Origin of the sequence: Vibrio olivae (genome assembly GCF_042428525.1) — a bacterium.
Classification (GTDB): Bacteria; Pseudomonadota; Gammaproteobacteria; order Enterobacterales; family Vibrionaceae; genus Vibrio; species Vibrio olivae.
This window is the reverse complement of the sequence record NZ_JBHMEP010000001.1, coordinates 227,491-458,176: the sequence shown is the minus strand read 5'-3', so window position 1 is coordinate 458,176 and position 230,686 is coordinate 227,491. Positions and strand designations below refer to the sequence as shown.

The window sequence follows — 230,686 nt, the reverse complement described above, 5'->3', positions numbered from 1 at the left end:
ATCACGGAAACATTTCACGATCTGATAGTAACGATCAAATCCAGACATCATGAGGAGCTGTTTGAACAGCTGAGGAGATTGAGGCAACGCGTAGAAGCTCCCCTTATGGACGCGACTCGGTACCAAGTAGTCGCGTGCGCCTTCTGGCGTCGCTTTTGTCAATACTGGCGTTTCGATATCCAAGAAGCCGTTTTCATCGAGGAAACGACGCACAAAGCTTGACGCTTTTGCACGCAACTTAATGCGGTCGCTCATTTCAGGGCGACGAAGATCGAGATAACGGTATTTTAGACGCTGTTCTTCTGAGTTCTTTTGATTAAAATCGAGCGGCAAAACGTCTGCACGGTTGATGATCTCAAGACTTTGAGCCAAGATTTCCACTTCACCCGTCGCCATATCCTTATTCGCTTGGCTATCTGGACGCGCGTTAACCACACCGGTCAATTTGATACAGAACTCATTACGAAGCTGGTTTGCTACCGCATACGCATCCGCCATATCTGGATCAACCACCACTTGAACAATACCTTCGCGATCTCGCATGTCGATAAAAATCAGACCGCCTAAATCACGGCGACGATTAACCCAGCCGCATAATTCTACAGTTTGTCCCGCCAGGGACTTGTTCAGGTGACCACAGTAATGGGTACGCATAGTGAATTTCCCAATCTCTCGTTTGATTAATAATTCCAAGTTGCTCAGCGATAGTCGGAGCAACATTAAGCTGTCATTTATACGCTGAAAGTCGAACAAAATCGATATATCAGCGGACAAATTGTTGTCTTTTCTGTCGATTGAACAAGCTTTCGGCTACAAACTAGCCAAAATTAAGTGCAAGTGACAAATATGCGCCGATTATAGCGTTAAATTACACAAATCTTCAAAACTGCCGTAAAGTATGGGCTACCATCAATGACCTCACTTTGCGATGCAAGATTTACCCATTCGACTCGGCTTAACCATGTGGTCTCATGCTCAGTGGCAAAGCACATTTTACGGCAGCGGTACCCAACCCGCGCAGAGGCTTGAACGCTATGCCAGCGTTTTTCATACTGTGGAAGGCAACACGACATTCTACGCCACGCCGTCGGCAAATACGGTACTAAACTGGCGCGCAGCAACCCACGATGATTTTCGTTTTACATTTAAGTTGCCCAAAGCCATCACCCATCAGCATATGCTTAAACACGCTCAACCTATGTTGACCGAATTTTTGCAAGTGATGGCACCGCTTGCTGGGCGCGTTGGTCAATGGATGATTCAACTCCCTGCTGCTTTTGGCCCGGAGCATCTATCGCAGCTCCAGCAGTTTTGCCGTCTGTTTCCTCAAGATGTCCCGCTTGGTGTTGAAGTTCGCAATATGGCTTTTTTTGCGAAGGGAGACGCCGAGCAACGTCTCAATCAGTGGCTCATCGAATCCGGCATTGACCGCGTTATTATGGACAGTCGCCCCGTGTTTGCTGCGCCGCCGAACACTGAAGCGGTTATCGACGCTCATCAAAAGAAACCTAAGGTTCCCGTACATGCTATCGCTACCGCGAAAAGCCCGATGATTCGCTTCATAGGCCACCCACAGCGTGCAGACAACTTGCCATTTTTTAAAGCTTGGGAGAATAAGCTGCCAGATTGGATTGAGCAGGGCAAACAGCCTTATTTGATGATCCATACTCCGGATAATATTGAGGCGCCGCAGTTAGCACGAGAGTTGTATCAACAGCTTAGCCAAAATATTCTTTTACCGGACTTAGCGCCATTTCCCGCCGAAGGGAATGCGCCACAACTGAGTATGTTCTAGCGATCGCAGGGTGATAATGACACCGAGGTAAATTTGCCCTAAAATACGCGCCTTTTCCGTTTCGCTGTATCAAGTTTACGCCCTGTGAGAGACATCATGAGCAATAAAGACGCTATCTTTTCTGCACCGATTGATAAAATTGGTGACTTCACTTTCGACGAACGAGTCGCCGAAGTTTTTCCGGATATGATCCAACGCTCAGTACCAGGGTACAGCAATATCATTTCAGCGATTGGTATGTTGGCAGAGCGTTTTGCCAAACCCAATACTAATGTTTATGACCTCGGCTGTTCATTAGGGGCAGCAACGCTATCAATGCGCAGACATATTGACAAAGACGGCTGCAAAATTATCGCCGTCGATAACTCGTCAGCCATGGTCGAACGCTGCAAACTTCACATCAATGCTTACCGTTCTGATACCCCTGTCGACGTGTTGGAAGCGGATATTCGCGATGTGGACATTCAAGACGCCTCTGTCGTCGTCCTCAATTTCACCCTGCAATTTCTTTCTCCCGACGATCGCTATGCGCTACTTTCAAAAATCCACGCTGGATTACGCCCTGGTGGCATTCTGATTCTCTCGGAGAAGTACGTGTTTGAAAACGCGGCCGCCAACGAACTTCTGATTGACCTTCATCATGACTTTAAACGCGCAAATGGTTACAGCGAACTCGAAATCAGTCAAAAGCGTAACGCCATCGAAAACGTACTACGTCCAGATAGCATTGCCGACCATAAGCAGCGTTTTGAGCAAATAGGTTTCTCAAGTAATGAAGTCTGGTTCCAGTGTTTCAACTTTGGTTCAATGTTCGCGATTAAGTAATGGCGTGAGTAGTTGTTTTTAATTAGGTAATGATTTGATGTTTAACTTTGGCAATTTTTATCAGCTGATCGCGCAAGAGCCGCGTTTACAATCCTGGCTTAATACGCTGCCACAGCAACTTACTGACTGGCAAAATACCCCACATGGCGATTTTGAACGTTGGTTGCGTGCGCTTAAAAAAATCCCTGAAGGAGCAGCCCAACACATCGACCTCAAAGACTCGGTGTCCTTAAGCCATGAGCAACCGCTGGCAGAGGGTGAAAAGAAAAAGCTGGAAAACTTGCTGCGTACTTTCCATCCATGGCGCAAAGGCCCCTATACGGTTCATTATATCCATATCGATACCGAGTGGCGCAGCGACTGGAAATGGGAGCGACTCTTACCACATATCAGCCCGCTGAAAAATCGTACTGTGCTCGATGTTGGCTGTGGAAACGGCTATCACATGTGGCGCATGCTCGGCGAACAAGCACGGCTGTGTGTCGGTATCGACCCATCACACCTTTTTTTGGTGCAGTTTGAAGCCATTCGCAAGCTAATGGGTGATGACCAACGTGTGCATTTGTTGCCTTTAGGCATTGAGCAACTACCGCAACTGGAAGCGTTTGATACGGTATTTAGCATGGGAGTGCTTTACCATCGACGTTCTCCGCTCGACCACTTGATTCAGTTAAAAAATCAGTTGGTTTCTGGCGGTGAATTGGTCTTAGAAACGCTGGTGATTGACGGCGATGAAACATCTGTTCTGGTGCCAACCGACCGCTACGCTCAAATGCGCAATGTATTTTTCTTCCCTTCGGCACGCGCACTGAAAGTGTGGCTCGAGCAATGCGGCTTTGACGATGTACGCATTGTTGACGAAAATGTTACGTCAGTTCACGAGCAACGCACCACCTCATGGATGACCCACAATTCACTGCCTAACTACCTTGACCCGAACGACCCGAGTAAAACGGTCGAAGGCTACCCTGCTCCTCGCCGCGCAACTCTTATCGCGCGCAAACCATAATTGACAGAAAATTAACGCACTTTTTGACTATTCAGGTAGGCTAAGCTAATACAAATTGGGGATGTATTTATACATCCTCATTTTGGGCTAGCCAAACTTTGATTCACGTTCCAAATGAATAAGTTGTGGCAGCTAAGGGATATAAGTAAACTTCTAATTTTGAAACCATCTACGTTCATCACTAAGGTTTTCGATGTTTAAACAATTGACGCCCGTTCTCGCTGTCGCCCTGCTTTCAGGTTGCGTATCAACGAAAACTGAGCAGTATCATCAAGAGTCATTAGCCGCCATCAAGTCAGTTGAAACCAACCTATCTCGTCAGGTTGATAGGCTGGAGCTTAAAATCAGTAATCAATCCGAATATATCGAGAGTCTTGAGTACGAAATCGACCAACTCAATGAGCAAGTTGAGCACTTTGGTACAAAAACCCTAAGTCATCTTCGTCAAGATGAATCTAGAGCTGACGAAACCCCTGATGCTTCCCCCGAACCTATCGCCTCTATCCCTTCTAATGAAGTGGTTCTCGGTGCCATTGAGCGAGTGACCATCGATGCCATTCAGCAAACTTTTGATGCGCGAGTCGATACCGGTGCTGCAACTTCGTCTTTAGATGCATCTGATATCGAAGAATTCGAGCGCAATAGCAAGACTTGGGTACGTTTCCATCTCACTGATATTGATAACAAAGAAGCAGAACAAAACTGGATTGAAGCCCCCGTGGTTCGCTTCGTGCGAATTCGTCAAGCAAGTAGCTCAGAAGTGGAACGCCGCCCGGTGATCGAGCTTTGGGTTAAAGTTGGGAAAATCCACGAGAAAGCACAGTTCACTTTGGCGGATCGCTCTCAAATGAGTCATCCTGTATTGCTTGGACGAGAATTTATTCGTGATATCGCCGTCGTAGACGTGAGTCAAAAATACATTCACACCGAAAAAACCGATAAGAAAGAACAACAATAAAGGCTTATTATGACGTCAAAGGTCCCCTTTTATATATCAGTCCTACTGCTTGTGGTGGCTGGTATCGCCCTCAGCGTATTCAGACACCAAACTTATGCTGTGCCATGGACTCCTGGCGAAACTCGCCAAGTTTGGGATATCGAAGCTCGCATAGAGTTTACCGCCCAAGATAAACCCGTCAAAGCCTCATTGGCTGCACCACAAACCCAAGAAGGGTTTACCTTAATTAATGAATCTTCATCCTCGTCTGGCTACGGCATCGCTTATGTCAATACCGATGTGGGTCGCCGCGCTGAGTGGACAGTTCGTAACGCCAAAGGGCCGCAGATCATCTACTACAAAGCGCAGTTTTTGGTCGACCCTCAAGCCAAAGTTTCTATCAAACCGCCAAGCCAAGAGATCGTCAAACCGACATTTGAAGGCCCAGTTGAAGCTGCGGTAATTGCTCTGATTGATCAAGCTAGCCAACGCTCCGCAGATGATCCGACACTAGCGCGTGAGTTGATTAAAGCGCTGAACGATCAAGACAACCAGAACTCGGCATTGCTGCTTAACAACATGACGAAAGTCGACGCTGTCGATAAGATTCTTGCCTACGCAGACATTCCAAGCAAAGTCGTTGGCGTGATTGAACTTGAAGATGGACGTCGTCGACAAGTCCTTCAGTTGATGAACCAAGTCTGGGATGGCGAACGTTGGGAACTGTTTAATCCAGAGTCAGTGGAACAACAAATCAATCCTAATATTTTGGTTTGGGATCAGTCCAACGTCTCCCTGCTTGATTTGATTGGTGGCCAAAACAGCCAAGTTCATTTCTCGATGATTTCTCAGGAAGTGACTCCACGCCAAGCAACCAGTGATAAAATTTCCGCCGACGGTCTATTGAACTTCTCGATTCATAGCCTGCCGCTTGAAGAGCAAGCGATGTTTAAAACCATCATGCTGATTCCAATTGGTGCTCTGATTGTGGTGTTCCTGCGCGTCATTATCGGCTTAAAAACATCCGGTACCTTTATGCCCGTATTGATTGCCGTGGCTTTCGTCCAAACCCAATTAATGACCGGTATTATCGGATTCCTGCTGATTGTCGGGACAGGCCTCATCATACGAAGTTACCTCTCGCGGCTTAACTTACTCTTGGTCGCGCGAATATCGGCGGTGATCATTACAGTGATTTTGATCATCTCAGTATTTACGGTCGTCGCTTATAAGATTGGTTTAACTGAAGGTCTCTCCATTACCTTCTTCCCAATGATCATCTTGTCATGGACCATCGAGCGTATGTCGATTCTGTGGGAAGAAGAAGGAGCGAAGGAAGTGGTTATGCAAGGTGGCGGTTCCTTACTTACCGCGATCTTGGTGTACCTCGCGATGACCAGCAGCTACATCCAGCATCTGACCTTTAACTTTATCGGTTTACAGCTGATTGTACTCGCAGGTATTTTGCTACTGGGTACTTATACTGGTTATCGTTTAACCGAGCTACGACGCTTTAAGCCATTGGCTGAGGAGGACTAACAATGTTTTCCCTCTCTCAGTACACAACCCCTAGTCGCCTGCATCATAAAGGCATCATGGGAATGAACAAGCGCAATCATAGCTACATTGGTCGCTATAACGATCGCTCGAAGTACCCACTGGTTGATGACAAACTGAAAACCAAGATCATCGCTCAGGAAGCGGGCTGCACCGTACCGAAATTGATTGGCGTTATCGCCAATCAAGCTGAGGTGAAGCGTATCCATGACATGGTCAAAGGTTGGCCTGGGTTTGTTATCAAACCAGCACAAGGCAGTGGTGGCAAAGGCATTTTGGTGGTGACCTCTCACAAAGACGGCGTTTACACCAAACCGTCTGGTGCCACCATTAGTTCAAGTGATGTGGAGCGACACATTAGTAATGCGTTGGCAGGGTTATTTTCGCTGGGCGGTAAAAACGATGTTGCCGTTGTCGAAAACTTAATTAAGTTTGATGATTGCTTTGACGGTTTCAGTTATGAAGGCGTGCCTGATGTGCGCATTATCGTCTTTAAAGGTTACCCAGTTATGGCGATGATGCGTTGTTCTACTGCCGCCTCTGACGGTAAAGCCAACTTACACCAAGGCGCCGTTGGTGTGGGGTTAGATATCGCCACTGGACAAGCCGTGCGTGCCGTGCAATTTGACCAACCGATTACCCACCATCCAGATACCGGCAAAGCACTTTCGACGCTTAAAGTGCCGCATTGGGAGCGTTTGTTGATTTTGGCTTGCAGTGCTTGGGAAATGACTGGATTAGGTTATATGGGCACCGACATGGTCTTGGATAAAGACGAAGGGCCAATGGTCCTTGAACTCAACGCTCGCCCAGGGCTCGCGATTCAAATTGCCAATGGCGCAGGTTTACTGCCTCGTCTGCACCATATCGAAAGTATGGGCACCCAAGCCGAATACCCAAAACCCGCTGAACGTGTTGCCTACGCCGCCGCGCAATTTGGCGCCAAGAAGCAATTCTAGCTAGAGACATAATCAAAAGCCGCGAATTCTATCGCGGCTTTTTTGTGGGCGTTCATCACTGACCCCACGCCAGTATTGAGTCGAGCACAAAAAAACGCCCTTTAAGAAGGGCGTTTTTAACGATTAAGCTTGCTCCATTATCGCCTCTAGAGCATCTTGCTTCGGTGCTTGGCCAAACCCTTTGAGACCAACGACGTGAACGTGTTCATGGTCTTTAAACACTTTACGTACGAGTTTGTAGGTTGTGCCTTTTTCCGGGCTGATGTTTTCTGGCGCAGCAATTAATAATTGCATATCCAAACGGTCACACAGCTCAAACAAGGTAGAAATGGACTTGGCATCAAGACGCGCGGCTTCATCTAGGAACAACAAACGACACGGCACGATATCTTTACTGCGCAAACGGCGAGATTCTTCTTCCCAACTTTGAACAACCATTAACAGAATTGACTGACCAGTACCAATCGCTTCACCGGTCGAAAGCGCGCCAGATTCGGCTTGCAACCAACCGTCAGAACCTCGGTTCACTTCAACACTGAGCTCCAAGTAGTTACGGTAATCCAGTAACTCCTCGCCAAGCACCTGTGGTGAACGCTGCCCCATATCAATGTGTGGGTTAACGCGTTGGAACAGTTTGGCCATCGCTTCAGAGAACGTATAACGCATGCTTTCAAACAGGTCTTTGTGTTGTGACTGCTGATCGGCAAGCCCCGCAAGTAACGTCTCATGGCTTTCACGTACTTTGACATTCAAACGCACACCTTTGACTTGACCAAATCCAATATTCGACAGCCCTTGGTTAAGCATACGAATGCGGTTTTGTTCACGCTGAATGGTTTTCTTGATGATACTCGCCACTGACTCAGAACTGATTGCCAAACGGTTTTCACGTTGCGTCAATTCTTCCGTCAAGCGTGCCAGCTCCACTTCCATCTCTTCAATCGCTTCAACCGGATCATCGGTGTGGATGATATCTTGGCGAATACGTTCGCGCAGATGCTGATACACCGCAATGTAGAACAATACCTTGCGCTCCGGATGCGCCGTGTCTTCTGACAAGCGCAGTGCGTCACGTAAATCATCATTATCCGCGACAGCCAAACGCAGAGCACCTAGAGATTTATCCGACATCGAACGTAATTCACCCGCAGACAAATAAGCCAGCTCGCGCTTGTGCAGTCGGCGTTCAACATCATGCTCACGCGCTAAGCGCAACACCGAACACCAACCGGCTTTGGCCGCCACCACAAAAGTTCGCAGGTCTGCGTAATCCTTTTGGATTTTTTTCAGGCGTTTCGCCAAACTCTTCATTTCAAGCTCAGTCGCGGTGATGGTGCGTTCATACTCACTTTTACGTGAACGTGAGCTGTGTAAGCGCTCGTGAAGTTCATCACGGCGACGAATTGCACGCTCTTGTGCGCCTTCATCCGCTGTCACACCATACTCTTGGAGTTCTTGCTTGAACTCCTGCACGGTCTCAAGTTTCGCTTGATGCGAGCTCTTGAGTGATGCCAGAACTTGGTGGTATTGACTCAGCTGCGATTGATGTTGCTTGAGCGCTTCACGGCTCGACGTACGGCTACGCTCTGCTTCAACCAATTTGGCTTTCAATTGCTCACTAAGCTCGCTACTTTGGTTCAGTAAATCAACCGAGTCGGCGTAGCTAAAGTAATGACGACGTTCCACCAAATCAGACAACGCAAAGATTTGCGTTTTCAAATTCTGTAACGCTTGGTCAGCTTGCTGGTACTGGCTTTCTAAGGCATCAAACTGCTCTGGGTCTGTGTCTAAAGCAGACACTACCGGTTCTAACTGAGAGAGCGCTTTTTGGTGCTGATTTAAAAACGCTTTGTGTTCAGAAAGCTCGGATAATTTATGTTCCAGCTCGGCAAAGCGTTCACTTAACGTCTCGTCTTCAAGCAGCGACATATGAGGGGCAATTTTATCCAATTTGACCAACGCTTGTTTACTGCTGGTTAATTGACCACGTTGCTGCTGCTCTTGATTATCTAAGTCAGTTAACGCTCTGGCTAATTGATTTCGCTGGTCGCGGCGCTGCTGAATCGCTTGTTCTGGGTCCGCATCAAACGCAATATGGATGTGCTGCGCGACAAATTGGTTAAATGCTTGGTACAGGCGCTGCAGCTTTTGTGAATCAAAAGCGGCTTTCGCGTGCTGCTCAACCACCTCTTCCAATTGTTCACGCAGTAACTCTAAACGCTGCTCGCGAGCAGCGCGGCCAAACAATGGAATTTCCGGGAATCGAGAGTAACGAATTTGCCTATCATTAAGGCGCACGCATACCGCTCGTTCGAGCTCTTCGGCTTGCATTGCACTGTCATCAAAAGCATCGACATCACCTTCAATGATGTAAAGATCCTCTGGACAATCGTCTAAATCGACAAGCTTATCTTCGATATCCGTTAGATCAGATACCACAATCGCATGACGTGCAGGACCATACATCGCGCTGAAATAAGGCGCATCCTCTAATGTGATGTCGTCATAAATTTCGGATAGCAACACACCGCCCAGAGTATCGGCTAACCCTTTAAGGCGCGAGTCATTCGACCCACCGGGTGATGCAAGATGTTCAATCTCTTGCTCAAGTTGAGCTCGACGAGTCGCTAGCTGCTCTTTTTGCCCCGTTAGCTGACGCTCATTTTCCAGAACCACTTGCATGTGGCGCATCACAGACTGACTGTCTGCCAACGCTTCACCGCTTTGCTGTTTAAGGTTATCTAATGCATCGCTCGCGGCGATCCATTTAGGCGCCGCGGCTTGCAAACGCTCAATCTCTGCGCGGTGTTCTTGATCAAGACGACGTTTTTCACTGCGTTGTTCGCGCAACAGCTCATAATCTTGTTCAAGCGATTCGATGTGATGAGCGTGTCGTTCACGCTCTTGCTCGAGGCTCAGTTCATCATCAAGCGCAATCTGATGCTGCTGTTGATACTCATCACGCCACTGCTTCACCTGCTGTTGCTGCTGAATCTGACGTTCCAACTCACGATGTTGAGCACGCCATTGTGATTCATTTTGCACTAATTGCTCGGCACTACGAGCGCGTTGCAACGCTTGCTTACCCGCAGCAGACGCCTCAGCGCGACTCACGTCGCCAACAATGGAGCGAACTAAGCTCAGCGCCGTTTCAAATTGCTGCGCGGCGGCAGACGACATGTCCAATTTGTGTTTGAGTGCGAGAACTTCGTTGGTACGTTCATTTTGCTGATGTTTAAGCTGGTTCACCAAGTTCATGGCACTTTCAGCGGTTAAGCAGTTGTCGTCCAAGAGTAAGCGAGCCTGTTCTAATGCTTGTACCGCTTGTTGGTACTGTAATGCTCGGGTTTGCTGGACATCCAATGCTTGCTGATAATCCGCCAACTGACTTTTTAGACTATCGACTTCTTCTTCGGCTAACGTTGCCTGCTCTTCAGCCATCATGGTGCGTTCTTGTGCTTCCTCGACCACCATGGCTTGCTCTTCAAGACGTTCATTCAGCTCTTCCAAGTCTTCTTGGTAACGCTCAATTTTCTCCTGTTGACGCAGTGCATTTTGAACCAATTGCAGGTGGTCGGACGCCGATTGATAATCTTGTTCCAATCCTTCTTCTTGCTCGACCAACATCGCGAGTGCGTCTTGCGCTTGGTTGAGCAGTTGGTTGTTTTCAATCAACGTTTCGCGTGACTGGAACAGTTCACCGCGCAGTGATAACGTCTGTTCAAGTTTATTACGGCGATCGTTCGCGTGACGCATGTAGTCAGCGGCTACGTAATTGGTGGACTCCGTGATCAAATGTTTAAACAAGTCGCGATCAGATTGGGTCGTTTTGATGGCTTCAAGCGTCATGCGATTCTCACGCAGCGCCGATTCCATATCTTGGAATGCTTTTTTCACCCCACCATTTTGTGGCAGTAAGTAGTCTCGCAATGAGCGCGTAATCGCACTAGAAATACCGCCATACAATGACGCTTCGATTAAGCGATAGAACTTAGAGCGATCGCTACTGTTGCGTAGTTTTCTCGGAAGCACACCAAAATCAAACATTTGAGTATGGTAGTCGACCACAGAGTTGAACGCTTTAAAGCTCGCGCCTTCGTAAGTGAGAGCGACGTCTTTCACTTCGTTAATTTGACGCACACGCGCTTGAGTATCAGACACCGACTCAATAAGTACATCGGTTGGTTTGACATGGCTTGGCAAGCCTTGAATTACGAATGGTTTGATGTCGACTTTTTTATCTCGTCCAGCGACTTGCTGTAGCTTAACCGCAAACAATAAACGCTGATGACGCGAGTTAACCACATCAAGCGCAGCGTAACAGGCGCCAGGCTGTAGTTTACCGTACAGGCCTTTATCGCGAGACGATTGGCTACTCCCTGCTTCCGTGGTATTACGAAAGTGCAGTAAGCTTTGATCAGGAATCAATGCCGTAATAAACGACGCCATGGTTGTGGATTTACCCGCCCCGTTACCGCCCGATAATGTGGTCACCAGATCATCAATATCGAAAGTACGCGCAAAAAAGCCGTTCCAGTTGACCATGGTCAGCGATTGATATTTACCTCGTTCAATCATGCGTCACTTTCCTTTTGTTCTTCGTCTTGCAGCTCATCTTGTTGAGCTTGTTCGCTGTCTGCGAGTAGGTTACCTTGATTTGGCTCTGCGTCATGTACGACCGCTTCACCATCTCGAATCAGGCGCAGTTGCGCGTCGCGCATATCATCACCAACTCGAACATCGGCGCCAAATCGAAATACCGCTTCGCTAATACAAAATTTTCCCGTTTCCCCCACATTGATGACCATGCCTAAACGGCGTAAGCGACGTAGTGAAGTACGAACTTTTTCAAATAGTTTTTCTTTATCAAGATCCGACCCTGTGGCACGGTGCGTCACCAGACGCATGAGCTTTTTCTCATCGGTTAGCGCCAGCAGCTCGTCATACAACTCTTGATTGGTAAAGATCCCCTCATGAGCGAGGCGTTCAGGGCTGAGGTAAAGGAAACATAATACCTTCCCAACCAACATATCGAGCTCTGACAAAACGCTGCGGTTGATGAGCGATGTAGAACGCGGACGCAAATAGAAAAAACCTTCTGCAGCCTTGACTAGCTCGGTGTTATAACGTTGATAAAACGCAGCAAGCTCTGGTTCAAAATCGCAAAGCAGTGCGTGATTATCTAAATCCTCACTGGAGATATGACGCCCAGCGCGTAACAAGCTGTCAAGCGCTGGGAACAGTGGGTTAGAAATCGCTTTTGCCAGTTTTTCTGGCATATATTCATTAATATCTGTTGATGACATTTGCTTGTACCTTTGCACCAAAATCGTTGATCGCTGTCCAGTCTGGTTGAATTGCTTGGTAATCGGATTCCGAATACCCTAAGCGTACCGCCTGGTCGACAATAATTCTGGCGAGATCAAAGTGATGAGTTTGAGGGTGCTCGGCCAGGTAATCACGAAGAACCGACCCCAAATCAATGGGTGTTTTGTCCTGCTTGTGTACCGCGAGCATGTCACCAATTCGCTCAGAGAGCTCATCATTGACTTGTTGAAATTCTTCATATTCGACTTCGAGTGGCACGTGTCCCGTCACTTCGTCATTACGAAGGACTAACGCTTCATCTCGAAGGTCCATCAATCGCTCAGCGTCGGCAAACGTCAGCAGCCATGGAGCATCAAAATACTCTTTGAGTGACTGGCGCAGACGTGTACTAAACGCACGATTTTTATCCATATCAATCGCAGTTCGAATAAATTTATGCACGTGGCGATCATAGCCAATCCATAAATCAATCGCTTGTTGGCCCCAACTGGTAATGCGGTCGAGCTTCATTTGCAAGCCAAACAAGGTCTCATCGATGATGTCGAGTTCGGGGTCCCCATGCACACGTTCTTGAATATCCAAAATCTGGGTTTGAAGCTCATCCCCTGCCGCTTGCAAGGTGTCTTGCAGTTCTTTTAACGTCGAGGAGGTTTCGGACAACAACTGTTCACAGTTATGAATCGCTTCGCGCCAGTCTTTGTTAAGCAGTTCGGCGATTTGCTCTTTCACTGTTTGCTGTTGCTCATCCATAACGCGTTGGTTGAGGTCAATTTGGTCGAAAATCTCGCCAACGGAATACCGTAACACGCCGTAAACGTTTTTCTTCCAATGGCCAGCCGTTCCCCCCTGCTGAGCAGCTTCAACGGCTTTCGCCATTTCACCCGCCAGCATCGAGAGCTGGATTGAGAGTTTGAGTTTAGAAAATTCACGGTGGCGCACATAGTAGTCGGTAATACCGACGGCCAGTGGTGAGAGACGATAAATACTGGCTCCGTCGTTAATTTCACTGGTAAAGCGGCTAATCAGACGCTGTTTTACCAATTCATTAATCGCATTGTTCGCTCGAAATGCCGAAGGCTCACCCGTATCTTCAAAGAGTCGCGTAACGATAGTGAACGCATCGTGCAATTCCCCTTCGCCTAACTCTTCGTCGTATCGCTCGTTGCTTAACACCGCAAGAGAGATCAAAAATGCTAACCGTTCGTTGGTAAGATTTAATGAGAAATCGTGTTGCTTGACCCAGCCCACCAACTCGTCAATTGGCTGGCTAGCAGCGTCCTGAGTTATCTCACTCATTATTATTCCTGTTGTTCTTTTTTCTTAGCCCATACATGAATGTATCGACCTAATGAGAGGTACGGCTCTTGTCGACAGTATTTCTTTTCAAGAGCTAATACATCGTCAAACTGGTATTCGCCCATATTGGGCCCATTACCAATATAATCATTAAAGCAACGAATACCCGACTTACCTTGAATATCAAAGCCGGCGTTCGAGATCCATTGATAAACATCTTCCGGGTATAACCCATGCGATGGTTGTAGCTTGAACCGCTTACGGTGTGGCATGCCTTCTAATATGTGGGGCAAATTGCCACAAGAGACATTTTTGTACACCAGACCATGCTGGTTATAAAACATCACAGACGCAATCCCACCAGGCTTTAGCTGCTTTAGCGCTACTTCTAACGCCGATTTCGGATCCGCCAACCATTCCATCACCGCATGAAACATCACGATATCCACCTTTTCGTTCAGGTGCTTATCAATCATTTGAATGGGAGAATGAACAAAGCGATACTGCTTAAGCAAAGCCTGCTTTTCGATTTCCTGCTTAGCAAGTTCAAGCATTTCAGAAGATAGATCACATAACGTGACATGATGTCCGAGCCGCGCAATCTTTTGCGACATCTGTGCCAAACCGCCCCCGGCATCTAACACATGCAGCGGTTTATCCTTACCACCAAACTCTGCTAGAATCTGCTCAAGATCTTGCCAAACAATCACTTGGCGGATTTTTCCTTTATCGGAGCCGTAAATGTTTTTTGCAAATTTGTGGGCAATGTCGTCGAAATTACGGTCTTCTATCACTGGGCTTGCGTTATCATGAATTAATGTGTCGCTATTCTGTCACAAGATCCGCAGGAATAAAGAGGCATTGTCTTTTTTTATAATCAACTGATGTTTTTTCGGGCTATTTAAGTATGTTTGAGCTGAAAAAGGTTGTATCAGCGCTGCTGATGCCGCTCCCAGCAATGTTAATCATTGGCTTTATTGGCCTGATGCTGATTATGTTCACCACACGTCAGAAGTCGGGCTGTTTGATTGTACTATTTTCGTTTATAGGTATCTTTTTAATTGCGTTCCAACCCGTTTCTTCACGTCTTTTAATGCCGATGGAGCGCCAACATTCTGCGTTTTTCCCGGTGGATGATGCCATCGATTATGTGATGGTACTGGGCAGCAGCCACGTGGTCGATGATGATATTCCGCCAACCTCTCAACTGAGTAGGACGGGATTGATGCGCTTAACCGAGGGAATTCGGGTATTGCGAATGTACCCAGGGGCGAAGCTGATTTTATCGGGATATTCTGGTGGGTCAGAAGTCAGTAATGCTCGTATGATGGCCAAAGTTGCCTTAGCGCTTGGGGTATCAAAATCCGATATTATCTTGTTAGAAACCGCTAAGGATACTTGGGAAGAAGCGCGCCAAGCGGCTGCATTTGTGCGTAATAAGAACTTGGTCTTAGTCACCTCAGCCAGCCATATGCAGCGAGCTCTCAATGAGTTTCATGCCGCTGGTTTAGAACCCTACCCAGCGCCAACCAACTATCTGGCTCAAAAGGAAATCTCTCAAGTTTGGGAACGCTACACACCTCGAGGTAAGTATATTGAACAAACTGAAATTTTTTGGCATGAGCTCTTAGGTAAAATTTGGCAAACCCTGAGAGATTGGGCTTCAGACTATGAAGAGACCGCCATCGAGGCGCAGCACACCAACGCTTAAATGGCCGTAGTGCTCGCCTTGTATCCAGCCGAAGTTATTGCTTCGGCTTTTTTATCGATAATTTCAACCTTCAGCAAACCGTGATTCTCAATTTTCGCAATCAGTGATGTAGCTGCCAGTCTAAATTTTAGGTTATGGAAATGTATCTCAAAATCGGCGCGAACCATGCTGAAGATTGATAAAAACCGCCTATATTAACCCTGTGGTTCGTTACCTTAGAAAAATGTCAGAAAGATGAATTAGTCACGGTTTTTGTTTGCCTCAAGCAACAATGCAGTCTAGAATCTACGCCGAAAATGACTATAACTAGAAGCTTGACAGTGACGAACCGCTTAATTTAAGAGCGGTTTTTTGTATTTATAATCCGTATAAATTCCATGTCATTCAGCTTACTTATTTTACCCAACATCTAGCAGTACTTTCGAGTGGACAAACCCTATGGCTACCATTAAAGATGTCGCCCGTTTAGCCGGCGTGTCAACAACAACTGTATCTCATGTCATTAATAAAACTCGTTTTGTTGCGGAAGCAACACAAGAGAAGGTAATGGAAGCAGTCAAGGAGCTTAATTATGCTCCGAGTGCCGTTGCACGCAGCTTGAAATGCAATACGACCCGCTCGATTGGTATGCTAGTTACCCAGTCGACTAACTTATTCTTTTCTGAAGTGATCGACGGTGTAGAAAGTTACTGTTATCGCCAAGGTTATACATTGATTTTGTGTAATACCGGCGGTATCTACGAAAAGCAACGCGATTACATTCGTATGCTGGCAGAAAAGCGTGTAGACGGCATTTTAGTGATGTGTTCTGACCTGACTCAAGAGCTATCAGAAATGCTTGAACGTCACTCCGATATTCCAAAAGTTATCATGGACTGGGGTCCTGAGAGTTCTCAGGCTGATAAGATCATTGATAATTCAGAAGAAGGAGGCTACCTCGCCACCAAATATCTGATTGACCATGGTCATCGTGACATTGCTTGCTTGAGTGGCCACTTTGAAAAAGCGGCTTGCCAAGAACGCATTCAAGGCTTTAAACGCGCAATGAGCGAAGCCAATCTCCCCGTCAACGAGGATTGGATCCTTGAAGGTAACTTCGAATGTGATACCGCCGTCCTCGCTGCAGACAAAATTGCCTCTTGGGATCATAAACCAACCGCGGTTTTCTGCTTCAACGATACGATGGCATTAGGGCTTATGAGCCGATTGCAGCAAAATGGGATCCGTATTCCAGAAGATATGTCCGTGATTGGATATGACAATATTGAACTAGCTGAATACTTTTCACCTCCTCTGACTACCATCCACCAGCCCAAGCGCCGCGTGGGTAAGAACGCTTTTGAGATCCTGTTAGAGCGCATCAAAGATAAAGAGCATGACAAGCGAATTTTTGAAATGCACCCTGAAATTGTTGAACGCCATACAGTAAAAACTCTAAACAAATAAACAACATAGCGTACGTCTGTGATGAATGGCTTATTTTCTGGATCAATCGCATACTTTGAAATCATTACCTGAACCAAGATCACATTTTTGAATATAAATCGTGATCGGTCCCGCACAACCTGTTTTATGCTGTTTCTTGATGTAACAACGTAACCAAGCCACGCACAGGGCAAACCATTCGAAAGGATGGGACGCAAAGCTTCCGGCCTTACCCATAAGTGACAGTTATGAAAGGTAGCGGGGTTGCCGATGGCAAATATGCAAATTAACAACATACTGACAATAGTTTGCATAGTTTTGCTAATCTCTCGGACCTGAACTGGTGGCATCAAACCGAGAAAATAAGCATGGACAAACCAGTACTTAAAGATTCAATGCGTCTATTCGAGCAGCTAGGCAGAGTAAAATCTCGTTCAATGTTTGGCGGATTTGGGATTTTTGTTGACGACACAATGTTCGCACTTGTGGTCGGAGATAAACTCCATATTCGCGCGAATGAGAAGTCGACAGGAGAGTTTAAAGACTTAGGTTATGAACCTTATGTCTACAAAAAACGCGGTTTCCCCGTCGTCACTAAGTACTATGCAATGCCAATGGACTGGCCAAGTAACACCGATTACATTCTGACTTTAGCAAAAGATGCACTATCGATTGCTAAGAAAGAAAAACAAACCCAGCAACAAGCGAAACCTGACCGCTTGAAAGATCTTCCCAATCTTAGGCTTGCAACAGAAAGAATGCTTAAAAAAGCCGGTATCTCTTCCGTGGAACAACTGGAAAAGACTGGTGCACTAGAAGCATACCGTGCAATCCAAGATACGCACGCTTCAGACGTGAGCTTAGAACTACTTTGGGCTTTAGAAGGTGCGATTAAGGGAACTCACTGGTCGGTGATTCCGCAAGACCGTCGCACCGAGTTGATGGCTGGATTGAACGGCTAAGTTAAGTGATACATCAGAGCCAGTGTAGCAATACACTGGCTTTTTTTATGCCTCAATGAAATTTTCTGCCTTTTGTCCGGTTCTTATTGATATTGACTTATTATGAACATTAGCTGGTCATTAAGTTCACGACTGACAGTCAATGGTCACTCGGTGTTATCAAACAAAAGGACACAAGATGTATAAGAAGATTCTGCTAGCCGCGCTATTACTGCTCATCATCGTGCTGATCGTAAGTCAAACTCGCACCTTCATTACCCTCGAATCCGCCAAACATTACCAACAGCAATTGGCGCTGTTCATCGAGCAAAATTTTGTGATTGCCGCCAGCATCTACTTTGTGGCGTATGTCCTTATCACAGCCCTGTCTATTCCGGGGGCAACCATCATTACCCTACTTGGCGCTGCATTGTTTGGTTTTTGGTTCAGCCTGTTGCTCGTTTCTTTTGCCAGTACACTTGGCGCAACCTGCGCTTTTTTACTCAGTCGTTATTTTTTCCAAAATTGGGTACAAACTCGGTTTGGCGATAAACTCGAGGTTATTAATCAAGGCATAAAAAAAGATGGTGCATACTATCTGTTTTCTCTGCGCCTCATTCCGATTTTTCCATTCTTTGTCATCAACCTGGTCATGGGACTCACCCCAATTGCGGTTCGTCAGTTCTATTTCGTTAGCCAAATCGGTATGTTGCCAGGGACGACCGTGTATCTAAATGCCGGCACGCAACTCGCTCAAATTGATTCCCTTTCCGGTATTGTGTCACCAGCGGTTCTACTTTCGTTCGCTCTACTTGGTATTTTCCCTATACTTATCAAATGGGTAGTACGGCGTTGGAAACTCACGCCTTCACAATAATTATTCAGTTAAGGGAAGATGGTGAAAATCTATATTGGAGAGAGTCCGGTTGATGCGCATATCGTTTGCGGATTACTCAATACCGACCACATTGACTGTGAAGTCCGTGGCGACGCCCTGTTTTCAATCCAAGGTGAAGTACCATTTGACGATTCGACTGCGCCTTACATTTGGCTCAACGAGCCGAGCCAATACGTAAAAGCAAAACGCATCATTAAAGAATTTGTGACACATAAAACTAGGCATAAAGCGGACTGGCACTGCATACAGTGTGGGGAGCTAAACGAAGGTAATTTTGTAATTTGCTGGCAATGCGGTGAACCCTACACGCCTAACTCAGTGACGTGATGCTGACTTGCTCTTGAATAAAACGAATGGAGTGTTGATTAAACTCATCTGCTTTTTCGATATTGCACACATGCCCACAATCTTCCAATTCTAGCAATCGGCTGTGTTTATGCGCAGCCACCATTTCTTTAACGGGTTGAATAAACATGTAATCCAGCTCACCCATCACGTATAAGGTGGGAATCGCCAGTTCTTTATCTTTGAAGTAACGCATCAAAGGGTTTACCTCCGAGGTTAAGATATACCAACGTTTAAACTCCTTTTGGCATAACTTCTTCGCCTCACCGATAAACAGTAGTCGTGATTGTCTTTGATTACGCTGCGGCATCACGATATACGCAAATAATCGATATAACCACATGTAAGGGATAATATGCTTAAACACCCCACCAAGGGTAACAAGTATCTGAGAACGGGCGTTAAAGCGCGTTACAGCGCCGCCAAGAACCATTGACTGGACACGATGCGCTGCAATTTCTGCCAGTGTGCGTACGATTATTGTACCCAGTGACATCCCGACAAAATGAGCCTGAGGAATATTGAGATGATCCATCACATGCAGGATATCTCGTGACACATCTCGAAACGTGTAGCGCTGAGTAATAATATCTTGTAACAATCGGTTCGACTTGCCATGACCTCGAAGATCAATCAACAGCAAATTAAAATGGGCTTTGTAGGCACGAATCTGTTTGCACCAGATAGAAGAGCTGCCGCCTGCCCCGTGGACAAAGACAACCCATTCACGACTGCTGTGGTGGCGATGTATCTTATGAAACAATAAGTTGTCTTGCATATTCACGTCATTGACCGCAGTGATTAAACTCGAGGCTGCTCAGACTACCACAGACCTTCACAACTTGGAGTGGCATAAGATCAAGAATTGCTCGTTCTTATGACCAAACGCTGAACTTTTAATCTGTGGAGAATCAGCGCCCATAGTACTTGCACTAGCGATACAAGCTTTCCTTGGCTAGCGCAGAGTGATAAAGCTCGAGATAATGCTGCGCAGCATTATGCCAACTGAAATCCTTATTCATCGCCCTTTGCTGCACTTCCAGTATCCATTGCGGATTTTGCTCATACAATAACAACGAACGCAGCATGGTAATCAACAATTTGTCTGGCTCTGGCTCATCAAACACAAAGCCAGTGGCGTTGGCAGAATCGAGTAACATATCATTCACGGTGTCTTTTAACCCTCCGACGCTACGAACGATAGGTAAAGTGCCATAGGCCATACTGTAGATTTGATTTAAACCACAGGGTTCAAATTCAGATGGCATCAAGAAGAAATCAGCCCCAGCCTCTACCCAGTGAGCAAGTTCATTGTCATACGCCTCGATAAACTTAAATTTATCAGGGAACTGATCGGAAATCGCCCGCAGTTGTGTGGCCATGGCCAGTTCACCCGTTCCTACAATCACAACCTGTACATCGTGTTGAAGGAAGTCACTCAAAATAGGTGTAAGGTATTGGATCCCTTTTTGATGTGTTAAGCGACAAACCATGCCATACATCGCGTGAGGCTCAGTTGGAAGCTCTAGACGCTCTTGTAATGCCCGCTTACAGTCGCTCTTACCCTGAGCGAGACTTTGTGCTTCATCAGTATAGTTAGTAGGAATCAGTGTGTCGTTTTTAGGGTTCCACATTTGATAGTCACAGCCATTTAAGATACCCACTAAATCTGCGCTACGTTGCTGGAACTCACGCCCCATGCCATGGCTGCCAAGCTCGGTGGTGAGCTCTTTGGCGTAGGTTGGACTGACTGCGACAATTTTATCTGCCGTCATAACGCCAGCTTTCAGCATGGTGACGTGTGACGCGCTCACCGCCGCTTCCGGTACATGCTTGGTATGGAACTCTGGCAGACAGCGCAATTCGTCGTAACTAAATACGCCTTTAAATACCGCATTATGGATTGAAAGCACACTATGAATGCCTTGAAAATACGGGTTTTCTCGATAGCGTTGTCTTAATAGGTAAGGAACGAGCCCTGTATGCCAGTCATTGGCGTGAATCAAATGGGGCTTAAAATCGAGCTTGGGTAACATATCAAGGCTGGCTGCACTGAAAAACGCAAAGCGCTCTCCGTTATCAATGTATGCTTGGTTATGTTCAGCGTACATTTGCGGGCGATCAAAATAGCGTTCACATTCAATCGCGTAAACCACCACCTCTCCCAAAGCCAATTGCCGAACTTGATATGGCGTATGTGGCCAGAAGTCCAGTTCACTTTTGAGTACCACTGGCGCCTCATATAGGCCTTGGATATTGCTATAACCCGGAATGCTAAGTCGCACATCCTGCCCCAGAGACACAAGGCTTTCAGGCAGAGCCCTAGCGACATCCGCTAGGCCTCCACTCTTAATTAATCCATCAGCTTCTGATGCAACAAACAGCACCGCTAACTTGTCAGTACCCAATTTTTGCTCCTTTTGGAATGACGACAATCCCGCCATCCGAGACATGAAATTGTTGCTTGTCTTGCTCAAGATCAACACCAATTTCGGTTCCCGGGGCAATTTCAACGTCCTTATCAACAATAACGCGGCGCAGAGTACAACCTTCACCCACTTTTACGCTGCCGAGAAAGATACTTTCGCTTATGTCGCATTGTGAAGCAACATTAGTGCGAAAACCTAACACTGATTTTTTGATTTGCGATCCACGGACCCAACTACCGTTGCACACTAAGCTATCTACAATTTCAACGTTTTGGTTATCTGAGTTGATGTAGGTTGCTGGCGGTAATGCAGGTTGGTAGGTGTGCAAGGGCCACGCGCGGTTATACAGTGAGAACGGTGGGTTTTCTTTGAGTAAATCCATATGAGCTTGCCAATAGGCATCAATTGTTCCCACATCACGCCAATACGTTTCCTCCTTTTCACCCGGAATAACGTTGGTACTAAAATCATAGACATAGACCTCACCTCGTGGGAACATTTTTGGAATAATATCGTTACCAAAATCGTGGCTAGACTCTGGGTCCTCAGCATCTTGGTTAAGTTCGTCATACAAAGCTTGCGCTTTAAAAATATAATTCCCCATTGAGACCAAGGCAGTTCCAGGTAGCCCTGGAATTGATTTAGGCTGTTGCGGCTTCTCTTCAAAGCCAACCATCATTCCCTGCTCATCAATCTCAATCACACCAAATTGACTGGCTTCCTCCACCGGCATTCTGATCGCAGAGACGGTAAGCTTGGCTTGCTTTTGACGATGAAAATCCATCATCTGACGAATATCCATTTTGTAAATATGGTCAGACCCAAAGATACAAATATCCTGAGCACCAGACAGCTCCATAAAGCGTAAATTTTGATATATCGCGTCTGCGGTGCCTTCATACCAACGCTTCCCGGTACGCATTTGCGCTGGAATGGGTTCAATGAAGAAACGGCTGGTGACCCCGCTAATCATCCAACCTTTGCTGAGATGGCTATTGAGCGATTGAGATTTAAATTGGGTCAATACGTACAAACGCATAAAGTCCGCATTAACAAAATTGTTGAGGGCAAAATCTACCAGGCGGTAGCTGCCGCCAAACGGAACCGAGGGTTTACTTCTTGATTCAGTCAATGGTCTCAACCGAGAACCCTCGCCGCCCGCTAATATCATACCTAGTACTGCAGTCATGTTGCCTCCGTTTCACTGTTATTGTGTGGATGTGGCATTGCAATTGGCAAGAGACGGAGGTATCAGCCAAACAGCACCAACACCTGAGTTACGGGGGATGTAACCCACCAATCCACTCACTATGCAATCCTGCACTCATTATCAGTGGGCAAAACAAAACTTTACAAACGCCATTCGGTAACTTAACCACAATGCGTAAAACTGAGACACAAAAGTTGTCAGGATACATAACCTCACAAGGACATTTCGTGAGTGAGTGCATTTGTGATACAGGTAAGACAGTTAACGATGCTGCGCCAAATCGTCGCGAAAAAACTACCCTCGGTAACGCTCTGATGTTGAAGTGTGAATAATATACACCTTATCTTGTGGCTTAGACTTCGCCATATAAAGTGCACTATCCGCTTTTGCTAACGCATCTTGAAGAGACATCGCCGGATCAACCACCAATCCTCCGAGCGCAAATAAAATCTCCACGCCATTTGGATCATCAGCGATTTCGGTCTTAAACCGCTCGGTTAGCGCTTCTAGTGCTTGTGCCTGATGAGAGCGAATAAGCACAACAAACTCGCCATCAGCCCAGCGGCATGCACAATCGTATTCACGAACCACTTTTTGTAGCAAAGCAGACGCATATTGTAATTTCTTATCTCGCTCCAAGTGAGCGGTGATATCGACAATATCCGACTCTTCCATCCCTTCAATTGAGATCCAGACTAAGCCAAAAGCGCTCCCTTCGCGTTTCGTTCTCGCCAATTCAGAGTTTATTTCCCTTTCCATGCCTGAACGATTGAGTAGCCCGGTCAGTGGGTCAATCATAGCAAGTTGGTCAAGGGTTTCCGTTCGCTCTCTAACCAACGAATCTAAAGAGTGACGTGAACGAAACAGTTCTCGATCGAGCTCTTCCAAGTTGTGAGTGATGTCTTTAAAGAAGTCTTTACCGCGACTGCGTTTCCCTTCAGGCATCATACGTTTGAGATGGCGATGGACAGCAATGAGCGGGTCGAACACTTTACGATTAACAAAAGTAAACATCAGCAAGGTGAACACCATAAACATCACCAAACTAATTTCAGCAAAGGACTCGAGATAATTACTATCCAACACTTCATCAATATCAACGAATTTTACTTGATACCAACCTAAGCCTTGAATGAATTTTATCGAGGCGAACATGCCATTAGGCTCAAGAGAAACAACTAACGTGTCTGACTCCTTACCTTGCGACTGAAGTTCCATAAGATCTTTAATCACCTTATAGCTGGCATCACTATTCACCACTTGGTGTAACGTTTTTTTATGCCTGAGCTTATCAAGGTCGTGGACAAAATTGCCGCTTAAAAAGCTATGATCCAGCTCAATTTCGCCCTTTTGGTTGACGTATACGGTGTTAATGCCGTCAACTTTCTCGCCCAGTAGTTTGGGGACTAGTGTCCCAAGTTCAAATCCCGTACCTGTTAACCCTAAAAACTTGCCATTTTGGATAATAGGCACCGTCATCCACAACTTGACGAGACCTAATGCTTCATCGTAATCAACCGTTGCATCGGGTCTTATGATATGTCTACGAGTGTAACGAAAATACCATTCCTCATCCGCTTTGTTAGGATTGAAATGATAACGAAATGGGGATTGAGTTTTTGGATCAGCACCGTCAATCACGTAATAGGAAAGATTTTTATCCAATGCGATAAAAAGGTTGTCTTCGGAAAATAAATGGCTTTGATTTTCTAGCCAATCTAAAGCTTGCTGCTTTCGTTGTTTATCACTGGGTGCCCTAGCCCACTGAACCACTCTCTGGTCATTTGCCAAGACTTTGGCCATATCGACTTGATGATTTAACTCGGTCAAAATATTTTGTGAGTCATGCTTGGCGGTCACTTCACTGTATTTCCAAAGCAGTTCATGCACAATATCATCAACCAGGTGCCTCACCGTCAGATACATGCCAAGACTAAACAGCGCACATAATGTGACAGTTACACCAAGTAACTTGGTTCTTATTGTCATAGATCCTTCTATCTATACAACAAAATCAACGACTAACGAAAAGCGAAGATTTTAAACGCGGGACGAATAGAAACGATAAAATATCATCATTTCCTTCTAGAATTTACAAATTAAATCATTGTCCAACAAATAAGAACCTAGTTGCAATAGTGATAAACAAAAAAAGCGGCCCTTGGGCCGCTTTGCTATGTTTTAAGAAAAAATCCTTATGATTTCTTACGCTTATCAGTAACGTCCCACTTGCCATCATTGTACAGCGCAGTCCACCCTGAAGGCTTGCCATCTATCTCAGAGCGCACGTAGTTCTCTTTGGACTTACGGCTAAAGCGAACGACGGTTGGACGTCCATCTGGATCATGTGTTGGCGCTTCTGTCAGATAATGGAACTTCGGTGAGATTCGGTCTTTAAAACGAACCAGTTCCTCAACCAAAGGCGCACGCGTCTCTCGTGATTTAGGGAATGTGCTCGCCGCTAGGAATAGACCAGAAGCACCATCACGCAGTACGAAGTACGCATCAGAATTTTCACACGGTAATTCTGGCAAATGTACTGGGTCCTCTTTTGGTGGAGCGACCTCGCCATTTTTCAAAATCTTACGAGTGTTCTTACAGTCATCATTGGTACAGTCCATATACTTACCAAAACGACCGTTTTTCAACACCATATCCGAACCACATTTATCGCACTCGACAACCGGACCATCATAGCCTTTGAGTTTAAACTCACCGTGCTCTACCACATAACCATCACAATTAGGGTTATTACCACACACATGAAGTTTACGCGTATCATCAATGAGGTACGCATCCATAGCGGTTTCACAAATTGGACAACGCTTCTTGGCACGCAACGCAGCCGTTTCAACATCTTCCTCGAGAACATTAATCACCCCATCCTCATCGCCGAGGTTGATGGTGGTCTTACAGCGTTCTTTTGGCGGCAGTGCATAACCAGAACACCCTAAGAAAACGCCCGTTGATGCGGTGCGAATGCCCATAGGTCGGCTACAAGTCGGACACTCAATATCCGTCATGACGATATGGTTTGGCTTCATACCACCGTGTTCTTCATCTTGTTCAGCTTTGCTGAGATCAGATGAGAAATCGGTGAAAAAGTTATCAAGAACCGACTTCCAATTGGCTTCACCCTCAGCAATTTGGTCAAGTTTCTCTTCCATACGTGCGGTGAAATCATAGTTCATCAAGTCATCAAAACTATCTCCGAGGCGATCGGTAACGATTTCACCCATTTTTTCCGCATAGAATCGACGCTGCTCGACCTTCACATAACCGCGATCTTGAATCGTAGAAATGATTGAGGCGTAAGTCGAAGGGCGGCCAATACCACGTTTTTCAAGTTCTTTGACCAATGCGGCTTCTGTATAGCGAGCGGGCGGCTTGGTAAAGTGCTGTTTCGGCTCCAACTCTTTCAGGGTCACCGTGTCGCCCACTTGAACAGGCGGTAAGATTTGGTCTTCATTTTTACCTAATGGACGCTGAACGCGAGTCCAACCATCAAATTTCAAAATGCGACCTTTGGCTTTTAGCGTGTATTCCGCAGCCTTAACACTGACCGTTGTTGAATCGTACTTTGCCGGCGTCATTTGGCACGCAACAAACTGATTCCAAATCAAGTCATACAGCTTGAGGGCATCATTATCCACACCTTGGAGGTCCGCGGACTTCACACCCACATCAGAAGGACGAATTGCTTCGTGCGCTTCTTGTGCCCCCTCTTTGCTGCCATAAACATTAGGTTTAGCGGGTAAGTAGGCATCACCAAACTCAGAACCGATATAACCACGTACCGCATCCACTGCTTCAGTACTCAAGTTTGTTGAGTCAGTTCGCATATAGGTGATGTAGCCCGCTTCATACAAACGCTGAGCAAGCATCATGGTTTTCTTGACGCCGTAGCCTAAACGCGTACTCGCTGCTTGCTGTAAGGTAGAGGTAATAAATGGCGCCGAAGGTTTACTTGACGTTGGCCTATCTTCACGCTTACAAACTTCATATTGCGCTTTCTCGAGGACGGCAACGGCAGCTTTGGCTTCCGCTTCATTACCTGGTTTAAATGCAGTGTCATTTTTCTGCGCAACCAGTAAACGAAAATCGCTGTTGTCTTTGGTTTTGGTATTCGCATGAATGTCCCAAAACTCCTCTGGAATGAATGCTTTGATTTCACGCTCACGCTCAACCAACAATTTCACTGCCACAGATTGAACGCGACCTGCGGACAAACCACGGGCAACCTTCTTCCAAAGTAATGGCGAGACCATAAAGCCGACCACACGGTCCATAAAGCGTCGCGCTTGCTGCGCATTAACGCCATCCATGCTTAACTCACCAGGTTTCTGGAACGCTTGCTGGATTGCGTTTTTGGTAATTTCGTTAAACACAACACGTTTATATCGCTCTTCATCACCACCGATGATCTCACGTAGGTGCCAAGCGATAGCTTCTCCTTCGCGGTCCAAATCGGTTGCGAGATAAACGCTATCAGCGTCCTCTGCCAGCTTTTGCAGCTCGGCAACCACTTTCTCTTTTCCTGGTAGAATTTGGTAGTTCGCTTCCCAGCCGTGATAAGGATCAACCCCCATCTTTTTGATCAGCGATTTACGGTCTTTCTCTTGCTTAATGCGCGCTTTTTCTTCTGCGCTCAGACCTTTTGTTGATACAGCGGCAGCTTTTTTGCCTGAACTTTGGCCGGCAGTCGGTAGATCACGTACGTGACCGACACTCGACTTCACAATGAAGTCTTTGCCTAAATATTTATTTATGGTTTTTGCCTTAGCTGGCGACTCCACAATAACGAGTGATTTACCCATAATTGACTCAAATGCCCTTAATCACTGTTGCGAACTTAATCGCACAACGTACTAAAATTAACTTCTTTTTTTACTATTGAGCGAGAAGACTAGAAGATCAATACCTTTTTTTAAAATGCGTATTGACTGCTCGACAATTGGACGACCTTAGCTGAAGAATATGATTTTATTGAGACTCTTCAGCTCATCATCTCATGTTACGGGCGCTAGAATCCGGCACAGTCTAAACTTGTCAGCGTGAAAACCAAACCCCAAGAGGGTGGATTCTGTCATCGATCACAAAAGAAAAATGCCGATTGAACTGCCCTAAGTCAATTGAAATGACCGCTTAAGCGCTTACAATCGCTACCAAGATAACTGATCAGGTATAGGCCATGAGCGAAAAAAAAACCATTTCTGAATTTGACTTACTGTTGATTGCCAATCAATTGATTCAAGATCATGATGACTATCTCGAAGGCATGCATGCCAATAAAGTAGAAGAAAAAGACGATGTTCTAATCTTTAAAGGTGAATACTTTCTCGATACAAACGGCTTACCTACAGAAAAAACGACCGCCGTGTTTAATATGTTTAAATATCTCGCCCATCACCTATCCAAAGAGTTTACGCTCCAAAACTAGTCAGGGCCCAAACAAAAAGCTTGTCATTTCGACAAGCTTTTTCGGTATTAGACGCTCAATGATGCCAGTTTATCAAAGTAGTCCGGAAATGTTTTTGACGTACATTTCGGGTCATTGATAGTAACAGGTGTATCGCTCAATGCCACCAGCGAAAAGCACATCGCCATGCGGTGGTCATCATAAGTGTCAATCGCCGCGTGCGTGAGTGTTTGTGGCGGCGTGATGATGATGTAATCTTCACCTTCTTCGACCGTCGCACCCACTTTACGCAATTCTGTCGCCATCGCTGAAAGGCGATCAGTCTCTTTCACCCGCCAGTTATAGACGTTACGAATTGCGGTTGTGCCTTTAGCAAAAAGAGCAGTGGTTGCAATGGTCATCGCAGCATCAGGAATATGGTTAAAATCAAGATCAACGGCGTTCAACTCTCCCGCTTTTGCCTTGATGTAATCGTCGCCCCACTCAATATCGGCGCCCATTTTTTCCAGCGCATGAGCGAATTGAACATCGCCTTGAATGCTATTTTTACCAATCCCTGTGACTTTAATTTCACCACCTTTAATCGCGGCAGCCGCAAGAAAATAAGACGCTGACGAGGCGTCGCCCTCAACCAAAAATTCACCTGGCGCCGTGTATTGCTGACCGCCTTTTACTACGAACTGTTGGTAATCGCGGTTTTCCACTTTGACACCAAATTGCGCCATAATGTGCAGCGTAATATCAATGTAGGGTTTCGACACTAAATCACCAATAATATTGATGGTGGTGTCGCCTTTCCCAAGAGGTGAAGACATCAAAAACGCGGTTAGAAACTGGCTTGAAATCGAACCATCAATAGAGACTTCGCCGCCTTTTATACCCGTGCCTTTAATGTGTAATGGCGGATAATTTTCGTTCTCTAGATACTCAATTTGTGCCCCGGCTTGACGTAGAGCATCAACCAAATGGCCAATAGGACGCTCTTTCATTCTCGGCTCACCAGTAAGCACAAATTCGCCTTCACCTAAACACAGCGCAGCCGCCAGTGGACGCATCGCGGTACCCGCGTTGCCCAAAAACAGTTCTAATGCTTGTGAAGATTGAAACGGTCTACCGAGTCCATCGACTTCACACACCGTTTTATCTTCCGACAAACGATAGCTAACGCCCAATTTAGCGAGCGCGTTCAGCATATGGCGAATATCATCGCTGTCGAGTAAATTGGTAAGTGTTGTGGTGCCTTTAGACAATGCGGCAAGCAGTAACGCACGGTTAGAAACGCTTTTAGAACCAGGCAAATTGACTTCGCCATTGACTTTTTTGATAGGTTGTAGTGTCAGGCTTTCCATTAATGTTGTGTTTCCTTGGTCACTGCGAATCTCCATGGTGCAGCGACGAGCAATTTTTCGTACCTGCAGCCTATCTAAATTCTTAAACGAACACCACCCCAATTTCGACTGGTTCAGTAAGTTTTATCTACTCGAACGCCATTATCAAAGTAGAGAATACGAACTGAATCACCACGCTCAAATAGCATGTTAGGATCGACATCTTGAATGACATCAATCAATTTGTCTTGGTCTGTGCGGATCAACAACTCGACGAGTTTGTACTCAACACGGTAACTTTGGTTCGCTTGCTGGCGAGCGACAGCGCCACCCGCAACGGCCCCAACCGCTGTTGCCACTTCTCGACCAGTGCCGCCACCAAATTGATGGCCTACGACGCCGCCAATCACAGCGCCAAGCAGCGTTTCCCAACCTGAACCTTTGGACTCAACAATTTGCTGTTGGGAGATATAACGAACCGAATCAATATCACCAAATACAACATCATTAACAGGTCGGGCCTGATTACGTTGGTAGGCGGCATTGGCAACCACAGGAAAAATCACTAATATCCATAGCCACTTTTTCATCTTTTACTCCTTCACGTGCTGAATTATGTCGATATATTTAACCGAACTCGATCCTCACGATTTACGTTTTCCGTCACCTTTTGAGGCACTTGAAGACCCAAACGGCTTATTAGCGTTTGGGGGCGATTTGAAGCCAGAGCGTATCGTTGCCGCTTATCACCACGGGATTTTCCCTTGGTATGGCCCTGACGACCCGATCTTATGGTGGAGCCCCGCCCCGCGCGCAGTGTTTAATCCTAAGACATTCAAACCCGCCAAAAGTCTTAAAAAATTTCAGCGTAAACACGCTTACACTGTTACCATCAACCAAGCGACCAGCCAAGTCATTGATCTCTGTGCGGCAACACGCCCTCCAGAAGAGACTTGGCTTAACCCACAAATGCGCCATGCCTACCAGACTTTAGCCTCTCAAGGTCACTGTCACTCAGTGGAAGTTTGGCATAGCAACCAGCTGATCGGTGGTTTATATGGCATCCTCGTTGGCCGTTTATTTTGTGGAGAATCGATGTTTAGCCTGCAAACCAACGCATCAAAAATAGCACTATGGTATTTTTGCCAGCACTTTGCAGAGCATGGTGGTGAATTGATTGATTGCCAGGTCATGAACGCCCACCTCGCTTCCCTAGGAGCAAGCGAGATACCACGTGAAGCATTTCTTCAATCCCTGCTATCTTTAAGAGAACAGCATGTTGATAGCCCATGCTTTTGCCCTCAGCAACTGCGGTTAGCAAATCAGGACCCCGAATGAGTATCGAACTTCAGCATATAAAAATTGGTCTAACTACCAACCATCCTTGCAGTTATTTAGCCGACCAGCAAGAGCGTGTCGCCGTCGCCCTAGACCCACAAATGCACAGCTCATCAAGTTATGAGGTGTTACTTGCCAATGGCTTTCGTCGCAGTGGAGACACCATTTATAAACCTCACTGTACTCAATGTCAGGCATGCGAAGCGATCCGTTTATCGGTTCCAGACTTTAAAATGAGCAAAAGCCAAAAACGGGTAAAAAACAAAGCGCAACACCTGACTTGGGTCATGAAAGACACCATGGACAAAGGCTGGTTTGATCTGTATTCAAGATATATTGAAGTCCGCCATCGCGATGGCTCTATGTATCCCCCCAAAAGAATGGAATTTGACCAATTCTCTCAAAGCTCTTGGCTCAATACTCAATACTTGCACATTTATGACGGCGACCAACTTGTCGCTATCGCCGTGACTGATATTATGTCTAACGCAGCCAGTGCGTTTTATACCTTCTATGATCCAACCCACCCGATTTCTATGGGAACTGTCGCCATTTTAATTCAAGCGGAATATTGCCAACAACAAGGTAAACAGTGGCTATATCTGGGGTATCAAATTGACGAATGCCCAGCAATGAACTACAAAGTGCGCTTTCAACGCCATCAAAGGCTAGTAAATCAGCGTTGGCAAGGGTAGAATACGCCCAACTTTACATAATTTCATTTTAACGGCATTATGAGCCGGTTAAAATTGCCCATTCTTAAAGAGGATTAAATGGCTAAAGAAGACGTAATTGAGATGCAAGGTACTGTCCTTGATACTCTTCCAAACACTATGTTCCGTGTAGAGCTAGAAAACGGTCACGTCGTTACTGCTCACATCTCTGGTAAAATGCGTAAGAACTACATCCGTATTCTTACTGGTGATAAAGTAACTGTAGAGATGACACCGTACGACCTATCTAAGGGTCGCATCGTCTTCCGTGCTCGTTAATCCTTGATTCTCGGACACAAACAAAAAACGGAGCCAATGGCTCCGTTTTTTGTTGCGCAAAGAAAACTATTTCCCTAATGCAAATTTGTAGTGTTCTCGGCACACGGACACATAACGGTCATTACCACCAATCGCGACTTGGTCACCTTCTTTTATCGGATTGCCATCTTCATCTGTTCGAATCACCATGTTCGCTTTACGCCCGCAATGACAAACCGTTTTCAGTTCAATCAGTTTATCTGCCCAAGCCAAAAGATATTGACTACCTTCAAACAATTCACCTAGAAAATCGGTTCTTAACCCGTAACACAATACTGGGATACCTAATTTATCAACGACTTCGGTAAGTTGATAGACTTGCTGTTTAGTTAAGAACTGACACTCATCAATCAGTATACAGTGCCGTGTTTTTTGCTTATGCAGCACTGCGATCTCGGTAAACATATCGGTTTCCGCACTGAATAAATGCGCATCAGACTCTAAACCAATACGTGAAGCCACTTTACCGACACCAAAGCGATCATCGAGTGCCGCGGTAAAAATCACTGGCGTCATACCACGCTCTTGATAGTTAAATGAAGATTGAAGCAGTGTGGTGGATTTACCCGCGTTCATCGCTGAGTAATAGAAGTACATCTGAGCCACGAAAGAGATTCCTAATAGTCATTACTACACAGAAAAAAGGGCTGTGCAAACAGCCCTAATACCAAAAATTTGTTTTTAAAACCGCACGTTACTTACGACGCCAAGTGGTTCCTTGTGAGCCATCTTCAAGTACGATTCCCATCTCAGTCAACTTGTCACGCGCCATATCGGCATTGGCCCAATCTTTGGCGGCACGCGAGTCATTACGTAATTTGATTAACGCTTCGATTTCAGCGACTTCATCATCGCTGCCCGCATCGCCCTGTAGGAACTGTTCAGGATCTTGATGAAGAATACCAATAACATCAGCAAGCTGACGTAAACGCGCGCCAAGTTGACTTGCTATGGTGATATCTTCGGCTTTGACACGGTTAATCTCGCGAGCGAGATCGAACAATACGGAATAAGCTTCAGGCGTATTAAAGTCATCATTCATCGCTTGATTGAAACGGCTAACAAACTCCTCGCCGTTAGCAGGCTCGACATTTAAGTCTAGGCCGCGCAGTGATGTGTATAAACGTTCAAGCCCAGCACGCGCTTGATTTAAATTTTCTTCACTGTAGTTGAGTTGACTACGATAGTGACCAGACATTAAAAAGTAACGAACCGTCTCAGGGTCATAGTGGCCTAGCACGTCACGAATGGTAAAGAAATTACCCAGCGATTTTGACATCTTTTCTTTGTCGACCATCACCATACCACTGTGCATCCACGTATTAACATACTGAGTATCGTGTGCACAGCAAGACTGTGCGATTTCATTTTCATGGTGAGGGAACTGTAGGTCTGAGCCGCCCCCATGGATGTCAAAGTGGTTACCTAAAATTGATGAGTTCATTGCGGAACACTCAATATGCCACCCAGGACGGCCTGCGCCCCATGGCGATTCCCATGTAGGCTCACCCGGCTTGGACATTTTCCAAACCACAAAGTCCAATGGGCTGCGCTTTGCGGCTTCCACATCGACTCGAGCGCCCGCTTGTAACTGCTCAAGATCTTGCTTAGACAACTTGCCGTAATCATCAAACTTGCTAACTTCAAACATCACGTCGCCATTGTCTGCGACATAAGCAAAACCGCGCTCAATGAGTTTTTCAACCAACTCAATAATTTGATCAATATATTGGGTTGCGCGTGGTTCAACATCTGGGCGTTTCATATTAAGCGCATCAAAATCGGCATGCATTTCGCCAATCAAACGCTCAGTGAGGGAGTCGCAAGTTTCACCATTTTCTGCTGCACGTTTGATGATTTTATCGTCAATATCGGTAATGTTACGTACAAAGGTTAGATCATAGCCTAGGTAGCGCAAATAACGCGAAACGACGTCAAATGAAACAAACGTACGCCCGTGGCCAATATGGCAGAGATCGTAAATAGTGACACCACACACGTACATGCCAACCTTACCGGCATTGATGGGTTTGAATTCCTCTTTTTGTCTCGTCAGTGTGTTATATATCTTTAGCATGATCTCTGTCTGATATTTGATAGTAAAAATTGTTGGCTAGTATACCAACTTGCTTGCGGTTAGTAATCCCCTGTGCACGGGAAAAGAAGACCTAAACGGTCAATCCTTGCTCCCACTATTCACTTTTCACATATAATTATCGAGAAAGTTAATATAGAATCTCGTTCTCAACTCTAAATCAGTTAATAAAGGTAATAATCATGATCACCCTTCACACAAATTTTGGTGACATCAAAATTCAGCTAAACGAAGAAAAAGCGCCAGAAACAAGTGCTAACTTCCTTCAATACTGCCGTGATGGTTTCTATGACAATACCCTATTCCACCGCGTCATTGATGGCTTCATGATTCAAGGTGGCGGCTTGGAATCAGGCCTACGTGAAAAAGCGACACGTGCGTCAATCAAGAACGAAGCAAACAATGGCTTGAGCAATAAAGTCGGTACTCTTGCGATGGCTCGTACAATGGAACCTCATTCAGCCAGCTCTCAGTTCTTCATTAACGTTAACGACAATACCTTCCTAGACTTCCGTTCAGAAAGCTTAGATGGTTGGGGTTACTGCGTGTTCGCAGAAGTGGTTGAAGGCATGGATGTTGTCAACAAAATCAAATCAGTAGATACCGGCTCTATGGGTATGCATCAAGATGTTCCACTTGAAGAAGTGATCATCACAGGCACAACCATCGAAGCGTAATACTGTTGAGCGCGCTATAGCGCGCTCTTGCTATGGACCATTATGACCACACTGTTTATTTCCGACCTGCACTTAACGCCTTCCGCCCCAGAAATTACTGATTGCTTTACCCGCTTTATGCGTGAAGAAGCCATTCACGCCGACGCGCTTTATGTCCTTGGCGACCTGTTTGAATTTTGGATTGGTGACGACGATAACTCTGACTTCGCCAAACAAATCAAAAGCGAGTTCAAACGCTTAACCCAAGCAGGCATTCCTTGTTTCTTTACTCAAGGCAATCGTGACTTTTTAGTTGGTAAACGTTTTGCAAAACAGACAGGCGTTACCCTACTTGGCGATGAAACCGTCATTGATCTCTATGGTACACCAGCCGTAATCTTACACGGTGATACACTCTGCACCGACGATGTTCAATATCTAGCATATCGAGAAAAGGTTCACCAACCTTGGCTACAATGGGTATTTAATCGCATTCCTTTTTGGGTCAAAAATAAAATCGTGGCAAAGGTGCAAAGCGATATTAGCGATACAAAAAAAATGAAGTCTATGGAGATTATGGATGTCACGCAAAGCGAAGTTGAAGCCGTGATGCATAAACATCAGGTCAAACTGATGATTCATGGGCACACGCATCGACCGAACATCCATCATTTCGGTGAGGGTTTACAGCGCATTGTCTTGGGTGATTGGTATGAACAAGGCTCGGTGTTAGTTTGCACGCAATCTCATCTGGATTTGCAAACTCGACCCTTTGCTACGCCACAGAACTCAAACAATCATCTTGAAAAATAGCCTTGGAACGCTATGCTTTTAACCACCTGATAAGTTAGAAGTATGCCTCCTTGACTTACGCCTATATTGCTCGCCAGCCCATCCTCAATCGCCGAAAAGACACGATCGGTTATGAACTGTTATTTCGAGATGGGCCAGAGAATAAGTTTCCTGATGTTTCCCCCGAACTGGCAACCAGCCGGTTGCTCACTGATCACTTTTTTTCCGCACATTACGATACACTTGGCAATTGCCTCGGGTTTGTAAACTTTCCTTATGAAAGCCTGATCAATCGAATTCCAACCCTCTTTCCTGCTGGCAATCTGGTCATCGAAATATTGGAAGATTGCCCGCCAAGTGATGACCTACTTGATGCGGTTAAAGAGATGTCAGAGCTGGGATACATCATCGCGTTAGATGACTTTATTCCGAACCCACAATGGAAACGCTTTCTACCCTATATTTCCATCATTAAATTCGATATTCGGTTGGTCTCCATTGCTAAGGCGCAAAGCTTTATTCACAAACTCAGCAAGAGCAAAATCAAATTTTTGGCCGAAAAAGTCGAGACTTACGAAGAGTTCGAACATGCGAAAAATGCGGGCTTTGATTATTTTCAAGGTTACTTCTTTAGTAAGCCAGAAGTGTTGCAAACTAAAACACTCTCACCAGCGCTGCATACTGTCGTTCAACTCTGTAAAGAGATATCCAAAGCCGACCTCGACTTTGCCGCCATTGAGCAAATCATCAGCCAAGACGTGAGTTTGTCCTATAAGTTGCTTTCAACCGCCAACTCATCGCCATTAGTCAACAGCAAGATACGCTCATTTAAGCAAGCGGTTGTCTACCTTGGTGAAGAGAAACTGCGCAAGTTTGTCGCCTTACTGGCCATCGCCTCGACCCAAGAGTCCAAACCCAGCCACCTCTATGCGCTGTCGATACAAAGAGCACGATTCTGTGAATTGGTGTATCAACAGTTCGACTGTGATGCCAGCTCAGCCTTTCTTACCGGGTTGTTCTCCTTACTCGACTCTCTGCTCGACCAGCCCCTAGAACATATATTGGCATCAATGCCTGTGGATGATGACGTCAAACGGGCATTACTCGATAACCAAGGGATGTTAGGTCAAGTACTCAAGCTCATCAAAGCCTATGAGCTTGCCCATTGGCAAGAGGTAAGTACCATAAGCCAAGCATTAGATTTAGACGAAAAACATCTCTGCGATTGTTACACGGCGTCGGTAAAATGGACAACTGGCTTGGTTGCGATGTCTTAACAATTTACAATGTATCCGGCGGTGGCTACACTGCTTTTTTTAGTGTCAAGGTCACCGTCACATGAGCCAACTTTGCCCCTGCCAAAGCCAGAAACTCTATTCACAATGTTGTGAGCCAATTCATCACGATGTCAAAAAGGCAGCTCAACCCGAACAACTCATGCGCGCACGTTATTGTGCTCATGTTCTTGGGCTCGTCGACTTCGTGGTCGAGACCTATCATCCTAGCTGTGAGGCCGCGAGCCAAAGACAAGAAATCACCGATTCGTTAGACTCTGATTGGGTAAATTTGATTGTCCATGACTGTCAAAAAGGCGCACATCAGGATGAGGGCTATGTCACCTTTAGTGCCTATTTTATGCAAGATGGACAGCAGCATGCTTTAACAGAGTGTTCACGCTTTGTTCGTGAATATGACCAGTGGTATTACATTGATGGAACGTTTCCAGAACCCAAAGATAAGCGTTTAACTCAGTCAATTAGCTCACTTAAAGTTGGACGCAACGATCCATGCATTTGTGGAAGCGGTAAAAAGTTCAAAAAGTGTTGTGGTTAACCGACGGCGACAGACGAACAAAAAAACCGGCTTAAAGCCGGTTTTTTTATTTGCTGCGAGCAAGCATCATTGACCGATGTGCGTCGCGCCATTCATGTACTTTTGCAGTACTGCAGGGATTTCAATACTGCCATCCGCTTGCTGATTATTTTCCAAAATCGCCACCATGGTACGACCCACAGCCAAACCAGAGCCATTCAGTGTATGTACAAGCTCAGGCTTTTTCTCTCCCTTACGACGGAAGCGCGCCTGCATACGGCGAGCTTGGAAATCCCACATATTTGAACAAGATGAGATTTCACGATACGTCTCTTGAGCTGGAACCCAAACTTCCAAATCGTAAGTTTTACGAGCACCAAAGCCCATGTCACCTGCACAAAGCACCACTTTACGATACGGAAGTTCAAGCAGTTGGAGTACTTTTTCAGCATGACCCGTTAGCTCTTCAAGTGCATTCATCGAATCTTCAGGTTTCGTGATCTGAACCAATTCAACTTTATCGAACTGGTGCATACGAATCAGGCCACGAGTATCACGACCATAAGAGCCGGCTTCAGAGCGGAAGCATGGCGTATGTGCCGTCATTTTCAAAGGCAGATCCGCTTCTTCTGAAATAGTATCACGCACTAAGTTAGTGACGGGCACTTCAGCCGTCGGAATAAGTGACAGTTTACGCGGTTCTTCATCATTCACTTTTTCAGCCAAAGGCTCAGTATGGAACAAATCTTTGCCAAACTTTGGTAACTGACCTGTGCCGTACAAGCTATCTGCATTCACTAAGTAAGGCATGTACATTTCTGTATAGCCATGCTGCTCGGTATGCAAATCCAGCATAAACTGGGCAATTGCGCGGTGTAAACGAGCAAACTGACCACGCATGACGATAAAACGCGCACCGGTGATTTTGGTTGCAGCGGCAAAGTCTAGGCCATCCCCCATTTCGCCAAGATCGACGTGATCTTTAACTTCAAAGTCATAAGACTTGGGTTCACCCCAACGTGAGATTTCAACATTCTCTGACTCATCAAGGCCATCAGGCACATCGTCGGCAGGAACATTTGGAACCGAAAGCGTAATCTCTTCCAACTGAGTTTGCACCTCAGTAAGTTCCACTTTTTTCGCTTCAAGATCACTGCCTAAGTTACCGATTTGCTTTTTAATCTCTTCGGCACCCTCTTTATCTCCCGCTGCCATTTTTTGGCCAATTTGCTTGGAGATGGAATTACGCGTGGATTGTAAATTTTCAACTTCTACTTGAATCGACTTACGTTGTTCTTCAAGTTTACGAATCGCATCTACGTCTAGCTTAAAGCCTCGACGTGCCAATTTTGCAGCTGTTTCATCCAGCTCAGTTCGAAGTAATTTAGAATCCAGCATTGTTAATCCTATGCTTTTTTGTGATAAAAAACGCGTGAAACCGTTCACGCATTATTGAAATAATTGATCGTTTAACGATACCCAAAAGCCACTAATTTTCATAGCGCTTTTGTGGGCTATTTGCGTCTAAACTAGCCAAGTAATCTAACTTTTCGCCAATTTTCGTTTCTAACCCACGATTTGTCGGCTGATAGTAGCGTTTTCCGGTCATTTCCGAAGGAAGATAACGCTCACCAGCGGCATATGCTCCGGGTTCGTCGTGAGCATAACGATATTCTGCACCGTAGCCCATTTCTTTCATTAAGCTTGTCGGGGCGTTACGAAGATGGTGAGGTACTTCGTACTCAGGCAGATTGATGGCGTCATCCATCGCTTGTTTCCAGGCCTGATAAACCGCATTACTTTTCGGCGCGCAGGCCAAGTAAACAATCGCTTGAGCAATCGCCCGCTCACCTTCAGCAGGCCCAATACGCGTAAAACAGTCCCACGCCGTGATCGCCACCTGCATCGCTCTAGGATCTGCATTGCCGATATCTTCTGAGGCGATAGCCAACAAGCGACGAACGATATATAACGGATCACAGCCCGCCGTCATCATGCGAGCCGCCCAGTACAGCGCAGCATCGGGGTTGGAACCACGAATGGATTTGTGAACTGCTGAGATCAAGTCATACCAAACGTCACCTTTATTATCAAAACGTGCGACTTTCTCTCCCGCCACTTGGGCCAGCAGATCAAGGGTAATGACTTTGTCACCTTGCTCATTCTCTTGCGCCATATCAAACAGTAGCTCAAGGTAATTGAGTGACATGCGCGCGTCCCCGTTGACCAGTTCAGATAACCTATCAAGGACATCATCGACAAACCTGGCTGGTTGAGCACCCAATCCGCGCTGTTGATCAGCAACCGCTTGATCAAGCGCCTGACGTATTTCTGCGTTCGATAGTGAGGTCAATTTGTAAACACGCGCACGTGAAAGCAGAGCGTTATTGAGCTCGAACGATGGATTTTCCGTCGTTGCGCCGATAAAGGTGACTGTTCCATCTTCGATATGAGGTAAAAATGCGTCTTGCTGCGACTTATTAAAGCGATGCACCTCATCAACAAATAAGATGGTGCGACGTCCCGCCATTTTGTTTTCTCGCGCTTTATCAATCGCCGCACGAATGTCTTTCACACCCGAAGTCACGGCTGAAACTCGTTCAACTTCCGCATTGGCGTAGTTTGCTGCGACTTCCGCTAAGGTTGTCTTTCCTGTTCCAGGAGGCCCCCACAAAATCATCGAGTGAATATGTCCGCCTTCCAATGCCTTGCGCAGCGGTTTTCCAGGCGCCAACAAATGTTGCTGACCAATGTATTGCTCGATGGTTTGCGGCCGCATTCGGGCAGCAAGAGGACAAAAATCTTCGTCGCCGGAAAAATCTAATGTGTAATTACTCAACATTAATCCCTTTGGTCGTCCACCTCGACGCCTTGTGGAATCTCAAAGGTGAAGCGATCTTTGCTTGGTGTGGAAAGATCCACGTTATCAAACGTGAACTGGCTGCGCTGACCATCTTGCTCAATGACCCCAAAACCTTTTACAACGCCTTTAGCGCCAATTTCTAACTTGAATTGGCCTTGGTTACTATCAGCAGCGGTTGGAGTCAGGGTGAACACATCTCCGTCTTGCGTCACGTTGTAGTTGTCCCAATCACTGGCACGATTACGTGTCAGGAGCACAAACGGTGTCTGCTCAGTCGCTTGCTCCTGCCAGTAGATACTAACTTGCTCAATAAATGGGCTGTAGTACCACAACGTTTTACCATCGGAAACAAGAATGTTCTCATCCGGTTGAGTCGTGGTCCAGCGAAAGAGGCTTGGACGTGCAATTTCAACTTGGCCTTCACCTTCCATGACCACTTCCCCGTCCGGCGCAGTCACGGTTTGAGAAAAGTCGGCACTGAAACCCTCGGTCAATTGCAAACGTTGGTTTAATACGTCTTTCGGCGCAGCGATTGCACTCATACTCACAAAAAATAACGCTAACAATTTCTTCATTCAATTCGCTCCGTTGGCTAACGCCTTTATTTTCAATGCATTTTTCACTGAGTTATTCAGCGATATGATCGCGTTAGGTAAAAATTTTGTGGTTTAGTTCCCACAGCATTGCTTAAACTTCTTGCCGCTACCACAAGGGCATGGATCATTACGCCCTGTCTGTTTATATGGGTTCACACTTTGCGATTTTCCACCCATTAATGCTTCATCTGCTGCTAACGCGACTTCATTAATCATTAAATCAAGTTGAGGCGCCAACTCTGATAATGCCGGAGGATGCTCAAATCCAGCTTGTTTCATTTGCTGCTGCGTTTGCTCTTCATCAATCGCGAGCATCATCACTGTCAGTAACGCTTGAAGCATTCGCGCCGTACCATCAGCTAACGTTGCTTGTTGCCACAAAGGCTCGACGACTGGCCAAACTTGCATAAATCCTTCAGCGAAATCCGCTAATGGCTCTTGACTTTGTGGGTAATGCACAAGGTCGAGTAACGAGTAATCACTGCGCTTAAGCGCATGATACTGTTGGTGAATCTGCTCTGTTACCTTTTCGGCTACCAACGAACTTTGGTCACCAAAAAGTGGCGTTAGCCATGTATTTGGGTCCAGCGGTTCGCGGCTAATGTTGGCAGCTAAGATTGCGCCTTCAATAAAATATTCGGATTCATCCAGCTCGGCGGTTTGGGGAATGCTAACGAGAGAATAACTCATTGGGTATCGCTTTTATGATCTAACTTAGCGCCATTATAACCAAAGCCAGCCTTCGAGGTCACTGAATAGGGTGACATTCGTTCGCATTCCCTCTAGAATCTTGCGTCTGATTTTAGAGGGACAATCCATGCGACTTGTTTTAGGCCCGATGGAGGGCGTTTTAGACCATTTAATGCGCGAACTACTCACCGAGATTAATGACTATGATCTTTGTGTGACGGAGTTCGTTCGTGTTGTCGACCAAAAACTGCCCGCCCACGTATTCCATCGTCTATGTCCTGAACTTGAACATGGCTCCATGACCAAATCGGGCGTTCCTGTTCACTTACAGTTACTCGGACAAGATCCTAAATGGATGGCAGAGAATGCTCACTTTGCCGCAGAGCTTGGTGCCAAAGGCATTGATATTAATTTCGGTTGCCCTGCGAAAACGGTCAATAAAAGCAAAGGAGGGGCTGCCCTACTTCAGCATCCAGAAATCGTCCATCAAGTGGTCAAAGCTTGCCGCGATGCGGTTCCTGATGATATTCCCGTTACAGCGAAAATCCGTTTAGGATGGGAAAATCCGGATGACTGCTTTGAAATTGTTGACGCCGTTGAACAGGCAGGAGCAAACGAGCTTACCGTTCACGCTCGTACCAAGATGGCAGGATACAAAGCGGAGCACATCAAGTGGGAATACATCCGCCAAATTCGTCAACGCCATCAAATTCCGCTGATCGCTAATGGCGAAATTTGGGGATATGAAGATGGACAGCGATGCCTTGAAACGACGGGGGTTGACTCTCTCATGGTGTGCCGCGGCGCATTTAATATTCCTAACCTTGGCAATATGGTGAAATATAACCATTCATCAATGCCATGGCACGATGTTGTTCGCTTGATGATCGCCTACTCACGTTATGAGATTAAAGGGGATAAAGGACTGTATTATCCAAACCGAATTAAGCAATGGCTTTCGTACTTACGCCAAGAATATCAGCAAGCAGATGAACTGTTCCGCTCAATTCGTCGTTATAATAAAGCAGCACCAATTGTCGATACCATCACCGACATTCATGCTCAGTTAACGGCTTGCGCTTAAAACACCAACTGATTCTTGCCAGACGTTTTCGCAATATACAATTTTTCATCCGCGGCTTTGAACAGTTTTTCAAAGTCGCTACGTTCAGAAACTCGCGTTACCTTAACCCCACCAGAAACGGTAAATCCGCCGTTTATAATCAAGTGTGAATCTTCACAAATTTGCTGTTTGATACGTTGCATAATGGTTTGCATTTGGTCGCGGTCACCACAAGTCAAATAAATCACAAACTCTTCACCGCCAAAACGCGCCGCCGCATCGGTGCCGCGAATATTGTGTTCGATTTTATCCGCCATGTAGCAAATGACTTTGTCTCCGATATCGTGGCCATAGGTATCGTTAATCGATTTGAAATTATCGATATCCAGCACCGCCAGAGCAATATCACCCGACTTAAGCGTATTGCGCCAAAAGTCCTCTAAGCCACGACGATTCAGCAATCCAGTCATCGGATCCTTAGCCGCCAGCGCTTTAAAATGGCTACGCTCCATATTGCTGTTCACATAAAACAAAACAATCACTGACAGCATATAGATAAACGCAATTACGATTAGGCTATATTTTTCGAGCGCAAAAAAGCGCTGAACTTCACTTCCCCAATCAATTTGATAATACAGCGCATGGTGAGTTTGCACCTCAGGAAGCTCAACCTTGTGTACCCTACGGGCGCTAAAAGGAATAGTTTCATCACGGGTGTTGATGATACGAATATTGCTGGCCAATACTTGGCTGTTTTGCAGTAATTTGGGCGCGTCAATATCCAGGGAGATCATGCCTTGATATTGTTCTTTGAAGAAAAAAGGCACAACGAGACTAAGAATACGTTTAGTAATAATGCGTGATGTACTGGGCCCAACAAGGGAGATCTGTGGCTCACTTTTAGCCGCTTCTATCCAATAAGAACGAGCTCGAATCGTATCGAGTAATTGTTTGGTAATATTTTTTGACAGCGTGTCCGGTGAGGAAAAAACGTAACCTTCACGGTCGATAAAGTGCACACCGAAAAGATAAGAGTCGAAATCATGAAGGAAAGAGAGCATGGGTGCCATCGCCACCTGTTGGGAAGCTCGGCGATAAAGCGGGTTTTGCGGGTCGCACATTTCAGGCGAGCCCACCATCATGTAGTTAAGTTCTTTTAACGGTGAAGCAACCATCGTTCCTTGCTGACCAGTCAACAAAGCATCAATAGGCCACATACGGCACAAACCATCTTCCACTATGCGACTGTGCTTTAAGAATAGATCACTTCTCTTTTCTTTAAAGGCTGCAAAGCTATAATCAATTGCGGCGACCGCCTTTGTCGAACGAATTAAAGCGCGCTGAATTCGGGAATACTCTACATCAATATAACGGTTTACCGTCTGATAATAATTGGTGATCGCTAAGGACAGAATAACTAATGACAACAGCGCTGGGACCAAAAAGACAAATTGTAGGCTGAAATGTCTTTGAACATTCATTATCACACTGACCTATAGAAAAAATAAAACTCATCAACAGCCTAAAGCAGTCAATGAGCCTTGTATTAAAAATCAGCCAATGGTCTCACAAGTTGTAATAATGCAATGTCAGAAGCAGGTAAACATCACACTAACTAAGTAGCAAGCTGTCGTCCGTCAGTTCCTCGCCTCGAACTTTACTAAACATTTCGAGTAAGTCAGGTACGCCCATATTTGCCCGCTGCTCGCCAGCAACGTCCAGAACAATTTGTCCTTGATGAAGCATAACGGTACGGTCACCACACGCAAGTGCATCTTTCATTGAGTGAGTCACCATCATCACCGTCAGATTAAACTCATTAATGATCGTTTTCGTCAAATCAATGATAAACGCCGCCATACGTGGATCGAGCGCAGCCGTGTGCTCATCAAGCAGCAATAGTTTACTGTCCGAAAGCGTGGCCATAACGAGGCTAACAGCCTGACGCTGCCCGCCAGATAATAGCCCGATACTATCCCCCAGTCGGTCTTCTAAACCTAACCCGAGTATGCTGATACGCTCCTGAAATAACTTACGACGTTTTGATGATAATGACATGCTCCAACCGCGTTTCTTGCCACGCATGTAAGCCATCGCCATATTTTCTTCAATAGTCAGTGCACCGCACGTTCCTGCCAATGGATCTTGAAATACGCGTGCGCACTGCTGCGCTCGTTGGTCAACCCTTTGTTTAGTCACATCAAGATTATTGATGATAACGTTGCCGCCGACCATGGGGGTTTCTCCAGTAACCGCGCCAAGTAACGTCGATTTACCTGCGCCGTTTGAGCCAATCACCGTTAAAAATTGATGTTCCGGCACTTCCAACGAAACGCCGCGTAACGCTTTATTTTCTAGGATCGTGCCTGGATTGAAGGTCACTTGAATATCTTCTAAACGAATCATGCTTTTTCTCCCGACGTTTTCACCTGCTTAGAGACCACTTCACTTTGAGCAGGCGCTCTACGCTTTTTTGATGAAAGGTTTCCTTTCAGTCGTGGTGCAATCAACGCGATAGCAACCAATACAGCGGTCACCAAATTGAGATCAGAGGCTTGTAAGCCAAACATACCTGAACTCAACGCAAACGCGACCGCAAGACGGTAAAGGACCGAGCCAACAATGACCGCTATCACCGCAACCCAGATTTTACGCCCAGGGATGAGTGTTTGACCCAAAATCACAGCGGCTAAGCCGACCACAATGGTCCCCACTCCGGAAGTTACGTCAGCAAAACTGTTGGTTTGAGCAAACAGCGCTCCCGCAAAGCCGACAAAACCGTTGGATAAGGCGAGGCAAAAGTATGTATAAAACGCTGTACTTGCGCCTTGAGCGGCAACCATACGTGCATTAACCCCGGTAGCTCTGAGCCCCAACCCAAAATCACTGTTAAGCAACCTCACGACAAACACCGCGGAGAGAAACACCAGTATCGCCACCACAAGCGGGCGAATGTACATGGGATCCCCCATCGCCTCAAAGGGCGTTAGAATCGTCTCTTCACCCAATAAAGCTAAGTTTGGTCGTCCCATGATGCGAATATTGATCGAAAATGCAGCAATCATGGTTAAGATAGAAGCAAGTAGATTTAGAATGCCCCAACGAACCGTTAGATAGGCAGTCACCCATCCTGTCATGGCACCCGCAACCATCGCTAATAAGGTTGCGAGCCATGGGTTAACTCCTGCAACAATTGCTGTCGCAGCGACAGCGGCGCCCATCGGAAAACTACCGTCGACACTTAAATCAGGAAAATCGAGAACTCGAAAGGTAAGATAGACGCCTAACGCGACTAAACCGTATATGAGGCCAATTTCCAGGGCCCCAAAAAACGCAAAAGCAGACATAACGACTCCCTTTTCTGCTTAATAAGTCGGCATGTTGCCATGCCGATAATCATCACTTGTTATTTTACGCTGGTCGCGCGGTCCAGAACGGATTGAGGGATCGTCATACCAAGCTTGTCAGCAGCCGTTTTATTGATAACCAAATCAGACCCTTTTGCCACTTCGACATCGAGTGAGCCAGGCTCCTTGCCTTCAAGAATCGCAGCGACGTAATCGGCGGTTTGCACCCCAATTTGGTAGTAGTCGAAACCAAGGCTGGCGATAGCACCACGCTCAACATACGAGGTTGCAGCGCCAAATACTGGGGTTTTGGATTGATTGGCAGCCACGATCATACCTTCAATTGCGCTGGCAACGGTATTATCGATAAGCGCGTAAATAACATCGGATTTTTCCGAGATCGCTTGGGTTGCTGATTGCACATCCGCGCTTTTTAACGCCGTCGCTTCAACTAGCTTTAAACCGTGTTTTTCCGTTGATTGCTTCAGAAGTTCCATCAGGCTAACCGCGTTCGCTTCGCCTGGATTATAAACCACACCAATCGATTTCACGTTCGGTAAAAGTTCTTTGATTAATTCCACGTGCTGCTCAACAGGCGACAAATCAGAAAGGCCTGTAACATTTTTACCCGGCTGCTTAAGGGTTTTCACCAACTTCGCACCGACAGGGTCTGTGACGGCCGTAAAGACAACGGGAATGGAACGGGTAGCCGACACCAAGGCTTGAGCAGTCGGTGTTGCAATACCAACTAGCACATCGGGGTTTTCACCAACAAATTGGCGAGCGATCTGCACAGCAATCGCTGGGTTACCCTGCGCAGTTTTATATTCAAATTCTAGATTTTCACCCTCTACGTAACCTTTCGCTTTCAGGCCATCCAAAAGACCTTGTCGAGTTGCGTCAAGAGCTGGGTGTTCTACGATCTGTGATACAGCGACTTTAGCGGTTTCCGCCATAATGCTGGTCGAGGAGAGTAACGCTGCGCCAGCGAGAACGGCCGTCGCAATAGCTTTGGTTGCTTTCATCTTAACTCCTTGATTTAAGCAATTTATTAATGTTGTGTTATATAATTATTAGTTGAGTGCACGTTTCCTGCACTTAACTTCATTATTACCAATAAGTTTATCTAAAGGGAAGCAGGTTTTTAGCTTGATATAACAAAAAAGAGAGTTATGTAGTTATTCACTTGGCTTTGTTGCCTGAATCACCAAATTTCGTGGGGTGACCTCGCGCGAACAAAACACATTCACCGCGACTTGATAGCCATGCTCTTGCAGATACAAGGCCTTGTCCAACACAAGCCATACTTCCAAAATCCGTTTGAAAGCCGACTGCACCAAGCTGAGCTTTTCCATACGCTCAAAACGTTGCTGGCCCAACTGTTGGTAATGCTCAAACTGTTGATTAGGAAGGGTGAGCTCTTTTTGCTCTGCAGCCCAGCGGCAAAATGCCTCAAAGCCCTGGCTGAGTAACGATTTTTTGATGCTAGGAATAGGTAAATATTGTTGATACCCCAGTTCGGCGCGCAGCAATTCATCAAACCCGAGTCGAAAGATCATTTCTTGCTGGCGATGGCGCTTAACTCGTTCACCACCGGTGACGGTTTGCTGCAGTGGAATTCGTAACTCTTGCCGCGTGAGGTTTAGGCTTGAGGCTTGGCCATACAATGACAATGGTTGGTATGATTCAGACGCTGTTAGATGATAACAACAAGGAGAAATCGTCGTGGCCACCAAACCACGCTCAACCACCTTACGCAATAACGTTTGATGAAGATCACCACAAGCATGGAGAGCAACCGCATGTTGAGAAGGCTGCACAAACGCGTCGACCTCCTCTGACAGAACATCCATCTGCTGAAATTGCTGCCCAGTAATACCCAGCGTATTCACCAGCGTCTCTCCTGCATCGCATAACCCCTGTTGGTACTCGAGACTCAGCACCGGCTTTAAAGAGTGCACACACAGTTGACGCCCCAAAAATCCTTTCCCCGCACACCACTCTAGCCAACTGTCACCGAATGACGATGACAATGCATGAGCGCTTAGTGCTTGAATCTGCGAGAGTTTACGTCCGGGTATACCGTTGTCTAAAACCGAAGAAAGTGCAGGCAACGCCGAATGAATCGTTGCGAATTCAGTATACTTTGCCGCTTGTTGTAGGTCCTGAATATAAGGCGCAAGATGCCGTAGCAAATCAGCCTCAGACGCCAAAAGCGCATCGACCTCGGGAAATGATAATCTGTCTAACCATTGGCAAAGCTCATGATGACTACCCTGCCAAGGGTAAGCGGGATGTCGAGAGAGCTGAAAAGGTTCAAAACGCCACAGCGTTTGATGTTGAATTAAAAATGCGTCAAGAAACGCTAATCTATTTTGCATACATCCCCCTCAAAACAGAGTGCATTTTAAGGGGTGATACGGCGAGCACAAAGCGTTATTACTAGCGAACTGGCAATTCAATATCTTTAAACATTTCCTCGATTTCTGCATTAGACTTGAGAGAAATCGCCTGTTCAACCACAGGACGGGTCAAATGCGGAGCAAAACGTTCCATAAAATCAAACATATAGGACCGTAAAAATGTTCCGCGACGAAAACCGATACTCGTCGTACTGGCACCAAAAATATGGCTGGCATCAATCGCCACCAAATCGGTATCTTGTTTTTCATCGATTGCCATACTGGCTATCACACCAACGCCCATTCCCATTTTGACGTACGTTTTAATGACGTCTGCGTCAGTGGCGGTAAATACAACTTTAGGGGTGAGACCAACGCGATTAAAAGCAGTATCCAGTTCAGAACGCCCTGTAAATCCAAAGACATAGGTTACAAGAGGATAAGCCGCTAACTCTTCAATCGTGACTTTGTCTTTTTGCGCCAATGCATGGCCTTTAGGAACCACAATTGACCGATTCCAGTGATAACAAGGCAGCATCACCGCATCTTGATACAGATGGAGCGCTTCAGTCGCAATCGCAAAGTTCGCAGTGCCTTTGGCAATCGCCTCTGAAAGCTGAGTTGGGGTGCCCTGATGCATATGCAAAGAGACTTTAGGGTAGCGAGTCGTAAACCCTTTTATAACTTCAGGTAGTGCATAGCGAGCTTGAGTATGAGTCGTTGATATATTGAGAGTACCCATTTCTGGATGGGTATGTTCACCAGCCACTGCCTTGATACTCTCAACACGCGACAAAATCTCTTGGGAAATGCGAATAATGTCTTCACCCGCTGAAGTGACTTGGGTAAGATGCTTGCCACTACGTTCGAAAATCTGAATGCCGAGCTCATCTTCCAACAATCTGACTTGCTTACTTATCCCTGGCTGGGAAGTATATAGACTTTCGGCCGTCGCGGACACGTTCAGGTTATGGTTGACGACTTCAACAATATACTTCAGCTGCTGTAACTTCATTACCGACCTCGTAGGCGTTGAGTGTTTCTTTGGTTGGAGAACATAGTTTATAATATTTAGTTATAACGCCGATTAAACTAAATTAATAGTAAAAATCATTGAGACTGTTGATTAAGTAAACAAAATCACGTAATTAGCCACTTATTTGTAATCCATCGCTCAGAAAAGCTTCCAGAACTACGGTTTACATCGCTTAACTAATAAAAAGGGTGATACGATTGATTTTATTTATAACTGCAGTGTTTTAATAGGATAGTGTATCCTTAGTATTAGCCGGTTGAATTGAAATTATGGGATTTATGAATATAGCTCTTATTATTGCTCTAGTTGTTGTCTTGCTAGTGCTTATCCTTGGTTACAACATTATGTTGCAATATAAGGTCAAAGCAGAAAGTGCTCGAAAACAAGAGAGTGCTCGTTATGTCGCTATTATCGACGCAACGGAAGAACTGATTGGCCACGCCCATCACCTCCCATACAGTAAAGAACTTTTGGTCTGTTTGAATAATCGAATTTTAGACGCACTCACCAATATGTACGAGCTAGACCCTAAAAATCGTCAATTGGAACAGCGCGTAGAATCAGTAAAGCAACAAATTAAGCAACTGCAAGAAAATTACCAAGGCGGTGATAGCAGTGCCTTTAAAGTCCCAAGTAGTGATAAACAAGCCATTGTCATGCTGAAGTTGGTTAAACGCCTTCGAGATACTATTCGCTCAGAACACAATAAAGGCCGCTTTGATACTCAAGCTTATGTTGCGGAAAACGGCCGGCTTGAAACCATTCAGACACGCATCAACATTGAAAACGTCATTAAACGCTCAAAAGATGCCATCGTACGTGGTCAGCCAGGCACCGCATTGCAACTGTTGCGGAAAGGCTTAGATGTTCTTTCTACAAAAAATGATAACTACTCACTCCAAGCTCGTGACAAACTTCAAGCGATGCTAGATGAACTTGAGCAAAAACGTCAAAGCCGAAGTGCAGAGCAGTTACAACAGATTGAAGAAAAAGAACGCCAAGACGATATGGACGCCCTTTTTGGCGAAAAGAAAAAGTGGTAGATTATCCAAACTTACACAGTAAAAGCCGCCGAACTTGGGCGGCTTTTTTGATTTCACCGCTGTCGATTACCCGGCCCATACTGTACTTAATTCACCTCCGCTTTTTATCCATGATAAACTCGCGCCAGCTTTGTTAAATAAACCAGTATCATGTATCAAGAACTCTTAACTCCCATTCATCAGTTTCTCGGTTGTACAACGCCTGAAGCTTGGATTGAACAAGCCAAAAAGCCGACAAGTTTACCGATTATCCTTCGCGATCACTTATTGTGTGAATTAAAAGCGGCTCAAAGCGCTGTGTTTCTCCTCAAGCGCTACGCGCTAACACCAGAAGGCATAGAGAGCATCACTCAGCTTGTCGCTCCCTATGAGCAGTACGCGTACAAATTAATTGGAGATCGTGAGAGTCTAAAAGGCAAAAACACACTATCAAAATTAATTAAGCCAAGAGCAGGCTGCCCTTATGGACAAGATATGATCGATAAAATGGTCTTGCTGATTCGAGAGGAGCTACATCATTTCTATCAAGTACTGGAAATTATCGAAGATAATGGCTTTGTCTATGAACCCATTCCTGCTTCACGTTATGCGAAAGGAATGATTAAACATGTTCGAACATATGAGCCCGAAGCGTTGGTAGATAAACTGGTGATTGGCGCATTTATCGAGGCGAGATCCTGCGAAAGATTTGCCAAACTGGCGCCTTACCTCAGCGAAGAAATTGGCAAGTTTTATGTGTCTCTTCTTCGTTCTGAAGCGAGACATTATCAGGACTATTTAGCGCTCGCCCAGTCTATATCTAACGATGATATTACACCAAGAATACAGCATTTTAGGCAGGTAGAAGCCGAACTGATCTCATCGCCAGATAACGATTTTAAGTTTCACAGTGGTTCTCCAACTCGATAAAAAGAAAGCCCGTAAAGGGCTTTCTTTGTTAAGTTAACATTAAGCTAACGAGGCATTAATTTGCTGCAAAACACCTTGAGGGTCTTGCGCCTGAGTAATCGGCCGGCCAATCACAAGGTAATCAGATCCAGCAGACATCGCTTCAACTGGCGTCATAATGCGGCGCTGGTCGCCCACCTCAGACCCCGCAGGTCGAATCCCTGGCGTAACCAACTTAAAGTCAGCGCCTAATTCGGCTTTAAGCATACTCGCCTCTTGAGCCGAGCAAACAACGCCGTCTAGGCCAGAATTTTTAGTTAAGGTCGCCAAACGCTGAACCTGCTGTTGCGGCGTCACGTCAATACCAATACCGTTAAGGTCAGACTGTTCCATACTCGTCAGCACTGTTACACCAATGAGGAGAGGACGCTGTGCGCCATAAGGCTCAAGTATCTCACGCGATGCTTGCATCATGCGCTCTCCGCCACTCGCGTGCACATTGACCATCCACACACCAAGCTCCGCAGCAGCTCGTACGGCTTTAGAACATGTATTAGGAATATCATGAAATTTTAAGTCCAAAAATACCGAGAAACCACGTTGATGAAGTTGTTTTACAAAATCAGGACCAAACAGAGTGAACATCTCTTTGCCCACTTTTAAGCGGCAGGAATTTGGATCAATCTTATCGACAAATGCTAATGCGTCTGCTTGATTTGCATAATCTAATGCCACGATTACTTTCTGGTCGGTCATTTCATCTCCCATTAATTAAAACTTCTACATCAATGATTTGTGCACGAGAGTGCTTTTTACAATTGGTCAAAAAAATGCAGCTAACGTCGTAGCTGCATTTCAAAAATTATTCACCATCCAATCCTCGAATTGGCTTAATGGTCCCCCACCCTTTACAGGAAGGACAGTGCCAATATAACGAGTGCGTTGAGAACCCACATTTACGGCAACGGTAATGAGGTTTTACTTTCAATTGCTCACCAACGAGCTTTTGTAACGTCCCTAAACTCTCTTTAGCACGGCCTTCTTCCGCCTCAAGCAAATGGTAATCCATTAGACGGTAAAAACCTTTCATTGTCGGGTTCTTCACCAGTTGGCGAGTCAACATTTCTTGAGCAGCACCTGCGCCTTCATGCTGCGCCACCAATTGGGCGAGCATTAACTCCGCAGACACACCGGCCTTACTCGCGATACATTGACGGAGAAAGTCCAGCAACTGGTCTTCTTGCCCTAGATGATGATAACAATCGGCCAGCGTTGGCAAAACTTCGCTGATGAAGTCAGAATCCTGCTCCAAAACTTGAGTCAGATACTCGACCGTTTGTTGATAGTCTTGGCGCCCTAGATAAAGTTTGCCGAGTGCAATACTTGCGCGCACGCAACGCTTATCTTCTTGTAATGCCTTTTTGAAGTATTGAATGGCTTTTTCATTATGGCCATCAGCTTGCTGCTGCATGGCTAACTCACACCAGAAGTGACCAATCGCAGAGCGCATACGTCGCTTACCGGCTTTTACCAAAATACTGGCGTAGTGAATCGCTTTTTCCCATTCTCGGGTTTGCTGATAAATCGAAACAAGTTGATATAGCGCCGCTTCTTTGTGATCGGGTTCATCAACAAGTTGCTCAAAGATTTTTTCTGCTCGGTCAAGAAACCCGGACACCATGTAATCTTTGGCTAACTGTTGCAGCGCAATATTTTTTTGATCAATGGTTAACCCTGAACGTGAAATCAAGTTCTGGTGAATACGAATAGCGCGATCAACCTCTCCGCGCGAACGAAACAAGTTCCCTAGCGCTAAGTGGGTATCTATGGTCTCATTATCGACCTGTAGCAGCTCGATAAAGTGATCAACCGCTTTATCGGATTGGTCTGAAAGTAATAGGTTCAGACCTGTCACATATTGACGTGATATCTGGTTGGACTGCTTCTGCTTATCTTGCTGAGCACTGCGATTCCCCATGTACCAGCCATAGGCGGCGGCAATCGGCAGTAACAAGAAGAGTATTTCAAGCATTGAGTATTGTGCCTATCCGTGTGTAATTTATGCTTTTTTTTGCTCCTCAGCTTTGTCAGTAATGGCTGAGAGTTTCTTCAACTGTTTATTGAGTTTGCGAACTTGCATGCGAGATTTCAAATGCAAACCACCAAAGATTAGCCATGCGATAGCGAAACCAATCACAAACACAACACCAAGTAATGTAGATAGGTGGAACTCACCCTGTGCAAGCAAATAATTGAAAGTCACGACATCTTGGTTCTGAGATCCAAGCGCCAGAGCGATAAGGAAAAGAGCAAGCACAGCTATGATTTTTATAATTTTCATGTTCCATCACCTTAGCAAAGTAGCGGATAAGATTATGCAGTAAAAGTTCGTAACAAACCATGAGAATATTACGTATCGATACCATAAAAAAACGGCACACGATAGTATGCCGCCTTTTGGTGTATCATTGCAAAGATCAGCTAGAGAGATTCATTCACTCGCTCACGTAGCTCTTTACCAGGCTTGAAGTGAGGCACAAATTTACCTTCTAACTCCACTTTATCCCCAGTTTTTGGGTTACGGCCGACACGTGGTTCGCGGTAATGAAGAGAGAAACTACCGAAACCGCGAATTTCGATTCTGTCTCCACGTTCCAGTGTTGATGCCATGTGCTCCAAAATATCTTTAACTGCGTCTTCAATCTCTTTCGCCGAAAGATGTGTTTGCTCAGCACAGAGTCTTTCAATTAATTCAGACTTAGTCATAGTTTCCCTCTTAGAGTAATTTATCACTTATTATAGTAAGTAATATCAATTCCAACAAACACTTGGGTATAATTCTAGCGTTTTTTGTCCAAGCTGCATAACAATTCCTGTCATAATTTGTACAAATATTGTTAGGTTTGCGGGAAATAAAAAAGGAGCCCTAAGGCTCCTTTTTGATCAAAAAGTGAAATTATTCACCTTTTGCAGCTTTAAATGCGTCAGCCATAGCGTTACCGAAACCACCTTCGTCTTGGTTCAGTGTTGCCATTGCTTCTTGCTCTTCAGCTTCGTCTTTCGCTTTGATAGATAGGTTGATTACGCGGTTTTTACGGTCAACGCCAGTAAATTTCGCTTCAACGCTATCACCAACACTCAAGATTAGAGAAGCATCTTCAACGCGGTCACGTGAAATTTCAGAAACGCGGATGTAACCTTCTACGCCTTCTTCAAGTTCAATTGTTGCGCCTTTAGCATCAACAGCAGTCACAGTACCGTTAACTAGAGTACCTTTCTTGTTGTCAGCAACGTAAGCATTGAATGGGTCGTTTTCCATTTGCTTGATGCCTAGAGAAATGCGCTCACGCTCTGCATCTACAGCTAGAACTACTGCAGAGATTTCGTCGCCTTTCTTGAATTCACGTACTGCTTCTTCACCTGGAACGTTCCAAGAGATGTCAGATAGGTGAACTAGACCATCGATGCCGCCATCAAGACCGATAAAGATACCGAAGTCAGTGATAGACTTGATCTTACCAGTTACTTTGTCGCCTTTAGCTTGCGCTTCAGCGAAAGATTGCCATGGGTTAGCTTTACACTGTTTCAGACCTAGAGAGATACGACGACGTTCTTCGTCGATTTCAAGAACCATAACCTCAACTTCGTCGCCAACATTAACAACTTTAGATGGGTGGATGTTCTTGTTAGTCCAATCCATTTCAGAAACGTGTACTAGACCTTCAACGCCTTCTTCGATTTCTACGAAGCAGCCGTAATCAGTTAGGTTAGTAACGCGACCAGTTAGTTTGTGACCTTCTGGGTAACGCTTAGCGATTGCTACCCATGGATCTTCACCTAGCTGTTTCAGACCTAGAGATACACGAGTACGCTCACGGTCGAACTTAAGAACTTTAACAGTGATTTCATCACCAACGTTAACGATCTCAGATGGGTGTTTAACGCGTTTCCAAGCCATGTCAGTGATGTGTAGAAGACCATCAACACCACCTAGGTCTACGAACGCACCGTAGTCAGTAAGGTTCTTAACGATACCTTTAACTTCGCTACCTTCTTGTAGAGTTTCTAGAAGCTCTTCACGTTCTACGCTGTTCTCAGATTCGATTACTGCGCGACGAGAAACAACAACGTTGTTACGCTTCTGGTCTAGCTTGATTACTTTGAACTCTAGCTCTTTGTTTTCTAGGTGAGCAGTGTCACGGATAGGACGTACGTCTACTAGAGAACCAGGAAGGAAAGCACGGATACCGTTTAGTTCAACAGTGAAACCGCCTTTCACTTTACCGTTGATGATACCAACAACAGTTTCAGCTTCTTCGTATGCTTTCTCAAGAACGATCCAAGCTTCGTGACGTTTCGCTTTCTCACGAGAAAGTTGAGTTTCACCGAAACCATCTTCAACAGCGTCTAGAGCTACGTCTACTTCAGCGCCAACTTCAACTTCAAGTTCGCCTGCAGCGTTCTTGAATTGTTCAGCTGGGATAGCAGACTCAGATTTAAGACCAGCGTCAACAAGAACGAAACCGTTCTCGATAGCTACTACAGTACCTTTAACGATGCTGCCTTGTTGAAATTCAGTTTCGTTTAGAAACTCTTCAAAGAGTTGAGCAAAAGATTCAGTCATTTAGTTAATCTTCAATAAATTAAACGTCCACGGGTGTCCTACCACATGGGGTTATTAAATTCGCCAGTCATCATCCTTGCGACCAACGCTCTATCAGACAAGCTTTATAGTGAGCTTGCCAGTTTAGATTCTATATATTGTAGTGCTTGAACCACGACCTCGTCGATAGACAAGGAGGTTGAATCGAGTACTAATGCATCGTCCGCAGGGCGCAAAGGCGCAACAGGGCGGTTACGATCACGATCATCCCTTTCTTGGATCTCGCTTAAAAGGGCGTCAAATTTAACATCTAGCCCCTTGTCTTGCAACTGCTTCATACGGCGAGCCGCCCTTTCTTCAGCACTTGCATCTAGGAATATTTTTGCTTGGGCTTCTGGGAATACGATGGTGCCCATATCTCGACCATCTGCGACCAAACCTTGACCATCTGCGAACGCTCGCTGACGACGCAGCAATGCTTCACGAACTCGCGGAAAGGCAGCCACTTTCGATGCAGCCATGCCAGTCTCTTCTTTACGCAATTCTCCAGAGACATCTTCGCCTTCGAGAATAACCTTAACTAAGTCACCTTCAGCAATAAATTGGACATCAAGATGAGTTGCTAAAGGAACTAAGGCGTCTTCCGACTCAACATCAACCCCATGATGTAAGGCTGCTAAAGCGAGAACGCGATATATCGCGCCAGAGTCTAACAAATTAAAATTGAGTTGTTTCGCCAATAACATACAAAGGGTGCCTTTGCCTGCACCACTTGGTCCATCTACCGTAATTACCGGTGTTTGTGAGGACATCTTTTACTCCACTTTCATTATTATCTAGGCTTCTATTTTCCTAGTTGGTCGCGGCAATGAATTATAATGCGAATGGTAGGCGGGTGCCAGTAAGAATGGGATTTAGAATGGAATTGAAGTGTTCAGCCAGCCAAACACTGGCTGAAAATTTTACAGTTTAATTCGCTCAAGGTTCTTTTCTAAAATTGAAGCACCAATACCTTTAACTTTGGTCAGATCTTCAGCCGCTGCAAATTGTCCGTTTTTCTGTCGGTAATCAACGATCGCTTGCGCTTTTGACATGCCAATTCCGGTCAAAAGAGCAGAAAGTTCTTCAGCGCTGGCTTGGTTAATATTCACCGTGATTTCTATCCCTGCTTGCTTAGGGTTTTCCTCTTGAGCGTGAGCGAGGTTAAAAAGCGGGAAAGTGAGCAAAAGAATCAGTAATGGCTTGATGATATGGAAGTTGAGTGGCTGTTTCATGGTCTTTCCTTAGTTGGGTTATACAGCGGTTATCAATAACCTAATTAGGAAATAGCCCACTCTCCACCACTTCACCCTCAAAATAATAAGGGCCGCGAATGCGACCCTTATTGATATATTTAAATATTACATCAGCAGGTGATTACTGCCCCACCGCGTAATACTCGATATCCGTATTGTTACGCAAAATATTAAGTAAGCCGTTTAAGTCTTGCTGGGCACTCATCTGCACCATTTGCTGTCCAATACGTTCGTTCATTTCAGAATCGACGTTTGCTTCTACATTATCTAACTCTACGATCACCACATTACCGTCAGCGTCTTGAGTTTGTGCATAGTGCTTAGTATCATCACTCGGTTTTGGCATAGAGAACACACGTTCTGCTAGTGGGGAACTACGGTCAATTTTCTCAAGTTCCCCGAAAGCCACCCCATTTTGCTCAAGCACACTATCGTCGCCTTTTTCTAATGCTGTAACCAGCTTATCGGCAAGCTCCATTGCTTGTTCTTGACCTTGGTCATCGGCAATCGCGGCGACTACGTCATCACGAACCTCTTCGAGAGGCAGCACTGTTTCTGGGCGGAGATCGTTTACTCGAACAACGATGACATGCTCAGGAGCCACTTCCAGCACTTCTGAGTTTAAGCCATCTTCTTTCACTTCCACGGTATTGAGCGCATCGAGAATTTGTGGTGCAGTCAATAGCTCTGGCGCGTCTTGCTCTGAAACAAAATCAGTCTCTTTGATTGGCTGTCCAATCACTTTAGCCGCTTCATCTAGCGAATCAGGGCTTTCAAAAGCCACTGTTTCTAACTCATTTTGCAGCTCATAGTATGTATCAAGCGCTTGCTGTTCTGATAACTCAGCAACAATGTCAGACTTAACGTCATCGAATGGTTTTGACTCTGGCGCTTTAACATCGTCGAGTTTAATAATGTGGTATCCAAACGAAGATTTTACTAGGCCAGATACATCACCTACGTTTTCGAGCGAAAAGGCAGCCTCTTCAAATGCAGGATCCATCACATCGTGCTCAATCCAACCAAGCGAACCACCTTGTTCTGCACTACCGACATCTTCAGATTGCTCTTTAGCCACAGCAGTAAAGTCAGCGCCGTTATTCAGTTGGTCAAGAATGGCTTGGGCTTTTTCTTCATCATCCCCTTGAACCAAAATATGGCTCACTTTACGTTGTTCCGCCGTTGAATATTTATCAAGATGTTCGTTGTAGTATGCTTTCGCATCTTCATCCGTCACTGCAACGTTGTCTTTCAACTGATCTGCTGACAGTTCAACATACGCAATTTTCATCTGTTCTGGGCGGGTATAATCATCCTGATGTTCGTCGTAATACGCTTGTACTTCGTCGTCAGTTGGAGAGATTTTTGCCGCGTAGTCGTCAATGTTAAGCGTTAACGAACGAATGTCGCGTGTTTGAGTGATCAGCTTACCTTGCGCTTCGACTTCACTTTGCAATGAGAAATCACTGCCTTGAATCGCTGATAATAGCTGGTTACGAACCAAATCTTGGCGTAAATATTCAGCAAAGTTCTCTGGTGTATACCCTGCTCGGCGTAACGCTGATTGATAAATTTGCTGATCAAATTCACCATCGGTCTGGAACTGTGGCATATCAAGAATCATTTGACGAACTTGCGCATCACTAACACGCAGACCTAATGACTCCGCATGCTGCTGAAGTAGGCGGTCGTTAATCAAACGGTCCAACACTGATTTACGGAATGAAGCGACGTATTCAGGGTCGCCCAAAAGATTGGAAAAGTAGTCACCGAGTTGCGATTGCATGCGGTTGCGTTCGTTTTGATACGCTTGCTCAAACTCACCACGACCGATTTCGGAATTACCGACTTTTGCCGCTGCGTTATTGCTACCACTGACCAAGTAACTGCCTATACCAGCAAAAACAAAAGATAGGATAATCAGTCCTAAAATAATTTTTACCGCGATGCTATTCACGCCTTCGCGTAACCGCTCCATCATAATTTAACTACTCTCCAGGAAGATTGCTGTACCCATTGAGGGCTTGTAGGTACGAAGCTTTAATATCTCAAAAATTAATAGCGCGATGATACCAGAAAAAGAAATGCGCATCAGTATGATGCGCATAATTTAAAAAGGTTCTAAAAAATTAGCCGTTACGGCCATTTTATTAGTTACAAGCGTCTTTAAGTGCTTTACCAGCTTTGAATGATGGAACTTTCGCTTCTGCGATTTGGATTTCTTCGCCAGTTTTAGGATTACGGCCAGTACGTGCAGCACGAGTACGTACACTAAAAGTACCAAAACCAACAAGCGCTACTTGGTCACCAGATTGAAGCGTATCACTTACTGCTTCGATGAATGCGTCAAGCGCACGACCCGCTGACGCTTTAGAGATGTCTGCGTTGCCAGCAATTTTTTCTACTAATTGTGTTTTATTCACTGTGATTCCCCTTTAGGTCACCAATTATTATTTTTTTTGGTGACGGTCGTTCCATTAAGTTTCAAAGATAACGCAAAACCTTATATATCAAGGCTTCACGCTATACTCGCTAAAGTTAGCGTCCAAAAAAAACGCTGACAAGCCTTTTTTGGACTTATCAGCGTAATCTTTTACTTATTTTTGCTACATATCACTATTTTACGACGTCTAGCTCAACACCTGCGGGGTGTCGCTCTAATGCTACCGTCAAAACTTCATCAATCCATTGTACTGGAATCACCTTAAGATCAGCGATGACATTATCCGGAATATCCTTCAAATCACGCTCGTTGTCTTTCGGAATCAGTACGGTTTTGATGCCGCCGCGATGCGCAGCGAGAAGCTTCTCTTTCAAACCACCAATCGGTAATACTTCACCACGCAGAGTAATCTCACCCGTCATAGCGACTTCAGCTTTCACAGGGTTACCTGTTAAGCTTGAAACGAGAGCAGTACACATTGCGATACCCGCACTTGGACCATCTTTAGGCGTGGCGCCTTCTGGTACGTGAACGTGAATATCTCGTTTTTCGTAGAAATCTTCGTTGATGCCTAATTTCTCGGCGCGAGAACGTACAACCGTCATTGCCGCTTGGATTGACTCCTGCATCACATCACCAAGAGAACCGGTTTGCGTTAGCTTGCCTTTACCTGGCATCGATTGAGTTTCGATAGTCAGCAGGTCACCACCGACTTCCGTCCAGGCGAGACCAGTAACTTGGCCGATCCGGTTGCTGTCATCCGCTTTACCGTAGTCAAAACGTTGAACACCAAGATACTCTTGAAGGTTGTCCATATTGACTGTAACACTCTTCAGATCTTTATCGAGCAAGATGTTCTTAACCGCCTTACGGCAAATTTTTGAAATCTCACGTTCAAGATTACGTACGCCTGCTTCACGAGTGTAATAACGGATAACACCAATAATGGCGGAATCCTCAAGCACGATTTCATTCGGTTTCAAACCATTACGTTTAATCTGTTTCTCTACCAAGTGACGTTTAGCAATGTTTAGCTTCTCATCTTCGGTATACCCAGAAAGACGAATGACTTCCATACGATCCAGTAGTGGCCCTGGAATATTCATCGAGTTTGAAGTCGCAACAAACATCACATCTGATAAATCGTAGTCAACTTCAAGGTAGTGGTCGTTAAACGAGTTATTTTGTTCAGGGTCAAGCACTTCAAGCAATGCAGAAGCAGGGTCGCCACGCATATCCGACGACATCTTATCGATTTCATCGAGTAGGAACAGTGGGTTTTTAACGCCAACTTTCGACATTTTTTGAATCAGCTTACCTGGCATCGAACCGATGTAAGTGCGTCGGTGACCACGAATTTCCGCTTCGTCACGTACCCCACCTAAAGCCATGCGAACGTATTTACGCCCTGTGGCCGCGGCGATCGAACGTCCAAGAGATGTTTTACCAACCCCAGGAGGACCAACCAAGCAAAGGATAGGCCCTTTAAGCTTGTTGATTCGGTTTTGCACCGCTAAGTATTCAAGGATGCGATCTTTTACGCGCTCTAGACCATAATGGTCTTCGTTAAGAACTTCTTCCGCTTTTGCCAAGTTCTTCTTAACTTTTGAGCGCTTGTGCCATGGCACGCCGATCATCCAATCGATATACCCGCGAACAACCGTCGCTTCTGCCGACATTGGTGACATCATTTTTAGCTTTTGCAGCTCTTGTTCGGTTTTTTCGCGCGCCTCTTGCGGCATCTTCGATTCTTCGATTTTCTGCTTCAGCGTTTCAAATTCGTCTGGCGCTTCATCCATCTCACCAAGTTCTTTCTGAATGGCTTTCATTTGCTCATTCAAATAGTACTCACGCTGGGATTTTTCCATCTGCTTCTTCACGCGGCCACGGATACGCTTCTCAACTTGCAGTAAGTCAATTTCCGATTCCATTTGCCCCATCAAGAACTCAAGACGCTCGGTCACATCCAAAGCTTCCAGAACTTTCTGCTTATCGGCAAGTTTTAATGGCATGTGAGCGGCGATGGTATCTGCAAGACGCGCAGCTTCATCAATGCCATTAAGTGAGGTCAAAACTTCCGGTGGAATCTTCTTATTGAGCTTAATGAAACCTTCAAATTGATTGATGGCACTGCGAACAATCACTTCTTGCTCACGTTCATCAAGCTCTGGCGTCACGAGATATTCTGCGTCCGCCGTAAAGAATTCGTTGTCAATAAATTGATTTATTTTCGCACGTTGCTGGCCTTCAACCAGTACTTTTACCGTACCATCTGGCAATTTCAATAATTGCAGAATGGTCGCAATGGTACCAACTTCAAACAAATCGTCTTTTGACGGTTCATCGGTATCTGCTTCTTTTTGCGCGACCAACAATACTTGCTTGTTGTTATCCATCGCTGCGTCAAGGCAGGCGATCGATTTCTCACGACCAACAAACAAAGGAATTACCATATGCGGGTAAACTACTACGTCTCGCAGAGGTAGTACTGGGATCTCGACACGTTCGGAACGTTCCAAGTTCATATTAATCTCTCTTCCGCTTACTCTCTTTTGCAGTATATGGGGGCTAATTGATTGGATTCAATGGAAGAATAAAAAAAAGGAGGCTTGAATTGCCTCCTTTAGATGTTAAGTCAGAAAATTAGGACTCTGCGCCCGCTGCTTGGTTGTCTGAATTGCTGTAAATCAACAATGGGTCAGATTCCCCTTTGATCACAGACTCATCAATCACAACCTTGCTGACATCATCCATTGAAGGAAGATCGTACATGGTTTCAAGTAAGACACTTTCAAGGATTGAACGTAGTCCACGAGCACCAGTTTTACGTTCCATTGCTTTTTTAGCGATAGCACGGAGTGCATCTTCACGGAACTCTAGCTCGGCATCTTCCAATTCAAATAGCGCAGCGTATTGTTTGGTCAACGCGTTCTTTGGTTCGCACAAGATTTGAATCAACGCTTCTTCGTCAAGTTCAGTCAATGTTGTCGTGACCGGTAGACGACCAATGAATTCTGGAATCAAACCGTATTTGACCAAATCTTCTGGCTCTACTTTCATGAACAGCTCACCGACAGTCTTAGACTCATCTTTAGAGCGAACCTCTGCGCCGAAACCAATACCTGTACCTGTTGCAACACGCTGGTCAATCACTTTATCTAGGCCAGCGAAAGCGCCACCACAAATAAAGAGAATCTTCGACGTATCAACTTGCAAAAACTCTTGTTGAGGATGCTTACGACCACCTTGAGGTGGAACCGAAGCCACAGTACCCTCAATTAATTTGAGCAGTGCTTGCTGAACACCTTCGCCAGACACATCACGGGTAATTGATGGGTTCTCAGCTTTGCGAGAAATCTTGTCGATTTCGTCAATGTAGACAATACCGCGTTCGGCTTTCGCTACATCGTAATCGCATTTTTGCAGCAGTTTCTGAATGATGTTTTCGACATCTTCACCGACATAACCTGCTTCAGTCAGGGTTGTCGCATCTGCCATCGTAAACGGTACGTCTAGGAAACGAGCCAAGGTTTCAGCAAGCAATGTTTTACCACTACCCGTTGGACCAATGAGAAGAATATTACTCTTACCGAGCTCTACTCCTTCACTCGTGGTGTCTCCATTTCGTAAACGCTTGTAGTGGTTGTAAACAGCAACCGCTAACACTTTTTTCGCGTAATCCTGCCCAATCACATAATCATCAAGGTGTTCACGAATCTCACGTGGCGTTGGCAACGCCTCCGATTGTTTCTTAGGAAGAACATCTTTGATTTCTTCACGAATGATGTCGTTACATAGATCGACACATTCATCACAAATGTAAACGGATGGGCCAGCAATTAATTTGCGAACTTCGTGTTGGCTTTTGCCACAGAAAGAGCAGTAAAGAAGCTTACTACCACTGCTCTCTTTGCCTTTATCTGTCATTCGCTAACCTCTTAGCCTTTAACTCTTTATAGATTGAGTGTATATCAAATTAGCTTGAATTGCGCTAAACAATCCGCGCGATTATTCAGCGCGGTGTGTCAATACTGAGTCAACCAACCCATATTTCACTGCGTCTTCACCGGACATAAAGTTGTCGCGGTCAGTATCACGCTCAATCACTTCGATCGGCTGACCTGTGTGCTCAGCAAGTAAAGAGTTAAGTTTTTGTTTAATGCTCAAAATCTCTTGGGCATGAATCTGAATATCAGACGCTTGGCCTTGGAACCCACCTAATGGTTGGTGAATCATGACACGAGAGTTTGGTAGTGCATAGCGTTTGCCTGGCGCACCACCAGCCAATAAGAAGGCGCCCATTGAGCATGCTTGTCCCATACACACTGTGCTCACATTTGGTTTAATGAATTGCATGGTGTCATAAATTGACATCCCTGCAGTCACACTACCGCCTGGTGAGTTGATGTATAAGAAAATATCTTTATCTGGATTTTCTGACTCTAAGAAAAGCAGTTGGGCCACGACAAGATTTGCCATGTGGTCTTCAACTTGACCAGTTAAGAAAATCACGCGCTCTTTCAGCAAACGAGAGTAGATATCGTAAGAACGTTCACCTCGAGAAGTCTGCTCCACCACCATAGGTACTAGCGCGTCTAAGATTGGCGACATTTCATTTTTTTCTTGGTAGCTCATATTCTTATGTCCCTAAAATAAATGGCCCGGATGATATTTATCATACGGACCATTGTTAGCAGAATAGTTAACGTTAAGTCAACCTTCTACACAAGATATTATTAAGCTGCAGGCTGTTGTTGGTTCATTAGCTCGTTGAAGCTAACTGCGGTTTCAGTAACCTGTGCTTTCGCAATGATCGCGTCAATCGCTTGCTCTTCTAGAGCCACGTTACGCATGTTTTGCATCATTTGCTCGTTTTGCTCGTAGTAAGAGATAACTTCTGATGGATCTTCATATGCAGTTGCCATCTCTTCGATAAGCGCTTTCACTTTCTCTTCGTCCGCTTCTAGCTCTTCAGACTTGATCACTTCACCAAGTAGGAGACCAACCATTACGCGACGTTTTGCTTGCTCTTCAAACAGTTCACGAGGAAGTTGAGCTGCTGCTTCTGGGTTACCACCGAAACGTTGTGCTGCTTGTTGACGTAGTGTACCGATTTCTTGATCGATAAGTGCTGCTGGCACATCGATCTCGTTCTCTTTGACTAGGCCGTCAAGCGCTTGCTCTTTGATGCGGTTCTTCACAGCTTGCTTCAGTTCGCGTTCCATGTTTTTACGAACTTCTGCTTTCAGAGCGTCAATGCCGCCTTCTGCAACACCAAATTTAGACACAAACTCATCGTTGACTTCAGGAAGTTCACGATCTTCAACTTTGCTCACTTTGATAGCGAATTTCGCTGCTTTACCTTTTAGGTTTTCTGCATGGTAATCTTCAGGGAAGTTAACGTCGATCTCAAATTCCATACCAGCAGTTTTGCCTGCGATACCGTCTTCAAAACCTGGAATCATGCGGCCAGAGCCCATTTCTAGAGGGAAGTTTTCAGCTTTACCGCCTTCAAACTCTTCACCGTCGATAGAACCAACAAAATCGATAGTCACGCGTTTGCCGTCAGCCGCAGCTTCGTCAACTTCTTTCCAAGTTGCTTGCTGCTTACGTAGCGTGTCGATCATTTCTTCTACGTCAGAATCTTGAACTTCAGTTTGTGGTTTCTCAACCGCAATGTTCTCAAGACCTTTCAGTTCAACTTCTGGGTAAACTTCAAAAGTAGCGTTGAATACAAGATCTTCGCCTTCTTTGTTTGACACAGGTTCGAACGTTGGAGCGCCTGCTGGATTGATTTTTTCTTTAACGATAGCTTCGATGAAGTGACGTTGCATCACTTCTCCAAGTACGTCTTGACGAACCGCTTTGCCGTACATTTGAGCAACCATCTTCAAAGGCACTTTACCTTTACGGAAGCCGTCAAAACGACGGTTCTTCGCGATGTTGCGTAGTTCAGCTGTCACTGCATCTTCAATGTTTGCGGCAGGAACAGTAATGTTAAGACGGCGCTCTAGGCCTTCTAGCGTTTCAACAGTAGCTTGCATTATTCATTAACCTCAAAACTGGCTCAGTCTATCTGAGCATGAGAGTTGACTTACTGATTCAGTAAGAAAACTGCATCCTTGGTGTGCGTAATCACACGTTCTAAATCGAGAATCGACTTCAGCTAAGTTAGCCAAAAGCCGGACTAATAAGTGATATCTTTAGTGTAATAAAGGTATCTCTGATTAGTCTCAGGATAAAATTTCAGACGCCGCATTCTAGCGAGGTCATTCAGCCCTGTCGAGCTAATCGCCCTGACCGGACGCACAAACCCCTAAATTCCCACTTAACTGGTCCAAAATCGAACAAATCCGTTAAGCAACAGAGCAAAAATGGGGACATTAAATGGTTTTTCAAGAGAAACGATGATTTTTTTTAATCCGAGAGAGAAAAAGAGAGCTTGCTCTTGTTTTGGCGCACAGTTTTCACATCTCAAAGCACACGTTTGTAACAAAAAGCTTTAGTCTTAGCGTTAATGGAATGTAAGAGAAAAGCAGCAGATGTCACCAAGTCGTAAAACCAGTTGGTTGATACTTTTCCTGTTTACGGTACTCACCGTTATCAGTTGGTTTGTCGTTTGGCATCATCAGTACCAAACCTTGGTCCAAGAACACCATGCGCAGCTCGATAAGTTCATCAATCACATTGTGACAAGGATCGACAAGTACGCGCACATACCTCAATTACTGTCCAAAGACAAAGAGTTAGTGCTAGCCCTACAAAACCAAACTAACTCTGCACAAATTGAAATTACCCACCGTTATTTAGAACAAGTCAATCAAGTCATAGAGGCGGAAGATACGTACTTGCTCAATCAATACGGTACAACCATTGCGGCAAGCAATTGGAATTTGAGCCGAACCTTCGTTGGCCGAAACTTTGCGTGGCGTCCTTACTTCAAGCAAGCCATTCAAGGTGCTTCAAGTCAATATTTTGCGTTGGGCTCCACCTCGGGTTCTCGAGGTTATTACTACGCCCATCCCGTCACTTATGCTGCGGAAAACATTGGCGTCGTGGTCGTCAAAATGGACCTCACCGCAATAGAAGACAATTGGCAGAGTGCCACCAGCTCGATGGTGGCCACGGACGAATACAATGTTGTTTTCATGTCCAGCGAACCTAAATGGCTGTTTCACAGTTTGACGGATTTAAAACCCGACCTCAAAGCTCGCATTGTTGATAGCCGCCAGTACCATACTCAGCCTCTTCCCTCGCTCGGATTATTAGGAAGACTCACTGCCACCACCTCGGAACTGACAACCCCCTTTGTTGGTGGCTGGTTTAGTGACTATTTGGTGACTTCGCGTTTAGTCCCCGGGCTAAAACTCACCTTTCGAGTGTTAACCCCTAAGCGGGTGCTATTTTGGTCAACTGCAGCCTTTGTCTTAGTCGAAATTTTAATCTTCTCGGTGATTTATCTTACTTATCAGTTAATGCGCCATCGCCAACAGCGCAAGCGCCAATTTGAACAACTGCAATCGGAAGCCAAACAAAAATTGGAGTTTTTGGTCATGGAGCGCACGGCTGAACTCCAAGCCGAGATTTTGGAGCGCACAAGAACAGAACATCAGCTGAGGCAAACACAAGATGAACTCGTACAAGCAGCGAAACTTGCCGTGCTAGGCCAGATGTCGACAAGCATCAGTCATGAGCTGAACAATCCTCTTGCTGCCATTCGAAGCTTTGCCGATAACGCTCGGCGCTTTTTAGATAAGCAGCAACCACAGCGGGTAGACGACAACCTATCTCGCATTTCTGCATTAACGGAGCGGATGGCGAAAATCAGCGAACAATTAAAATCATTTGCTCGCAAATCAGACTCAAGCGATCAAATCCATGCTCTCGTCGCGCCGGTGATTCAATCGGCCATTGATTTGCTGGATGCGCAGATTAAAGCCAGTGGTGCGACACTCAAAGTTCGACTCCCCGCCTCTCCGGTTAAATTAATGATCAACCCCATTCAGCTTGAACAAGTACTGATCAACCTTATTACTAACGCCCTTCAGGCCCTGCAAGATACGACCAACAAACAGCTTCATCTTATCTGTGTTAGCGAAGCTGAACGATTCATCATCTACCTTGATGATAATGGTCCCGGAATCAGTGATGAACAGGTACGGTGTTTGTTTGAACCTTTCTACACCACCAAGAAAAATGGGTTGGGTCTGGGGCTGTCAATTTCACAACAAATTATACAAGCAATGGATGGAAACTTAACTGCCGAATCGTCTCCCCTAGGCGGGGCACGCTTTACCATTACGTTGCCATTTAAGGAGCAGTAATTGATGTCGGACGTTTATTTCATCGATGATGAGAGCAATATTCGAATTGCGATCGAACAAAGTTTTGAGCTAGAAGATATTTCTGCCGAGTTTTTCGCCAGCGCCGAAGAGGCGCTATTAGCGATAAAAGAACATGGCTTACCTAAAGTAATTATTACTGATATCTGCTTACCCGGGCTTTCCGGTGAACAGCTTCTTGCAACACTGGTGCATCAAGACCCTGATATTCCTGTCATTCTGATTACAGGTCACGGAGACATCTCCATGGCTGTTAATGCACTACAAAACGGCGCTTATGATTTTATTGAGAAGCCTTTTGCCATTGACCGTTTAATTGACACCACACAACGCGCGCTAGAAAAACGCTCGTTATGGTTGGAAAATCAAGCCCTCAAGCGGTCACTCAAAGCAAGCCAAACACTCGGCCCGCGAATTATCGGTGACACTGAGTCGATTCAACTGCTGCGTGACACCATCACTCATATTGCGGATACCGATGCCGATATTCTTTTATTTGGTGAAACAGGCACAGGCAAAGAGTTGGTCGCTCGCTCGATTCATGAGCAGAGCTCTCGCCGTGAAAATAATTTTGTCGCGATCAATTGTGGCGCGGTAGCCGAGAACCTGATCGAAAGTGAATTATACGGGCATGAGAAAGGCGCATTCACCGGCGCTGACAGTCAGCGAATCGGCAAATTCGAACATGCGCAAGGCGGCACGCTGTTTCTTGATGAAATTGAATCGATGCCAATGCAAGCACAAATTCGCCTGCTACGCGTATTACAAGAACGCGTCCTTGAGCGAGTCGGCTCCAATGAATTATTGCCTCTAGATATTCGAGTCATAGCCGCCACAAAAGTCAATCTCAAGCACGCCGCTGATGAAGGCCAGTTTCGCGCTGATCTTTACTATCGACTCAATGTTGTCACCATAGATCTCCCTCCGCTACGTGAGCGTAAAGAAGATATTCCCGCTCTGTTTCACCACTTTTTGCTGGTCGCCGCGGCGCGTTATGGAAAAACCGCGCCAGCCTTACCCGCCAGCGATCTATCAACGCTCCTCAATCATACTTGGCCTGGTAACGTGCGTGAACTGCGTAATGCCGCTGAGCGTTTTGTGTTACTGGGAAAATTGAATCAGTTAGGCGACTCCGTTGTCCCTGTCGTCAGTGAAAACAGCCTTGCTGAACAAGTCGCGGAGTTTGAAAAATCGGCGATTGAACACGCCCTCATTGAATGCGGTGGCAGCATTAAGCTAACGATGGAGAAGCTTAACCTAGCTCGCAAAACTTTGTATGACAAAATGCAAAAGTATCAGATTGAAAAAGAGGCATTTAAGAACTAATACCCAAGCTTGGTTGAACGGTCATCTTGCTCGATAATCAAACGCTGTCGAGCATATGGCTAGGTGAAAGATCGACGTGGGCGACAAAATAAAAATACCGTACATCACTGAAACCGTTTTGATTGATGGGACTTATCATCAAGAACAACGCTCCGGTGAAGATCGGCGTAAAAGCAAACAGAAATACCCATATTATGATCGAAGAAAGCGGATTGATCCGCGTATCGGCTGGGTAAAAAAAATCAACGAGGAGGTCTAAGCCTCCTCGTTTTATTATCTTACTCGAATTATTTGGTAATGATCTCTGGGCCCATAAAGGTGGTTGGCAACCAAGTCGACACCCAAGGAACATAAGTGACGATGATCAGGAATAGGAACATCACTGCCACCCAAGGTAGCGCGGCTTTCACCACCCTCATCATCGACATTTTAGCCACCCCAGCGGTCACAAATAAGTTCAGCCCCACCGGCGGCGTAATCATTCCTATCTCCATGTTCACCACCATAATGATGCCCAAGTGAATCGGATCAATACCGAGTGCCATCGCGATAGGGAAAACCAATGGTGCAACAATAATCAACAAGCCAGACGGCTCCATGAATTGACCACCAATCAGCAATAGCACGTTGACCACGATTAAGAAGGTAATAGGCCCAAGCCCGGCAGAGAGCATGGATTCCGTAATCATTTGCGGGACACGCTCTTCGGTAAGCACATGTTTCAAAATCAATGCATTAGCAATGATAAACAGTAACATGATGGTAAGCTTACCCGCTTCAAATAGGGTTGCTTGAGTATCTTTATGAACCAAAGACTGGAACACTTTGACCACAACAGGTTTACCATTTTGCTTATCGGCAAATGGCCCCATGTCTTTATAGATGAAGTTAGCAATAAAGAAGGCGTAAACAGCTGCGACAGCGGCCGCTTCGGTTGGCGTAAAAATGCCGCCATAAATACCGCCTAGGATAATAACCACCAACAGTAGCCCCCAGCTCGCATCTTTTGCCGCTTTTAACGCTTCTGTCCATCCGACAAAAGGCTGCTTAGGTAAGTTCTTAACTCGCGCTGTGATATAAATAGCGACCATTAACATCAACCCTGCGAGCAATCCCGGAATCACGCCGCCGAGGAACATACGCCCAACCGACACATCCGTTGCCGCAGAGTAAACCACCATCACGATCGACGGTGGAATCAAGATACCCAATGTCCCAGCGTTACAAATAACCCCAGCCGCAAACTCTTTGGTATAGCCGTTTTTCACCATGCCGGCAATCACGATGCTCCCAATGGCTACCACCGTTGCAGGTGAGGAACCGGACAGGGCAGCAAACATCATGCACGCCACCACCGACGCCATGGCCAAACCGCCTCGGAACCAGCCGACCATCGCAATCGCAAAACGGATGATACGCTTGGCCACACCACCGGTAGACATAAAGCTTGAGGCCAAAATAAAAAATGGAATGGCTAATAATGTGTAATGCCCTTCAAACGCGTTAAACAGCGTTTGCGCAATGGAAGCCAAAGAGCCTTCTGAATGGATCATCAGAAAGATAACGCTCGAAAGCCCGAGAGAAACAGCAATAGGAACACCGATTAACATAAAACCGATGACCATTAAAAATAGAAATAAAATCGCCATGGCTTAACGCTCCTCGTTGTGTTTTTTATTATTTGCGTCAGCATTGACTGACATGGCCTGCTCAACATCGCCCATATCAGCTTTCAGCGCTTCGAGATCTTCTTCAGCCTCATGACCTGTAATCATTCGGTCGAGTTTTCCGGTCAGGATTTGCACTAAAATTTGCAGAAAACGGAAAGTAAGCAAAGCCATACCCAAAGGGAGCGCCATATAAGGAATGAAACGTGGCAGCTTTTCATAGCGTTCGCCTTCGTTCATAAGATCAGCAAGAAACTGCAGCATTTCTGGCATCGGAATATCATCGGTTTCGTACCAAGCGCGCTCGGTTGCAAACGGATACCAATAATTCCAAGCACCAATCAGCAGTAAAACAGAAAATGCTAAACAGCAGCCGACAGCAAGCAATGCGCATACTTTACGCATCGCATCCGGGACAATATTGATCACCACATCGACCCCGATGTGGAAATGTTTTTTAACGCCGTAAGAAGCCCCAACCAATACCATCCACGCAAACATAAAGACAGTGAGCTCCAGCGCCCACAAAATGTTGTCGTTAAATAGGTAACGCGCTAACACGTTGACAAAAGTTAAGAGTGTCATTGCCCCGAGAAAAAAGGCAATGAGCGTCTCCTCCACTTTGTCGGTGAAGGCGCCGACTTTAGCAAAAAATGACTGTTCCATAATGATACTTCGCCTTGATGGTCATTATTATTAGAATCTGGCCTCACCACCACGTGATGAGGCCGAGTTGATTTACTGTTTGTTGGCAGCCAATGCCGCATCAATCAAGTCAGAACCAATGTCTTTTTCGAATTTCTTCCATACCGGTTTCAAAGCATCAACCCACTGCTGACGTTGCTCTGGCGTCAATTCACGTACTACACCGCCCGCTTCAATCACGTACTGTTTGTTTTGCATTTCAACTTTGCTTGATTCGGCATTACGAGTTTCAGTCACTTCTTTCAAAATGGTCGCAAACTGGTCACGCACATCGGTCGGAAGCTTGTCCCACCATTTCGTTGACGTTACAACTAGGTAATCCAAAATCCCGTGGTTGGTCTCTGTTGTACCATCTTGAACTTCAAAGAATTTCTTACCGTAGATGTTGGACCAAGTATTCTCTTGCCCATCAATAACTTTGGTTTGCAGGCCGCCGTATACTTCAGCAAACGACATTTTTTGAGGGTTAGCATCCAGTTGCTCAAATTGGGCAACCAACACATCCGATGCCTGGACACGGAATTTCAACCCTTTCGCATCTTCAGGTAGTACAAGAGGTTGGTTTGCAGACATTTGTTTCATGCCGTTGTGCCAAAACTCTAGTCCTCTCACGCCACGACGGTTCATGGCATTTTTCAGCTTTTCGCCCGCTTCTGAATTTTGGAAGCGGTCAACGGCGTGGACATCATCAAAAAGGAAAGGAAGGTCGAAAAGGCGGAACTTTTTGGTGAACTTTTCAAATTTAGAAAGTGATGGAGCGGCTAATTGCACATCCCCGTTTAACAGCGCTTCTAACACTTTGTCATCATCATAAAGCGTTGAGTTCGGGAAAACTTGCATGCAAGCTTTGCCATTCATCTCCTCGTTAACGCGTTTTTCTAGCAGTGACGCGGCAATTCCTTTGGGGTGTTTGTCGGTGTTGGTTACGTGACTAAACTTGATAACCAGTTCACCTGGGTCGCAATTCGCTGCGGCAGTGAAGCTCGTCATTGCGATGATGGAAGCAGATAGTAGGGTTAGAGGCTTGTTCATTTGTTATTCTCCTTGTTGGTATTCAGGCCCAATCAATGAGCACTGACTGTTAACATAAGAGCAACAAACAAGCCAAGTTTAAAAATATAAAAAATAACCTTAAAAATCAAAGATTAAAAAATAAAGATACGATAACAATGTTAACTAAGTTAATGAACCATTAACAAGATGGGTGAATTATGACTCATTCTTTGGTGTGAAATGGGTGGCTTTCCACCAATTTGGTCACCCCTTTTAGCCCAATGTTACATCTCGCCAAAGGGGTGACAGGATAAAGGCTAAGAAGAGCAACTGATCGCCATTTTTTTGCCCCAACTCGGCGGTAAATTAGCGTACGAATCATGCTGTGGTTGCTCGTCAAAAGGCGCTGACAATAACAACGCCAAATGCGCTACCTCACTGAAATCTCCCTGCTCTGCTTTTTGTATCGCTATTTGTGCCAGATAGTTACGTAAAATGTACTTAGGATTAACTTTACGCATTGCTTGGCAGCGCAGCTCGGCACTCAATGGCTGACCTTCACCATCTCTCTCCAATTCACATCGCGCTATATACAACGCCAACCATGACGCTGCAGCTTGGCGGTCAATAAACAGATCGATGACAGGCTGGCGCCCTGCTTGATCAATGCAAGATAATGCGCGAAAGAAGCGTGTGTAGTCCGTATGGTTCTGACTTAACAACTCAAACATCCCATTGAACAGTTTTCCATCTTCATGAAGTGAGCGAATTAAACCGAGCTTGCTACGCATTTGAGCACTGAAATGGCGGCTTAAAGCCGACTCATACTGAGATAAAATACGCTCGAGATCATCACGTTCAATAAGCGGTGATAGTGCATGCGCCAACGCCGAAAGGTTCCACAAAGCCACTCGCGGCTGCTGGTCAAAAGCGTAACGCCCCTGATAATCTGAATGATTGCAAATAAAGCCCGTTTCATAGTCATCTAAAAACGCAAAAGGGCCGTAATCAAATGTTTGCCCTAGAATCGACATGTTATCGGTATTCATCACTCCATGAGCAAATCCAACGGCTTGCCAAAGCGCTATCATTCTTGCCGTTGAATCAACAATGCACTCAAACATAGCCGCGTAGGGCTTTTCATCACCGCTCAAATGCGGCCAGTACCATTCGATGGCTTTGTCAGCCAATAATTGCAAATTCTCCATTTGGTTGGTGTAAAAGAAGTGCTCAAAGTGACCAAATCGAATATGTGATTGCGCCGCACGCACCAGCAACGCGCCAGGTTCAATACGCTCTCTATACACCGGCGTCTCACTAACCAGCATACCAAGGGCGCGCGTGGTTGGAATCCCAAGTCCAGCCATGGCTTCGCTGCACAAATACTCGCGAATGGTCGAGCGCAGTACCGCGCGCCCATCCCCCATTCTCGAATACGGCGTAAGACCTGCGCCTTTTAAATGCAAGTCATACACGTCCCCATAGCGATCAGTGAGCTCGGCCAGCAGCAACCCTCGACCATCCCCTAGATCGGGATTGTAAACACCAAATTGATGCCCAGCGTATTTCATCGCTAGCGGTTTAAACGCGGAAAATGAAGCTTCGCCGCTGAGTGCAGCTTTTAGTTCGGCGCTTTGCGCGTCATCAGAAGTGAATCCTAGTTGCTCGGCTAAAGGCTGATTCCACGCCACCCAATGTGTATTCTCCAAGGGTGTCGGTGATACCAAGGTATAAAAATCATTTGGTAGCTCAGAAAAGCGAGTCGAGAAAGGCAGCGTCGTCCAGTTAGACATAAACAACTCATTAACAAATATTAAACGTTAAGAGCACGCTATCATAAGTAGTTGCCGTGAATCCAGTCACAAAAAAGCGAGGCTGGATATCCAGTCTCGCTTTTCACATTTTTAGGGCAATCTGAAATTACAGAATCGCAAACACGCTAACCATGGCTGCAACCGAAAAAATGCAGATACGGCTGATTAAGCCAAATTCAGAAGGGTGAATCATTTCTTGATGTTGCATGGGCGCTCCTACATTCTTTCTTTGTTACACGATAATGACAATATGATGAAATTTACGCCAACTCTCAATCCATATCTTGATGAATTTTTTATGACACTGCGATGAATTTTTGTCAAAACCTAGGTTTTATCGACCTTGGCGCAGGGTTAACCACTCGTCGTAAGTTATTTGGTATAAGCAGTGCCGAGACAATGGGTGCGCCACCTCAAGCTTAGGATGATCAAAATCTTGCTGTGTATTGCGCATACCTATCTTTTCCATCACTCGCCTCGAGGGGCTATTGGTTACTGTGGTAAATGCGCAAACTTTAGGCTGCTGCAAAATCTCAAACGCATAATCCAGGTTCGCATTCGCGCCTTCCATCGCCAATCCTTGCCCCCAGCAATGTGCTTTCAATCGCCAACCGATTTCAACAAAAGGCGAGCCGGGAATGCCGCTGTGCTTATCTTGTTCATGTAACCCTATAAACCCAAGTACCTCACCACTGTGCTTTGCTTCAGCAGCCCAAAACCCCCACCCTTCGCGTTTAGCAATCAGTGAAATCAGCCGTTGTAACAGCTCATCACTTTCTCGTTGACTGAGCGGATGAGGAAAATAGCGCATGACTTTCGGATCAGAACATAAATCAAACAGTGCTTGACGGTCACCAGGTTGCCAAGGTCGTAATATCAGTCTTTCTGTCTGTAACATATTGAGATTCTGTATTAATTAGAGTTATGCCTAGCCTACGTGACACGCACTAGATAAGCGACATAAAGCAAGACAATCGCCACGATCAAGGGCAAAAAGCAATATTAATAAGAGAAAAACAAAAAAGGTGAGCATTGCGCTCACCTTTTTTATTAGCCAATTAACTAGGCGTTATTTTACCGTCACAGGTTGCGTTTGTGGTGGTTCTTCGTCCTTAGCTTGAGCTGGGTGGACGCTGCTACCATCTGATAAGATATTACGCGCCGTCATCGTGTGATAGTAAGCATCCGTCACTTTATACTTAAACATCAGGGCGCCCATCAGGAAGTGGAATAAGCCAGGAATGATCGTCAGCATTAGAGCAATGCCAGTCAGTGCCGTTTCTGTCTGCTCTTGGTTAGGTACGTAGTCAAAGAAGGTTAATAACCAACCCACTATTGCGCCAGCAATACCCATTCCGAATTTTTGACTAAACGAAATGCCACCAAATGCCAATCCAGAGACTCGTTCACGAGACTTAAATTCACCGTAGTCTACCGCTTCAGCAATCGCAGACCAGAACACTGGCGCATGCAAATCGACAACAAAGGAGATCAAGAAATACATGACAAATGCGAGTGCAATATCGTCTCGGCCCACTAAGAAGTACATCAATGCGCTTAGAATCAATACAGCGATCTGAGTGTATCTAAACAGTTTAATTTTACAGTAACGTTTGGTTATCCAAGTTGATGCGACCATTGCCAATATCGCGGCGGTTACGCCAGTAGCCAGAAATGCAGAAATCGTCCCTGCATCGCCACCTAAATAATATTTGGCGTAGTAAGCGCCCACCGAGCCACGTATAACATAACCCACCGTCCCTGTGACGCACACGCCACACAGAATCAACCACTGGTCGTTTTGCGCAAGTAATTTGACCTGCTGTCTAAACGGTTTTTTCTCAACCTGATGCTCGACTCGTTCACGGGTAGTTAGGAAACAGAACAGGAAGAGCAACGTGCCCATTAATCCCATCAATCCCATTGAGTATTGGTAGCCAGCTTGAATATTATCTTCCCCCCAAGTGGCTGCAAGTTGCGGTACGATGATCGTCACTAAGAACGCCGCAATTTTGGCAAAGAACAATCGATAACCATTAGCGGATAGGCGCTCTTTGGGATCATCGGTCATCACACTGATTAAAGAAATGTATGGGATAGTCACGGCAGTAAACATGATAGTGACCAAAATATAGGTCGCGTAGGCATAGGCCAGTTTCATGTTGTAATCGACACTTGGCGTACTGAAGGTCAAATACACTGAAAGCCCAAATGGTACGGATAAAAACAGCAAATAAGGTCGGTAGCGGCCCCACTTGGTATCAAATTTATCGGTAAGCATCCCCATCACAGGGTCCGTCACCGCATCGATTAAGCGCACCACAATAAATAGCATCGCAAGATCTTTGGCATGAATACCGAAGATATCGGTATAGAAGAATGTGATGATCAACATCATTGATGAAATAACGACGTTCACCGCCATATCACCAGCGCCGAACCCCACTTTTTCGAGTACAGAAAGTTTATATTTATACATTGAACACCCCGTTCAGGATTCAAGATTTGATTTATTTTGTGGGGTATTTTTATCGATATTTAATTATCGCATCTGTTATCAAATTCCAATTCAAGAAATATTAGCCAATTTGTCCATACATACAGCAATTATCATAAGAACAAACCATCAGGAATAACGCTTTAAGGTCACACTTTATTTATAAATTACCCACTGGATAAAAAGATTTTCCTACCGCTATTTATTTTACTATTTAAATTAAATAAAAACACAAATAACTAAGTGAAAAATAACCATAATTATCATTAACTTAATGTGATATATAAGTATAACCAATAAGATGAAATATTATTACATTATAAATAGAAAAAATATCACCATTTAGCAAAATACTCCATAATTAGAAAAAATAAATCCATAAAAAATCGATAGGTCGAAGTTATTTAAGGAGTCAACTAATACTTTGGGCTTATATATTGATCAATATCACTCACTATTAAACTGCCAAATAAAATAGCATTTAACCCTTCTAACTTTAGGGAAAGTAAAGGATATGAGACAGAAAATATAAGTGTTTATTGGCAATTAAGTGAATAAACCATTTCTAAGATAAGGAAAAAGAATGATCACAAAGTGTGTGAATGGTTTACAGAGGAACAGAGAGAAAATAGCCTCTCAGCGGAGGCTAAAAAAGAAGAACACTAACGCATTCTGACAACATTCGTTTGTTGCTTTTGCTTCATTTCAGCAAAACTCATCACGAACGGTGATGATTGCTTAACATGAACAGGAAGCGATGTCATCGCTTGAAGCGCCTTTGATTTAGTTGCAAAATCACCCACCGTTACAGCGTACCATTGTGTACCGCGGCTTTGTTTCCAGTTAACCCAGACTGGGTGTTTTGGGTCAATATTATTGATGTATTGCTGAATGTCTTTTTCTTGCTTAAGTGCCAAAACCTGCACGGTGTAATGTGAGGGATCCATATAGCCATAAGCATCTTGTGAAGTCATCACTCCGACACATTGCTGTGGCGTTTGTTGCTCAGTGGTCTGCATACTTAAAGGCGTACAGCCGATTAATCCTGTCATCATCAATAGCGATAAAATCTTATACACGCTTCGCTCCATTTTACATTGCTTGGTTGAAGGCCTGTGCCTAATTGTCCTAACGGCGACCAAACAGGAAGCGGTAATAAATGGTGCATCAATAAAAAAGCCCGAAGCTTTTCAGCATCGAGCTTTTGCTATTCGATTATCAGTCAATCATTTGCTTATAAGGCAGCAATCGCTTTGGCAACACGATGAACATTACTTTCGTTCAGGCCCGCGACGCACATGCGCCCGCTACTGATCAAATAAATGCCATGTTCTTGGCGCAACGTACCAACTTGCTGCGACGTAAACCCTGTGTAACTAAACATTCCACGCTGCTTAAGTAAATAATCAAAGTTTTTCTCAGGGCATAACTCACGTAAATCAGCGTGTAAACGAATCCGCATCTGGCTCATGCGGTCACGCATTTTCTCGACTTCTTGTTGCCAAGTCGCGAGTAGTTCTGCTTCGTTCAATACCTGTGAAACAATCGCCGCACCATGCTTGGCTGGGCTAGAGTAATTGCGTCTTACCGTCGCTTTAAGCTGTCCGAGCACTCTTTCAGCTTGTTCAGGATCTTGGCAAACGACCGATAACCCGCCGACACGTTCACCATACAAAGAAAATGTTTTTGAGAATGAATTTGCGACAAACGCGATCAACTGTGGATCATTAGAAATTTGACGAATCACGTACGCGTCTGCGTCTAGGTTATCGCTATATCCTTGATACGCCATATCGAAAAATGGAATCAGTTGGCGATGCTTAATAATGGCAATCACCTCATCCCACTGCTCTGGCGTGAGATCAACGCCCGTTGGATTATGGCAACACGGATGAAGTAACACGATACTTTGCTCTGGTAACGTGCTCAATGTGTCGATCATCGCGGAAAAAGCGAGCAAATTCGTTTCACGGTCAAAATACGGATAAGTGTTTACCACAAAGCCAGCGCCAGCAAAAATCGCATGATGATTTTCCCATGTCGGATCACTGACCCATACCGGTGAATGGGGGAAGTAGTGATGGAGAAAATCAGCACCGATCATTAAACCGCCGGATCCACCAAGAGACTGGATGCTTGCGACACGTTTTTCAAGTAACGCTTTGTGCCCTTCGCCAAATACCAATTTTTGCAAGGCAGTACGAAATGGCTGCATGCCTTCCATCGGTAAGTACACACACGGCGTTTCACCCATTTCAGCAAGCTGTTGTTTAGCCACACGAACCGACTCTAACGTCGGGATTTTCCCCGCTTCGTCATAATACAGACCAATGCTTAAATTCACTTTATCCGCACGCTCATCGGCCATAAATTGTTCCATCAATGACAGAATAGGGTCCCCAGCGTATGAGGTAACACGATCAAACACCCAACATCTCCTTTTGTTTATCCGTGATAACGGTCTTGACGGTGATTCAACGCAATCACCAAGTTAAGAATCAGTGCGCAGACAATTGAAAGCAGCAACTCTCGTAATCCGACCACTGATAGGGAAACCAGCATAATAACCACATCCACCGTCATTAAAAACCATCCGGCGCGAAGGCCGAATCTGTCTTGCAAATAGAGCGCGAGGATATTGAAACCACCTAGACTGGCTTTGTGGCGAAACAGAATAATAAACCCGGTACCAAACAGAAAACCACCAAAAATTGCTGCATACAGCGGATTCAACTCACCAAGCTGAATAAACTGGCCTTGAGTGTTAGTCAAGAATGACACCATGCCAACGGAGATAAAGGTCTTCAAGGTGAAAAACCACCCCATTCGCCGAATCGCCAAATAATAAAAGGGCAAGTTGATAAGAAAGAACACCGTTCCAAATTCAATGTTCATTTTGTAATGCAGAAACAGAGATAACCCAGCGGTTCCCCCGGTAATCATGCCGATTTGTTTGAGAAACAACACACCAAATGAAACCAAGCTGGTTCCCATTACTAATGCGAGCACATCCTCAAACCATTTATGCTCCATTTTCATTGCTGATACGCTAGACATACCTCTTCCTTAAATCCGTCAAACACCACGCTTAAGCTGTGTTCAAGTATCAACAAAACCGTCAAAACATGCAACTAATAACCATAATCAGCCAATTCGTGCGCAATTAAAGCGATTATCGATAAATATGTGCATACATTGTAATTTAGAATTTAGTGATCGTTGTACCGTGCTCTTTAAGACGCTCTAATACGACCGTGGTTTTGATATGAGAAATGGCTTGAGTCGTGAAGATACGGTTCACTAAATCGTTCAAAGTATCTAAGTTAGAAACGGTACATTTGAGAAGATAATCAGCCTCACCCGTGGTTTTAAACGCCTCCACGACCGCTTTATCTTGATCGATGAACGCTAAAAATGTCGCGGTATTGTTTTGTCCATGGTTCAACAATTTAATTTCTATCATCGCGATAACCTCTTGCTGCAATGCCCGAGGCGCGAGGCGTGCATGGTAACCGAGAATAAGTTGGCTATTTTCGAGATTAATTCGACGCCGAGAACATTGAGAAGGCGACAAACCGACCAACTCGCTCAATTCCTGATTTGTCAGACGCCCATTATCTTGCAGTAATCCGAGTATCTTAAGATCGTAATCGTCGACTTCCATCTGTTTTCATCACCTCTTTGAACTGCACGAGACCAGCATGGTGACTGGAGTGCGAATAATGCGTTGAAAAGTGACATAAAAAAACCGCTTGAACAAGCGGTTTTCATTAATAGAGATGGACTACTTAGCACGAATAATCCGTTGATGGAGTAAATCCTTGAGTTCTGCCCGTTCCAGTTTCATCTGATTCATTGCTTGGTCATCAATAGGATTTCCCCTCAACTCAAGAACCCGAATTTCTTTATCCAGTGCATTATAGTGACTTGCACTCGAACTGAACGACTCATCGGTCTTGGACAGTTCGCTGATTTTATCCAAGTGTTCTGGAAATTCGTGAGCTAAAGAATGATTTTCGCCTAACATAGAAACCCCTTTATCAATGGATTAAAGTGTGAGTTTATAAATACCTCATCTACAAATGTAGCAGCTCAAATCGTCATGAAAAGTTACTGATTCGGTGTTCTGGTGAGATTTAACACAGGGCTTGCAACTCACAGATTGAGGTTCAACGTTGGCCATCACGACTCTTATCACTAACTCCCTCTTTCACCATTAAAATGCATACTACCGATAAACTAGCCACTTTTTATATTGTGAAACAAAAAAGCCATCGCACATGGCGATGGCTTTCTTAGTGAGCGAGGAATTAACCTGTCAATCCCTGCTTCGCTAGATACTCATCGTAAGTACCGTGGAAATCATGGACGCCGTCTTTTGTGATTTCAATAATACGCGTAGCAATTGATGACACAAACTGACGGTCGTGAGATACAAAAAGCAATGTGCCTTTGTAGTTCTCAAGCGCTAAGTTCAAAGATTCAATCGATTCCATATCCATATGGTTAGTGGGTTCATCCATCAACAAGATATTTGGCTTTTGCATGATCATTTTGCCAAACAACATACGACCTTGCTCACCACCTGAAATGACTTTCACCGACTTCTTGATGTCATTTTGAGAAAACAGCATGCGCCCAAGAATTCCGCGAACGGTTTGCTCGTCGTCACCCTCTTTTTTCCACTGCCCCATCCAGTCCAGTAACGTCATATCTTCGCTAAAGTCATGGGCATGATCCTGAGCATAAAAGCCGATATTGCTATTTTCTGACCATTTGATGTCGCCTGACATCGGCTCCATGACACCAGCCAATGTATTTAGCATGGTTGATTTACCAATACCGTTTTCACCGATGATGGCAATACGCTCACCGACTTCAACCATCAAGTTGACGTCGTTGAATAAGATATTATCTTCGTAGCCCTGCTTCAGGCCTTCAACAATCAATGCATTACGGAATAGCTCTTTCTCTTGGTCAAAACGAATAAAGGGAGATTGACGACTTGAAGGCTTCACTTCGTCTAACTGAATTTTCTCCAATTGCTTTTGACGCGACGTCGCTTGTTTCGCTTTTGATGCGTTTGCAGAGAAACGACTTACAAAGGTTTGTAGCTCGGCAATCTGAGCTTTCTTCTTCGCGTTGTCAGCATGCAAGCGCTCACGAGCTTGTTCCGCCGCAACCATGTACTCATCATAGTTACCGTGGAATAGACGCAGTTCACCGTAGTCTAAATCCGCCATGTGGGTACACACGGTATTTAGGAAGTGGCGGTCGTGCGAGATGATGATCATTGTACAGTTACGTGCGAGCAACACCTGCTCAAGCCAGGCAATGGTATGCATGTCCAAGTTGTTGGTTGGCTCATCAAGCAGCATAATTTCAGGCTCTGCGAACAGCACCTGCGCCAATAACACACGCAGTTTTAAACCCGGAGCGATTTCACTCATCAACCCAAAATGTTGCTCTTCAGGAATCCCAAGGCCAAGTAACAGTTCACCGGCGCGCGCTTCTGCAGAGTAGCCATCCATTTCGGCAAATTCGGTTTCTAGATCGCCAACACGCATGCCATCTTCATCCGACATTTCTGGCAGAGCGTAAATACGGTCACGCTCTTCTTTTACTTGCCACAACTCTTTGTGGCCCATAATCACGGTATCGACCACAGAAAATTCTTCAAACGCAAACTGATCCTGACCAAGCTTTGCCATACGCTCATTAGGATCGATCGCCACGGACCCAGCCGAAGGCTCAAGTTCACCGCTCAGGATCTTCATAAACGTAGATTTACCGCAGCCGTTCGCACCAATCAGGCCGTAACGGTTGCCATTACCGAATTTAATCGAGATGTTTTCAAACAATGGCTTATCGCCAAATTGCATGGTGATGTTTGCAGTCGTTAGCACAAGAAATTCCAAGTTGTTGGATGGTAAATAAGCAAAAAGTTGGCATTAGCCAACTTTCAAAGTGACGAGATATTAACAGTTTTTGTGATTAACATCACCCCTGTTTCGTGGATTGGTTGGTCAAATAACGACAACTCAGTGCGAGGACACAACACAAGTGGATGAATACAGAGCAGAAACGAAAAAGGCGCTGGCAAATCAATGCCAACGCCTTAAATAAATGGCACGCCCTACAGGATTCGAACCTGTGACCACATGCTTAGAAGGCACGTGCTCTATCCAACTGAGCTAAGGGCGCGCTACAGAGGAAGGATTATACGAGTTCAAAATGTTAAATCAACGGCTTTCTATAACATTCTGTTCTGACCGCCTAAAAAAAGGCCATCCAACGAATTAGTGACTAAAAACACCCCAAAGCAAACGTTTGCGTCTAGATGTTATCTTAATTATTTGCGACAATGCGCAGCAATTCGTTTGGCAATTCGATTTCTTAAGGAAAGTCATGTCTGCTCAAAATATTGATGGAACTCTTATTTCTCAAACCGTCCGTTCAGAAGTTGCGGCTCGAGTAAAAGCGCGTGTTGAAGCGGGTTTACGTGCACCAGGTTTAGCCGTGGTATTGGTAGGTGAAGATCCTGCGTCTCAAGTTTATGTTGGTAGTAAGCGTCGCGCCTGCGAGGAAGTCGGGTTTGTATCAAAATCGTTTGATCTTCCAGCGACCACCAGCGAAGCGGATCTCCTTAAGCTAATTGATGAGCTTAATTCCGATGAACAAATCGATGGTATTTTGGTTCAGTTACCCCTGCCTGCTGGTATCGACTCCACGCATGTCCTAGAGCGCATCATTCCAGAGAAAGATGTGGATGGATTCCACCCATACAACGTTGGCCGTTTGGCTCAGCGCATTCCCACTCTTCGCTCATGCACGCCAAAAGGTATCATTACTCTGCTGGATCGTTACAACATTAACTTACGCGGTAAGCACGCGGTGATCGTCGGTGCCTCCAATATTGTTGGCCGCCCAATGACACTTGAGCTATTACTTGCAGGGTGTACAACCACGACTTGCCACCGATTTACCAAAGATTTAGAAAGCCATGTGCGTCAGGCAGATATCGTAGTTGTTGCGGTGGGTAAGCCCAACTTCATTCCTGGCGAATGGATCAAAGAAGACGCAGTGGTCGTTGATGTCGGCATCAACCGCATGGATAACGGCAAGTTGGTTGGCGATGTTGAGTACGCCAAAGCCAAAGAGCGAGCGAGCTTTATTACTCCTGTCCCAGGTGGCGTTGGGCCAATGACCGTCGCCAGTTTAATTGAAAACACCATGCTGGCATGTGAGCAGTTCCATACCAAAAAGTAACGATTAACCAAACTTTGGATACAAAAATGGCAGCCAACTCGGCTGCCATTTTTTTATGATGAACCAATCAACTGGCTTTGCTTTGAATCACGTTATCCACCACTTCTGTTTGCGGTGGAATCACGCTGATTAAATCCCAGCCTTGGGTTTTAATTTCTTTCAGCACGTCTTTTGCCGTCAGTAGCCATAACTTACCATCCTTCACTAAACACAACGGCAATGCCTTGGGGTTGCACTCCCAAAATTGAGCGATAGTAAAGTTTTCAGTGATCGATGTACTTTTAATTGTGCTTCCCTGTGCCATCATTGAATTGAGCATCGCATAGCTTACGCCATCACCAAACAGCACTTCATTCGGGTTGCGATCCACTTTGTAACGCTCGTGGGTGTTTTCCCCGACACTCAATTGATACACCGCGTTTTCACCAAAGTCATTTTGGTAGTACATTGAGACAATCGGGTTGGCTTGACGATACGGCGAAGCTACCATCACTTTACCAATACCCGCTAAATCCAAATGACTTTCTGCGTGGCTTGACGCCGGGTTACCAAAATAGACATTGAGATTATTCATTCTCGATAAACGAATGCTCTCCCAGTTGGTGTCCGCCAAAATGGTTTTAATTTTGTGTTTGGCCAACGTTTGAGCAAAAGCGCGAGTAAATGTTGTGGCACCAAAAATCAGCATTCCCTGTGGCTTACCTTCGGTTACGCCCAAAAAACTAGCCCACAAACGCGCCGTTAGGCTTTGCGTGACAACCGTACCAATGATCATCAAAAACACCAGCGGTACCAGTTTATCAACCCCTTCGAATAATCCCATATCACTTAAGCGAATCGCGAACAGCGACGAAACCGCCGCGGCAACGATCCCACGCGGAGCAATCCATGATAGAAACCATTTATCTTTTGAAGTCAGCCCCGTTCCAATCCCGCATAACCATACCGACAATGGACGAGCAACAAACATTACCACGGCCAAAACGCCAAGACCGCCCCATCCGAGCGAGGTAAATGCATTGGAGTCCAGTCGACTCGCGAGCAAAATAAATAATCCCGAGATGAGCAGCACGGTTAAGGTTTCTTTAAACTCAATAATGTCGTCTAAGTTGAGGTTTTTGACATTGGCAAGCCACATACCAATGATGGTCACCGTCAAAAGCCCCGACTCTTCTTGTAACTCATTCGACAACGCAAACATCGACAAAACAATGGTCAGCACAGCAATATTGCGTAAATAATGTGGCACCCAGTTACTTTTGAGCATTTTGGCAACAAAGACTCCGGCCAAAATACCGAGCCCTAACCCGACGCCAATCACCATAGTAAAGGCACTGACTAAATGCTCTGTTGGCTCAGCGGCAGAAACAATAAACTCGTAAACCAGTACCGCAAGCAGAGCACCTAGAGGGTCGATGATGATCCCTTCCCAGCGCAAAATACGCCCGAGTTCCGCCTTAGGGTGAACACTTTTTAGCATGGGAGCAATAACCGTTGGCCCGGTCACCACCACCAGCGCTGAGAACAGAGCTGCCAGTGACCACTCAAAACCTGCAAGAAAATGCGCCCCTAATGTCACACAAACCCACGTCACGCCAATTCCCGTCGTGACAAGGTTCATCACCATTCGACCGTGACCGCGTATCTCCTGAATATTGAGCGTTAATGAGCCCTCAAATAGGATGATTGCTACACCAAGCGAAATAAGAGGGAACAGGGTGTCGCCAAACAATTGGTCTGGGTTAATGATGTCAAAACCCGGCCCAACGGCTAACCCCACCAATAAAAGAGGGAGTATCGCAGGAAGGTGCAATCGCCAACCAATCAGTTGGCAAATGAGAGAAAGCAAGCCGATTAACGCCAAAGAGGCAGCTATCGATAATTCCATATAAGTTTCCTTATAAAAAAACCACAACACAGCTCGTCGCCGGGTTGTGGATTTTTATCAGACCTGTTGATTTATTAATAAATAAGATCAGCGAGGTGGCTTACCGCAAGAGCGAAATAGTACGAACGATTCCACTTCATCAACACATTATAGTTGTTGTAGACCAAATAAACGCGACCATTCTCATCATCCGGTGCAATGAGCCATGCGTCGATGTCATTGGTCAACTTCGGTAGAGGGCTGCCGTCATAACGGGTTACCCCCAACGCGCTCCATTCAGACAGCGTTTTGGCTTTATCTTTATCACGACCTTGAATGCTCAGGTCAAATCCCTTTGGCAACTTCACTTGGCGTCCCCAGGTAAAGTTGTCGTCCCAACCTGACTTACTTAGATAATTCGCCGTTGATGCAAACACATCCGCTTCGGTGCCCCAAATGTCTTTTTTGCCGTCTCCGTTGCCATCAGCGGCGAACGCCAGAAACGAACTCGGCATAAATTGACACTGCCCCATGGCACCCGCCCAAGAGCCTTTCATCTCACTCGCTGAAATATGCCCTTGTTCGAGAATGGTTAACGCTGCCATCGCTTCACTTCGGAAGAAGTCTTCGCGGCGCCCATCGTAAGCCATCGTTGCCAATGCATCAATGACGCTATAACCCCCAGTAAATTTACCGAAATTGCTCTCCACGCCCCACAGCGCAACGATGAAGCGCGGTTGCACACCATATTGTTTACCAATTGTTACTAATTCATCGTGGTGTTGCCGGTATAATTCGCGAGCTTGCTTTACTTTCCACGCAGGTGCAGCGCGTGGAATGTACTCGTCAAGAGTTAAGCGTTTTTCCGGTTGATTACGATCTGCCTTAACGGCACGGGGCTTGTAAGTAACGTCAGCAAAGGCTTCATCAATCACTTGTTGTGAAATACCTTTTTGCTGCGCTTCTTGTTTCAGCCCTTCTACATATTGGTCAAATTCAACGTCGGCGGCCATCACGGCGCCCGACATTGCAAAACTTAAAGCCACTGACACGATTTTTTTCAATGTTTTGCTCCTTGGGCCAATTACCTTCGTTCGATCATGCTAGGTCAATAATCTTGAATAATTATGAACCCTGTTTCGCTTTTTGCTCTTTGTATTTCTCTAATAGATTTTCTGGTGGTGGCGGCAATTGCAAAAAGAAGCCGTCATCGATGAGCGATTGTTTCACTTTCGCCACATCGACTTGCGCTAAATCACGTCCATCCAGATTAATCATCATAACCAGCGAAGGTTTGCCGAACATCGCCATAAGTGTGTCAGGAACTTGTGAAAAATCGTCCTTCTTTGGAACATACAGGTAAGCACCTTCTTTCTTGGTACTTTTGTAAATGGTACAGAGCATTGGAAGCCTTTTTAATGTAACAACTCTATAAACGTCAGCGTTTCGAAAAAAATGTTCTCAAAACGAAGAATTAAACACGAGATAACTTGCTGTGCCTTCTGAGGAAATATAACATGACATCCCTAGTCTCAAGCAACGCCAATTCTCGTTTGGTGATGATTTATCGAGGTCCATAATTCAAGATGTCACGCACCCCAGACCTAAAAGGTAGCAGCTTTACTCTGTCAGTTTTGCACCTTTCTGACAATAATGTCGAACAAGCTATCCATTTTTTACAAGAAAAGGTCGATCAGGCTCCCGCCTTTTTCGCCAGTGCGCCCGTGGTTATCAATATTGATAACGTGGAAAAAGACGTCGACTTTAAACAATTAAAGCAAGGTATCCAGACCGCAGGGATGATTCCTGTCGGGATCTCAGGCAGTAAAGATAAGCGCACGCAAAACCTCGCATCACAAGCCGGCTTTGCGGTCATGAGTGCCAGTAAATCGCCCTCGCAAGCGCCGACCCAAATGGTCCCGACCAAGGTCATCCGTACCCCAGTGCGTTCTGGACAACAGATTTACGCGAAAGACTGCGACTTAGTCATCCTCAATCATGTCAGCGAAGGCGCTGAAGTGATCGCGGATGGCTCAATCCACATTCATGGTACGCTACGCGGCCGCGCCATTGCTGGAGCGAGTGGCAATACCAATGCAGTGATTATCTGCAATCAACTGAATGCCGAATTGATGTCCATCGCTGGACATTATTGGCTCACTGAACAATTTGCACCTGAGCTATGGCAGCAAAAAGTTATGCTCAGTTTGCAAGACGACTCTCTTAAGCTTGAGTTGCTAACAATATAAAAAGATAAGGAATCTATTTCATGGCACGCATTATAGTTGTCACGTCGGGTAAAGGCGGCGTGGGAAAAACAACATCGAGCGCGGCAATCGCTTCTGGCTTAGCGCTTAAGGGCAAAAAGACCGCAGTGGTCGATTTTGATATCGGCTTGCGTAACCTCGATTTGATCATGGGCTGTGAGCGTCGTGTCGTCTACGACTTTGTTAACGTGATCAATGGCGAAGCAACCCTGAATCAAGCACTGATCAAAGACAAACGCACAGAAAATTTGTTCATCTTACCTGCATCACAAACGCGTGATAAAGACGCCCTCACCCATGATGGCGTAGAGCGCGTACTCAATGAACTTGACGAAATGGGCTTTGACTTTGTCATTTGTGATTCGCCTGCAGGCATCGAGCAAGGTGCGCTAATGGCGCTATACTATGCAGATGAAGCAATTGTTACTACCAACCCTGAAGTTTCATCAGTTCGCGATTCTGACCGTATTTTGGGCATTTTGGATTCAAAATCAAAACGGGCAGAACAAGGCCTTGAGCCCGTCAAGCAACACCTTCTATTAACTCGCTACAATCCAGCGCGTGTCAATCAGGGTGAAATGCTGAGTGTCGAAGACGTTGAAGAGATTTTACATATTTCATTGCTTGGGGTAATTCCAGAAAGCCAAGCGGTGTTAAACGCATCAAACAAAGGTGTCCCTGTGGTCTTTGATGAGCAGTCAGATGCAGGCATGGCGTACAGCGATACCGTTGACCGCCTTCTTGGTGAACAAGTGGAGTTCCGCTTCTTGGTCGAGGAGAAAAAAGGCATCTTTAAACGACTATTTGGAGGCTAACGACATTATGTCACTACTTGAGTTTTTTAGACCCAATAAGAAAGCATCCGCCAGCCTCGCCAAAGAGCGACTACAAATTATCGTTGCGGAGCGACGCAGTCAAAACGAACCTTCTCCGGCCTACTTGCCGCAGATGAAAGAAGACATTCTGGCCGTCATTAAAAAGTACGTCGCGATAGACCCTTCTATGGTCGATTTGTCGTTTGAACAAAAGGACGAAGATATCGCAGTACTGGAGCTTAACGTACGCTTACCTGATGACGAGAAGTAAACGCTAGTTCACTGTGAGTCGAATATGTAAAAGGCGCCGAACGGTGCCTTTTTTATTGCCATCAAAAGCGCTTTACCCCCTACTCCCAGCAAGCGTTCGACTGGTACATAAGTGCCCCTCACCGATGCCCCAATCAGGCATAAAAAAAGCCCCAGCGCGGGGCTAGGGCTTTGTCGACATCGTAGATTTCGTGCTAGCGAAAATCTCTCTTATGCTTCAGCTTTTGGCTTTTTGCTTGCCGCTGGTTTTGCTGCTGGTTTTTCAGCAACTTGGTCAGCTTTTTTCTTGATAACTGTAGTGCCTTCGAAAGTTTCACCTTCAACAAACGCTTTACCGTAGTAAGACGCTTTAAGCACTTCTTTTAGCTCGCTGATTAGTGGGTAACGTGGGTTCGCACCAGTACATTGGTCATCGAACGCGTCAACCGCTAGTTGGTCAACTTTCGCTAAGAAATCAGCTTCATTAACACCGGCGGCTTGGATAGACATAGGAATATCCAAGTTTTGTTTTAGCTCATCCAACCAAGCAAGTAGACGCTCAATTTTCTGTGCAGTACGGTCGCCAGGTTGAACCAGACCTAAGTGCTCAGCAACTTCTGCGTAACGACGACGTGCTTGTGGACGGTCGTATTGAGAGAACGCAGTTTGTTTAGTTGGGTTGTCATTCGCGTTGTAACGGATAACGTTTGAAATCATCAATGCGTTAGCAAGACCGTGTGGAAGGTGGAACTCCGCACCGATTTTGTGAGCAATTGAGTGACAAACACCAAGGAACGCGTTGGCAAATGCCATACCAGCGATGGTTGCGCCGTTGTGTACTTTCTCACGAGCAATTGGGTCATTCGCACCATTTGCATAGCTTGAAGGTAGGTACTCTTTAAGCAGTTTAAGAGCTTGTAGCGCTTGACCGTCTGAGTACTCGCTTGCCAGAACAGATACGTAAGCTTCTAGTGCGTGAGTTACCGCATCGTAACCACCGAATGCAGTTAGAGACTTCGGCATATTCATAACTAGGTTCGCATCAACGATAGCCATTTGAGGAGTTAGCTCGTAATCCGCCAATGGGTATTTCGCGCCAGTTTGGTCATCGGTAACAACCGCGAATGGTGTTACTTCTGAACCAGTACCTGAAGTGGTAGTGATACAAACAAGCTCTGCTTTTTGACCCATTTTAGGGAACTTGTAGATACGTTTACGGATATCCATAAAGCGCATTGCAAGCTCCTCGAAGTGCGTTTCTGGGTGCTCGTACATCACCCACATGATTTTCGCAGCATCCATTGGTGAACCACCACCTAGCGCAAGAATCACATCCGGTTGGTAGCTCTGCATTTGAGCAGCGCCTTTCTTAACGACCGATAGCGTTGGATCCGCTTCTACGTCAAAGAACGTTTGAACTTCAAGGCCTAGACCTTTCAGTAGGCTCACAACTTCGTCAGCATAACCGTTGTTGAATAGGAAGCGGTCAGTCACTAGGAATGCACGTTTCTTACCTTCTAGGTCGCTAAGTGCGATCGGAAGGCTACCACGACGGAAGTAGATTGACTTAGGTAGTTTGTGCCACAACATATTCTCAGCTCGCTTCGCAACAGTTTTCTTGTTGATTAGGTGTTTAGGACCTACGTTTTCAGAGATAGAGTTACCACCCCAAGAACCACAACCTAGCGTCAATGAAGGTGCAACGTTGAAGTTGTACAAGTCACCAATACCACCGTGAGTGGTTGGAATATTGATAAGAATACGAGCTGTTTTTAGTTTGTCACCGAAGTAACGGATACGGTCTGCGTTAACATCTTGGTTCGTGTAAAGACCTGATGTATGGCCGATACCACCGATTTCAACCATTGTCACCGCTTGATCTACCGCGTTTTCAAATGAAGACGCGCGGAACATGCCCAATGTTGGAGACAATTTCTCGTGAGCGAATTCATCGTCGTAAGACACTTCACCGATACCTTCACCCACAAGGATTTTAGTATCAGCAGGGACTTTAACACCGGCCATTTCTGCAATCACGGTCGCAGGTTGACCAACGATTTTCGCGTTCAGTGCTCCATCGATAAGCAGAACTTTACGCACTTTATCCGCATCAGTTTTTGATAAAACGTGCGCTTTGTGAGTGGCAAAACGCTCTTTCACTTCGTCGTATACATCGTCAACAACGATAACCGCTTGCTCAGACGCACAAACAACGCCGTTATCGAAGGTTTTTGACATCAGTACAGAGGCGACAGCACGTTTAATGTCTGCGCTTTCGTCGATAACAACAGGAACGTTACCTGCACCAACACCGATAGCCGGTTTACCAGAAGAGTAAGCTGCTTTAACCATGCCAGGACCACCTGTTGCAAGGATAAGCGCAATGCCTTCATGTTTCATCAATGCGTTAGAAAGCTCAACTGACGGCTCATCGATCCAACCAATGATGTCACGTGGTGCGCCAGCAGCAACAGCGGCTTCAAGAACCAATTTCGCTGCATCGTTTGTTGAGTGTTTTGCGCGTGGGTGTGGTGAGAAGATGATACCGTTACGAGTCTTCAAAGAGATAAGAGATTTGAAGATTGCGGTTGAAGTTGGGTTAGTGGTTGGAACAATACCACAGATAATACCAACAGGTTCTGCGATAGTCATAGTGCCTAGGTTGTCATCTTCGTCTAGAACACCACAGGTTTTTTCATCTTTGTATTTATTGTAAATAAACTCAGATGCGAAGTGGTTTTTGATCACTTTATCTTCGACAATACCCATGCCAGATTCCGCAACTGCTTGTTGAGCAAGAGGGATACGGGCTTGGTTTGCCGCTAGAGATGCTGCACGGAAAATTTTGTCTACTTGCTCTTGAGAGTAAGTTGCAAATTCTTCTTGAGCCGCTTTTACGCGAGCGACGAGAGCATCAAGTTCAGCCAAGTTGGTTACAGGCATAGTGAATCTCCTAAAATAACAAATATTAAAAACTTTTTAGTAAGGTTGTGGACGTTTCTCTACTGATGTTTCAGTTACTTATCTAACAACACTCTTAGTAAACGGCTTTCAATGTAAGTAATTTCTTTCCATGGCTTGAGTATATTATTTCAGTATTCGAAATAAATTGACCCAGATCAGTTATGAAAAGCTCTTTACCTCTAAAGTAGTGTGCCGCTCAAAAGAAAAAACCTAAGCAACTGAATTTAAACAGCTTTTAATAACTTCGCGTTTGTAAAAAAAACACATATTTTTGAGAAATTTTCACGCCTCTTTCAGCCCCCTTGTAAAAAAGTTTCATTTTTAACCACTTAATTACATGTGTATCGTGATTTTCGTGCCACTAAAAAGTATAGAGAGCCTCGATAAACTCTCTACTTTGTCGCGATGATTATGAAATAACTTTGCTCATTATAGACCGTTCCTATCTATGGATACGTTGCTGCCATTGTAGTTAACATCGTGGCAAAAAGCCGTTTACCTTAAAACCATAAATTAGTTTTTCTCACATCTGCAATGGCTGACAGGTTAGTTTTTTTCATTCGAACCAAAGTGATTTTTGCCTTACATTAGCGCCTCACCTAACATTCACCTTGATCCTTTTTTCTTTGAGTACGCAAGTTATGCAAAGTTTCGATTTGGCTATTTTTCTTCAGTTTTTTCTGGGATTAGTAGCTGCGGTCAATCCGGTAGGGATTATGCCGGTATTCGTGTCGCTTACCGGACACATGACCATTGAGGAAAAACATAAAACGGCAGGCACCGCGAATATCGCGGTCGCGGTCGCGGTCATTCTGATTGTCTCGCTGCTCGGCGGACAACTGCTACTAGATATGTTTAGCATTTCCCTCGATTCGTTTCGTGTCGCTGGCGGTCTGCTGCTGATGAGCATCGCGTTTTCAATGATGAGCGGTAAACTTGGTGAAGATAAACAGAATAAACAGGAAAAATCGGAATACATTAGCCGAGAACAAGTAGGCGTCGTACCGCTCGCCATGCCGTTAATGGCCGGGCCTGGTGCAATCAGTTCAACCATTGTTTACGGTTCACGTTATCCGGGAATGATGGATACTTTAGGTATTTGCCTAACTATCGTGGTGTTTTGTGGTTGCTCATGGCTTCTATTTCGCTCTGCACCACTCATTGTGCGTTTTCTCGGTCAAACTGGCATCAACGTAATTACCCGTATCATGGGTCTAATTCTAGGCGCATTGGGGATTGAATTTATTGCCAATGGCCTGCGCAGTTTATTTCCTGGCCTGGCATAACAACAGTTTGCTTACCTTCTCCTAAACCGCGCTTTTTAGTGCGGTTTTTTATATCTCTCATCCCCAAGTCCTCACTGGCTCTATCGCTGTTTTGTCTTCATAATGGCACGTAGTTTTCCCCCGAACTAAGGTCGTGTTACTTGAATGACAGCAACAAAAGCCAGTTAACCGCTGCTGGTTTAACTCTATTAATACTTGGGCAGTTAATGCCACAGATGGATTTCTCCATCGTGAATGTCGCGCTTGATGCCATTCGTCAAACGCTGCAAGCCAGCGATCTACAACTCGGTCTTGTCGTCTCGTTGTATGGCTTAGCCTTTTCAGTATTTCTGGCCATGAGTGGACGTCTTGGCGATCGCTACGGACGCAAGAAGTTGTTTATGGTGGGTATTTGCTTATTTGCTCTCTCGTCACTGCTGTGTGGTATGGCACAAACCATTTACTTGCTGATCGGTGCACGCATATTACAGGGCGTGGCAGCTGCACTATTGATGCCACAAATTCTCGCCACGATACATGTGTCGTTAAGTGGAGAGCGTCACTCAAAAGCAATTGGCTTATACGGTTCTGTTGGCGGCCTCTCCTTTGTCATCGGCCAAATTCTTGGTGGTTGGCTGGTTTCTGCCGATTTATTTGGAATGGGTTGGCGCTCCGTGTTTTATCTGAATCTCCCTTTTTGCGCCGCCATTTTGTATTTTGGTAAAAAACACATTCCTGAAACGAAAGAACAGCATGCGATGTCCCTCGATGGCTTAGGTACTCTGTTATTTGCCATAATTGTGGGCCTCATTCTTACCTCCATTTCCTTGGGTGCAGAAGATCACTGGTCATGGCATATATGGGGGTTACTCGTGGTCACGATTCCTCTTGGCGTTTTACTGTGGAATATTGAGAGGCGCAAAGAAGCCAGCAATGATGCGCCGCTGCTTCCTCCCTCCCTACTGAAAGAACCCAATGTGCAAGCGGGGATGTTTAGCTTAATGATGTTGAGCGCAACGTTTGGCGGCTTTATGTTTGTCGTTGCGTTAACATTACAATCGGGCTTTCAGTGGCCCGCTTATGCATCCGGAAATGGCTTTCTGGGTTTAGGGCTTTCGTACTTTGCAGGCTCTTTGATGGTGGCAAAAATCGCCAAAATGATGGGAAAATCGGCGTTTCGCGGTGTCATGATTCTAGGTGCTGTCTTGTGCTTGATTGGCTATGTCTACCTCTACACGACCCTCACCCAGTATGCGGAATCATTGACAGCAACCGTACTGTTCCTCCCTATGGTGGTGGTCGGTGTCGGTAATGCGTTTGTGGTAAACAGTGCCATTCGAATTGGGTTATCGGGTATTCCTGCCAAATTCGCGGGTGTGGGAAGCGCATTAATGACCACCCTGCAACAAGCTGCGCTGGCATTAGGTACTGCCCTCGCAGGTGCCTTTTACACTCAACATATTGAAGCGAGCGATCGCTTTCAGCTTCACGCTTTGCAAGCGGGCCTTTGGGTATTGACGGTATTTATTAGTGTGCTGCTCATTTTCAATTTACTGCTGCTGTTTAAACGTCGCCATGGCTAGGTAAGCAAAAACGCAATCTAACAAAAAAGCCCCGCCTGGGGCTTTTTTGTTAATACTACGGTAATCAAATTGGTGTTACTCACGGTACACCACTTGATTGCGGCCAAGTCGTTTCGCATCATACAAAGCACTGTCTGCTCGTTTGAAAAGGGAAATTTCATCATCGAACTCGCGAAACGTTGTCACGCCGAGACTGACCGTCACCGGAGGTAAATCTTCATAACGTTTACTTTCAATCAGGCTTTGTAGTGATTCAGCCACCGCTTCCAATGCTGGCTTGTCGAGCATTGGCAAAATGATCGCAAACTCTTCACCACCAATTCGAAACAACATGTCGGTTTTACGTAGCCGTTCACTGATGGTCGCCGTGATACGCTTTAGCAATTGATCGCCCGTATCGTGGCCATGCTGGTCGTTAACCCTTTTAAAATGGTCAATATCAAGAATGATCAAACCAAACTGATAACCACGCTTAGCTAAGTTTACCTGCTTAGCAATTTCTTCTTCCCATTTATGGCGGTTAAACACGCCCGTCAGTCTGTCTTGTGTTGCCAGTTTCAACAGCTGCTTTTCCACTTCTTCCCGATAGGTCATCTCTCCTGACAAACTGAGCATAACGCGCTGAATGTCTTTTTCTAAACTTGCCAGTTCATCACGACTGTCCACATCGCTGATGTCCGGTGCGGGCACAGGCTCACCATGTTCCAGCGAATTGTTGAGGCTGTGGATTTCACCCTGAATGCGGCGAATACGTGTAAGGATTAATCGAATAATATACACGGTCAGCAGTAAGCCTAATACCAATGCCGTAATACCAAGCGCAGAGTTCACAAACAAGAACTCCTTCTCATGCTGCTCTGTGTAATAAGCGTCGCGGCGGGAGATTTGATTCAGGCGTTCTATCACCTGCTTTTGCTGTGCTTCTAATTCGGCTGCGAGTGTTTCTATTTGCTCAATATCTTGTTCATGAGCCTTCGGCGCTAACATGACTTGTGTCAGTTTATCTTCATAACGGTGGCTGAGTTGATAGTAATCACTCAGCGACGCAGACACTTGCTGATGCTCGACAGCATTGAGCTGAAGCGCTTCTTGGTTGAGGCTATCTGAAATCAGGTTAATGGCGCGGTCGAGCAACTGCTTGAGCTTATTTTTCTCCATCACAAACTGTTGATGGGGTTCTAGCGCATTAGGATCTAAGTCACCGAGTAACACTTGTTCAAATTCGAGGTGCTGCTCAAGCTCGATAAACTCGATTTGATTCATGATCTGGCCTAGAGGGATATCCAGATACGCCACTTCCCTCATCTCTTCTTCGATCAACTGAATTTTGTAGATTGAATAGACAATCGTTGCCAATAGAAACGAAAGTAGCAAAACAAAAAGCCCACCAATCTTTCGTTTAATTGACGCGTTATACCAGCTTACAAACACCATGCTGTTCCTTAAGTCATTGTGCAATCAAACGCTTAGCCGCGCTCTTAAGGGTTTAACAATCACTAAATTATAAATCACTTATGTAATAGCGTCAGAGAATATTTCTCTATATTACGATAGATACCAGTCAATAAAGTTGGGGTTATTTTTATAAATAAACCTCGAAATTTCATTAATTTAGAGAAACTAGCAGGCTTTAATGGCGGACAAAAACGAACGTAATTTTAGCTCAATCTATAGTTGTAGCGATCTTCATTCCAAGTAATTCAAATGTTTGAGCTAAGTATCAAAGCTGACAATTGCTCTGTGACCAATGACAAAAACACAAATCAAAACGATGTTTTATTTATAACCTTGTCGATATTGTGACTTTACATTCTGCCTAACCATGGATGTATCATGACAATCAATATAATGAATTATTTTAATAACAAGCGAGTTGGTTTTCAGGTCAAGCTAGTGATGATCGTGGCATTAGCCGTGGTATTCACCGCTTTAGCGAGCTTGGTGTATTTCAATACGTCGAAAATCTTTCTCTCGTCCCTCTACAAAGAGCAGCAATCTCGTCTAAGCGCAATCTCTGACACCATTAGTGGCCAATACGATGCGTATGTCGATACCACACGCGTTCTAACATCCACGCTAAAAAATGGCTATTTGGCAGGATTTGAAATTCAGGATATGAAGCTACCGTTTGGTCAATATCAAATCTACAACATTGATCTCTATGGCTTACCCTTGGTCAATAACACCGAGTTGGTTGATACTTTCACCACAGACACCGGAGCCAAAGCCACCTTGTTTGCGTTAATGGACAACAGCTGGTTAAGTATCTCCAGCTCACTAACCGATGAACAAGGTGAACGCTACGTATCTAAAGTCATGGATAAAGAGTTTGCCGGTTACGAAAAGCTGATGAATGGCAAAAGCTACTCTACGTTTTATCAGTATGGCGGCAAGCAATATATCTCATATTACGAACCGGTTATGACTCGCGACAAAAAACCAGGCGCGGTGTTTGCGGTTTACCTACCAGTCTCCACCATCACACAAAAAATCTTTGCGTCGCTAGACACCATTAAATGGGGTGATTCAGGTAATACTCTGGTCGCCGATGCAGACCACGACAGGCTAGGCAAATTGTTATTGGCCGATGAGACGCTCAGTGGTCTCGACAATCTGACTCAACTGACCGATGCAAGTGGTCAGCAACCTTTTGCGAAACTCGCCGAACAGCAACAGGGGTTAGTTCAATACACCCAAGACACCGATGGCGCAAAACTCCCGATGTACGCGGTGTTTACCAAAATCAAAGGCTGGAACTGGTATCTGATTGGCGGTAGTCAGCAAAGTGAATTAACCAAAGACAGTAAAACACTCATCTGGCTTGTAAGCCTAATGTCGCTCGCAGGCGGTATCATCACGTTTATTTTGCTAACGCTCACGATTGGTCGCGTACTCAAGCCAATGAAATCAATCTCACAAGCCGTGCAACGCTTAGGCGATGGAGAACTGAGCTTAGAGCTTGAAACTGGCAATGCCAACACTCAAAACGAGATCATCCAACTTAAAAATGGCGTGTCGGCGATGGCTCATCAGTTGAACGATTTGGTGAGGCAAATTCGCCAATCAAGTGAGCAAGTCAGTGATCTCTCGTCGGCGGTGGCTGACGATGCCAACATCAATAATCAGCAATCTCAAAACCAGCAGCAGCAATTAGAGTCTATGGTGACGGCCATTGAAGAACTGGCAACCTCGTCAAATGACATAGCTCAGCAAGTCGAGTTTATTGCTGAAGGAACGGAAAAAGCTAAGCAAGCTTCAACCTTGGGTAAAAACAAAGTGGAGCAAGTGGTTTCGGAAGTCACGGTGCTGCATGACCAACTCACAAACCTTGCCAAAGCCAACGAGCAAGTGGATAAAAGCAGTCAAGAGATTCAATCGATCATCAAAATGATCAGTGAGATTGCCGAGCAAACTAACCTGCTGGCGCTCAACGCCGCTATTGAAGCCGCGCGGGCTGGAGAGCAAGGTCGAGGGTTTGCCGTGGTCGCGGATGAAGTCCGCACCCTCGCCCAACGAACTCAGAATTCGGTGGGCAGCGTTGTTGACTTTATTAAGCAGCTCAACGCTTCGACACAAAGCTCAAATCAGCAAATGACAGAAAGCTTAGAGAAAGCCACACATGTCACGCAGATTACCTCACAAGCGGAGCAAGCATTGGAATCCATTACGGAACAGGTGAACTTAATCAATAGTCACTCAACCTCAATAGCGGCAGCGGCAGAGCAACAAGCCCAAGTCTCTCAAGAAGTTGCGAGTCACGCGACTGAAACCAATGAACTCACTCAAGCTGGACGCGAGACCATCGCTCGAACGTTACAAAGCTCTCAGTTATTAGGCAAGGAAGCCCAATCGCTTGTCGAGCACATCGCGAGCTTTCGATAGTTGTTAAGCATGTGACATCAACCAGCAAGTACCGATAAAAGAAAAGCGCCCGATTGGGCGCTTTTGCTATTGGGAGCTCTATAATGATTAAGCTTTTTCTGCAAGGATAATGCGTAATGTACGACGCAGTGGTTCTGCTGCGCCCCATAGCAGTTGGTCACCCACCGTAAACGCATTGAGGAAATCGTTGCCCATCGCCATTTTACGTAAGCGACCGACAGGGACTGACATGGTTCCAGTTACTTTCGCAGGAGAAAGCTCTTGAGTCGTGATATCGCGTTCATTCGGGATCACTTTTACCCAATCGTTATGAGTTGCAATGATCTCTTCGATTTCATCCATCGGGACATCTTGTTTAAGCTTAATGGTAAGCGCTTGTGCATGGCAACGCATCGCACCAATACGTACACAAGTACCATCAATCGCAACCGGGTTGGTATTACCCAAAATCTTGTTAGCTTCAACGCCCGCTTTCCACTCTTCTTTGCTTTGACCATTGTCGCGTTTAACGTCGATCCAAGGAATTAAAGAACCGGCCAATGGCACACCGAAATTATCAGTAGGGAAAGAAGCGCAGCGCATGGTATCAGCGACTTTCTTATCGATATCAAGAATTGAACTTGCAGGGTTAGCCAGCTCAGAGCTAACAGAATCGTTAATCACGCCCATTTGGGAAATCAACTCGCGCATATTTTTCGCGCCAGCACCGGATGCCGCTTGATAAGTCATCGCGCTCATCCACTCAACAAGGCCTTTCTCAAATAAGCCGCCTAAGCCCATTAGCATCAAACTCACCGTGCAGTTACCACCAACAAACGTATTGGTACCACCGTGAATGCCTTGCTGAATTTGCGCTAAGTTGACGGGATCAAGTGTGATAATCGCATCTTTATCCATACGCAATGTTGATGCAGCGTCAATCCAGTAACCTTTCCAGCCAGCTTGACGAAGTGCTGGGAACACTTTCTCTGTGTAACCACCGCCTTGACAAGTAATCACTGCATCCAACTGTTTTAGGCTGTCGATATCGTAGGCATCTTGCAAGTTACCCGCATCTTTACCAAAATTTGGAGCAGGAATACCGACTTGCGAGGTGCTGTAGAAAACAGGTTCGATAAGATCGAAGTCTTTTTCTTCAATCATACGTTGCATTAGGACAGAACCCACCATGCCACGCCAACCAATCAAACCAACTCTCATCATTAACTCTCCGTGTACTCGTTCAAATATGCTTTCCATCTTTCAATTTTCAGCAACAAATCTCAAGTCATATTTAGATTTTTCTTCCAGTTTTTGCTTAATTTTTATCAAATTTTGCTAAAAACTAGAGTTAGTCGATGATCTTACGAAGATTATTGAGCCAATTGAAAACGTAACGAATCATGAATATAGAACTTTTTATTTTTAATAAACAATAAGATAAATTAATATATCTCGTTATGAGTATCCGTTATGCCAATCAAACATGCACAGCGGCGCGGCGAAACGACAATAAAGCCAATACCCTATATTTAGGTAGTGGTATCCATAGAAAGAATGGGAAAACTAACGAAAAAGCTCACTTGATACTCAAAACCCAGCACAGGATGAAAAAAGCCATTTGGAACAAGCAGAGAGGAATGAAAATGACTTTGCTTCAGGCGTTTACTATTTAGACTGAAGCAAAGCTTGGTAGAGAGGAGATTACTGGTTGCGGGTCAACTGATCACGCAGATTAGGTGGTGTCCCTTTGATGGTAAGCGTGTCCGTTTCTGGATCGTAAAACACACGTTCGCCCATGAGCACACTATCAAAGCTGACATTCAACCCACCGCCAGCGCCCACATATTTAGTGAGTTTGCGTACGGTTGAACGGTCGGCAGGAAAGCTTTCTTCTAATTCGTAACCTTGCTCTTTGGTGAAATCCATAAAGCTGGTGCCATCTTGGCTCGCGGGCAATTCACCAGATAGTTCACGAACTTCGACTTCATCACCTGATTTTATCTGCTCATTACAGTAGTCGTATACTTGCTTTTTGTACTGAACCGCTTCTTCTTTCTCCAATTTCGAATCCGCGCAAAAATCTTGTACCGCTTGCATCAACACTTGGTTTTGCTGCTTCACATCAAGCCCAACTTCTGCTTGGAGAAAATCTAGGAAGAAATCGGCGACTTTGCGCCCGACACGCCCTTTGACGTAACTCAGATAGCGATTGGACTCTTTATCAGTGTCGTAACTTGATAAGTCAAGACGGGCGACAATGTCCATTTTTGTCAGATCTAAGTAATCTGTCGCACTAATATCTAACCCTTCGGTGACTTTCATGCTCTGTTTGGAAGGTATAATACCAATCAGTAAATATTCAGTAGCAAGTGACTGATATTGTGCAATAACAAAGATCCCCTCTTCTGCAAAAGGGTACTTTGAAATTTCATCTTTAAGACGGGTTCCACACAGTTGAGAGAAATCGTAGAAATTTTTATCGCCGCTACGTAATTGCTGCAACCAGTTTTGGAATTCACTGTCTGATTTAAAAGAGCCAAAGCCTTTACCTGCTTTAGAATGAAAGACACGGTGTAATTCAGAAACAAAGTGCTCGCTGGAGGCATCATGCTCTAGTGCATCACTGCGGAAATGGATTTCTAACTCTTCAGAGTCATTTTTCTGAAGTTGATGAAGGATAAGGTTGGAAAGATGAAGGCTCATAGTGAAAATATCGTTGTGCTATGTTTCAGTTGTCACGCATTGTAGGTTATCATAAGCCGCTTTACTACTATCATCATTAGAGTCTTTATGCCGATTACATCAAAATACAGCAATGAACAAATTGAAACTATCCTTAGCGAAGTTGGCACTATTTTTCAAAAACACCAAGCCGCTCCAGATTTGATGCTGATGATCGCTGGTAATATTGCTACCAACGTGGTAAATCAACACGTTGCGGAGTCTCAACGTAAGAAAATTGCAGAACAATTTGCTCAAGCATTGCTTGCCTCTGTCGAAGAAAAGTAAGACTAAAACACAAAATTTAGCGGAAAATAGAACAGTACATGGTAGATAAAGGAAATACATACGGCGAAAGAGTGTCGAGATTAGTCGGTTGGGGGCACTGGTTTGCTTTCTTCAACATAATTTCTGCAATGCTCATCGGGACTCGATATATCGCTCAATCCCCTTGGCCAGAAACATTATTAGGCCAGTTTTATCTCGCCGTCTCTTGGGTTGGACATTTTGGTTTTTTAGTTTTTGCTATTTACCTGTTAATTCTGTTCCCGCTGACATTTTTGATTCCATCACGGAAGCTCTTTCGATTAGTCGCTGTCTGCTTTGCAACGGTGGGGTTGACGGTTCTATTAGTCGACACTCAAGCCTATCAGTCGATAAACCTGCACTTAAACCCTGTGGTTTGGGAAGTGCTATTTAGTGACGACAGTGAAAGTGCGGTGACCGCGGACTTGCAGCACTTGTTTGTCGTGTTACCGCTGATCTTCTTGATAGAGCTCGCATTATCAGAATGGGTCTGGCACAAGCAGCGCCGTTTATCACACAAACGTGTGGGACGCCCCATTGCCGCCTTTTTCTTTGTGAGTTTTATTGCAAGCCATCTAACGTACGTTTGGGCGGATGCTTACTTCTATAGCCCAATCACTTCCCAGCGAGCGAATTTCCCGCTGTCATACCCAATGACCGCCAAGTCGTTCATGCAGAAACACGGGTTACTGGATCGCGATGAATACCTCAAACGCCAAGCGGAAAGTGAAAATGCGGACATTGTTAATTATCCACTAGAACCGATTGAATTTAACCGCCGTCCAAATGATTTGAATATTTTGGTGGTGAGCGTGAACAATCTCCGTTCTGACGCGCTCAATGAGCAGGAAATGCCTAATACCTACGCATTCGCTCAGCAATCATTGAACTTTACCAACCATTATAGCTCCAGCAATGACATGTTTGGTGTCTTCGGGCTGTTCTATGGTTTGCCAAGTAGCTATGAAACGAGTATTCGCTCGCAAGCGACCAAACCTGTTGTGATTAAAGCACTTGAAAACCAGGACTACCAATTTGGTCTATTTAGTGGTGGTAATTTCGATGACAACCTGTATGCAGAAACTATGTTCATCGATAAATCACTCACTGAACTGCCCAAAGATGGCAACGGACCAAATGACAATCAAGCGATCAACGCTTGGTCACAGTGGGTTACTCAGCAGCCAAATGGTAAACCTTGGTTCAGCTTTATCGAGCTAACCACACTTGAAGATTTTCAAATGCAAGGGAATGGCAAAGGCTCGGCTACCGAAAAATTACGCTCAGGCTATCAACAGTCAGTACAGCATGCGGATGAGGAACTGGCGAAGTTGTTTGAAGAGATTCAAACCTTACAGCTGCAAGACAACACCATGGTCGTGATTACGTCAAACCATGGTATTGAGTTCAATGAAACCAAGACCAACAGCTGGGGCGCCAATAGCAATTACAGCCAATATCAGTTGCAAGTCCCAATGGTCATTTACTGGCCAGGTAAAGTGCCCGGCGTCTACAGTCATCGCACAAGCCACCTCGATTTCTCGGTGACTCTAATGCAAGACTTATTGGGTGTGTCATCGAAACCCAGTGACTTTAGTAGTGGTCGTAATATGTTTGATGAGAGCAAACGCCGTTGGATCATTGCCGGTGATTCTCGTGAACTTGCTCTAATTACCGACAGCAGTACCACCGTGATTGATAAATTTGGTAACTTCAAATTGTACGACCAAGACTACCATCGTCTACAAGATGAAAACCCAACTTTGCCTGTGTTAATGCAAGGATTGACCGAATTGCAGCGTTTTTATACAAAAAGCAATTAAATCAGTTTGTTATTATTGACCTCATCGGCTTTTATGATTACATTTGTCGAATCGGACTGTAGCGCAGCTTGGTAGCGCACCGTCATGGGGTGTCGGGGGTCGGAGGTTCAAATCCTCTCAGTCCGACCATACACCTGAAAAGGAAGCCTAACGGCTTCCTTTTTTTATGCCCTACAGAATGTGATGCTTTGTCGAGTTTCTGCGAATTCCCCTACGCCTTCCCTTAATCATTTGTCTCCTTTGACGCACTACCGATATAGCCATACCGCATAACGTTTATCGCGGATTAAAGCTTATCCCCCATTCAAGCCAAAGGAAATGCCCGTGAAATTACTCAAATTCCTGACCCTCTGTGGTGCTGTAGTTATGCTCAGTGCCTGTGTGTCGAAACAACAAGCCTTATATCAAAAAGCCGATGATGGCGATGCCAATAGTCAGTTAGCTGTTGGATTAAATCTCTATCATGGTGAAAATGGATTTAAACAAGATAAAGTCAAAAGCCTTCAATATCTCGAGAAGTCCTTTAAACAAGGAAACAAAGACGCTGGGTTTAATATCGCCCATATTTATCAATCTGACGATGACTACGAGAAGGCGGTGCAGTACTACCAAGAGGCAGCGCAACTAGGCAGCATAAAATCTCTCGATAACTTGTCGGTGCTTTATTTAGTCGGTAGCGGTGTCAATAAAGACCTGAAACAAGCACAAGACTATGCTCAGCAAGCGATTAAACTGGGTGGCATTCGTGCTCATCGAATTCTCGGAGACATCTATCTTGAGCAAAATAAACCAAAGTCAGCATTAAAGCAGTTTAATGCCATGCTCGATGCACCGTTAACCCGCTCCAATTCTAAAACTCAAAAAGCCTATACCAGCCGTGCCAAAATGGCAGCCTATTTGATGTTAGGTGACACGGAGAATGCGTACAAGTGGGGCTCAATTGCGTTAATTACGACCACCTTTGATGATACCTCTGAGCGAACCAAGCAGCTATTTAGCCGCTATCAAACCGCGGCTTCTCAACTCAGTCAAAACACGAAGCAGCGTTTAGCTAAAACCATCATCGATACGCATTACCAACTGTTTGAAACTGATCACTCGTTCTATAAAGATCATCACATTCAGCCTATGGCACCTGGGGTTATCGACCCAGATCGCGATCAGATCTTAAATTTCGTGGGTTACTTTACCTATCCAAATCGTAACCTATTTGGCACCATCAATGCGTTGAAAAAACGCAGCGAACCAGAGGCCAAAGAACTGTTGGTCATCTCTCAGCTTAAGCTCTCTAATCAACATATGAAATATGGCACGATGTATTTGCAAACAGGCGCAGCAAGAACCGTAACAAAAGAAGCCATTAGCGTGATGGACGAGATTGAAAACCCAAGCTTTGACTACTTCAAATCATTAGCTGAAAGAAAATTGGATGTGATGAACAATATTTACGACTATCAGGTCGCGACCATTAAAGCTCACAAACCCGCTGAAGGCGCTTAAAGCCAACCTCTCGCCTCGCCCAGCCAACGCTGGGCGTTTTCTTTGTTAGTCTATTGATTTGTCAGATTATTTGACTGCCCTACAGTGACACCCTGTATGATGGTGATTCCACTCGAACAAAAAAACGGGAGGCGACACCCTATGATCAAAGCACTTCACGGCGCATCCACATTCCACTCTAACGTGCTCTCCGATGTCGAAATCGCTCACCAAACTGGCTATCAAGGCGTCGAGTTTTTTATCGACAAACTACTGCGTTACTTAGATAACGGTGGCCGTGCGACATCGCTCAAACAGCGTCTTGATACACATCAATTGCAGACGACCTGCATCAACGCTTTGATGGGAGTAGACCGCCATACCCCCCAAGACAGAGACTCATTAATCTCAGAAGCTCGACGTATTACTGAGGTGGCAAACCAACTAGAATGCCCCACTGTACAGCTCAATCCTGGTCACTACGCCGATCATTTAAGCCAAGCTCAGCGTCTAGATATCATCACCGAAAACATTGGCGAAATTGCTCAACTTGGCGAACAATACGGCATTCGTTATCAAATAGAATTTGTCGCATCGAGTGAATTCAACACTCTACCAATGGCACTTGACGTCATCGACAGATTAGCCACGACTAACGTAGGTCTGGTGATGGATTTTTGGCACCTCTATGCGCGTGGCGTCAGTACGCCGCAAGATGTTGCAAGCCTCGACCCCGCACTGATTTATGGCGTACACTTTTGTGATGGACGTAAACCTCGAGCCGGCGAAGATTGGGATGAAACCGTCCTTCGCGCTTATATGCCTGGCGAAGGTGAAATTGATATTCAAGCATTTGTCGATGCAGTCAAATCGACCGGCTACAATGGCGCTTGGTCACCAGAACTGATTAGCCCATCGCATTGGGAATACGAACACTCAGACATCGCTAAAGCGTGTTTCCACAATATGAGCCACTTTATTGACTAGCAAGCGTTCAAGACCACTACATGACGTTTGGTAAAAACAGCAGAAAGTTGATTTGTTTTGCTTAATAATCCTTCACTTAATATAGAAAAATGGCGATTAGTTCACGTATTTGAATTCAGTTGAACATAAAAGCATCAAACAACCTATACAGGGGTTTACAACGCTCGTAAGCCCTTATACTATTCGCGTCACACGGAGAGATGGCTGAGTGGTTGAAAGCACCGGTCTTGAAAACCGGCATACGTTAATAGCGTATCTAGGGTTCAAATCCCTATCTCTCCGCCACATTTGAAAAGCCCGCTCAATGAGCGGGCTTTTTTCGTTATAACTCGATTTTTTCGTCTTTCTCATCCTTGCCACATCCCTTCGCTCAATTCAGCCCTCTAGTGGCATACCCCTTGCTCCCATTAACTTAGACCCAGCCAATATGACTCAAGCTGACTGAGTTTAAGAAAAAAATTCAAAGGCAATCGGAAAGAATTACCTTCGATCGCCAAGATGACACTCTAATGGAGGGCAATATGTCGAACCAAAATAACAAACCCACCACCACTGATGCCGGTATTCCCGTCGCCAGTGATGAGCATTCTCTGACTGTAGGTCAAGACGGCCCGATTGTTCTACACGACCATTATCTCATTGAACAGATGGCCAACTTCAACCGTGAACGTATTCCAGAGCGCCAACCTCACGCCAAAGGCAGCGGCGCATTCGGCCACTTCGAAGTCACCAATGATGTCAGACAATATACCAAAGCAGACGTCTTTCAACCCGGCACAAAAACCGACGTTCTCATGCGCTTTTCCACCGTCGCCGGAGAACGTGGTAGCCCAGATACTTGGCGTGATCCCCGAGGTTTCTCAATTAAGTTTTATACCCAAGAGGGTAACTACGACTTAGTCGGTAACAACACGCCGGTGTTCTTTATTCGCGATCCGATGAAATTCCAACACTTCATTCGCTCGCAAAAACGCCGAGCAGACAATAATTTGCGTGATAACGACATGCAATGGGATTTTTGGACCTTATCTCCTGAGTCAGCCCATCAAGTGACTTGGCTGATGGGAGACCGTGGTATTCCTAAAACTTGGCGTCATATGAATGGTTACTCTAGCCACACGTATATGTGGGTAAATGAAGATGGTCAACGCTTTTGGGTTAAATACCACTTTATTTCTGACCAAGGCGTCGAGTGCTTAACTCAAGAGCAAGCAGACCAACTAGCAGGCTCCGACGGTGATTACCATGGCCGCGATTTGTTTAACTCAATAAAACAAGGGCAATACCCGAGTTGGACGCTGAAAATGCAGGTCATGCCATATGAGGATGCGAAAAGCTACCATATCAATCCGTTTGATTTAACCAAAGTATGGTCACATAAAGACTACCCGTTGATTGAAGTGGGTAAATTAACCTTAGACCGCAACCCAACGGATCATCATACGCAGATCGAGCAAGCTGCATTTGAGCCAAACAATATGGTTCCGGGTATCGGCCCTAGCCCTGATAAAATGCTACTTGGGCGAATGTTTGCTTACGCGGATGCCCATCGTGCTCGCTTAGGTGTCAACTACAAACAAATACCAGTTAATGCCCCACAATGCCCTTTCCATAGTTACAGTAAAGATGGAGCAATGCGTACCCAAAATGTCGAAGATCCGGTCTATGCGCCTAACAGTAAAGGCGGGCCACAAGCCGATCCAAACCGTTACCCAGAATCTGCGGTCTGGGCTGCTGATGGCGAAATGGTACGCTCTGCGTATACTCTGCGCCCTGATGACGATGACTATAGCCAAGCAAATGATCTGATTAACAAAGTGATGGATGATTCTGCTCGAGACCGTTTAGTCAGTAATGTCAGCGGCCACTTGCTCAATGGCGTCACTCAGCCAGTACTTGAGCGTGCCTTTGAGTATTGGAAAAATATCGATACAGTGATTGGCGAGCGAATTGAAAATGAAGTCAAAAAAGCCTTGTCTAAATAATAGGAATTAAATCTGTATTAAAGCACCCTTAATGGGTGCTTTTTATTTTAACTTACGATAGTAAATAATAAAAAAGCCGTGATTGAACACGGCTTTTTTATTTAACTGGTTTGATACTAGAATCGGTATTCAGCACCAATCGTTGCTTGTTTAAAGTCTGTATTGGTATCTGCACCGTCATTAATATCATTAGCGTCTAAGTCGACATCATACCAAGTATATTCTGCATTGATTAAGAAGTTATCAGTTACTTTAAAACCAACACCAGCACCAGCAAATACCGCTTCATCATCTTCATCGCCATTTACACCAACAATATCGTAGTCAGTGGTATACCATAGTTGACCACCTTTCGCATAAAGCTCTACGCGGTCACCAATTGGCGCGGTCAGTTTTAGAGCGGCAGTATAACCATCAGTTTCGGCGCTTGCGACACTGCCACCATAAGAACCGAAGTCAATGTAACTGCCTTCGACACCAATGTAACGGTTTAATTTAAAACCAATTAAAGCCTGCATTACATCATTGTCATCATCAAAATCATCTTGCCCATCTATTTTTACGTAGCCGTAGTTACCGCCTACATAAACGCCACTTTCATCGTCCAAAACTGCCGCTTGTGAAATTGTGCTGAACGTTGTTAGAGCCATGGTACCCGCTAGAATTGGAAGGATCTTTTTCATCTTTTACTCCTAGTGATTTTGAATAAGCTATCAAAATAGATGCTTTTATTGTTAAACGTGAATTACGTTCTAAATAATTCAAGAGCCATGCCAAGATAATAAAATGAATAAATTATTATCGTTTTTAAGCATTATTTTCTTTATAGCCCTTGATACGTGATGATTTAAATTTATATCAACCATAAATTTCCATGTTATTATTCCGTCATAACTAAGTTAAAGTTATATGGTTTAAATAATAAAAGAGTCGTACTTCGGTAATATATTCATTGTTATTGAATTATTTTCAGGTGCTAGACGGAAAGTAAAAGGTTTGGTTAGAAAATATCACGACGGCAGGGTCTGCCTACCCGGACACTCGATTTAAGCCTCTGAAGTGGCAGCGTATCGCAAAAAGTTCAGCGAATATTTTGGTTTAGCACTAAAATTTTAGAAAAAACTTGAGATTCTTAACGCCTGTAGGCAAGGTCGTCATTATCTAAAGCACATGCTATAGGGCAGTTTAGGGCACAACATGTTTTCAAAGATCAATAAAAAGAGCCACATTCTGTTTGCGCTGGTTTCGCTTTTGTTTTGGTTGGTTGCGGTAACAACCATTCATATTATATCGGCTCAATTCATTCAGAAAGAGTCATTAAAAGTCGAGCGCGTGATAGAAAAAAACGTGGCGTTAATGCGTGCTAAGTTTGAAGCCACCATCTTTATGGATACCTACTTGGCTGATAGCCTTGCTACCGTTGTCACCATTGACCCAACCTTCGCTATCGCCAATTGGGATAACATTGCCTCTAAACTATTGAGTAAAGCGCTCTTTGTACGCAACGTCGGTATTGCTCCGGATAATGTCATCTCAAAAGTGTACCCATTAACAGGCAATGAAGGCGCAATTGGCTTTGATTTTAAAACCAATCCACAGCAACTGCGCACCGTCTTGTTAGCGAAAAATCAGCAGCAAGTTTATATAGACGGTCCACTCACTCTCGTGCAAGGGGGAGTCGGGTTGATTGCCCGCTATCCAATTTTTTCTGACTACCCTCTCAATGAAGATTATTGGGGAACCGTTAGCGTTGTTCTCGATTACAATAAGCTCATCAAGCACATTGGAATCAATGAGTTTGAGAATGCTGACATCGCTTTTCGTCGCAACGACAATCGCCACGTCTTTTTAGGTAATGCAGACGTCTTCAATAACCCAGACATTGAAAACACCGTGATGCTTCCTAACGGCACTTGGGAAATGGCCGCAAAATACCGTTTGGATAACGCAGAGCACATCCAATTTACCAAGCAAGTGGTTTACACCATTGGCTATATGATTGCAGTACTGCTTTACTCTTTGATTTTTATCCACTTTAGAAACTATCGAAAAGTGCATAAAGCCTCTTTATACGATGAATTGACCCATCTGCCGAATCGTCGTCTGGCGATGAGCCAACTTGGTCAGTTAGTAAAAAGTGATGACGGTGGGTCATTTGCCGTGTTGAATATCGATCTCAACGATTTCAAGCTGGTGAATGATCAGTTAGGGCATGAAGCAGGAGATGAGCTACTTAAACACATCGCTCATTATTTAAAATTGAGTGTACGCACTAGTGATACGGTCGCGAGATTTGGCGGCGATGAGTTCATTATTATTTTACGCCATGTCTCTGAGGCGAAGAATGTTGAGGTGGTCGTCGAAAAAATCCATCAGATGTTCGCTGATAACCCGTTATCGTGGGGCAAACATAAGATAGAGCCATCAGTGAGTATTGGTTATGCCCTTGCGCAAAAAGAGACTGAAAATGTCAAACATTTACTCTCTGAGGCGGACCATGCCATGTACAAACAAAAGCAGAAATACAAAAACAAGAAGCATTAGTTTGGTATTTGATACTGCGGCTAACGTTAAGAAAGGGGCTTGAGGCCCCTTTTTCTTTATTGTGTCACACTGTCAGGCATCGGAGAGACCTGCTCAAATGTCAGATTTTGTGAATCTTCGATTTGCCAAGGTGAATCATAGCCTTCTTCCCAATTTTCAAATGTCACATTGGAGAAGGTGGAATCTTTTAGCCGGTGAATATTGGTGACTTTACTGTTGCGAATGGAGACATGGTCAAACACAATGTTTTGATGGTAGTTTGCTGAATATGGCAGAGTATTAATTGACCCATCATAAGCATCACTTTGAATCACGGCTTTGGCACTACCGCTTGGGTCCACATTATCTAATGTGACATTCTTGACCGTGATATCATGAAAGTAAGCTGCCTCATTGGCATTGGTGTAGACATTATCACCCGCTGAATAAGACAGCGTAAAGATAAACGCATTCCCCTGGCCCCCTCGGTTATCGATTTCCACCCCGTTGATGTCATGAGTATTGTTGGTACCAATATCTTTCATCGCATTATCTCGAAAGACAATATCTCGCGCACCACCGCCCGTCGCCGGGGTACTTTTCAGGCGTAATCCATTGTCCGTCATAAAGGCCACATTTTCTTCAGCAAGAATGTCTTGAATCCAAGCGCCAGTATGGCTACCCGCGACCAACACTCCATGGCCCTCACGCGTGTAGTTATTAAACACCCACCCATCTTCGGTCGGATTAATCTCATCATTGGCTTGGTCATACTCTTCTCCCTGCCCAGCCGCGAAATTGATACAGTCATCGCCACTGTCAATAAAGTTCGCGTACACATGGAAGTTTGAGGTATTGCCAAACTCAACGCCATCAGCATTATTAATGTCAAAAGTCTGGGTGGTGGTATAAGCAAAGACGATGTTTTCACCTTCTAAAAACATCACGCCATGATACGCCGGATTCCTGAAAGTAAGGTCCGCCACGTACATATTCGTTACTCCGCGAAAGGTTGTCAGGCTAGAGCGGCGATCGGCATATAGATCACGATTGACTTGCCCTTGGAAATCAATGTCCGCCATGCTTCCCGTCCAACTCTCAGGTGCATATTCTTGGTAACCCGCGAGCATTTGATTCATGGCCAAGACGCCAAGCGTATACACTTTCTCGCGACTACCAGGCTCATGGTAAGGCAAGGTGTTTCCCGCTTCATCTTGCGTCGTTCCACTGACAACCCAACCGTTGCCATCGAGCACGCCTTTACCAACGACTCGAATGTTCTCAAACACACCCCGTCTTCCATCGTAGCCATCCTGAGTGCCATTGCTGGTATTACGATGATCCTCACTTAATACATTTAATAAAGAAGGTGGCCGTCTTGAGTCAGTGTCATGGGTGCGATAGCTATAGAGTTGGTAGCCCTCACTCAATGGATAATCGGCGCTGCGAATCGAGCCAGCTAAGGTCGCCCCTTGTTCTATTTCAAACGTCATATTACTTTTTAAATACAGCGCGCCCGTCATGAAGACGGCACCATTCGGATTCGCCGGTATCACCACTTTGCAACCATATGCACTGGTTGAATCGCCTGAGCATTGGTCAATCGCTTGCTGAATCGCCACAGTGTTATAGGTTTCACCATCACCGACCGCGCCGAAATCGGTCACATCAACGACATGGGTAAACTGGGCAGTCGTCACGCTTACTGCTGGGCTCGGGTTTGACTCATGGCCATCAGCATAAACCGCAGCAACCGAAAACTGATAGTCAGTCGCTGGGGTTAACCCCTCAACTTTGTAATTCAAATACGTAGGGCGATGATGAAAGCCAGCACTGTCTTGCTCAGCAAACGCATCCATGTAGGGTTTGGCTGGGTTAAATTGGCTGTTGTTTTCGCTGGCCACCCCCAAAGACTCACCGTTCATGTAGACACGATAATCGACGATATCGCTGTAATCACTGGGTTTATTCCAAACAAGGCTAACACTTGTATCATCATAAGCGAGCGTCGGTACGTAAGGCATTTGCATAACACTGGATGGTGCACTCGGACTCTCAGGTGTATCAAGATCGGAATCCGTATCCAAGTCCAAATTGCATCCGACAAGGACGGTACTTGAGGTAAATAACAGTAGAGTAATCTTGTTCAACAGTTTCATTATCCCACCTTTCTAAAATATGGCTTTATAAATTATTCAACCCTATTTCATACACTAAACAGATGGATTTAAAACGGATAAAAAAAGGATATGACGGTGCCCTCTCACTCTACAAAATGCTCTGTGCCGAGTTTGTGATCAACCAGAATAAAAGATATGACCAACTGTAAAAATATCTTTTATTTTCAAATAAATAAAATTAAACAGCACATTGATAACAACGAACCATGTCACCGTTCGATGGGTCATTCATTGGATAAAAACAAAAAAGCCGAACGTTGTACGCCGGCTTTTTTACGATTCATACCAAAGGTCAAAGGTCGATATTAAAATTCCACTTTCACATCACTTAAGGGCACACTGCAGCACGAAAGAATATAGCCGTCTTCGACATCCTCATCGGTGATACCACCGTTGTGTGACATTTCTACCTCACCTTCAATTCGCTTAACTTTACACGTACCACAAATCCCCATACCACATGCTTTAGGAATATGTATACCCGCTTTGGCTGCGGCGGAATGGACCGTTTCCCCCGGTGCCACCAACGCGCTTTTATCGGTATCTAAAAATGTGACTTCCAGTAGATCACTGGGGTGCATCGCTTCGGCGGCTTCTTCGGCGGCCTCAGCATCTTGTGCCGCCTGCTCTTCAATGGTTTCGGGGGTCGCACCAAACGATTCTTCATGGTAACGGCGCATATCAAAGCCGAGGTGTTCTAACAAGAAACGGATGGCTTTCATATAGGGGGCAGGCCCACAGCAGAATACCTCACGCTCAAGAAGATCCGGCACCATGATTTGCATCTTAATGTTATCAAGGTAGCCGCGATAACCTGACCACTCTTGCCCTGACTCAATGCGCTCACAGATAAGGTGCAAGTCAAAGTTGGCTATACGTGATGACATAAACTCCAACTCATGGCGAAAGATAATATCACGCGGCGTTCTGGCACTGTGAATAAAGACCATGTCGAGATCGGTATTGGTATCGTACGCCCAGCGCGCCATCGACATCACTGGAGTAATCCCAACCCCGCCAGATAAGAACAGTGCTTTGTCTGATGGATAATCGATACTGTTAAACTGCCCCACCGGCCCGTGAGCGGCAAGTTCCATCCCTTCAGACATGTTGTCATGCAGCCAGTTAGAGACCAAACCACCGGGTACACGCTTAACCGTAATCGAGAAACTGTAAGGCACGGAAGGCGAACTGGAAATCGTATATGAGCGAAAGATCTGTTCCCCGTCAATTTCCAGTTCTAAGGTGACAAACTGACCCGGCTTAAAAAAGAACATGATCGGCTGTTCCGCCATAAAGCAATAAGTGCGTGTATCCCAGGTTTCCTGGATCGTTTTCACGCAACGAACGACATGGCGACCATTGCTCCAAGTTTGCGTTGTCACTGGGACAAACGCGTCGTTATTGACGACCGAAATATTGGCGTTGCTCATTGGGCTCGTTCCTCTCGAGACGGGGTGTAAAGTGTTTTCCCTAACACGGGTATCTTGGCGCTATTGTTGAATTAACCGCTCGATTCCATTTATCTTTTCACGACAAAAAATTATCCAAAAACAACCACTGAAAATAAAAATTCATTCCGCTGTCTCAAACAGCATGGTTTTGTGTCGTGAACAGAATCGTCAATATCATTACAACTAGGCAGGATATTGTCTCAAACTCCTTCCCCATAGCCAGCGGTTACGGGTAAGTCGTTTACGCATGGACGCCCAACAGGGCAATTTACACCCACATTACACCGGGAAGATAGCTCAAATGACACAAAACGATTTGCTTAACCTCAACTACTCCAGCATTGATGATGCTCGAGAAGAAATGACTCGATTACTCAGTGATCGCAATCCTAACTACTCTTTAGCGCAACCCTTATACAACGACCCGTATATGTTTAGAGTTGACATGGAAGAGGTTTTTCAGAAGGAGTGGTTGTTCGTCGGCATGAGCAGTGAAATTCCAACCAAAGGTGATTACTTCACTGTCGAGATTGGCCAAAACCCTGTTCTTATCGTGCGCGCGGCCGATGGCACCATTAATGCCTTTCACAATACCTGTCGTCACCGTGGGTCTCGTATCTGCTTGGAGCACCGAGGAAAAGTCGCTAACCTCGTTTGCCCATACCATCAGTGGACATACGACACCAAAGGCAATTTGCTATTTGCTGGCACCGAGATGGGCGAAGGTTTTGACATGAAGCAGCACGGCTTACGCACCGCGCAGTGCAAAGTGGCGGGCGGCTTCATTTTTATTTGCCTATCGGAAGAGCCTCCAGAAAGCGATTTCGAAGAGTTCTTAGCCACACTGGAAGAGTACATGGAACCGTATGATGTGGATAACACTAAACTGGCGGTAGAATCAAACATGTACGAGAAAGCCAACTGGAAATTGGTGCTTGAGAATAACCGTGAGTGTTACCACTGCGCAGGCAGCCACCCAGAATTACTCAATACGCTTCTAGAGTGGGATGACACCAATGACCCACGGGCGACACCTGAATTTTTGGCACATTACGCCAAACAAGCAGAGGCTTGGGATGCAGAAGGCATTCCTCATCAACACAAATCGTTCGGACACCGCAACCGTATCGTGCGTATGCCGCTCAAAGAAGGCACCGAAGTGATGACAATTGACGGCTTAAAAGGCTGTGAAAAACTATTAGGCCGAATTAAGAGCCGTGAGTTGGGGTCAATGCGTATTCTTCACCTGCCCAACTCTTGGAACCATATGCAAAGCGACCACTTTATCGTGTTCCGCGTGCTGCCAATTTCAGCTCAAGAGTCATTGGTCACCACCAAATGGTTTGTGCACAAAGATGCCGTAGAAGGTATTGATTACGACCCTGAACGTCTGCGTCAGGTCTGGGATGCAACCAACGACCAAGACCGAATTCTCGGTGAGGAGAACCAGCGTGGTATCAACTCAATGAGTTACCAGCCGGGCCCTTATTCCACTACCTTTGAGTTTGGTGTCATCAACTTCATTGATTGGTATGCCAGCAGCGTTTTGAATAACCTTAATAAATAATCAGCATTGATTGGATTAAGCCTCGCGATAACGGGGCTTTTTTACCCTTGGTGTTTTTCTTTAATCTCGCCCCACAAGGCGCGCAAAGTAAACACATTCTCAACTTAAAAAACCTCCCGGTTGAGAGACAAAAAAGCCAGCCCTAAAAGGCTGGCTCTGATTTATCCTTACAGCGGCGCTTAACGTGCTAACAAGGGCTCCACTTCGGGAAGAACCTCCGCATCAACCGCCAATTCACGGCTCATGGTTTTAAAGGCTTTGACCTCATTAGGCGTCGCGGTTGCAAGCCATTGTGTCAATTGCGCTTTCACTTGTTCGACGTTTGCATTTGGCGCAACTTCAATACCCAGTTGCTTCAACTGGAAAATGAAGTCCTCCAAGTCAACTAAATTTGCATACATCATTGTTCTTCCCTCTCTTCTCTGTGTTGAAAGATTTAACGAAGTTCAGTCTGTAAGCCGCGATATAAGCTGACACACATCAGAATCAACACTAAAGTAAACGGCAATCCTGTCGTAATTGCCCCGGCTTGTAAAGCGGTCAGCGCTTCATTACCGCCTCCTACTAACAACGCACAAGCAATAATCCCCTCAACTGATGCCCAAAATAAGCGTTGTGGAACGGGCGCATCCAGTTTTCCGCCTGCGGTAATACTATCAATGACAAGTGACCCCGAATCCGATGAGGTGACAAAAAACACCAAAACCAACACAATACCAATGATCGACAACAGTCCACTCAGGGGTAAATGTTCAAACATCTGGAACATCGCTTGCGCAACATCGCTGATACCGTCAGCCAGTTGACCAACACCGTGTGTGGCTTGGTCCATCGCGGTTCCCCCCATCACGGCCATCCATACAATGGTCACTACCGTCGGGATAAGCAGTACCGCAGTCACAAACTCTCGTACTGTACGCCCCTTTGAAACGCGGGCAATAAACATGCCGACAAACGGTGACCAAGAAACCCACCAAGCCCAGTAAAAGACAGTCCAACCGTGATACCAGGTGCTGTCATCACGGCCTATCCAGTTCGATAGCGGTAAAAAGTTTTCAGCATAGGCAGAGGTCACGGTCGCAACTGAGGAGAAAATGGTCAGTGTCGGGCCAACCACAATAATCAGTGCGATCAGGGCTGCAGCGATGATCATATTTATGTTACTGAGCAGCTTAACACCGCCATCTAAGCCTCGTGCGACCGATACCATCGCAATGGCGGTGACCAAAACAATGAACCCCACCTGAGTGGTGAGATTGTTTTCAATCCCAAATAAGAAACTTAACCCACCAGCCGCTTGCTGCGCGCCAAGGCCAAGTGAGGTGGCTAATCCAAAGATGGTGGCTAAAACCGCAAGAATGTCGATGAGATGGCCTATCGGTCCCCAACAACGGCTTCCGAGTAACGGATAGAAGGCAGAGCGAATGGTTAATGGCAACCCTTTGTTGTACGCAAAAAAAGCCAAGGATAATCCAACGACCGCATAAATGGCCCAAGGGTGTAAGCCCCAATGGAACATGGTTGCGCCAAGGGCAAGTTCCATACCTTGCTCAGTACGCGCAGCAACGTTAAGCGGTGTTCCGTACCAATCGGTGTAATAGGCAACGGGTTCTGCTACGCTCCAGAACATCAGCCCAATCCCCATTCCTGCGGCAAATAGCATTGAAAACCAAGAGAGGGTCGAATATTCCGCTTTTGCGGTTTCACCACCAAGGCGAATTTTACCAACGGGCAGCACAATCAGCGCCAAACAAAACAACACAAAAAGATTGCAGCCAATCATAAATAGCCAATCAAAGTTATCGATTGACCAAGTTCGAGCGCCCATAAGCACTTCTTTACTGCCAGCGGGAAACAAAAGGGTGGCAACGATAAACAGCAATATCAACCCCGCAGCAATACCAAACACCGGATTATGTACATCCATGCCAAACACCTTTACGTTGTCTTGGCCGATGACATAATCGGTATCATATTTCCCCGGGCCGCTGTTATCCTTAACAACCCGTTTTGCCTGTATAACATCTTTCATTGAAGACTCTCCTGAGACCTCCCTACCCGGTCAACCGCTATGGATTGTCGAATAAACCAGGCAGAGAGAAACTTCCTTAGTTAACTGTCATTATGGTTATGTGAGTAGACGATCTTAGTCTCCAGCGTGTTGGCTCAATACGCTTCAGCGCACCACGCCTTCCTCCAACAACAGATCAAATACGGCCTGCGCCATTTCCTTCGCGGGCAGGTCGCGTAATACTTTTCCTTCATCTCCGGATGATTTTTGGGTCGCAGCTTTCAAGCGATCCGCTGCGGATTTCGCTTTAACCACTTTGAGACGTTTTGGTCTGTTACGCGCTGGGCTAACTTGCCACTCAGCTTGCTGCGCGTCGGTAATACTGGCTTCGGTCATGCTGTGATCAATCTGCGCACGCTGGCCAGGGCCAAAGGCACTTTGCCGCGGCTCTTTTGCCGCCATATCCACACTGGCAATAAATGGCAGCGGCACTTTGAGCTTGCGACGTTGTCCACGTGGTTGAGCTTGCAGCACTTCTGCCACGCCTTTTTCAATACTGAGGATCTCAGTAATACCGCTGACCACCGTGCAACCGAGATGTTCAGCCAACAAATACGGCATCATGCCGGAGGACTCACCTCGCTCAGCACGCACTCCGGTTAAAATCACATCTGGAACATCGGCAGCGAGGTAGTGAAGTAAGCTTTCCAGCGCATCGTCTTGCTCGCGCTGTTCAATGACCCTTAATGATTCGAGGCCCATACCAGCATAACTACGTAAAGTGGCATCATAAGGATTGCCAGCGTGAAGAACTTCAAGAATACCTGGCTGCAAATTCAGCCCCAGTTCAACGGCTCGAGCATCGGTTTCTGCTCTGCGCGCTCGCTGAGAGCTAGGGTGCAGGCCAATTGACACCAACACACGAACATCAAGATCGGGAAAACGACTATGCGGCATGACGCGCCTCCTGTTGTCGATGGGCTTGGACCAATTCCACTAACGCTTGCATTACCTCGCTACTGTCACCAATCACACTCAGTGCCGCCCGTTTGACCATGTCACAGCCCAGATCGGTATTAATCGCGATGACCTTATCGCATTGACCAATGCCTTGTAAGTGCTGAACAGCGCCAGAGATACCAACCGCGACATACACTCGCGCCGTAACCCAAGTGCCCGTCGCGCCGACTTGACGAAAACGTGGCATATTCCCGTCATCCACTGCTACCCGGCTAGCCCCTTCCGTCGCACCAAGTTCTTGCGCGGCAAGATGGAACAGAGGCCAATCATTGACGCCATTACCCGCAGAGAGAATAAATTCCGCCTCGCTCAAAGGAATTGCGTTCGGGTCAACCTCAATAAAGCCAAGATCGCGAATGCCTGCATGAATTGCCTCAGGATCATCCAGCGCCAACGTCAAGGCTTGGTGACGCGTTTCATCAATCGGTTCGGCACATTCTTCAAGCATCAATAGGATTTTTGGTGTTTGACGATGAATGTCCGTCAAACCACCAGCACCTCGCCCTATGCATGTACTGACTTCAGCATGCCAAACTTGGGTAGCAGGTCGTTCGCCAAGTCTTGCAGCCAAGCGACGTCCCAGTTCAAAACCGCCAGCGCTGCTGTCAGGAAATAGCCAAAAACGCGGCTGATACTGGGCATCGACTTCGCAAAGCAGTGCAGTTTTGCGCTCTGGTACATAGCTTTGAAACTCATTGCCGCTCAGGTGTAGTAAGCGATCGACTCCGGCTTTTTCAAAGCGGTCTTCTCGGTGCTCCCCAAACACAACAGCCATCACAGCGCCAGCGCCTTCACTCTCTCGCACAAGCTTGTGGGCTTGCCCCAACACATCGAGATCGTGAGAAGTGAAACGCCCTCCGACCATGTCTGGAACAACCACGACATAAAAATCTGGGTCACTGACGGTATGCAGCGGTAATTCAACTTCGGCATTCGCCGCGCCGCGCATTCGGTGACCAGAAAGCGACATCGGGTGTTGAGCATTCAAGCGGTCAATACGCTTGATGCCATTCGGGCCAATAAACCCTTGTTGATGAGGATTGCGGCGTTCAAGGCCGGTTGGCCCGTATACTTTACCGCCAGCCTGCGCCAGAGCTTGATGCTCAGGATGAAGGCGATTGCGCGCAATCCATTCAAGACGCGGGTCGCGGCGAATAATATCGTCACTCATAATCTTCTCCTAAGCACTGATTGGCAGCGATTCATTGGGATCAAACTCAATCGGTTGAGAGTGAAGTTCAACCTGCTCGACCAACGACTCAGCGACAATTTCAGCAATGTCTTTGACTTCAGGACGTGGCTCGACCACCCCTTCAAGCATGGCCGTACATTGCTGGCAACCCACGGCGACCAATTCGGCCCCTGTGGCTCGAATATCATCCATGCGCATGTCGGCAATTCGGCGTTCGCCTGGAATGTCGGTAATCGGCGCCCCACCACCACCACCACAGCAGCGAGAGCGAAAACCACTGCGCTCCATTTCCACCAACTCAATCCCAAGCTCAGCCAGCAGTTCACGCGGTGAATCGTATTCACCGTTGTAACGACCAAGATAACAAGGGTCGTGATAGGTCACGCGCTCCGCTTTAAACGCGGTCAACGCAATTTTCTGATGTTTGACTAGCTGGTTAATAAAGGTCGTATGGTGGAGCACTTCATAATCCGCGGCTTGCCCTTCTGGATAAAAATCGGGGTATTCATTTTTCAAACAATGAAACGCATGTGGATCGGTGGTGACAAGTTGCTTGAACTTATAACGGCTAAGTGTGGCGATGTTTCGTTTCGCTAAACGCTGGAAGGTCGCGTCATCACCCAAACGGCGTGCTAAATCACCACTGTCCAATTCTTCATCACCCAAAATCGCAAAATTGACGTTGGCGTTTTTCAGCACCTTGACGAACGCCCGTAAAATTCGTTGGCTACGCATATCAAACGCACCGTCAGAAATCCAAAACAGAACATCGGCTTGCTGCACGTCTTTCATCTGCGGTAAGTTTTGATCCGCGGCCCAGTTCATTCGTTGATTCGGATTAAACCCATTTGGATTATCGGTAACGATAAGGTTTTCAAGCACCTCTGCCCCTTTGTTCGGCGTTGCCCCTTTCTCTAGCGTCAAAAAGCGACGCATATCGACAATCGCATCGACGTGCTCAATCATCATCGGGCACTCTTCAACACAAGCGCGGCAGGTGGTGCATGACCATAACGTTTCGTCACTCACCAACCCGTTAGTGATCACTTGGTCTGAACCGCCTTTGGCACAACCCACTTCTTTACCTGGATAAGGGCTGCCAGCGTATTTCGCGTCACTGCCACCGGCAAGGCCTACCACCATATCTTGAATCAGCTTTTTCGGGTTGAGTGGCTGCCCTGCAGCAAAGGCAGGACACATGGCTTCACATTTCCCGCACTGTACACACGCATCAAATCCCAGTAGCTGATTCCATTTAAAATCACGTGGTTTTTCCACACCCAGTGTCCGTTGTTCCAAATTCAGCGCTTTAAGACCCGTGGAACGGCCGCCACCAAAGCGTTCGGGGCGACGGTGAAACGCCAAGTGAAGCGCACCGGCAAACGCGTGCTTCATCGGCCCGCCCCAAGCCATACCAAACACCAACTCGCCTAACCCGATGATTACGCCAAACGCTAAAATGGCCGAAATCAATCCATTACCAAAATGTTCAGGAAGAAGCCCTGCTGTAGGGAGCGTCAAAACGATGAACGTTAAGGAAAACGTGAGCAGGCTTTTAGGCAAGCGCATCCACGGACCTTTCGATAGACGGGAAGGTGGGTTGCGGCGGCGATAATAAACAAAGCTCGCGCCAATCGTCATCAGGACCAACGCCCCAAGTAGCGCCCAACTTAACCACTGTGCCTGCAAACCAAACAGATGCACAGCCAACACCAACACCATCGATAGCACAAAACCACCCGCCGTAGCGACGTGTGTGCGCGACATGTACTTGTCGCGTTCTACCACGTGATGCAAGTCTTTAAGATAGCGGCCCGGCATCGCCATTAAGCCGCCAAAAAAGTGGACTGGTTCAGGTTGACCCGCGCGCCACAATCGAACGCGGCGGACCATCCCTATCAGAGCGAGTGCCAACACTGCCACCAGCAACGTTGGAATCAACCAATCGAAAATCATGACCGGCTCCTATTACAAATCTTTGCATAACCGAAGTGCGTCATAGATAGCCGCATGGGTATTACGCTGTGACACACAATCACCCAAACGCCATAAAATCATACTCTCGGTTTCTTGCTCCAAAATGGGTTGCGGCTTAGAGGCAAACAGTGCTTCGTTATCAATTTGACCACGATTACATGACTGCGCTTTGAGCTCGTAATACAAGCCCTCATTAGGACGAGTGCCATTTTCGACCACGATTTGGTCGACCACCCGCTCTTCTTTTTGTCCGGTATACTCGTTTTCGAGTACGGCCACGAGTTTGTCACCTTCGCGATAGACTTTCTCTAACATCAAGTCAGGGGTCATGATGACTTCTTTTTCATACAGGCTACGGTAGTACGTTGGGAAGGTAGTGCCCCCAATGCCGACGCCGGGTTTGATGTCATCAGTCACCAATTCGACCAGTGAACCTTTTGATGTCAGATAATCGGCAGCGGACATACCGGAAAACTCACAGATGGTGTCGTAAATCAGCACATTTTTTCCTGGCTCAACCACACCATTGAGGATATCCCAAGTAGACACCACGAGGCCCTCTTCGGCGCCCCACGCTTTATTTTGCTCTAGGAATGGCGTTCCCCCCGTGGCAAGAATGCACACATCAGGGTTAAGCTCAGCAATCATATCGGCCGTTACATTGGTATTAAGCAACACTTCAACCCCGAGGCGATCAAGTTCCATCGCTAGCCAACGCGTAATCCCTGCCATTTGGTCACGCTGCGGTGCTTTCGCGGCGATCGTCACTTGTCCGCCAAGCTCGGCATTTTTTTCCAAGAGCGTGACTTTGTGTCCGCGCTCCGCCGCAACACGAGCGGATTCAAGCCCACCGGGTCCGCCACCAACAACAACCACATTGCGAATCGCACCAGCAGTTTTTTCAATTTGATGTGGCATGCCCATGTATTCGCGTGAGGTTGCTGCGTTTTGAATGCACAATACATCGAGGCCCATATATTGACGGTCAATGCAGTAGTTCGCACCCACACATTGGCGAATTTGGTCAACTTGATTCATCTTGATTTTGGTGATGAGATGCGGGTCAGCAATGTGTGCGCGCGTCATACCGACAAAATCAACGTAACCCTGTTCCAGAATACGTTTAGCTTGGTTCGGGTCCTTGATGTTTTGCGCATGGATCACCGGCACTGACACCACTTCTTTTATACCTGCGGCAAGGTGGATAAATGGCTCGGGTGGATAACTCATATTTGGAATTACATTGGCTAACGTGTTGTGCGTGTCACAACCCGAACCTACGACGCCAAAGTAATCAATCATGCCAGTTTGGTCGTAGTAAGCGGCAATCTGCTTCATGTCGTCATGGTTAAGGCCATCAGGATGGAACTCATCCCCGGCAATACGCAGACCAACAACAAAATCATCGCCAACCGCTGCACGCACCGCTTTAAGTACCTCCATACCAAAACGCATTCGGTTCTCAAAGCTTCCGCCCCACTCGTCAGTACGCTGGTTAACACGGGGTGACCAAAATTGGTCAATCATATGCTGGTGTACGGCGGAAAGCTCCACCCCATCTAGCCCACCTTCTTTGGCTCGCACAGCCGCTTTGGCAAAGTCACCGATCACACGCCAAATGTCTTCTTCTTCAATCACTTTACACGTCGCGCGGTGCACCGGTTCGCGAATACCCGATGGTGACATTAGGTTTGGCCAGTTTTCACCATCCCAACGCGAGCGACGCCCCATATGAGTAATTTGGATCATGATCTTACCACCATGCTTGTGTACGGCATCGGCAAGATTCTGGAAATGGGGAATGATGCGGTCGGTGGATAAGTTCACCGAACTCCACCAGCTTTGTGGGCTATCAATAGCGACCACACTCGAGCCGCCACAGATACACAGGCCGCAGCCTCCTTTGGCTTTTTCTTCGTAATATTTAACGTATCGATCGGTGGTCATACCGCCGTCGGTGGCATATACCTCAGCGTGAGCTGTACTCACGATACGGTTACGGATAGTCAGCTTATTGATGTTCAATGGCTGAAAAAGGATATCGAACTGCGACATGATTCACTCCAACTCGTGTAAGTCGGCTTTTGGCATCCGGCCAAGCCTTATTGTTTTGTGTCTTTTTGCTAGGAATATCGAATTAGCTCAGTGGGCTAACTTCAAACACACCGTACTCACAGCCGGCTTGCGCACCGCTTTGAGTTTGTATTGCTTGGGTTTTTACGTTGTAACCGAGACTTTGTGCGATTTGATCCATCGCCCCAGCAAACCAGCCGGTAAACATGTAATCGACTTTGCGGTCGACTTTGCCGTACTGATACACAAAGGCTGAGTTCTCTAAACGGATTCGGGCTGTGCCCTGTTCAATATCCAAGTCTTCGATAATAAAGAAGCCCCAGCCGCGTTGAGAAATACGCTTCATATAATGTTCAAAGACCGCAACCCCAGACATTCCATGCAGCTCGGCTTCTTTTTCACACCAGTAGTACGCAGATTTATACCCTGCATCGTAGAGCAGTTCAGCGTATCGCTCAGGACCAATCTCTTCCTCTATCGCCATGTGATTGTTGACGAAGAAATGGCGAGGCACGTACAGCATAGGTAGTGCATCGGTTGTCCATACGCCCGTTTCATCATCGACCACAATCGGCATTTCAGGTGCGTGTCCAGCCATGATAATTACTCCCTTAATTATTGAGTTGGTTAAGACTTTATTCAGTGTGAGTCCTAGGTATTGCGGTTATTCACCCCAAACGTCGGCTAACACCCGAACCCAGTTTCCACCCATGATTTTGCACACTTGGCGTTCACTGAATCCGCGGCGTAATAACGCGTCGGTAAGGTTGGGGAATTCGCCCAAAGTACGAATGCCTTCTGGATTGATGATTTCGCCGAAGCGAGTTAAGCGGCGTGCGTATCCTTTATCGTGCGTGAGCCACTCGAAGAACGCTTGGTCTTGCCCTTGAGTGAAATCGGTCCCGATACCGATTTGGTCCTCACCAACGAGGTTATAGATGTACTCAATCGCTTCGACGTAATCTTCAATTGAGGAATGGATGCCATTTTTCAAAAACGGCGCAAACATGGTGACACCAACAAATCCGCCATGGTCAGCAATGAATTTCAATTCCTGATCAGACTTATTGCGTGGATGATCTTTCAAACCACTAGGTAGGCAGTGGGAATAACATACTGGCTTTTTCGATGCCAAAATCACCTCTTCAGAGGTTTTCGCTCCGACATGGGATAAGTCACACATCACGCCCACACGATTCATCTCGGCAACAATTTCATGCCCAAACCCGGACAAACCACCATCACGCTCATAACAGCCAGTACCCACAAGGTTTTGCGTGTTGTAGCACATTTGTACAATGCCGATACCGAGGTCTTTAAAGACCTGAACATAACCGAGCTGATCTTCATAAGCATGAGCATTTTGAAAGCCCATCATGACGCCGGTTTTTCCGAGTTCTTTGGCACGGCGAATATCATCAGTACAGGTGACTTTCATAACCAAATCGCTGTTGTCATCAATTAAGCGGTTCATGTCCGAAATATTGTTGACCGTGTTTTGGAACCCTTCCCATACCGACACGGTACAGTTGGCAGCAGTCAGTCCACCGCGGCGCATATCTTCAAACAATTCGCGGTCCCATTTCGCAATCACTAAGCCATCGATGACAATTGCGTCGTTATGTAACTGTGTAGAATTCATCTTTTCACCTGTCCCTAGGTTGTATGTAACCAGTAGGCTCAGAATAAAAAGAAAGCATCGTGGTCAATGTTCTGAAAGCGTCACTGACAAAACCCAAAACGTAACCACAATAAAAAAACTGAAATTCGCCACAAAGCCAGGCACAGCCTGTACTGTGAGCTAACTGATGATAGTAAAAACAACAAAAACGCCGCATTCGAAATCCGAGAGCGGCGTTATTTATGCACTGATATTTGGTCGTGAATGTTACACGGCTACCGAACCATAAGTCGGTTCAAATTGCGCTTCGACCAGCGCTTGCATCGATTTTGATTGGTGCCCCATATTGGCAGGCTCTGGGTAGAGTTCACTGAACGCATTTAACCCCGCCGCCATTGGTACAATCACGCGGTCACTGCTGCTGGCATGATACGGCGTTTGTGCAGATCCACTGCGCTCTTCCCGAGGGGGAATACCGATATGCAAACGATAACATTTGCTAAAGTGAGGTGATGATACAAAACCACAGGCCATCGCGATCTCGATGATAGACATCGAGGTTTGCTTAAGCAATTGGCGCGCTCGAAACAGTCTCAATTTGAGATAGTACTTTGATGGCGGGCATTGCAAATATTTTTGGAATAAACGCTCAAGCTGGCGACGAGAAAGACCGACGTAGCTCGCGAGTTCATCCAACTCAATGGTTTCTTCGATATTGGCTTCCATGAGGGTTATCGCTTCAACCAATTTTGGCTGAGCTGTACCTAAAACATGTCGCAATGGGACTCGCTGGTAATCCGTTTCACTGCGTACTCTATCGCAGACAAACATTTCAGAAATACTGGAGCTAAGCTGATGACCAAAATCACGCTTGATCATATACAACATCATGTCCATCGGCACCGAACCCCCACTGCATGTCATTCGATCACGGTCGATAACAAACAGCAAGTTGGTACAACGTACACGCGGGTAGGCCTCTTGAAGCGCCGCGATGCACTCCCAGTGAGCACTGCACTCGTAGCCATCAAGCAGCCCGGCCACAGCCAGCAGATAAGGCCCTGTACATACACCGCCTAGCTGAACATTTTTGCGTGCTAAAGACTGGACCCAGGTTAATTGCTTGCGTGTATAACTGCGTGTGATATTGACACCACCGACGATGATAAGCGTGTCGATATCAGGCACACGTGCCATTGAGCAATCCGGAGTCACGGTAACGCCATCACTAGCGGTAACGGGGTGCCCTTCTTCACTGATGGTGTACCAATCGTAAAGATCGCGCCCACTTAATTGGTTCGCCATGCGTAGCGGCTCTACGGCAGAAGCCAATGCAATAAGCGTAAAATTATCTAGCAGAAGAAAACCGATTCGACGACCTTTTCCTTCGACAACTGACTTTTGAAGCGAATTCGTAAACTCAGACATTGCGCATACCTCAATTATAATCATTTTCCCTAGGAGGCTGTAACACACGCACAACTTCTTGCCATCCCTTGTAACAAAATAGCAATAAATATGCCCCTCGCTGTGAGCTGTATACAAAATCGAAATCCGATGTCGCAAATAGAATGTTTTATGCCGATCTTGGCTCATGTGTGAGCCACTTGCGTCACCTTTTTCATACTAAAGTGTCATACCAAAGCACCGAATAAACAACTGGTTGCACATTACGTTTGCGCAATTTGGTGCTTTATTTTTGCACCGTTTTAAATCAGCGTGACCTCAGGTGAGCAACCGATGCTGAAGCCTTGCTATGGCTGAATATCTTCTGCACTTACTTGACAATATGTCGTTAAATTTTAGAAAACTCTCAATATATCTCTATGATTTATATAGGTTATAAATCAACCAACTCGACGCACCAAAAATGGGCAGGACTGCCTGCCTCTAACCTCTCCGTAATACCAATATTAAGCAACTCACGTTCAGCCTATAAAATTTCAAAAAGGCGATTTTTCATACAACGTAACGATGTTAACTAATTCACCAATAACCACTAGGTTATTTTTTGACCACCCTTGCAATTTTGAATCTTAATTCATTGATATGACATATATTTAACATCACCCGGTATCATATTTACACGAAATATTCTTACAATAAGCAGTCGTATTAACTCCCCTTAATACGATTTAGAAGCAAAAAAATTGCTTCTAGTAACAAACACGAATTAGCGAAGCGATAAAGCAAGGAAATTACCCATAAAACCATAGTTAAAAATGGTCTAACTAGGAAAAAGATAATGGAAATTATAAGAAAAATACGTCGATGGCAGAGTAACTTAGCAGTACTAACCCTCACTTTTGCCAGCTTTGCGGCGCTTGCAGATAACTGTACGGTAACCCCTACTTCTGGCGGTACTTATTCGATCATCAACCGAGGATCTGGGCTCGCTCTGGATATCAATACCAGCGACTCAACAACCGCCCCTAATGTCATTACCTATGAGTACTGGCAAGGCAATAACCAACATTTTGTGTTAACCAGAGAAAATGATGGTTATTGGATTATTCGCTCTGTCTACAACAACAAAGTGTTGGATGTATTGAACTCTTCCAACTCTAACGGAGCGAATGTTATTGTTTATGATGATTGGCAAGGTGATAACCAGCGTTGGGAGCTTAAAGCCTCCTCCTCTGGCGGCTTCAATATCGTCAACAAGCTCACTCAAAAATCGCTCACCGTTGCTGGGTCAGAAAACGTCTCTAATGTGTATCAAAACGACGATCAAGCAGAAAGCTCGCAGCGTTGGTATATCAATCCAATTTCTGGTGACTGTGGCAGCGGATCAGGCTCCAGTGATCTGGTTGGTTTTGCCGCGCAATCAGGTAACGATGGCCATTCAACCACCACCGGCGGCGGCAACGCGACACCCATTGTGGTCACCAGTTGTAGTGCATTGAGCTCAGCGCTGAGTTCGTCGTCTGCAGCAGTTATCCAAATCCCTGATAACACCACCATCAACTGCCACACGGCGAACCGTACCGTTCAGGCATGCCCGCTGGATTGTGCCACCTGGGGGGATAATGGCAAAACTTGGTATCGCCTTCCTGTCGGCAATCAAACCTGTAGCGAGCTAGGTAGTAGTTCGAACTCAGCTGTCAGCGTTACTCGTAACGACACCACACTCACTGTGCGTTCAAACAAAACCCTAGAAGGCCTAGGGCGCAATTCGAAGATCTCTGGAGCCAGTTTAAATATTAACGGCCAAAGTAATGTGATTATTCGTAACCTAATGCTGGCGGAAATTAACCCCGCTCTTGTGGAAGCTGGTGATGCGATTTCTGTCGATAACAGCAGCCATGTTTGGGTTGACCATGTGTCCTTCAGCGAAATCAGTGATGGCTATGTCGATGTCGGTGACAGCCAAAACGTGACCCTAAGTTGGAACCGTTTTTACGGCTATAACAATCAGGTTTGTGCAAATCAGCATTGGTACACGCACTTGGTTGACAATTCGCAAGTGACTTTCCATCACAACTTTTGGGATACCGCCGCGGGACGTAACCCGAAAGTCGACGGTTCAAACGCTCGAGTGCATTTGTTCAATAACTACTGGAAAGACATCACCTACTTTGCGATCGGTGCCGACCACGGCGCAGAAGTTCTGGTCGAAAACAATTACTTTGAAAACAGTGCGCGGCCACACTGGAACCAGGGTTCGGCTTATTTCAGCGCATCTGGTAATGTCTATACAGGCGTATCTGCAACCGACCAAAACCGTGACAGCGGCGCGACGGTATTTTCGGATATCTCGATGTACCCATACAGCTTAGATGATGCAAGCTCACTCGGTAGCCAAGTCGATGGCGGTACTGGCCCTCAGTAAGTCGCTTAGAGACTTAAATTCAAGGCAGCCTAGGTGCTGCCTTTTTTATTAGTCATCTCCACCGTAAATCGAATGGCGTTCCTGACACAATACATTATGATTTAGTTGATATCTCAACAAAAATAGCCACGACTCCTGTCTACCCTGCGAGTACGCAAACGACTCGGAGAGCGCGAGATGGAATGGCAGACATACCATGTATTCATAGGACTCGCCGATGTATTTTAGTAAAAAAGCCGCCAAATCAAAGGAAGAATCGTCACAGCGACTTTCTACCACCTGCTGCGTGAGTATCACTCAGCTCTCTGCCGAGCATTTAAAATCACTCGATGTAGAGGGTGGGACCGCACTGGTATTGGCTTTTGTGTCCCCGCACATTAGTTTTGAAGATGTGAGTAAAAAGCTGAAAATGGCCATGCCCTTTGCCCAGCATATCATCACCATCATGACCGCTGAGAGGATTTGCCGTCGTTGCAGATGAGGTTCGCGCTTTATCAAAACGCACTCAAACTAGCGTTCAAGAAACAACCGACACCATTGAACAGGTGACTAATTCGATCGATGCTATTGCATCCGGTATCGATAGTATTAATAGCGTTTTGGGGGTTATCGAATCTGAATCAGCGAAATTCAGTCAAGATTTAACGGTGCTGGCGGAAAATTCACAAAACACCGCCTCGATGGCAGAGCACGATATTGCGCGAGCCAACTCGACACAGCAAAACATCGGTCATATTGAGCAAGAAACATCGCTTATCGATACCCTAAGTCAGTTCGCAAAACGCTAGAAACCAACTTCTTAAATAGACTTAGTCAAAAAACGCCTCTAATGAGGCGTTTTTTAGGGGATTCCAACGAATTAAATCGATAAGCGTTTGATGGTATCCACCACTTTGCCAGCATCGTTTTCTATATTTTCAATCACACTGGCGATTTCATTCGTTTGCTGTTCACCCGCTGACGATTTTTCAAAGACCACTTTGATTTGCTCATCGATCTTAGCGGTAATCTCACTGTTTTTGGTTATGACGGCGGTAATTTCGCTGGTCGACTCTGAAGTCCGAGCCGCCAGCTTCCTGACCTCATCAGCAACAACCGCAAAGCCTCGGCCTTGTTCCCCTGCTCGCGCGGCTTCAATGGCTGCGTTGAGCGCCAATAAATTGGTTTGTTCAGCGATTCCGCTAATGGTTGAAATAATCGCCTCAACACTTCGAGATTGTTCATTGAGGTTACCGATCATTTGTGAAACTTGCTCTACCGCTTGATTAATCTCGATTGAGTTAGACAATAAGCTCTTAATTGAACTCTTACCTTCCTGGGCACTGGTAACCGTTGCGTTAGCAATGTCTAAGGATGTCTCTGCCGCTTCACGCACGGTCATCGCTTGTTCGACTCGTTCGGTGATATCACTGGCCATCTTAATAATTCGCACAACTTTACCCTCGTGATTAAACACAGGGTTATAGGTCGCTTCTAGCCAAATCCGTCGTCCATAATGGTCAACTCGGTTAAACAGACCGTTTTTATGTTTACCTTGCGCCAACTCAGCCCAGAAGTTGGGAAACTTCTGATAAAAATCATCGTCACAAAACATGCGATGATGCTTGCCTTGAATTTCCGATAACTTGTAACCCATACACTTTAGAAAATTATCATTGGCTTCCAGAATATGACCATCTGGAGAAAACTCAATCACCGCTAAGGAACGCTCTATCGCTTCTTGCTCTGCAGTAACACGTTCTAACTGAACCTGCTCCTCGGTAACATCAGAGGCAACTTTGATCACCGATGTCACGTTACCCGAGCTATTCATAATGGGTAGATAGGTCGCCGCGAGCCACACCGCGTTATCCGCCTTATTCTTGCGAATAAAGTTGCCCTCTTGCGGGCGTCCTTTACCAAGATCATCCCAAAACTTTTTGTATTCTGGTTTCGCGGCATCTTCAGGAAAACACAATATGCGATGATGCTGTCCCTTCACCTCGCTCAAGGTATAACCGACAACACTAAGAAGTAGTTCATTGGCATACAGAATATGGCCATCAGGGGTAAACTCGATAAAAGGCACTTGCGATTTTATGGAAGCTTTAAATGCCGCTAAGTCCTCCATATCATGCTCTAATGACGCAATTCGTTTTGTCAGCTTTTTTGAGTTGAACATTGATTCCTCCACAAGTGTTCACTTGCTTTCAGCTCCGACCTTTAGAGCTGAAAAATACCGTACTAAAAAAGAATAGAACAATATCGGCATCCTCGTTGATTACTAAAGTCACTATTCGCGAGAGAGTGTCGCTCTTAATGACAAATCGCGCTTTACATCCAATGAACTAAAGAAAAACCGCCTCCGCGGCTTCAAGTAATGACATATGGAGAGGAACCAAAGTTTGGTGATCGCTGCGATACCCCCCACCCACCACACAGGCAACAGGAATATCCTCCTGCTGGCATAAACTGAGCATGAAAACATCCCTCTGCTTTATGGCTTGATGAGAAACATTCAAGTAACCAAGCTCATCGTCTTGATGGATATCTACCCCTGCATCATATATGACGAGATCCGGCTGATACAGATGAAACGCTGTCGTCACTGCTGAGCAAAATTCGGCGAGAAATTCGTCGCCATTTGCTTGCTTGGGAAGCGCAATATCAATCGTCGAATTCGGTTTACGCGCTGGGAAGTTTTTATCGCAATGAAACGACAAAGTAATGATCTCATGGTGAGATGCACACAATGTCGCGGTTCCATCCCCATGATGCACATCACTATCGACGATCAAGACTTTGCCAATCGTAGGGAGTTCCAAGGCTGCGGTCGCAGCAAGTACTAAGTCGTTAAACAGACAAAAACCACTACCAAAATCATGATGCGCATGGTGATACCCACCACTCAAGTGGATGGCAATGCCGTGCTGAGCAGCAAGTGTTGCTGTTAAACACGTTCCTCCTGCCGAAATGCGGGTCCGCTCAATAAGTTTTTCACTCCATGGGAAGCCAATACGCCGCATCTTAGCCGCAGGCAATGTCCCCGTAACGAGTGCATCAACATACTGTGCGTCGTGCACTTGCTTGATGGTTTCTATATCTAGCGGCTTAGGTTCAAAAAATGAAAAGCCTTGTTCCCATAACGCATTTTGACGACGACGCTCAACAACTGCTTCATGCAATAAGCGATATTTGTTGATTGGGTATCGATGTTGAGATGGCAGCATCAATTGAGAGTAAATTTGGTGGTAAATCAAAGGTATCATGCAGTTCGCCAATATTAATCGTTACGTTTATTTATATAGATTACTTTTATTATTCATACAGTTATCACATTTAACATTTCGTTAAAAAATGAGTTCAAAACTGTGATGTGAAGAAAACTTGTGAGTTGCGTTTAACCGTCATGCCACGCAGAATAGCAGAATAATAAGTGCGAAAAGGAGTCCACTATGAACCGCGTATTTATTACCGGCGCAAATCGAGGCATAGGTTTGAGCCTTACTCAACAATACCTCAACTTAGGCTGGCACGTACACGCTACTTACCGCAGTATTGAATCTTCACAGGCACTGATTGATTTGGCTGAGCACCACTCTAATCTAAGTTGCCACCAATTGGATATTACCGATTATCCTTCCGTACAAGCACTTGCTAGTCAGCTTCCGAACTTGGACTTACTGATCTCTAATGCAGGTTACTACGGCCCTAAAAATTATGGTTTTGGTCATACCGATGTCGACGAGTGGCGCAAGGTTTTCGAAATCAACGCGATTGCACCGCAAAAGTTGGTTGAAGCATTTTATCCACTACTTGAAAAAAGCTCGCAACCTAAAATTGCTTGTATCTCGTCTAAAGTTGGCAGCATGACTGAAAACACAGCAGGTGGCGGTTATCTTTATCGCTCATCAAAAGCCGCGTTGAATTCGGTCGTCAAAAGTTTAAGCAATGATCTCAAGCCCGTTGGCGTTACTGTACTGGCTCTTCACCCTGGTTGGGTACAAACCGACATGGGCGGCAGCAATGCCCCGATTGATACCAAAACCTCCGCGATCGGATTAATTGAAGTGATAAAGCGCAGTGATATTGAGCAATCCGGTCATTTTATTAGCTACGATGGCACCCAGCTACCGTGGTAGCCTATTGTTCAACTTGGTGAAAATAAAAAACCGGCTTTGCCCGGTTTTTTATTTATCGACAAAGCATTAGCTTTTCGACGAACGCGGCTTTTTCGGTGCGCTACGTTTTCGACGCTTATAAGCAGGCCTCTCAACGGCAGGTAATGAACGCAATGAATCAGGCACAGGCGAACTTTTCACTTGAGTAATCAGTTGATCAATTTGCTGTTGCAGCGCTTGCATGAAAGGCTGATACGCTTGGTTTTTCTCTGCCATCCCTTGAAGCTGATGCTCCCAATGAGCAGTCATATCAGGATAGGTCGACTCATTGGGCAAAGCATGAATCAAACCGCGACCAGCAGCACTACTGACAATACTTTTGCCTTGCCGCGTCAGCAATTGACGCTTGAAGAGAATATCGAGAATACCCGCCCGAGTTGCTTCGGTGCCTAAACCGTCAGTCTCTCTCAATATTTTTTTGAGCTCTTTATTTTCAACAAAGCGTGCTATTCCCGTCATTGCTTGCAGTAATGTGGCTTCGGTAAAGTGTCTTGGCGGTTCGGTTTTACGGTCTTTAATCTCTCCTTCACGACACGTTAAAACCGTTGCTTTTTGAAGTGGAGGAACTTGATCAACGCCTTCTTCCTGCTCATCCTTGTTTCCACCCATGAGAGCTTTCCAGCCTGGAGACACCAGTTGGCGTCCTTTAGCAATGAACACACCGCCTGCTATATCAAACACGAGCTTCGCTTCTGCAAATACGGCGGCGGGATAAAACTGAATCAAATATTGGCGGGCAATCAATGTATAAATTTTCATTTCATCACCAGACAAGCCGTTAACAGCAGACTTTTTCGGTGTTGGAATAATCGCATGGTGCGCATCCACTTTACTGTCATTCCACGCCTTCGACTTGAGCGACAAATTGGCATCTTCAGCGGCGCTAGTTAGCTCTCTAGCGTTATTCGCAATGGCCTCAACAACTTTGGGCGCTTCAGAAAAGTGTGCTTTGGGTAAATAACGGCTGTCGGAACGCGGATAAGTAATCAGCTTATGTTTTTCATACAAAGACTGACAGGTATCTAGCACACGCTGAGCACTCATTGAGTAGCGTTTCGCTGCATCAATTTGCAGAGACGAAAGTGAATATGGTAACGGCGGGGCTTGCTTGGTTTGCTTTTGCTCGGACTCGGTGACCGTGGCCGGTTGGTTAGCGATTCGGCTAGCCACATTTTCCACCAGCTTTCGGCTGAGCACGCGCCCTTCTTCATCTTGCCAAGGCAGGCAAGCTTCACTCGGCTTCCAACGCGCGCGAATATCAAATGACAGGCCTGCATGTTGATATGGGATTAAAGCGTGTAACGTGAAATAGTCCTTGGGAACAAAATGCTCGATCTCTTCATCACGACGCACCACAAGCCCGAGTACAGGGGTTTGTACTCGGCCAACAGATAACACCCCTTGGTATCCTGCCTTTTGACCCAGCAAGGTATAAGCGCGAGACATATTCATGCCATAGAGCCAATCTGCGCGAGAACGCGCTAAGGCAGAAACGGAAAGAGGGATAAAGTCGCGGTTGCTACGCAGTTGACTAAGCGCGCGCTTGACTGCGGGCAAGTTCAAATCGTTGATCAGCAGACGCTGGGTTGATGCTTTTTTAGTCTGGCTCAGCTTGCAGTAGTCTAGAACTTCATCGACCAATAACTGCCCTTCGCGGTCAGGGTCGCCTGCATGAATCACTTCATTGGCTTCTTTGAGCAGTTTACGAACGACGGTCAATTGTTTGCTGGCTGACTTTCTCGGCCTTAATTGCCACTGCTGAGGGACGATGGGTAAATCGGCTAAATTCCACTTTTTGTAGCGTTCATCGTAAACATCAGGCTCAACCTGCTCAAGTAAATGGCCAATACACCATGTCACCACGTCACCATTACCACAGCGAATAAAGCCTTGATCTTTCTTTTGTGGGCCAGGCAGCGCTGCCGCAATAGCTCGACCAAGGCTGGGTTTTTCAGCGATAAATAGACGTGTCATAGCAAAGGTTTAGACAAAGAATAAAGGCCACATTATGCAATGTGGCCTTTAACAAAAGCAAGTTGTAACTGTAAATATAAACAGTATTACTCTTCGCTGGTTCCTGCTCGAGCAGCCGCTTCTTTAATTAATGGCTGCAATTCACCTTTTTGGAACATTTCAATGATAATGTCACAACCACCAATCAGTTCACCTTCGACCCAAAGCTGAGGGAACGTTGGCCATTGAGCGTAAATAGGTAGCTCTGCGCGAATGTCTGGATTTTGCAGAATGTCTACGTATGCGAATTTTTCGCCACACGCCATAAGCGCTTGAGAGGCTTGAGATGAAAAACCGCAGCTTGGAAGTTTTGGTGAACCTTTCATATAAAGAAGGATCGTGTTTTCTGCGATTTGCTGTTTAATTTTGTCGATAGTTTCCATTGCTTCCTCGTTATCGGAGTTACTGCCGTATAACCGATCATTCTAAACGATCGTCACAGAATAAAAAGCATATAATGTTTAAGGTTTTGTATATAACTATCAATCATAGAGAAATTTTAGTTGCCCCCTTTTAATAAAGTAAAAAGTTGCTAAAATAAATTCCAAGTCAGTCACATCACACAAAGTGGCGACAAAGAGCACTTACAAATAAAAAACACTGGAAGCAATCGAAAGAGGCAACTCTTTCAAAAATAACGGAGAATCGAGTAATGGCATTTGAACTACCAGCACTTCCTTACGCGAAAGACGCACTAGAACCACATATCTCAGTAGAAACTCTAGATTACCACCACGGCAAGCACCACAACACTTACGTTGTGAAGCTAAACGGCCTAATTCCAGGTACTGAGTTTGAAGGCAAAACGCTAGAAGAGATCATCAAAACTTCTACTGGTGGCGTATTCAACAACGCAGCTCAAATCTGGAACCACACGTTCTACTGGCACTGCCTATCTCCAAACGGTGGCGGTGAACCAACTGGCGCAGTTGCTGAAGCAATTAACGCTTCGTTTGGTTCATTTGATGCATTCAAAGAGAAGTTCACTGAATCAGCAATCAACAACTTCGGTTCATCTTGGACTTGGCTAGTTAAGAAAGCAGATGGTTCTCTAGAAATCGTTAACACTTCTAACGCTGCAACACCACTAACAGATGAAAGTGCAACACCACTTCTTACTGTTGACTTGTGGGAACACGCGTACTACATCGATTACCGTAACGTTCGTCCAGATTACATGAATGGTTTCTGGTCACTGGTTAACTGGGACTTCGTTGCAGAAAACCTAGCAAAATAATCGCTGAATTCACTTCAGGCATACAGCCTGAACGAATTGGTCAAAAAGCCTGCTTTCGAGCAGGCTTTTTTATTATTTTTCTAAAGATTAGCCTGGCTTCGCCGTTAAGAAAGCACTGAGCGAGGAGCACAATGCAAGTACATACTTTAGATAAAGCGACGATCATTAACGAACTTCAATTTGGTGTGGGAATAAACCACGCAGTCCATGAAGGTCGTCGCTCTGATTTTGCATTGATTCTCTCCATGTTTTCTGATGACGTGCGTGACAATACGCCTGTCGAAGTGGTGCAAGAGCCTCAAACCACAGATGAAATTCTACGTCAGCGCTTTGAGTTGCAAGCCCCGCAAGCATTGCGTTCTGACCAAAGCTCATATTCGATTTCTGCTCAGCAAGCCACTCAATTTCACCAAAGCGGGCTTGCCAGTGCGAAACTCACTCACTACCTCACCCCTGAACCGCTGACTTATCTGCCCGAGCAAACCTTTGATCTTCCAGAAGAGGTTTACCACAACCTGTCCGGGCATCAACGTCGACATCTCGCAGAAAAAGCCCCACGCCAAGTCATTCCAGCCGACCTCTATAACCAACTGATCAGTGCCCAACGTCACGATCAAATACGAACTCAAATCTGATCACTTAACTGTGACATACATATTATCGATGTAATGAGAGCTAAAACACTATTCATGGTTATGTGAAACAGGACAAAGAATCAAACCCCAATAAAGTTATCAACACGTAATTTGACCTTATTCACATCTAAGACACAGCTAATCAACCATGATAGTTGGACAATTTAGAATCAGTTGATTCTTTGGGAGGGAGAAATGGATATAAAATCTTCTTTGATTTTAATCACTTCTGCGGGAACGCGCTTTGGTGCAACTCTGGCAATGCATTTTATAAGCTTGGGCGCGAAAGTGGTTCTCTGTGATAGTAATAAGTCAGAATTACATAAAACCTATCAGTGCTGCCGAACACTATCTCATCGCGTCTACCAGTACCCGTTAAGTGATCACGCCTATGAATCCATACATCAATTATTTGATGATATCGAAAGTGATTTAGGGCAAGCGCCTGATGTGTTGATTAACCACTTTACGCCGGATGCGATCCCTCCTTTGATGGACGCGCACAGCGCCGCAACTGCTGGGCAAAGCATGTCGACGTTGGCTTCAATGCTCTTTAGCTACAGCCAGGCGACGGCAGAAAGGCTGCGCCGTAATCAAAGTCAAGGCGTGATAGTCAATGTCATTTCTCAGGATAATTCACCCAATATTGCAGGGTTTGAAAATGCAGCATCGGTGGTTTCTGGTTTTACCCAGAGTTGGGGAAAAGAACTCAACCCGTTTAACATACGCGTCGGCGCAGTTATCCCCTCTTACGACGACTGTTTAGAACAACTGCGCTGGGGTGAGTTACAAGACGAGTTAATTCGTAATATCGAATACATTGTCAGCAACGATTACTTCAGTGGACGGGTGATGGCCGCTTAGCAAGATAAGCTGCGCAAGACGTTTTCTGCCGCGTCTTCAATCATATCCAACACCAGTTCAAATCCTTGCTCACCACCGTAGTATGGGTCAGGGATTTCATCTCGACCTGCTGAGCCATAGTTCATAAATAGCTTCAACTTATGCTGATATTGACTGGGGCATTGCGCTTGCAGATCAGCGAGATTGTCATTATCTGCGGCTAAGATTAAATCGAATTTGGCAAAATCTTCCGCGCTTACCTGTCTTGAGTAAATCCCAGCAAACGAATAACCCCGTTGTTCGCCAGCTGCTTGCGCACGCTTATCTGGTGGGTTGCCAGTGTGGTAACCAATTGTCCCTGCCGAGTCGATCTCAACATCAATACCCATGTCTTGGGCTTTGGCACGTAATATTGCTTCACCGGTTGGTGAACGACAAATATTACCCATACAGACAACAAGAATAGAAGGTTTGGTGGTTGAATTCATCACTTCTCCAAAACAGCTTTAACGGAAATCACTACTTACCTACGCTACTAAAAAGCCGGGGGTTTGCCAAATCCAGTCTAGATTGATCTTGATACTTATCGCTCTACCACCTCAGCCCTTTCCAAAGTGAGCGGTTTTGAATGTGTCCTTCGCGCTTATCGGCTACTAAAACCAGTATTACAAAGGAGTATTCCAAGCTTTAAGCGCGCAATACATGCTCAATTACATTGAACCAGTGCCATATTGCAATGTCAGATTTGACTTAAAGTGACCAAATTGCGATAGATCTATCGGTAACGAGATAAACCATTCGTTAGTTTATGTGCGTAAACGATTTAACTAAGGCAACTGCTATGACACGCTGGTATACACGACAAGGCCCCAGCCACATTGAAATTGTACTGACCAAAAGAACCCCTTTGGTCAGCCAACTGACGGCCACTCTTTATACTGCTGATAATCATCCAATTGCGTTGAATATGACGTTAAAATACGCCTATCATCCCGATGAAGATGATAAAGTTCTGGATTCTATTCGCATTGATGATTTAACTGGCAATGGTGACAGCCACCCAGCCTACCGCAATAAAGGATTGGGCAGCGCTTTAGTATCAACAACCTTAAAGTTTATTGGCGACCACACCTTCGAACTATCTTCGACCCCATGCTCGATTACCGGACAAATGGGCGCTCACGATGACCGTCACTTTGATTCAATTGTACGGCGCAGCGTATTTTGGCAGAAAATGGCGATGCAACTGCATGATCCAAGTGATCCCATGTCAAAATTCACTGGGCAACTGTTTGACGATAAACGAGACAAATTCGCTTGGAATAGCAAGTGGCATCAGGATACTGACGATATGATGGCTTGGAATCAAGAAGATGAAACGGGTCTCAAACAGTTACTTGCTATCAAACAAGATTGCGATTTAAGCCAACAAGCCTCTCGTTATATCAATCAGCAAGAACAGCGTGTCGACAAACTCACCAATATCGCCTGCTTAGCGCTATTTATTGGCCTGACACTGATAACCGTACCGCTGATTTGGAGCTTGAAACTCACGGCACTGTGGTTATTGCTCTCAACCGGGGTTGCTTTAGGCGTAAGTTATAGCCTAAGCCAAATCATCATCGGAGTCATCGAGCAACGTTACATGCGACAATTACTCCGCGTTAAACAGCATCAACAGAGCGACGAGGAAACGGCATTTATTCAATCGCTTAGTGATATCTCACAGCGCTACTACCATTTGCTTCCACGGGCATGTGAACGCTACCTACGCACCACCATCACGGATCCAGAGCTCAATGGGAAATGTATCCCGAGCACGCTTAGCCAAAGTAGCAAAATGTCATTGCAACATCTTGTCGCCTTGATTCGTCAAGAGCGTGAAACCGCACGTAAAACAAGGCCAAACGCCCACTATTCACATCCTTTAACATGACCTTACCCGTCAGGTCTGAAAGCAGGTCAGGCCTGACGGAAGGAAACGCTATATACGACCACCTCGCACGCCTTTATGCATGCCACGCTCGCTCTGCCGTGATTGCGAAAACGGGTGACGACCAAGCTCTTGCGCCGTGAGTACTCCGTCTTTATTCGCATCGAGCGTCGCGAAGCTGACCGCATTCGCCACATTTTTCATCATTCTTCCCTGCTCACTGCGCTGTTTAATACGTGCACTGCGGACAGCGTTAAACTCTTGTTCCGTTACTTGCCCGTTACCATCCTGATCAAACTGCGCAAACGCAGGTGCTTGACGCAGTGTTTGTTGCGGCCCATTGTTCATTCCAGCAGCCATTGCACCTGTAGCGACCACCATCGATAACATAATCATCATTGCGGTTTTCATCATTCTTTCCTCTCTCTCAACACATTCAATATCAGCATAAGCTAATGTATGTAAAGCAACGTAAGGCGTCGTAAAGTTGCTTAAAGAGTGGAAGGACAAAACAGATTAGCCATCAGGTGAGATTTTTCGTTATCATTCGCAACATATTATTAATACAAAGGAAAGAAAGATGTCAGCGGACAACCACAAGCAAGAGCGTCATAAAGCTCGCCAGCAAAAAGTGAAGGAACAAGTCGATGCAAAAATCGCGGCAGCAACCGAAGAGAAAGGCTTAGTGCTGATCATTACCGGTAATGGTAAAGGTAAATCCACGTCTGGCTTTGGCACCATTACTCGCGCCGTCGGTCATGGTCTAAAGTGCGCGGTAGCTCAGTTTATCAAGGGGACTTGGGATAATGGCGAACGTAATGTACTGGATAAATTGGGCGTCGAGTTTCAAGTTATGGCAACGGGTTTCACTTGGGAGACCCAAAATAAGGAAACCGACACAGCAGCAGCTCAACAAGTGTGGAAAGAGTGTCAACGCATGCTGCAAGACGAATCATTAAATGTCCTATTGTTTGATGAACTGACTTACATGGTGAACTACGGCTATATCGAACTTCAGGAAGTGATTGATGCACTGAAACAGCGTCCACCAATGCAAAGCGTGATCATTACCGGACGTGCCGCGCATCGGGAATTGGTTGAATTAGCCGACACGGTCTCTGAAGTTAAAAACGTTAAACACGCATTTCAAGCTGGCATCAAAGCGCAAAAAGGCATTGATTGGTAGTCACGCTTCCAATCCCAAATAAAAAAGAGGCTTGTTAACCAAGCCTCTTTTTTCACGTTATATCCATGACCGCAATATCAGGACATTAGCTAATCAAAACATTAATTAAATAACCCCTTGAGCAGATTGTTAACCGCCTCTTTGGTTTTTTCATCTTTAATTTTATCGTCAAGTTTCTTATCTAGCTTTTCTAAACCGCGGTCGATCTCTTTCTTGGCTTTTTCTTTTAGGACGTCATCAAACACCAGCTTGTATTTCAGATCTGTCCATGAGCCTGAAATATTAATTGGAATCGTTAAATCGCGCAGGTCATCGATATCTTTGCCGCCTTGACCTTCTAACGTGCCAACAATCGACGTATCAATCAGAAAGTCGATGGTTTCATTGATGTAATTCGCAGACCCTTGACCGTGAATACGTAAAAGCGGTGACTGCATCGACAAATTGTTGGTCGACACTTTACCCTGATTCAACGTCAAGGTTGAAGACACCGCACTAAAGTCAGTTTTTTGCACGCCCTGTTTGTCATCAATGGATTTGCCTTTGATGCGCGCGTAATTTTTGCGAATCAATTGCGCAACATTAATACCGTGCACCGCACCATCATTGAAAACGATATCCACGGTTCCTTTGAGGTTTTGCTTGATTTTATCCATCACTAAACCCGCTCCAGTTAGATTGGCCGTGATGTTCCCAGTTCCCTCTAAAATGTCTTTGTCGGCCACATCAACTAACAGTGGCTGAATTTTGACATTGTCCACTTGGCTGCGGATCGAGTAGGTTGCTGGTGTTTTATTGACATTCAGCTCAGCGCTCGCTTGTACCGTACCTTGATATAAATTAGCGCTCAAACGGTTCAACTTGGCGACGCCTTTATTCACCGAAAACTGAGTGATGACATTATCTAAATGCGCACCCGATGCCTTCAGTTTATCAATACTGACTTTGCCTTGAACATCGAGTGTTTTCAGTGCAGAAAGGTCCGGCTCACTCTGGCTGGCTGATGATTGAGAGTTTCCGCTGTCACCGCCAGAAGCCGCACTACTGCTTGATGCAGGCTGAGACGCTTCATTTTGACTTGCCAGCAAGCTGTCCACATCAAGATTAGGGCTATGCAAATCAATCCGGATTTTTGGAATATCACCTAAAGTAACATTGGCATTACCGTCAAGAGCGATATCATTCGCCTTCAGTGCATTAAGCTCTAGGTCCAGTTGGTTCTGCTGGAGGTCGAAGCGAATATCAGCAGCCATATCGAGGTTCATCGGTGACTGAGGCAACGCACTGCCTTCAACATCCCCTTTTAATGTTAACGTCTTCACTTGAGCCAGAGTCAATTCGCTATCAACGGCGACACTCCCTTGACCTGAGAGATCAAGCGCCATATCTGCCACGCGTCCTGTGACTGCGTAACTCAGTACATTATCTTGGTCAAACGCAAAGCTTTCGAGTTCCAGCTTGGCTGAATCAATATGATTGCTTTCATCAGCGTACTCAGCATCGACACTGACTTGACGCAATTCATACTGTTTGAATCCAGGCGCCAATTTGAAATCGGCTTGGCCTTGGGCAGAAAAGGTTTGTTGATTGATTTGCCCTTTGGCAGCAAACTGGGCGTGGGTCCATGAGTCAAATTCAAACTCAGACAGATTCAGCGAGACATTATATAACTTGGTAAGGCTGCCTGCTTGTTTGTCATCCACTTCCAACATCGCGTTATTAATATCCACCCCAGCGAGATTAATCGTCCAAGGCTCATTGGACTCTGACGATGACGCTTGAGCGGGAGATTCTTCCGGTTGTGAATTGGCAGTGTCTTGAGACGAAGCGGCTTCTTCATTTTGCGCTTTACTCAGCGCATCAATATTACGGCGACCATCTTTTAACGTTTCGACGTAGAATTCTGCGCCATCGAGCGAAATGCTGCCAATTTCCAACTGGTGACTGAGCAGAGGCATAACAGAAACATCGATACCCACAGCATCGACTTTAAACAGATTCGGTTGGCTGAACCCTTGTGGGTTCTTCAACTCTGTTTTACCCAGTTCAAATCCGAGTGATGGGAAGAACTGCCAACTAATGTCGCCCTCAATCACCAAATCCAAGCCAGTTTGTTGCTTAGCTTGTTTAACAATCAGCGGTTTAAACTGGTTTGGATTCACCAATACCACTAGCGCAGTAATCGCAATAATCACCACAACCACTAAGCCCGCTAAGAATAAAAGTAGTTTCTTCATTCGCCTGTTCCCTTACGTCACTCGATCCTGTAAGAATAGGATTCTAAAACGAAAAATGGCACCCAAGGTGCCATTTATCAATGAAAAAATAAAGCGGTTACGCGTTAAGCTTTCAAAAGTCTTGCAATGTGAGCTTTTAGTACATCAATCGCGATACGGTTTTTACCACCACGTGGCACAATAATATCCGCATACTGCTTTGAAGGCTCAATAAACTGCATGAACATAGGACGAACCGTCGCCTGATATTGCTTAAGCACAGAATCCATTGTACGACCACGCTCTTCTACATCACGTTTAACACGGCGTAGCAAACAAATGTCTAACGGTGTATCCATAAAGACTGTTGCGTGCATTAAGTCACGTAAACGTGGATCGGTAAGAAGCAGAATACCTTCTAAGATAATCACCTTTTTAGGCGTCAATGTTCTGCTGTTGGATGTACGGGTATGCTCTGTGTAGCTGTATTCTGGGACTTCAACTGCCTCACCACGAATCAATTGCTGAAGGTGTTCACACAAAAGATCATGGTCTAAGGCATTCGGGTGATCATAGTTGGTTTTTACACGCTCTTCCATGCTCAAGTCGCTTTGATCATTGTAGTAACAATCTTCCGTAATCACGCCAATTTGATGATCGCCGACTTTCTCTCGAAGCTCGTTATAGATGGTACTCGCGATAAGACTCTTTCCTGAAGCGGAAGCGCCAGCGATACCGACTATGACGCACTGATTTTTATCAGACATTATTCTTGCACCCGATGCTGTAACTCGATAAACCGCCTGATTATAGGGGCACAGCCCCGTCGATACTAGTCGCGAATGACGGAAAATGTCAGGTTTTCCTGAAATAGAACAATAATCCGTCAAGCAATCGATTACATGTTAATAACTTACGCAATAAGCAAAAATAAACTTTTGATTAAGAATCCACCATGGTGAACAAGATTTCATCGGGCTTCGCTTTTCCTTGCCAAAATAATCGGCTGGTTATCGCGTCGGCAAGCTCGACGTAGTGCTTGGCATGTTGTGATTCTGGCCTTGCCGCTACCGTTGGGCAACCCTTATCAATATCTTGGCGCATTTCAATATGCAGTGGTATTTGTGCTAGCAGAGCCATGCCGTAATCCGTCGCCATTTGCGCAGCGCCGCCTTCACCAAAAATGGCTTCGTGATGCCCACAATGGCTACAAACGTGGTAGCTCATATTTTCCACCAGCCCAACCACAGGGACTTCAACTTTTTCAAACATATTGGCCCCTTTACGTGCATCCGCTAACGCTAAATCTTGCGGCGTTGTTACGATCAGCGCTCCGGTCACCGGAATTTGCTGTGCCAGCGTTAACTGGATATCACCAGTACCAGGAGGCATATCAATCACTAAATAATCCAGCTCCGGCCACTCAGTTTCATTGAGTAACTGAGAAAGCGCTTTAGACGCCATCGGTCCACGCCATACAGCCGCCTCTTGCTTATCAACTAAAAAGCCGATTGATTGCGTCACGATGCCATGCGCAGCAACGGGCTGCATCCATTTATTATCACGTACCGCGAGTTCTGCCTCTTGCTGGCCAAGCATCATGGGGACGGATGGTCCATAAATATCCGCATCCAATAACCCAACGCTGGCGCCTGAACGCGCAATGCCAAGCGCTAAGTTCACCGCAGTGGTCGATTTACCCACACCGCCTTTGGCGGACGTCACCGCGATGATATTTTTGACCTTGGTCAGGGATGACTGGACTTGTGTCTGCAATGCTTTGATTTGGCAACTCACTGCATAACGAATATCACCAATAATCTGATCACGCTTGGCTTGCTCGATCCACGCAACCAGTTGGCTTGGCAAGTCGTTGGCCGCAAATGGTAATTGGATTTGATACACGCCTTGTTCATCGAGCGTCACGATATTCGCGTGATCAGCCCACTCATTGATAAGACATGGATGTTCAAATTGATTCAACCACGAGCAGAAATCTTGTTTGGATGTGAATTGGTGCATAGCCCCTCCTTGTTATCGTTATGCTAACACTGAGCGAGAGTATGCAGAACCCCAAAAACGCGCTGGATGATGCTTCACCACGCCATTCCGACAACGAGATAATGAGTCGTTGAAGTGGGTTGCCGTCACGTAATAGCGACACCCAAGATAAACCTGCTGATTTAGGACAAAAATTCATCAATACAGTTAGTCAATCAAACCAAGATTGATCGCCCTCACAGCTTGGAGTTGAGACATGGATCGGGTAATATTGGCTTTTATTTTATACCTATCAAGAAAAGCGAAAATTAAGTATGGCAAACGATCCAAGAAATACTACTGCAAGGAAACTGTTGGTAACTTGTGCTCTTCCGTACGCTAATGGTTCGATCCACCTTGGTCACATGCTTGAACATATTCAAGCTGACATTTGGGTCCGTTATCAGCGTCTGCGTGGCAACACAGTTAATTTCATTTGTGCTGATGATGCTCACGGCACACCGATCATGCTTAAAGCTCAACAGATGGGTATCACCCCAGAACAGATGATTGCTGAAGTCAGCGAAGAGCACCAAAAAGATTTCGCCGGTTTTGATATCAGCTTTGATAACTACCACAGCACACACTCCGATGAAAACCGCGAGCTGGCTTCTCACATCTATTTGGAACTGAAGAAAAATGGCTTTATCTCAAGCCGTACCATCTCTCAATTGTTTGACCCAGAGAAAGAGATGTTCCTGCCTGACCGTTTTGTCAAAGGCACGTGCCCTAAGTGTAAGTCTGAAGATCAATACGGTGATAACTGTGATGCATGTGGTGAAACCTACAGCCCGACAGATCTGATCGACCCTAAATCAGCAGTCTCTGGCGCCACACCTGTTATGAAAGACTCTGAGCACTTCTTCTTTGATCTTCCGCAGTTTGAAAGCATGCTCAAAGAGTGGACGCGTTCTGGATCTCTACAAAATGAAACCGCCAACAAGATGCAAGAGTGGTTTGAGTCTGGTTTGCAGCAGTGGGATATCTCCCGCGATGCGCCTTACTTCGGTTTTGAAATCCCAGGTGAAACAGGCAAATTCTTCTACGTTTGGCTAGACGCACCTATCGGCTACATGGGTTCGTTTAAAAACCTGTGCGACAAGCGTGATGATTTAAACTTTGACGAATATTGGAACAAAGACAGCAGCGCTGAGCTTTATCACTTTATCGGTAAAGACATTGTCTACTTCCACAGCCTGTTCTGGCCAGCCATGCTTGATGGTGCTGGTTACCGTAAGCCAAACAACGTTTTTGTTCATGGCTACGTCACAGTGAATGGCGCAAAAATGTCAAAGTCGAAAGGCACTTTTGTTAAAGCCAGCACCTACCTTGAACACTTAGACCCTGAATGTCTGCGTTACTACTACGCTGCGAAACTGAACAGCCGCATTGACGACCTAGATTTAAATCTAGAAGACTTTACTCAACGTGTTAATGCGGATGTCGTGAATAAGATCGTAAACCTTGCGTCACGTAACGCAGGTTTCATTGCTAAGCGTTTTGACGGCAAATTATCAGATAACGTTGCGCAGCCAGAACTGTACAACGAATTCGTTGCAGCAGCAGAGCGCATTGGTGAATTGTACGAAGCACGTGAATTTGGTCGTGCGATTCGTGAAATCACAGCGTTGGCCGATAAAGCCAACCAATATGTCGATGAAAAAGCCCCTTGGGTCATCGCCAAAGAAGAAGGTAAAGACCAAGAGCTACAAGACATCTGCTCTGTGGGTATTAACCTATTCCGTGTGCTAATGACCTATTTGAAACCGGTGATGCCAGCACTGGCTGCGCGTTCAGAAGCGTTCTTAAACGAGGAACTCTCTTGGGAGCGCATTGCTACACCTCTTGTTAGCCATGAAATCACCAAGTTCAAAGCGTTATTTAACCGTATCGATCCGAAAAACATCGAGGCCATGATTGAAGCGTCTAAAGAAGACGCGGCGGCAGAAATGGCCGCGAAACAAGAAGCAGAAGCGAAGCTGGCTGGCGAAGAAACGGAGCTGAGTAAAGATCCGATTGCGGATGAAATCGAATTTGATGATTTTGCCAAAGTTGATTTACGAATCGCTAAGATAGTCTCTTGCGAGGAAGTTCCAAAAGCCAATAAGCTTCTGAAATTCCAACTGGATATCGGCGGTGAAATGCGCCAAGTGTTCTCTGGCATTAAAGCGGCCTACAAACCTGAAGACTTAGTGGGTAAGTACACGGTTGTGGTTGCGAACTTAAAACCTCGTAAAATGAAGTTTGGTATGTCAGAAGGCATGATCCTAGCGGCAGGCCCTGGTGGCAGTGAACTGTGGATTTTGGAACCACATGACGGTGCTCAGCCAGGTATGCGTGTAATGTAATTTACGGTTTGCACCAAGACAAAGCCCTAACTTTTACCAGGTTAGGGCTTTTTTATTTCCATTGTCCTTTTTAAGACAAAGCGCCCCGATTTAGTGCAACAAACAAAAATAAAAACACGTAAGTAACTGTTAAGCAACACTATTTTATTTGGCTTAAAGCTTGCTCCTATTATTCCATTGTTTGCTCATTATCGAGTAAATCAGACTATAGGAGTGAGTCGTTATGTTTGTTGTCCTCTCGTTGCTGCTTTCATGCGCCATTCTTGCTCTGCTTGTCTATCTGTCTAAACAACGTCAAAGTGCTCAGCAACAACACTATGATGTCCTAGTCGTATTACGAGAGATTCTCTATTTATGCCGTCAACACCGGCGCATTAGCCATCATGCGCTGATCCACAGTCAAACTGACAATGACGAACTCAACCATTTACAAGATTTGATGATAGAGAAAAGTAATCATTTGATCGCCAACGCGCCATTTGAAAGCAAAGCAATGTATCGAATTTTGCAGCTGAAGCTCAAAAGCTTAATTAAGGAATGGCAATATCGCAGTGTTGCTCGCAATCAGATGATTCATGGAAAAACCATTCGTCATTGCCTATTTTTGATGGACGAAGTCGCCCTGGCTTGGTTAATTGAATCAGACAGAGAAGACCTCAGTGATGAATATCACCTACAGTGGCAACAAGTGCTTGATAGCATGGAAGTGCTGACCCAACTACGCATTTCAATTCAAGATGTAAACAGTTATGAGGGCACGCAGCGGATAAAATATCACAGTGATAAAATGCGAAGAAAAATGAATCAGCTGTCCTTGATAAGCCCCCTTTCGATTGCATCACCAAGTTGTACTGACGCACTGCTTAAACTTGGAGAAGTATGTGATGCCAGTGAGATAAAATTGAGTAATGAAGAGCTTTATCAACTGACGACCGAACTATCGCTGAGTATTTCCCAAGTCTATGATCAAATGCTCTCGGATCTGACCGAAACGCTGTATTTACCACTTCCCAAACCCGCAATAAACTCATAAACAAAAAAAGAGCCACCCTGTGGGTAGCTCTTTTTAAAATCTGTATGATTAAAGAAGCTTACGTGCAGCTTCAACCACCACTTTGATGGAGCGAGTTTCCGCTTCTTTGAGTGTCGCGTGATCTGGCGTTTCTTTTTGAGTACGGTTGATAATCACACCGGCAACACAACCAGCACGTAAGCCGGAACTTGCACACATAGTTAATAGCGTTGCAGATTCCATCTCAAAGTTCAGCACGCCCATGTCTTGCCACTCTTTCATCGAACCTTGGAAGCGACGTACCACACGACCACTAAACGTATCGTAACGTTCTTGACCTGGGTAGAACGTATCACTCGACGCCGTGACACCCATATGAACCGTCGCGCCCGCTTCTTCGACCGCTTCTTTCATTGCTGTTGCCACCGCGAAGTCAGCAACCGCTGGAAACTCCATGGGTGCAAAGTGCAAACTTGCACCATCAAGACGAACCGAGCCGGTTGAAACAATCATATCACCCACATTTACGTGCGGTTGAATGGCTCCTGTTGTCCCTACACGAAGGAAAGTACGTACACCTAATTGAGCAAGTTCTTCAACCGCAATAGAAGTTGATGGGCCACCGATACCGGTTGAGCACACAACAACAGACTTACCATCTAACTCTGCGCGGTATAAGGTGTATTCACGATGACTGGCAAGAAAAACTGGGTTTTCCATAAGCTCGGCAATTTTTTGTACTCGAGCTGGATCGCCTGGAATAATTGCTAGCGTCGCGCCATTGAGATCAGATTCAGTGACTCCAAGATGGAATACTGCTTGAGACATAAGGGACTCCTTTAATCGCGCTTACAGGTTGGACATTTAGCCTGTTTATACGCACTCTGTATTAATTAGCGTTAAGTATACAATACCCAACCTAAACGCAACAATTAGTGATTTACATCACATTGAAAAAAGTAACAATTGTACGCATTTCAAATAAAAACGGTTTGCATCACACTTTCACCCCTAAACCACCTCAAGCAACATTTCATAAGCATTCAAATAAAAGTGTTATGCGTGATATTTTGCTTTATAACGAAGTAGACGCAACGCGTTTACCGTCACCAATGCTGTCGCACCGCTATCAGCCAATACCGCTAACCATAACCCAGTGATGCCAAGTAAACTGGTCACTAAGAACACGGCCTTTAAGCCAAGTGCCAAACTCACGTTTTGACGAATATTTCGCGATGTTGCTTTGGATAAATCAATAACATTAGCCAATTCAATTAAACGGTTATGGGTTAACGCCGCGTCTGCGGTTTCTAACGCAACGTCACTCCCCCCACCCATCGCAACACCAATGTGTGATGCCTTCATCGCTGGCGCATCATTGATACCATCACCAACCATGGCGACGCGTTGGCTAGAACTCATCGACTCAATCCAACGAACTTTATCTTCGGGTAACAAGTTCGCTTGGTAATCAATACCCATTTGTTCACTGAGCGCTTTGGCGCTGACTGGGTTATCACCTGTCAGCATGACGGCTTGAATATCCATCGCTTTAAGCGCCTGAACCGCTGCTGCTGCATCGTCGCGAATTTGATCTTGCCAAGCCACAAGCCCTAGCGGAGTCTGATTTTGATCGACCAATACCGCCAACGTTTTACCTTGGGCTTCAAGCGCTTCAAATAGCGTTTTATGTGAATGCTCGACAGTCAGCTTCGACGGGGCAATCAACTGATAACGCTGCCCTTCGACCAGCGCCTGAACGCCACGCCCAACCAGTGCTTGTTGCTCAGTCGCAACAGGAATATCGGCTTGTTGTGCCTGTGCATGATTGACCAGCGCTACTGCCAACGGATGGCGAGAACCCTGCTCAACACCAGCGGCAATGCGAAGAACTTGTGACTCATTTAAGTTGTCATTTAACGGCTCAATATCCGTAACTTGAGGCTTTCCTAAGGTTAATGTTCCCGTTTTATCAAATGCAATTCGCTCAATAGAACCGAGCTGTTCAAGCGCCGCTCCTCCTTTGATTAATGCACCATGCCGTGAGGCCGCCGCAAGTCCAGACGTGATCGCGGCCGGCGTAGAGATAACCAATGCGCATGGGCAGGCAATAAGCAGAGTCGCCAGTCCGCGATATACCCAAGTATCCCAAGCTTGAGCAAACAGTAGCGGAGGAACTAAGACCACCAGCAGCGCGACCAACATCATCAACGGTGTATACCAACGGCTGAAACGATCTAAAAAGCGTTCTATGGGCGCTTTTCGAGTATCGGCTTCTTCGATCATGTGCAAAATACGATCGATCGCATTTTGCCCTTGCTTGGACGTAATTAGAATCTCAACGACTTTGTCGACGATCACCGTGCCAGCCATTACTTTGTCATTCGCAAACTTTTCTACCGGTACGGACTCGCCAGTAAGCGCACTCTCATCAACATTCGCTGACGACGTCACTAACTGGCCATCGGCAGGCAAACGACCGCCAGGAGCTACTTCTATTCGATCTCCCGGCTGTAAACTCGCAACAGGGACGTCAACTCGCTCATCATCCACCCATTTGGTTGCGTTTTCAGGCACCAATGCCATTAACGCATTCACGCCACTGCGCGCTTTGGTTGCGGCAAAACCTTCCAGCTCTTCGCCGATAAGAAATAACACCAGCACCATGCCCGCTTCCGCCGTTTCGCCAAGATAGAGAGCCCCGAGCGCGGCAACTGTCATTAAGCTCTCGATGGCAAATGGCGTTCCTGATAACGCCAACTGAAGTGCTTTACGTCCTATAGGATAAAGCCCAACCAGACAGGTCACAAAAAACAGCCAATGGCTCAGATTTGGCAACAGAGGATTAAGCACAAAGCCGAGTAACATCGCGGCACTAAGACTAATAATATATTGATACTGCTTTATTTTTTCAGAAAACGACGTGTTATTCGTCTGGGAGGAAGCTGCGGTTTGACTAAATGAGAATCCGCTTTGCGTAATGGCCTGTTCCACTGCAGGTTCAAGTCCACTGTATTCCGTTTTAACCACCAGTTTTTCCGTCGCAAATAGAACTTGAGCCTGCTCGACGCCGCGAACACGGCTTACCGCACTTTCGATTTTTCGAGCGCACGACGGGCAATCCATGCCTAACAGATGCCAAGTGTGGGTTAGGAGCATAGACGAACTGGGGTCGGGGTCATCATCCTCTTGGTTCGGGTCTGCACTTGAGTGTGAACCCTGGTGTTCACAACCACATTGGGACGTCGATTGCTGAGAGCAGCAAGATGACGCTTGCTGGTGATTATCACAACATTGGTGAGTGGGTTTGGCTTTTTGAGTGGGGGTTTCAGAGCAACACCCTTGATGTTTAGTACACATAAACGCGCCTCCTGATCACGGTTTATGCTCAGCATAGACCTTGGAGTTAACTCCAAGGTCAAGACAATCGCTAAAAAAGTGAGGAATAAAAACGTTTTATCAAGAAATTGCGTTGTCGATTAAGGTTATACCGGATGTTGGAAACACGTCGTCAAACTCTTACCGATGGCTCGAAGCACATCTCGGCGCGTGATAATGCCAACGAGAATACCATTGTCGACCACCGGATAGACTTTCGGTTTGCCAATTTTCATCATATCAGCCAGCGCTAATATCGACGTCTCGGGTGAGACCGACAACACTTCGGTGTGCATGCATTCGGAAACTAGGTTGGTATCTTCACAAAAATAGGAAGCCTTCACTAACTTATCCAGCAGGTCTTGTTCGGATAAAAAACCAATAACATTGTGTTTTTCATCGATAACCGGACCGCCTAAATGCTCTGAACGAACCACTTTTTCAAGGGCTGCACTCAGTGACATGTCAGGCCGAAAGGTAATCGCCTGCTTGGTCATATAATCTTTTACTTTGGGTGATTCCATCGCCATCTCCTTCATACGCCGGTGCGTCGTTTTGATAACGTAATTGTTGTCCAATTTGCTGTTTTTACTAAATTGGAAACAGCGATTTTTTTGATAGAAGAGATCAATGGCACGTTACCGAAAAGTAACGACATAATACTTACTATCCAGTGCCCCCCTAAAACAAAGGCACCAACAGTCTTGTTAGTGCCTTAGGATACATTCACGCAGAGAACAATGACGCTACTCTTGCCATCGCTTTGCCGCATCATGGTCACTCTCACGTGACTCGACCCAGCGCGTTTGGGTGGTGGTGCGCTCTTTTTTCCAAAACGGAGCCTGCGTTTTTAAATAATCCATAATAAATTCACACGCTTCAAACGCCGCTTGGCGGTGCGCACTGCTGACACCGACATAAACGATTTGATCGCCAATATCTAAGTCGCCCACTCGGTGAATCACACGGACAGCCAAGAGTGGCCAACGCTGCTCGGCTTGATCGCAAATCGATAACAGTGATTTTTCGGTCATTCCGGGATAGTGCTCTAAAGACAGACCGGTGACATTATCACCCAAGTTCATATCTCGAACTTTACCAACGAACGTGACAACGGCACCGGCGGCACTGCCTTGAGCAAGATATTGATATTCTTTGCCAACATCAAAGTCTGGATGTTGAACAGACACACGAGAGTCCATACTATCCCCCCGTTACAGGAGGGAAAAAAGCCACTTCATCCCCATCATTGATTTCGGTCTCCATCGGCACAATGGCTTGATTGACGGCCGCTAATATTTTCCCTTGCTCTAGAGCAAGTGACCACTTACCTTCTTGTTTAGCAAGATGAGCACGCAGTGTCTCCACATCACCAAATGTTGACTCGAGTTCGATTTCGTCAACGCCGACTAACTCACGTGTTTGGGCAAAGAAAAGAACTTTAATCATGACTCCACCTTGAAATGTCCGGATTTACCGCCGGTTTTTTCTAACAAACGAAGCCCGCTGATCTCCATGTCTTTTTGCACCGCTTTACACATATCGTAAATCGTTAATGCCGCGACAGAAGCCGCCGTTAATGCTTCCATTTCAACGCCGGTTTTGCCCGCCAGTTTACAGACAGATTCAATACGAACTTGATTTTGCTCTTCCAACGCTTCGAGTTGCACTTCAACTTTGGATAACAATAGCGGATGACATAACGGAATAAGATCCCAGGTTTTTTTCGCAGCTTGAATACCTGCAATTCTGGCGGTCGCGAACACATCACCTTTATGATGTTGACCTGAGATAATGAGTGTTAACGTCTCGGGTGCCATGCTCACATACGCTTCGGCACGCGCTTCACGTACGGTTTCATTTTTGGCAGAAACATCGACCATATTTGCCTCTCCAGAGGCATTAATGTGTGTCAGTTGACTCATAGTTCCTCACTTATACGGCAAGATGAGGCATGAAATTACACGGACGATGGCTGGCATCCAGTTGCTGCTGAATAATTTTCGTCCACCCAGTTTTGCATGCGCCAGTAGAGCCTGGCATTGCAAAGATCACCGTGTGATTGGCAAAGCCAGCAATCGCGCGAGATTGAATGGTTGAAGTACCAATCTCTTCATACGAAACCATACGAAACAGCTCACCGAAACCTTCTACTTCTTTATCAAACAACGGTTTGAGCGCTTCGGGAGTGCTGTCACGGGAAGTGAATCCAGTACCACCGGTAATCATCACCGCTTGCACACCTTCATCGGCAATCCACTGTGAAACAATGGCGCGAATCTTGTACATATCATCAATGACAATCTGTTTATCCACCACGTTGTGGCCCGCGACTTTGGCTTGCTCAGCCAAATATTGGCCAGAGGTATCATTCTCTTCAGTGCGCGTATCAGAAACGGTTAATACCGCAATATTTGCTGCTTGAAATTTGCTTTCTGCGTGACCCATTTGCTCACCTGTAAATCATATTAAATCGTGCGGCTTCAGCAACGTAACGCTACTGAAGCAAAAAGAAGATTATCCGCCAATAGAGGCAAGATGCGGCGTCATACCACTATCCCCATCGTGAAGAAAGTGGCTAACACGCTTGGTTTGAAGTTGCTGTTCAATACGAGCGATCAACTCACCATGCTGCTCGTCTTGTTGCAATAAATCACGTAACTCTAGCCCTTGTTCACCAAACAAACACAGGTGCAACTTACCGAGCGCAGAGATGCGAAGGCGATTACAACTATCGCAAAAGTGTTTTTCATACGGCATGATTAAGCCGATTTCGCCTTGGTAGTCGGGATGTACAAACACTTGAGCGGGGCCATCGTTCGCCGCTCGTACCTTGAGTAACCAGCCATTGGCGATCAAATGATTGCGAATCGCCACGCCGGAGACATGGTGACGGTCAAATAAGTCGTCCATTTCGCCAGTTTGCATCAGCTCGATAAAACGCAGTTGAATCGGCTTATCTTTTATCCACTCAAGAAACTGGGGCAATTGATGATGGTTGAGGTCCTTCATCAAGACCACGTTCACTTTGACTTGCTCGTAGCCGACTTCAAACGCGCGTTCAATACCCGCCATCACTTGATGGAATTTGTTTTCGCCAGTGATTTGGTGAAATAAACGCGGATCTAAACTATCAACGCTCACGTTAATATGCGTCAGCCCCGCCGCTTTCCAGTCAGCTACCTGTTTTTCCATTCGATAGCCATTGGTTGTGGTTGCCACTTTACGTATACCCGGCGTTTGAGCCACGGTTTCAATAATCTGGTTAAAATCTTTACGCAAGCTTGGCTCACCACCTGTGATTCGAACTTTGGTGGTGCCACAATCGGCAAACGCAGTAACCACGCGCCGAATTTCATCAAGGCTTATGAATGATGAATTTTTCTTGCCCGACGGTTTGTAACCATCAGGAAGGCAATATGTACACTTGAAATTACAGACATCTGTAACCGAGAGACGTAAGTAATAAAACTTACGATTGAACTTATCTTCGAATTGTTGCGCCACGGAACACCTTTCCAAACACGGGAGGCAACACCATTTCCAATGCAGCCCTTGTGATCAAATATCACTGGCTTATCACGCATATCAATGAATGACTTAGCGAAAATAAGCTCGGAGTTATGGCAACTAGCCCTTAGACCAGCAGCTGATAGTAAAAATACTGAATAACAGTACGTGTTTCTAGCTCTATCGCGAAAAAAACGTGCCTTTCGCGCAAAATACCTCATTATGAGTATCAGCTATTATCTAATTAAACTAAATTATAAGCGTTTTGAAAATACGATAAGAAAAATTTATGCCTTTATACACTTCAAAAAAGGTAGTGGCCATTGGCGGTGGTCACGGGCTAGGACGTATGCTTGCGGCGCTGCGCAGCTTTGGCTCAAATGCTACAGGCATAGTCACCACAACCGACAATGGTGGCTCCACCGGTCGTATTCGCGACTGCCAAGGGGGAATCGCTTGGGGTGATACTCGCAACTGTATCAACCAACTGATTACCGAACCTTCCATCAGTTCGATGATGTTTGAATACCGCTTTCGAGGCTCCGGCGAACTCAACGGTCACAACCTTGGCAATCTGATGTTAACTGCACTGGACAACCTTTCCGTACGTCCGCTTGATGCCATCAACCTGATTCGCGATATGCTCAATGTGGAAGTTAATATTCTTCCTATGTCAGAGCACCCATCCGATTTACGTGCGCTCTCAACGAGTGGTGAGTGGGTAACAGGGGAAACCAACGTTGATGAAATGGAACAAGATCTATTAAGACTGGATCTCGAACCTGAAGTCCCTGCCACTCGTGAAGCGGTCATTGCGCTGCAAGAGGCAGATTGCATTATCCTTGGGCCAGGCAGCTTTTTAACCAGCGTCATGCCACCGCTACTGCTACCAGAAATCGCCAACGCAATTAATCAAAACCAAAAAGCGACGTTAGTGTTTGTTGCCAACCTTGCGTTTGAATATGGTCCTGCAGGTAGAATGACCCCAAAACAAAAGCTCCAATGGTGTGAGAGAGCGTGTAAGGCGAGAAAAATTGATGTCGTGCTTGGAGAAAAGGCCCACCCTGACCTAGCAGAGTGGAACTGTATTACAGAAGATTTGGCGTCACCGAACCGAGCTTGGCGTCATGACCGGTTGAAACTGAAGAACGCCATTGAGAGTCTATTAAACGATTAACTGCTGGTAGCGCATTTTTGTGGTTTCTAACAGTTCGATCATCGAAGCGGCGTATGTCGCTTCGATTTGCGATTGACCCGCTTTCGCCGCCGCGTCCACTTCCGCTGCGTAAGCACAGAGCTTATCCGCGCCAAAACTGGCCGCACTGCTTTTCAGCGCATGACTAATTTCTTTTAAATACTGTCCTTTATCTAGAGTTTGGCTGGAGTTCAGAGACTCAAGATACGTATTCAATTCACCTAAAAAAATGTCCAACAATACCGGAACGTTTTCTTGTCCGATCTCACCACTCAGGCGCTCAATCTTTTGCTGATTTAAAACTTCCATTAATACCTACTGTTTTTCTTTTATATTCCAAGCTTGTAACTTGCGATATATCGTTGAAGGGCTGACATCCAAATACCCAGCGGCTTTGGGAATGTTGCCTTCACACGCTTTTATCGCTTGTTCTATCGCGTGTTTTTCAGTCATCCATAATGGAAAAATATCGTGCACGGAAAGAGCTTCTTTCTCCATAATAGGAACTCGAATTTCTCTTTCGTGTGGTTTATTCAACGGTGGTGGTAACATTTCAATGGTAATATCCTTACCGTTGTTCAACACCACCACGTTGCGCAGCACGTTCTGCAATTGCCTTACGTTACCCGGCCATTCATAGTGAATAAATCGCTCAACGACTTCCGGGGATAAACGCACAAAGTTTTTGCCCTCTTCTTTGGACATGAAACCCAATAACGAGTATGCAATTTCTATGACATCTTCTCCTCGCTCACGCAGAGGCGGTAAGTGCAAAGGAATGACATATAAACGATAGTACAAATCTTCACGGAACCGCCCTTCTTGTACTTCTTTCCATGGGTCACGGTTGGTCGCACAGACAAAGCGAACATCGACGCTTTTCATTTTTGATGAGCCGACTTTTTGAAACGTGCCCGTTTGAATAAAACGCAGCAGTTTGGTTTGCAGGTCAAGGTCCATCTCACACAGCTCATCAAGGAACAAGGTGCCACCATCGGCCAATTCTGCTGCCCCTTGTCGGTCGGTCGCGGCGCCAGTAAATGCGCCTTTTACATGCCCAAACAACTCACTTTCAATCAGGTCTTTGGGAATGGCCGCACAGTTGATAGCGATAAAGGGTTTGTCTCCTCGCTTGCTGGCGGCGTGGACCGCTTCTGCACACACTTCTTTGCCGGTACCACTTTCTCCGGTGATAAAAATACTCGCTTTACTTGAAGCAGCAGAGTCAATGATGCGATACACCGCTTGCATCGTGTGGCTACTGCCAATGAAACCTTGGTACGATTGATTACCCGGATCATCCGCTTCATTCTTCAATTTCGTCGCTTTACGAATCGCATTATTAACGGTTACACGCAGACGGTCGGCTTCGCAGGGTTTAATAAGAAAATCTTGTGCACCATAACGCATCGCTTCCACTGCAATATCAATCGAGCCATGAGCGGTCATAAAAATAACCGGTACATCAGGGTGCTCAGATTTAACTTGATACAGGACGTCCATCCCGGTCATATCAGGGAGACGTAAATCGAGAAGAATCAAATCCGGAGTGCGAACATTTAGACTGTCGAGTGCTTCACGCCCACTGCCCACCACATTGATGTCAATGCCGAGCGGCATAAGATAAGAACGATACAGCGCCGCAACAGATGCCGTATCCTCAACCATTAAGAGGTATTTGTTTTTTTTGTTTTGATCGTTGGATTGCATACTCTAGCCAATTAGTTTGCATTTTGTGCAAATAATCGCACTACGCATTGCATTTTGCAAATTTCAAGTAAGTGAAATGCAAAAAAACCGTAAAAATAATGACTTAAAAAATCATAGAAAATGGCACAGATAGTGCTATACCTATAGTGAGACCCTAACGGGTCCCTAGCCAACTGACGTTGTTAGTGAATATGATGTTCACAAAATGAAGCCAATAGTGAGTTTACTATTGGCTATTTTTTTATCTAAGCGTCGCAGTCAACAGAACTATCAACTATTTACAATGAATTGCTCTCTCAGTTTTTCAAGCTGATCACGCTTCTCTGCGGCCAATTCGAACTCAAGATCTTGTGCATGTTTGTACATTTGCGCTTCAAGCTTAGCGATCTCTTTCTCCAGCTCTTGCGGCGTGAAGGCTTGATAAGTTTGCGAAGACTCAGCCACTTTCGACAGCGGAACTGGTTTATTGGTGTTGCGCTGGCTTTTGGCTTTCGTTGCATCACCCAGCTCCATAATATCTTTGATATTACGTTTTAACGCTTGAGGTACAATGCCCATCGACTCATTATACGCTTGCTGCTTTTCTCGGCGGCGATTGGTTTCGTCCATCGCTTTTTTCATCGATTTGGTAATAGAGTCCGCATAAAGAATTGCTTTCCCTTTAAGGTTACGTGCGGCGCGGCCAATCGTCTGAATCAATGAACGTTCAGAACGCAAGAAGCCTTCTTTATCTGCATCCAAAATGGCCACCAGCGAGACTTCTGGCATATCCAGCCCTTCTCGTAGCAGGTTAATCCCGACGAGAACGTCAAACTCTCCTAAGCGCAAATCACGAATAATTTCCACTCGCTCAACGGTATCAATGTCTGAGTGCAGGTAGCGCACTTTCACATCATGCTCATTCAGATATTCAGTCAAGTCTTCGGCCATACGCTTAGTCAGCGTGGTCACCAAAACTCGCTCATCAATCGCGGCTCTTAAGCGAATTTCAGAGAGTAAATCATCAACCTGCGTTGCCACAGGGCGCACTTCTAATTCAGGATCAAGCAACCCGGTAGGACGAACAACTTGGTCAACCACATCGCCACCGGATTTCTCAAGTTCGTAATTACCAGGCGTTGCTGAAACGAAAATCGTTTGTGGTGCTAACGCTTCAAACTCTTCAAATTTAAGAGGACGGTTGTCCAGCGCCGAAGGCAGGCGAAATCCATATTCGACTAGGGTTTCTTTACGTGAGCGGTCTCCCTTATACATTGCGCCAATTTGTGGAACCGTCACGTGTGACTCATCAATCACCAATAAACCATCCTGAGGGAGATAGTCAAATAGCGTCGGTGGCGGCTCACCCTCTTGGCGTCCACTGAGGTAACGTGAATAGTTCTCAATCCCTGAGCAAAACCCAAGCTCATTCATCATTTCAATGTCAAATTGAGTGCGTTGGGTCACGCGCTGCTCTTCAAGCAGTTTGTTGTTATCTCGCAGGTATTGCTGACGCTGATGCAGCTCTTTTTTAATCTGCTCCACCGCTTCCAGCATTCGGTCACGAGGGGTTACGTAGTGCGTTTTGGGGTAAATGGTGTAACGAGGCAAATCACGTTGCTTTACCACCCCCGTTAATGGGTCAAACACACTGATACAATCCACTTCGTCATCAAACATTTCAACCCGCACCGCATCTTGCTCAGATTCAGCAGGAAAAATATCAATCACTTCGCCACGCACACGAAATTGACCACGTTCAAACGCAACATCATTACGCGAATACTGCAGCTCAGCTAAACGGCGTAACATATCACGTTGGTCTATGACATCACCACGTCTCAAATGCAGCATCATTTGTAGATAAGACTGAGGATCACCCAAACCGTAGATTGCAGACACCGAGGCAACAATAATCGCATCTTTACGCTCCAATAATGCCTTGGTGGCGGAAAGTCGCATCTGCTCAATATGCGCATTCACAGAGGCATCTTTCTCGATAAAGGTGTCTGTGGTCGGCACGTATGCTTCAGGCTGGTAATAGTCATAGTAGGAAACGAAATACTCCACGGCGTTATTCGGAAAGAAAGATTTCATTTCTCCGTATAACTGCGCAGCCAGCGTTTTATTCGGAGCTAGCAGAATTGCCGGCCTTTGCGCCTGAGCGATAACATTGGCCAAGGTAAACGTCTTACCGGACCCCGTCACTCCGAGCAAGGTTTGGTGGGCTAGACCAGAATCTAAGCCATCTAACAATTTATCAATCGCCGCAGGTTGATCCCCTGATGGTTGATAGTCTGAGACGAGATCGAATACTTTACTCATGGTCACCTTCTACACAGACATGGGTCGAGAATGGATTCTGTATGAATATACAGATTAAATGCGCAAAATAAAATTAAACCCTCTTTTTTCACTTTACTGATCATACGGCTGGAATGTCTTTTGTTACTCTGATATTATCCTTCGCCCTAGCAGGTCTCCTCCCAAAATCTCTACTCCTTTCATCCACAAGCTATGCACAATTTTTCTATTTTTATCATGTAAATGATGATCGTTTCGTTTAAGCGTTAAACTTGAAATCGATTGCAAAAATGAACCATATCATTATATAACAAAGAGTTAGCAAAGTTACGCACATAAAACGCACTCACTCTAAAGGGTGAGTGGTGAATAACATTCATTTTGCGCAAGATTCATCAACACACTTATCCACAATTTTGGTGGATAAGTAAATGCACGCTTTAGCGCGCAAGGCATACAGGAAAGTAAAGGATTTTTTTCAGAAATAATTTTACAATTCTTGTGCTCTGAGTGTTGACAGCTTTTCGTGTTCTAGCTAAAATTCGCACCGCTTTACAGCAATTCCCCCTTAGTTCAGTTGGTAGAACGGCGGACTGTTAATCCGTATGTCGCAGGTTCGAGTCCCGCAGGGGGAGCCAAATTTAGAAAGCCCAGCTATTTAGCTGGGCTTTTTCGTTTTTTGGCCTAGCAGCCACTAAGTTTTGCTTTGAAGTAAACTTATCCCCACTTCGCTAATGTAAGCAATGTGGTGTTCAACCACTGATAATACACATCCAATTCAATCGATAGCTGCGAACACTCAACTCGAACCCTTAATTGGTTGTCAGTCACCGATAACACCTTGGCATGATGAAACTCTAAATAGCAATGAACCTGAGGATACACTGCTTTAAATACACTCTCTTTGGCAGAAAACAGCAAGGTAATGAATTGAGCTGCACTCCCAAGTTGACGATGGTACAGTGCATACTCTTCATCGCTGGCCAGTAGTGTTTTGATTGCACTGGCTGTTTTACTGTCAATCATGGACTCAACATCAACACCGAGGCCTTGATGCTCGGCGTCAAACCTTGCAACACTAACGGCTAAACGCTGGGTGTGCGCAATCGAGCCGCACACTCCCTTTGGCCACACCGGCGCACGGTGTTGACCAATAGCCACCACATGATCATCGATACCAATGGATGATAACGCGCATTGGGCTGCCATGCGTCCAGCAACAAACTCTGCTTTCCGAGAATTCACCGCCGAACGTAGACCACGATATTCCGGTTTGCTCAGTAACCTCTCATGCTTGGGCGTCCATAAATGAGAGGCAAACTGGCAACAATAGAGCATTTCACCGCCCAGTTGGTACTGAGGATAGGCTTGAATAAATCCCATAACAAATCCAGCCCGCGCAGCCTGCCACGAAGACAGGCCACACGTAGATTAAACGATATAAGGATTGGTGGTTTTGAGCTCAGCCCGTAACGCAGACAGAGACAAGTCACCATCACCCAAGGTTGCAAATCGAGTCAATACGTCACTGGTGGTATTCGACAATAATTCAACTTGGGCTGGGCTATAATGCTTTGCAAGATAACTCATCAGAACGCGAACCCTAGGCTCACCACTGATCATTTCTTCCATTACTTCAAACTGCAGCCCTAAGCCACCTTCACTCTTATCAGGGTCAACCTGCTGAAATTCAATGGTTTCCCCTGAAGCGCCAGCCAAATAACCATTTAATTTGTTTTTGGCGTGCAACTGAATAAATACTTCAAAAATATGATTTTCTCGCTCTTCACCCGGTGCCAGTAGCGCTTCTTCGATAAGATCGATGGGAATATCGGTGTATGGCATTGAACCATTAATGGTCTGCTTAACCTGCTCAATGATATCAACCACACTCAGAGACTCTTCGACTCGATTCATGTGCACGACCATGGTGGTAAAATAACCAACGGTATCAAAGAACTCTGCGTCAAGACGGCCTGACGCTGGCGTACCGACCACCAAGTTTTGCGGAGCACCCAGTAACCGCAAGGCGGTAATGATTCCTGCGTACATCACGTTAAACAAAGAGGCGCTACGACACTTGGCTAACTGATACAACTGTTCAGAGACCTGAGGTTCAATTTTAAACTCAACCCAACCGCCTTGGTTATCATCTTCCTCGTACACCACACTCAGTGGATGGTTATGGTCAAAAATCGGCGAGCTCCAAGTTGCGTCATGCAAGTGCTGCTTCCAAAAAGCTTGGTGCTGTTGATTCATGCCTGAGGCATGCTGCTTTTGTGCATACTGATGGAATGGTAACGGCTCAAATGACCACTCGGGCTCTCGCCCTTGAATACGCGCTTGATAAGCTTGATTAAGTTCATCCATCAGAATGTTAACTGACCATTCATCGAGTACGATATGGTGGAAAAGCAGTGACAGATATTGCTGTTTTGATTGCGCATCGCGAATAAATTTAAGCCGAAGTGGCAGCTCATTGGCTAAATCAAACCCATGCCCCGACTCCTGCTTTAGCGCAGCAGCATGAGGTTCGCTTGGTGTTTCATCGCTGGTCCAAAACCACTGATATTCATCAAGCTTAGCAACCGGAACCACGCGTTGTAATGGCTCACCGTTTTGCTCGAAAAACTGGGTTCGTAACCCGGGATGACGAATGAGAAGATCGTTAAACGCTTGACCAAATACTTGCTCATCCACCGGATCGATAAAGTGCAAGGCAAAGGGGATATTGAAGATATGGTGTAAACCAAACTCTGCGTATTTCTGCTTCGCTTTCCACAACGAGTTTTGCGCTAACGACAGCGGAAAAGCGTTGTCGTCACTGCGAGTTTGCTCGTCTAAATGAGGCGTTGTGACCTCAGTTTGATGAGCGGTTGCCTTTTGAGCCAGGGCCGCCGCCGAGGAATAACTAAACAGATCATTAATATGGATTTCTACCTGATGCTGTTTCAGCAAGCGTCCAATCACACGAGTGGCAATCAACGAGTGACCACCCATATCAAAAAAGTCATCATCGACACTCATTTCTGGTTTGCCGAGTGCATCACGAAACTCGTTCACAATGAGCTGAGCAATGTTTTTCTCTGGTTGTTGCTCAGAGGTCGCTGGGTTTTGCGTGACCTCCTGAGATAAAATGTCGATTGGAGAAATAGCGTCTTTCGGCACAGTTAACGAACGCAACTGTAATTCGTTATGTGGCTGACCATCGAGAGCCTTAAGCAGACTTTCCAGCATCCACCCACCTGCATAAGCTGACAAATTAGGCGCTGTGGTCAACTCAATAACCCCTTCTTGGCGGCAATTGACACCCATAGCCAACGACAGCTCGAAACGACAATCGGTAGTTGGCAGAGCAACGCGGTCAACGCTTACGCCATCAAACCTTAAAAAGGTTACCGGGTCTGCCAGCCAAGAGACCAACACATGAGGCATAGTCGTCTCGCTGCTGAGCTGGGCTGTTTGTTGCATTTGTGACTCGATTTGCGCCACGATATAAGCGGGATCATCACGGCTGCAATCCAGCTCCACGCAGACTAAGTTGGACTCGATCATGGTGGCGCCCAATTCAAAGAATCGGTCATCCAACTCACGAGGCAAACTGACTTTCACCATTGGACGGTCAGTCACTTGGCTTATTTGTTTGGCAAATAAAGCCGCAACACCATTGAGAACATTGCGCTTTGCAAGTTCATCACCACTGAGTTTAGTTAACTGCTCTATGTCTAAACACGCACTGAAAGTATTGGCTACCGTAGGCTCACTCGGTGAATGTGTTGTCGTGACATCAATCGCTGCCCTTTCTATCCCAGGCACATGACACTTCACCCTATCGAGATTCATAAGCTCCGGCTGCAAGTGACTTGCTCGAATCGATGCATCGAATGGCTGTTGTTGATAGGCGCGGCTGATCGCACTAAACACATCACGCCAACACATTTGCTGTTGCAAGATCGGATGCACCACGGCTCCAAGAATGACTTCTCCTTGATTTAAAAGATAAACATGGAATTGCAAGCCTGGCTGATGATGAAGGTCAATCGCGGCGGCTTGGGACTGTCGTAGACGCTCAATCGCCTGTTGCTCGAAAGAGACACTATCTAAGCTGATAATATTGGATACCGTGGGTGTAAACGCCTTTATAAGCCCAAGTTCATCGTCAAATTGGTACAGGGTTTTCAACTCAGGATAATGTGCACATGCCCGTTCGATTGCCGTCAGTAATTTGCTGCGATCAATATGATGGGAGAGTTTTATCGCGATGGCATATTGATGGATGCCCTGCTCACACTGTTGATGACGTAGCCAAGTGAGTTCTTCATATTCGTTAAGCGCTTCGCTCTTAGCGTCCCGCGTTTGAGGTTGAGGTTGAGTGATATTTTCCATCATCATTTCGTTCCAACTGACTGGTTGTTAACTAGTAAGCGGTTTGGTCCGCTTTATTGTGACGTTGTAATAAATGTGTCCAAGCGGCGATGGTGGGCTGCTGGGCTAACTGGGCGTAAAGCAAGGAAGAGTGGGTAATGCGTTGGCAATGCTCTAACATTCGCATCATGTGAAGAGAGTGGATCCCATGTTCAATTAAGTTGGCATTAGCATCTAATTGATTAAATTCATCACCGGTAATGCTCGCCAGTCGCTTTCTAATCCAAGTATCAAAGTTCATGACTAACTCCAATATAAAAAGCCACCAGCTGATAACGCTGGTGGCATCGTGTTTAGAAATGCATTTCTACTGAGACACCAATTTGACGTTCTGGAAGTAAAACTGGGGAATCTTGATCGATGGAATTACGCACGGAGCTATACAGTACTTCATCATCAGCATCAAAGACATTATTGGCATACAGCTTTGCTTGGCCCATGTCGAAGTTATAGGCTAACGACAGATTGGTGGTTGAATAGCCTGAAATCTTACCGTCTTCGTCGTTGTCTGCGGTTGAGTAGTAATCATCAATGTAGTTGACGTTACAGCTTAGCTCAAAATCACCAAGCCAGTAACGAGCACCAACTGACCCTGTAAACGCAGGAGAACGTGCGAGATCTTTACCATCAAACGCCGTCAATTCTGGTGATGAATCTGATAGTTCCGTTTTCAACAAACCTAAGTTGGCATAAAGCTGCACATCTTGAGTCGCAAACCAGTTGACCGTCGCTTCTGCGCCGTAGGTTTGCGCTTGTTCGGCATTCATTACTGTATTACCACTTAGAACCTGCAAATCATCGTAGTCGTTGTAGAACAAGTTCGTGGTGAGCTGCAGCGTATCATCGAACAAGCGATGACGACTGAACAGCTCATAACTCCACACCGATTCCTCACCAAAGATATAGGTGACCATATTGGTGAAATCGACACCGCCACTCCCTGCTCGATAACCTTTAGAAACACTTGCGCCATAGGTACTGTTCTCGGTCGCCTTCCAAGCCAATGAGACTTTAGGCATAAAGTCGCTAAAGGTTTCGTCAAAATCAATGGCAAACATACCATCGCCCCCTTTACGCTCACGATCTTCGTGCTCGTAACGACCAACTGCCGTTAAGTCTAAGGAGGACGTCAAACTCTGTTTGACTTCAACATAGGCAGATGCAGTTTGTGTTTCGTCCTGGTAGTCACCCATACCATCGACAAAGTCATCATGTTCATCTTGATAGTAACGAACGCCGACCAATACGTTGGTCGCTTGGCTATCTGATACATAACGAACCGCGGGTTCAATAAAGAACTCTTTCCCATCGATATGGGCAGTATACATCTGGCCTTCTTCAACGAAGCGATGCACTTCAAAATCGGTATAGTTGGTCTTAGCGGTAAACACCGTATTGTCGTTGATGTCGTAATCCACATCCCAAATCACATTGTTGGATTTGCTTTCAAATACAGGGCGATTAGCGGAAAATGAAGAGCCTGCAGCATCACTTGGCTGATTCTCGCCTTGCGGTGCACGACTGTCATAATAGGCGTAGGTGAGCATCGAGGACAAAGCGGGAATCTGTGCGGGTTCGACAAGTAATTTGGCACGAACAGCGTTGGATTCGATCTCGCGAGAGTTCCCTGCCGGAGAGTAAGTACCAAGGTCAACACTGCTTTCGCGAGTTTGACGGTCCGCGCTCAGGCGAAACGCCACTTGATCTTCGATGATGGCATCTGAAATATACGCTGCAGTTTGCACGTACTCGTGGTTACCAACACCAAGTTTCACGCCACTTTGGAAGTCGTAGGTCGGATCGTTCGATTTTAGAACCATCGAGCCGGCAATCGAGTTACGCCCTTGAATAAAGCTTTGTGGACCAAGATAAATTTCCGCTTGCTGCATGTCCCACATCGACAGTGGACCAAACGCTAACTCGTTATACGTCAATGAACGCCCATCGACCGAAATATTTAAGCGTGGACGAGTTCCTGCAAAAAAGGCCACGGCGCCAATACCTGGGCCTGCGCCATCGATACCACGGATGGTTGGCACCGTATTGCCGTAACCTGTTTCTACAACGTTGGGGGTCATTTTAAGTAAGTCACGCGCTTCATTAGCGTTGCGAGATTTGATCTCATCTTCATCAAACACCACGACACTAGAGCTGGTTTCTTGCAACGAGCGCTCGGTTTTTTCACCGTAAACAACCACGTCTGCGACTTTACCGGCATCGCTATTTTGTCCCTCTTCTGCCCCATAGGCAGAAGGTAAAACCCCAAGACACGCCAAGGTCACCGCGGCAGAAAGCGCATTGATTTTAAGCTTAGTGCTGGTGTTGTTTTTCATTTGCACAGTGGGCAAAAGTTCCATTTTTATTCTCCTATGAAGCACACCAACGGACGCTTATCCAAGCACCTTTAAAAGAGGACTCATATTGTATTTTTTGATGCTAAGCGCTGCCGATAGGGCAATAGAGTGTGCTGTAAACTAATAAATGAGCACTGACTTGCATGCGCATGCAAGTTCGGATTGATACTCTATTGTCAAAAATCACAAATGTAAAGCATTCTCATTTGCATGTGTTAACAATAATCATTTGTAGTGAAATTTTATGAGTCAAGTACCACTTTGTGACCAAGATTCCACTCGCGATATTTCGTAGGGACGATGACGTCAATTAGGGAGAAAACATAGAATTCGCTATTCACTTAGCGAAACTCAATAATGATATTGATTCTCATTACATATTGAGTTTATGATAAATCATGGAAATCAATCGAAGGTAATTAGGGTCTTATCAACCCGATTAAACGTGCTATGCAGCAGACCATGACATTAGCTCAGACCCCATTTTGGCAACGTTTTACGCTTCAGCCTAACGCCAGCGTCGACACCGTTGCGCACTGCTCAGTCATTACTGGTGAGTTAAATATCGATGTTTTTCGTCAAGCACTGCTGCACACGCTGAATGAAACCGATGTGTTTCGTGGTTACTTCACGGCTCGCGGAACATGGACGCTCGCACCCGAAGTTGCGGGGATTGATGTTCGCGACTATCGAGCAGTCCAACATGGCGAAAAGCAAGCTTGGGCAGAAATGGAAACAGATGCGCAAAGCGCCGTTGATCTATATCGCTCCCCCATTACCTTACTTCGTTTGTACCGATTATCAGCCAACAAAACCCTCTGGTATACACGCGCTCATCATATCGTGATTGATGGCTACGGCATGATGCTCTTCGAGCAGCGATGTTGTGAGTGGTACCATCACCTGACGTCATCAGCGCCCCTTAGCTCCGCTTTCAAGCCCTACTCTGATTTTATTCAAGAAGAGCAGCGTTATGTGTTAAGCAAACAGTATTTGGCCGATCAGTTATTTTGGCGCTCGTATTTACCTGAGCAACCTCCCCTCACGCTTACAGAAGATGATTACGACCCAACGCAAAGCGAGGAAGTCTGCTATCAGGTAGTCTTTGACACGCTCTGCTCAAAGCGTCTGGCTTTGATTTGCGAGCAACTGGCAATTGGCTGGCCCGATGCGTTAGTCGCCATCACTTGCCTGTATTTGCAACAATCCAATCTCAGTGATGAGCCCGTTGTTTGGCTACCATTCATGAATCGCTGGGGCAGCGTTGCCGCTAAAATCCCCGGTTTGATGGTCAATATCTTGCCTTACTGTCATCAAGAGATTCCATTATCAAACATCACGCTACAGGGGTATTTGAAACAAAGTCGACAGCAGCTCAGAAAACTCTATTGCCACGGCCGCTACCGTGTTGAACAAATAGAGCAAGACCACAACCTGCCAAGCGGGAAAAACTACTTTATGACTCCCTTTATTAATGTGATGCCATTTGACTCCCCCGCCATTGAAGGTTGTCAGGTGGAGCAACACGTTCTCGCATCGGGTTCGTTGGAAGGGCTGAATATTACGTTTCGTGGCGCCCCCAACTCGGAACAGTTTTGTGCCTTCATTGAGGCCGACATCAACAGTTACCCTCAGCAAGATGCCATCGAACATGCGACCCATTTACAGGATTTTTTCCAGCGTTTAATGCAGGTTGATCACCCAACCTGCTCACTCACCTCGCTGCTCAATCAACCGCTCGTTAATGTGATTGATCAACCTGTTGTTACCTCTCAAGATTCGCTATCAGACTCCCTCAAGTTCAGCGCCTAATCCCCCTGTTAAAATAGATAAATACACATAGTCCCCGCCATAAAAAACATCACCGCCAAAGACGGTGATGTTGCACTAACAAACCAATGGGCCTACTGGACTATGTTTATTGGCTAAGCAGGTCGGCCACTTGCACAACGTTGTGGCACCGAGCTAACTGCACCGGCTTAAGCTCGGCGCCAAAGTGACGATTTAGCTCTGTTGCAAGCGGTTTAAGGTGTGATGGGATTAACCCCAAATCCATAAATCGGCTCTGTTGATTAAGCAAAGCTTGCTCGACACCCAATACCTTGGCGTAAATCGCTAAAATAGGCGAAAAATCACCAGTGAATGTTGAGGTTGAAACGGTCTCTTTCGCACCTTGAGAAGTTTGAAGCCATTCGGTTTTCGCGCGATTGCGGTCAATTTTACCATTCGCAGAAAGAGGGAATGCTGGGATTTGCACCATTTGGCTTGGTAAATGGGACACCGGAAGTTGCGATTTTAACTGCTCACGAAGCTGATTTTGGCTTAAAGATTTCCCCGCCGTCAGCGTGTAAAGTGCGCATAATGCCGTATCCCCTGTGAGGGGTTCCTGATAATCAAATACAATAGTATCTTGTATCGCGTCTATTTGACGCAGCACTTTTTCGACATCCGGCATCGACAGACGAACCCCGCGAACTTTGACGTATCCATTCACCCGAGTAGCAAAAATAATCGTCCCATCGGCGCGAAAATACCCCATATCTCCGGTTCTAAATGCACGGACAGACTCACCTTCGGGGGTGTCTAATTCAATGAAATCCGTTTGCTGAAGCTCACCATGTTGCAAATACCCTAAACTCAAACCAACGCCGGCCGTTACAATTCGCCCCACTTTATAAGGAGGGCAATGTGAGAGCGTCTCATCGACAATATAATATTGAGTTGCAGGGAGCGGGTGACCATATGGAATCACCTCAATATCCTGCGCTTCGAGCGGATGCCAAATACTCCAAATCGTCGTTTCCGTCGGGCCACCTAGTGAATAGAGCGACAGCGCAGGCAGATGCTGGCGTAAATACGCAATGGTTTTAGGCTTAATATAGTCGCCCCCTTGAGCCACTAACCGAAGTGACGCCAAGTCGTCACTCATCTCACACGCCAACAGCATTTCTAAAATCGCAGGCACGGAGCACCAAATCGTGACTTGATGGCGCTTCACCAGTTGATTCCACAACAACGCGTTTTTGTCCTGCTCAGCATCAGGCAATACTAACGATGCGCCAACGGTCATGGTCCCCAGCAAATCAAACACCGACATATCATGATGTAGCGGGGTCACCGAAATGCCCACATCGCGACGTGTCATTTGCCATTGCGCGATAGTCGCGCCAATCACGTTCGAAGTGGCTTGGTTATTGACCACCACACACTTGGGCTGACCAGTGGTACCAGACGTATAGAGATAATAGCCAGCAGTCAACGCGCTGCTGGCGGTAGCATAATCTCGCTCTGGAATCGTCTGTGCCCGTGGTAAAGATAGCAATAAATCATCAACCAATTTCACAGATGCATGGCTCGCGCTAATCGTCTGATTCGCCACAATTAACTGAGGGTCACAATGTGTCAGCAGGTAATCAAGCCGCTCACTCGGCGAGCGAGCATCGATCGGTACCCAGATTAATCCCGACAGCGCGCACGCCAACGTCATAACAACATGTTCCGGGCTTCGTGGTAAGCAGATTGCCACCACATCGCCTTGCTTCAATTGCAAATCAACAAAATGATGACGAACTCGATCCACTTGTTCACCCAACTGCTGATAGCTGATCGCGGACTCATTGTGCCAAAGCGCGATAGCCTGACTGTGTTGCCCGTAGAGGTTGTCATAAATGCGCTGCAAAAATTGCGAACACTGGAACTGGTCATTCGCAGAATTACGTGTCAGGTGTTGGCGGCTGATAAAGTCACCAGGCTTCAATTCCAGAGTTTGACGCTCGCACACTTGACTAATTACATGCTGAAGAGAACTTAAAAATGCCGTAACTAATCCATCCTCAATCGCTTGAGTAGCATAATCAACACTGATGATTAGATTTCGTTGCTGATCAAAACTGAGGCGTAAATCCATTGCCACTTGCGGTGTTTGAGTCATGGCTGAGACCAACTCAACGCCGGATTGCAAAGATGGTAAGCTCCAGCTTAATGCATTGGTTAGCACCACTGGCAGCGCCACACTTTGCTCGGCATTTTTACTGAGTAATAAACGAGCCAGATCGACTCCAGAAAACTGCAGATGTTCGAGGCCGTTCATCACATCTTGTTGCAACTGCTTAGCCCTATCGATAAACGAACCGTGATTAGGCTGATAGACAACGGTGACAAATGTTGAATCGTTGGTCAGCGCTTTATTCGGGTCAGGAATTGCCACAGGAACACCAACGCACAGCGGCGTCTCATCGGTACGCCATTGCGCTAGAGTCTCGAGCAATAAAGCGCTCAGCAGTGAATTTTGAAAGAGCCGTTCTCCCGCGCCAACCCGAGTTAAGCTCATCAACTGCGCTTTATCTATCGCGATCGATTGACGCTGATAGGTGGCATTACGAATCGAAACCAACGGCATTTTCCATGGCAAATGCGGCGCATCAGTGACATCAGACAATTTCTGCTGCCAATATGTCTTGTCAGCCTCAATTCGCGGTGCATCATCCTGGTTGGCGTTTATAACCACTTTTTGCTCAAGGCGTGGCTGCTGACGTTCAAACAGCAGTGTCAAAATATGCGAAATCGCCTGACCATCGGCAATCAAGGCATCAAAGCTCGTAAAGATGATTGACGGTGCCGCTTGCCCATCTTGGGCTGGCATTTTCATGATGCAAATTTGCCATGGTGACTGAAGCTCAAGGTCATAGAGACGCTGCTGATAGCGTTGACGCACTCGCTCTGCTCTTTGCGCCGCATGTTGGGGCGAAAGATGCGAGACATCAACCTGCTCAATGTTCATCACGCCTTGTGGGTAAATCACACTTTGCATCTTTTCAACATCGATTCGAGTACGTAACAGCGGATAATGCGCCACCAATTCACTTAACGTTTGCCGTAACTGCGCTTCCTCTACATGCCCGTGAAACTCTCGAAAATCATGCATCGCTACGCCGCCAAGTGGCATTTGTGGATCGCGCCCGATCAAGTACGCTTTTTGCAGTTCATTGAGAGGCATTGTGACGGGCTCGTTGAACTGCATTCGTTCACTGGCGCTATGCGTCATCACATCGGGGTTGGCAGCAAGACGAGTTAAACGTTCGGTATAATCACCAAACAACCCCTCGATGAACCCGGCAGGAAAGACATCCATACGAACATCCCAGTTGATCAACAGCCCTTGGTTGAGCTCGGTAATTTGAGCATCTAAGGTCACCTGAGCACCTTGGGAAATGGCCCACACCATTTCTCCGAACACCTTATCAACTTGCTGTGATAACAAACTGCCTTGCGGTAGATTGACTCCAGAAGTAAACACGACGGGGGAGCTTTGCAGCTCACCAGTATGGCGTGATAAATCGCGCATAACATTCACGCCCGGATAATCACTGTAACTCAAAAGGGTTTGCATTTGCGTTGCCAGATCGCTGGCAAATTCACTCAAGCTCTGGCCATCTTTAACTTCGACACTGAGGAGCATAAGACGCGAAAAGTCACCCACGACCCTTTGCACATCAACCCCATTTCCAGGCCGAAAAAATGCGGGCACATTGAGCCTAAATCGGCGCTGACAGGTCGCCTTTGCGAGGGATTGAGCAAATAAGGCCAAACATACGGTGGTGAGTGTGATCCGCTGCTGTTTGGCAATCTGTTGTAACTGCTGATGCTGTTCACAAGACATTAGCTTAGCGAAACGCTCCATGTGACACTGCGCGGCGCTCGCATTATCCGTGAGGTATGGTAAATCGGGGGCGGGCGCAACCTGACTCAACCTTTTCTGCCACCAGTCGCGGCTGACCTTAAACCCATTGGAGCCAGAAGTTTGCTGGGTTAGAAACCGAAAGAACGGGCAAGGCGCCTCATTATCTTGGTCAGGAACATCGCCTTCATACAGCCGTGCCAAGTCCTCCAAAACAATACGAAAGCTTTGTGCATCTGCGGCAATCATATCAAGATCGACATGCAACCGGCATCGCCCATTCCCGAATAACGTCAAACGAAAATCTGCAGCCTTGCCTTGGCTAAGATCGAGCTTTTGATGTGACATCTGCTCGCGCAGCGAGCGCAGTTTTTGCTGTACTTCCTCGTCACTGAGTAACGTTAAATCATGAATCGTTAAATCATGCTGGGACGTCAGCGGAGCAATAGTTTGCCTGCCCTCTTGATTCACTTGCACCCGTAACATCGGATGAAGTGTAAACAACTGTTTTACCGCAACAGCTAAACGCTGTGGGTCGAGGTGTTGTGTGTCAAATTCGGTATATAAATGGGCAGCCATGCCACACAGAGCCAGCTTCGACTCTCGTCCAACCCAGTATGCCGCCTGCATCGGTGTTAGTTCGATTGACTCTAATTGTTCCAATATCACGGTCTCAACTCCCTGAATTCCCGTCAGTTCGTCCATTCAAGCTAGATTTTATTGATCATCGGAAACCAAAAGCAGTGAAACACCATACGGCCGCCTCACTGCTCTCACTCTCAAACCAAACAACCGAGTTTGCAAAATAACGATTGACAAAGGTGAAAATGTTACACAATATTTCGTAATGAAATTAATAATAATTATCATTTCGATTAATGTAAACAAGACAGTTGCATATCCGTAAGCAAATTTGCGTTTAGCAACATTGTACGTCCGTTGGCTAACCATGTTGGAAAACTCATGTCTCATTTAACTCAAATATTCAACACTGAGAAAATTCAACCTCTCCCCAGTGTTGAAGACCTCGCAAATCGCTATTCACTCACTCAGCAGCAGCAAAGGTTTGTCGAACAAACCCGTGAGGATATTAAACGTATATTGAATGGCGATGATGATCGCTTACTGGTGATTATTGGCCCCTGTTCCATACACGACCCTCAAGCAGGGCTCGACTATGCGAAGCGCATCGCTGAGTTACAAACGCGTTATCGTGACCAATTGCTTATTGTGATGCGAACCTACTTTGAAAAACCACGTACTCGCACGGGTTGGAAGGGGTTGATGGTTGATCCCAACCTTGACGGTAGTCAGGACCTCTTTCTGGGTCTGCATACTGCACGGCAGTTTCTCACTCAGGTATTGGCGTTAGGTGTGCCCACCGCGACCGAGTTTCTCGATACCAATCTCGCGCCCTATTTAGCCGACTTGATCTGTTGGGGCGCGATAGGTGCTCGCACCGCAGAGTCTCAACCTCATCGCCAACTGGCATCCGCCCTTCCCTTTGCTGTGGGGATTAAAAACGGTACTCAGGGTGATATCAACATTGCGATCAATGCAATTCACGCCATGCAAGAACCGCAACTTTTGCCTCTGTCGAGTTCAATCCATGGCTCGGTAAGCGTCACGACAAGTGGTAACCCAGATGGACACCTGATTTTGCGCGGCGGCGCTCAGCCTAACTATCAGACTGAACATGTCATCCAAACCGCTCGAGCACTGACCGAAAGTCAATTACCGAGTCGATTGGTTATCGACTTCAGCCACGGAAATAGCCAGAAGTGCGCGAAAAACCAGATTGTTGTTGCACGTGATATCGCACAGCAACTTATTTCAGGTGAGCAATGTATCGCTGGTGTCATGTGCGAGAGTTTTTTGGTCGCAGGTAGCCAAGTGATCGAACCGGGACAATTAGTTTACGGTCAATCGGTGACAGATGAGTGTTTGTGCTGGCAGGACTCCGTTGAGGTGTTAGACACCCTCGCTCAAGCCGTAGACCAAGCCGGTCAAGTTCGCTACTCAACGGTCGCTTAATTTGGCGTCAATACGCGATAAAAATCAAAAACCTATGGAATAAAAAAAGCTGACCACAGGCCAGCTTATAAGAGGGATCAGTTATCTAACGTGGCACCACCATCAACACGTAAATCATGCAGGGTGATGTGGTTTGCCGCCTCGGACATCAGAAACAGAACGGTTTGAGCAATATCACTGGGCTCCGCAATTTTATTGAGTGGAATGCCGAGACGAAATTGACTTGCATCGCCAGCAATCACCTGTGCTTCGCCATATTCCTCGGTCCAAAGCTGACGCTGCATGTCGGTGCGAGTAGAACCAGGGCTGACAATATTGCAGCGAATGCCATATGGCGCTAACTCCATCCCCATGCATTTTACCAGCATGTGCAGCGCGGCTTTGGAGGAGCCATAAGCACCAATACCGTTACGCGGTGTATTGGCGGCGTTTGAGCCAATGATGACCATGTTGCCTTTAGCCGCCAGTTTCATGCTTAGCGCGACAGCTTGCATCGCAGCAAGTACGCCAAAGGTATTGACGTCATACGTCTGTTTCACTTGTTCAAGCGGCATCTCATGAAGCATGCCCGGTTTAAGGATGCCCGCGCAGCACACGAGGTGATCAAACTGACCGAGCTCTTCAACCCAGTGCTGTATTTGCATGCTCACAGCGTGGTGATCGCCGAGATCCAGAGAGTGACAAACGAGCTGATTCGCCGCAAACGGTATTGATTCACTGTTGGCGAGCAAAGTATCAAGCTGGTTATCTGCGGCGACCACTTGCGCCCCTTGGGACAATAGTTGTTGAAGTACGGAGAGACCAATGCCCGTTGCAGCACCGATAAGAAGAACACGTTGATCAGTTAATGACATAACTATCCCTTTTTAAATTGAGCATTTATCAATGCCGCAGTCGGCCTCACTGATAGATGCTTATATTGAGAAAAATTAACACATGGAATTAATAAGCATTCTCATTTGTGTAGTATCAAATGTAAAGGGTTGCCCAATAAAGCGCAACCAGACACCACTCAACATTGATAGAAGGAACTGGTAATGAAACGCGAAGTTGTCGGATATACTCGTATGTCCACTGAACTGATTGATGAGAATCTCAATTCATCGCCTTTTTTCTTTGCCTCCGCGAATACCTCTATGCTTGGCAAAGGGATACAACACCACTTTAAACAAGCCATCCCGTTCTCACAGCTTGCGGAACAAGCCCAAGCTCTTCTTGAACAGAGCAAAACTACTGACTGTGAAAATCCCGTCTTGTTTGGGGTCGTACCGTTTAATCAAGAAAACCCAACTCAGTTTATTGTGCCGCAGACGCTGTATGTCTCAAGCAGTCCTCGCGCCAATGGCGCTCGCCACCACAATCAATCCCAAGCCAAAGTCATTTCTTCACCGACAGGCGGTCACTATAAACAAGGGGTCTCCAGCTTACTTGAGATGTTCGCTAACGCCGGACTATCGAAAGTGGTGCTTTCACGTGCCGTGGAAGTGGCGACGGACCAAGACATCAATCAAACCGAGCTATTGCATAACCTTTTGGCCATTAATGCCAAAGGTTATACCTTTGCAGCACGCATTGATGACGATAGCCGACTAATGGGAGCCAGCCCAGAACTGTTGGTTGCTAAACGTGGTAACCATCTCATATCAAATCCATTAGCTGGTTCTCGTCCTCGTTCGATGTCCGAGCACGAAAATGACGCACATCGCGCTTCACTGCTCAATACCGCAAAAGACTTGCACGAGCATGGTCTTGTGGTTGAAGAAGTTGAGCGCGTATTGGCTAAGTACTGCCACAATTTGTACACCCCAATGGTACCGTCTGTGATTGAAACTGAAACCATGCTCCATCTCTCGACTGTTCTTGAGGGACAAGTGAGCGATCCCAGCGTCAGTGCACTAAAAGTCGCTGCTGACTTGCACCCAACGCCCGCAGTGTGTGGGTTTCCACGTCAATCGGCTTACGATGCGATTAAAAAGCTCGAAGGCTTTGACCGTGGCTATTTTACCGGCATGGTCGGCTGGTGTGATGCTCGCGGCAACGGTGAATGGGTGGTCACTATTCGTTGTGCTGAAGTCAAATCTCGACAAATGAAAGTGTTTGCAGGTGCGGGCATCGTCAATGAATCCTCACCACAAAGTGAGCTCGATGAAACCGGCGCCAAAATGCGTACGATTTTGTCCGCAGCAGGCATCCAATTGAATGAACACCTTACAGCCTAGGAGCCAATGATGAGCCTTGAATCTGTAGAATTTACCCCTTGGCCACCAGCATTAGCGGATCAATATCGAGCTTTAGGCTACTGGCAAGACAAAACCTTACTCGACTATCTACGAGACAGTGTTGAACGCCACCCTGATCAGACAGCCATCATTTGTGGGGAGCGGCATATCAGCTATCGCGAGTTCCATCAGAAAATCGCAGAACTCGCGAGCGGATTCAGTCAGCTTGGTTTGCAAGCAGGCGATAATGTCGTCCTGCAAATGACCAATGTCGCTGAGTTTTACTTTTGCTTTTTTGCCTTAGTACAAAAAGGCATTCGCCCAATAATGGCTCTGCCAGCGCACCGTTTAGCCGAAGTCCGCTTCTTTTGCCAACACGCCGAAGCAAAAGCGTATATTATCAACGGTGAAGAACGCCAATTTGACTATCAGCAGCTAGCCGATCAAGTTGTCAACGAATGCCCTTCCGTGAAACACGTAATTGTTAAAGGCCCAGTCAACGCCGCTCACCAAGATAAGTTCATCGCGCTTGACACTTGCTACCAAGGCGCAGACTACCAGCAAACAGCAAACCCAACTCAAGTGGCCTTCTTTCAGCTATCGGGAGGCACCACTGGCACACCCAAGTTGATTCCAAGAACCCACAATGACTACGCCTACAGTGTGGTGGGCAGCAATGAAATTTGCCATTTTGACCATCACACCATTTATCTCTGCGCACTACCCGTTGCGCATAATTTCCCCTTTAGCTCGCCGGGGGCGTTAGGGGTGTTTTGGGCTGCCGGTACCTTGGTACTCAGCAAAGATCCGACACCACAGTGTGCATTTGAATTGATTGAACGACATCGAGTTAATGTGAGCGGCCTCGTCCCTCCCCTTGCTCTGCTATGGATGGATCACGCCAGTCAAACCGAGCGAGACATCTCGAGCTTAGCATTACTGCAAGTCGGCGGTGCAAAGTTCAGTGAAAGCGCCGCGAGACGAGTACCTCAAACGCTCAAATGCCAACTACAACAGATTTTTGGTATGGCGGAAGGCTTGGTGAACTACACACGCCTAGACGATCCTGACGAAGTGATCTTTAGCACCCAAGGTCGGCCAATTTCACCGCATGACCAAGTGATGGTCGTCGACGAAGACGGTCAGCCCGTTAAACCCGGTGAAGAAGGCTTTTTACTGACTCAAGGCCCATATACGATACGGGGGTATTATAAGGCGCCGAAACACAACCAACGCGCATTCAACCAGCAAGGGTTTTATGCCACCGGAGATATTGTAAAACGGACATCACAAGGCAATATCATTGTCACTGGACGCGATAAGGATCAAATCAATCGCGGCGGAGAAAAAATTGCCGCAGAAGAAGTGGAAAACCAAATGCTGCGCCATACGGCAATTCATGACGCGGCGTTGGTAGCAATGCCGGATGAATACCTTGGGGAACGCAGCTGTGCAGTGGTCGTACTCAAGCCCGAGCAAACGCTAAAGCCCATCGCACTAAAGCGATTTTTGCGCGATGCAGGGTTAGCCGATTACAAAATCCCAGACCAAATTCAGTTTGTTGACCTGTTGCCAAAAACATCCGTCGGCAAAATCGATAAGAAAACGCTAAGGCAGCGCTTTGTCTCAGCGTAACCAAGCGATTCTCAAATAGAAATACACGAACAATAAAAACCGATTTCATGAGAAATCGGTTTTTATTTAAAACGAACAGTCGCTGTAGACGACTTGAGAGCGACAACTAATACTCTTCATCCATAATTTCATGGCGCTCTTCATGGTATTTCTCTTCGTCCTTGCCTCGCTTCCAATAAGGAATGGCATAAAGGCTCTTTTTCTTGAGTTGATAGTCAGCAATTAACTTATTGCGGCAAGCAACCACCGACGCATTTTCTCCAGCGACAAACGCAGATACTGACGTGACACCTTGTGGCGGTGCGACTTGACTTATCGCCGTTAACAGCGGCAGTGGATCTTTCGACGGTTCACGGACCAACCAACACACTTCAATACCAGAAGGGTGCGCTAAAGGATGCTCATCGTCCGGGCTATCCACTTCAATAAAAGTATAACCCTGAGCTTCCTCTGGTAACTCCTCTAAAATGGCACTGATCGCAGGTAACGAGCTTAAATCCCCGGCTAAGATATGCCAATCAGCCGGCGTCAACAGAGGGTCTGGGCCTCCAGGCCCTGCCAAGCCGATAACATCGCCAGGCTCGCATCGCATCGCCCAACCAGAACCAGGGCTTTCTAGACCATGGGCAACAAAATCAATGTCTAACTCATTAGATTCTGGGCGATATTTTCTCACCGTATAAGCACGCGATACCGGTTTATTTTTCGGCCAACAGATCCGGTCGCCTTCGCGCCATGGTAACTCCAAAATTCCGGTCTCACGGTTGGCAAAAAACAGTTTAATCAACCCACCATTTTTATCGGCAGGAAAACCAATAAGATCGTCACAACTAAACGTGACCCTAAGTAAATTCGGCGTCACATAGTGTTTACGCACGCACTCAATCAAGCGCGGCTTTAGCCTATCATCGTAACCACTTTCGCTCATATTATTATCCTTGTGTAGTAAAATGAAACTCGCCGTCTACGCGGCTTGCGTCTCTTGGCTTGGTTGAGCTTCAATCAATCGCCACCACTCGGCGAGCGTGACGCTTTCCATCATTTGGGCGAATGAAATATTCGCGCCTTTGGCTTTCCATTTTTCAAGCAGGGTCATTGCGCGAATCGAATCTAAGCCTAGAAACAGCAGATTCTCATCGGCTTCGACATCCTCGAGATCCAGTTCCAAAATGGCCGCCACATCTTGGCGCATTACCTCAAGCGATAATTGCGTTTGATCACTGTTCATTTCGCACAGCGTCTGCTCGGTTGATTTCACTGCACCTGCTCGCCCGACAATATACTTAAGTGTGAAAGCATGCTCTTCTGCCGAAAAGTCGGCTATCGCATCACCCACCACAAACGGTTGAACGTCAAGCATGAAGGCCTCAAGCGTGGTAGACAAAATGCCAATATGACCGTAAACACCAGAAATAATGATTTGATCGCGTCCTGTCTCATGTAAGTAATCGAGTAACGGACTTTTCTTAAACGCGCTATAACGCCATTTCGTCAATTGAACATCGCCTTGCTGCGGCGCTAATTCTGAAACGATGGCAGTCTCTTCTGTTAGGCCTGGCCCCCAGAAATCCGTCAGTAGCGCACGCTCGTTAAGATCTTGATTGGCAGGTTGCGCGGTATAGATCACAGGTATGCCTAATTCACGGGCCTTAGTTTGAAGCTGGGCGATATTATGAATTAACTGTGGAACTGGCTGAGCACTCGTATCAAAGAAGTTCAAAAAGTATTCTTGCATGTCATGAACCAATAATACTGCCCGGTTTGGGTCAATCGTCCAGTTCACTTTGTTCTCTGGGAAATGCTCTGTCTCGGGAAGCGTATATGACGCAATTTTGGGAATAGCCATAATGTATCCTTGTTGGTAGCCAACCGCCGTTGTTGTGGATCTGAGCCTTTGGCGGGGTAACGTGATTCCTAGGGTTAAGTCGTGCGGCTTAACCTCTTATTAGTCAGTAAATCAATTAACTCACCAATACTAGCAACCACACCTTTACAAGTAAATAATAATGGTTATCATTTGCGTTCAAATACTAAAAATTCGCTCTTTTGCATGACCAACGTCATATTGAGCACCTGTTGGCAAGGACCGCATATGGCTTCAACTTCCATCTATCAACCATTAATTAAAATCGCGATACCAATCATTTTCATCCAAGTCTGCCAAGCATCACTCGGCTTGTTTGATACGCTTATTGCTGGGCGATACCACTTCCAGCATCTGGCTGGTGTCGGCCTGGGCAGTAATTTGTGGACACCAGTTATCACCCTCGCAACCGGCGTGCTATACGCTTTGGTTCCTAAAATCTCGTCAAGCGCAAGCCAACGAGATTATTTTCAAATGAAAGCCCTTTATCAACACGGCAAAAACAACGCGATCAAGTTAATGATTTTTGGCTTCATTACGATTCATCTTTTGGCGTTAAGCTGTCACTGGTTTATTGAAGGACCCTGAAGTGGCAAAAGTCACTCGTGGCTACTTACACTTTGTCGCGTTTGCCATGCCCGGCCTTTTGTATATGGTGCTCACACGCTTTTTCTGTGAGGGAAATAGCCAATTTACGCCCGTGGTACTCACCACCGTGGTGATTACGCTTCTCAATCTTGGGCTAAATATGGTGTTGGTTAACGGTCTGATTGGTTTTCCTGAGCTCGGCGGAGCAGGCTGTGGGTTGGCAACCGCCATTTCGGTCACAGTGGGCGCCGTGATGATTCACTTTCTTGCCAGACGTCAACTGCGCTTTGCGTTTCCTGAACACGCCTTCGCGGTAGACCAACAGCAAACGAAAGCGATGTTTAAGGAAGGCCTACCAATTGGTATCGCCATTGTTGTCGAAATTCTTGCTCTGTGCTTACTGGCGTTTTTCGCCTCATCGCTGGGAACGAAAGTCATCGCGGCTCATCAGGTAGCGATTAATATTGCGATTGTCATATTTATGATTCCTCTTGCGCTTGGTAGCGCCGCGACCATTCGTATTGCTCATTTTCGCGCCCAACAAAACTGGCAAGATCTCGCCAAAACACGTAATGCGTCATTGTTGTTCTCACTGATTTACGGCGCTCTGATGGCATTCGCCATTATCTATCTGCTTGAACCATTTGCGGCGCTATTTAGTCATGATCAGCAAGTCGTGGTACTGATTACTGCACTATTTGGTTATATTGCCGCGTTCCAATTTGTCGATGCGGTGCTTATCGTGGCATCCAGTATTTTGCGTGGTGTCGAAGAGTTCGTGAAACCCTTAGCAGCGATCTTCTTCTGCTACTGGCTGTTTGTTTTACCCATGAGTTACGTGGTTGGCGTCAAAGGCTGGTGGTTTGGTGAATCAGGTATCACGACCATTTGGAGCATTTTAATCGTTGGCCTTGCTGCCGCTGCGGGCGTTCTAACGGTGCAAGCCCATCGTTCAACGCGGCAAACAAAGACGACACAAACCGCGGACAGTTTCTAACTGACCCATAGCAAAACGCATTAACCTCAAGATCAACGTCATTTGGTCTTGAGGTTACTTTTCTCTCGATGAACTCCCTTGCTCTCAAGCCCCTTTGTCACTCGAAGATGATTGAATTCTCAAGCTTTGATTTTCCGAACAAGATAAAACCTTAAGTTTCCTTGGTTGTTATTCAGCGCTCAAAACGAGATAATACCGCGCTCGGAATGTCTACAATATATAATTATGACCGAATATCTTTTGTTATTGGTTGGCACTGTGCTGGTCAATAACTTCGTACTGGTAAAGTTCTTGGGCTTATGTCCGTTCATGGGGGTTTCTAAGAAGCTAGAAACCGCAATAGGTATGGGGTTAGCAACCACTTTCGTTCTAACCCTAGCGTCCGTGTGTGCGTATCTTGTTGAAACCTATATTCTGGCCCCACTTGGGCTTGAATACTTACGCACTATGAGCTTTATTTTGGTCATCGCGGTCGTGGTCCAGTTCACCGAAATGGTCGTCCATAAAACCAGCCCGACTCTCTATCGGCTCTTAGGTATCTTTCTGCCCCTGATCACAACCAACTGTGCTGTACTCGGGGTTGCATTACTCAATATCAACCAAAATCATAACTTTATCGAATCCATCATTTATGGATTTGGCGCCGCAGTCGGCTTTTCACTGGTATTGATCCTCTTTGCATCAATGCGTGAACGAATTGCCGCTGCCGATGTTCCTTCGCCCTTTAAAGGCGCTTCGATTGCCATGATTACCGCAGGCTTAATGTCGCTTGCCTTTATGGGCTTCACCGGTCTAGTGAGTTTATAATGAATGCCATTATTATCGCGATAATCGCACTTGCAGTACTGGCGGCGATTTTTGGTGCTATTCTCGGCTTTGCTTCGATTCGGTTTAAAGTCGAGGCCGACCCTATCGTCGACCAGATCGACAGTATTCTTCCGCAAACCCAATGTGGTCAATGTGGCTACCCAGGTTGCCGCCCGTATGCCGAAGCCATTGCCAATGGTGATGACATCAATAAATGTCCTCCAGGCGGACAAGTTACCATTGAAAAACTTGCAGATTTAATGGGCGTTGAAGTCCAAGAGTCTGCTCATGATCTTGATAACGCAGTAAAAAAAGTCGCTTTTATCCACGAAGACATGTGCATTGGCTGCACAAAATGCATTCAAGCCTGCCCGGTGGATGCCATTGTGGGTGGCACTAAAGCACTGCATACCGTCATTAAAGATGAGTGCACGGGTTGCGATCTGTGTGTTGCTCCGTGCCCAACCGACTGCATTGAAATGATTCCAGTCGAAACCACGCCGGAAAGTTGGAAGTGGCAATTGGACGCCATTCCTGTTGTTGATATTACCGATTCTGCTCAATCGACCGAGCAGAATGGTGTGCATTAAGGACTGGTATGCTGTCATTAATCGAACAAATTAAAAATGGCGCTCTGTGGGATTTCCCTGGCGGCGTGCATCCACCAGAAAATAAAACTCAATCGACATCCACCCATTTAGCATGGGCAAGTATTCCACAAGAAATTGTCTTGCCGATAAAACAGCATATTGGTAAACCCGGTATCTTGTTGGTTGCTGTTGGTGACGAAGTCAAAAAAGGCCAACCGCTCACTCGTTATGACACCAACTTCAGCGTGCCCGTTCATGCACCAACGTCTGGTGTGATTACCGCTATTGAAAATCGAACCACCGCTCACCCTTCTGGGCTGCGCGATATGTGCGTCGTGATTAAACCCGATTTCAAAGATACTTGGATTGAACGTTCACCCGTCACTTCTCTGGATGACCATACTCCGGATGAATTGATTGAAATGATTCGTCAAGCCGGTGTTTCCGGGATGGGCGGAGCCGGCTTTCCGACAGGACGAAAAGTTCAGTCAGGTCTCTCACGCGTCGAGATGTTGATTGTGAACGCTGCAGAATGTGAGCCTTACATTACCGCCGATGATGCCTTAATGCGCGAGCACGCCGAAGAGATTGTGGCTGGTATCGAAGTCGTAGAGCACATTCTAAAACCAAAGCTCACCATTATTGGCATTGAGGACAATAAACCACAAGCCATCGAAGCATTAGAGCGCGCGACCGAAAATAAAGACATAGTGATTCGTGTCGTGCCGACGAAATACCCTTCTGGGGGGGCAAAGCAGCTCATTAAGCTTTTAACGAATAAAGAAATCCCTTCCGGCCAGCACTCTGCAGATATCGGTATGGTGGTGTTAAATGTTGGCACACTGCAAGCCATTAAAGCGGCCATTTATGATGGCGAACCATCAATTCGCCGTGTCGTCACATTAACTGGTAACACCTTTAAGCAGCCACGCAATGTATGGGCACTGATCGGGACTTCAGTACAAGACCTCTTGGATGAATTCGGTTACCAGCCGGACAAAAAGCTGCCGCGACTGATCATGGGCGGCCCGATGATGGGCTTTACTTTGCCGCACGCAAATGTGCCCATTACGAAAATTTCGAACTGTATTTTAGCGCCAACGCGAAAAGAAATTGCTCCAGCCCGACACGAGATGGCCTGTATTCGTTGCGGTGATTGTGCAGAGGTTTGCCCTGCTTCGTTGTTACCACAACAGTTGCAGTGGTACGCCAAAGCGCAAGACTACGACAAGTGTGAAGAACTTGATCTTAAAGATTGTATTGAATGCGGGGCGTGCGCTTACGTTTGCCCAAGTGAAATACCGTTGGTGCAATATTACCGTCAAGCCAAAGCAGAAATTCGCGCTCAAAAATGGGAAGCGGAAGCGGCAGAGCGAGCTCGTCAACGCTTTGAAGAGAAAAAAGCGCGCATGGAGCGCGATAAAGCCGAGCGTGAAAACCGTTTCAAGAAAGCGGCAGAAGATCGTCGTAAAGAGATGAAGTCGTCTTCTGGCGACGACGCCATTGCAGCCGCGATCGCACGAGTTAAATCTCAGAAAGCGACATCGACAGACGGTGAACCTCAAGTTAAGCCTGCTGTCGCAGCGGCAATAGCCAAGGCCAAAGCCAAACAAGCAGAAGCCTTGCAGCAAGGAAAAGAGCAGCCAGATAATAGCGAAATGGCAAAACTTCGTGAAGAGCGTAAACGTCAAGCACGCGAGCGTAAAGCCGAGCAACAATCGCCCGAAAGCAATGAGGCCAATGAGAACAAGAAAGATGCGGTAGCCGCAGCCGTTGAGCGTGCTAAAGCTCGGAAGGCTGCCCAACAAGCCACACCTTCATCGTCAGAGCAAGCGCAAACTAGCGATGGTAATGAGACGAAAAAAGCCGCGGTTTCTGCTGCAGTGGAACGCGCTAAGGCCCGAAAAGCAGCGCAGAAACACGCGAAGGAAGAGACGTCCGTGGTTCAACAAGATGACGCAGACGATCCCAAAAAAGTCGCCATCGCAGCAGCAGTAGAACGAGCAAAAGCGCGCAAAGCTGACCAACTGGAGAAATCAGAAGCTTCATTGGTTGAAGATAACGCTGAACCTGCTGATTCGAAACAAGCCGCTGTCGCCGCAGCCGTCGAGCGAGCCAAAGCTCGCAAAGCTGCGCAGCAAGCGCAAAGTGCTGACTCAACCGATGATGACAACGACGAGCCTGCTGACCCGAAAAAAGCCGCTGTCGCCGCCGCCGTTGAGCGAGCCAAAGCACGTAAAGCTGCGCAGCAAGCGCAAAGTACTGACTCAACCGATGACGACAACGCCGAGCCTGCTGACCCGAAAAAAGCCGCTGTTGCCGCAGCCGTCGAGCGAGCCAAAGCACGTAAAGCCGCGCAGCAAGCGCAAAATGCTAATTCAACCGATGATGACAACGACGATCCTGCTGACCCGAAAAAGGCCGCTGTCGCCGCAGCCGTCGAGCGAGCTAAAGCACGTAAAGCCGCGCAGCATGCTCAAAGTGCTGCTGACTCAACCGATGACGACAACGCCGAGCCTGCTGACCCAAAAAAAGCCGCTGTCGCCGCGGCCGTAGAGCGAGCCAAAGCACGTAAAGCTGCGCAGCAAGCGCAAAGTACTGACTCAACCGATGAAGACAACGCCGAGCCTGCTGACCCGAAAAAGGCCGCTGTCGCCGCGGCCGTTGAACGAGCCAAAGCACGCAAAGCCGCGCAACAAGCGCAAAGTGCTGCTGACTCAACCGATGATGACAACGCCGAGCCTGCTGACCCGAAAAAAGCCGCTGTCGCCGCAGCCGTCGAGCGAGCCAAAGCACGTAAGCTCGCGAAGCAACAACAAGATAATAAGATTGAGGAGAACAAATAGTGGCTTTTTTTATCGCCAGCTCCCCCCATACTCACAGCCGTCGAAGTACACCTGATTTGATGAAATGGGTAGCGCTTTGCGCACTGCCCGGCTTAGCAACTCAGACCTACTTTTTTGGTTGGGGCACGATTATTCAGCTACTGTTTGCCATTGTCCTTGCCTTTAGCTTAGAAGGTATCGTGATGTTGGTGCGCAAACGCCACCCGATGTCTGCGCTTAGGGACAACAGTGCCTTGGTCACTGCATGGTTATTAGCGGTATCGATACCCCCTTTGTCACCATGGTGGATTGTCACTATTGGCTTGGTGTTTGCCATCGTCATCGCCAAACACTTATACGGTGGCATGGGGCAAAATCTATTTAATCCGGCGATGGTCGCCTACGTGGTGTTACTCATTTCGTTCCCGGTCCAAATGACCAGCTGGATTGCGCCATCAACGCTGCAGCCAGCCACAATTTCAATAGGTGATTCATTTGCACTGATCTTTAGTGGCTTTAACTTGGATGGCCTATCGTTGCAACAAGTGCGTACTGGTATTGATGGCGTGACCATGGCGACTCCGCTGGATGCATTTAAAACCGGGCTTCGAGCTGGGCAAACGAGTCAGGAGGTCTTATCACACTCGCAGTTTTCTGGCCTCGCGGGTGTCGGTTGGGAATGGGTTAATATTGCCTACCTTTTAGGAGGGCTACTGATGCTCAGACTGCGGATTATCGCTTGGCATATCCCAGCAGCGTTTTTAGTTAGCCTCGTGGTGTTCAGTGGTGCCTTTTTCTTGTTTACGCCCGGTGAAACCGCCTCTCCGGTTTTGCACTTATTTTCAGGTGCTACCATGTTAGGCGCCTTCTTTATCGCGACCGACCCTGTGTCGGCATCAACTACGGTCAAAGGTCGTTTAGTATTTGGTGCTATGATCGGGGCCCTCGTGTTTATCATTCGCAGTTGGGGCGGGTTCCCTGATGGCGTCGCATTTGCCGTACTACTCGCCAACATGTGTGTACCTATGATTGATTACTATACAAAGCCTCGAACTTACGGACACTAAGTGATGTTAAAAGCGATTAAAAAAAATGGTCTGACTTTGGCGCTATTTGCTTGCGCTTCCACTGGGCTCGTGGCAATCACTAACGCGCTCACAGAGGACCAAATCGACCAACAGCAAAAAGCCCAGCTCAAATCGGTTCTCAATCAAGTCATTTCGCCGCGCATGCATGATAATGATTTAGCAAATGCGTGTACTCTCGTCACGCACCCTTCTCTCGGGAGCGATAAGCCAATGCCCGTCTATATCGCCACGCTCGATGGCCAACCGAGCGCGGTGGCCATCGAGTCGGTGGCACCTGATGGCTATAACGGCGCAATCCAATTAATTACTGGAATAACCGCAGATGGCACAGTGTCAGGCACTCGTGTTCTCGCTCATGCCGAAACACCCGGGCTTGGTGATAAAATTGATCTTCGGGTCAGCGACTGGATTTTGAGCTTTACCGGAAAAACCGTGACACCGGAAAACGAATCAAGTTGGAAAGTACGTAAAGACGGCGGACAGTTTGATCAATTTACTGGCGCAACGATAACGCCTCGCGCAGTGGTAAAAGCCGTAAAACACACCGTTGAATATGTGAATAGTCACTGGCAAACCATTGTTAACCAACCTCAAACATGTGGAGGTTCCAATGAGTGAACATAAAGTGTTAATGAAAAATGGCATGTGGGATAACAACCCTGCCCTCGTTCAGTTGCTGGGGTTGTGCCCACTGCTTGCGGTGTCATCAACCGTTACCAATGCCTTAGGCCTTGGTATTGCAACGATGCTCGTGCTTGTTGGATCAAACGTTATCGTCTCATTAGTTCGAGATTATGTACCTAAAGAAGTGCGTATCCCTGTGTTTGTGATGATCATCGCCGCACTGGTAACCTGTGTTCAACTATTGATGAATGCTTATGCCCATGGCTTGTACCTCTCTTTGGGGATCTTTATTCCTCTGATCGTAACGAACTGTATCATCATTGGTCGCGCTGAAGCTTACGCATCAAAAAATGCCCCGCTTCCTTCTGCAATAGATGGATTTTGGATGGGACTTGGCATGACCAGTGTTCTGGTCGTCCTTGGGGCGATGCGTGAAATTCTTGGTCAAGGTACCCTATTTGACGGTGCTGACCTATTGCTGGGCGATTGGGCGACCGCTTTGCGCATTGAAGTCTTCCATTTTGATACCAGCTTTTTACTTGCGCTTATGCCACCTGGCGCTTTTATTGGTGTTGGATTGTTAATCGCATTGAAAAACATTATTGATAAATACATTGCAGCTCGCCAACCAAAACAAGAAAAACCGAACATCGAACGGGTTCGCGTGACCAACTAATGGCGAAATTTGATTAAACATATTTACGGAAGCTTTGTGACTCATGAACAATACCAAACGCGTTCAAATATTGGAGCGACTGAGGGAAAATAACCCGAACCCACAAACTGAACTGAATTGGAGTTCACCCTTTGAGCTCTTAATTGCGGTTTTGTTGTCGGCACAAGCCACAGATGTTAGTGTCAATAAAACGACGGATAAACTCTACCCTGTTGCGAACACACCACAATCTATTTTGGACTTGGGTGTCGATGGGGTTAAAGAGTACATCAAGACTATTGGATTATTTAATTCTAAAGCTGAAAACGTCATTAAGACCTGCAAAATTTTGGTTGAACAGCACGGTGGTGAAGTCCCTGAAAACCGCGAAGCTTTGGAAGCGCTTCCTGGGGTTGGTCGTAAGACCGCCAATGTGGTACTGAACACAGCCTTTGGCTGGCCGACCATTGCCGTCGATACGCATATTTATCGCGTATCTAATCGCACTAAGTTCGCGATGGGCAAAACCGTAGACGACGTTGAAGCAAAACTGCTAAAAGTCGTCCCTAAAGAGTTTAAACTCGATGTACACCACTGGTTGATTCTTCATGGCCGCTATACTTGCGTGGCACGTAAACCCCGCTGTGGTAGCTGTATTATTGAAGACTTGTGCGAGTACAAAGATTTTCCAGATAAGCCCAAGAAACGCAAATAGTTGTCAATGTAAAAATTATAAACATCCATTAGCATAGTTGAGTCTATCAATTTAACTGCCAGCAAAATACACATTACTTGCTTACGTTGTAAGAATAGAAGTTTTAGTCTGGTAACTCAACTAGCTCAATTCATAAGACACCAAATTCTAGTATTATTAAACCTTAGTAATTTGCATATCCATTTAGTTACAGCGATAAAGAAATCAGAAATGGAATTCGTCTAAAAATAAAATAGCATTTTTAGATAGTTCTACTGGAGCGGCCCAACCGTTTTAGCATTCGTAGACCAGAATAAATAGTAAGTAAGACAGAATCGCTCGGTGATCACATGAACTAGAACTGCCCTCTATGAAGGTTCGGGACATAATGAGTTAGCTTACTCGCTTTACACAACAGTTTCAGATAAGAAAATAAACCTAAAGTCCAAGAAATACCCCAAAGACTCGTTTCAGTTTTGAAGAGGTGAGTTTGAAATTCATGAACTAGTTCAGATGGATAGAATGATTTAGAAATATATTGTATGTTAAAAGTACAAATCACTTTTAGTTGGTTTAGATCATATGGCAGACAATCCACTCGCAGAAACTCAACGAGAATCCGCAGGGGCAAGTACCTTTGGTAAATATAATTTCCAATTTCATTGGGCGTTATGCGAAATCATTGAAAAGCACAAGAACAAGAAAGAGTATGCATTGCTAATTGAGCATCATGAGGATGTTGTAATTGCTGATAGCCTAGATGCAGAGGAAGCTCAATTTGAATTTTATCAAGTAAAAAACCAGAAGGCTAAGTATACGCCTGCTTCACTGACCAACAGACAAAAAGGAGCCAATGATACTCTTAAGAACTCGGTTCTCGGTAAGTTACTTAGCTCTTGCATCAATACAACATATGAAGACCGAATTACAACTATTGGATTGGTCTCCTCAAGCGGGTTTAGCCTAAACCTTGATAAAGGGTTGAAGCTGGACGTGATCAAGGTTGGAGACATTGCCGCAAGTGATTTGGCAAGTTTGACTCAAGATATTAGTTGTCATTGTTCACCTCGTTAGTGATTGTACTCACTTAACTCGGTGTCCAAAACTTATGTGGACTCCCCGTTGTCAACAGTAAAAATTATAATATGAAATAAATGCGCACTTATGTACGAGCTCTCGAAGAGTAGCGAACTCAGGCTCTATGATATTTACGCGAACTAGTTGCAACTCTGCTAGACGAGCTAGAAGCTCTTGTTTTGGACCTGCATAACCAGTTGATTTTTATCATATATGCATTTCACTGTTTTGACACTTTTAAGCTGATACAGGATCCGCTTTGTATTCCGAACCTTGGGTAAGCAAGGCGAAGGCTGTTCTAACATTTTTATTGGCTAAAGCGACTGCTGCACACTTTTTGCCTCGACGCTCAATCAGCGCTTTAAGCCATAGCTCTTTCTTCGTTTTAGCTGCTCTAGTCCCTAAGTGATTGACTATAGACATTGCCCCTGTTATCAATTGACTTCTTAAAATGGTATTCTTTGTTCGGCGACCTATAGACCCCACCTTGGATTTACCTCCCGAGGAGTGTTGTATCGGTGTTAAACCAATACATGCCGCAGCATCTTTCCCTTTTGTGAAAGAGCCGATATCCGCGCAGCCCAGTGCAATGTACAAGTTTATGGCGTTCAGTATTCCGATTCCCTCGATCTTCAGAAGTTTTTTGCAGTCGGGATGAGACTTTATAGATTGCTCAAGGCAGGTATCGTAAGTACTAATAGTTTCAACCAAAGTGAGATACTGTTCTTTAGCTGCACAGAGAGCACCCCTGAACTCCATAGAAAAGCCGTTTTCAGCATCTTCAAGTGTTGATTCAATAACTCGTAATAATCCACCCTTGCGCTTAGACACTTTAATATTGAATTCCGATAGCAAAGCGATAATCTGATTTTTCGCGGCTGTCTTTTGCTTCATGCAAAGCTCTCTCATGCGCATTATGGATTGAAGCTGCTGTTGTTCTACAGATTTTCCAGAAACAAATGCGACATCTGGAAGCAATGAAGCTTGAATAATGGCCAGTGCATCATTCTTATCTGTTTTTTGATTTTGTCTTACTGAAGCAACTAAATTTGGAGAAATAAGTCGGGCATCATGACCTAAAGATGCAGTCCGCTGCTTCCAGTAATTGGAAGTACTACACGCTTCAAATATCACTGTCATTGGCTTGGAGTTAGCTAACCACAAAGCGAATTCATTCGGCGTCATTTCGGTATTGGAACGCACCTTCTTGTTTGCATAGACACAAACTTGAACCACTTTCTTTGCTAAGTCGACACCAACGATAGTTTTCTTCATGCTGAACTCCAGTTTTATGTAGCAAGCTTCGAATTATCTAGCTTACGGTTAGTAAGGAGGGGAGTCCAATTATCTGCTGGGGCGGATCAGTACATAGATGAGTAGGCTTTTTAGTCAAATGAGCAAACAAAAATTAGCTTAAGTATGTAAGCACACGGCTAACTAAGTTTTTGCTTTCTGCTTCACATTCCATAAGAAATGACACGGATTAGCTGTGACTTTTGATTTGTAGTCACTATGCGACTTATAGCCATGTGCCAAAGCGATCCCAGTAGCCAATAAACTAGCACCGCCTGTCAGCACACTTAACCCTAATCCAGCAACAGCAATGCCAGCTTCAGTTAGATGCGTGTTTTTGATGTGCTTCACTTGTGGTGCGATCTGGCTCATTTGAACTTCAAATAGTTCATGCTGCGTGTCTTCGATAATAGCACGTACACGACTCGGATCTGATTCATGCCTAGCTTCACGTAATCCTTTCTCTAGTTCAGAACGGAACGATTGGAATGCTTCACCATCATTGTTTCGAATGGACATTAAATCAGCCGACGATACCTGATCCAGAAATGGTACATCCATTTGAACAGTACAGTTCAAGGTATTTGATTTGATATCAGTGGAATCAATGTTCATATTCAGCATATTGCTTTCAAAAGGATGCTCAGTACCGAACATGCAGCCGAGGTAATCACACAAAGCGATCCGTTTATTCAGGTCGATGTAATGATTTCGGGCTGTTTGATTGACTGATTGATTTACCCACGCATTGAATTCTTCTTTAGTTGGTGGTGGGTGTATCCTTACTCAATGCAATCGTGATTGTTCTTTGCTCTTCGTTGCTTGAAAAAATTTCTGGTGGGAAAAGCGTATATCCCATACCAAAGCCACGCTGCATGCCTTGGAATCGGATGTCTATATGTCGACCTACATGCAAATGTCGCATGACAAGTAGTTTACCATTGTCATTCTGTACGCTTCGAACTAGAGCATTTGTTTTGTATTGCTTTAGTATTGACTCTGGCAATACATCTTTGAAAGCATTATCAGAGTGAAGCAATGGGATAACTTCTGTCTTACTTTCTAACTCGAATGTCACTGGATACAGCTTAACGTAACCGCCAGCAACCAGCGGGCGTAAGTCAATTAATTTAGATGCTGCTTGGGCTAGTTTTTTACGATCAATGTTCGGGGTTGCTGCCATACCCATAAATAGCTGGAAGTTCTCTGATACTTTCGAGCGAAAGTCAGTTAGTTCAAAGATCGGATCAGCCACAACGGCTTCTTCTAAGTACAGTGCTGCTTGTTTTAGATGCGAAGTACGAGACATAGTATCGGTTGCCATGCAGCTAACAGAGCCATTGCTTGCCTTAACGGTTTCCCGCACTTCTGGCAGCGCTTTTAGGCAATATTCGCGATAATCGCGCAGCTCTTTCTCTAATGCTGCATCTGATATGCCACGGTACATTCGTGTAACCAATGTACCATCTAAAAGCAGTGAATCATTAAGGTAATCATATGTGTAGCTTCCCATCTGTTCCTATCCACTTTACTAAAGACAAGAGTATTCTATCTGGTGACAATAACTAAGCAATTGATTTGGATGTGCAAACTACGAAAAACGAAGGGCTCAGAGCTTGCGTTTGCCTATCTATTAGTTCAGGTATCACAAAATCTTTTCTTGCTGACTAGCTCTTACATCGGTTCAAAATCACTTTGGGGCAGATCTGAGCTAGCCAAATCAGCTAGCTCGAAGATGGACAATTATCATTTTCGGAAAATCGAACATTAGCAATTCATGAATAACACTATGTATGGGAAACTACTACCGAACTCATTATTACGGTTGATTTAAAACGCCGAGCCCCCATATTCTTAAAATCCACCCACAACGCTACCTTGGCTATGCAAATCAAACGAGACTTTGACTACTACCACAACCTTCACAACGTCATTACCCACGCCCTGCTTCATTTGCTGTGTCAGGTTTCCGCATCTTCCCGTTTTGTTCCAGTAACATCACGCAATGACATACTGATAAAGTACCTTAAGCCAAAGCTCAACGATAAGTCGTTATCGAATATCAAAAAAGACATCAAACTGATGCTCAGCGTAGCAAGAAAAAAAGGTGGGAACCTAGAAATGAAACTGCATCAACTTAATTCACAGTCGAAGCATACAAAACTCGTCGGTGCTGAAAAGCTTTATAACCTACTCGTACACCTTTATGACGTAGAGGGGATCGAATCAAGACTGTTTGAGGAGGGTAGTGAAGCGGAGCCTGGGATTCTTTATATGCTAGAGGAACAAGTCGAACACGGTTTTGACCAAGACCACAATCAAGTCACCCCGTTATCGATGCTTATCCAACTAGAGCGAGCACCAGAACTTATCAATTCTATTAATGCTCACGGCCTATTTCTTGCTGAAATGAAAGAGTGGAACACCGAGATACATCAAGCCCACATCTTAGTACACCCTGCTTAAAAAAGCTGGCTAGCGATCATTTAAACCCTCCAATCATTCTATCTTCCATAAGCTGGCTTCACCAGCTGGATCGAAGTTGGACAGAAATGATTTAGAGCATTTACTTAAATTAGCAAAGGACGAATAACTTCTGGTATGGAAACTCAGTGTCCAATCTAACAGGAGCAATTTAGTTAATAGAAATGCAGCTTCATCGCGACGCTCTATATGTATTGGCTTAACAAAGGTGCTGCCAGCTTCAATGCAATACCACACATGATGCATGAAATCGCAGAATCTAAAATTCGCCATGTTCTTGGCTTACTAAAAAGTGGGATCAACTTGTTAGCCAAATACACTAATCCATAAAACCAGCCCCCTGATGCGATCAGTGCCCCTATAACAAACAATAGTTTTTCATCAGGTTCCATTTGAGCAGTCACGCCCCCGAGTATCACCACCGTATCCAGATATACATGTGGATTTAAAAAAGTGATAGCCATCGCCATTAAAACGACTTTTAACCAACTCTGGGCAATGTCCGAATTTTCCAACTCTAGGTGACTTGAACCTTTCCAAGCTGATTTTGCAGATTGGTAGCCATACCAGAAAAGAAATACTACGCCGCCAAGAGTCAAAAGGTCTTTCCATAATGGTGCTTTATAGAGCAGTGTCCCTATACCCAGTACACCAGTACTTATCAGTAGAATGTCACCAAGAAAGCAAATAGTAGCAACGGACAGTGCGTATTGCTTTTTTAATCCGCACTTTAATAGAAACGCATTTTGGCTACCGATTGCGACAATCAAACTTCCTGAAACAACGGCACCAGTTAACAAAGTATTTATCACATCAAACCTCAATCGATTTTGAAGCAAATACTAACGATTGTTCTATCACTGAATCAGGCATGATCACTTGCAAGTGCTTAATCATTTCTTGCCCCGCCTCCTGCAAGTGTTCTAGTGGCATTTCTGGCAAGCTTTCGAGAATAAACCACATGTTACGTGTGTCAGATTCAATTCGGGTTCTGACACCCTGCCTCCAGTTCCATCGACGACAAGTAACGCCTACTTCATCGCGCCAAATTACTTCCCCAACATCAGGGTTTTCAATTGAAACCTCACCATTTTTCATGGTGTCAAAGGATTCAGAGCCATCTGCGATAGTGAGTGTTGGCGTTCCTTGATAACTGTCCATATCTTCACCACCAACGGGTATAGCGTATCGAATACTGATGGCATTATAAATATCGACAATAGGGTCAATGCTCTGCATTCCTCCATCTTTCAGTACTCGTTTTCGCAGTGCCGCAGCGGAGCAAGGAGTTCTATTTGGTTTAGCGCCAAATTGACGAAAAACATCGCCCCACGCATTGATGTGTGATTCTGCCCATGAATGGTCATTCTCAATGACGGAAGTACACGCTTCTTGCAGAACCTGTTTTGCGTACTCTGGGTTTTGAACTTCCGTTCCTTTAACGGATATGCTCAATGCTTTGAACTCTGGTGCAATATGGGAAATGCGAGCATCGATTGACGGCACTATAACAACCATTAGATAATTCCTTCAGTGATTCATTTTTGTGCAAGATACATTATAATGACCAAAAAAGTCAATATATCGACTGATAGTGGTGCTGATGCTGATTTCATAAATCAGGCTGTAGCAGCAAGGATCAAGGAACATAGAAAACATCTCAAACTGTCACTGGATGCCTTGTCAAAAAGAGCAGGCATCAGTAAAGGTATGTTAGTCGAAGTAGAGAAAGGTGCGGCTAACCCTAGCATTTCGACGTTGTGTAAACTGTCTGCTGCCCTTGGGATATCGGTTGCCGATATTGTGAATGTTGCGAGTAATCCAACCGTCAACGTCATTGATAAAGAGGACATTCCAACGCTATGGACTGGCGAGTACGGTGGTAGCGCAAAGCTTCTGGCAGGAACTAGCGGTCCCGATATGATTGAACTATGGCGCTGGGATATGAAGTCATCAGAAATTTTTGAATCATCAGGTCATCCACAAGGTACGTTTGAACTTTTTCATGTTGAGTCTGGAATACTTACTTTGAATATTGATGGGCAAACCATAGAGCTGCTTGAAGGTCAGTCCGCTATAGCTAAAACGGATGTCCCTCACAGCTACTCAAACCAAGCTGATTCGGATTTAGTTTTCACGATGAGTGTTGCAGAGTTACATCGATAAGCTCACTCATTTGGCGGCGAGTTCAAATAAGATTTATTATTCTACAAAAATGAACGTAAAAAATGGTTCATTTTATTAAAGTTATTGCATTTGATGCGGATAATATAACTAAATAGTTAAAACTAGTGTCGCGGGAGAGTGGGTTGGCAAAGAGAGTAATGCCAAGTCATCGGCTTGATTAACCCCGTTGATAGAAATTAATCGCTTGCGTTGAGACAATCATAATGAAAAGAATCATCCTATTAGCCGTTTGTGTCATGTTTGGCATTGCTGTCATGGCGAGTATGGCGTCTACCTATTTTATCTCAAGTCAGAAAATCGATGGTATCATCTTGCACAAATCTCAGGTTCAGGCCGAGTTCTTAGCTCAGAATGCAAGTTACATTTTAGAGAACTCAAACCATCCGACCCAAGATCTTCAAGCGTTAGTTGACCAGTTAAAACAACGCTCAGATGTAAGCTATGCCATTGTAATCGATAGCAATGTTTCAGCTGTCGCACATAGTGATAAACAAAAGCTAAACAAGACGTATGAAGATGACTATACGGTGGCGGGTGCAACCAAAGGTGTGCAGCAATACTCGAAGTGGTACGCGGATGTGCAGCAAGTGTGGGTGTTCGATATCATGGCCCCAATCTATGTGAATGGCCAGCTTTACGGCACGTTCGACATCGGTATTCCAATTACGGAAGTGAGACAAGCAACGAACGGTATTATCAGCTACCAACTTGGTTCAATGATCGTGATTTTTGTACTTTGCGTGCTATTACTTTCACTTCTGTTAAGCCAATTAATGAAGCCGTTATCTGTATTGAAAAATGCACTGCATGATATTTCGCAAGGGGAAGGAGATCTGACTGTTCGTTTGCCAACAAAAGGCAATGATGAAGTGGCTCAGATTTCATCAGCATTTAACGCTTTTGTCGAAAAGGTTCATGGCATTGTTTCGCAAGTGGTGAACACCGCTATTGCATTGAAGGGCTCTGCAACTGCCTTACGTGATCAATCTCAACAGGCTTTGACTCGTGGGCAGGAGCAAAACGAGCAAACCATGCTGGTGGTGACGTCAATGAATGAAATGATTGCAACAGTTAACGAGATTGCATCGAACGCAGCAGGTGCAGCGAGCGCGGCAAGTACTGCAACGGATGAAACGCAAGAAGGCTACAAGACGCTGAAAAAGACCACTTCGGCAATCACAAACCTTGCAACCGAGATGAACGGCACGTCGAGCATCATTGTAAGTTTAGCAGATAATACTCAATCGATCGGTTCAATCCTTGAGGTGATTCGAGGTATCTCAGAACAGACCAACTTGTTGGCACTTAATGCTGCAATTGAGGCCGCTCGTGCTGGTGACGCAGGTCGTGGTTTTGCAGTGGTAGCTGACGAAGTGCGTAACCTTGCGACGAAAACTGCGCAGTCAACCGATGAGATTGACCTGATGATCAAACGCTTGCAAGACGAAGCGCAAAATGCCGTGAATTCGATGGGGGCCAGTAAAGCTCTGATCGTAGAAGGAACAACGGAGACGGAACGGGCGCAAGAAGCACTAGAAGCGATTTCTAAACATGTAATGACCATTCTGGATATCAATACTCAGGTTGCAACGGCAACAGAACAGCAATCGACGGTGGCTAACGAAATCAATATGAACATGGATATGGTGAGCAACTCAGTGAAGCTCGGTCTAAATGCAAGTGAGCAATTACAACAATCGAGCCAACAACTGGCTGAGCTCTCGCAAACGCTTGATCATTATGTTGGCTCGTTCAAAATCTAACCTACAACAAGAGTGCAAAAGGTGACTATCGAGTCACTTTTTTTTGTTTTCAGCCCTAAACCAGCTACTAAAGTAGATGGTTATCATCCACTTTAGCTGGCCTGTAAAGCTACTCACGCTAAATGCGTCTTTGATTTTTCCAGAAGTTAAGGAGGACAAATAATATGAGTAGATACAATCAAGGTTCCCACGTATTTTGGGGGCTTTGTTGCGTAATTCGAGGGAACTAAATCAGAAGGTTGCGATCTGATCGGGGCTTTGTTGCTTAAATCGATGGAACTAAATCTAGAAGCTACGATCTGATCGGCTACACCCATCAATCGTCGTAGCCTCATGCCTAAACCTCGTTACAAAACAACTAACTGGAAACAGTACAACAAAGCCTTAATCAACCGTGGTTCTCTGACCTTTTGGATTGATGAGGAAACGATAGCTGAGTGGAAACAAAACAAACAAGGCAAGCGTGGTAGACCTCGTCGATTCAGCGACTTAGCCATTACTACAGCACTGATGGTAAAACGCGTTTTCTCTATGCCGTTGAGAGCGCTACAAGGTTTATGGCGAGGGTGAATGGAAGGTCAAGAAGCATGGTGCTGATGGGAAGCGCAGAGTCTGGCGTAAACTGCATATTGCAGTAGATACAAGCACTCACGAAATAGTCGCAGCAGAGCTGAGTTTATCTAACGTAACCGATGCCGAAGTGCTCCCCAACTTACTCAAGCAAACGCGTCGTAAAATAATTGAAATATCAGGTGATGGTGCTTATGACACAAGGAATTGTCATGATGCGATAAGGATTAAGCAAGCGGTTGCGCTTATCCCACCACGAGAAGGGGCTGCATTCTGGGAACAAGGGCACCCTCGTAATTTAGTAGTAGGTTGTCAAAAGCTCTACGGCTCCAACAAGAAATGGAAAAAGCGGTATGGCTATCATAAGCGCTCACTATCAAGACAGCAATGTACCGAGTAAAACAGCTGCTAGGTGGGAAATTAAGCCTAAGAAATTACAATGCTCAGGTTGGCGAGACTTACGCTATGATCAAAGCGCTGAACAAGCTTACAGGACTTGGTATGCCTGAAACTCAGTATATTGCTTAATAACTGAACAACTTTGGACTGCCATGTCTTACAACCGAATTAAGCAACAAAGCCACCTCGTGCTGCTATCCACTGGGAAATATCAGTACGAAGTTACCTTAAGAGAATCAAGCGTTAATGCTTACTGAATAGCCACCAATATAGTGGCTACTTCTAGTATGACCAAAAGTATGTCAAATCACCGCTAAGTAAAATAATATATCAACTAGGCGTAACTCCGAATGGGGCAATTTTGAGTTACCCAATTGCCGTATAACGTCAGCGAAGCTGCAAATCATTTTTGTTTGCTAGCCTTTGTTATCAGCTGAAACTCCATACCAGAGCGTTTAGTGTTACGTGTTCTATAGCGCGTTGGATATTTATCAAAAAAGTCAGATAACTTCTTCAAACCGTAGTTTCGAGGGTCAAAATCTGGCTTCAATCTTTTTAAATATTTGCCAATTTCACCTAGTTTTGCCCAACCCGATTCATCTCTATAGTTCTGCCAAGATTGATGCATTAATCGCCATAGTTCGCGTTCTGCGTCTTGATTAGAGCTTGATTGTGCCTCCTCAAGATCAACATCAGCGTTTAAGTTCTCTATTGCAACAAAGTCGTCACAAGCGTTTTTAAAAGAAGTCGGAGTCATCGCTTTTCCAACACCGATAACGTGTATCTCTGACTCTCTTAACCTCGTAGCAAGACTTGTAAAGTCACTATCACTGGATATCAAAGCAAAAGCATCAAACCGTTGACTGTATAAGAGATCCATTGCATCAATAATCATTAAAGAATCTGTGGAGTTTTTTCCAGATGTATAGGCAAATTGCTGTTTGGCTTGAATAGCTAACTCATTTAAAGGCTGCTTCCAGTTTTTTAGTTGCTCAGCAGAAAAATCACCATATGCACGTTTAACGATGATCTGCCCAAAACTAGAAAGCTCTTCAATAATCAGGTTTAGCTTTGAGTGCGGAGTGTTTTCTGAATCAATTAATACAGCGATTTTTCTGTTACCCATAATCCGTGCGTGACCATCCTTTATGTAGTTAGTTGCACTATATCGGCATTAGTAATATTTGTTCAAATGAGATTGTTCAGAAATGATAAGAGTAACAATTCTAAACAGGAAAGGGGCACAGGCTTTTCAGAAGAAAAGCCTGTAACAGCTCCTGCCTGTCAGCAGTCTGTTTTCTCAGAAAGCCTCAGAGCGTCTTCTAGCTCAACGCCAAGGTATCGAATTGTGTTATCTAGCTTCGAATGTCCAAGTAAGATCTGTACGGCCCTGATGTTTTTCGTTCTGGCATAGATTAAAGTAGCTTTAGTACGGCGCATGGAATGAGTGCCGTAATAGTCAGCATTCAATCCCAGTTTTTCAGCCCAGTTTCTGATAATTGAACGGTAGAATGAGTTCCTCGACTTCTCATTCATTACTTTCCAAAGCCGCTCTATTGGATTGAGGTTTGGGCTGTAAGGTGGAAGATAATGCAGCTCGATATTAAGGACAAATGCCGCATCTCTGACCAAGTCACTACGGTGATATCCCGCACCATCTAAAATGATATGAAGCTTATGAGCTAACGGATAACTCTCTCTTAACTTACAGAAAAAGCGAACTATCGTTTCACTGTTAATGCTCTCATAATCATCAATAATAGTAGCTCCGATATCTGACAGGTTCAGTGCGCCAAGAATGTTCAATCGACTGCGATTTCCCGTTGTTTCAATCACTTTATCTTGACCAGTTCGTATCCAGCCATGAGATATTTTTGTTGATAGGGTTGGGTGAACAGCATCGATAAAGACTATCGATTCATCCTCGTCACAACTTGCCTTTAGCGCTTCGTAAGCATCTATCAAAGCTTGTTGTTTTGCTTCATCAAACTTATGTGGAACGCCTTTCGGTTGCTTGTAGCTAAAACCGTTATGGTGAAGCCATTTGTTCATACCAGAGACAGTGTAATCAAGTCCAAAAGTCTCTTTAACGTAGGCGACAATTTGATGAGTATGAGGATAGGTTCTCTCAGTCAAATGCTCGATTAGGTGCATGGTTTGAGTTGCAGAAAGCTTGCTTTGACTTCCGCCATTTTCAGGCTTAAGTTTTTCAGAAAGAACGTAGTCGCTAAGGTGACGTGCAACGGTGGATTCATGAATCCGAAGAGCTTGTGAAATCATGGTCTGACTCCAGCCTTCAGAAGCCAGCAAAACAGCCTTAATACGGTCGCAAACTCGACTATCACGTTCAATATCGTGCATTTGTTCGAGTTGCAGTTTCTGTTGAGGAGTCAGTGTAATTTTCATGGTTCGTAGCATGATCCTGATTCTAAAAAAAATCAAGCATCTTCAATGATCACGGGTATAAGGTAATTTTGGATGCTTATTTCTGCAATAAGTTTGCCTGTCTACACGCTATACAGTGGCAGCCTTTTTCTCTGGTACATGCTGATAAAACTCAGCGTCCATGGCTGGCTCAATATAGTTACCCAGAATAATATCTGCCGCTTTTTCCGCGATCATCATCGTTGGCGCATATAAGTTACCGTTAGTGATAGCCGGGAAGATAGATGCATCAACAACACGTAAGTTTTTCACTCCATGAACTTTTAGTTCGGCATCGACCACGGCCATATCATCATAACCCATCTTACAGGTACAACTTGGGTGGTAAGCACTTTCACCATCACGGGCAACAAAGTCCAGAATTTCTTCGTCGGTTTGAACAGACGGCCCCGGAGCCAGTTCTTCACCACGTAAATCATCAAATGCTGGCTGTTCAATAATGTTACGTGTACAGCGAATCGCCTCAACCCATTCTTTACGCTCTTGTTCCGTCGACAGATAGTTGAACAGAATGGCTGGTTTCTGCTCCGGATCATTCGACTTAATTTTCACATGACCACGTACGTCGGTATTCATTGGACCTACGTGTAACTGGAAGCCATGCCCATCACGTGGCGCGCTACCGTCATAACGGATTGCCAACGGTAAGAAATGGTATTGTAGGTTTGGATAAAGAACTTCATCATTACCGCGAATAAAACCGCCCGCTTCGAAATGGTTTGTTGCGGCATTCCCCTTACGACGGAACAACCAATCAAAGCCAATTTTAGGTTGGTTATACCATTTTAAGGCCGGGTAAAGACTGACTGGCTTTTTACATGTGTACTGAACATAAAGCTCAAGGTGATCCTGTAGGTTTTCGCCCACACCTGGCAAGTGATGAACAGGGTTAATGCCTAACGCTTTGAGTTCTTCTGAATTACCGACACCTGACAGTTGCAGTAGTTTTGGCGAGTTAATCGCGCCACCACAGGAAATGATTTCCTTGCCATAAACGGTGCGAGTTTTCTTGCGACGTTTGAACTCAACACCCACCGCTGTTTTACCGTCAAAGATAATACGATTAGCAGTTGCACCCGTCAGTACCGTTAAGTTCTTACGGTTTTTGACTGGATGTAGATAAGCACGGGCGGCGCTTAAGCGACGACCACGATAAATGTTTTGGTCGAACGCACTAAAACCTTCTTGTTGATAGCCGTTTACATCATCAGTGAGAGGATAACCAGCTTCCTGAGCCGCTTTAAAAAACGCATCAAACAGCGGGTTGTCGCAAGCTGCAGTGGATATTGATAGCGGACCATTATCACCGTGGTATTTATCTGCACCTTTCAGGCGAGTCTCGAACTTGCGGAAGTACGGTAGGCAGTGCTTGTAGTCCCAGTTTTCAAGGCCTTCATTGCTTCCCCACTTTTCATAATCCATCGCATTACCACGGATATAAATCATACCGTTGATACAGCTGCTTCCGCCCAGCACTTTACCTCTTGGTTGCGCTATTTTACGGTTCTGCATATGCGGTTCAGGCTCTGATTCGTACAACCAATTATAGGTACCATCGGTAAGCAAATAAGTAAGCGCTGCTGGCATGTGGATACGAAAGTCTAAGCGATGATCTGGCCGTCCCGCTTCCAATACCAATACCTTATTTGCAGGATTAGCACTCAGTCGGTTCGCCAATACACAACCTGCTGAACCTCCACCCACGATGATATAATCGTAATTCTGTTCCGCCATTTATTTACCTCTGTTACTTAATATCTGTTTGCTCAAGCAATGAGTGCCCGACAAAAAATGAATTCTTAGTTCGAACGTCGATCAAGACATTCCTGCAACAATAAGTAGTGTCGACTAATCGAAGCCTGTAGCTTGATTGGCTCTTTATTGATGATCTGCTCTGCGGTGTAACGCCAGTTGGCTACTGCTTTGATAAGAAAGTCAGCATCGGTATAAAGATTGTTGTCATAAGAGCCAAAACCTTGCTGCATCGCGTGCATTACCCATTCAAAAACAGGGTTTCCTGCCATCTCCGCCAGTAAAACGTTCAATTGTCGATCCGTTTCGATCAGCTCAGAAAAATCTAACGAACTTAGCCCGGCAATACTTTCTAAGCGATCAACCAATAACAGCATCTGGGCTTGCTGCTCTTTCGTTGCACGTGACATTGCCAGCAATGCAATAGTCTGATCCATGCTTTCTCTGAACTCAGCAATTTGGTGCGCACCGATACTTTTTTGCTTGAGAAACAAAGCCAGTGACTCACTAATGTTCGAGACATCGACCTGCTTAATGAATGCGCCACCTTTCGGTCCTTTACGAATCGCCACCAGACCTTTCTGCTTTAGCGCTCTGATCGCCTCACGGATGACACCGCGCCCAGTACCAAACTGAGCTTGTAGATCTCTTTCACTTGGAAGACTGTCACCGGGGCGTAGTGTCTCATTAAGGATCGCGGATTCGATCTGAAGAGCGATATCTTCACTCGCACGCCCAATCTGAGCCGGCGAGAACAACCCATCTACTGTCGATTTATTTGTCACCAGTTTTTACCTATTTGCTTTGCTACATCCATATTGGTACTACCAATAGACTAGCAATCTGACGAATACCTTTGCAAACATGGAAAATTTATAAAAAAATTGCCAATTGGTACTACCTTTAGCTCCATAACTCAATTAACCACTTGATTTGTAATGATTTTAAAAGACCGCGTTTTAAGTCATACAGTTAGTTAGAGAACGAAACGAAATAATGAAAAACACACCCATACTTCTCAAATAAACCTTCCATATCAATAACTTAAAATTTTTATAAAAATATTTAATTAGTTTCTAGTCAAAATATTTAAATTTGCCATATTCCATAACATATGTAAGGGTATTAAATTGTTTGTCGAAATAATTGATTGTTTCACTGTGAAGATTTCTAAGTTCAATGGGGTAAGTGTGGTGCTTAAGATTGCTTCAGGAGGAGGCACCACTTTCCCGGGTATCGGTCAACAATCAGTAGTCATTTCCGCTTATCACTACCCTGATAAGTAATACACAGACCTGTAAATTTTTAATGGATATTGAACCAAAACACCTAAGGAGTAATGGTGAACTTTATAACCGGTTATAAAATTCCCGTTGGTAACTGGATGACGAATATTGTCGACTGGTTGACGGAGCATGGGGCTAGCTTTTTTGACAATATCTCATATGGACTAGAATCCGTTATCATGTCATTGGTTAACTTGATGAAATGGTTTCCACCGATAAGCTTCATTGCGATAGCCGCCCTCCTTGCCTGGTATCTTCATTGTAGTGCACCTTTAGCCATGTTTGTGACTTCTGCTCTATTACTCATCTTGAACTTGGGATATTGGTCTGAGATGTTAGAAACCTTGGTAATGGTTTTGGCCGCCACTTTTATTTCTGTACTCATTGGTGTTCCGGTTGGCATTATGGCTGCGCACCGAAAATGGCTCAATGTCATGCTCAGGCCCGTATTGGACTTAATGCAGACGATTCCAACGTTCGTTTATCTGATACCCACGCTTGTTCTATTTGGTCTGGGTGTCGTTCCCGGTTTGATATCTACCATGATCTTTTCGATCGTGGCACCAATCCGACTGACCTGCCTGGGCATCAGTGAAGTACCGGAAGAACTGATAGAAGTGGGCCGCGCATTTGGGGCGAGTAAGATGAAACTATTGTTCAAAGTCGAGCTTCCTGCTGCGATGCCAAGTATTATGGCCGGTATCACCCAGTGTATTATGTTGTCTCTATCGATGGTGGTTATCGCTGCATTAGTAGGCGCAGACGGTCTGGGCAAACCTGTAATCCGTGCTTTAAATACGGTTAATATCGCTCAGGGCTTTGAAGCTGGGCTCGCCATTGTTTTGGTTGCAATTATCTTGGATAGAATGTGTAAAGCGCCTGTCAAAAGTTAAAATCGACTGCTCTTAAACCAGTTTGATTGTACCGGGTAATACATCAAATTGATCGCTCTTACTGGATCGGGCTTAACTACTCGATGTAACTTTCCAAGGGGGCTTCTGCTCCCTTTTTAGTGATTGGAATTACCAAGTTTCTTTAAACAGTGCTTTTACTTGGCGATAGTTTTCAACACCTAGTTTCTCTTCGAGCTCCATTTCGAGTTCGTTCTTAATATGACTGACTTGTTCACCAAACTGTTTACCCGATTGTGTAAGTGTGATGATTTTCTCCCTACGATTAGATGCAGAAGTCGTCAACTCTACCAAATTAAGCGATTCAAGATTCTTAACATGCTTATGAGCGGCTTGACGACTAATGTTCATGTATCGAGCCGATTCACTCACACTCATCGCATTAAATTGAACTAGGCTAATTAGGTAGATATCCATTTCAGAAAAAGTCAGCTCAAAATGGCTTTCAATCCGCTGCATTGTTTCCTGGCGAAACTGTTTATGTTTTTCACTAATTTGTTATGCTCGTGCTCAAAGAAATTGAAGGACTAAACAAGCTATAAACGCTGGCAGACCGGCTATAAAGAAAACTAAACCTACCTGGTAGTTCATTCGATAGTGCTCGCGTTCGTCTTTTTCGAAATCATGCCCTTCTACCATTTTATAGACTTTGTCTGTTCTAGGATCATCTAACCGAGTAGTCTTACTATGGATACCACCTTCCCACATTAGCTTCGCCAAAACCCATATGACGATGACAACAAAGAAAAGAAAGTCGACCAACTGAGTCGTAGCAAAGAATGGAACAAACTGGGCTAGAGCGATAACAACAAGAACCGCTGAGAGGTTAATTAGAACCACTTTTTTGAGTAAATCGAGCAAAGTACCTCCTAGAGCATAACGCCGCGTTAAGTAGTGAGCAACGCAGATCACCCTACCTAAACTATTGTGCCGTAATCACTAAAGCTGCATCAAACCGAAAATGCCAAGCGTTGGGAATCCGTCTTAAACGCTTTGATACTCATTGAGCCTCCTCCTCCAACTTAGCCTCTCGACTAAGCTGGAAGGCGACGAAACCAAAACGGAGAAGACTCTATGAGATTCTATAACAAGCAGCATAACTATTACTGTGGCATTGATCTGCATGCTCGCCTACTTTACGTCTGTATTCTCGATTCACTTGGCAATAAAGTTCTGCACAAGAAGATTGATGCTGATCCCGATGCGCTACTTGAGTTAATTACGCCTTATCAAGATAACATCGTCATCGGTGTAGAGTGCATGCATTGCTGGTATTGGGTAAGCGATCTTTGCCTCGATTACGCATTTGACTTTGTACTCGGTCATGCTCTCTACATGAAAGCGATTCACGGTGGTAAAACTAAGAACGATCGTATTGATTCATACAAAATTGCTTCTCTGCTTCGTGGAGGTAACTTCCCTATTGCGTATGTTTACCCCAAAGCAATGCGGGCAACACGAGATTTACTGCGACGAAGAACTAAAATCATGCGTCATGGTGCTGATTTGAAAGCCCATGTCTCCAATACATTTAGCCAGTACAACCTCCAAAACCCCAATGTGCAATTACGCTATCCTTGTGCTCGTGAGCAAGTGCGTAATCAGTTCGGTGAACCCTCAATCAATCGAAGTATCGACATGGATTTAAATGTCATCGCTTTTTACACCAAGGAGCTGGCGAGTGTAGAACACTTTATAGAGAAAACCGCCAAGCAACATAGCGCTCACGATTATCAACTCATTCAAACCGTGCCTGGTATTGGCCGCATTCTCGCCCTCACCATCTTGTATGAAATTGGGAATATCGAACGCTTCCCGTCGGTACAGAACTTCGCTTCTTACTCACGACTAGTCAAATGCAAAGCCGAATCGGCGGGTAAACAAAAAGGAACGAATGGCAACAAGATTGGTAACGCTTATTTAAAATGGGCGTTCTCTGAAGCCGCGGTTCTCTATTTACGTGGCAATGAACCCGCGAAGAAATACATTCAACGCCTGCAAAAACGCATGAGCAAAGCCAAGGCGCTGTCGGCGCTTGCTCATAAATTAGGTCGATGTGTCTACTTCATGTTGAGGAACAAAACGGTATTTGATGAAAAACGATTTTTACCTGAATAAGTCGCACAATGAAGTGAGCTGAACGTCTAACTGGTGCTGAGTAAGAACACGTTACTGACACAAGTTTAGTGGGATTTAAGCCCGATCAAGTCAGTTGTGTCAGGCAGTCCAAGTCCTCTTGCTTTGATTAGCCACTTCATTGGTGCGCACCCATAATATACCAACGAACAGCAAAGTTGCTTACACCTAGGCTGAGCCTGAAGATAACTGGAAAACAACGACCTTGGAAAGGCATTGTTTAGCCTTCTTTTTGAATAGCGCCAGTCAGGGTTAACCGATAAATGTCTAGTGACCCTATGAAAAGCCATAGGCAGCGGAGAGACCGTAATAAGAGATCCTCTATATGTGTTTGTCGTAAGCAATGCTCGATGACCGAAATGACAAAGCGAAGTAGATAACTTTGTTGTTCGAGAAGGGTTGGCTGCTAACGCAGCCAAAGGAACAGTATTGTCTATTGACAGGCAGAAGGCTCATATGTGTTATGTGAATTTTCGATTGAAACGCCGAACTTTTGTACGCACATTTTTCATAGGTGATGACGTATTAAACTGAATCATGCGCCCCAAAGTCCATTGTTCATACCACGCAACACCATATAAATCATGATTACTTAAGCTTGAAATGAGTAAAAGGATCTCATTAATCGTAGACTCAAGTTCAATGAGTAAATCATTGTATTTCCACTCACGATACTCTTCGTGGAAGCTTTCAGCGAGTAAGCCTAATTGGTTCCATTTATAACCAGTTTCTGGAAAATCTACATGTTGGTGTCGAGATCTTAGCTGATGCCATTTAAGAACCAGTTTTCCCCAACCAATCAAATAAGCCACTGTATCACTAACACTAATGACCGTACCTTTCACGTTTCCTTCTACTCCAGATTTGCGAGCTTTACTTTCCGGAATTGAACGATAGTCAGCCATGAGTTTCGGAAATATTGAGTTTATGGCTAACTCTAATTCATCCTTATTTTTTGGCACAGAAGACATTTTGATCTCCATTCACATAACGCCCGCCTAAGGGGCTGACAACGCAAACAACCGCACTAAAACTAACCAGCCGCAACCTCAAAACTCATTAAAGCCAAAAGTGGCGAGCGTTGGAAGTCCCGCTTGAGGCGTTTGTTATGCAACATTTACCAAATAATTCAAAACATTACCAAAGAACAGCATTAGCAGATATTTTTCAACTTACACGAAAAGTCAGCATTGACCCAATAGAAAAACGTCGGCAGCAACAAAAGCCTCTTGATTCTGCGGATCATAACTATAGACAAGCTGAACGCAAACCCGTTTTACCAGTAAGTGCTGAATAAAGACTCGAAGAACAAGAAGCCAAGGACTAAATCAATATAGATAAAACTGATATTACAAACTGACAAATAACTAATTTAAACAATGAGTTAAAAGTAACCATCGAATAAATTAGAAACCAGAATCACAATATAATAAAGCATAGAAACAGCTTAATGATCGCTTTTCTTTACTGTTGCATAACGTTTATTAGGCGACACATAGTCGTCTTTCATCCTTCGATAGTGCAGTCTTTTTCATATTAACTCAACTGATAATCAATAAGTTATACCACATGAAGGGAAGTTAGACTGCAAGATGTCTCCTAATGACGAGAATGAACAATTATCAACTCCATCGAATAACTTTTAGTAGGGTAAACGCACGCCCCCTAAATGTGTAGAGTATTAGCTCTGAACGATTTTGGGGCAATTATCAGTTGGTGCAATCACGCTAGCTTCATGGTTATTGATTAGATTTTGTAGGGGGAATGGTTTGTACTGTGAGGTTGATTTGCAGTTGGGTATCGGCAATAACCTGTAGAGTTTATTTAAACATCTTGGTTGACCATTGACTGCAACAGGCTGATGTACACTCGACTTCTCTGCACGTCTCAAGTACGTCCCTGTAGACTCAACTCTGGCATCCCTGCCAGAGTGATCCTCGAATCCGAGAGTACCAATTATTGGTGTGAGCCATGTACACAGAGTGATGGTTGTCGTGGCTTTTGTAAATTAACAGGCACGAGATTATCAAAGTAGTTCTCTATATTTGCCAATTCGCCAGAACTATCTAGAAGCCGTACACAACGTAAATTTTTCTTTGCTCTGGAACACGCCACATATAGCAGTTTTCTTGTGAGGGCTTGCCTAGCCGGATTATCTGTCTCCGACCTAAAGCAACTTCCAAAATCATACTTGGACCAATTGAATTCATCTAAAACCACAACAACATTTTCAATGCCAGTTCCTTTAGTTTTATGCATTGTCATGAAGTTGCTGTCGTCGCCTTCATATTTGTAAAATGCTAAGACCTCGTTGAAGCTCAGATCACTACCAAACAATCCAGAATAGAATTTTTCACTCAGAACATCTTTTGCTAGTTGATCGTAGTGCTCCTCAATCGCTTCAACTGTCAAATCAGTACCATTATTCTGGTTAATATAGTCACACATTTGCTTCTTCGTATTACATCCAGATTCTTGTAATTTCTTGAAAGCATAAATGTTGTTATCTTTATCAATCCTTTCCAGCTCGCTATCCTTGCGTTTAAGATAAGATTGATGGCTTTCGGATAACGAGATAAGTCCAGCAATAACAGCTCGATTCATGACAGTATAGGCCGCTTCATTAGACGAAGATAGCTCTTGGAGCATATGATGCAGTTCTCTTTTATCTTGCTTAGTTTTAATGAACAAACCTTGTTTCTTCAACAATCCTATCAGCTTGTTGTATGCACGATTGTCATCAGCCGAGCTATTAAAAAGTTGCAGTAATTCAGCAAGTTGACCGAATTGAAGTCTATCGAGGTGTTTTTTTATCTCTTCCCGTGTATCACGGAACCTGCCATCAAACAGCTCATACAAATTTCCGAAACTAGCATCACGAGCCACCGATTTATTGGGGAGCTTCAATAACACATTCTCCCCAATATCAGCCTGAGCGCAAACAACTAAATCTTCCAGCCTCCGAGAAATATCAAGTTTATACTCCTCCAATTGCTGGTCATATTGAGCCTTTGCAATTTGGTACACACTTTTGATTTCATCAGAATCACTTTTTTTGGGAGAGGCTGGTTTTTCTGGCGAAGGAGGCTTGATTGAATAGTAAAAGGTTGCAGATCCCTCTCGTTCTTCAGCAGTTTCCATTATTCCATTGGTTTCCTTTAGAGCGACTTTCTGAGTCAAACCATCAGAACGAAATTTGTTCGCGACATCAATTACTTGACGTGAGCAGCGAAAATTGTCTTCTTTTTCAATTAACGTTAACTGCCCGTCATCTATAAACCTTTTTGCCGAACCTATCCCACCTTCGTAAATTGCTTGTTCACTGTCACCGAACAAACCTATGGTTAGCCCTTTGTCAGGAGTAGAGTAAATCAATGAATGAATAATATTTTCGTCAGTATCCTGATATTCATCGATAAATATACAGTCATATTTGTCGCGAACGATTCTCCCAAAAATAGAATACTGACTAAATAGCAGCGCAGCTATTTTGATAAGACCATCATGCCCAAAAGTGGCACTTTTAAAGCTATCAAATGGCGTGTCATTATATACAACCTCATTGAAATGATGTTGCTTGATAGTTTCTGCTATCGCTTCATTTAGCTGCTCAATATCATTATTTAACGATGTATTAAATGAGCTAGGATCTTTGTCATATTCACGCTTTCCAGTGACTTTTGCTGTACCTTCTTGTAATACGATAGAGCGCCTATTAGCCAAAGATTCGTGCAGTGCTTTAAATCTCTTATGCTCTTCAGTCTTTCTAGTCTTATCATCACCATTGTAATGATCAATACCCAACTCCTCGAATAAAGGAAGGTAAAAGAGCTCTGGGAGTAGTTTTAAAAGATTACGTTTGTATGGTTTAATAAGCTTACTAATAAACGAATGGATTGTAGATATTTCAATCCCTGAACCCACACGTTCGACTATTTCATCAACAGCTTTATTAGTATGAGTAATACAAACAATTTTCTTATCAGGGTGATTTTCAGAACAAAACCTGACTGTTCGTTTTAACGTTTCTGTCTTACCGCTCCCAGCACCACCTTGTAAAACAAAGGATTGTTCAAGCTCTATACATTCTTTTATCTTTTCTAAGGGTGTACTTACTGACTGATCCATTTCAGCCCCTCATTAATATACTCTGGTGTTACCCAGTCAGCCTTCCCCGTAAGACCCAAATAGAGTAAGGATGCTGCAAAGTCGGATTTTTTATCAATCACTCTATCTGTCAATTTAAAGATGTTTACAGTATCTATTTCTTCAATCTCATCCTTATTCTTCAGCCCTAAAACTTCACTATTAGCGCAAGCCCTCTTTAATTCAGCTTTATTAGAATTAAAAAATGCATCCTCAAAAGATCTTGCTTGATAACCATGTTCTTCCGTCTGATAAGCGACTTTTACACAGCCCGCAGTCTCAGTTAATTCTCCGCGTTTTAGTTTGTTGAACCATTCAGGAAAACCTGCGTCTTTTAGATCGGGGGCAGAAAAGAAATGCTTCAACGTTTCATTACTGGTATGAGAAGAATCGGAAACCGGGCATGCCACATACGAAGTCCTATCTTTGCCATTTATATCTGGTTTTACATCTTGCTTTGTCGAATCTAGATCTGTCAGGATTAGTGATTTAATACCAATAAATTCTAAAAACGGCGCGAAGGCTTTAGCATTTGCCCCAGCCTCTATTATTGAAATATTCTGCGAAGATATTGGCTGACTTTCGTCACCACATTTTTCATCATACTTTTTGATAAACCAAGGTAGAAGAATCCTCTCCGTAGTACCTTCGATAAAAATTGCTTTGTCTGCGAAGAATAGCTCCGCATTTTGAATTTTAAGATACTGTTCTAAAAACTGGTATAACTTTGCGCCCTCATCTCCTTGTTCTGCTTTATATTTTCGTGCAAGCTCAGTATGAAAGTTCCTAAATTCAACATTTAAGTTTTCATGCTTTAAAAGGTATCGAATATCTTCAAAGTCAGAATTAGCAACTATATAAGATGAATGGGTGGTAATTACGGCCTGTAGCCCCTGTATTTCACTTACTACTTCTCGAATCTTTTTTGAGAAAATTGATTGCATTTGGGGGTGAGTGTGCGCTTCGGGCTCCTCGATAAATAACAAATTAATGTCTGATGAGGACGCCTCGAACTCCTGCTTCATCATCTCTATCTTAAGCAAGAGGTATAGAATATTTAAATAACCAAGACCATTAAGATTTTCAGGAAGATGATCCTCCGTTGTCCCATAAATTACCTTAGAAGAAGAACCTATTAGTGAACTCGCTTCAATGTCTGAAATTACTTTCAAACCATCCAAATTGAGAAATTTTGCCGCACTTGATAAAAATCCACTAAAAACATCTGAATACTGCGTTTCTAAACCTTTATCTATATCAATTAATGCGGTTCTAACTTGTTCCAGACGTTCATCATCCGTGTCGTTTAATTTCTTAAAAAACTGTGTTGTTACGGTAGACAGCGGACTTTTACCAGTTTCATCTGAACTGGCAACATTTCTTCTAGCGTGTATTACTTGAAAATTGATAAGGTTACAAACATCTTTAAACTCTTTTTCTTCTAACTCCTCTCGGTTCTGCAGGTAATAGGGTCTATCTCCCTCATATCCCGAATCATCGTAGGCATATATTGAGGTTTTTATAAACTTACTGACATTTCTCTCTATGAAGCTCCTTTTTTCGGTAAGATATTTTTCCTCATCAGCACCATCTTTTTTTGTTGGTATTCGATTAAGTAAAGTATCTCGGTCTATGCGAGCTTCAAACATGATGTTGATGGTTGATTTATCTGGATCTAAATCCAGCATAAAGTCGGAAATATTCTTTAGATTGTCTTCATCTGCATACTCTACAGATATACATAGCCTTATGCTCAACTCATCTATATCTGTTTCCTCAGATATATCATAGAGCTTACTTCTTACAGAGACAGGCAAATCACTGAAACTAAATGACGGATTTGGCTTGGATAGAAATTTTTCGAGTAAAACTACAAAAGATGTTTTACCTGTATTGTTTTTTCCCACTATCAACGTCAGGCCATCCGTCATATCTAACATACTGTTTTGAAGTAACCGAAAGTTTTCAACTTTTATACTTTTTATTCTCATCATTCTTCAACGCTAACGCTATTGCCTCAAGATTGTTATTAGGGCTTGTTTTATCTCAGTCAAGTATGTGTTTCGTAAACCTTTCATGATTCCAGCACTTCCTTAACGCCGAAAGGCTACTCACTAAATTAGGTTTTATTTAATGGATTGAAACTAGCAGAACACTGAGAGACTTTCTGTTGGTAATGTCTTGTTTTAAATAAAAATTCAATACGGTTTTGACATCGTGGGCAAATCCATTAAACAGAGTTAATGGAATACACCAGCCCCGTCCAACACAACCGAAGACGTTGCAGAAAATTGCGTAGCAAGGCATAGCTTGGTAACTAAAACCGCCACTCCACCACATAGCCTTGCGGATTAGGTTTTATAAGGCAAAATCCCACTAAATAATAACAATGGAGCATTTGCGCTAAACGATATTGGGGCGTGCGACATGAGGTCGTATGCAGCGCTGTCCATCGCGTTAAGAATGGACCATCTGTATCACCAGATGAACCTAGGAGCCTGAATTAAGTAGCGGCTCTGACAATGTAACGAAGACAAGAAACTATCTTGTCGGGAGCTAAATCGCGAGAGAAAGCTCCTCCTGATAACCACATAAATCGGGTGAGTGCTAGGTAGGTAGTATGGTGAACAAACGTGAATCCGCATAAGATGCGTTATATCATAAGCAGCGGAAGTGGTTTTTACGCTGTCGCCAAAAGGCACTAAGAGCAGGAAAGAGATTGCCCCATGCTCTTTCGTGATCGACACGCTCTTCGCATTATAGCGGGCACCTAACCTACCATTGCGTTGCATACGGAACATGGTAAGCCTGTATTACTCCCTCTGGGAAAGCCGAAGTGGCCGATAGTGATGCAGGTAGAGGAGGTTGGAAAAAGCAAAGGCTGCATTGTAACGATGCAGATACAGACTTGTGTCTGGTCACGAAAGTGAGCCCACTTCCAACTGGTCTCTCGTTGCGAGAGAGTTTGAAGAACTTTATTAAGGAAGAAAAGCAAATGATGATTTCGAATGGGATTAGTGCATCTTCTGACAGTGCACAGTGGCAATCCATTAACTGGAAGGCCGTAGAGGCAAACGTCTTAAAGCTTCAAATGCGTATCGCAAAGGCAACTAGAGACGGTAAGCACGGTAAAGCAAAAGCATTGCAGTGGATACTGACTCACTCTCGCTCAGCAAAACTTCTTGCTGTTAAGCGAGTCTCTCAAAATAAAGGCAGTAAAACGCTTGGAATAGACGGCGTTGTCTGGAACACAGACACACGTCGTATGAAAGCGGCAAATCAACTGAGTCGGAAAGCTTATCGAGCAAAACCACTCAAGCGTATCTACATCCCCAAAAAGAACGGTAAACTCAGGCCACTGGGTATTCCATGCATGATTGACAGAGCCCAACAAGCTCTTCATCTTCTAGCATTAGAACCTGTGTCCGAAACGCTTGCCGACCCTAATAGTTATGGCTTCAGACCAAATCGAAGCACGGCTGACGCTGTCAGTCAGTGTTTCAAATGTTTGGCTCTAAAGCGATCAGCTAAATGGGTTCTTGAAGGAGATATCAAAGCTTGCTTCGATAAAATCGGGCATCAGTGGCTGATGGATAACATCGCCATCGATAAACGGATGCTGGAGCAATGGCTAAAGTCTGGCTTTGTAGACAAAGGGCTGTTTTACGACACCGACGAAGGCACGCCTCAAGGCGGGATTATATCCCCCACCTTGATGTTGATGACGTTATCGGGTCTCGAACAGCGCATTAAGTCTACCGCGCTTAAGAAAGGCGCAAGAGCTAACTTTATTGGATATGCCGACGATTTCGTCGTCACCTGCGCTTCAAAGGAAGTGTTGGAGAACGATATCAAACCATTGATTGCTGACTTTTTAGTGGTACGAGGCTTAACGTTATCCGAAGAGAAAACGCACATTACTCACATCAACGACGGTTTTGACTTCCTTGGGTTCAACCATAGGAAGTACAAAGGAAAACTGCTCATCAAACCGAGCAAGGCCAACACGTTGACGTTCCTAAGTAACCTGCGCGGACTCATCAAAAAGCACGTTACCCTACCGGTGAACGACCTTATCAAACTGATTAACCCAAAGCTTAGAGGGTGGTCGAACTATTATCGCCACTGCGTAGCTAAACAGGTATTCAGTTATGTCGGTCACAAACTATTTCATGCGTTATGGCATTGGGCTAAAAGGCGACATCCGACAAAATCTAGAACTTGGATCGCCTTGAAATACTTCATCAACCGAAAAGGCCAATGGCAGTTTCACGGTTGGCAGAAGAGAAAGGATATGGATTGCCAGTTTAATCTTTTCCAGATAGCTACAGTGCCGATAGAAAGACATGTGAAGATCCGAAGCGCAGCGACACCTTTCGACCCTCAATACCAAGAATACTTGGGAAAGAGGAAACACAAAAGGCTAGCTCGTAATTCTTGGATTGAAACTGTTCTCACTGCTTTATAAGTTGCTGGGTATCACTTGATGCCTTTGTAGAGGCTTGAGCCTAGTGCAGTGAAAGTTGCACGCTGGGTTCTCAGGGAGACGACACTTGGTAACAAGTGTCGTCCACCCGACAAAGGTGAGTTTGCGGTGAACTTTTCTTGCACACCTCTGGACACTATCTGCAATCGAAACAAACGGGGCGTCCACATATGGCAAAAAATGATATCCAACCACTAGTATTGCCTGTCTTTGTATTTCCCAAAAGCTTGAGTTAGTAGGTAGGAGTAATAACCGTAAATTTAACCTCATTTACGGTTGAATCTGGATTTCCCAGAAAACTGGCATGAATGGCGGTAAGATTAACCGAAAATTTAATAAAATTTACGGTTGAATCAGGTGATTGGTTGTTAACGCTGGTATTTTTTCTTCAGCTTTTTTAGCTCTTCTGGATTGTTTTTCTCTAGCTCTTTTTCATATTCATCCATATGTTTTGAGAGCCAAATGTGAACATTTTCCGAATAGAGAGTAAAAGCACCAATAGCTAAACTCAATGCGAATATTATACTTAGAAACAACATCCTAGTCCTCTCATGTGTTGTGCCGACGCGCTAGTTCGTACTAGCTAACAACCCTATCAATTCATCAGTTGTAACTGTTTTTCATGAACCATTTTCGTTTATAACATATACAGCAATACGATACTTGGATTAGTTCTAGTGTAGCAAAACCAGCTTGCCACTAATTGGAAAGAGTATGTAGGCAACTAGCAAGCCGCGACACATTTCCGTGTTAAAGTTATCAAACTACGTCATTTGTCACCTATTGTGTAAATGTAGCTAGATTCGGAGGTTTAATGTTCAGTGCTGCTTATGAAATGCTTGGAGGTGAAAAATGCAAAGCTCAGAGCGTAATCGATAGCCTAAAAATTATTCGTCAAGGGCTTCCTGTTGAAACGCTGGATAGAGGAATGTTAACTCTTGGTCTGACTAAGACAGATTACGCGAAAATTATTGGCGTTAATCTGCGTACTCTCCAGCGAAAAATGAAAGAACCGAACGCAACGCTAAGCCCAACAGCCAGTGAACATGCTCTTATGCTTGCTGATATGGTCAAAAAAGCAGATGAGTATTTTGGTGATCGTGATGCGACATTACGCTGGTTAAATAAACCCAGTTTGGTGTTTGAAAACGAAACACCACTTTCACTCTGTGACACAAAAACCGGTATCATTCTGGTGACAGAAGAGATCAATAAGTTGAAGTACGGATATACGGCTTAACTGGAAACCTACCAATGGTCTGGTCACAAAGCCACTTTTCTGACATAGCAGGGAAAGTTGGTCTGTTTGGTTCTGCGATATAGGCTCTTAGACACACAATGATTGGGTACAAGCGTGTTAGTTCCAGCCCATATAGCGTATCTCTGCCTTACAAAGTAGGCTTCATCCGGAAAGAGATGGCCAATGGATCAACATATCAACCTGATCTTTTGAGATAAAAACATCTCAAGAAAAATCACCATACTTGATACGATTTAATGCATCTAAAACGCGTTTTAAATCGCCTTTAAGCACAACTTCTAGCGGAGTTAGACCAGATAGCGCTGGAATTGCGGAAGTTAACCATTCTGCTCTCAAACCAGAGTCCTCAAACACATCCTCCATTTGCTCTTTTAAAGTAGGGTGTTGTGAAAGAATGTACTCTATAGACTTCGACTGGGTATCATCCTCAAGTTCAACTTTGCGTAAAGTCCATGAGCCATTCGATTTGATCGCCTTCTTCCCATTGCAATTCTTCTTGCAGTATTTCTGGAATGTTGAAGAAAGCTTCACCATCACAGGTCTTCTCAATTTTAACTTTCATTGCTGCTTAGAACCTTATTCTATTCACATGGTAATTTTATGACACGCTTACTCTAGTTTAGCAAAAACAGATTGCCACTTATTGGAACGAACATACAACTAGCAAACTAAACATAAGTTACTTAAATTACACTTTTAAATAATTTCTTATACAGACACTTCAAAAGTGAGTTATAGTGAACTTATATATTGAGGCGACCCCAATAGTAACAAAAGTACATTAAAAGGCACTTATGAAAAAAGGTAAGATGGTAAAGGCACAACCTATGCCTGATTTGAATACCGAGTTCAGTATGGAAACGCTGGGAGCCGCCATTCGCTCAAAGCGCACCGATAGAGGCTGGCGTATTGATGATCTCGCTTCAAAAGCCAACTTATCTCGTAGAACAGTCATGAAAGTAGAAAAAGGCGATACCAGTGTCACCTTTGCCAATGTGCTCGTCCTCATGGACATCTTAGGGCTATCGTTACGCCTTATCGATTTAAACCTATTTGTTCGTCCACATAGCCAAATACCCTCCCAAGCTGAAAACAGCGTGAGAGGCAATGAGGACGGTTGGTATGAGTAAGTTACAACAGTTAGACGTGTTTATCGGTACGAATACCAAAATTGGTCGTTTGATTCTTCCTGTCGGAACAGAAACAGAGTTCTCATTCATCTATGAAGATGAATGGAAACACACTGGTTTCCCGATTTCGCCCCACATCCCTTTCGATGATCGGGCTTCGCCACGTAGTATTGAGAACTACCTCAGAAACCTCCTTCCTGAAGGAGAAGCCTTTGAGGAGATGATACAAAACACCACTATCTCCAAAAGCAACACTTTCGGGCTGATTCGTAAGCTTGGTGCGGAAACATCTGGCGCATTATCTTTTCGAGTTCCAGAATCAGAACCTCAAGAAACTAGTTTTAGATCTGTACCTGATGATGAACTAATAGAACGACTTGAGCGAGATTTAGCGCCATTAGTATATTGGGACGGTAAGGTTCGCCTTTCGGTTGCTGGTGTGCAAAACAAATTAAACTTACTTAAGCGCGGTGATGAATGGGGGTTTGGTGAAGGCAAATTAAGTTCGAACTACATTCTGAAGTTTGAAAGCGGTAGAGCACCGTGTATTGCTGTTAATGAGTTCTTTTGCATGACATTAGCCAAGCTAGCAGGTTTGGACGTCGCTAATGTTGAGTTAACTCGCATTGGGAACACTAGGACACTGATCATAGAGCGGTTCGATCGTGCCTATATTGAAGCTCGTGATGTCATTCAACGAAGACATGTGATTGATGGCTGTCAGGCGACTGACTTACCTCCAGGTTACAAATACGAGCGTCAGAATGGGGATGAAGGTGATGGCGTATATATGCGTGATGGTGTTTCTTTCCCACGCCTACTGTGCGTCAAAACCATAGACACGGTCATCACTAACCTAAAGCTCACCCAATGGATGCTCTTTAATCTAGCAACGCTAAACTACGATGCCCATGGTAAAAATATTAGCTTCTTCGTCACCCCTAAAGGTCTGGAACTGACCCCTTTTTATGATTTAGTAAACATAGAAGCAATCGCTCAAGAGGGAGCAAAACGCAACTCACGAAGCGGTAAATTGTCTGCTGGTGAGGGCCGTGCCGCCAGCATCCCTCAATATTTTGCAATGTCGATTGGAGATTGGGAAAGTGAAGACTTTCAAAATCCGCCGAAAGGTAACTTCAAACGCCCTATCACCAGCTATGATTTAGCTGAATTCGGCGCTCTGCTGAGTTATTCAGGCACCAAAATGGCTTCCATAATGGTAGAAACCGTTGGTGCTATAAAAAATGCTCTGAAGGAAGCGATTGACCTTACCGAAGCTCAAGGAATCGACGATGGGGAACGTGAACACATAGAGCTATGTGTGTCACTCATCCAAACAGAGTGTGAACATTTACTAAGTCAGGCCGAGAGTGTACCAGAAATGAGTGAGCTTCTTTAGTGGCTAATGCAGAAGCGAGCATTAGCAATTTATAAACCACTTTTGGACAAAAACGTGTCAGGACTAGTAACCGGAAGGTTTCTATCGGATTAGAAAAAAGTATCTTGAAGCCTTAAACGTTTGTATGGGAAATCACTTCGACCAAAACTCATTTGCTACAAACTCATGATGCTTCAAAGAGCTCTGACTATCAAAGTGAGCTTTAGTAAACAAAGAATACAACGAAAATATAATGTCATGTGATTGTTCAACAATGTCAGCAGCATCAGAATAGACCAAGCCAAAATCTGTAGCTTCAAAAGCTCTTCGACCAGCGGATTCAGTTGATTGAAACTGTTTATGCGAGATCATTTTGTTACGAGCATTATTTACTCGAATTCCAAGCTCAGAAGTAACTAGAGTTCGGTATTTTTCAATCGCTACTTCAGCCAAATTATCAAAGGCACTCATTTTTCGATTTGCTTCTTCCACACGCAAATACTCGACAGATTCATCTAAAACAGAACCATTCAATGAGACGATATTTAAATCCTTGGTGTCTGAAAACCATTTTTTAAGTTGGCTTTTAAAATTAGTGTCTTCTAACGCTTTTATAACATTATGTACGCTAGTCACTTTAGGCTGAGTATCAAACATAATTGCACGCATCTCAGACAGGACGTGCATATACAATGAGAAACGCAAAGTATTTGCGCCACTGGCAGCATAAGAACCATCCCACCGTTTCAGGTGCTCTGAGTCACCAATAAGATGAGAAAGTAGCTTTTGATTCTGGTCTGCTAAAAAGTAGGTATTCACAATACTAGAAAGCATCATTGCATTCTTATCAATTCTTTTAATTAATACGCTCATGTTTCCTCAATTTACCTAGCCCAATTAAGGGATGAACAACGCCTCCATCCAAGCCTAAAGCATTATGCCATAGCCACTAAATTTGAAGTAGAAGCAAAAATGCCAAGCGTTGTGAATTCCTCTTGAATTGATTGTTAGGTTTTTTGCATCATGTTGATAACTTGGCTTTGGATTGCATGAGTTAGAGGACTTAATTGCTGCTGAAACTCTTTCACCGCTTCAGTCCAAGAATGAGATTTGCTATTAAATTCATCGGAATTGACTAAGTTTTCAATATGATTGACTGTAGTCATTAAATTTCCAAGTAGCTCGTGGAGCCCTTCAATCTCCCAAAATGCAAAAGGATACTGCATAATTAATTTTGATAGGTCTTCAAAAGCCATAGACATCTTTTTAGCAATATCTTGTTTAGCACCAAAGTTTGTTCGCGTTCTGGAAACTACACATTTTTCAGCCCAAAACTTCAACTCTCCAATCAATTCACCAGCCTTCTCTAAATGGACAGCTTTGCGTGTATAAATATGGTTTGACGTATGTGCTTCTTTAGAGTTCGCATGATTGATAGCTGCTAACATTTCAGAGTGATTTCTATCGATGTGTTTTTCATGCCGATCATGCTTCCTGTTTATTTCTTGTTCTATTGTATTTTGTCTACGATTTAGCCTATGAACCGAAAATAAGGCTAAAATTGCTAATAGTGGAGTCACTACTTTTAGCACATCAAACAGTGCGTCCATCGATCATTTACCTCTTAAAACATAACGCCCGCTTAAGTGGTGAGCAACGCAATGCGATGTTTCCGCAGACCACCTTAATCACTAAAATCAACGCACAGTAAAAATGCCACGCGTTGCGAATCCGTCTTAAAGCGTTTGTTATATTCTTACGGTTGATAGGGCTGATTAAATGCATTACACCAGCGTAGATAAGGGTCTGAAAATTCGACTTTTTTCGGGCTAAACGCATGCTGGTCGTATGGCCAATAATTTTTTGCATGATTTTTCAGCCATTCAACTGTATCGACATATTCCTCATGGCTTTGATCGGACAATATTTCTAACACACTCTGATAACCATATAAGCCACCACTATCTTCTGGTGGACAAGCCATTTTTCCGTCTAAGCATTGAGGGAAAGTAGAATCTAAGGGAGCTAAAAACATACCAACCAAAGTGATTTCGTGATGCCAACTATCACCAAAATCATAAACATAATCAATAGTATTGCCCAGGGATGTGAAATATTTTTTGGCCGAAAGTTCCCAACCTGCAATTATACTTTCATCATGCTCTGACTCGGGAAGACCGATCCGCTTACCTTTTGTAGGACCAGCTTTTCTTGGAGAAAATTCATGTAAATGGTAATCAAGCCAACCCATTGCATCTTGAATAGCAACATGCAATTCCCAGAAGTTGTAATGATCTGGCACATCAATTTCTCGCCAAATTTCCGGTTCGCTTCCCGAAAGAGAAACTCTGAATCGAAGAATCTTTTGATGCATAATTTATAATCCTATGAATTCAAATAAAAATATAACGCCTTGTTAAGGGGTGAGCAACGCAATACCAAAGCTGCCGCATACCACCTTAAACACTAAACTCAACGCACAGTGAAAATGCCACGCGTTGCGAATCCCTCTTGAACAATTTGTTAGTTGCCAAGCCTAACACGTTGATTTTAATTTATTACCGCTTTGCTACCACCGAATTTTCGTATTTTTGTGGACTCAAATCAGGCGTAGTTTTAAAACGACTATCAATGAAACCACGTAAACAAACAACGCCGTAGAAAACGAACTGGCAACACCAAAAAGCGCTTTTGGAAAGGTAATGCCACAATGCTGACTTTCAGCCAGCAAATCGGCTTTTGAAATGGCAAACAAAACCGCTTGAAAGTTAATGAGTGGTTTCTGAAAAACGAAAACTTGGGCAAAACTCGAGACGAAAACAACGCAGAACATTAACCCTAAATTTCTACTTTGGCTGCGTTTTCCTCGTTGGCAACTAACGCTTTCTATGCGGCTTTTAGCCGCTTTGCATACTCCTACTATGCAGTCTTTATAATTACTTTTCAATTGATAATCAATAGGTTAATGAGAGGTAATGGATATTAGATTGCAAAATGAATCATAATTTTTAAAAAGCATACTGCGACACTCCCTCGGATAACTACAGGTAAGGGAAACTTTCATTCAAAAGAAGTAAATTAGCTTTAGTGATAACAAACAATGGGGCACAGGCTTTTCAGAAGAAAAGCCTGTAACAGCTCCTGCCTGTCAGCAGTCTGTTTTCTCAGAAAGCCTCAGAGCGTCTTCTAGCTCAACGCCAAGGTATCGAATTGTGTTATCTAGCTTCGAATGTCCAAGTAAGATCTGTACGGCCCTGATGTTTTTCGTTCTGGCATAGATTAAAGTGGCTTTAGTACGGCGCATGGAATGAGTGCCGTAATAGTCAGCATTCAATCCCAGTTTTTCAGCCCAGTTTCTGATAATTGAACGGTAGAATGAGTAGCTGATAGGTTGCCCAGATCGTCGGCTGCTCGGGAATAGAAAACTGCTTGCCTCTAGGGATGCTGCAAAAACCCACCTGCTAATACTTTGCTGCGTTCTCGGAGTAATCTCATAGTGGACATCGGTGCCCGTTTTTTGCTGGATGCACTGAACCCTCTCATAGATAACTCCTTGCGAAGAAACATCGTAAACATGTAGCTTTAGCAAATCACTCGCTCTTAACTTGCTATCTATCGCTAGGTTCAGTAGTGCAAGCTGCATTAGATCGTTTTCAATCTCTAGCCTAGTTCTAATCCGCCAGATCTCTTCAAGCTTAAATGGCCTTTTGATGCCGCTGCATTTACCAGAAGATAACTTTCTCATGATGACCTCCTCCTAGTGTTTTTGGTCAACATAAAGTTTGGCAATCACATTTAGTAAGGTCAGGAAAAGCAGAAACGTCCCTGGACAGAAATCGTTTGGTGATATTCATCTACATGACTCGAGTCAGATTAGAAAAAGTATCCAGATAGGTAGGCTAGTAATAAATATGGACCTGAGCTTGAATCTCTACGCTGCCATTCTCATCTTTAAAGTCGAACTCGAAGGCGTCTCGCAGGTGTTCATGTAAGGATCCAGTCCCTTCTATTGTTGGTGAGTAAATAGTGGCTATGGGTTGGGTAGCTTCCATGTCGAAGGGGAAGTAGGAGTTTAATCCAGTGTCAGTGTAAACAAGGTGTTTATTTACTTTATTTAAATCTGTCCTTGGTTTGTCTTTTGCCCATGCCTCCCAATCGTGTTTCGTTATGATGATTAATTTGTCATCGTTACAATCTGACAGGCTTAATGTCTCAAGAGCTAGCCCATTGCCCTCTATTTGTTTGAAAGCAAGGTGGTTATGGATTCTCTCTATGACTCCTCTGGAGTTAAACGAGTAATGCACATCGTTATTGTCTAGAAACTTCGCTCTGCTCTCTGTTGGCATGTCGAATACGATGGGGTCTTGCTTGGATTGGGTAAGGGATACGTGTTCTAGTAGAGGTGTTCGTCTTGAACGATTTTCTGGATAAGCAGCTACAGCATCCATGTATCTGTTCTTTAATTCTTTGCTAAGAGGTTGAGTGGCGATGATGTTTTCTAGTTGAGCGGACAAGTATTTTTCGATTTCATCGATGATAATCAGAGACGATTTATGAAACTCGCTTTCCTCATGCATGATGCTGAAGTGCTTACAAAAGGCTTGAGAATACTCTTTGGATTTAACGTAGTATTGTATGTATGGGATAGCTGACTGAATTTTTCTGACATTTCTTATTGTGCGCTCTGTTAGTGTTATGGTGGCGGTTATTTCATCCACCCCTTTACGCAATGATTTGCTTAAGTTTTGAATTCTCCAGCGGTAGAGAATGTACATGATTAAGATAGGGACGGCTCTTTGGTAAGAGTTTGCGAGTTCTTCCGAGTTTAAAGAGCTAAATCCGTGGCTTTTTCCAAGCTGTTCCAGAATGTGACTCAATGAACAGGGCAGAACATCAAAACCAAGTCTAACCGCTTTCGAGTGTGCAGGGCTAAAACTTTCAAAGCAACTAATGATGTGCCCCCACAAGTTATCTTTAGCGAGGGTTGTTATTGCGTATTGAGCGGTGCTTCTGGAAGCTATTCCCCCTTTTGATTTAATTATTTCGAGAATCATCTTTTGTTTGAACTCAATAGCTGTTGATTTAATTTGTTCGTACTGAGCTATCGATGTCGAACTTTTTATGGCTTCAATTTTGGCTTTGTCTACAAGTGAAATTAGTTGTTTTACATGAGCCTCTGGGTCTTTGGTTATTTGTTCCTCATGCGATGCAACTAGTTGACTGATTTCACCATACAAGTCAGCGCTGTATGAGCCAAACAGGGTTAACAGGTTGTGTAAGTCACTAGTGAAGTAGCTTTCATAGCCAACAAAATTACGATAGCGCTCGAGGATGTCAGGCACTAAGTTTGGTTTTTCCCTTGCGGCGAAGTCTATTAAGTTTCGGATGATTTTATCGATAAAGTTAACTGTTTGCGGACTCTTCAAATCCCACATGTTTACGCTGATTAGAAAGTCTGCTTTCATTAACCAATAGTTGCCCGAACTGAGTTCCTTGATGCTTTCTTCGTAAAATTCATCGCTGTACTGTTCAAAGACATCGTAATTTTTTACTTTCCTATCGAAAAATAAAATCAAGTGTTGTGCGTAATTTCGTTGTAGAGAAACGTAAGTCTTTCTGTTGTTGGTACTTCTTGCTGATGTTAATACTACTGCGAGGCCATCAATTAACTTCTTAATTGTTTCGTCGTGAATGGAACTAGTGTGACTGAGGTACGCTTTCTCGATAACTCCAAATAACCTGTTTTCGATGGATTCTTCAGTGAATGAGGTAGTGTTCTCGATGTTGTAACAAGCAATCTGAATCAAAAGCTCAATTTCTCTTGCGTGATTAGAGTGATTTGATTCTGGTTCTGAGAGTTTATCAATCAGGTAGTCTGTTACTAAGTCATCTGAACGAGTGGCTTGGAGAATCGTTTTTATGAACCGGAACTCTTTAATCAGTAACGCCGCAGTGACAAGTGCAAAAACTAATTCAAAGAATAAAACCAATCTCTTAGCGAAAACTAGTTCGCTTGAGAATGCGACACAAACGGAAAAAAACATTAGCGCGACTAAAGTCAGGATAAGTTCTCGGAATAAATAATGAACTTTAAAGCCCATTATTCCTTCGATTGAATCCATGTAATACGCAGAACCGTAGCGACTTTTGACTCGGTTTAAGACCTCAAGCGCAATTGGCATTGTAAACGCTGAAAAAGCAGTGAGAATGGCCATTAAATGGGTTGTAATGCTTAGCTTGTCCATTGATTGCTCCGCGTGAGTCGTTCTTGTTTAAACCATTATCATTATGAAACGGCAAAGAGTAATTGGGTCAGGTTATCCCTTCGCATTAATTAGTTATTCTATATCAAGCCTAACCAATGAGTTTTGCTCAAACCTCGATACGTAGCTCAAAAAGGGGCAATTTCGTGTCATATGCATTGCTAAATTAGTAATTAACGGATTACTTGATGTATGACAAAAACTCTCATGTAGTGTCCAAATTCGCTTAGCCACTACATTCTAGAAATTTTCTAATTATTAAACTATCAAATATTATCTTATTAGATTATTCTGAATAACACCACCAAAATAATTCTATTAGAAATTAGCCTATTTAATGTAATAAGAATTAATTCCATATTAGTTAGCTGCCATTAAATTAACATAATGAATTTTCAATATCAAATTCAAATGCAGATAATATCATATCAATCTGTAATAACCCTTCCGTCATGGTAATGCTTTTATCCTTAAATTGTTGTTTAAGGCTTTGCACTTGGCGTTGAACAATAGTTACTGAATCCTTTAACTTAACTGCATTATAAATTTTGCTATAGCCATTAAGCTCCGCAAAAACAATATGTATATAAATATCAAGAGAATAAATCCGAGTATGTCCAGTCCATTCCTTCAGCTGCATTTTAAATTTTTCTGTATGTAATAAATGCTCCCTAAACTTATCAGCTGATGTAATTTCCTTGTGCTGTAAAATAATTTCTTTAAGCTTGTTAGTAATAAAAGCATGCCGGTATAAGTGAGCATGAAGTTCCCCTTCGATTCCTAACTCCCTCTTCCATTTATTCATATATCTCGTTAAAGTGGCACTTTTTAACCTCTTTCCCGTTGTCAATGATATAAATAGATAACCATGATCATTTTCTTTACCTATTGTAGATTTAATCACCTTTTTTCTAACTTTATTAATATAAGTTTTAATATCGGTTAATAGTGCTGACGTAACTGGAATGCTACGAGTAGTAATATCATCTCGTCTTTTTAAGTTAGTTAAATTCAAATGTGGTTCGATAGTAGAACCTAGCGCTTTATTTACATCCTCGACCGTAATTAAATGAAGTTCCTCAACACGAGCACCAAGTTGCTCCATAGATTGGTATAGCGCTATATCACGTAATCTCTTATTGCGATTCTCTTGGTCCTGAATATAGTTCCAAACTTTTAATGCATCATCTTCGCTAACAGATAATTTCCTTTTGACAGCATCCTTACTAGGGACAGAAACATGGCTAAGTCTTTCCTCTTCTATCTTATGATTAGAGCCTTCAATAACTTTTCGATATTTTTTAACTTTAACACAAATTGCATTTTCTTTACCTTGACCGATGAAATTTTTAAGTTCGTAAAGATCCTGAACAAATACCAAAAAATCGAGACATCTATGTGCTATATTAATAATATGATTATTAGTTCTTACTCGCTCTCCAAATTTATCTCTCTCGGCTTGCAAAAATTGTATAAATAACCTAAATGAAGAATCGGTAAGCTTACTAAACCTCATCTTATTCTCGTAACAAAAATCCACTAGGTGAATAATTTGATTAGCATAAGTGCGCAATGTTCCAGCTGTTAGCAAATCAAGTAACATCTTATGCATATACATATTCGCCTCATAACATGGTGCTTCATTAGCATAGGTAATAAAAGGGGTATCATTCGCATCAACCATTTGTAATTTCTGACCTAATGGAGAATAAAAATCCCAACGTTCAAAATCCTTTAAATAATTTATCGAACCCATTAATTATCTCCTTTTAGCATTTGAACACAATCTTTACAAACACCATAATCTTCAAAATCCTTTATTATTGATATATAACTAAATTTTTCTTCCACTTTTTTATTGATTTCTTTGTAGTCATATAATTTATCATCTATCGGATTTTCAGACTCAGCCATTCGTTTTAACTCTCCTAGTAGTTCACTAATCATTAGAGTAAGTAGAAAATTACTTTTCCGCATATTCAAAAGACTAGTCTCCAACTCGTCTACCATATTTTTCAAACCTGATTTAGTTGATTTATTTGCTTTACTATCAACGTCGGTCATGCTTTTTTTAATCGCATCTAAAGCACTTTTCCTTAAATAATCTAATTCTGAAAATCCTTGGTCAAATAGAGATTCACAAGCACTTTTTAAGGTATTTAAAGAACAAGATACAATATCTCTTTCTTGATCTTTAAATTTTGCCAAGTTACCTTGTGATTTTAATGCAGATTTGACCATCTCATTATTTTTGAAACTATTAGGATCTTGAATAATATTGATTAATAATTCTTTTGTACCAATTACCTTTTTATGATTAATATCTAAGTTCTTCATATTTTAGCCTTAATTCAATTCTTTTACTTGAAGCATTAAAGTGAAATCGTTGATTTTACGCCCATTTTTTTCGATAATAAAAAATTGAGGTTCAAGAGTTATTACTTCATCTTCTAATAATTCAAGGATTTGAAACTCCAGTTCTTCTCTTTTATTTAATTCATCAATAGGAGGAATTGTTTGATAAGAATCTGTATCTGAATAATCATCGATCGCAGCGGTAAACGTTGAAATAGAAATGTTCTCTTTCAATACACCATAACGTTTTTCCAATACTTCTGCCAACTTATGTATATTTTCAAGATTTTCTTTTCCAAGTTCATCAGCTATATAACTTGCCTTTATACCATTTAATATCTTACCGGTTTCACTTTCAGTAATATAATGGTACAAATGTTGTATATCGGTATGCCCTAACATCCAACGAAGAGTTTCCATACCTGCGTGGTCAAAGCCTTTTGACCAGAAAAAAACTATTGCAAAAAAACGACGTAGTTGGTGTTGGCGAATATAATAACGACGTAGCTCACCATTTTCATATTCCACAACAGGTGTTTCAAAATAATCACAAATTAGATCAAGATAATTATTGTAAAGGTTATTATCTATCTTCTCTAATTTAAATGTTTTCTTATTCAAATTGGGGAATAATGACAATGTATTTTTACTAAGTCCAAAATTATTTGCGGCGAAATTGAACTGTTCTAATTTCCAAATAATTAAAGCAAAAGATCGAGGTATTGGACGCTTAATCGTTGTATTCTGACTATGTTTACCACCATTGCCCGATTTTTTTAATTTAGCAATGAGAAAGTAATCAGTATTTTTTCCTTCTTTACTTGAAGGATCAAGATTAGGTGATAAATTACCATAACTTTTTAGACTAGATAATTCATCTTGTCGTTTTGCCATAATAACACCAGTTAAAGTCTGAATAGAGCCGATTAGAACGCCATAAAGATCA

195 protein-coding genes, 4 tRNA genes, 4 pseudogenes and 2 riboswitches (2 of these 205 running past the window's edge) are annotated in these 230,686 nt (G+C 45.1%); of the genes and pseudogenes, 79 read left to right on the top strand and 124 right to left on the bottom strand.

Annotation, left to right across the window (positions count from 1 at the left end):
• Positions 1–654: the start of an aspartate--tRNA ligase gene (aspS, locus tag ACFFUV_RS02175; RefSeq protein ID WP_390189337.1), read on the bottom strand. 1,125 nt of this gene lie to the left of the window's left edge; the window shows 654 of its 1,779 coding nt (coding positions 1–654); the start codon lies at positions 652–654; the stop codon falls past the left edge of the window.
• A 274-nt stretch (positions 655–928) separates the two neighbouring features.
• Between aspS and ACFFUV_RS02170 the strand changes: the two genes are divergently transcribed.
• The 6 genes from ACFFUV_RS02170 (at position 929) to ACFFUV_RS02145 (ending at position 7,082) form a co-directional block, all read left to right on the top strand.
• A complete protein-coding gene (locus tag ACFFUV_RS02170; protein ID WP_390189335.1) occupies positions 929–1,795 on the top strand; it encodes a DUF72 domain-containing protein in 867 nt (288 codons plus the stop codon).
• A 96-nt stretch (positions 1,796–1,891) separates the two neighbouring features.
• Positions 1,892–2,620 carry a carboxy-S-adenosyl-L-methionine synthase CmoA gene (gene cmoA / locus ACFFUV_RS02165; protein ID WP_390189333.1) on the top strand — a complete coding sequence of 243 codons (729 nt, stop codon included), beginning with the start codon at positions 1,892–1,894 and terminating at the stop codon, positions 2,618–2,620.
• A 37-nt stretch (positions 2,621–2,657) separates the two neighbouring features.
• Positions 2,658–3,629: a tRNA 5-methoxyuridine(34)/uridine 5-oxyacetic acid(34) synthase CmoB gene (gene cmoB, locus ACFFUV_RS02160; RefSeq protein ID WP_390189332.1), complete on the top strand. Its 972-nt coding sequence runs from the start codon at positions 2,658–2,660 to the stop codon at positions 3,627–3,629.
• 193 nt (positions 3,630–3,822) lie between these two features.
• Positions 3,823–4,587 carry an ATP-dependent zinc protease family protein gene (locus tag ACFFUV_RS02155; RefSeq protein ID WP_390189330.1) on the top strand — a complete coding sequence of 255 codons (765 nt, stop codon included), beginning with the start codon at positions 3,823–3,825 and terminating at the stop codon, positions 4,585–4,587.
• 9 nt (positions 4,588–4,596) lie between these two features.
• A complete protein-coding gene (locus ACFFUV_RS02150) occupies positions 4,597–6,105 on the top strand; it encodes an inactive transglutaminase family protein (RefSeq protein ID WP_390189328.1) in 1,509 nt (502 codons plus the stop codon).
• 2 nt (positions 6,106–6,107) lie between these two features.
• On the top strand, positions 6,108–7,082 hold the full coding sequence (locus ACFFUV_RS02145) for an alpha-L-glutamate ligase-like protein (protein WP_390189327.1): 975 nt from the start codon (positions 6,108–6,110) through the stop codon (positions 7,080–7,082).
• A gap of 123 nt (positions 7,083–7,205) precedes the next feature.
• On the opposite strand, the gene mukB is transcribed toward ACFFUV_RS02145, so the two are convergent.
• Genes mukB through cmoM form a run of 4 tightly spaced genes read right to left on the bottom strand, consistent with a single transcriptional unit; the run spans position 7,206 to position 14,500 of the window.
• Entirely contained in the window at positions 7,206–11,660 is a 4,455-nt protein-coding gene (gene mukB, locus ACFFUV_RS02140; RefSeq protein ID WP_390189325.1) for a chromosome partition protein MukB, read from the bottom strand.
• Complete coding sequence (gene mukE / locus ACFFUV_RS02135; protein ID WP_390189323.1) at positions 11,657–12,388, bottom strand: chromosome partition protein MukE; 732 nt, start codon at positions 12,386–12,388, stop codon at positions 11,657–11,659. Before mukE ends, mukB begins: the two co-directional genes overlap by 4 nt.
• Positions 12,369–13,706 carry a chromosome partition protein MukF gene (gene mukF / locus ACFFUV_RS02130; protein ID WP_390189322.1) on the bottom strand — a complete coding sequence of 446 codons (1,338 nt, stop codon included), beginning with the start codon at positions 13,704–13,706 and terminating at the stop codon, positions 12,369–12,371. Before mukF ends, mukE begins: the two co-directional genes overlap by 20 nt.
• 2 nt (positions 13,707–13,708) lie before the next feature.
• Positions 13,709–14,500 carry a tRNA uridine 5-oxyacetic acid(34) methyltransferase CmoM gene (cmoM, locus tag ACFFUV_RS02125; protein WP_390189321.1) on the bottom strand — a complete coding sequence of 264 codons (792 nt, stop codon included), beginning with the start codon at positions 14,498–14,500 and terminating at the stop codon, positions 13,709–13,711.
• A gap of 113 nt (positions 14,501–14,613) precedes the next feature.
• Here cmoM and elyC point away from each other — a divergent pair, with 113 nt between their 5' ends.
• The 5 genes from elyC to ACFFUV_RS02100 all read left to right on the top strand — a co-directional run bounded on the left by elyC (position 14,614) and on the right by ACFFUV_RS02100 (position 19,008).
• Positions 14,614–15,417: an envelope biogenesis factor ElyC gene (elyC, locus tag ACFFUV_RS02120; protein WP_390189320.1), complete on the top strand. Its 804-nt coding sequence runs from the start codon at positions 14,614–14,616 to the stop codon at positions 15,415–15,417.
• 438 nt (positions 15,418–15,855) lie between these two features.
• Positions 15,856–16,863 (top strand): HTH-type transcriptional repressor PurR, encoded by a 1,008-nt coding sequence (gene purR, locus ACFFUV_RS02115; RefSeq protein ID WP_390189318.1) that lies wholly within the window; start codon positions 15,856–15,858, stop codon positions 16,861–16,863.
• Positions 16,864–17,021: 158 nt separating this feature from the next.
• Positions 17,022–17,114, top strand: a riboswitch (cyclic di-GMP riboswitch).
• A 96-nt stretch (positions 17,115–17,210) separates the two neighbouring features.
• Positions 17,211–17,804, top strand: a complete 594-nt coding sequence (locus tag ACFFUV_RS02110; protein WP_390189316.1) for a TfoX/Sxy family DNA transformation protein — start codon at positions 17,211–17,213, stop codon at positions 17,802–17,804.
• A 178-nt stretch (positions 17,805–17,982) separates the two neighbouring features.
• Positions 17,983–18,660 carry a TVP38/TMEM64 family protein gene (locus ACFFUV_RS02105; protein ID WP_390189315.1) on the top strand — a complete coding sequence of 226 codons (678 nt, stop codon included), beginning with the start codon at positions 17,983–17,985 and terminating at the stop codon, positions 18,658–18,660.
• An 18-nt stretch (positions 18,661–18,678) separates the two neighbouring features.
• Positions 18,679–19,008: a DUF7577 domain-containing protein gene (locus ACFFUV_RS02100; RefSeq protein ID WP_390189314.1), complete on the top strand. Its 330-nt coding sequence runs from the start codon at positions 18,679–18,681 to the stop codon at positions 19,006–19,008.
• On the opposite strand, the gene ACFFUV_RS02095 is transcribed toward ACFFUV_RS02100, so the two are convergent.
• The 5 genes from ACFFUV_RS02095 to topA all read right to left on the bottom strand — a co-directional run bounded on the left by ACFFUV_RS02095 (position 18,992) and on the right by topA (position 27,482).
• Positions 18,992–19,804, bottom strand: a complete 813-nt coding sequence (locus tag ACFFUV_RS02095; protein WP_390189312.1) for an alpha/beta fold hydrolase — start codon at positions 19,802–19,804, stop codon at positions 18,992–18,994. The genes ACFFUV_RS02100 and ACFFUV_RS02095 overlap by 17 nt on opposite strands.
• Positions 19,805–19,958: 154 nt before the next feature.
• Positions 19,959–21,434 (bottom strand): glycogen synthase GlgA, encoded by a 1,476-nt coding sequence (gene glgA, locus ACFFUV_RS02090; RefSeq protein ID WP_390189310.1) that lies wholly within the window; start codon positions 21,432–21,434, stop codon positions 19,959–19,961.
• Complete coding sequence (gene glgC / locus ACFFUV_RS02085; RefSeq protein ID WP_390189308.1) at positions 21,424–22,644, bottom strand: glucose-1-phosphate adenylyltransferase; 1,221 nt, start codon at positions 22,642–22,644, stop codon at positions 21,424–21,426. The genes glgA and glgC overlap by 11 nt, the downstream gene beginning before the upstream one ends.
• Positions 22,645–22,959: 315 nt before the next feature.
• Positions 22,960–24,654, bottom strand: a complete 1,695-nt coding sequence (locus ACFFUV_RS02080) for a GGDEF domain-containing protein (protein WP_390189306.1) — start codon at positions 24,652–24,654, stop codon at positions 22,960–22,962.
• 206 nt (positions 24,655–24,860) lie between these two features.
• Positions 24,861–27,482, bottom strand: coding sequence for a type I DNA topoisomerase (gene topA, locus ACFFUV_RS02075; RefSeq protein ID WP_390189304.1), 2,622 nt, complete (start codon positions 27,480–27,482; stop codon positions 24,861–24,863).
• A 374-nt stretch (positions 27,483–27,856) separates the two neighbouring features.
• Here topA and ACFFUV_RS02070 point away from each other — a divergent pair, with 374 nt between their 5' ends.
• Entirely contained in the window at positions 27,857–28,105 is a 249-nt protein-coding gene (locus ACFFUV_RS02070; protein WP_390189302.1) for a YciN family protein, read from the top strand.
• A 47-nt stretch (positions 28,106–28,152) separates the two neighbouring features.
• Here ACFFUV_RS02070 and aroA read toward each other — a convergent pair whose 3' ends face one another.
• The gene (gene aroA / locus ACFFUV_RS02065; RefSeq protein ID WP_390189300.1) at positions 28,153–29,433 is read right to left on the bottom strand and encodes a 3-phosphoshikimate 1-carboxyvinyltransferase; all 1,281 of its coding nucleotides are present in this window, start codon (positions 29,431–29,433) and stop codon (positions 28,153–28,155) included.
• A gap of 113 nt (positions 29,434–29,546) precedes the next feature.
• The gene (locus ACFFUV_RS02060; RefSeq protein ID WP_390189298.1) at positions 29,547–30,002 is read right to left on the bottom strand and encodes an outer membrane lipoprotein; all 456 of its coding nucleotides are present in this window, start codon (positions 30,000–30,002) and stop codon (positions 29,547–29,549) included.
• Positions 30,003–30,027: 25 nt separating this feature from the next.
• Between ACFFUV_RS02060 and aat the strand changes: the two genes are divergently transcribed.
• The 3 genes from aat (at position 30,028) to infA (ending at position 31,742) form a co-directional block, all read left to right on the top strand.
• The gene (aat, locus tag ACFFUV_RS02055; protein ID WP_390189296.1) at positions 30,028–30,750 is read left to right on the top strand and encodes a leucyl/phenylalanyl-tRNA--protein transferase; all 723 of its coding nucleotides are present in this window, start codon (positions 30,028–30,030) and stop codon (positions 30,748–30,750) included.
• The gene (locus ACFFUV_RS02050; protein WP_390189294.1) at positions 30,747–31,445 is read left to right on the top strand and encodes an arginyltransferase; all 699 of its coding nucleotides are present in this window, start codon (positions 30,747–30,749) and stop codon (positions 31,443–31,445) included. Before aat ends, ACFFUV_RS02050 begins: the two co-directional genes overlap by 4 nt.
• A 78-nt stretch (positions 31,446–31,523) precedes the next feature.
• Positions 31,524–31,742 carry a translation initiation factor IF-1 gene (gene infA / locus ACFFUV_RS02045; protein WP_001040192.1) on the top strand — a complete coding sequence of 73 codons (219 nt, stop codon included), beginning with the start codon at positions 31,524–31,526 and terminating at the stop codon, positions 31,740–31,742.
• 66 nt (positions 31,743–31,808) lie between these two features.
• On the opposite strand, the gene ACFFUV_RS02040 is transcribed toward infA, so the two are convergent.
• Together ACFFUV_RS02040 and cysS are read right to left on the bottom strand one after the other, a co-directional pair.
• Positions 31,809–32,387 (bottom strand): thymidine kinase, encoded by a 579-nt coding sequence (locus tag ACFFUV_RS02040; RefSeq protein WP_390189292.1) that lies wholly within the window; start codon positions 32,385–32,387, stop codon positions 31,809–31,811.
• 88 nt (positions 32,388–32,475) lie between these two features.
• Positions 32,476–33,858, bottom strand: a complete 1,383-nt coding sequence (gene cysS / locus ACFFUV_RS02035) for a cysteine--tRNA ligase (RefSeq protein ID WP_390189291.1) — start codon at positions 33,856–33,858, stop codon at positions 32,476–32,478.
• Between the two features lie 200 nt (positions 33,859–34,058).
• Between cysS and ACFFUV_RS02030 the strand changes: the two genes are divergently transcribed.
• The 4 genes from ACFFUV_RS02030 to ACFFUV_RS02015 all read left to right on the top strand — a co-directional run bounded on the left by ACFFUV_RS02030 (position 34,059) and on the right by ACFFUV_RS02015 (position 37,157).
• Entirely contained in the window at positions 34,059–34,553 is a 495-nt protein-coding gene (locus ACFFUV_RS02030; RefSeq protein WP_390189289.1) for a peptidylprolyl isomerase, read from the top strand.
• Positions 34,554–34,595: 42 nt separating this feature from the next.
• Complete coding sequence (gene lpxH / locus ACFFUV_RS02025) at positions 34,596–35,345, top strand: UDP-2,3-diacylglucosamine diphosphatase (RefSeq protein WP_390189287.1); 750 nt, start codon at positions 34,596–34,598, stop codon at positions 35,343–35,345.
• A 50-nt stretch (positions 35,346–35,395) separates the two neighbouring features.
• Positions 35,396–36,601: an EAL and HDOD domain-containing protein gene (locus ACFFUV_RS02020; RefSeq protein WP_390189285.1), complete on the top strand. Its 1,206-nt coding sequence runs from the start codon at positions 35,396–35,398 to the stop codon at positions 36,599–36,601.
• Between the two features lie 61 nt (positions 36,602–36,662).
• On the top strand, positions 36,663–37,157 hold the full coding sequence (locus tag ACFFUV_RS02015) for a YchJ family metal-binding protein (RefSeq protein WP_390189283.1): 495 nt from the start codon (positions 36,663–36,665) through the stop codon (positions 37,155–37,157).
• A 66-nt stretch (positions 37,158–37,223) separates the two neighbouring features.
• On the opposite strand, the gene serS is transcribed toward ACFFUV_RS02015, so the two are convergent.
• From serS to ACFFUV_RS01995, 4 genes are all read right to left on the bottom strand, one after another.
• Positions 37,224–38,534 (bottom strand): serine--tRNA ligase, encoded by a 1,311-nt coding sequence (gene serS, locus ACFFUV_RS02010; protein WP_390189281.1) that lies wholly within the window; start codon positions 38,532–38,534, stop codon positions 37,224–37,226.
• Positions 38,535–38,625: 91 nt separating this feature from the next.
• On the bottom strand, positions 38,626–39,975 hold the full coding sequence (locus ACFFUV_RS02005) for a replication-associated recombination protein A (RefSeq protein WP_390191808.1): 1,350 nt from the start codon (positions 39,973–39,975) through the stop codon (positions 38,626–38,628).
• 2 nt (positions 39,976–39,977) lie between these two features.
• Entirely contained in the window at positions 39,978–40,574 is a 597-nt protein-coding gene (lolA, locus tag ACFFUV_RS02000) for an outer membrane lipoprotein periplasmic chaperone LolA (RefSeq protein ID WP_390189279.1), read from the bottom strand.
• Positions 40,575–40,667: 93 nt separating this feature from the next.
• Entirely contained in the window at positions 40,668–41,285 is a 618-nt protein-coding gene (locus ACFFUV_RS01995; protein WP_390189276.1) for an SEC-C metal-binding domain-containing protein, read from the bottom strand.
• 127 nt (positions 41,286–41,412) lie between these two features.
• Here ACFFUV_RS01995 and dusC point away from each other — a divergent pair, with 127 nt between their 5' ends.
• A complete protein-coding gene (gene dusC, locus ACFFUV_RS01990; protein WP_390189274.1) occupies positions 41,413–42,369 on the top strand; it encodes a tRNA dihydrouridine(16) synthase DusC in 957 nt (318 codons plus the stop codon).
• Here dusC and ACFFUV_RS01985 read toward each other — a convergent pair.
• The 6 genes from ACFFUV_RS01985 to cysB form a co-directional block, all read right to left on the bottom strand.
• Positions 42,366–43,829, bottom strand: coding sequence for a sensor domain-containing diguanylate cyclase (locus tag ACFFUV_RS01985; protein WP_390189272.1), 1,464 nt, complete (start codon positions 43,827–43,829; stop codon positions 42,366–42,368). The genes dusC and ACFFUV_RS01985 overlap by 4 nt on opposite strands.
• A 130-nt stretch (positions 43,830–43,959) precedes the next feature.
• Entirely contained in the window at positions 43,960–44,754 is a 795-nt protein-coding gene (locus ACFFUV_RS01980; protein ID WP_390189270.1) for an ABC transporter ATP-binding protein, read from the bottom strand.
• A complete protein-coding gene (locus ACFFUV_RS01975) occupies positions 44,751–45,695 on the bottom strand; it encodes an ABC transporter permease (protein ID WP_390189269.1) in 945 nt (314 codons plus the stop codon). Before ACFFUV_RS01975 ends, ACFFUV_RS01980 begins: the two co-directional genes overlap by 4 nt.
• A 59-nt stretch (positions 45,696–45,754) precedes the next feature.
• A complete protein-coding gene (locus ACFFUV_RS01970; protein WP_390189267.1) occupies positions 45,755–46,720 on the bottom strand; it encodes an ABC transporter substrate-binding protein in 966 nt (321 codons plus the stop codon).
• Positions 46,721–46,873: 153 nt separating this feature from the next.
• Positions 46,874–48,076, bottom strand: coding sequence for a methyltransferase (locus ACFFUV_RS01965; protein ID WP_390189266.1), 1,203 nt, complete (start codon positions 48,074–48,076; stop codon positions 46,874–46,876).
• Positions 48,077–48,137: 61 nt separating this feature from the next.
• On the bottom strand, positions 48,138–49,112 hold the full coding sequence (cysB, locus tag ACFFUV_RS01960; RefSeq protein WP_390189265.1) for an HTH-type transcriptional regulator CysB: 975 nt from the start codon (positions 49,110–49,112) through the stop codon (positions 48,138–48,140).
• A gap of 299 nt (positions 49,113–49,411) precedes the next feature.
• On the opposite strand from cysB, the gene ACFFUV_RS01955 reads away from it, so the two are divergent.
• Together ACFFUV_RS01955 and miaE are read left to right on the top strand one after the other, a co-directional pair.
• The gene (locus ACFFUV_RS01955) at positions 49,412–50,176 is read left to right on the top strand and encodes a DNA repair protein (protein ID WP_390189264.1); all 765 of its coding nucleotides are present in this window, start codon (positions 49,412–49,414) and stop codon (positions 50,174–50,176) included.
• 150 nt (positions 50,177–50,326) lie between these two features.
• On the top strand, positions 50,327–51,085 hold the full coding sequence (miaE, locus tag ACFFUV_RS01950; RefSeq protein WP_390189262.1) for a tRNA isopentenyl-2-thiomethyl-A-37 hydroxylase MiaE: 759 nt from the start codon (positions 50,327–50,329) through the stop codon (positions 51,083–51,085).
• Positions 51,086–51,124: 39 nt separating this feature from the next.
• On the opposite strand, the gene pyrF is transcribed toward miaE, so the two are convergent.
• The 13 genes from pyrF to tig form a co-directional block, all read right to left on the bottom strand.
• The gene (gene pyrF / locus ACFFUV_RS01945; RefSeq protein ID WP_390189261.1) at positions 51,125–51,820 is read right to left on the bottom strand and encodes an orotidine-5'-phosphate decarboxylase; all 696 of its coding nucleotides are present in this window, start codon (positions 51,818–51,820) and stop codon (positions 51,125–51,127) included.
• 106 nt (positions 51,821–51,926) lie between these two features.
• Entirely contained in the window at positions 51,927–53,096 is a 1,170-nt protein-coding gene (gene lapB, locus ACFFUV_RS01940; RefSeq protein ID WP_390189259.1) for a lipopolysaccharide assembly protein LapB, read from the bottom strand.
• 27 nt (positions 53,097–53,123) lie between these two features.
• Positions 53,124–53,405, bottom strand: coding sequence for a LapA family protein (locus ACFFUV_RS01935; protein ID WP_390189257.1), 282 nt, complete (start codon positions 53,403–53,405; stop codon positions 53,124–53,126).
• A gap of 140 nt (positions 53,406–53,545) precedes the next feature.
• Positions 53,546–53,830 (bottom strand): integration host factor subunit beta, encoded by a 285-nt coding sequence (gene ihfB / locus ACFFUV_RS01930; RefSeq protein WP_390189256.1) that lies wholly within the window; start codon positions 53,828–53,830, stop codon positions 53,546–53,548.
• A gap of 190 nt (positions 53,831–54,020) precedes the next feature.
• Complete coding sequence (gene rpsA, locus ACFFUV_RS01925; protein ID WP_390189254.1) at positions 54,021–55,688, bottom strand: 30S ribosomal protein S1; 1,668 nt, start codon at positions 55,686–55,688, stop codon at positions 54,021–54,023.
• 104 nt (positions 55,689–55,792) lie between these two features.
• Positions 55,793–56,479 (bottom strand): (d)CMP kinase, encoded by a 687-nt coding sequence (gene cmk / locus ACFFUV_RS01920; RefSeq protein WP_390189252.1) that lies wholly within the window; start codon positions 56,477–56,479, stop codon positions 55,793–55,795.
• Positions 56,480–56,629: 150 nt separating this feature from the next.
• Positions 56,630–56,941, bottom strand: a complete 312-nt coding sequence (locus ACFFUV_RS01915; protein ID WP_390189250.1) for a ComEA family DNA-binding protein — start codon at positions 56,939–56,941, stop codon at positions 56,630–56,632.
• Positions 56,942–57,083: 142 nt separating this feature from the next.
• A complete protein-coding gene (gene ppiD / locus ACFFUV_RS01910) occupies positions 57,084–58,943 on the bottom strand; it encodes a peptidylprolyl isomerase (RefSeq protein WP_390189249.1) in 1,860 nt (619 codons plus the stop codon).
• 169 nt (positions 58,944–59,112) lie between these two features.
• Positions 59,113–59,385, bottom strand: a complete 273-nt coding sequence (gene hbs, locus ACFFUV_RS01905) for a non-specific DNA-binding protein Hbs (RefSeq protein WP_390189246.1) — start codon at positions 59,383–59,385, stop codon at positions 59,113–59,115.
• Positions 59,386–59,578: 193 nt separating this feature from the next.
• Complete coding sequence (gene lon, locus ACFFUV_RS01900) at positions 59,579–61,930, bottom strand: endopeptidase La (protein WP_390189245.1); 2,352 nt, start codon at positions 61,928–61,930, stop codon at positions 59,579–59,581.
• A 118-nt stretch (positions 61,931–62,048) separates the two neighbouring features.
• Positions 62,049–63,332, bottom strand: coding sequence for an ATP-dependent protease ATP-binding subunit ClpX (gene clpX / locus ACFFUV_RS01895; RefSeq protein ID WP_390189244.1), 1,284 nt, complete (start codon positions 63,330–63,332; stop codon positions 62,049–62,051).
• Between the two features lie 81 nt (positions 63,333–63,413).
• The gene (clpP, locus tag ACFFUV_RS01890) at positions 63,414–64,040 is read right to left on the bottom strand and encodes an ATP-dependent Clp endopeptidase proteolytic subunit ClpP (RefSeq protein ID WP_390189242.1); all 627 of its coding nucleotides are present in this window, start codon (positions 64,038–64,040) and stop codon (positions 63,414–63,416) included.
• A gap of 101 nt (positions 64,041–64,141) precedes the next feature.
• On the bottom strand, positions 64,142–65,449 hold the full coding sequence (tig, locus tag ACFFUV_RS01885) for a trigger factor (RefSeq protein ID WP_390189239.1): 1,308 nt from the start codon (positions 65,447–65,449) through the stop codon (positions 64,142–64,144).
• Positions 65,450–65,947: 498 nt separating this feature from the next.
• Between tig and ACFFUV_RS01880 the strand changes: the two genes are divergently transcribed.
• The 3 genes from ACFFUV_RS01880 (at position 65,948) to ACFFUV_RS01870 (ending at position 69,332) form a co-directional block, all read left to right on the top strand.
• Entirely contained in the window at positions 65,948–67,729 is a 1,782-nt protein-coding gene (locus tag ACFFUV_RS01880; RefSeq protein WP_390189238.1) for an ATP-binding protein, read from the top strand.
• Between the two features lie 3 nt (positions 67,730–67,732).
• On the top strand, positions 67,733–69,073 hold the full coding sequence (locus ACFFUV_RS01875; protein WP_390189237.1) for a sigma-54-dependent transcriptional regulator: 1,341 nt from the start codon (positions 67,733–67,735) through the stop codon (positions 69,071–69,073).
• 76 nt (positions 69,074–69,149) lie between these two features.
• Positions 69,150–69,332, top strand: coding sequence for a hypothetical protein (locus ACFFUV_RS01870; RefSeq protein WP_390189236.1), 183 nt, complete (start codon positions 69,150–69,152; stop codon positions 69,330–69,332).
• Between the two features lie 28 nt (positions 69,333–69,360).
• Here the strand turns inward: ACFFUV_RS01870 and ACFFUV_RS01865 are convergent, their stop codons facing one another.
• The 13 genes from ACFFUV_RS01865 to ACFFUV_RS01805 form a co-directional block, all read right to left on the bottom strand.
• On the bottom strand, positions 69,361–70,722 hold the full coding sequence (locus tag ACFFUV_RS01865; RefSeq protein WP_390189235.1) for a TRAP transporter large permease: 1,362 nt from the start codon (positions 70,720–70,722) through the stop codon (positions 69,361–69,363).
• Between the two features lie 3 nt (positions 70,723–70,725).
• Positions 70,726–71,406 carry a TRAP transporter small permease gene (locus ACFFUV_RS01860; RefSeq protein WP_390189234.1) on the bottom strand — a complete coding sequence of 227 codons (681 nt, stop codon included), beginning with the start codon at positions 71,404–71,406 and terminating at the stop codon, positions 70,726–70,728.
• A gap of 72 nt (positions 71,407–71,478) precedes the next feature.
• Positions 71,479–72,477 (bottom strand): DctP family TRAP transporter solute-binding subunit, encoded by a 999-nt coding sequence (locus ACFFUV_RS01855; protein ID WP_390189233.1) that lies wholly within the window; start codon positions 72,475–72,477, stop codon positions 71,479–71,481.
• Positions 72,478–72,755: 278 nt separating this feature from the next.
• Positions 72,756–74,231 carry a protein adenylyltransferase SelO gene (locus tag ACFFUV_RS01850; RefSeq protein ID WP_390189232.1) on the bottom strand — a complete coding sequence of 492 codons (1,476 nt, stop codon included), beginning with the start codon at positions 74,229–74,231 and terminating at the stop codon, positions 72,756–72,758.
• A 355-nt stretch (positions 74,232–74,586) separates the two neighbouring features.
• Positions 74,587–75,150 (bottom strand): GNAT family N-acetyltransferase, encoded by a 564-nt coding sequence (locus ACFFUV_RS01845; protein WP_390189231.1) that lies wholly within the window; start codon positions 75,148–75,150, stop codon positions 74,587–74,589.
• Positions 75,151–75,321: 171 nt separating this feature from the next.
• Complete coding sequence (locus ACFFUV_RS01840) at positions 75,322–76,731, bottom strand: MFS transporter (RefSeq protein ID WP_390189230.1); 1,410 nt, start codon at positions 76,729–76,731, stop codon at positions 75,322–75,324.
• Between the two features lie 680 nt (positions 76,732–77,411).
• Positions 77,412–77,828, bottom strand: a complete 417-nt coding sequence (locus tag ACFFUV_RS01835; protein WP_390189228.1) for an SPOR domain-containing protein — start codon at positions 77,826–77,828, stop codon at positions 77,412–77,414.
• A 155-nt stretch (positions 77,829–77,983) separates the two neighbouring features.
• Positions 77,984–79,177 carry an amino acid aminotransferase gene (locus tag ACFFUV_RS01830; RefSeq protein ID WP_390189227.1) on the bottom strand — a complete coding sequence of 398 codons (1,194 nt, stop codon included), beginning with the start codon at positions 79,175–79,177 and terminating at the stop codon, positions 77,984–77,986.
• Positions 79,178–79,194: 17 nt separating this feature from the next.
• Positions 79,195–79,788, bottom strand: coding sequence for a YitT family protein (locus tag ACFFUV_RS01825; protein ID WP_390191806.1), 594 nt, complete (start codon positions 79,786–79,788; stop codon positions 79,195–79,197).
• Positions 79,789–79,951: 163 nt separating this feature from the next.
• Positions 79,952–80,413 (bottom strand): Lrp/AsnC family transcriptional regulator, encoded by a 462-nt coding sequence (locus ACFFUV_RS01820; protein ID WP_390189226.1) that lies wholly within the window; start codon positions 80,411–80,413, stop codon positions 79,952–79,954.
• Between the two features lie 120 nt (positions 80,414–80,533).
• Positions 80,534–80,776, bottom strand: a complete 243-nt coding sequence (locus ACFFUV_RS01815) for an HP1242/YdcH family protein (protein WP_390189225.1) — start codon at positions 80,774–80,776, stop codon at positions 80,534–80,536.
• 283 nt (positions 80,777–81,059) lie between these two features.
• Complete coding sequence (locus tag ACFFUV_RS01810; protein ID WP_390189224.1) at positions 81,060–82,655, bottom strand: ABC-F family ATPase; 1,596 nt, start codon at positions 82,653–82,655, stop codon at positions 81,060–81,062.
• Positions 82,656–82,876: 221 nt separating this feature from the next.
• Positions 82,877–82,953 (bottom strand) — tRNA-Arg (locus tag ACFFUV_RS01805).
• 204 nt (positions 82,954–83,157) lie between these two features.
• Here ACFFUV_RS01805 and folD point away from each other — a divergent pair.
• Positions 83,158–84,018 carry a bifunctional methylenetetrahydrofolate dehydrogenase/methenyltetrahydrofolate cyclohydrolase FolD gene (gene folD / locus ACFFUV_RS01800; protein ID WP_390189223.1) on the top strand — a complete coding sequence of 287 codons (861 nt, stop codon included), beginning with the start codon at positions 83,158–83,160 and terminating at the stop codon, positions 84,016–84,018.
• Positions 84,019–84,085: 67 nt separating this feature from the next.
• Here the strand turns inward: folD and ACFFUV_RS01795 are convergent, their stop codons facing one another.
• The 3 genes from ACFFUV_RS01795 to ACFFUV_RS01785 all read right to left on the bottom strand — a co-directional run bounded on the left by ACFFUV_RS01795 (position 84,086) and on the right by ACFFUV_RS01785 (position 87,289).
• Positions 84,086–85,906: a cation:proton antiporter gene (locus ACFFUV_RS01795; protein WP_390189222.1), complete on the bottom strand. Its 1,821-nt coding sequence runs from the start codon at positions 85,904–85,906 to the stop codon at positions 84,086–84,088.
• A gap of 74 nt (positions 85,907–85,980) precedes the next feature.
• Positions 85,981–86,913, bottom strand: a complete 933-nt coding sequence (locus tag ACFFUV_RS01790) for a lytic murein transglycosylase (RefSeq protein ID WP_390191804.1) — start codon at positions 86,911–86,913, stop codon at positions 85,981–85,983.
• Positions 86,914–87,010: 97 nt separating this feature from the next.
• On the bottom strand, positions 87,011–87,289 hold the full coding sequence (locus ACFFUV_RS01785; protein WP_390189220.1) for a YcgL domain-containing protein: 279 nt from the start codon (positions 87,287–87,289) through the stop codon (positions 87,011–87,013).
• A 182-nt stretch (positions 87,290–87,471) separates the two neighbouring features.
• On the opposite strand from ACFFUV_RS01785, the gene minC reads away from it, so the two are divergent.
• From minC to minE, 3 genes are read left to right on the top strand one after another with little or no spacing between them, the layout of a single operon-like run.
• Positions 87,472–88,134, top strand: a complete 663-nt coding sequence (gene minC / locus ACFFUV_RS01780) for a septum site-determining protein MinC (protein WP_390189219.1) — start codon at positions 87,472–87,474, stop codon at positions 88,132–88,134.
• A 20-nt stretch (positions 88,135–88,154) separates the two neighbouring features.
• The gene (minD, locus tag ACFFUV_RS01775; RefSeq protein WP_390189218.1) at positions 88,155–88,967 is read left to right on the top strand and encodes a septum site-determining protein MinD; all 813 of its coding nucleotides are present in this window, start codon (positions 88,155–88,157) and stop codon (positions 88,965–88,967) included.
• Positions 88,968–88,974: 7 nt separating this feature from the next.
• Positions 88,975–89,238 (top strand): cell division topological specificity factor MinE, encoded by a 264-nt coding sequence (gene minE, locus ACFFUV_RS01770; RefSeq protein ID WP_390189217.1) that lies wholly within the window; start codon positions 88,975–88,977, stop codon positions 89,236–89,238.
• A gap of 209 nt (positions 89,239–89,447) precedes the next feature.
• Here the strand turns inward: minE and adhE are convergent, their stop codons facing one another.
• Complete coding sequence (adhE, locus tag ACFFUV_RS01765) at positions 89,448–92,159, bottom strand: bifunctional acetaldehyde-CoA/alcohol dehydrogenase (protein ID WP_390189216.1); 2,712 nt, start codon at positions 92,157–92,159, stop codon at positions 89,448–89,450.
• Positions 92,160–92,821: 662 nt separating this feature from the next.
• On the opposite strand from adhE, the gene ACFFUV_RS01760 reads away from it, so the two are divergent.
• Positions 92,822–93,466 (top strand): YchE family NAAT transporter, encoded by a 645-nt coding sequence (locus ACFFUV_RS01760; protein WP_390189215.1) that lies wholly within the window; start codon positions 92,822–92,824, stop codon positions 93,464–93,466.
• Between the two features lie 140 nt (positions 93,467–93,606).
• Entirely contained in the window at positions 93,607–95,028 is a 1,422-nt protein-coding gene (locus tag ACFFUV_RS01755; RefSeq protein WP_390189214.1) for an MFS transporter, read from the top strand.
• A gap of 75 nt (positions 95,029–95,103) precedes the next feature.
• Here the strand turns inward: ACFFUV_RS01755 and ACFFUV_RS01750 are convergent, their stop codons facing one another.
• A complete protein-coding gene (locus ACFFUV_RS01750; protein WP_390189213.1) occupies positions 95,104–96,462 on the bottom strand; it encodes a GGDEF domain-containing protein in 1,359 nt (452 codons plus the stop codon).
• A 399-nt stretch (positions 96,463–96,861) separates the two neighbouring features.
• On the opposite strand from ACFFUV_RS01750, the gene ACFFUV_RS01745 reads away from it, so the two are divergent.
• Positions 96,862–98,910 carry a methyl-accepting chemotaxis protein gene (locus ACFFUV_RS01745; RefSeq protein WP_390189212.1) on the top strand — a complete coding sequence of 683 codons (2,049 nt, stop codon included), beginning with the start codon at positions 96,862–96,864 and terminating at the stop codon, positions 98,908–98,910.
• A gap of 87 nt (positions 98,911–98,997) precedes the next feature.
• Here ACFFUV_RS01745 and asd read toward each other — a convergent pair whose 3' ends face one another.
• Both asd and yejK read right to left on the bottom strand, forming a co-directional pair.
• Entirely contained in the window at positions 98,998–100,110 is a 1,113-nt protein-coding gene (asd, locus tag ACFFUV_RS01740) for an aspartate-semialdehyde dehydrogenase (RefSeq protein WP_390191801.1), read from the bottom strand.
• A gap of 483 nt (positions 100,111–100,593) precedes the next feature.
• A complete protein-coding gene (gene yejK, locus ACFFUV_RS01735; protein ID WP_390189211.1) occupies positions 100,594–101,595 on the bottom strand; it encodes a nucleoid-associated protein YejK in 1,002 nt (333 codons plus the stop codon).
• A gap of 87 nt (positions 101,596–101,682) precedes the next feature.
• On the opposite strand from yejK, the gene ACFFUV_RS01730 reads away from it, so the two are divergent.
• The 7 genes from ACFFUV_RS01730 to ACFFUV_RS01700 all read left to right on the top strand — a co-directional run bounded on the left by ACFFUV_RS01730 (position 101,683) and on the right by ACFFUV_RS01700 (position 108,193).
• A complete protein-coding gene (locus ACFFUV_RS01730; protein WP_390189209.1) occupies positions 101,683–101,901 on the top strand; it encodes a DUF1414 domain-containing protein in 219 nt (72 codons plus the stop codon).
• 38 nt (positions 101,902–101,939) lie between these two features.
• Complete coding sequence (locus ACFFUV_RS01725) at positions 101,940–103,742, top strand: DUF3413 domain-containing protein (protein WP_390189207.1); 1,803 nt, start codon at positions 101,940–101,942, stop codon at positions 103,740–103,742.
• A gap of 52 nt (positions 103,743–103,794) precedes the next feature.
• Positions 103,795–103,871 (top strand) — tRNA-Pro (locus tag ACFFUV_RS01720).
• Positions 103,872–104,066: 195 nt separating this feature from the next.
• A complete protein-coding gene (locus ACFFUV_RS01715) occupies positions 104,067–105,242 on the top strand; it encodes a tetratricopeptide repeat protein (RefSeq protein ID WP_390189206.1) in 1,176 nt (391 codons plus the stop codon).
• Between the two features lie 141 nt (positions 105,243–105,383).
• Positions 105,384–106,208 (top strand): sugar phosphate isomerase/epimerase family protein, encoded by an 825-nt coding sequence (locus ACFFUV_RS01710; RefSeq protein ID WP_390189204.1) that lies wholly within the window; start codon positions 105,384–105,386, stop codon positions 106,206–106,208.
• Between the two features lie 194 nt (positions 106,209–106,402).
• A tRNA-Ser gene (locus ACFFUV_RS01705) sits at positions 106,403–106,493 on the top strand.
• A 236-nt stretch (positions 106,494–106,729) separates the two neighbouring features.
• Entirely contained in the window at positions 106,730–108,193 is a 1,464-nt protein-coding gene (locus tag ACFFUV_RS01700; protein WP_390189203.1) for a catalase, read from the top strand.
• Positions 108,194–108,309: 116 nt separating this feature from the next.
• Here the strand turns inward: ACFFUV_RS01700 and ACFFUV_RS01695 are convergent, their stop codons facing one another.
• Positions 108,310–108,876, bottom strand: coding sequence for a porin family protein (locus ACFFUV_RS01695; protein ID WP_390189201.1), 567 nt, complete (start codon positions 108,874–108,876; stop codon positions 108,310–108,312).
• A gap of 514 nt (positions 108,877–109,390) precedes the next feature.
• Between ACFFUV_RS01695 and ACFFUV_RS01690 the strand changes: the two genes are divergently transcribed.
• Positions 109,391–110,737 (top strand): diguanylate cyclase domain-containing protein, encoded by a 1,347-nt coding sequence (locus tag ACFFUV_RS01690; protein ID WP_390189199.1) that lies wholly within the window; start codon positions 109,391–109,393, stop codon positions 110,735–110,737.
• 56 nt (positions 110,738–110,793) lie between these two features.
• On the opposite strand, the gene ACFFUV_RS01685 is transcribed toward ACFFUV_RS01690, so the two are convergent.
• A complete protein-coding gene (locus ACFFUV_RS01685) occupies positions 110,794–112,875 on the bottom strand; it encodes a glycosyl hydrolase family 28 protein (RefSeq protein WP_390189197.1) in 2,082 nt (693 codons plus the stop codon).
• Between the two features lie 326 nt (positions 112,876–113,201).
• Positions 113,202–114,329 carry a glycine betaine monooxygenase reductase subunit gene (gene gbcB, locus ACFFUV_RS01680; RefSeq protein ID WP_390189195.1) on the bottom strand — a complete coding sequence of 376 codons (1,128 nt, stop codon included), beginning with the start codon at positions 114,327–114,329 and terminating at the stop codon, positions 113,202–113,204.
• Positions 114,330–114,651: 322 nt separating this feature from the next.
• Between gbcB and gbca the strand changes: the two genes are divergently transcribed.
• Positions 114,652–115,917, top strand: coding sequence for a glycine betaine monooxygenase oxygenase subunit (gbca, locus tag ACFFUV_RS01675; protein WP_390189194.1), 1,266 nt, complete (start codon positions 114,652–114,654; stop codon positions 115,915–115,917).
• A gap of 179 nt (positions 115,918–116,096) precedes the next feature.
• Here gbca and ACFFUV_RS01670 read toward each other — a convergent pair whose 3' ends face one another.
• The 9 genes from ACFFUV_RS01670 to gbdR all read right to left on the bottom strand — a co-directional run bounded on the left by ACFFUV_RS01670 (position 116,097) and on the right by gbdR (position 127,239).
• On the bottom strand, positions 116,097–116,321 hold the full coding sequence (locus ACFFUV_RS01670) for a hypothetical protein (RefSeq protein ID WP_390189192.1): 225 nt from the start codon (positions 116,319–116,321) through the stop codon (positions 116,097–116,099).
• A 32-nt stretch (positions 116,322–116,353) separates the two neighbouring features.
• The gene (locus ACFFUV_RS01665) at positions 116,354–117,949 is read right to left on the bottom strand and encodes a BCCT family transporter (protein WP_390189191.1); all 1,596 of its coding nucleotides are present in this window, start codon (positions 117,947–117,949) and stop codon (positions 116,354–116,356) included.
• A 144-nt stretch (positions 117,950–118,093) separates the two neighbouring features.
• Positions 118,094–118,885, bottom strand: coding sequence for an electron transfer flavoprotein subunit beta (etfB, locus tag ACFFUV_RS01660; protein ID WP_390189189.1), 792 nt, complete (start codon positions 118,883–118,885; stop codon positions 118,094–118,096).
• Entirely contained in the window at positions 118,875–120,119 is a 1,245-nt protein-coding gene (gene etfA, locus ACFFUV_RS01655; protein WP_390189188.1) for an electron transfer flavoprotein subunit alpha, read from the bottom strand. The genes etfB and etfA overlap by 11 nt, the downstream gene beginning before the upstream one ends.
• A 9-nt stretch (positions 120,120–120,128) precedes the next feature.
• Entirely contained in the window at positions 120,129–122,096 is a 1,968-nt protein-coding gene (locus ACFFUV_RS01650) for a (Fe-S)-binding protein (RefSeq protein ID WP_390189187.1), read from the bottom strand.
• Positions 122,097–122,108: 12 nt separating this feature from the next.
• Positions 122,109–124,172, bottom strand: coding sequence for a dimethylglycine demethylation protein DgcA (gene dgcA, locus ACFFUV_RS01645; protein ID WP_390189186.1), 2,064 nt, complete (start codon positions 124,170–124,172; stop codon positions 122,109–122,111).
• A gap of 82 nt (positions 124,173–124,254) precedes the next feature.
• Complete coding sequence (locus ACFFUV_RS01640) at positions 124,255–124,788, bottom strand: DUF5943 domain-containing protein (RefSeq protein WP_390189183.1); 534 nt, start codon at positions 124,786–124,788, stop codon at positions 124,255–124,257.
• A gap of 66 nt (positions 124,789–124,854) precedes the next feature.
• Positions 124,855–125,832, bottom strand: coding sequence for a dipeptidase (locus tag ACFFUV_RS01635; protein WP_390189181.1), 978 nt, complete (start codon positions 125,830–125,832; stop codon positions 124,855–124,857).
• 246 nt (positions 125,833–126,078) lie between these two features.
• Positions 126,079–127,239: a choline metabolism transcriptional regulator GbdR gene (gene gbdR / locus ACFFUV_RS01630; RefSeq protein WP_390189179.1), complete on the bottom strand. Its 1,161-nt coding sequence runs from the start codon at positions 127,237–127,239 to the stop codon at positions 126,079–126,081.
• An 817-nt stretch (positions 127,240–128,056) separates the two neighbouring features.
• Between gbdR and ACFFUV_RS01625 the strand changes: the two genes are divergently transcribed.
• The 3 genes from ACFFUV_RS01625 (at position 128,057) to ACFFUV_RS01615 (ending at position 130,431) form a co-directional block, all read left to right on the top strand.
• Positions 128,057–129,643: a pectate lyase family protein gene (locus ACFFUV_RS01625; RefSeq protein ID WP_390189178.1), complete on the top strand. Its 1,587-nt coding sequence runs from the start codon at positions 128,057–128,059 to the stop codon at positions 129,641–129,643.
• Positions 129,644–129,860: 217 nt separating this feature from the next.
• Complete coding sequence (locus ACFFUV_RS01620; protein ID WP_390189176.1) at positions 129,861–130,124, top strand: hypothetical protein; 264 nt, start codon at positions 129,861–129,863, stop codon at positions 130,122–130,124.
• A 64-nt stretch (positions 130,125–130,188) separates the two neighbouring features.
• Positions 130,189–130,431 carry a hypothetical protein gene (locus ACFFUV_RS01615; RefSeq protein WP_390189175.1) on the top strand — a complete coding sequence of 81 codons (243 nt, stop codon included), beginning with the start codon at positions 130,189–130,191 and terminating at the stop codon, positions 130,429–130,431.
• A gap of 71 nt (positions 130,432–130,502) precedes the next feature.
• On the opposite strand, the gene ACFFUV_RS01610 is transcribed toward ACFFUV_RS01615, so the two are convergent.
• From ACFFUV_RS01610 to ACFFUV_RS01600, 3 genes and pseudogenes are all read right to left on the bottom strand, one after another.
• Positions 130,503–131,024, bottom strand: a complete 522-nt coding sequence (locus tag ACFFUV_RS01610) for a methyl-accepting chemotaxis protein (RefSeq protein WP_390191799.1) — start codon at positions 131,022–131,024, stop codon at positions 130,503–130,505.
• Between the two features lie 15 nt (positions 131,025–131,039).
• Positions 131,040–131,753 (bottom strand): annotated as a pseudogene (locus ACFFUV_RS01605) (PAS domain-containing protein); the annotation flags it as partial.
• Positions 131,754–131,970: 217 nt separating this feature from the next.
• Positions 131,971–132,891: a histone deacetylase family protein gene (locus ACFFUV_RS01600; protein ID WP_390189173.1), complete on the bottom strand. Its 921-nt coding sequence runs from the start codon at positions 132,889–132,891 to the stop codon at positions 131,971–131,973.
• Positions 132,892–133,077: 186 nt separating this feature from the next.
• Between ACFFUV_RS01600 and ACFFUV_RS01595 the strand changes: the two genes are divergently transcribed.
• Positions 133,078–133,764, top strand: a complete 687-nt coding sequence (locus ACFFUV_RS01595) for an SDR family oxidoreductase (RefSeq protein WP_390189172.1) — start codon at positions 133,078–133,080, stop codon at positions 133,762–133,764.
• A gap of 66 nt (positions 133,765–133,830) precedes the next feature.
• Here the strand turns inward: ACFFUV_RS01595 and ACFFUV_RS01590 are convergent, their stop codons facing one another.
• Both ACFFUV_RS01590 and ACFFUV_RS01585 read right to left on the bottom strand, forming a co-directional pair.
• A complete protein-coding gene (locus ACFFUV_RS01590) occupies positions 133,831–135,777 on the bottom strand; it encodes a DNA topoisomerase III (RefSeq protein WP_390189171.1) in 1,947 nt (648 codons plus the stop codon).
• Between the two features lie 86 nt (positions 135,778–135,863).
• Positions 135,864–136,199 carry a Grx4 family monothiol glutaredoxin gene (locus ACFFUV_RS01585; protein ID WP_390189170.1) on the bottom strand — a complete coding sequence of 112 codons (336 nt, stop codon included), beginning with the start codon at positions 136,197–136,199 and terminating at the stop codon, positions 135,864–135,866.
• A gap of 269 nt (positions 136,200–136,468) precedes the next feature.
• On the opposite strand from ACFFUV_RS01585, the gene sodB reads away from it, so the two are divergent.
• The 3 genes from sodB to ACFFUV_RS01570 all read left to right on the top strand — a co-directional run bounded on the left by sodB (position 136,469) and on the right by ACFFUV_RS01570 (position 138,552).
• Positions 136,469–137,053, top strand: coding sequence for a superoxide dismutase [Fe] (gene sodB, locus ACFFUV_RS01580; RefSeq protein WP_390189169.1), 585 nt, complete (start codon positions 136,469–136,471; stop codon positions 137,051–137,053).
• Between the two features lie 131 nt (positions 137,054–137,184).
• Positions 137,185–137,688 (top strand): VC2046/SO_2500 family protein, encoded by a 504-nt coding sequence (locus ACFFUV_RS01575; RefSeq protein ID WP_390189168.1) that lies wholly within the window; start codon positions 137,185–137,187, stop codon positions 137,686–137,688.
• 195 nt (positions 137,689–137,883) lie between these two features.
• The gene (locus ACFFUV_RS01570) at positions 137,884–138,552 is read left to right on the top strand and encodes an SDR family oxidoreductase (protein ID WP_390189167.1); all 669 of its coding nucleotides are present in this window, start codon (positions 137,884–137,886) and stop codon (positions 138,550–138,552) included.
• Here ACFFUV_RS01570 and ACFFUV_RS01565 read toward each other — a convergent pair.
• Positions 138,549–139,019 (bottom strand): low molecular weight protein-tyrosine-phosphatase, encoded by a 471-nt coding sequence (locus ACFFUV_RS01565; protein ID WP_390189166.1) that lies wholly within the window; start codon positions 139,017–139,019, stop codon positions 138,549–138,551. The two genes, ACFFUV_RS01570 and ACFFUV_RS01565, sit on opposite strands and share 4 nt — an antisense overlap.
• A gap of 353 nt (positions 139,020–139,372) precedes the next feature.
• On the opposite strand from ACFFUV_RS01565, the gene ACFFUV_RS01560 reads away from it, so the two are divergent.
• Entirely contained in the window at positions 139,373–140,467 is a 1,095-nt protein-coding gene (locus tag ACFFUV_RS01560) for a hypothetical protein (RefSeq protein WP_390189165.1), read from the top strand.
• Positions 140,468–140,515: 48 nt separating this feature from the next.
• On the opposite strand, the gene ACFFUV_RS01555 is transcribed toward ACFFUV_RS01560, so the two are convergent.
• Positions 140,516–140,878, bottom strand: a complete 363-nt coding sequence (locus ACFFUV_RS01555; protein WP_390189163.1) for an EF-hand domain-containing protein — start codon at positions 140,876–140,878, stop codon at positions 140,516–140,518.
• 166 nt (positions 140,879–141,044) lie between these two features.
• Here ACFFUV_RS01555 and cobO point away from each other — a divergent pair, with 166 nt between their 5' ends.
• Positions 141,045–141,650, top strand: a complete 606-nt coding sequence (cobO, locus tag ACFFUV_RS01550) for a cob(I)yrinic acid a,c-diamide adenosyltransferase (protein ID WP_390189162.1) — start codon at positions 141,045–141,047, stop codon at positions 141,648–141,650.
• Positions 141,651–141,751: 101 nt separating this feature from the next.
• On the opposite strand, the gene ACFFUV_RS01545 is transcribed toward cobO, so the two are convergent.
• The 3 genes from ACFFUV_RS01545 to apbC all read right to left on the bottom strand — a co-directional run bounded on the left by ACFFUV_RS01545 (position 141,752) and on the right by apbC (position 145,888).
• Positions 141,752–143,887: an AsmA family protein gene (locus ACFFUV_RS01545; protein WP_390189161.1), complete on the bottom strand. Its 2,136-nt coding sequence runs from the start codon at positions 143,885–143,887 to the stop codon at positions 141,752–141,754.
• 104 nt (positions 143,888–143,991) lie between these two features.
• Complete coding sequence (gene udk / locus ACFFUV_RS01540) at positions 143,992–144,633, bottom strand: uridine kinase (protein ID WP_390189160.1); 642 nt, start codon at positions 144,631–144,633, stop codon at positions 143,992–143,994.
• A 175-nt stretch (positions 144,634–144,808) separates the two neighbouring features.
• Positions 144,809–145,888 carry an iron-sulfur cluster carrier protein ApbC gene (gene apbC / locus ACFFUV_RS01535; protein ID WP_390189159.1) on the bottom strand — a complete coding sequence of 360 codons (1,080 nt, stop codon included), beginning with the start codon at positions 145,886–145,888 and terminating at the stop codon, positions 144,809–144,811.
• Between the two features lie 293 nt (positions 145,889–146,181).
• Here apbC and metG point away from each other — a divergent pair, with 293 nt between their 5' ends.
• Positions 146,182–148,254, top strand: a complete 2,073-nt coding sequence (metG, locus tag ACFFUV_RS01530) for a methionine--tRNA ligase (protein WP_390189158.1) — start codon at positions 146,182–146,184, stop codon at positions 148,252–148,254.
• A 223-nt stretch (positions 148,255–148,477) separates the two neighbouring features.
• Positions 148,478–149,287 carry a hypothetical protein gene (locus tag ACFFUV_RS01525; protein ID WP_390189157.1) on the top strand — a complete coding sequence of 270 codons (810 nt, stop codon included), beginning with the start codon at positions 148,478–148,480 and terminating at the stop codon, positions 149,285–149,287.
• Between the two features lie 48 nt (positions 149,288–149,335).
• On the opposite strand, the gene udp is transcribed toward ACFFUV_RS01525, so the two are convergent.
• The 8 genes from udp to moaA all read right to left on the bottom strand — a co-directional run bounded on the left by udp (position 149,336) and on the right by moaA (position 156,151).
• Positions 149,336–150,094, bottom strand: a complete 759-nt coding sequence (udp, locus tag ACFFUV_RS01520; protein WP_390189156.1) for a uridine phosphorylase — start codon at positions 150,092–150,094, stop codon at positions 149,336–149,338.
• Positions 150,095–150,322: 228 nt separating this feature from the next.
• The gene (locus ACFFUV_RS01515) at positions 150,323–152,626 is read right to left on the bottom strand and encodes a zinc/cadmium/mercury/lead-transporting ATPase (protein WP_390189155.1); all 2,304 of its coding nucleotides are present in this window, start codon (positions 152,624–152,626) and stop codon (positions 150,323–150,325) included.
• Positions 152,627–152,751: 125 nt separating this feature from the next.
• Positions 152,752–153,168: a CBS domain-containing protein gene (locus ACFFUV_RS01510; protein WP_390189154.1), complete on the bottom strand. Its 417-nt coding sequence runs from the start codon at positions 153,166–153,168 to the stop codon at positions 152,752–152,754.
• Between the two features lie 222 nt (positions 153,169–153,390).
• On the bottom strand, positions 153,391–153,846 hold the full coding sequence (moaE, locus tag ACFFUV_RS01505; protein ID WP_390189153.1) for a molybdopterin synthase catalytic subunit MoaE: 456 nt from the start codon (positions 153,844–153,846) through the stop codon (positions 153,391–153,393).
• Position 153,847: 1 nt separating this feature from the next.
• Positions 153,848–154,093 (bottom strand): molybdopterin synthase sulfur carrier subunit, encoded by a 246-nt coding sequence (gene moaD, locus ACFFUV_RS01500; protein WP_390189152.1) that lies wholly within the window; start codon positions 154,091–154,093, stop codon positions 153,848–153,850.
• Entirely contained in the window at positions 154,090–154,569 is a 480-nt protein-coding gene (gene moaC, locus ACFFUV_RS01495) for a cyclic pyranopterin monophosphate synthase MoaC (RefSeq protein ID WP_390189151.1), read from the bottom strand. Before moaC ends, moaD begins: the two co-directional genes overlap by 4 nt.
• Positions 154,570–154,579: 10 nt before the next feature.
• Positions 154,580–155,092 carry a molybdenum cofactor biosynthesis protein B gene (gene moaB / locus ACFFUV_RS01490; protein WP_390189150.1) on the bottom strand — a complete coding sequence of 171 codons (513 nt, stop codon included), beginning with the start codon at positions 155,090–155,092 and terminating at the stop codon, positions 154,580–154,582.
• A 69-nt stretch (positions 155,093–155,161) separates the two neighbouring features.
• On the bottom strand, positions 155,162–156,151 hold the full coding sequence (moaA, locus tag ACFFUV_RS01485) for a GTP 3',8-cyclase MoaA (RefSeq protein WP_390189149.1): 990 nt from the start codon (positions 156,149–156,151) through the stop codon (positions 155,162–155,164).
• Positions 156,140–156,277, bottom strand: a riboswitch (molybdenum cofactor riboswitch). Its footprint overlaps the gene before it by 12 nt.
• 166 nt (positions 156,278–156,443) lie before the next feature.
• Here moaA and ACFFUV_RS01480 point away from each other — a divergent pair.
• Complete coding sequence (locus ACFFUV_RS01480) at positions 156,444–157,331, top strand: YvcK family protein (RefSeq protein ID WP_390189148.1); 888 nt, start codon at positions 156,444–156,446, stop codon at positions 157,329–157,331.
• Here ACFFUV_RS01480 and luxU read toward each other — a convergent pair.
• The 3 genes from luxU to uvrB form a co-directional block, all read right to left on the bottom strand.
• The gene (luxU, locus tag ACFFUV_RS01475; RefSeq protein WP_390189146.1) at positions 157,320–157,658 is read right to left on the bottom strand and encodes a quorum-sensing phosphorelay protein LuxU; all 339 of its coding nucleotides are present in this window, start codon (positions 157,656–157,658) and stop codon (positions 157,320–157,322) included. The two genes, ACFFUV_RS01480 and luxU, sit on opposite strands and share 12 nt — an antisense overlap.
• Before the next feature lie 6 nt (positions 157,659–157,664).
• Positions 157,665–159,059 carry a quorum-sensing sigma-54 dependent transcriptional regulator LuxO gene (luxO, locus tag ACFFUV_RS01470; protein WP_390189145.1) on the bottom strand — a complete coding sequence of 465 codons (1,395 nt, stop codon included), beginning with the start codon at positions 159,057–159,059 and terminating at the stop codon, positions 157,665–157,667.
• Between the two features lie 270 nt (positions 159,060–159,329).
• Complete coding sequence (uvrB, locus tag ACFFUV_RS01465) at positions 159,330–161,363, bottom strand: excinuclease ABC subunit UvrB (protein WP_390189144.1); 2,034 nt, start codon at positions 161,361–161,363, stop codon at positions 159,330–159,332.
• Positions 161,364–161,904: 541 nt separating this feature from the next.
• Between uvrB and ACFFUV_RS01460 the strand changes: the two genes are divergently transcribed.
• Positions 161,905–161,980: transfer RNA gene (locus tag ACFFUV_RS01460), tRNA-Asn, on the top strand.
• 79 nt (positions 161,981–162,059) lie between these two features.
• Here the strand turns inward: ACFFUV_RS01460 and ACFFUV_RS01455 are convergent.
• Genes ACFFUV_RS01455 through ACFFUV_RS01440 form a run of 4 tightly spaced genes read right to left on the bottom strand, consistent with a single transcriptional unit; the run spans position 162,060 to position 168,124 of the window.
• On the bottom strand, positions 162,060–162,725 hold the full coding sequence (locus tag ACFFUV_RS01455; protein ID WP_390189143.1) for a 4'-phosphopantetheinyl transferase family protein: 666 nt from the start codon (positions 162,723–162,725) through the stop codon (positions 162,060–162,062).
• Positions 162,726–162,773: 48 nt separating this feature from the next.
• Entirely contained in the window at positions 162,774–165,734 is a 2,961-nt protein-coding gene (locus ACFFUV_RS01450; protein ID WP_390189142.1) for a condensation domain-containing protein, read from the bottom strand.
• Positions 165,735–165,759: 25 nt separating this feature from the next.
• Positions 165,760–166,008, bottom strand: a complete 249-nt coding sequence (locus ACFFUV_RS01445; protein WP_390189141.1) for a phosphopantetheine-binding protein — start codon at positions 166,006–166,008, stop codon at positions 165,760–165,762.
• A 52-nt stretch (positions 166,009–166,060) separates the two neighbouring features.
• Positions 166,061–168,124 carry a TonB-dependent receptor gene (locus tag ACFFUV_RS01440; protein WP_390189140.1) on the bottom strand — a complete coding sequence of 688 codons (2,064 nt, stop codon included), beginning with the start codon at positions 168,122–168,124 and terminating at the stop codon, positions 166,061–166,063.
• Positions 168,125–168,583: 459 nt separating this feature from the next.
• Here ACFFUV_RS01440 and ACFFUV_RS01435 point away from each other — a divergent pair, with 459 nt between their 5' ends.
• Positions 168,584–169,933 (top strand): condensation domain-containing protein, encoded by a 1,350-nt coding sequence (locus tag ACFFUV_RS01435; RefSeq protein ID WP_390189139.1) that lies wholly within the window; start codon positions 168,584–168,586, stop codon positions 169,931–169,933.
• A gap of 106 nt (positions 169,934–170,039) precedes the next feature.
• Here ACFFUV_RS01435 and ACFFUV_RS01430 read toward each other — a convergent pair whose 3' ends face one another.
• Positions 170,040–174,467 carry an amino acid adenylation domain-containing protein gene (locus ACFFUV_RS01430; protein ID WP_390189138.1) on the bottom strand — a complete coding sequence of 1,476 codons (4,428 nt, stop codon included), beginning with the start codon at positions 174,465–174,467 and terminating at the stop codon, positions 170,040–170,042.
• Positions 174,468–174,761: 294 nt separating this feature from the next.
• Between ACFFUV_RS01430 and ACFFUV_RS01425 the strand changes: the two genes are divergently transcribed.
• Entirely contained in the window at positions 174,762–175,832 is a 1,071-nt protein-coding gene (locus ACFFUV_RS01425) for a 3-deoxy-7-phosphoheptulonate synthase (RefSeq protein WP_390189137.1), read from the top strand.
• Positions 175,833–175,909: 77 nt separating this feature from the next.
• Here the strand turns inward: ACFFUV_RS01425 and ACFFUV_RS01420 are convergent, their stop codons facing one another.
• Positions 175,910–176,686: a 2,3-dihydro-2,3-dihydroxybenzoate dehydrogenase gene (locus tag ACFFUV_RS01420; RefSeq protein ID WP_390189136.1), complete on the bottom strand. Its 777-nt coding sequence runs from the start codon at positions 176,684–176,686 to the stop codon at positions 175,910–175,912.
• A 177-nt stretch (positions 176,687–176,863) separates the two neighbouring features.
• On the opposite strand from ACFFUV_RS01420, the gene ACFFUV_RS01415 reads away from it, so the two are divergent.
• Both ACFFUV_RS01415 and ACFFUV_RS01410 read left to right on the top strand, forming a co-directional pair.
• On the top strand, positions 176,864–178,051 hold the full coding sequence (locus ACFFUV_RS01415) for an isochorismate synthase (RefSeq protein WP_390191796.1): 1,188 nt from the start codon (positions 176,864–176,866) through the stop codon (positions 178,049–178,051).
• Positions 178,052–178,057: 6 nt separating this feature from the next.
• Positions 178,058–179,686: a (2,3-dihydroxybenzoyl)adenylate synthase gene (locus tag ACFFUV_RS01410; RefSeq protein WP_390189135.1), complete on the top strand. Its 1,629-nt coding sequence runs from the start codon at positions 178,058–178,060 to the stop codon at positions 179,684–179,686.
• 106 nt (positions 179,687–179,792) lie between these two features.
• On the opposite strand, the gene ACFFUV_RS01405 is transcribed toward ACFFUV_RS01410, so the two are convergent.
• A complete protein-coding gene (locus ACFFUV_RS01405; protein WP_390189134.1) occupies positions 179,793–180,614 on the bottom strand; it encodes a siderophore-interacting protein in 822 nt (273 codons plus the stop codon).
• Between the two features lie 36 nt (positions 180,615–180,650).
• Positions 180,651–181,532 (bottom strand): isochorismatase, encoded by an 882-nt coding sequence (locus tag ACFFUV_RS01400; protein ID WP_390189132.1) that lies wholly within the window; start codon positions 181,530–181,532, stop codon positions 180,651–180,653.
• A gap of 246 nt (positions 181,533–181,778) precedes the next feature.
• Here ACFFUV_RS01400 and ACFFUV_RS01395 point away from each other — a divergent pair, with 246 nt between their 5' ends.
• From ACFFUV_RS01395 to ACFFUV_RS01350, 10 genes are all read left to right on the top strand, one after another.
• A complete protein-coding gene (locus tag ACFFUV_RS01395; RefSeq protein ID WP_390189130.1) occupies positions 181,779–182,138 on the top strand; it encodes an MATE family efflux transporter in 360 nt (119 codons plus the stop codon).
• A 1-nt stretch (position 182,139) separates the two neighbouring features.
• Positions 182,140–183,135, top strand: a complete 996-nt coding sequence (locus tag ACFFUV_RS01390) for an MATE family efflux transporter (protein ID WP_390189129.1) — start codon at positions 182,140–182,142, stop codon at positions 183,133–183,135.
• A gap of 225 nt (positions 183,136–183,360) precedes the next feature.
• The gene (rsxA, locus tag ACFFUV_RS01385; protein ID WP_390189128.1) at positions 183,361–183,942 is read left to right on the top strand and encodes an electron transport complex subunit RsxA; all 582 of its coding nucleotides are present in this window, start codon (positions 183,361–183,363) and stop codon (positions 183,940–183,942) included.
• Positions 183,942–184,532 carry an electron transport complex subunit RsxB gene (rsxB, locus tag ACFFUV_RS01380; RefSeq protein ID WP_390189127.1) on the top strand — a complete coding sequence of 197 codons (591 nt, stop codon included), beginning with the start codon at positions 183,942–183,944 and terminating at the stop codon, positions 184,530–184,532. The genes rsxA and rsxB overlap by 1 nt, the downstream gene beginning before the upstream one ends.
• Before the next feature lie 8 nt (positions 184,533–184,540).
• Positions 184,541–187,378 (top strand): electron transport complex subunit RsxC, encoded by a 2,838-nt coding sequence (rsxC, locus tag ACFFUV_RS01375; protein ID WP_390189126.1) that lies wholly within the window; start codon positions 184,541–184,543, stop codon positions 187,376–187,378.
• Positions 187,378–188,424, top strand: coding sequence for an electron transport complex subunit RsxD (gene rsxD / locus ACFFUV_RS01370; protein WP_390189125.1), 1,047 nt, complete (start codon positions 187,378–187,380; stop codon positions 188,422–188,424). Before rsxC ends, rsxD begins: the two co-directional genes overlap by 1 nt.
• 3 nt (positions 188,425–188,427) lie before the next feature.
• Entirely contained in the window at positions 188,428–189,063 is a 636-nt protein-coding gene (rsxG, locus tag ACFFUV_RS01365; RefSeq protein WP_390189124.1) for an electron transport complex subunit RsxG, read from the top strand.
• Positions 189,056–189,745 carry an electron transport complex subunit E gene (locus tag ACFFUV_RS01360; RefSeq protein WP_390189123.1) on the top strand — a complete coding sequence of 230 codons (690 nt, stop codon included), beginning with the start codon at positions 189,056–189,058 and terminating at the stop codon, positions 189,743–189,745. The genes rsxG and ACFFUV_RS01360 overlap by 8 nt, the downstream gene beginning before the upstream one ends.
• 43 nt (positions 189,746–189,788) lie before the next feature.
• On the top strand, positions 189,789–190,439 hold the full coding sequence (gene nth / locus ACFFUV_RS01355) for an endonuclease III (RefSeq protein ID WP_390189122.1): 651 nt from the start codon (positions 189,789–189,791) through the stop codon (positions 190,437–190,439).
• A 561-nt stretch (positions 190,440–191,000) separates the two neighbouring features.
• The gene (locus ACFFUV_RS01350) at positions 191,001–191,492 is read left to right on the top strand and encodes a dsDNA nuclease domain-containing protein (protein ID WP_390189121.1); all 492 of its coding nucleotides are present in this window, start codon (positions 191,001–191,003) and stop codon (positions 191,490–191,492) included.
• Between the two features lie 240 nt (positions 191,493–191,732).
• Here the strand turns inward: ACFFUV_RS01350 and ACFFUV_RS01345 are convergent, their stop codons facing one another.
• From ACFFUV_RS01345 to ACFFUV_RS01335, 3 genes are all read right to left on the bottom strand, one after another.
• The gene (locus tag ACFFUV_RS01345; RefSeq protein WP_390189120.1) at positions 191,733–192,770 is read right to left on the bottom strand and encodes an IS110 family RNA-guided transposase; all 1,038 of its coding nucleotides are present in this window, start codon (positions 192,768–192,770) and stop codon (positions 191,733–191,735) included.
• 162 nt (positions 192,771–192,932) lie between these two features.
• The gene (locus ACFFUV_RS01340) at positions 192,933–193,307 is read right to left on the bottom strand and encodes a hypothetical protein (protein WP_390189119.1); all 375 of its coding nucleotides are present in this window, start codon (positions 193,305–193,307) and stop codon (positions 192,933–192,935) included.
• Positions 193,308–193,548: 241 nt separating this feature from the next.
• Positions 193,549–194,235, bottom strand: coding sequence for a hypothetical protein (locus ACFFUV_RS01335; RefSeq protein ID WP_390189118.1), 687 nt, complete (start codon positions 194,233–194,235; stop codon positions 193,549–193,551).
• Between the two features lie 437 nt (positions 194,236–194,672).
• Here ACFFUV_RS01335 and ACFFUV_RS01330 point away from each other — a divergent pair, with 437 nt between their 5' ends.
• Positions 194,673–195,254: a DUF2913 family protein gene (locus ACFFUV_RS01330; RefSeq protein WP_390189117.1), complete on the top strand. Its 582-nt coding sequence runs from the start codon at positions 194,673–194,675 to the stop codon at positions 195,252–195,254.
• 203 nt (positions 195,255–195,457) lie between these two features.
• Here the strand turns inward: ACFFUV_RS01330 and ACFFUV_RS01325 are convergent, their stop codons facing one another.
• Complete coding sequence (locus tag ACFFUV_RS01325; protein WP_051154347.1) at positions 195,458–196,084, bottom strand: LysE/ArgO family amino acid transporter; 627 nt, start codon at positions 196,082–196,084, stop codon at positions 195,458–195,460.
• A gap of 1 nt (position 196,085) precedes the next feature.
• Positions 196,086–196,790: a B3/B4 domain-containing protein gene (locus tag ACFFUV_RS01320; RefSeq protein ID WP_020431997.1), complete on the bottom strand. Its 705-nt coding sequence runs from the start codon at positions 196,788–196,790 to the stop codon at positions 196,086–196,088.
• A 45-nt stretch (positions 196,791–196,835) separates the two neighbouring features.
• Here ACFFUV_RS01320 and ACFFUV_RS01315 point away from each other — a divergent pair, with 45 nt between their 5' ends.
• The 3 genes and pseudogenes from ACFFUV_RS01315 to ACFFUV_RS01305 all read left to right on the top strand — a co-directional run bounded on the left by ACFFUV_RS01315 (position 196,836) and on the right by ACFFUV_RS01305 (position 200,320).
• Complete coding sequence (locus ACFFUV_RS01315) at positions 196,836–197,438, top strand: helix-turn-helix domain-containing protein (RefSeq protein ID WP_020431999.1); 603 nt, start codon at positions 196,836–196,838, stop codon at positions 197,436–197,438.
• Positions 197,439–197,662: 224 nt separating this feature from the next.
• Positions 197,663–199,222, top strand: coding sequence for a methyl-accepting chemotaxis protein (locus ACFFUV_RS01310; protein ID WP_390189116.1), 1,560 nt, complete (start codon positions 197,663–197,665; stop codon positions 199,220–199,222).
• 333 nt (positions 199,223–199,555) lie between these two features.
• Positions 199,556–200,320, top strand: a pseudogene (locus ACFFUV_RS01305) (IS5 family transposase).
• A gap of 274 nt (positions 200,321–200,594) precedes the next feature.
• Here ACFFUV_RS01305 and ACFFUV_RS01300 read toward each other — a convergent pair.
• The 5 genes and pseudogenes from ACFFUV_RS01300 to ACFFUV_RS01280 all read right to left on the bottom strand — a co-directional run bounded on the left by ACFFUV_RS01300 (position 200,595) and on the right by ACFFUV_RS01280 (position 205,173).
• On the bottom strand, positions 200,595–201,317 hold the full coding sequence (locus tag ACFFUV_RS01300) for an NYN domain-containing protein (protein ID WP_323243694.1): 723 nt from the start codon (positions 201,315–201,317) through the stop codon (positions 200,595–200,597).
• 158 nt (positions 201,318–201,475) lie between these two features.
• Positions 201,476–201,691 (bottom strand): annotated as a pseudogene (locus ACFFUV_RS01295) (tyrosine-type recombinase/integrase); the annotation flags it as partial.
• 6 nt (positions 201,692–201,697) lie between these two features.
• Positions 201,698–202,609: pseudogene (locus ACFFUV_RS01290) on the bottom strand (IS630 family transposase); the annotation flags it as partial.
• A gap of 96 nt (positions 202,610–202,705) precedes the next feature.
• On the bottom strand, positions 202,706–204,370 hold the full coding sequence (betA, locus tag ACFFUV_RS01285) for a choline dehydrogenase (protein ID WP_390189115.1): 1,665 nt from the start codon (positions 204,368–204,370) through the stop codon (positions 202,706–202,708).
• Positions 204,371–204,435: 65 nt separating this feature from the next.
• Positions 204,436–205,173, bottom strand: coding sequence for a FadR/GntR family transcriptional regulator (locus tag ACFFUV_RS01280; RefSeq protein WP_390189114.1), 738 nt, complete (start codon positions 205,171–205,173; stop codon positions 204,436–204,438).
• Between the two features lie 557 nt (positions 205,174–205,730).
• On the opposite strand from ACFFUV_RS01280, the gene choW reads away from it, so the two are divergent.
• The gene (choW, locus tag ACFFUV_RS01275) at positions 205,731–206,567 is read left to right on the top strand and encodes a choline ABC transporter permease subunit (RefSeq protein WP_390191794.1); all 837 of its coding nucleotides are present in this window, start codon (positions 205,731–205,733) and stop codon (positions 206,565–206,567) included.
• Between the two features lie 129 nt (positions 206,568–206,696).
• Here choW and ACFFUV_RS01270 read toward each other — a convergent pair whose 3' ends face one another.
• Positions 206,697–207,044, bottom strand: coding sequence for a MarR family transcriptional regulator (locus ACFFUV_RS01270; protein ID WP_258515054.1), 348 nt, complete (start codon positions 207,042–207,044; stop codon positions 206,697–206,699).
• 51 nt (positions 207,045–207,095) lie between these two features.
• The gene (locus ACFFUV_RS01265; protein WP_113606102.1) at positions 207,096–207,446 is read right to left on the bottom strand and encodes a hypothetical protein; all 351 of its coding nucleotides are present in this window, start codon (positions 207,444–207,446) and stop codon (positions 207,096–207,098) included.
• Between the two features lie 213 nt (positions 207,447–207,659).
• On the opposite strand from ACFFUV_RS01265, the gene ACFFUV_RS01260 reads away from it, so the two are divergent.
• The gene (locus ACFFUV_RS01260) at positions 207,660–208,703 is read left to right on the top strand and encodes an IS110 family RNA-guided transposase (RefSeq protein WP_390189113.1); all 1,044 of its coding nucleotides are present in this window, start codon (positions 207,660–207,662) and stop codon (positions 208,701–208,703) included.
• Positions 208,704–209,182: 479 nt separating this feature from the next.
• Here the strand turns inward: ACFFUV_RS01260 and ACFFUV_RS01255 are convergent, their stop codons facing one another.
• The gene (locus ACFFUV_RS01255; RefSeq protein WP_217541725.1) at positions 209,183–209,692 is read right to left on the bottom strand and encodes a ClbS/DfsB family four-helix bundle protein; all 510 of its coding nucleotides are present in this window, start codon (positions 209,690–209,692) and stop codon (positions 209,183–209,185) included.
• 137 nt (positions 209,693–209,829) lie between these two features.
• On the opposite strand from ACFFUV_RS01255, the gene ACFFUV_RS01250 reads away from it, so the two are divergent.
• The gene (locus tag ACFFUV_RS01250) at positions 209,830–210,018 is read left to right on the top strand and encodes a hypothetical protein (RefSeq protein ID WP_390189112.1); all 189 of its coding nucleotides are present in this window, start codon (positions 209,830–209,832) and stop codon (positions 210,016–210,018) included.
• Positions 210,019–210,677: 659 nt separating this feature from the next.
• Here the strand turns inward: ACFFUV_RS01250 and ACFFUV_RS01245 are convergent.
• Positions 210,678–212,849, bottom strand: coding sequence for a UvrD-helicase domain-containing protein (locus ACFFUV_RS01245; protein WP_390189111.1), 2,172 nt, complete (start codon positions 212,847–212,849; stop codon positions 210,678–210,680).
• Positions 212,834–214,861: an ATP-dependent nuclease gene (locus ACFFUV_RS01240; RefSeq protein ID WP_140109816.1), complete on the bottom strand. Its 2,028-nt coding sequence runs from the start codon at positions 214,859–214,861 to the stop codon at positions 212,834–212,836. Before ACFFUV_RS01240 ends, ACFFUV_RS01245 begins: the two co-directional genes overlap by 16 nt.
• Before the next feature lie 1,001 nt (positions 214,862–215,862).
• Between ACFFUV_RS01240 and ltrA the strand changes: the two genes are divergently transcribed.
• The gene (gene ltrA / locus ACFFUV_RS01235; RefSeq protein ID WP_390189110.1) at positions 215,863–217,335 is read left to right on the top strand and encodes a group II intron reverse transcriptase/maturase; all 1,473 of its coding nucleotides are present in this window, start codon (positions 215,863–215,865) and stop codon (positions 217,333–217,335) included.
• 386 nt (positions 217,336–217,721) lie between these two features.
• Here ltrA and ACFFUV_RS01230 read toward each other — a convergent pair whose 3' ends face one another.
• Entirely contained in the window at positions 217,722–217,892 is a 171-nt protein-coding gene (locus ACFFUV_RS01230; RefSeq protein ID WP_171375735.1) for a hypothetical protein, read from the bottom strand.
• A 275-nt stretch (positions 217,893–218,167) separates the two neighbouring features.
• On the opposite strand from ACFFUV_RS01230, the gene ACFFUV_RS01225 reads away from it, so the two are divergent.
• Positions 218,168–218,593 carry an Xre family toxin-antitoxin system antitoxin gene (locus ACFFUV_RS01225; RefSeq protein ID WP_371720486.1) on the top strand — a complete coding sequence of 142 codons (426 nt, stop codon included), beginning with the start codon at positions 218,168–218,170 and terminating at the stop codon, positions 218,591–218,593.
• A 225-nt stretch (positions 218,594–218,818) separates the two neighbouring features.
• Here the strand turns inward: ACFFUV_RS01225 and ACFFUV_RS01220 are convergent, their stop codons facing one another.
• Positions 218,819–219,148, bottom strand: coding sequence for an MbcA/ParS/Xre antitoxin family protein (locus tag ACFFUV_RS01220; RefSeq protein WP_390189109.1), 330 nt, complete (start codon positions 219,146–219,148; stop codon positions 218,819–218,821).
• A 260-nt stretch (positions 219,149–219,408) separates the two neighbouring features.
• Between ACFFUV_RS01220 and ACFFUV_RS01215 the strand changes: the two genes are divergently transcribed.
• Both ACFFUV_RS01215 and ACFFUV_RS01210 read left to right on the top strand, forming a co-directional pair.
• Positions 219,409–219,744, top strand: coding sequence for a helix-turn-helix domain-containing protein (locus ACFFUV_RS01215; RefSeq protein WP_104027213.1), 336 nt, complete (start codon positions 219,409–219,411; stop codon positions 219,742–219,744).
• Positions 219,737–221,143: a HipA domain-containing protein gene (locus ACFFUV_RS01210; protein ID WP_390189108.1), complete on the top strand. Its 1,407-nt coding sequence runs from the start codon at positions 219,737–219,739 to the stop codon at positions 221,141–221,143. The genes ACFFUV_RS01215 and ACFFUV_RS01210 overlap by 8 nt, the downstream gene beginning before the upstream one ends.
• 132 nt (positions 221,144–221,275) lie before the next feature.
• Here ACFFUV_RS01210 and ACFFUV_RS01205 read toward each other — a convergent pair whose 3' ends face one another.
• From ACFFUV_RS01205 to ACFFUV_RS01165, 9 genes are all read right to left on the bottom strand, one after another.
• A complete protein-coding gene (locus tag ACFFUV_RS01205) occupies positions 221,276–221,995 on the bottom strand; it encodes an AbiU2 domain-containing protein (RefSeq protein ID WP_238115999.1) in 720 nt (239 codons plus the stop codon).
• 134 nt (positions 221,996–222,129) lie between these two features.
• The gene (locus ACFFUV_RS01200) at positions 222,130–222,732 is read right to left on the bottom strand and encodes a hypothetical protein (RefSeq protein WP_238115998.1); all 603 of its coding nucleotides are present in this window, start codon (positions 222,730–222,732) and stop codon (positions 222,130–222,132) included.
• 146 nt (positions 222,733–222,878) lie between these two features.
• Positions 222,879–223,496, bottom strand: coding sequence for a plasmid pRiA4b ORF-3 family protein (locus tag ACFFUV_RS01195; protein WP_239886626.1), 618 nt, complete (start codon positions 223,494–223,496; stop codon positions 222,879–222,881).
• Positions 223,497–223,721: 225 nt separating this feature from the next.
• Positions 223,722–224,069: a hypothetical protein gene (locus ACFFUV_RS01190; RefSeq protein ID WP_390189106.1), complete on the bottom strand. Its 348-nt coding sequence runs from the start codon at positions 224,067–224,069 to the stop codon at positions 223,722–223,724.
• 201 nt (positions 224,070–224,270) lie between these two features.
• Positions 224,271–224,867, bottom strand: a complete 597-nt coding sequence (locus ACFFUV_RS01185; protein ID WP_005452723.1) for a tyrosine-type recombinase/integrase — start codon at positions 224,865–224,867, stop codon at positions 224,271–224,273.
• Between the two features lie 154 nt (positions 224,868–225,021).
• The gene (locus ACFFUV_RS01180; protein WP_390189105.1) at positions 225,022–227,367 is read right to left on the bottom strand and encodes a hypothetical protein; all 2,346 of its coding nucleotides are present in this window, start codon (positions 227,365–227,367) and stop codon (positions 225,022–225,024) included.
• Between the two features lie 397 nt (positions 227,368–227,764).
• Complete coding sequence (locus tag ACFFUV_RS01175) at positions 227,765–229,141, bottom strand: tyrosine-type recombinase/integrase (RefSeq protein ID WP_390189104.1); 1,377 nt, start codon at positions 229,139–229,141, stop codon at positions 227,765–227,767.
• Entirely contained in the window at positions 229,141–229,722 is a 582-nt protein-coding gene (locus tag ACFFUV_RS01170) for a hypothetical protein (protein ID WP_390189103.1), read from the bottom strand. Before ACFFUV_RS01170 ends, ACFFUV_RS01175 begins: the two co-directional genes overlap by 1 nt.
• Positions 229,723–229,731: 9 nt before the next feature.
• Positions 229,732–230,686, bottom strand: the final stretch of a protein-coding gene (locus tag ACFFUV_RS01165) for an integrase (protein ID WP_390189102.1). Its footprint extends 1,436 nt past the window's final position; 955 of the gene's 2,391 nt are visible here — the last part of the coding sequence; its start codon lies beyond the right edge, outside the window; its stop codon occupies positions 229,732–229,734.

Coding starts and splice junctions, on each gene's coding strand:
- ACFFUV_RS02170 (WP_390189335.1), top strand. CDS start 929: ATGCAAGATTTACCCATTCGACTCGGCTTAACCATGTGGTCTCATGCT.
- cmoA (WP_390189333.1), top strand. CDS start 1,892: ATGAGCAATAAAGACGCTATCTTTTCTGCACCGATTGATAAAATTGGT.
- cmoB (WP_390189332.1), top strand. CDS start 2,658: ATGTTTAACTTTGGCAATTTTTATCAGCTGATCGCGCAAGAGCCGCGT.
- ACFFUV_RS02155 (WP_390189330.1), top strand. CDS start 3,823: ATGTTTAAACAATTGACGCCCGTTCTCGCTGTCGCCCTGCTTTCAGGT.
- ACFFUV_RS02150 (WP_390189328.1), top strand. CDS start 4,597: ATGACGTCAAAGGTCCCCTTTTATATATCAGTCCTACTGCTTGTGGTG.
- ACFFUV_RS02145 (WP_390189327.1), top strand. CDS start 6,108: ATGTTTTCCCTCTCTCAGTACACAACCCCTAGTCGCCTGCATCATAAA.
- mukB (WP_390189325.1), bottom strand. CDS start 11,660: ATGATTGAACGAGGTAAATATCAATCGCTGACCATGGTCAACTGGAAC.
- mukE (WP_390189323.1), bottom strand. CDS start 12,388: ATGTCATCAACAGATATTAATGAATATATGCCAGAAAAACTGGCAAAA.
- mukF (WP_390189322.1), bottom strand. CDS start 13,706: ATGAGTGAGATAACTCAGGACGCTGCTAGCCAGCCAATTGACGAGTTG.
- elyC (WP_390189320.1), top strand. CDS start 14,614: ATGTTTGAGCTGAAAAAGGTTGTATCAGCGCTGCTGATGCCGCTCCCA.
- purR (WP_390189318.1), top strand. CDS start 15,856: ATGGCTACCATTAAAGATGTCGCCCGTTTAGCCGGCGTGTCAACAACA.
- ACFFUV_RS02110 (WP_390189316.1), top strand. CDS start 17,211: ATGGACAAACCAGTACTTAAAGATTCAATGCGTCTATTCGAGCAGCTA.
- ACFFUV_RS02105 (WP_390189315.1), top strand. CDS start 17,983: ATGTATAAGAAGATTCTGCTAGCCGCGCTATTACTGCTCATCATCGTG.
- ACFFUV_RS02100 (WP_390189314.1), top strand. CDS start 18,679: ATGGTGAAAATCTATATTGGAGAGAGTCCGGTTGATGCGCATATCGTT.
- ACFFUV_RS02095 (WP_390189312.1), bottom strand. CDS start 19,804: ATGCAAGACAACTTATTGTTTCATAAGATACATCGCCACCACAGCAGT.
- glgC (WP_390189308.1), bottom strand. CDS start 22,644: ATGACTGCAGTACTAGGTATGATATTAGCGGGCGGCGAGGGTTCTCGG.
- ACFFUV_RS02080 (WP_390189306.1), bottom strand. CDS start 24,654: ATGACAATAAGAACCAAGTTACTTGGTGTAACTGTCACATTATGTGCG.
- topA (WP_390189304.1), bottom strand. CDS start 27,482: ATGGGTAAATCACTCGTTATTGTGGAGTCGCCAGCTAAGGCAAAAACC.
- ACFFUV_RS02070 (WP_390189302.1), top strand. CDS start 27,857: ATGAGCGAAAAAAAAACCATTTCTGAATTTGACTTACTGTTGATTGCC.
- aroA (WP_390189300.1), bottom strand. CDS start 29,433: ATGGAAAGCCTGACACTACAACCTATCAAAAAAGTCAATGGCGAAGTC.
- ACFFUV_RS02060 (WP_390189298.1), bottom strand. CDS start 30,002: ATGAAAAAGTGGCTATGGATATTAGTGATTTTTCCTGTGGTTGCCAAT.
- aat (WP_390189296.1), top strand. CDS start 30,028: ATGTCGATATATTTAACCGAACTCGATCCTCACGATTTACGTTTTCCG.
- ACFFUV_RS02050 (WP_390189294.1), top strand. CDS start 30,747: ATGAGTATCGAACTTCAGCATATAAAAATTGGTCTAACTACCAACCAT.
- infA (WP_001040192.1), top strand. CDS start 31,524: ATGGCTAAAGAAGACGTAATTGAGATGCAAGGTACTGTCCTTGATACT.
- cysS (WP_390189291.1), bottom strand. CDS start 33,858: ATGCTAAAGATATATAACACACTGACGAGACAAAAAGAGGAATTCAAA.
- ACFFUV_RS02030 (WP_390189289.1), top strand. CDS start 34,059: ATGATCACCCTTCACACAAATTTTGGTGACATCAAAATTCAGCTAAAC.
- lpxH (WP_390189287.1), top strand. CDS start 34,596: ATGACCACACTGTTTATTTCCGACCTGCACTTAACGCCTTCCGCCCCA.
- ACFFUV_RS02015 (WP_390189283.1), top strand. CDS start 36,663: ATGAGCCAACTTTGCCCCTGCCAAAGCCAGAAACTCTATTCACAATGT.
- serS (WP_390189281.1), bottom strand. CDS start 38,534: ATGCTGGATTCTAAATTACTTCGAACTGAGCTGGATGAAACAGCTGCA.
- lolA (WP_390189279.1), bottom strand. CDS start 40,574: ATGAAGAAATTGTTAGCGTTATTTTTTGTGAGTATGAGTGCAATCGCT.
- ACFFUV_RS01995 (WP_390189276.1), bottom strand. CDS start 41,285: ATGAGTTATTCTCTCGTTAGCATTCCCCAAACCGCCGAGCTGGATGAA.
- dusC (WP_390189274.1), top strand. CDS start 41,413: ATGCGACTTGTTTTAGGCCCGATGGAGGGCGTTTTAGACCATTTAATG.
- ACFFUV_RS01985 (WP_390189272.1), bottom strand. CDS start 43,829: ATGAATGTTCAAAGACATTTCAGCCTACAATTTGTCTTTTTGGTCCCA.
- ACFFUV_RS01980 (WP_390189270.1), bottom strand. CDS start 44,754: ATGATTCGTTTAGAAGATATTCAAGTGACCTTCAATCCAGGCACGATC.
- ACFFUV_RS01975 (WP_390189269.1), bottom strand. CDS start 45,695: ATGTCTGCTTTTGCGTTTTTTGGGGCCCTGGAAATTGGCCTCATATAC.
- ACFFUV_RS01970 (WP_390189267.1), bottom strand. CDS start 46,720: ATGAAAGCAACCAAAGCTATTGCGACGGCCGTTCTCGCTGGCGCAGCG.
- ACFFUV_RS01965 (WP_390189266.1), bottom strand. CDS start 48,076: ATGCAAAATAGATTAGCGTTTCTTGACGCATTTTTAATTCAACATCAA.
- cysB (WP_390189265.1), bottom strand. CDS start 49,112: ATGAAGTTACAGCAGCTGAAGTATATTGTTGAAGTCGTCAACCATAAC.
- ACFFUV_RS01955 (WP_390189264.1), top strand. CDS start 49,412: ATGAATATAGCTCTTATTATTGCTCTAGTTGTTGTCTTGCTAGTGCTT.
- miaE (WP_390189262.1), top strand. CDS start 50,327: ATGTATCAAGAACTCTTAACTCCCATTCATCAGTTTCTCGGTTGTACA.
- pyrF (WP_390189261.1), bottom strand. CDS start 51,820: ATGACCGACCAGAAAGTAATCGTGGCATTAGATTATGCAAATCAAGCA.
- lapB (WP_390189259.1), bottom strand. CDS start 53,096: ATGCTTGAAATACTCTTCTTGTTACTGCCGATTGCCGCCGCCTATGGC.
- ACFFUV_RS01935 (WP_390189257.1), bottom strand. CDS start 53,405: ATGAAAATTATAAAAATCATAGCTGTGCTTGCTCTTTTCCTTATCGCT.
- ihfB (WP_390189256.1), bottom strand. CDS start 53,830: ATGACTAAGTCTGAATTAATTGAAAGACTCTGTGCTGAGCAAACACAT.
- rpsA (WP_390189254.1), bottom strand. CDS start 55,688: ATGACTGAATCTTTTGCTCAACTCTTTGAAGAGTTTCTAAACGAAACT.
- cmk (WP_390189252.1), bottom strand. CDS start 56,479: ATGTCCTCACAAACACCGGTAATTACGGTAGATGGACCAAGTGGTGCA.
- ACFFUV_RS01915 (WP_390189250.1), bottom strand. CDS start 56,941: ATGAAACAGCCACTCAACTTCCATATCATCAAGCCATTACTGATTCTT.
- ppiD (WP_390189249.1), bottom strand. CDS start 58,943: ATGATGGAGCGGTTACGCGAAGGCGTGAATAGCATCGCGGTAAAAATT.
- lon (WP_390189245.1), bottom strand. CDS start 61,930: ATGAACTTGGAACGTTCCGAACGTGTCGAGATCCCAGTACTACCTCTG.
- clpX (WP_390189244.1), bottom strand. CDS start 63,332: ATGACAGATAAAGGCAAAGAGAGCAGTGGTAGTAAGCTTCTTTACTGC.
- clpP (WP_390189242.1), bottom strand. CDS start 64,040: ATGAGCTACCAAGAAAAAAATGAAATGTCGCCAATCTTAGACGCGCTA.
- tig (WP_390189239.1), bottom strand. CDS start 65,449: ATGCAAGCTACTGTTGAAACGCTAGAAGGCCTAGAGCGCCGTCTTAAC.
- ACFFUV_RS01880 (WP_390189238.1), top strand. CDS start 65,948: ATGTCACCAAGTCGTAAAACCAGTTGGTTGATACTTTTCCTGTTTACG.
- ACFFUV_RS01875 (WP_390189237.1), top strand. CDS start 67,733: ATGTCGGACGTTTATTTCATCGATGATGAGAGCAATATTCGAATTGCG.
- ACFFUV_RS01865 (WP_390189235.1), bottom strand. CDS start 70,722: ATGGCGATTTTATTTCTATTTTTAATGGTCATCGGTTTTATGTTAATC.
- ACFFUV_RS01860 (WP_390189234.1), bottom strand. CDS start 71,406: ATGGAACAGTCATTTTTTGCTAAAGTCGGCGCCTTCACCGACAAAGTG.
- ACFFUV_RS01855 (WP_390189233.1), bottom strand. CDS start 72,477: ATGAACAAGCCTCTAACCCTACTATCTGCTTCCATCATCGCAATGACG.
- ACFFUV_RS01850 (WP_390189232.1), bottom strand. CDS start 74,231: ATGTCTAACTGGACGACGCTGCCTTTCTCGACTCGCTTTTCTGAGCTA.
- ACFFUV_RS01845 (WP_390189231.1), bottom strand. CDS start 75,150: ATGTTACAGACAGAAAGACTGATATTACGACCTTGGCAACCTGGTGAC.
- ACFFUV_RS01840 (WP_390189230.1), bottom strand. CDS start 76,731: ATGTATAAATATAAACTTTCTGTACTCGAAAAAGTGGGGTTCGGCGCT.
- ACFFUV_RS01825 (WP_390191806.1), bottom strand. CDS start 79,788: ATGAAAATGGAGCATAAATGGTTTGAGGATGTGCTCGCATTAGTAATG.
- ACFFUV_RS01820 (WP_390189226.1), bottom strand. CDS start 80,413: ATGGAAGTCGACGATTACGATCTTAAGATACTCGGATTACTGCAAGAT.
- ACFFUV_RS01815 (WP_390189225.1), bottom strand. CDS start 80,776: ATGTTAGGCGAAAATCATTCTTTAGCTCACGAATTTCCAGAACACTTG.
- folD (WP_390189223.1), top strand. CDS start 83,158: ATGTCTGCTCAAAATATTGATGGAACTCTTATTTCTCAAACCGTCCGT.
- ACFFUV_RS01795 (WP_390189222.1), bottom strand. CDS start 85,906: ATGGAATTATCGATAGCTGCCTCTTTGGCGTTAATCGGCTTGCTTTCT.
- ACFFUV_RS01790 (WP_390191804.1), bottom strand. CDS start 86,913: ATGTCGGGCGCCGTGATGGCCGCCGACGTTGAATTTGACCAATATGTA.
- ACFFUV_RS01785 (WP_390189220.1), bottom strand. CDS start 87,289: ATGCTCTGTACCATTTACAAAAGTACCAAGAAAGAAGGTGCTTACCTG.
- minC (WP_390189219.1), top strand. CDS start 87,472: ATGTCACGCACCCCAGACCTAAAAGGTAGCAGCTTTACTCTGTCAGTT.
- minD (WP_390189218.1), top strand. CDS start 88,155: ATGGCACGCATTATAGTTGTCACGTCGGGTAAAGGCGGCGTGGGAAAA.
- minE (WP_390189217.1), top strand. CDS start 88,975: ATGTCACTACTTGAGTTTTTTAGACCCAATAAGAAAGCATCCGCCAGC.
- adhE (WP_390189216.1), bottom strand. CDS start 92,159: ATGCCTGTAACCAACTTGGCTGAACTTGATGCTCTCGTCGCTCGCGTA.
- ACFFUV_RS01760 (WP_390189215.1), top strand. CDS start 92,822: ATGCAAAGTTTCGATTTGGCTATTTTTCTTCAGTTTTTTCTGGGATTA.
- ACFFUV_RS01750 (WP_390189213.1), bottom strand. CDS start 96,462: ATGGTGTTTGTAAGCTGGTATAACGCGTCAATTAAACGAAAGATTGGT.
- ACFFUV_RS01745 (WP_390189212.1), top strand. CDS start 96,862: ATGACAATCAATATAATGAATTATTTTAATAACAAGCGAGTTGGTTTT.
- asd (WP_390191801.1), bottom strand. CDS start 100,110: ATGAGAGTTGGTTTGATTGGTTGGCGTGGCATGGTGGGTTCTGTCCTA.
- yejK (WP_390189211.1), bottom strand. CDS start 101,595: ATGAGCCTTCATCTTTCCAACCTTATCCTTCATCAACTTCAGAAAAAT.
- ACFFUV_RS01730 (WP_390189209.1), top strand. CDS start 101,683: ATGCCGATTACATCAAAATACAGCAATGAACAAATTGAAACTATCCTT.
- ACFFUV_RS01725 (WP_390189207.1), top strand. CDS start 101,940: ATGGTAGATAAAGGAAATACATACGGCGAAAGAGTGTCGAGATTAGTC.
- ACFFUV_RS01710 (WP_390189204.1), top strand. CDS start 105,384: ATGATCAAAGCACTTCACGGCGCATCCACATTCCACTCTAACGTGCTC.
- ACFFUV_RS01700 (WP_390189203.1), top strand. CDS start 106,730: ATGTCGAACCAAAATAACAAACCCACCACCACTGATGCCGGTATTCCC.
- ACFFUV_RS01695 (WP_390189201.1), bottom strand. CDS start 108,876: ATGAAAAAGATCCTTCCAATTCTAGCGGGTACCATGGCTCTAACAACG.
- ACFFUV_RS01690 (WP_390189199.1), top strand. CDS start 109,391: ATGTTTTCAAAGATCAATAAAAAGAGCCACATTCTGTTTGCGCTGGTT.
- ACFFUV_RS01685 (WP_390189197.1), bottom strand. CDS start 112,875: ATGAAACTGTTGAACAAGATTACTCTACTGTTATTTACCTCAAGTACC.
- gbcB (WP_390189195.1), bottom strand. CDS start 114,329: ATGAGCAACGCCAATATTTCGGTCGTCAATAACGACGCGTTTGTCCCA.
- gbca (WP_390189194.1), top strand. CDS start 114,652: ATGACACAAAACGATTTGCTTAACCTCAACTACTCCAGCATTGATGAT.
- ACFFUV_RS01670 (WP_390189192.1), bottom strand. CDS start 116,321: ATGATGTATGCAAATTTAGTTGACTTGGAGGACTTCATTTTCCAGTTG.
- ACFFUV_RS01665 (WP_390189191.1), bottom strand. CDS start 117,949: ATGAAAGATGTTATACAGGCAAAACGGGTTGTTAAGGATAACAGCGGC.
- etfB (WP_390189189.1), bottom strand. CDS start 118,885: ATGCCGCATAGTCGTTTTCCCGATCTTGATGTTCGTGTGTTGGTGTCA.
- etfA (WP_390189188.1), bottom strand. CDS start 120,119: ATGAGTGACGATATTATTCGCCGCGACCCGCGTCTTGAATGGATTGCG.
- ACFFUV_RS01650 (WP_390189187.1), bottom strand. CDS start 122,096: ATGATTTTCGATTGGTTGATTCCAACGTTGCTGGTGGCAGTGTTGGCA.
- dgcA (WP_390189186.1), bottom strand. CDS start 124,172: ATGTCGCAGTTCGATATCCTTTTTCAGCCATTGAACATCAATAAGCTG.
- ACFFUV_RS01640 (WP_390189183.1), bottom strand. CDS start 124,788: ATGGCTGGACACGCACCTGAAATGCCGATTGTGGTCGATGATGAAACG.
- ACFFUV_RS01635 (WP_390189181.1), bottom strand. CDS start 125,832: ATGAATTCTACACAGTTACATAACGACGCAATTGTCATCGATGGCTTA.
- gbdR (WP_390189179.1), bottom strand. CDS start 127,239: ATGTCTGAGTTTACGAATTCGCTTCAAAAGTCAGTTGTCGAAGGAAAA.
- ACFFUV_RS01625 (WP_390189178.1), top strand. CDS start 128,057: ATGGAAATTATAAGAAAAATACGTCGATGGCAGAGTAACTTAGCAGTA.
- ACFFUV_RS01620 (WP_390189176.1), top strand. CDS start 129,861: ATGTATTTTAGTAAAAAAGCCGCCAAATCAAAGGAAGAATCGTCACAG.
- ACFFUV_RS01610 (WP_390191799.1), bottom strand. CDS start 131,024: ATGACCGTGCGTGAAGCGGCAGAGACATCCTTAGACATTGCTAACGCA.
- ACFFUV_RS01600 (WP_390189173.1), bottom strand. CDS start 132,891: ATGATACCTTTGATTTACCACCAAATTTACTCTCAATTGATGCTGCCA.
- ACFFUV_RS01595 (WP_390189172.1), top strand. CDS start 133,078: ATGAACCGCGTATTTATTACCGGCGCAAATCGAGGCATAGGTTTGAGC.
- ACFFUV_RS01590 (WP_390189171.1), bottom strand. CDS start 135,777: ATGACACGTCTATTTATCGCTGAAAAACCCAGCCTTGGTCGAGCTATT.
- ACFFUV_RS01585 (WP_390189170.1), bottom strand. CDS start 136,199: ATGGAAACTATCGACAAAATTAAACAGCAAATCGCAGAAAACACGATC.
- sodB (WP_390189169.1), top strand. CDS start 136,469: ATGGCATTTGAACTACCAGCACTTCCTTACGCGAAAGACGCACTAGAA.
- ACFFUV_RS01575 (WP_390189168.1), top strand. CDS start 137,185: ATGCAAGTACATACTTTAGATAAAGCGACGATCATTAACGAACTTCAA.
- ACFFUV_RS01570 (WP_390189167.1), top strand. CDS start 137,884: ATGGATATAAAATCTTCTTTGATTTTAATCACTTCTGCGGGAACGCGC.
- ACFFUV_RS01565 (WP_390189166.1), bottom strand. CDS start 139,019: ATGAATTCAACCACCAAACCTTCTATTCTTGTTGTCTGTATGGGTAAT.
- ACFFUV_RS01560 (WP_390189165.1), top strand. CDS start 139,373: ATGACACGCTGGTATACACGACAAGGCCCCAGCCACATTGAAATTGTA.
- ACFFUV_RS01555 (WP_390189163.1), bottom strand. CDS start 140,878: ATGATGAAAACCGCAATGATGATTATGTTATCGATGGTGGTCGCTACA.
- cobO (WP_390189162.1), top strand. CDS start 141,045: ATGTCAGCGGACAACCACAAGCAAGAGCGTCATAAAGCTCGCCAGCAA.
- ACFFUV_RS01545 (WP_390189161.1), bottom strand. CDS start 143,887: ATGAAGAAACTACTTTTATTCTTAGCGGGCTTAGTGGTTGTGGTGATT.
- udk (WP_390189160.1), bottom strand. CDS start 144,633: ATGTCTGATAAAAATCAGTGCGTCATAGTCGGTATCGCTGGCGCTTCC.
- apbC (WP_390189159.1), bottom strand. CDS start 145,888: ATGCACCAATTCACATCCAAACAAGATTTCTGCTCGTGGTTGAATCAA.
- metG (WP_390189158.1), top strand. CDS start 146,182: ATGGCAAACGATCCAAGAAATACTACTGCAAGGAAACTGTTGGTAACT.
- ACFFUV_RS01525 (WP_390189157.1), top strand. CDS start 148,478: ATGTTTGTTGTCCTCTCGTTGCTGCTTTCATGCGCCATTCTTGCTCTG.
- udp (WP_390189156.1), bottom strand. CDS start 150,094: ATGTCTCAAGCAGTATTCCATCTTGGAGTCACTGAATCTGATCTCAAT.
- ACFFUV_RS01515 (WP_390189155.1), bottom strand. CDS start 152,626: ATGTGTACTAAACATCAAGGGTGTTGCTCTGAAACCCCCACTCAAAAA.
- ACFFUV_RS01510 (WP_390189154.1), bottom strand. CDS start 153,168: ATGGAATCACCCAAAGTAAAAGATTATATGACCAAGCAGGCGATTACC.
- moaE (WP_390189153.1), bottom strand. CDS start 153,846: ATGGACTCTCGTGTGTCTGTTCAACATCCAGACTTTGATGTTGGCAAA.
- moaD (WP_390189152.1), bottom strand. CDS start 154,093: ATGATTAAAGTTCTTTTCTTTGCCCAAACACGTGAGTTAGTCGGCGTT.
- moaC (WP_390189151.1), bottom strand. CDS start 154,569: ATGAGTCAACTGACACACATTAATGCCTCTGGAGAGGCAAATATGGTC.
- moaB (WP_390189150.1), bottom strand. CDS start 155,092: ATGGGTCACGCAGAAAGCAAATTTCAAGCAGCAAATATTGCGGTATTA.
- ACFFUV_RS01480 (WP_390189148.1), top strand. CDS start 156,444: ATGCCTTTATACACTTCAAAAAAGGTAGTGGCCATTGGCGGTGGTCAC.
- luxU (WP_390189146.1), bottom strand. CDS start 157,658: ATGGAAGTTTTAAATCAGCAAAAGATTGAGCGCCTGAGTGGTGAGATC.
- luxO (WP_390189145.1), bottom strand. CDS start 159,059: ATGCAATCCAACGATCAAAACAAAAAAAACAAATACCTCTTAATGGTT.
- uvrB (WP_390189144.1), bottom strand. CDS start 161,363: ATGAGTAAAGTATTCGATCTCGTCTCAGACTATCAACCATCAGGGGAT.
- ACFFUV_RS01455 (WP_390189143.1), bottom strand. CDS start 162,725: ATGGGATTTATTCAAGCCTATCCTCAGTACCAACTGGGCGGTGAAATG.
- ACFFUV_RS01450 (WP_390189142.1), bottom strand. CDS start 165,734: ATGATGATGGAAAATATCACTCAACCTCAACCTCAAACGCGGGACGCT.
- ACFFUV_RS01445 (WP_390189141.1), bottom strand. CDS start 166,008: ATGAACTTTGATACTTGGATTAGAAAGCGACTGGCGAGCATTACCGGT.
- ACFFUV_RS01440 (WP_390189140.1), bottom strand. CDS start 168,124: ATGGAACTTTTGCCCACTGTGCAAATGAAAAACAACACCAGCACTAAG.
- ACFFUV_RS01435 (WP_390189139.1), top strand. CDS start 168,584: ATGACATTAGCTCAGACCCCATTTTGGCAACGTTTTACGCTTCAGCCT.
- ACFFUV_RS01425 (WP_390189137.1), top strand. CDS start 174,762: ATGTCTCATTTAACTCAAATATTCAACACTGAGAAAATTCAACCTCTC.
- ACFFUV_RS01420 (WP_390189136.1), bottom strand. CDS start 176,686: ATGTCATTAACTGATCAACGTGTTCTTCTTATCGGTGCTGCAACGGGC.
- ACFFUV_RS01410 (WP_390189135.1), top strand. CDS start 178,058: ATGATGAGCCTTGAATCTGTAGAATTTACCCCTTGGCCACCAGCATTA.
- ACFFUV_RS01405 (WP_390189134.1), bottom strand. CDS start 180,614: ATGAGCGAAAGTGGTTACGATGATAGGCTAAAGCCGCGCTTGATTGAG.
- ACFFUV_RS01400 (WP_390189132.1), bottom strand. CDS start 181,532: ATGGCTATTCCCAAAATTGCGTCATATACGCTTCCCGAGACAGAGCAT.
- ACFFUV_RS01395 (WP_390189130.1), top strand. CDS start 181,779: ATGGCTTCAACTTCCATCTATCAACCATTAATTAAAATCGCGATACCA.
- rsxA (WP_390189128.1), top strand. CDS start 183,361: ATGACCGAATATCTTTTGTTATTGGTTGGCACTGTGCTGGTCAATAAC.
- rsxB (WP_390189127.1), top strand. CDS start 183,942: ATGAATGCCATTATTATCGCGATAATCGCACTTGCAGTACTGGCGGCG.
- rsxC (WP_390189126.1), top strand. CDS start 184,541: ATGCTGTCATTAATCGAACAAATTAAAAATGGCGCTCTGTGGGATTTC.
- rsxG (WP_390189124.1), top strand. CDS start 188,428: ATGTTAAAAGCGATTAAAAAAAATGGTCTGACTTTGGCGCTATTTGCT.
- ACFFUV_RS01360 (WP_390189123.1), top strand. CDS start 189,056: ATGAGTGAACATAAAGTGTTAATGAAAAATGGCATGTGGGATAACAAC.
- nth (WP_390189122.1), top strand. CDS start 189,789: ATGAACAATACCAAACGCGTTCAAATATTGGAGCGACTGAGGGAAAAT.
- ACFFUV_RS01350 (WP_390189121.1), top strand. CDS start 191,001: ATGGCAGACAATCCACTCGCAGAAACTCAACGAGAATCCGCAGGGGCA.
- ACFFUV_RS01345 (WP_390189120.1), bottom strand. CDS start 192,770: ATGAAGAAAACTATCGTTGGTGTCGACTTAGCAAAGAAAGTGGTTCAA.
- ACFFUV_RS01340 (WP_390189119.1), bottom strand. CDS start 193,307: ATGTCCATTCGAAACAATGATGGTGAAGCATTCCAATCGTTCCGTTCT.
- ACFFUV_RS01335 (WP_390189118.1), bottom strand. CDS start 194,235: ATGTACCGTGGCATATCAGATGCAGCATTAGAGAAAGAGCTGCGCGAT.
- ACFFUV_RS01330 (WP_390189117.1), top strand. CDS start 194,673: ATGCAAATCAAACGAGACTTTGACTACTACCACAACCTTCACAACGTC.
- ACFFUV_RS01320 (WP_020431997.1), bottom strand. CDS start 196,790: ATGGTTGTTATAGTGCCGTCAATCGATGCTCGCATTTCCCATATTGCA.
- ACFFUV_RS01315 (WP_020431999.1), top strand. CDS start 196,836: ATGACCAAAAAAGTCAATATATCGACTGATAGTGGTGCTGATGCTGAT.
- ACFFUV_RS01310 (WP_390189116.1), top strand. CDS start 197,663: ATGAAAAGAATCATCCTATTAGCCGTTTGTGTCATGTTTGGCATTGCT.
- ACFFUV_RS01300 (WP_323243694.1), bottom strand. CDS start 201,317: ATGGGTAACAGAAAAATCGCTGTATTAATTGATTCAGAAAACACTCCG.
- betA (WP_390189115.1), bottom strand. CDS start 204,370: ATGGCGGAACAGAATTACGATTATATCATCGTGGGTGGAGGTTCAGCA.
- ACFFUV_RS01270 (WP_258515054.1), bottom strand. CDS start 207,044: ATGCAGCGGATTGAAAGCCATTTTGAGCTGACTTTTTCTGAAATGGAT.
- ACFFUV_RS01260 (WP_390189113.1), top strand. CDS start 207,660: ATGAGATTCTATAACAAGCAGCATAACTATTACTGTGGCATTGATCTG.
- ACFFUV_RS01255 (WP_217541725.1), bottom strand. CDS start 209,692: ATGTCTTCTGTGCCAAAAAATAAGGATGAATTAGAGTTAGCCATAAAC.
- ACFFUV_RS01250 (WP_390189112.1), top strand. CDS start 209,830: ATGCAACATTTACCAAATAATTCAAAACATTACCAAAGAACAGCATTA.
- ACFFUV_RS01245 (WP_390189111.1), bottom strand. CDS start 212,849: ATGGATCAGTCAGTAAGTACACCCTTAGAAAAGATAAAAGAATGTATA.
- ACFFUV_RS01240 (WP_140109816.1), bottom strand. CDS start 214,861: ATGATGAGAATAAAAAGTATAAAAGTTGAAAACTTTCGGTTACTTCAA.
- ltrA (WP_390189110.1), top strand. CDS start 215,863: ATGATGATTTCGAATGGGATTAGTGCATCTTCTGACAGTGCACAGTGG.
- ACFFUV_RS01230 (WP_171375735.1), bottom strand. CDS start 217,892: ATGTTGTTTCTAAGTATAATATTCGCATTGAGTTTAGCTATTGGTGCT.
- ACFFUV_RS01225 (WP_371720486.1), top strand. CDS start 218,168: ATGTTCAGTGCTGCTTATGAAATGCTTGGAGGTGAAAAATGCAAAGCT.
- ACFFUV_RS01220 (WP_390189109.1), bottom strand. CDS start 219,148: ATGGTGAAGCTTTCTTCAACATTCCAGAAATACTGCAAGAAGAATTGC.
- ACFFUV_RS01215 (WP_104027213.1), top strand. CDS start 219,409: ATGAAAAAAGGTAAGATGGTAAAGGCACAACCTATGCCTGATTTGAAT.
- ACFFUV_RS01210 (WP_390189108.1), top strand. CDS start 219,737: ATGAGTAAGTTACAACAGTTAGACGTGTTTATCGGTACGAATACCAAA.
- ACFFUV_RS01205 (WP_238115999.1), bottom strand. CDS start 221,995: ATGAGCGTATTAATTAAAAGAATTGATAAGAATGCAATGATGCTTTCT.
- ACFFUV_RS01200 (WP_238115998.1), bottom strand. CDS start 222,732: ATGGACGCACTGTTTGATGTGCTAAAAGTAGTGACTCCACTATTAGCA.
- ACFFUV_RS01195 (WP_239886626.1), bottom strand. CDS start 223,496: ATGCATCAAAAGATTCTTCGATTCAGAGTTTCTCTTTCGGGAAGCGAA.
- ACFFUV_RS01185 (WP_005452723.1), bottom strand. CDS start 224,867: ATGAGAAAGTTATCTTCTGGTAAATGCAGCGGCATCAAAAGGCCATTT.
- ACFFUV_RS01180 (WP_390189105.1), bottom strand. CDS start 227,367: ATGGACAAGCTAAGCATTACAACCCATTTAATGGCCATTCTCACTGCT.
- ACFFUV_RS01175 (WP_390189104.1), bottom strand. CDS start 229,141: ATGGGTTCGATAAATTATTTAAAGGATTTTGAACGTTGGGATTTTTAT.
- ACFFUV_RS01170 (WP_390189103.1), bottom strand. CDS start 229,722: ATGAAGAACTTAGATATTAATCATAAAAAGGTAATTGGTACAAAAGAA.